Genomic DNA, 230,686 nt, shown 5'->3' on the forward strand with positions numbered 1-230,686 from the left:
ACCCGGCGGGGTCGCCGGCTCCGTCGCCGGCGACGGCGCCTCCCGGGCCGATACGCCGCTGGTCCAGCGCAACGAGGAGGTGGGGAGCCAAGCCGGGCGGTTCTCGTCAATCCTTGTGCTGCCCGATTCAGCTCTCCTTTCCGGAGCGGGGTCTGCGCTGATCGGCGCCGGCGGCGTTGCCGCGGCCGCTCTCGGTCCCATCGGCGTCGACGACAGCGGGATCAGCGGGAATGAAGCCCCGGCGGGCGCTGATCCTTTCGGGGCGGATCCGGTCGAGGACCAACCCGTACCGCCGCGACTCGGCGTGATCTACCTCGACTGCTCGCCACTCGGCGCCGACGACGTCCGGGACGCGAGCCGCACCCAGGCCGACGCCATCACCGCGTTGACCGAGGCCATCGGCACCGAGGGTGGTGTCGCCGTCAGGCTGACGGCAGAGGTGCTCGGTCAGCAGGCGCAATGGTCCACCGGACGGTTGCCCTTTCTCGATATCCGATGGACCGACCTGAAGTTCAAGATCAGGCAGGTGTGGCGGGACAAGATCGATGCACCGGGAATCTCGACCCAGCTCGTCAAGGACCAGTACGGCGTCATTCGCCGGATGGACATCGACGAGGTCGCGGACTCGCTGGGTCCCGGTGCGAGGATCGTGTATTTCCGGCCCGAAAACCCTGCCGACGATCACACCATCAGGGTCGACCGGGTGGAGTCCACCTTCCAGGCGCTTGCCGCCGACAAGGGACTCGACGTCCGGGTGGTGCCCATCCCCGACGGGCATCACGCCAGCGCGGAGAGCAACCCCGACACCTACCGCAGTGCGATCACCGCCGTGAACGGGGGCGGCACCTGACCGCACGCCGGCCCTCGGACACGATGATGCGAGGACGCGGACGGTCCGGTCAGCTGACGGTGGTCAGCGCCGGCTCCACGGCTTCAGGCTGCTCTCCCTCCCACCCGGCGCTGCCGTCCTCGTCGGCCGACTGCCAGTCCTCGGCGGCCCGCGGGGTGGTGTTCTCGCCGGACGGCCCCGAGTCCGGCGCGGCCGGCGCCGGTTCGGTCGTCGAATCGGCGAACGTCCTGGCGAACCGCGAGCCGATCCGCGCGACGTCCAGCCCGACGAAGTCGGCCTTGATGTCGGTGAAGTACTGCGTCACGCCGTTCTTCTCGAAGCTGCGATTGGTGATCTTGCCGATCACCACGACAGGGTCGCCCCGGCGAACGGTCGCCGCGACCGACGTGGCCAGGGCTCGCCAGCAGACCACGGTGAGCCAGCATTCGTCGCCGTCGACCCAGCTGTCGGACGCCTTGTCGAACCGGCGCTCGGTCGACACCACCCGGAAATTGACCCGGTCCCCCGTCGAGCCGAGCGAGATCTGCGGATTCGTCCCCGCTCTGCCCACGATCGTCACCGTCGCTGCGTTGATCATCTGGTTTCCCTTTCGCTGTCGCGCCGACCTTGTGGCAGGTCGCTGCGCCAGACGCTGTCAGGTTCCCCGGCCGACACCGCATGCAGCGGCCGGGATGTGTACGGACAAGGGGCATGGGCGCAAATAGCCGGGGTCAGTGAAAGCGCAGCGCGTGACCTCTTGCGCGGCCCGCACCATCGGACGAAGGTGACAGTCGGCGGGTAAACCACCGTCGGTGTGATGCCCGTCCGGCGGGACCGTCCGGTCGCCGCCGCCGCCTTCTCGAGGAGGTCGCGGACATGTTCATCCAGGTGATCCAGGGAAAGGTCGCAGACGCCGAGGGCCTGCGGACGGCGATGGACCGCTGGAAGCGGGATCTGCAGCCGGGAGCAACGGGATGGCTCGGCTCCACGGGTGGGATCACCGACGACGGCATGTTCGTGACGACCGTCAGGTTCGAGTCGGAGGAAGCGGCCAGGCGCAACAGCATGCGGCCGGAGCAGGGTGAGTGGTGGGCCGAGACCGAGAAGTGTTTCGACGGACCGGTCACCTTCTTCGACTGCCCGCAGGTGGACGTCTGGATGCAGGGCGGTTCGGACAGCGCAGGCTTCGTCCAGGTAATGGAGGGGCACACGTCCGACGCCGACCGGATGCGCCAGTTGATGCAGCGGTACACCGACGAGATGAAGCGGATGCGGCCGGAGATCATCGGCGCCACGATTGCCCTGCACGGCGACGGCGCCTTCGTCGAAACCGTGTATTTCACCTCCGAGGCGGAGGCGCGTGAGCACGAAACCATGCCCCCGCCCCCGGAAATGGCCGAGGCCATGCAGGCCGACCAGAACCTGATGGCCGACGTGATGTACATGGACCTGCACGAACCGTGGCTGGTCTCACCGGGTCGCTGATCGCCCGCGGGAACTGTAGAAACAGAACGTCTAGAGCCCTTCGAAGGGCGCCGCGTACCGGAACACACCGGTCGGCACCGACGACGCGTCCCGCAGCGGCAGCGCCTGAAAGTGCTCGGCCCACAAGGGATCCGGCGACACGATCCCGACCGTCGATGCAGCGACGAAGCCGAACCGGCCGTAGAACGCCGGCGAGCCGAGCAGCACCAGGACCGGTTCGCCGGCGTCGCGGGCCGCGTCGATCACCGCGCGCACCAGTGCGCTGCCCAGCCCACGGTGCTGGTGGTCCGGGTGCACCGACACCGGACCGAGCGCAACGATCGGCAGCGGCGGGGAGCTGTCCTCCTCGGATCGGATCGTTCCGTTGCTCGATGTCACCTGGGCGACCACGGTGGCGTCGAGTTCCGCGACCAGGCTCAGGTCGGGCCGGTAGGACGGATCCCGCCGCAGCTGGTCGTTCAGCTCGGCCTCGACCACCGGCAGTCCGTCCGCTTCTGCGGGGGCGAAGGCGGCGGTGATCACCTGCTGCACCGTCGAACGGTCAGCGGCTGTTTCGGGCCTGATCAGCGGAGGTCGAATCCGTCGTCACGGGTCGAGTGTGCGGTGGTGCCCGGTTGGGCGCCCGCGGGGCCTGAGACCGCGCGGTCCCGGACGGCCAGGCCGGCCAACATCCGGTTGTAGGCGTCGAGCTCCTCATCGGACTTGCGGTCGCCGGCCCGGTCGGATCGGCGGGCTTCCCGTTCGTCACTCCTGGCCCACTGCGAGAGCAGCGCGATCATCACGATGATCATCGGGATCTCGGTGGCGCCCCAGGCGATCGACCCGCCGAGCCTCTGGTCCGCCACCAGGTCGGCCACCCACGGCAGGCCCAGACCGTTGTAATAGTCGATGGCCATCGCCGTCCGCGAATTCATCAGGGCAAGTCCGAAGAACGCGTGGAACGGCAGCGCGCCGAGCAGCATCGCCAGCTTGATCATCGGCTGTACCTGGCGCGGCGAGGGGTCGACTCCGATGATCACCCAGTAGTAGAGGTAGCCGACCAGCAGGAAATGCAGGTTCATGACCAGGTGGCCGAGATGCGAGGCGATCATGATCTCGAACAGCGGGGTGAAATACAGCGCGTAGAAGGAGATCACGAAGAGCGGGAAGACGAACAGCGGGTGCGTGACGAATCGGGCGAACCTGCTGTGCAGCGCGCTGACGATGGCCTCCCGAAGGCCCGGCACGTCGCCCCGACCGGCGGACGGCAGCACCCGGAGTGCCAGCGTGACGGGGCCGCCCAGCACCAACAGGATCGGCGCGATCATGCCCAGCAGCATGTGCGCCATCATGTGGATCGAGAACTGCGCCTCCGCATACCGACCGAGGCCCGATGACGTGGCCAGCACGACCATCGAGCAGCCGAGCAACCAGGCGACGGTCCGGCCGGCGGGCCAGACGATGCTCCGCTTGGCGAGCCGGCGTACCCCGACCAGGTAGAGCACGGCCGCCGCGACGAAGGCGATGCCGAGCAGCCAGTCGACCCGCCAGTCCAGCAGAAGCCGGAGGAACGTGGGCTCGGCCGCGATGTCGTAGCCGAGCACCCGCTCGACGTCGGAGGGCGCCGCCCCGGACGGGGGCGGTGTAGCGCTTCGGGACAGGGCGGATGCCACGCCGATCGTGGCGGCCATGATCGCCACCTCGACCGCGGCGAGCCTGACCATCGGTCCGCGGCCGCGTCCAGTCGCGATCAACGGCAGGGTTCGCTTCCGATGCAGGTAGCCGAGCACGCCGAGGGTGATCAGCAGCGCTGCCTTGACCAGCACGAGACGGCCGTACTCCGTCCGCCACAGGTCAGGGAGATACGTGATCCGGACCCAGGCGTTACCGAACCCGGAAACCGCGACGGCGACGAACGCCCACAGCGCGATCGTCGAGTAGCGGTGCGCGATGACGTCCAGGTGCGCGACGTTCTGCCGGACCAGTCCCAGCAGGGCGACCAGGCCACCCACCCACAGGCTGATACCGACCAGATGGAAGACCATCGTGTCGACGGCGACGTCGTGATCGCCCGACTGCACCGAGTGCCCGGTGTTGGCCTGCGCGATCACCGCCACCAAGGCGAGGCCCAGCAGCACGGCGGCCCACCCGGGATGCAGCACGACGCGCGCGATCACCGCAATCAACGCAGCGGCGATCGCCGCGATGAGAGCAGCGCGCACGCTGTCCAACACGGTGATGCCACTGATCACCCAGTCCGCGGAGATCGACTCGTCGATCGGCCGGCCGAGGGTGTCCGACAAGGTCAGCGGAATCAGCGCGAGGCCCGACGCGCACCACACGGCGGCGGACAGCGAGGCGGCCTTGATCGCCCGGTAACCGCCGACGTCGAAGATCCCGGACCGCTGCGGCGGTGCGAGCCACGCCGCTGCGAGCAACCAGCCGACCGTCAGCGCCGCCGTCAGATCGAAGATCGCCTTGACGGCGGGCAGTGCGACTTCGGTGACCGAACCGGCCCTGGGCAGGATCGCGATCTCGGTCCGCGGCGGCACGATCGCCGCGAGTCCGGCGGCCAGACAACCCGCGATGACGGCGGCGGCAACGACGAAGACGGTCACGGTCCACGGGTCACGCCGGGTGGCACCGGCGGGCGGTGCGGACAACCCGGTGCCGGCGGCGCCGAGGGCGTCGCCGGCGTCGGTCGACGTCACATCAGGCACCGTTTCACGATACTGCGCGCCCACGAGCGGCCCACGTCACAAAGCTGCGACGCCGGGCACCGAAGTGGCCGCCGGACCCGCCCACTGAGGTCAGGCGCCGCGATCGAACCGCCGGTCATCCAGGGCGCCGGCGTAGAGCTGGAGCCGAATCTCACGTGCCTGCGTCATGTGCTCCGTGGCGATCTCGGCGGCATCATCGGCGCGGTGTTCGGTGATCGCCTGCAGGAGTTCGCCGTGCTCTTTCAGGATGCTGTCCCAGCGTCCTGGGAATTTCAGCGTGGTTTGCGGGTGCAGGTGCGCGATCAACCGGTCGATGACCTCGACAAGGGTGCCGTTGTGACTGGCCGCCCAGAGCGCCTCGTGGAACAGCCGGTTGAGGCGTACCCGTTCCTCCTCCTGATCAGGTCCGGACGCCATCATCTGCTCGTGGATCGCCCGTAGCCGGTTGATGTCCAGGCTGGTCGCCCGTTCCGCCGCGGTGCGAGCTGCCTGTGCTTCCAACAGGATTCGCAGTTCGTAGATCTCCAGGATCTGTTCGGGACTCCGCTCGACCACCCTGGTGCCCCTGCTGGTGCGTTCCACCAAGCCGTCCTGCTCGAGTCGCCGCAGAGCCTCGCGGATCGGGGTCCGGCTGACCCCGAGGCGAGCAGCAAGGCTGGTCTCGACCAGCATCGTGTCCGGGCCGAATTCGTCACCGAGGATCAGCGCACGGAGCTGGTCGTACACCGGAACGCTCATCGATAGTCCCTTCTCCCGGACGACGCCGTCGACAGCCGACGGGCACGTCCGCAGTCAGTATCCACCTGTCGGTTGTCGCATGCCGTGCAAGACATCAATGTTATCTGGGACACACCTGTTGACTCCTGAATCCCAGTGTATACAGTAGTACCCACACACATACCGATGGATGTAGCGAGGGCTGATGAGCGACATTGAAGTGGGTTCCGCGGAGTTGGCGGTGCCGGCGTCCTGGGTGCGGGGAGGGACCAGCAAGTGCTGGATCTTTCGGGCGTCCGACGTCGACGCACTCCCGGTAACCCGTGACGAGTTTCTTCTCCGCGCGTTCGGTAGCCCCGACCTGCGCCAGATCGACGGGATCGGCGGTGCGACGTCGACGACCAGCAAGGCGATCATCGTCGAGACCCGTGGTCCGGGTGATCCGCGCGACCTGGTCAGGTACTCGTTCGCACAGGTCAGCGTCGATCACCCGCGGGTGGAGTGGCTGAGCAACTGCGGCAACTGCGCGACAGCGCTGGCGCTCTACGTCGTCCAGCACGAACTCGTCGGGCTCGGCGACGACGTCACCGAGTTCTCCATGGTCAACACCACCACCGGACTCGTGCTGCGGGCCACCGTTCCCACGCCCGATGGGACCGCCCCGTCCCAGGGCGGGCAACTGGTTCGCGGCGTGCCCTTCCCGGGGGTGCCGGTCGACCTGGGCTTCACGGAGCAGACCTGGTCCACCCACGGAACCCTGCTGCCCACCGGCAACCCGGTCGATCGGCTGACCGTCGCCGGGGCGGACTACCCGGCCACCCTGATCGACGCCGGCGCACCCGTTGCGGTGATCCGCGCCGAGGCGATCGGCCTGACCGGCACCGACGACGCCGACGCTGTCGCCGAGAAGATGCCGTTCTTCGCCGAACTGCGGCGCAGCGCAGCCCGCGCCATGGGGCTCCCGGACAACGACCAGTCGGTACCCAAGGTCGGGATCGTGTCCGGTGGCCGGGACGACGAGGTCGAGCTGAATGCCCGGATGATCTCGATGAGCGCCCCGCACCCGGCGATCGGGCTCACCAGCGCGGTCGCGTTGGCCGCCGCCGCCACGATCTCCGGCAGCCTTGTCCACGACCTGGCCCCGGCCCGGCCGTCGTACCGGATCGGCACCCTCAGCGGACCGATCACGGTCGCGATCACCGACGACACCGCCGGCCGGTCCGCAGCGTTCCGCCGCAACTCCCGCCGCATCGTCGATGCCCTGGTCTACATCCCCGCCACCACGACCTCGACGGACATTGCCGACAGCAAGCCCACCGCCCGCCGCGCCGCGACCACCGTCGCCTGACCGTTCCGCCGCCGTACCGCCGTACCGCAGTACCCCTATCCCCGCACCAGCCGAGCCGTCACGATGGAGACGTCGTGTCGGAGAGGAAGACCAATGAAGATCACCCTCGAGAACCTGAGCCTGCAGTACAGCGGCAACACGGTCGTCAAAGAGCTGGACCTGGAGATCGCCGACGGCGAATCGCTGGTCCTGCTGGGCCAGTCAGGTTGTGGCAAGACCAGCACGATGCGGTGCATCGCCGGGCTCGAGCAGCCCAGCGGCGGCCGGATCACCATCGGCGACACCGTTGTGCACGACTCCGAGCGGCAGGTCAGCGTGGCCCCGTACAAGCGCAACGTCGGGATGGTCTTCCAGTCCTACGCCGTGTGGCCGCACCGGACCGTCGCCGAGAACGTCGGGTTCTCGCTCAAGATGAAGAAGGTTCCGAAGGACGAGGCCATCAAGCGGGTCCGCAAGGCCCTCGCCGTCGTGGGCCTGTCGGACTTCGAAAGCCGTGGTGCCAGCCAGCTTTCCGGTGGCCAGATGCAGCGGGTCGCGCTGGCCCGGAGCCTGGTCATGCAGCCCAGCGTGCTGCTGCTCGATGAGCCGCTGTCCAACCTCGACGCCCGGCTGCGGGAGCGGCTGCGGATCGAACTGCGTGAGATCCAGCTCGACCTGAACCTGACCACCGTGTACGTCACCCACGACCAGATCGAGGCCTTCGCCCTGGCCGACCGGATCGCCCTGATGCAGCACGGCCGGATCGTGCAGATCGGCACCCCCCAGGAGATCTACGCCGCGCCGTCGACCAAGTCGATCGCCGACTTCCTCGGGGTGGGCAACATCTTCGCCTGCACCGTCACCAAGGACGGTAACCAGCACATCGCCACCCTCGCCGACTACCCGGTCTCCTTGCCGGTCGCCGAGGTTCCCACCGGGACCGGTCCGACCAGCCTGTGCCTGCGGGCCGAGGACCTGCTGGTGTCCAAGGCGGGTGCCGGCGACCCGACGGGTCCCGGAATCTGGCGCGGTCACATCGACGTCGCCAGCTTCCAGGGCGCCACCGTGCGCTACCGGATCACCCTGGAGCAGGGACCGGTGGTGGAGGCCATCGCCATGCCGCAGGCCGGCGACTGGCTCAGCACCGGCGATACCGCGACCGTGCGGGTGTCGCCCAATGCCGCGCAGGTCCTCAAGGACGACACCGCGTCTCCTGTCCTGGCGTCCCCCTCGGCGGCAACGGCGGCGGCAACGGCGGTGGCAGCATGACCGCGACCATCACCCGACCGCCGTCCGCGCCGACGCCACCGGTCCAGCCGAAACACACCTCGGCCGCCGCCCGCACCGCCAAGAAAGTCCTCCCCTCCGGACTGCAGCTGATCATCCTGGCGGTGCTCGTCCTCTTCCCGGTCGGGTTCGTCCTGCTGGCCGCCTTCACCGACACCAGTCCCGGACCCGGCTCGCTCGGCGAGGCCGCCTTCACCGTCGCCAACTTCAAGGTCCTGTTCACCTCCAGCGCCCTGTCCGCAATGCTCAACTCCGCACTGGTCGGGCTCGGCTCCTCCATCGTGGCGCTCGTCATCGGCTCCGGGATGGCCTTCCTCGCCGCCCGCACCAATGTCCCCGGCCGCAAGCTGATCTACTTCTTCGGTATCGCCCCGCTGTTCCTGCCCGCCCTCGTCGGCGCACTGGCCTGGGCGCAGCTGGGTAGCCCGGCATCCGGCTTCATCAACGTCGTCGCCCGCGCCATCGGGGTACCCGACCTGATCAACATCTACAGCTTCGGTGGGCTGATCTTCGTCCTCGGCCTGTACTACGCCCCGTACACGTTCCTGATGGTCCACTCGGCGCTGTCCCTGATGAATCCCGACCTGGAGGACGCGGCCAGCCTGCACGGAGCCCCGTTGACGAAGATGCTGCGCACCATCACCTTTCCGTTGGTCATGCCGGCGATCGTCGGATCCGGGATCCTGGTCTTCGCACTGACCGTCGAGAACTTCCCGGTTGCCCAGGTGATCGGTGTGCCCGGTCAGATCGACACCCTGCCGACCCTGATCTACCGGCTGATGAACGCCTCCCCTTCCCGGCAGAACGCCGCTGCCGCCATTGCCGTCGTGCTCACCGCGTTGCTGATGGTGGTGGTGTTCGTGCAACAGCGCACGGTCGCGAAGAAGCAGTACACGACCGTCAGCGGCAAGGGTGTCCGCGCCCGCCGGGTCCCGCTGCGCAACTGGCGCTGGCCCGCCGCGATCGTCGCGTGGGTGTACTTCCTGCTCGCCGTGGTGCTGCCGATCGGGGCGCTGCTGATCTCCGCTCTGCAGACCAGTCCCTACCTGGGTCAGCTGTCCCAGCTGTTCGAACCCGGCGCTCTGTCGTTCTACTCGATGGGTCAGACCCTGCAGGACCCGGAGTTCTGGCACGTCCTGCAGAACAGCGTCATCGTCGGGCTCGGTACCGCATTCATCGGTACCGCACTGTGTTTCGCGTTGTCGTACACCAGGTATCGCACCAACGCCTGGGGCCGCAAGTGGCTGGAGTACATCGCGATGCTGCCGCTGGCCATCCCTGCCATCGTGCTCGGTCTCGGCCTGCTGTGGACCTGGCTGACGTTGCCGATCCCGGTGTACGGCACCTTGATCGTGCTGGTCATCGCCTGTATCGCGGTGTTCATTCCGCAGGGGTACCGCGGGGTGTCCTCGTCCATCGTGCAGCTGGACAAGGACCTCGAGGACAGCGCCATCATGCTCGGCGCCCGCCGCCCGAAGGCGATCTCGTTCGTCACCGTGCCGCTGCTCCGGGTCGGCCTGTCGTCCACCTTCCTGTTGCTGCTGATGCTCGGCATGCGGGAACTGACCGCCGTGCTGTTCCTGTTCACGTCCGATACCCGCCTGCTGTCCATCGCGATCTTCGACGCGTACGACAACGGGTCCTTCCAGCAGGCCGCCGAACTGAGCCTGCTCTACATCGTGGTCATCGGAATCCTCGCAGTTCTCGCCCGCCGCTTCGGCGCCAAGGATGTGGCCTGACATGACCAGCTCAACTCGAACCATCCGTAGGACCGGCGTTCTCGCGGTCGCCGCTGGACTGGTGGCGATGGCCACCGCGGCCTGCGCGCCGCCGCCGGCCCCCAAAGAGGTCGTCGAACCGGCCCGCTCCATCGAGACCAGCAATGGTCTTGTCGTCAACGGGGAGCAGATCGCCGACAAGAAACTGTGGGACGCCGCCGTCGCAGAGGGAAGCATCAACCTCTACACCGGGTACACCGAGAACACCGAGGCCGCGCTCCTCAAGCAGTTCAAGGCCGACACCGGGCTGGAGGTCAATGTTGTCCGGCTCACGCCGAACAGGCTGTTCGAGCGGATTTCCGCCGAGTACGGCGCCGGCAAGCTCAAGGCCGACGTCGTGCGCACCTCCGACTCCGGGTTCGCCAGTTCACTGAGCGAGAAGGGCGTCTTCCAGCCGTACACCCCGGACACCGCCGAAAACCTCCAGGACGACGTGGCTTTCGACGGCGACAAGTACTACCGCACCTTCGACCCGATCTACACCTTCGGATACAACACTGCGATCATCTCGGCGGAGGAAGCGCCGACCTCATGGTCTGTGATGACCAACCCGGCGATGAACGGCAAAATTGGCATCGCCCAGGTCGGTGCCGGCGGCAGCGCACTCGCCCTGACCCGATTCCAGAGGTCCGTCCTGGGTGACGATTTCCTCACGGCCTACGCCGAAAACCGGCCCCGGATCTTCGACTCGCTCGGAGCCGAACTGGACAGCCTGGCCCGCGGTGAGGTGCAGGTGGGGACCACGGTGGTCAGTGCGGTCAACCTGGCGCAGGCCCGCAACGCCCCCGTGCAGTTCGTCATTCCCGAAGAGGGCTTCGCGGTGTACGACTACTACACCGGGATCGCCTCCACTGCAACGCATGTCGACGCTGCCAAGGTCTTTCTGAACTGGAACCTGTCGCAGCGCGGTCAGAACGTGTTCCGCGAGCTGGGCGAGTACTCCGTGCGGACCGACGTCGATCCTCCGCTGATCCTGGGCGAGCAGTTCCCGCCTTTCGAGTCCGAGAAGGTTCACCGGATCCTCCCGCCGGACGCCAAGGGCTACGCCAAGGAGGATCAGGCGATGTGGAACTCGCTGTTCGGCTACAACGAATAACGCTCCCGCACAACAACTACCGCCCTACTTCAGATCTCGGTGGGGGACCGGTCACACCGGTCCCCCACCGGGCTTCGCCGCGCGCCCGCGGTCGGGGCCCACCCCGACACGCCACCCCACGACGCCGCCGCCCTGCAGTCATTACATCCGAGGAGAACGAGCCGATCATGCCGACCACCTCCGTAGCACCTGGTAGCCAGACCGGACAGGCACCGCCGACGCCTCCCGTCGGCGGCCCCTTGGCCGGCCTGCGGGTACTCGACCTCGGCACGGTCTATGCGGCGCCGATCACCGCGATGCTGCTCGGCGACTGGGGCGCCGACGTCATCAAGGTCGAACACCCCCGGGGTGACCCGGCCCGCTCGCACGGTCTCACCAAGGACGGCCACGGCCTGTGGTGGAAGGTCATCGCCCGCAACAAGCGAACGATCACCCTCAATTTCGGCACCCCGGAGGGCCAGGACATCCTGCGCCGACTGGTCGCCCAGGCCGACGTGGTGATCGAGAACTTCCGACCCGGGGTGCTGGAGAAATGGAACCTCGGACCGGCCGAGCTGCAGAAGATCAACCCGGCGCTGGTGGTCCTGCGGGTCACCGGCTTCGGCCAGACCGGGCCGTACGCCACCCGCCGGGCGTTCGGCACCCTGGCCGAGGCGATGAGCGGTCTGGCTCACCAAACCGGCGAGGAAACCGGGCCGCCGACCTGCCACCGTTCGGTCTCGCCGATGGAGTCGCCGGACTCACCGGCGCCTACGCCGTCATGCTCGCCCTCTACCACCGGGACGCCAACAACGGCACCGGGCAGATCATCGACCTGTCCCTGCTGGAACCTCTCGTCGGCATCCTCGGCCCCGGACCCAGCGTCTACGACCAACTCGGCATCATCTCCGGCCGGCACGGAAACCGCTCCACCAACAACGCGCCCCGGAATGCGTATCTCACGAGGGACGGCCGGTGGGTGGCGATCTCGGCCAGCGCCACCTCCATCGCGCAGCAGGTCATGCACCTGGTGGGCCGGCCGGACATCGCCGAGCAACCCTGGTTCCCGCAAGCCGGGGAACGGGTCACACACGCCGACATGATCGATGCCCCGGTCGCCGAGTGGATCGGAGCACGCGACTACGAAGAGGTCTCTGCCGCCTTCCAGGCAGCCGGCGCCGCGCTCGCCCCGGTGTACGACATCGAGCAGCTGATGACCGATCCCCATGTGCTGGAAAGGGAAGTCATCACCACCATCGACGACGAGGACCTCGGTCCTCTCAAGATGCAGAACCTGATCTTCCGGATGGGCGGCACCCCGGGTGCCATCCGGCATGGCGGCCGCCGGCTCGGCCAGGACACCGACAGCGTGTTGGATGACCTTCTCGGTATTTCCGGTGACAAACTCGACGAGCTCCGCAGCAGCGGTGTCGTCTGATGGACCGCAGCTATCTCTTCGCACCCGGGCACAACGCGAAACTGCTGGCCAAGGTGTTCGATGCCGGGGCCGACGCCGTGATGCTCGATCTGGAGGACGCGGTTCCGCCCGAGGCGAAAGCCACCGCCCGGGGAATGGTCGCCGAAGTGCTGACCGGCCACCCTGCCTGGGTGCGGGTCAACGCCGCACGAACGGCCTGGTGTCGGGCCGACCTGGACGCTGTTGCCGACCATTCCTTCGGCATCCGGATCCCCAAGGTCGAGTCCGCCGCCGACGTGCAATGGGTCACCGCACGCGCCCCCGGCAAACCCGTCATCTGCGCCATCGAAAGTGCCCGTGGGGTGCTGGCCGCGCAGGAGATCGCCGCCGTACCCGGGGTCCGGTACCTCGCAATGGGCGGGGTGGACCTCCAACGTGACCTGAACACCACCGGTGGGAACCTGCAAACCCTCTACGTGCGTTCGCATCTCGTGCTATCATCTCGCGCCGCCGGGATCGAACCGCCCATCGACAGCGTGTACCCGCACCTCGATGACCCGGACGGGCTGCGCGAGCAGGCCGAGTTCGCCCGGTCGCTGGGTTTCTTCGGCAAGTCAGCGATTCATCCCAGGCAACTCGACATCCTGAACGAGGTGTTCACCCCTACCGACAGCGAGATCGCCTGGGCCCATGAAGTGGTCGACGCCTTCGACGCCGCCGGAGGGGAAGCGTTCCAACTGCCGAGCGGCGAGTTCGTCGACCTGCCCGTCGCCGACCGGGCTCGCCGACTGTTACAGCTCGCCGGCATCGACCGCACGCCGGCGGATGCCCCGTCCTGAACGACACATCTCGCCTTTCTGTCGATCCCGGGCGTTGTCGCCCCCACAGATGAACCGATGGTGATAAATCCTTGGCTGGATTCATCAACGGATGTACTGTCGGGCCGATGGAGCTGCTGACTCACGTCTCGGTGCTTGCCCGGTTCGGCCATGCTTTGTCGGATCCCACCAGGGTGCGTGTGTTGTTGGCGTTGCGCGAAGCCCCTGCTTATCCAGCCGAACTCGCTGAGTCGCTGCAGGTTTCGCGACAGAGCCTGTCCAATCACCTCGGTTGCCTGCGGGGTTGTGGTGTGGTCGTCGCGGTGCCGGAAGGCCGTCGCACTCGTTACGAATTGGCCGACGCCCGCTTGGGCCACGCCCTGACCGATCTGCTCGGCGTGGTGCTGGCCGTCGATCCGGCTCATTGCGCCGCGGCTGAAGCCGACGGCTGCTGCTGATGGCCACCTCGTCGCCGTTGACCGTACTGACACCGGACGCGGCGCGGAGAGCTGTGCTGTCCAGACGGATCCGCCTGTTCGTCGCGGCGACGATCACGTACAACGTCATCGAGGCGGTTGTGGCGATCACTGCCGGCGCTGTGGCGTCGTCGACCGCATTGATCGGGTTCGGTTTGGACTCGATCATCGAAGTCTCGTCCGCGGCCGCGGTCGCCTGGCAGTTCTCCGCGAAGGACCCGGAGACACGTGAGCGGGTGGCGCTCCGGTTCATCGCTTGGTCGTTCTTCGCGCTCGCGGCATATGTGACTGTCGATGCGCTCACCTCGCTGATCGGCGGATCCGAAGCCCGGCACTCGACGGTGGGGTTGGTCCTGGCCGGGGTGAGTCTGCTGGTGATGCCGTGGTTGTCCTATGGGCAGCGGCGAGCCGGCAAGCAGTTGAATTCGCATTCGGCGGTCGCGGATTCCAAGCAGACGCTGCTGTGTACCTATCTGTCCGGGGTTTTGCTGATCGGACTCGCGCTGAACTCGCTGTTCGGATGGTCCTGGGCCGACCCGATCGCCGCGCTCTTCATCGCCGCTGTCGCGGTCAAAGAAGGGCGTGATGCCTGGCGCGGCGACGCGTGTTGCGCGCCGGCAACGGTTGCTGAGCAGGGCGATTCGGTACCGGATGGCTGTGGCGACGATTGCAGATGCTGCCGCTGATCTCTCGAATTGGTGCCTGTTGTCCAGCTTGACCGCGCCAGTCGCGACGGGCCGGCCGGCTCACCCTTCGGCCACCTCGGCAGCCCGCTGCCGCAGCCATTCGAGGTAGCGCTGCGCCACCACCAATGTGGTCGGACCGACCTGAACATCCTTGGACAGCCAGGTCAGTTCGGGATCTGCGATGGCCCGTTCGACATTCGGCCGGAGCTCGCCGGGCTGGTAGATCCACAGCGCACCGGGCATCCGTCGCTCGAGCTCGTCGACGTACCTCCCGGCCGGGACGAGCGGCCGGCGCCCGGCGGCGAGCCAGGAGTTGATCGAACCGGATGCGGAAATGTGGGTGTGCGGCGCCACCGGAACCGTCACTTCACGGAGCATGTCCTGCAGGTCGCTGTCCGGGACATAACCTGTACAGCGGAACAGGATTCCGCGACGTCCGGCGAAACAGGTCAGTTCGTCGAGGAGTTCGGCATGACGCGCCGCGGCCCTGCCCACTGCGACGACCACCGGCGCCGGATCGATCCCCATCACCTCCTCGACCACTTCCCGATGCCCCTTGCCGGGGTAGACGTAGCCGAAGATCCCGATGGTCGGCCCCGGGTCCCCAGGTTCCGGTCGCAGCGTCCCGTCGGACAGGTGGGTCGACGCGGTGCCGGTCGGGCGGAACGGTGCCAAGGGGTCGATCGGCAGCGGTATGACCGTCAGTGGTGTCCCGTGCGGCCGCGGCTCAGGTGTGGCAGCCGCAGCTGTATCGCCGAGCGCCTCCTGCAGCAGAAGACTTTCGTGCTCGCTGGAGACGACAACACCGACGGCGGACGCGATCAGGTGCCGATAGGTGCCGCAGCGGCGTTGGTACAGGGTTGGGCCGTCCGACGCCTGCGGGAGATCATGCACTGTCACCGCGAGCGCCACCCGCCGGCTCCGCAAGCGGTCTGCCAGCTGGTCGATGAAGGCATCGGCATCGAGCCCCGCGTCGGCGAAGAGCCAGTCATTCAGCTGCAGATGCAAAAGCCGGGTCTCCCCCGGCAGCCGATCGACCAGACCGATGAGTCGATGCGGTTGCGCTTCGTGCATCACCGCGCCTGCGAAGCCGAGACTGATTGCCGCCGAGGCGATCTGCCGGGCGAAGCGGGTGATGCCGTGTTGTTCGGGTCCACACCAGCCCATGACGATCGTCGCGTCGAGGCCGCTCGTCCCGCTCGGCGTGACACTCGCGGCCGTCATGCCAGGCCGAAGAGGTCCAGAGTTTCGCGATGCCGGGAGTAGCCCGCGTCAACCACCTGCGGGTTGTCCCGGTACCACTGCCACTGCGCGCGGTGCACCTCCTCCGATGAAACAGTGCGATCACCCAGCTGCCAGGTCGACGATCCGGACCCGGCCAGACCCAGCGCGGCCAGAGCCGCCCCGGGCATGGGAGCTCGAACATCGCCCAGCAGGTCGCGGCCGGGGTCGACACCGTCCGGCAGCCCGCCGAGGGCCAGCTGGATGCGGCGGGCCAGCTCCAGCAGCACCCTGTTCCCCGGGTGGTTGATGGTGAACATGTCGCCCCGTTCGGGATGTTCGAAAAGATCCGAGATCGAAATATCGCACTGCGAGACCTCCCGCCGGCGGAGTTCTGCCAGCGAGGCGTCGGCGACGGCCCGACAGGCGCTCACGGGAATATCCGCAGTCAGCAGGTCAATTCCGGTGCGGGCGGACGCCACCGTTCGCAGGTCGTGGTACGGCACGACCGGTGGCTCCCTCGATGCATCCGACGGGTCACGGATGATCACCTGGAGCGGGTGGTACGCCGCGCACCGCACGACCGGCCATCGGATCACCGTGCCCCCGGTCGGCAGCATTGCGGCCACCTGCGCCGTGCCCAAAGGCAGGCTGCGATAGTCGTCCTTGACCGGCTGGGCGATGAGAAAACTGGCCCGGGCAACGAGACGGCGCAGCGGATCTAAATCGGACTCGGCCAACTCGAAGACCGGTGGGATCCGCACCGCCCGTGCGTTGAGCGTCGGCGAACCGGACAGCAGAACCCGAATCGCCTCTGCCTGACAATTGCCCCACACCAACAACAACGGACGGTCGTCGGCGCCGTCGTCCGGGCCCGCGGTGTCGGCACGGTCAGCGGGGTCAAGGCCGTAGAAAGTTCCGTAGTGTCGCGTCCGACCATCGACAGGCCTGTTGGTGGGCATCCTGCGGACGGTACCGGCGCCTGACGCCGACGGTTCGCCTGAGGGGAAAGGACGACATGGCCGGCCCGAGCCAGATCAGGGTGGCGTCAATCCCGTCGCACCATGCCTACGTGCGCAATCTTGCTGCCGTCGACACTCCGGATGACGACACCCCGGCTGTTGGGACCCCGGGCCCGGGCACGTCGGCCCCGTCCGTCGATCCGGTGCTCCGGCTCCCCGACCCGCCACCGAACGTCCCTGACGCGCAACCGGGCCAGTGGTGGCCGCCTGTGATGCTCGAGGCCCGATGGGTGCACGACCACCATCAGGAGTTCGACGTTGCGCACCTGCATTTCGGCTTCGACGCCGCGGACCCCAACGACCTCCAAGGCTGGGTGGACGAACTCGGGCGGCACAACAGGCCTCTGGTGATGACCGTTCATGACCTGGTCAACCCGCACTTCGTCGAACAGGAAGACCACAGCGCGCACCTAGACGTGCTCATCCCGGCGGCGACGGAGATCATCACCCTGACGCACGGCGCCGCAGCCGCCATCCAGGCCCGGTGGGGCCGCCAGGCGGCCGTGATCCCGCATCCTCATGTCGTGCCCCTGGATCGCATTCCGGCCGCGCCGCAGGGTCCTGCCGACCGCCAGGAGTTCGTCATCGGACTCCATGCCAAGAACCTTCGGGCCAACATCGATCCGCTTCCGTTGCTGGTCGCGCTCGAAGCGGCCGTTCGTGATCTGCCTGATGTCCGCGTGCGGGTGGATCTGCACCCAGAAGTCACGTCCCGTGATGAGCGCAGAGCGCGTGCGCTTCGAGAGTGGTTGCGTCCCAAACACAATGATCGGCAGTGGCAGATCAGCGTGCACCCGATGTTCACCGACGAGGAACTCTGGGAGTATCTCGGCTCGCTCGATCTGTGCGTCCTGCCCTACCGGTTCGGGACCCACTCGGGGTGGCTCGAGGCCTGCGTCGATCTAGGAACCGCCGCACTGGTGCCTGCCACCGGCTATTACGCGGAGCAGCACGGGCACCCCTCCTACTCGCTGCGAACGGACGGCACCCTTGATCAGACGGCCTTTGTCGACACCATTCGCCGCCTGCGCCAGGACCTTTCACCGGCTCGCCCGCCGCGCCCGGACCGGCTCGGCCAGCGGCGGGACATCGCCGCCGCGCACGAGAAGCTCTACCGCCGTGCGCTCGGCGCGGACTCCCACCCGAGCCGACGGATGTGACGAATTCGTGCAGCCCGATTGAAACCCACCGTTCGCGGGTACCACGCCGGGGCGAGCGGAGTTGCTCGGTGAACGATCGGCCCGCACCGGGCCGACGGATCATGCGCGACACAGACCGTTCTGGACTCCACGGACCTCGTCGCAGTCAACGAGGAGGAGTTGCAGCAATGCGAGTGCCGGTGACCGACGGCAGGACCAGGACGCGCGTACTGCCGCCATCCAGCACGCAGGACAAGTACAAGATCCTGATCATCGCCTCCCTCCGTTATCCGATCGCCGAGCCGTTCGCCGGGGGTCTGGAAGCGCACACGTACGCGCTCGCCCACGGCCTGCGGAAGCGGGGGCATTCCGTGCTGGTCGCCGGCGCCGTCGGCAGTGACCCTGACATGGTCGGCTACGAGTTCGGCGGACTGCCGATCGGTGATCCTTCGGAACGGCAGGACGTGACGGAGCATCCGGTCGTCCGGGCGGCCGAGTTGCAGGCCTTCACCTCGCTGATGGGCCACCTGCACAACGGCATGCTCGGGGCATTCGACATCATCCACAACAACACGGTCCACCCCTTCCCTGTCGAACGCGCGGACACCCTGCCATGCCCGCTGATCACCACCCTGCACACACCGCGATTACCCTGGGCCACCAGTGTTCTCGGATCGGGCGCGCAATCGGCAGGTGGGTTCGTCGCGGTGAGCCGAGCGACAGCCGGCCAATGGCAGCCCCTGATCCGCCCGCGGGTCGTCCGCAACGGAGTGGACACCCGGGTCTGGCGACTCGGCCCGGGCGGCGACGACGCGGTCTGGACCGGACGGATCGTCCCGGAGAAGGCCCCGCACCTGGCGATCCAGATCGCTCTTGCCGCAGGACGCGACCTCAACATCGCCGGTCCCGTGATCGACGAGCAGTACTTCGCCGCGAAGGTCGTGCCGCACCTGAGCGATCGAATCCGGTACGTCGGCCACCTGAATCAACTGGAACTGGCCGATCTGGTCGGGCACAGCGGGGTCGCGCTGGTGACGCCGGTATGGAACGAACCGTTCGGCCTGGTTGCCGCCGAGGCGATGGCCTGTGGGACACCTGTCGTCGCGCTGGCCCGCGGCGCTTTACCGGAGATCGTCGACCTGCAGTCCGGACGACTCCTCCCTCCCGCCGACAGCAACGGCCTGTCAGTCGACCAGCTGGATGGTGCGGTCCGCGCAATGGCCCAAGCGATGAGTCTGGATCGCAGGGCGGTCCGGAGCCGAGCAATCGTCAAATGCGGGTCGAGCGCGATGATCCGAGGCTACGAGCGGGTGTACCGGGATGCGGTCCTGCGATGGGACTGGCGGTGATCGGGTACTACGTGCATCATCAGGGGCTCGGGCATCTGCAGCGATTGCGTTCCATCGCAGCGCATCTCGCCGAGCCACCGACAGTTCTCAGCTCGCTCCCGGCGGTGGACGGGGCTTGCCCCTGGGTGAGCCTGCCGCTGGACAACCTGGGCCGGCCGGTGGATCCCACCGCGCACGGCACATTGCACTGGGTTCCGCGGCATGACGCCGGGTTGCGCCGCCGGATGGCGCTGATCGCCGACTGGATCCAGGCCGCGGACCCGGACCTGATGGTGGTGGACGTGTCGGTAGAGGTCGCCACCCTGTGCCGGTTGCTGGGTGTGCCGACCGTCGTGGTCGCGATGCGGGGTGAACGCCTCGACCGCCCGCACCGCTCGGCCTACGACGCGGCGCACGCGCTGCTGGCCGCCTGGGCGCCGGAGTTCTCCGTCACCGAATGGCCGGAAGCGTGGCGGGCGAAAACCTTTCACGCCGGTGCGATCTCGCGGTATGCCGACCGTCCGGCGCCGGCCAAGGTCGAGCACGGCGGACGGGCCCGCGCTCTGGTTCTCTGGGGAACCGGCGGCCGGGGCAACCCCACTGCAGCGATCGCCGCCGCAGCGGCCGCAACGCCCGACTGGGAGTGGCGGACAGCAGGACTTCCGCCGCACGAGAACGACGCCGTCTGGAACCAGCTGGCCTGGGCCGATGTCGTCATCACCCACGGTGGGCAGGGCGCTGTCGCGGAGGTCGCCGCCTCCCGTCGACCTGCTGTGGTGATCGCCGAACAACGTCCGCATGACGAACAACTGGCCACCGCGCGCGTGTTGGGCGACGCCGGCTTGGCGGTCGCACTCGAACGCTGGCCGGCGCCTGCGCGCTGGCCGGAGCTGCTGCGATCCGCGCAAGCCCTCGATGGTGGGCGGTGGGCGCGCTGGGCGCCATCGGATTCGGCCCGCCGCGCAGCACACTTCCTGGACCGCACCGCACACGCGGTTCGCGCGGAAACCGGTGACATGGAGACCGCCGACGTCGCTGCCGGCCGCGCCTGGGCGGGCGGTGCCGGGTGACAACCGCGGTGATCACCATCGTGTCCGGTCGGCACGATCATCTGCGCAATCAGCAACGGGGCCTTCGGTCCGGAACAGTGCTTCCCGAGCACTACGTCGTCGTGGCGATGCACGATCCCAAGGCCTTGCAGCTGACCCTGCACGGACCGCTGGCCGGCTCCGGCTGCGCCATTCATCTGGTGGGGCTTCCGGTTGGCCAGGGCCTCCCGCTGGCGGCTGCCCGGAATGCCGGGGCCACCGCGGCACTGGCGGCGGGCGCGGACATCTTGATCTTCCTGGATGTCGACTGCGTGCCGTCGCCGTCCCTGGTTGAGAGCTATGCCGAGGCCGCCCGATCCGAGGCTGCGCCGGCACTGCACTGCGGAGTCGTTCGCTATCTCGGCCCCGAGATCGATGCTGGTGACGTCGATTCCGTGGCACTGGCCGGCCGGCCGCACCCTGCCCGACCGACCCTGAAAGCCGGGGAATCGATTGATTCCCTGGACTGGCCCTTGTTCTGGTCGCTGTCGTTCGCGGTCTCGAAGGTGACCTGGCGACGGCTGGGCGGCTTTCGTGAGGACTACCAGGGTTACGGCGCCGAGGACACGGATTTCGGCTACCACGCCTTCCTCGCCGGTGTGAACATCAGGTGGCTCGGTGGCGCCGACGCCTTCCATCAGTACCACGAAACGCAGGACCCGCCCGTCCAGCACCTTCGTGACATCGTCACGAACGCAACGATCTTCCACGCACGATGGGGCTTCTGGCCGATGGCGGGGTGGCTGAGCGCCTTCCGCGAACTCGGTCTGGTCGAGTATGACGACAACCGCGACCGGTGGATGATCACGCCGCCCGCCATGACCCCTGCGCGCCGATGAACAAGGGCCGCCCCGATGTGTCCGTGGTCATTCCCTATTTCGACGATCAGGCGCGGCTCACCCTGCTGTTGCGCAGTTTGCAGCAGCAGGAAGGCGATGTTCGATTCGACGTGGTCGTGGCCGACGACGGCTCGCCCGAGCCGCCGGTGATTCCCACCGACCTGGGTTACGACTGCACCGTCGTGACCCAGCCCGATGAAGGGTTCCGGGCCGCTGCGGCCCGAAACCTCGGAGCCGAAGCCGCGAGCGGCGAGTTCCTGGTCTTCCTCGATGGCGACACTTTCCCGACGAGCCGATACCTGTCCAGCATCACCGGACAGCTCCGGGAGAGCGATGAGGGGCACGGTGTCGTGGTGGTCGGCCGCCGCCGGCACGCCGATCTGCGGGCAGCCGATGAGGCAGTGGTGCTCGCCTTCCTGCGCGGCGACTGTGCGCCGGACTGCATCACGCTGCTGGAGGAACCGACGTGGTTGCTCGACGGTTACGCACGGACCGACGACCTGCGGTCAGCCGGCGATGAGGACTTCCGGTTGATCATTTCAGCAGTCCTGGCGGTGGATCGCCGGGTATGGACCGCAACAGGTGGATTTGATCCGGACTTCGTCGGATATGGCGGCGAGGACTGGGACTTCGGTTGGCGCGCATGGCTTTCCGGTGCGGAGTTTTCCTATCAGGCCGATGCGGTGGCGTGGCACGACGGCCCGGATGCGGGCGGTCGAGGTGCGGACCCCGTCACGAAGAACACCGAATCGCTGCGGCTTGCCCAGAAGATCGCCTTACCGTCGACGCGCGGCACCGGACTGATTCTCAGGCAGCCGGAAATCGTGATCCGGTACATCGGGGCCACCGTCGGAACCGCCGCAGATGCGGCGGTCGTGGCGTGTGTCGCCGGCCTGCTCGATGGCAGCGACGCGGCGGTGTGGTTCGAGGGTTGTTCGACAGACCCGACATCTCCTGCTCCTCTTCCACCGCTGCTGTGCGATGACCCGCGTGTCCACCAGGGGGACGTGCCCAGCCAGATTCTGGACCGAGCCCGTTTTCAGGTCTGGGTCGAGCGGCCGGTGCGACTGACGGCACCGCTGCACCGCTTCTGCGATCTGGGGGACTGGGCGATCCCCGGCAAGATCCGTGGCCGACGGACCAGGTCGATTCGCAGAAACGACCTCAAGCCACAGGGCTTTCCGGCCGGTCCGGTCGAGGAGTTCGTGGCTCACGCGATTTCGGACGACGTCTCCCTCGAGCGCTGGTGGGGAGACTGGTAGGACGGTCGCCGATCGGCCCCGTCAGGTCTGCATCTGTCAGGTCGGCATCTGTCAGGTCGGCATCTGTCAGGTCGGCATCTGTCAGGTCGGCATCTGTCAGGTCGGCAATCGAGCGGCGGCCAAGAGTCGGTACGCCTCTTCGGAGCTTTCCTCCAGCACCCCACGGCGGATCAGTTCCAGGACGCCGCGAAGAGCCAGCCCATAACTCTGGTAGACCACGTCGGCGATCAGAACCAGGCGAGCAACCTGACCGTGGTCCAACTCGGCGATCCGGACGGGGTCGCGAACGTAGAGGACATCGGATTCGACCAGTTGCCGGGCCGACAGTTGCAGCGGATCGGCCCACTGGACCGGTGCCATCGGCCAGGTCCGGGTGCTGACGAACTGATGAGGGACGAAGCCCTGATCGCGCAATTCGAGATCGACGTCAGCGAAGGTCGGTTGATCGTGGTACAGGCGGTGGAACCCGACCTCGGTGTGCACGGCGACCGCCGTGGCGAGCTTCTCCCGCCCGTTCCGCAGAACGGACAGCTCGCCGCCCTGGATATCGATCTTGAGCAGGTCAATGCGGTTGATCTCAGCGATATCGTCGAGCCGCTTTGTGTCGATCAACTCCCGCGCCGTGACTCTGGCCAATCGTGGGAAGTCGATCAACAGGTCCAGCTGTTGCTCGTCGGGTTCGAGCAGGCTCGCAAAGCCGGATGTTGCGCAATGGAACAACGTATGGGGAAAGCCATCACCGACCGCGTACGGCAAATATTGTTCATTGGGCCCGGCCAGTTTGTAGAGCGCTTCCAGTGCGTCCTGTTGTGGTTCGAACCCGGTGACGGTGCACAGTCCAGCGTCGAGCAGCAATCGGTAGGGCGGGTCGCCGTCGATGGGATTGGCGCCGATATCAACAACATTCACCGGGGGCATACCGGCCGACGAATGTGCGAGCGCAGGCGTCAGGATTTCCCGCACGCCCCGGGCAATCTCAGAGTGGCGATCGCCACCATTGGCTGCGTTCAGGGCACTCGCGAGTCGCGGGTCCGCCGGATTGACCATCAGCACAACCTACCCAACGGCGAGCGAGCCGGGCGCCGACTTGGGTCAGCGCATGGCTTGGCGGACGCGCTGCTCCGATTTGGCGAAAGGTATGACCACCATCAACGGTTGGCTCCTCACCGTCCAGATGACAAGCAGCTGCACCGTCACACCGCACCGCACCGCACCGCACCGTGGCAGTGAATGGGGGTCAGTTGAAATACACACCGCCGTTGGGCTGCAGGACCTGGCCGGTGATGGAGGCAGCGCCGGCGGTCAGGAGGAAGTTGACGGTGGCGTCGATCTCGTCGGGGTGGGAGAACCGGCCGATGAGGCTCGCTCCGGCCATCCTTGTCTTCTCATCTTGGCGAGTGCCGTCGTCATCGGTGTCTCTATGTCGGCGGGGGTGACCGCGTTGGCACGGACCCGCCAGCGCGCGCCTTCAGGTCTTCCCGCGACGTGCGAGCGATGGACGGCCGACCTCGTCTCATCGCGCAGGCGTCTTGACGACGACGTCCCGCACTGATTCAAGACGGGTCCAGGGCTCAGCCCGACCTGGCTGACATCGCGGCCCGATGGGTGGCGATTGTGCCGTTCGGATCGTGCCAGAACGCGGAAATCAGTTCCCCCGCAGCAGGTGTCCGGTGCAGCAGCGGCCCGACATGACCGGCACCGGGAAGAATCGTCATAGTGCCCTGAGGCAGATGGACGGCAGCGGCCCGAGCGGCCTGGACCGTCCACATCGGATCGTCCTGCCCGGTGGCCAGCACCGTTGGTACGTCCAGTCCCTCCAGGACCGAAGTGAGGTTCGGTCGAGTCAGGCTCAGCCAACGGATCGCGTCGTACATGCCGAGGCGACCCGGACGCTCGAAGGCGTTCGCGACAATGGCTGCGGCATCAGGATCCTCGACCCTGGCAGCAGCTCCCACCAACGCGTCCACCAAGGGGCGAAGCACCGGCCGAGGTCCGGCGACGAAGTAGAGAGCCGACAGCATCTGGACCCGCCGCCGCTCCTGGGCGGTGAGTGCGTGGACCGGAGCACCGATGGTCATCAACGTCCGACACCGGCTCGGGTTCGCAGCAGCAAACATGATGCCGACGTGACCACCCCAGGCGTTACCCAGCCAATCGACCGGGTCATCGATACCGAAATGACCGAGTACGTCCTCAGCGGCCCCGACACAATCAGCCAGTGAGAAGCGGATCTTCCGCCGTGGATTGGCACCATGGTTGGGCCCGTCGACGAGTACGAGCCGCCGATCGGTGGCCAACCGCGGCAGGAGCCTGTCCCAGGTGGTGGAGTCCACGAAAAGGCTGTGCCACAGCACGGCCGGCGGACCCGAGCCGATCGTCTGCACGTTCAGCGGTCCGACCCTGGTCGTGATCGACATCGATGGTGGCGGCGCGGGTTGCATCATCTCATCTCCCAGTATTGCTTCGGCGTCCGAAGCTTCGGTCTCCGAAGTATGCTGCCGAGTTGTGCCGACGTCAAGAGATCTGCCGCCCGATCGCCCCGCGATCGGCCAACTGCTGGGTCGATTACTCCGAGAGTTTCGCGCCGAACTGTTCTCAGCGGCCGGCGAGCGCGGATACGCCGACCTGCGCGAAGCGCATCTACACATTTTCGGCAACGTGGGTATCGACGGCATCCGGCTGACGGACCTGGCAACCCGAGCGCAATTGAGCCTGGCCACCACCTCGGAACTCGTCAGCGATCTGCAACGACTGGGCTACTTCGAGCGACGTCCCGACCCTGCCGATCGGCGCGCCAAGCTGATCTTCCCCACCACCCGCGGTCGGCAGGCACTCGACGACGCCGGCAACCGGGTGGCGGAGATCGAACAGCAATGGAGGGATGTCCTCACCGGACAACGCTTCGACGACATGTGCGCGACCATGCAGGAATTGCTGAATGCGCTGGAGCCTCGGTCCGACGAATCGAACACCTGACCGCATCCAGTCCTGCGGCCAAGAGGACTATTCAGCGTTTGCCGAGCACCTCGCCGCGACACCGGGCACGCCGACAATCCATATTCGAATGGCACGTCACCGCTATTCCGCTCGGGCCGACTAGGTTTGCTGCGATGACCACCGTTGGAACGGGTTCGGCGTGAAGGCGGTCGTGTACGACCGCTACGGGGACTGTGACGTGTTGCGAGTCGCCGACGTGCCGATCCCCCCGCCCGCGGCGGGACGGGTGCGGGTGAAGGTGGCCGCGACCTCGGTCAATCTCAGCGACTGGGAAGCGCTGCGTGGATCTCCGGCATACGCCAGGATCGGCGGCCTTCGTCGCCCGGCTCGTCGGACCCTCGGGTCGGACGTCGCCGGTGTCGTCGACGCCGTGGGGCCGGGGGTCGCCCGATTCCGCCCTGGAGACGAGGTGTACGGCGACAACCTCGCCTTGAAAGGAGGTTTCGCAGAATATGCGGTCGCGCCGGAATCAGCGCTCGCGACCAAACCGGCCGGACTCACGTTCGCCGAGGCCTCGACCATCCCGCAGGCGGGTGCGATCGCCCTGCAGGGGGTCCGCACAGCCGTGCCGGGCAGCAGGGTGCTGATCAACGGCGCAGGCGGCGGGTCGGGAACCTTTGCCATCCAGCTCTGTGCCCGCCTCGGCGCGCACGTCACAGGAGTCGACAACGCCGCCAAACAGGAGTTCATGCTGTCGGTAGGTGCCGACGACGTGATCGACTACGGCCGGCAGGACTTCACGCGTACCACCCCGCCGTACGACCTGATTCTCGACATGGTCGCCCACCGGTCGGTATTCGCCTACCGCAGGGTGCTGGCGCCCGGTGGCCGCTATCGGTGTGTGGGCGCGTCGGTGGGCACGCTCCTCCGGGTGGTCACCGTCGGTCCGGTGGTCGGGCGCCTCACCGGGCGATCGATCGGGGTGCTCGCCGTGAAACAGGGTCCGGCGCACTTCGAGTCGCTGGCCGAGATGTGCGTGACCGGGCAGCTGAAGATCCACATCGACCGCATCTTCACCCTCGACGAGGTGCCGGCCGCACTTGCTCGCGTCGGCGAGGGCCGTGCACTCGGAAAGGTCGTGGTCTGCCCGGTCAGCCCACACCACCCGGCGGCGACGTCAAGGCCGTCGAACCCGAATCCACTCTCGGGATGACTGTCAGCGCTTCGCCCCCCATTGCACGGGCATGGGATCGGACAGCGCCCCGCCGACCTCGTCGGGCACCAGCGAGATCCGGCTGCCGATGACCTTCGCCTCTGGCTCGCGCGAGTGACGATCGTTGAGATGGGGGTGGCACGGAGGAGGTCGGTGGATGCACCCGATCGAGCGGACGGCTGCGGGCGACCTGATGTTCCTGGCTGTCCAGGGGTCCGTCGTGCCCGAGCAGTTCGGCGCGGTCCTTGTCATGGAGCCCGGGCGCCCAAGACCCTTGGGAACAGGTTCCGGCAACGTCACCGTGACCTTCGCCGCGCTCTCCTACGCCGGCGCGCTCGCCGTGTCGGTCACCGCGGACCCCGACGTCATGACAGATCTCGACGAGACAACCGCGGCGCTGCAGACGCAGTTGGACGCACTGAGCGAACCGCTTCCCGCAAAGAGGTGAAACGGCACGCCGCAGACCACCCTCGAAGATCTCACAATGCGCTGCCATCGTGTTGCTGTTCGAGCAGATCGGCTGAGGTCCGTCCGCGAATCGATCACTCGGAGCCTGTTGCGTCCGCGGGTTTGGTGGCACCCGCCGATGCGTCGAACAATGCGGGTTCCTTGGCCAGCTCGAAATGCATGTAATCCTGGTTCGCTGTACCCAGCCATATCAGGCCGCCCGCGTCGGAGCCGGAAAGGGCCGCGACCAATGCCGGCGGCAGGCTGAGAAACCCGTGCGCGGCGACCGACCCGGCGCTGCCCTCAGTCTTCGCTGCGACCCGCGCCCCTTTCTTGCCGAATGACGTCCGGTACGCCGTGCCAACGGTTTCGATGGTGGCGATCGACTCCTGCAATTGCGCCGGGGCTGCGGCTTTCTTGACCTTCTTCGACTTGCCCTTCCCCGAGACCACCGGCGGCAGATCCTTTCCCTCCGGCCACACCGCGTTCTGCACTGCGGTCGCCCGATCCGCGGCTTTGGCGGTCTTGACCGCGGTCACAAGAGTTGCGCCGGCGCCGGATTCGAGAGCGGGAAGCTTTGCCGCCGTCCGACCTTCGTTCGCGAGCCGCAGCAGGACCGCAGCGACGGTGGTGTCGGTGGACATCGCTGTCACGTAATCCTTGCTGAGTTGGCGCAGTTCGGTGGCCGATGTCTGGACCTTGTCGGCGGACAGTCCGGCCGTCTTGGTTGCACGTGGGTTCTTGCCGGCGACGGCGGCCACCGCGGCCAGGCCCGCCCCCTTTCCGATGTTCGGGTTCTTCGCCGCGTCGATGTCGATGGCCCAACCGAAGCTGTGGTCCGACAGTTTGTGTCTGGCATTCTGATTGGGCCGGATCACCGTGCTCCACATCTTCTTGACGGCAGCGTCGATCCCATCGACCTCCTCTTTGGGAAGGCTGGCCAACTTCGGCTTGAGGTACGTTTCCGCCTTTGTCAGTGCCGCTTGCAGATGGGGATGAACCACGGTGAAACCGTTGTAGTTGAGGAACTTCGCCGGAACCAGGCTGCCGTAGTAAGTGTTCGCGCGCTCGATGGCCAACCGTGGCCCGTCGACGAGTCCGCCGAATTTCACGACGACGGCGATCCGCACATTCTCCCAGGATTTGTCCGTCGTGAGGTCGAGCAGGGTCTTCGAGACCAGCGATTTCTCGGTGGCCATCTCGGCCGCCTTGTCCAGCGGCTTGCCGGGCGCGGCCACCGCGGCCCCGGCTGCCGAACTGGGCAGCAGCCCCGACAGTAGGCCGGTCAGGATGGCACGGCGCCGATCCTCGGCCTTCTTCGGCTTTTTCTTGGCCGTCGTGTCCGCCGCCGGGTCATCGACCGTCCTCAGGTCGTCGATCACCTTCTGATCCCAGAGTGCGTCGTAGAGCGGACGCATTCTGTTGTCCGCTTTGAGTTTCTTCCGCGGATCCTTTGCTCCCGAGATAATCTGCATGGTCAGCATTCCCGGGATGTCCGCGGCGTCCGCGGTTCCGATGAACGGCGCCGCGGCGGCCAGGAGTGTCGTGTGGATGCGATTCGACGCGTCCGCGATCAACTCCTCCGGGGTCTTCTCCGGTTGTCCGTCAGCAGGCTTGGCATCCGCCGGGTTCGGCGCGGGTGCCCGCGACACGGTCACATCAAGCGCCGGGGCGTCCACGGCCATCCTTTGTGGCAGGAGATCCACGGCCTTCTTCAGGTGATCCCCGTACCGCAGGATTCGCATGTGGACGCCCTTGGCGCGGTCGGCCGAGCGGAAGATCTCGAAATTACCGCGCCAGGCGTCACGGAGAGGCGAATCCGCGCCCCCCACCACCCGCCCCACCCGCGGCTGGGCGAACCAGCCGTCGATGGCCTTCGCCAGTTGATCCGACTGCGGCTTGTAGGTGCTGCCGCCGTGAACGTTGAACAACCGAAAACCCTGTCGCAGCACGTAGTCAAGCATCGGTTCCAGCACGGCTGCCGACGACGCCGGGCGTGGCCCGTCCGAGGAGCCGGCGGCATCCGCGTCCTGTTCGGTGCTGCCCTCGCGAATGGCCTCGAGAGCGGCCAACTCGCCGTCCAGCCGTCCCTTGACGTAGACCCAGATCTTCTCGACGAATCCCGCGCCGGGGTACATCGTGTCGAACAGGAACAGCGCACCCAGGTTCTTCGGCCCGAGCGAGGACGAGAGCATCCGGCTCATCGGGTTGTCGGCGCCGCTGTGGCCGGACAGCACCACGGGGCCCGGAGTCGGGGCGTCCTTGGCGGTCCAGGCGCCGAGTGCGCCGAGCCGGCTGAACGTTGACCGGATGTAGCTGTCGGCATCGAACGCGCGGGCCTCACCTGCGCCGAAGTCAGATTTGCCCACGCCCTGCGGCAGGATGGCGACCATCGGCCGACCGGCTGCGGCCAACTGGGCACCGATGCGGTACTCGTCGATGTCGTCGGCCTCCGGGCTCGGCCGACTCTCCTTCTTGTCCCCGGGGTCGGTGACGTCCGTATCTTTCTTGCCCCCGAGGTAGCCACCGGGACCGCCCGCCGGGTGGCCGTGCAGGTGCAGCAGGACGTCGATCGCGCCGCCCCCGGCGGGCATGACGGCAGGGAGATACACGATTGCCCGATCGGTCGCCGCGCCCGCGATCCCGGTCACCGGAATCCGCCGCACCGAGTTGGCCGTGACCGGATCTGTGGTCGTCGACCCCCCCGCGTTGCCGGACCCGGGCAGCGCGTCGGAAAAGCCGCCGACCCGCATCAGAGTGGCCGTCGCCCGGTTACCGGCGCGCCGCTGCAGGGCCAGGATCGGGTGCTGGAAGGCCCCCGAATGCGGTCTTTCCTCGGCCGCCCGCTCCCGGCCGCGGGCGGCCGCACGGTGCAGGCCGGTCATCCGTTGACCGTAGCGCCGGGAGGTGCTGATACGCCTTCCCTTTGGGGCAGCCCGCAGGGCAGCCCGAGGTCTTCGTCCGGTCCCCGATCACCGCCTTCGCCGGCGACGCAGATGACCGTTCTCGAACACCGTTGGTCAGCGGCGAATCCGGAGGACGAGTCCGGTCGCGGACGACTCGGCCTCCATCGCGAAGTCGAAAGCGTCGACCCGAGTGGCCAGTTCGACGTCACGTGGGTCGGCATTCCCCACCCCGAGGGCATGCGTCACAGCGGCCTGGGCACTGCCGAGGACGGCTGTGACGGTCCGATCAGCGGCCAGCGGCTGCCCGCGTCGGGCCCTTTCGATCAGCCGTGCAGTCTGGACGTCGTCCACGCCGGGATGGTCGCTGTCGAACCACCCCGTGATCACATAACTGGGTTCGCCCAGGCGACTGGCATTCACCGCGGCGGCCGTGGCCGAGGCGCAGACCAGGCTCGCGCACCAGCGGCGGCTGGCCGCCGTTGCATTCACCACGCCACCGGTGCCGGCCGAGGTGCGCTGCACGATGTCGCAGCCGGCGAGGTCGGCGCCCTCGATTTCCACCGGCGAATTGGAGAAGTCGAAACCGGGCACCCGCCGGCCCCAGTCCGAACCCATCGCCAGCGTGCCGGGCCTTGCTGCCTTGACCGCCAGCGCCTCCTCCACCGAACTGACCAGCCAGATTCGCCGCGCGCCCGCGGCGAAGGCGTACGCCGCCGTCGTGAACGCGCGCAACACGTCCACCACGACGACAGCACCGGTCACCTGGCCGGCCAGCCATGCCGGCACCAGTCCGGGCCCGGCCCCGCCCCGAGGGGAGCCGGCCGCAGTTGGCCGATTTTTCACCTGGGGAGCTCACCTCCGAACGTCACGCCGGCGAAGCGACCGCTGCTTGTCTCGACGGCGGGGGCGAGTCTCCGTCGGATCCACCCACCTGGCCGGATTGTGACCGAGGTCCTGCCTGTCGGTCAGGGGCAAAGGTCCCACCTACGCGCTCGGTGTCGCGCGAGCGCGCAGTCGCCACACTGATCGATGCGATTGACTACCGGAGGCTGCAGGAACAGGTTTCCTCGGCAGAGGGGCCCAACGGTGCTCATCCAGTCGGTGACCTCGAGGAGGGCAGCGATCGAAAGACTCTCCGTGTCGTTCCAGCCCCATCATTGGCAACTTCTTCGGGTCGAGCGGCGGAGCTATCCAGGCCCGGCGAGTTGCTCGGAAGCTCAGTAGTCCCCACCGTCGAAGTCCCCGGGGGAGACGGTGTCGCCCGACGCGGCGTTGGCGTGGTCGGCGTCTTGGCGACCGTCATCACCATCGGCCGCCTGGAAGCCGGCCGCGTAGCCGGTGTCCCACCCGTACCCTGCCGTTCCGTAGAACAAGGTTGAGGCGATGAGATAGCTGCTGAGCGCCCAGGTGCCGGTGTCGATCGCGGACTGCCACCAAGGGTCGGAGTACCAGCCACGCTGGATCGGCCGACCGGCAATGGTGCCGCCCGGGTAGTAGTGCCGGGTGTGGTCACTGGGGGTGGGCGACACGCGGTACTCGTGGCTTTCGACGACGACCGACCGGTCTTCGGTGACTGCACCGGCCTGTTGTTGACCGGGCAGCGGGGGTAGCTCCGGGCCTGGGTCCAATCCGAGCGATACCCGGGCCGCCCGTATGTAGTACAGACCTTCGTGGGCGGTCAGCCCAGCGAGCCGGTATTGCTCCTGCGAGGTGCTCTGATCGATTTGAGCGCCGGCCGCGGTGAATCGTTCCGCAGCATCGGCCAGCGCCTGCCTGGCCGCCGCATTGTCCTTCGGTTCCAGGGTGTAGATCTGCCCGCCGAGGCGTTCGACCCAGCGCCGCGCCTGGGAACGGGAGTCCTCCAGAGCGCTCGCCCCCTTCGCCCGGCGACGTGCCCAGTACAGAACGATGACCGTGACGGCAACGACGGTGATCGCGATGATGATCAGGGTGTCCATGGCGTATTCCTCCTGTCGAAATGCTCGGCGGGGTCTCTGCGGCAGAACAGTTTTAGCCAAAGGTGAAGACATATGCGCGGACACCAGGATCAAGGAAGGTGATATCGAATATTCGTCGACGGGCCGGCGGCTGCATGCGAACCAGCTGGTACATCCGCGGTGTTGACACGGTTCCGAAGCCTGACGGGTTGACATCGAGCCCGTGGTCTTTGCCGGGAGGTTCACCGTCGAGGTGAACGACGAACCGCACAGATCCGCCCGGCACCGGCGGTGTGAGGACCATGTTGAGATCCCGGCCCTGAAAACAGTAGGCGATCGACCCGTCGACGCCGAGGACGACGGCCTCCTGCTGGATGGACCACTGACCACGGAGCGACCATTGGTTCAGCGCCAGCACCCGCGCGTCGGCGGCGACGCGTCGCTCGCCACGGGAGTTGCCCAGATAGGTCTCCTCGGAATGCAGCGATCGCCATTCGGCCGGTTCCGCCACGCCACCGGCGTTGACGAGGACCAGGCCCTCCTGCACACCGAGGAGCCGCTGGGTTGTCCGTTCGATCTCTCCGTACGCCTCCTCACCGAAGTGGTGGAAACGGACAACGCCAGTGCCGTCGAGAAGGTAGAGAGCCGGCCAGTAATGGTTCTCGAACGAGCGCCAGATGATGAAAGCGTTGTCGATGGCGACCGGGTAGGCGACATCGAAGTCTTTCACTGCGCGCCGGACATTGTGCAGGTCGTGCTCGAAGTCAAATTCCGGTGCATGCACGCCGATGACGATCAGGCCGCGCGGGGAATACCGCTCGTGCCATGCTCGGACGTAGGGCAGAGTGCGCAACCAGTTGACGCAGGAGTAGGTCCAGAAGTCGACGAGTACGACCCGCCCGCGGAGTTCCTTGTCGGTGAGCGGCTTCGAGTTGAGCCACACCGGCGCGCCGTCGAGGGCGGCGAGTGGGCTGCTGTCACCGCCGATCTTCGGCATGGTGAATCTCCTTCGGACGCGGCCGTGGACTGGAAGGGCTTCGTCGCGACTGTTGGTGCAGAAGGCGGAGGCTCCGCAAGCGCAGCGGAGTCTCCGCCGACGCCTCAGCTGGGACGGCGACCACCGTCGGGGCGGCGATCGCACCGTCGGGGGACTATGCGGCCAGGAAAGGGGTCAGTGCGGCAAGCATCTCGTCGGGCGCCTCCTCGGCCACCCAATGACCGGCGCCAGGGATGACCACGCCCTGCACGTCGTCCGCGACGAGTTTCATCGCTTCGGCCACATGATCGCCGTAGCTGGCCGCGCCACCGATCGCCAGGACGGGCATCGCGAGCCGGCGCTCCTTGCGCTTTCCGTTCTTGGCCACGGTCTCATCAAATGCCCGGTAAAAGCCGAGGCTGCCGGTCAGTGCGTCGGATTTGGACAGGCCCTGCACGTAGTAGTCGATGACATCTGCCGGCAGCGTCCCGCCCTGGATGGCGAACTCGTAGCCGAAGTAGACGTCCTCGCGACCCGCTATGAGTTTTTCGGGCAGAGCCTGGACCCGGTTGAAGGGGATGTGCCACAGCTTGTCGTTGACCTGCGATGGCACGAACAGCGGCGGGGACGGTCCAACCCCGGGAGGCCCGGGGATCTCGGCCAGGGCCACCCGGTCGACCCGCTCCGGGTGATCCGCGGCCAGGGCATAGCCGATGGCGAACCCCGTGTCGTGACCGACGACGGCGAACCGCCGGTGGCCGAGAATGTCCATCAGCGCGACCATGTCGTCGGCGAGAGTGCCGGTGTCGTATCCGGTCTCCGGCTTGTCGGAGAGCCCGATCCCTCGCTGGTCGACTGCAATCACCTGATGCTCCCGGGCCAGCGCAGGCATCACCAATCGCCACGCGTACCAGGTTTCCGGCCAGCCGTGCACCAGCAGCACCGGCGGGCCGTCTCCGCCGATCACCGCGTGCAGGCGCACCTCGCCGGTGTCGATGAACCGGCTGGTGAACGTCTCGGCGAAACCGGCCGGCAGGTTCGGCGCTCCGGCAACGGAACCGGGCCCCGCCGGACCGGATCCACCGGTGGACGAAGAACTCATGACGATCTCCTTTCAGGGCGCCGACGCGGTGCCGGCGACGGGACCAGACTCGTTCGTCGTGCCTGTCACTCGCACCGGTGCGCCACTGGCGCGCATACCGGTCGGCCGACCGGCGGGAGGCGAGGACGCAACGGGCAGGGTCCACAGAGCAGGACAAAACCCTTAACCGTGACCTATAGCCACCAGGGATAGTTGGTGTCAGGCTCGTTCCATGAACTTGGTGGCCATCGTCTTCATCGCGCACCACCGCCAGGGCCACAGACGCCGATGAAGCTGGTGGGACGCGCGGACGAGTGTGCGCTGCTGGACAAGCTGGTCGACGACCTGAGTCGGGGTGACAGTCGGTCGATGGTCCTGCGGGGTGTGGCAGGCGTCGGGAAAACCGCTCTGCTGCAGTACCTTGTCGAATCCGCCGCCGAACTGACCGTGGTGCGCGCGGTGGGCGTCGAGTCCGAAATGGAACTGCCGTTCGCGAGCCTGCATCAGCTCTGCGCACCGCTGCTCGATCGCCTCGAGCGATTGCCCGAGCCGCAACGCGATGCACTCCGGATCGTCTTCGGCCTGTCCGCGGGGCCCGCGCCGGACCGCTTCCTCGTCGGTCTTGCCGTGCTCAGCTTGGTGTCCGAAGTGGACGAGCAGCCGCTGCTCTGCATCGTGGACGACGCGCAGTGGTTGGACCAGGCGTCGGCCTTGACGCTCGCTTTCGTTGCCCGGCGGTTGTTGGCCGAGCCGGTGGGGTTTGTCTTCGCGGCCAGGGAACCCGGCGAGAACCTCCGACACTTCCCGGTCCTCGAGGTGCACGGACTGGCCGACGGCGATGCCCGGGCCATGCTGAACTCCACTCTGCGATTCGCCATGGACAAGTCGGTGTTCGATCGGATTGTTGCCGAGGCGCGGGGAAATCCACTGGCACTCAAGGAACTGCCACGAAATCTGACCCCGGCGCAACTGGCCGGCGGGTTCGCTGATCCGGACGTCAGCGACCTCTCGACCCGGATCGAACAGAGTTTCACCCGACGGCTTCGTGACCTTCCCGAGGCTGTACGTCGCCTGTTACTGGTCGCCGCGGCAGAGCCGGTCGGTGACCCCGTCCTCGTGCGGCGCGCCTGCGAGCGCCTCGGAATCGAATTCCCCGACGTTGACGTGGACGTGGACGCCGACGCCACGGACGGGTTGCTGTCCATCGACGAGCGGGTCAGGTTCGAGCACCCGTTGGTCCGCTCCGCCGTGTACCGGTCCGCCACCAGGACCGAGCGCCGGGCCACCCACCTGGCGTTGGCCGAGGCGACGAATCGCGACGTCGATCCGGACCGTCGGGCCTGGCACCTGGCGGCCGCGGCGACCAGCCCCGACGAGCAGATCGCCGTCGAGCTGGAAGTCTCCGCCCGCTGGGCGCTGGCCCGCGGAGGCCTGTCCGCTTCCGCCGCACTGCTGCAGCGAGCGGTAGCGATGACTGGAGATCCCGCCCGGCACGCCGCCAGGGCACTGACCGCCGCCGAGGCGAGCCTGGGGGCCGGGGCATTCGGGGTGGCCCGCGGGCTGCTGGCGGCCGCGGAGGTCGGACCGCTCGACGACCTCGGGCGTGCCCGCGTCGATCTGCTGCGGGCCGAAGTCGCCTTCGCGCAGAACCGTGGAGGGGACGCTCCCGCACTGTTGTTGAAGGCGGCGGGACAGCTGGAGTCCATCGACCCGGGTCTTGCTCGTGACACCTATCTCGAGGCTTGGGGCGCAGCGCTTTTCGCCGGTGATCTGGCCCGGAACGGCGGCCTGCGGGCCGTCTCCGGAGCTGCCTCTCACGCCCCGCGACGGCCGGGCCTGCCGGTTCCGCGGGATCTGCTGCTGGAAGGTTTGGCGTTGGTCTTCACCGCGGGACGGTCAGCCGCGGCACCCGCTCTCCGGCGTGGTGTCGCCGCCTTCGCCGGCACCGGGGTTTCTTCGACCGAGATGATGCGGTGGGGTTGGCTCGCGACCCGGGCGGCGAACTTTCTCTGGGACTACGACAGCGGTCTGGAGATCGGTGCGCGGGCCGTGCAGATGGCCCGCGACTCGGGGTTGCTCGAGGTGCTCGCGGTGGTGGACAACGCTTGTGGTCAAGCGGCGGCGTTCGGCGGAGATTTCGCCAGCGCCGGCGTATTGGTTGCGGAGGTTGACGCGGTCAAGGAGGCCACCGGGACGCGCATACCGCCGCACGCCGGCATCGCGCTTGCCGCCCTTCGCGGTCGAGAGGCGGACGCCGCCGAGTTGTTCGACGGCATCATCGTCGATGCCACGGCCAGCGGTCAGGGCGCGGCGATCCAGTACGCGCACTGGGCGAGATCGGTGCTGATGAACGGCCTTGGCCGCTACGAAGACGCGCTCGCGGCCGCTGTCGTCGCCGCCAGCAGCACACCGGAGCTGTATATCGCGTCGTGGGCGCTGAGCGAACAGGTTGAGGCCGCAACCAGGACGGAGAACGCCGATCTCGCCCTCGCCGCGTTGGTCGGGCTCGCTGAACATACCGAGACCTGCGGGGCCGACTGGGGGCTCGGCCTACTGGCCCGTTCCCGCGCCCTTGTCAGCGCATCTGACGCGGCCGAGCCGCTGTACCAGGAAGCGATCACCCGGCTGGCCCGCACGCGTCTCCGACCCGAACTGGCGCGAGCGCACCTGCTCTACGGGGAGTGGCTGCGCCGCGAGAACCGTCGCGTCGACGCACGTTCCGAACTGCGTGTCGCACACGAGCTGATGGTGAAGATCGGCATGACGGCGTTCGCCGAGCGCGCTCAGGGCGAACTACTCGCCACCGGTGAAAGAGTCCGCCAACGCACCGCCGAGTCCCAAGACGAGCTGACCCCGCAAGAACTGCAGATCGCGCGGCTCGCCCGCGGCGGGCTGTCCAACCCGGAGATCAGCGCACGGCTCTTCCTCAGTAAACGCACCGTCGAATGGCACCTACGTAAAGTGTTCGTCAAACTCCGCATCCGCTCCCGTCGAGAGCTTGTCCGCGCACTGCCCAGTGCCGAATCCGAGCTGGTGCCCGCCTGACGGGTATCTGCCCGCCACACATGCGGACGCCGGCCAGCCATGGGCTCAACGCTGCGGCCGGCAAGCCGACTGCCTGGCCGCGTCCCTGAACCGCACCCGGCGGCCAGGGAGCGCTGAACCGCCCCGGAGTGTGTCCGGAGACTTCGAACCTTGGGAAGGTTGGAGTCATGCCAGGGAACAGCACCAGGAGGTATCCGCCTGAGCTGAAAGAGCGGGCGGTTCGGATGGTCGCCGAGATCATGCCGGAACAGGAGTCGGAGTGGGCGGCGATGGGCCGGGTCGCTGAGCTCCTCGGGGTTGGAACGGCGGAGACGGTCCGCAAGTGGGTACGTCAGGCAGAAGTCGACGCGGGTGCCCGGCAGGGCATGTCGTCGGAGGAATCGGTGGAGGTCCGCCGGCTCAAGCGTGAGGTCGCCGAGCTGAAACGGGCCAACGCCATCCTCAAAGCCGCCTCGGTTTTCTTCGCGGCCGAACTCGACCGGCCACAGCGGTGATCGTCCGATTCATCAACGAGAACAAAGACTGTCGTGTCGGTGATGGTTTGCGGTGGGGTGTCGAGTCGATCTGCGCGGTGCTCACCGAGTACGGCGTGAAGGTCGCCCCATCGACCTATTACGAGACCGTGGTGCGCCGGCCCGGTCGTCGTGAGCTCCGCGACGAGGACCTGAAACCGCAGATCCGCCGGGTCCACGAGCAGAACTTCGCCGTGTATGGCGCGCGGAAGGTGTGGTTGCAGCTGAACCGCGAAGGGATCCCGGTGGCCCGCTGCACGGTGGAGCGGCTGATGGCCCGGATGGGTCTGGTCGGCGTTCGCCGCGGGGTGGTCAAACGCACCACGATCGCCGATCCCGCCGCGGAACGGGCCCGTGATCTGGTGTTGCGGAACTTCCAGCCGCTGGCCCCGGACCGGTTGTGGGTTGCCGACATCACGTAATGGGAGGGCCGGGTCCCCTGACCTGGTGCCCGTGGTGAACTGGCGGGGGCCCCTGAGATATCACCGGCCCAGGCCGGGGGGCATGGTGGTGGTGAGCCGCTGGAGGGTGTCCACTCCCTTGTCTGAACCGGCCGTCGAGGTCTGAACGTAGACGGTGGCCCCGCCAGTCGCCGGGTACGTGATCGGCTGGTGAGATGCCGCGCCGTCGAGCGCTTCCATTAGGTCGCCGCACGCACCCTCGGGCTCAACCGCGAAGGGATCGACGAGCGAACGGGAGAGCGAATTGGGAATCACCTGCGGGATCGATTGGGCGGAGAAGCACCACGACGTCGCTGTTGTCGACGAATCGGGCCGGGTAATCGGCAGACGAAGGATCACCACCGGCGTGGCCGGCTTCGGTGAGCTGATGACGTTGCTCGCCGAGCACACCGACAACCCGCCGGCCGTCCCGGTGGCCATCGAAACAGACAAGAACCTGATCGTTTCCGCGCTGCGGGCCGCCGGCTTCGTCGTCTATCCGATCAACCCGCGGGCGGTGGCGCGGTATCGGGAACGGTATGGACAGTCGGGGAAGAAGTCCGATCCGGGTGACGCGGCGATCCTGGCCGACGTCCTGCGCACCGATCGGCATCAGCATCGGCCGATGCCAGCGATCACCGACAACGCTCTGGCGGTGAAGGCGTTGGCCCGTCAGCACCAGGAGGGGATCTGGGCGCTGCATCAGACCATCAACCGCCTCCGATCGGTGCTGTTGGAGTTCTACCCTCAAGCGCTGCAGGTGTTTCCAAACCTGAAGCACCGCGCGGCGATGGCCGTTCTGACCGCTGCCCCCACTCCGGCCCAAGGACTGAAACTCACGCCCCGTCGGGTCGTTGTCCTGCTGCATCGCTGCGGGCGACGCAACGATCCCGCCCTGGTCGAGGCGATCATCTCCGGTCTGAAGACGCCGGCGTTACGGCAGCCCCCGCAGGTCGAGGCCGCGCTCGGCCGAACCGTCGCGTCGCTGATACGCATCATCACCGTGATGCTCGACGGCGTCGACGACCTGGAACAGGCGCTGTCGGCTGAGTTCGACAACCACCCGCTCGCCCCGGTGCTGAGGTCCGCTCCCGGTCTCGGGCCGCTCTTGGCCGCCCGGGTGCTGGCCGAGATCGGCGACGATCCAGCCCGATTCGCCACCGCGAACGGGCTGCGCGCCTTCGCCGGCACCGCACCGGTCACCCGCGCCTCCGGCCGCTCCCACTTCGTCAAAGCACGCAAGGTCCGCAACCGACGCCTCGGCGATGCCTGTCACTGGTGGGCGTTCGCGATGCTCACCAGGTCCGTCGGCGCCCGAGCGCACTACGACAAAAGAAGAGCCGCCGGCGACAGCCACAACGCCGCCCTGCGCAACCTGGCCAACAAGCTCCTCGGCCGACTCTGGTGGTGCCTTCAACACCAAGAGCCCTGGGACGACGCAGCCGCCTGGCCCAAGCCCAAAACCGAGGCCGCCCCGATCGCTGCTTGACACCTGACTCGCGTGGGATGTCTACGTCTCGACGTGGTCCGGATGGGTGTATGTGGCATTCGTGATCGACGCCTACGCCCGCCGCATCCTGGGCTGGCGGACCGGGTCGACGATGTCGACGCAGTTGGTGCTCGATGCTCTGGAGCAGGCGATCTGGACCCGGGGACGAGCCCGTGCGGATTTGACAAGCGTTGTGGCGCATAGCGATCGCGGGTCGCAGTACACAGCGATTCGGTACTCCGAGCGCCTAGAACAGGCCGGGATCGCCGGCTCCGTCGGCTCCGTCGGGGACTCGTTCGATAATGCGCTCGCCGAGACGATCAACGGGCTGTTCAAGACCGAAGTCATCAAACCCCGCGGGCCATGGCGGACCCTGGAACAGGTCGAGTACGCCACCGCCGAGTGGGTCGACTGGTTCAACCACAGCCGGCTCTACGAGTACTGCGGCGACATCCCACCGGCAGAGCTCGAGGAAGCCTTCTACGCTCACCACACAGCTCAGCCGCCGGCCGGGCTGACCGTTTGAGACAGCCTCCGGACACTCCGGGGCGGTTCACTTCGTGGAATGGTACGACTGGTACATCTACGGATTGCTGGCAGTGATCTTCGCGGGGCAGATCTTCCCCAGCACCTCACCGTTCGCCTCCCTCATTGCAGCGCTACTGACCTACGCCATCGGGTTCGTTGTCCGCCCCTTCAGCGGAATCATCGTGTCTCCCCTGGCCGACCGCTACGGTCGAAAGATCATCCTGACACTGTCCGTTTCCGGGATGGCCGTCGGATCGCTGATCATTGCCCTGACCCCCGGATTCGTCACGATCGGGTACCTGGCGCCGATCCTGTTCGTCATCGCCCGCATCCTGCAAGGCATCTCGGCCGGCAGCGAACAGCAGAGCGCCATCACATTCATGGTCGAACATGCCCCCCCGAACCGCAGAGGTCTGTTCGGTTCCTTCACCAACATGGCCAGCGGGCTGGCGACGCTGGCCGCGACCGGTTCCGCCGCGATCGTCACCACCGTGTTCGACAAGGAAGACCTGGCCAACTACGGCTGGCGCATCCCGTTCCTCATCGGCGGCATCCTGGGCCTGGTGGGTCTGTTCCTGCGGGCCAACGCCGATGAACCCCCCGAATTCGAGGCAGCCTCCATCGTGGACAAGAAGTCCGCGCCGGCACGGCTGATGGCGCTGCTCCGCGAACACCCCAAAGCCCTGCTGCAAACCGCGGCGCTGTCCGCCCCGGCCGTGGCTTACTACACCTGGGCCACCTTCCTGCCCACCTACGCCAGCCTCACCACCGGCCGGAACACCTCCTCCACCCTCACCGGCAGCGTCATCGGGCTCATCCTGCTCGTCATCATTGTGCCCACCTGCGGTGCCCTGTCCGACCGACTCGGCCGCCGCAAGATCTTCCCCATCGTCGGCGCCATCGGCATGGTGGTGCTGTTCTACCCGCTGCTGCTGCTGAACCAGGAAGGATTCTGGGTCTACGTCGCCGTCGCAGCATCCGGCTGGGTCGTCCTTGGAATCTGGCAGTCGGTGTACCCGACGATCCAGGCCGAGCTGTTCCCGGCCTCGGTTCGGGTGTCGGGCATCGGCTTCTCCCACCAACTCGTCATCGCGATCTTCGGCGGCACCGCCCCCCTGATTGCCGCCGCGTTCGTCGGCGCCGGCCACCCCACGTAAGTCGCCATCTACATGATCGTCATCGTCTTCCTCTGCCTGCTCGTGTACTTCACCCTCCCGGAGACCGGCAGCAAGAACCAGCGCATCACCGTCGGCCTGCATGATCGCGAGGTCATCGAGGGCGAACTGGAAGAGGTTGCCGCCACAGGCCACACCGAACGCCACCAGCCATAACCTCAGCAGACACCAGGAACTTCAACTCCACTGACCCATCGTGGAGGCCGGGTCGACCAGCGTCTGGTCGACCCGGCCAACGCACACTTGGAGTAGCGGCCGAGACACTTGTTCCTCCCGGAGATCTGGGCGACAGGCCCGGCGGGCCAACCGCCAAGTATGGTGACCCTCTACAGCACTCGGGGAAAGCGATACCCCCAAATGGAGAACGCTCATTACTGACGAAAATGCCGATTTCGGTCGTCGAACTGGTCGCCCGCCAAAACACCGTGAATACCGCATCGGTGAACACTATCGCCGCCGCCGTCGACCACGGCGTCATCACGGACAACACCCTCCACGGCAAAGCACGACTGATCCACCCGGCAAAACCCTAGCGCTCGGACAACAGCTGTTCGCGGGACGCCGGCACAGGCACCCCCTCGCTTTCCAAGTGCGACTTTCACGTTGAGAGAAAAGAAGTTGACTGTTGGCCGAGGTACTTGGGGACCAACATGTCCTACAGAGATGGCGGCTGTAAATCGAGAATTTGCAACGCCTTTCACGGAGACCTGGGAGGACTTAGCGCTCGAGCTCGAACTCGATGCGAGCATTGTGCAATCAATTGGTCTGCCCAACACCTGGAAAACCTGGTTCGTGGGGCAGTGGTGAAACCCCTCATTCTGGCCCGCGGGGTGATGAGGAAGATCGTCTCGACTACTGGACGCGCGCAAATGTGTGGCTGCGGCTACGACGTGAGCCAGCTGCCCGGATAGGCATTTGGCCCCTACCAGGGTCGCCTCCCCGGGGCGAACTGCCAACACCCTCGTAGGCGGCCGACCACCCAGCTGCTGCGCGGGCACCCGGTCGGCCTGGTCGATCGACGGTGCCGAACTACGACCCAGGTCCAGGTCCAGGCGCTGCAGGATCCAGTCCGAAGGCATACGGAAGATCGACCGGCGGCGCGGCTTGACGTTGCCTTGACTCGTCCGGAGGACTCCCCCACGGACGGCAGTAACGACCTCGTGATCACAGATTTTGTCTTGACATAGTCGGGCAAGACGCCCGAAAATTGTCAACAAATAGAACGTTCTAGGTGAGGATGGAATGGCAACGAAGCCGATGGTTGCGGTGTCGGTGTGGGGCGGAGCGCACGATGGCGACCGCATTCTTATTGACCGCAGCAGACTCGGACAGCCGCGTGAGCTGCGGTTCCTGGGCCACCTGTACACCCCGAGCTACGACGACCAGACAGGTTGGCGGGCCATTTTCACCGGCTACCGCGCCGACAACCGTTAGCCGGCAAGCACCCACTGCCGGCCCTGACTCCGACATTACGTGGCGAGCGCATTGTCGCCCACAATCGCCGGAGCACCGCATTGCTACCCCAGTCCAATCTTTACGACACAAGGATGAGTAACCATGCAGGTCGGGCTGATCACCGATTCGGTTGGACACCTGCCCTTCGAGGGCGCCTTGGACCTGGCTCAATCCCTGGGCCTGAGTTCGGTGGAGGTCGCCACCGGTAACTGGTCTGAATCACCGCATGCCGACCTACCGGAGCTGGTGTCCTCCGCAACCGCGCGTGACGAATTCGCCGGCAAGATCTCCTCGCGGGGCCTGAGACTGAGCGCGCTCAATGCGAACGGCAACAGTCTGCACCCAATTGAAGGCGCCCAACACGACGAGGTGGTACGGGACACCATCGAGTTGGCCAGTCAGCTGGGTGTTCCCACGGTCGTCATGATGTCCGGGCTGCCAGGCGCCCGCGGCGACTCCACCCCGAACTGGATCACCACATCCTGGCCACCAGAGACCCTGCGAGTGCTGGACTATCAGTGGACCGAAGTTGCCATCCCCTACTGGAAGCAACTCGCCGCGTTCGCCCGCGATAAGGGTGTGCGGTTGGCGATCGAGGCCTGCGGCGGGCAACTCGTCTACAACGTCACCACCATGCAACGGCTCATCGACGCGATCGGCGACGATGTCGTCGGCGCGAACCTCGACCCATCCCACCTGATGTGGATGGGCGCCGACATCCCCACCGTCATTCACACCCTCGGCTCGGCGATCTACCACGTCCACGCCAAGGACATCAGAATCCAACGACCGCAGGCGAACCGAGACGGCCTGCTCGACACCCTGCCCATCACTCAGGCCGACCAACGGGCCTGGAACTACGTCACCCTCGGCCTCGGACACCCCGCAGGCGCTACATTCTGGGCCGATTTCGTCTACGCCCTCAGGGGTGTCGGCTACGACGGCACCCTCAACATCGAACACGAGGACACCCTGGTCAACTCCGTCGAAGGCGTCCGTCGGGCGGCCACACTCCTCAAACAGGTTGTCCTGGTCGAACCAGCCGACTGGAAACCAGCAAACATCTAAACCCCCAACTCCACTGCGGGAACTAAACAACGCCGGCAGCGGCCAGCCCGAGCCCAAATATCAACATCACCGTCCAGAAGGACTCGATACCCAGCGGTATCGAAGCGGAGATCAGATTGATCAGAACCAAAATGCGATCACGGAGCCGAAACCGGAGGCGCTTGCCGCGGAGTCGGGTCTTCTCAACAATGATCATGCCCATCTGCGGCTCACCCGATGTCGCATGACCTATCCCGCGGCCGGTGACGGCTGAACGTCATCGCGAGCAGTCCCACTCAGCTGTCACGTGGCGGCGTGGTGTGCAGAGCGCCCTGTTCGGTGACCTCCTTTGCGGCGGGCCTGCGCCGGTAGAGATCGTGTCCCGAGTCGGGGCGGCTGCTCTGGCACACGGCAATGTGGATCGCGGCACTGATGTGACGGTTGCCCCGGCCACTGGTGTCCCTGCCGCTAGGTTTATCCGCAGACTCTGCTTGAAGAATTCACTGATGGTGCCGACACCCGTCTGAATCATCGAGTCGGCCTTAAGCCGATCAAAGGGGTCCTTCGGCACTGAAGAAGGTGTCCTCACGAAACTAGGCTGAGCGGGACGGACTTTGCCCGCCTGGGTTTTCTGTAGTCCGCGATGTGAGTGGGTGCTCCTCGTGAGCAAGCTGGTACAAGCTGCGCTGCTGCTGACGACGGTAGGTGGGTTCGCCGCCGTGATTCGGGCTCGATACCGGCGATGGGGTGCCACCGACGCAGATCTCGATCGGGTCCTGGCCGGGGATGCAGAGCTTGCCGAACCGACTTCCTCGGCAACCCGCGCGATCACCATCACCGCGCCCGCGGAACAGGTTTGGCCGTGGGTCGCGCAGCTCGGCCAGGGTCGCGGCGGCTTCTATTCTTACAATTGGCTGGAGAACCTGGTTCCCCGAACCGACATTCACAACGCCGATCGGGTCGTTCCGGAGTGGCAACACGTCGCCGTTGGTTCACAAGTCCGGCTCGCCCCCGACGTGCCCTTGCAGGTCGCCGCGGTGGACGCCGGTAGGTCACTGGTGCTGCGCGGTAGTGTCCCCATCGGAACGGTGCCAGCGCCTTACGAATTCACCTGGGCCTTCGTGCTGCTGCGGCAATTGGACGGGACGACGCGGCTCCTGGTTCGTGAACGATATGCGTACACCCGCCGGTGGGCGGGGTTGATCGTTCAACCCGCGCAGCTCGTCAGTTGTTTGATGACGCCGAAGATGTTGCGCGGCATCCGGGACAGGGCGCAGCGCCCGGTGCCGGCAGCGGAGGCCGATGCTCGAGAACGAGTGCCGCACGACACGGCGGCGCACCTAGGCGACGAGTTGGCGATCGCAGGGAACTTGCAAAGCCTTTCGGCGTAGGGCCGGGTCACGTCAACGGCCTGCACCGTGACCGAGAGGCGGCACGGGCTGCCGTTTCCAGTCAGCTGACGCCCGCCCCGCCCGGTACTGCCCAGTCGCGCTGACGATGCCCGCTAGTTTTCGCCGACGATCCCGGAACCGCCTTCGCTGTACGGCTTGCCGGGCGTCGCCTCACCGGTGGGTGCGACCAGCGCGAATCCACCCGCACGGAAGGCTTCCACGAACAGGCGGTGATCTTCCTGGGCGCGGCGGGCATACGCTTGCGCGAATTGCGCCAGGTCTGCCGCATATTCGTCCACCCGTCCGTCAACCGCCTGGGCGATGACCTGTTCCACAGAGAAGTCGACCAGGCCGTCCTCGGCTTCGTCGTCCGATACGCAATGAATCTTCGCGGTCGCCCGTCCCAGCTGCTCGACCAGGGGACCGATCTCGGCTGGTTCGGTGATGTCATCCCAAGCGAGATCTGCTTCATAGGGGGAGTACTCACTGACCACGAACCCGGTCGAATGCCCGTTCAGCGGCACATCGGCCCAGCCGAGGAATCTGTCTGCGTGTGCCTGCAATGCACGCTGGGACAGCGCCGTCCGGTGTCCGTGGTGTTCGAATCGACCGCGAATGTCTGCATCGTCGACGACCCGGCTGGGCGCTGCGATATTGCCCTGCTTGAGGGTCAGCACGACGTCGTTGTCCAGCGCCTGGCTGAACCCCTCGATCAACACGTTATAGGCCGGAAGCCCTGCACTCCCGATTCCGAATCCGGACTTGCCGACGACATCGAGGACGTCGAATGTCACGCCGTCACGGCGGCCACCGGGAATGGTCTCGAGGTAGCCGGCGAACGCTTCCAGGACGACATCGCGTTCGTCGTCGTCCAATCGACGGACTCCCGCGCGTTGGGCGAAGGTCCGTCGGTATCCATCGACGACCGTGACCGAATCAAGCAGGCCCACGCGAGTCTGCAGCTTGGCCGCCTGCAGGGCGCCGAGCACAGCACCCGTGGAGGTCTCCAAGGTGAGCGCCCAGCGGGTGTCGTCCGGCGTACCGACGAAGTGATTCACTTGGTCCAGATATGCGCGTGCGTATTGTTCGATGAGTCGAGCGATCACCTCGTCGGGCAGAGCTTTCCGCCAGCCGAGCAGTGCCAGGCTGGCCGCGAAACGCTGCGGGTCCCAGGTCCAATGACCCAGGTATGCCTCATCGAAATCGTTGACATCAAACACGAGGCGGCCGTCGCTGTCGAGATAGGTGCCAAAATTCTCGGCGTGCAGATCACCCTGGATCCAGGTCCGGGAGCCCCGTTCGTCGACCCAGTGGTCGTCCAGGCGTGCAACGTCTGCATAGAAGACGCAGGCGCTCCCCCGGAAGAAGGCGAACGGATCGGCGGCCATCTTCCGGAACTTCGCTCGGAATGCCGCTGCGTCGGCATGCATCAGCGGTTCGAACGCTTCGGTGAGGCTGTCGACGATCAGGCTCGATCGCTGCTCGTCGTCATCGGCGGACAGCGGCGCAAGAACGTCGGTCATCGAGCCACCTTATCGATCTCACCGTAGGTAGCGCTGACTTTTCGACCTCCCGGGAGCCGTCGCCACACCGGGCATTCTCGGACCGTCATGCAAGCGCGTTCAAAGACTGCCGGCGAACCGAGTACGCCGTTCGGCAGCAGCCCGGATCGACGCCGAACTGTTCCACCGAGGCCGTATCGACGGCGGGTAGTGCGTCGTAGATCCTGGCTGTGACCAGGTCGATCCCGTCGGTCGGGTCAGCCGGATGCGCCCCAGGCACCGCGGTCGGCGACGCGCGGCTCTCCAGTCATATGAAACGGGCCCTGCGTTCGGTCTGGCGGGATTCCGCAGGTCGGGTGCGGGCCTGATCAGCTCAGGGTCCAGCCGGGCGGGGTCATAGTTGCAGCGCACCGATGTCCACGAGATGATCATCATCGCAACGCATTCCCATGTGGACAGGGCGCCCGCAGTCGGCGTGGACCAGTTCGGTGGGCGGCCAGGCATGGGTTGATCGCCGAATTGCTGTGGATCTCGATGCTCGCCTACGCCGCGTACACCTACGCCTACTACGTCTTCGCGGCCGACTACAACGACCTGTTCCTGCTGCACATCGGTGTTTTCGCCGGCTCAGTCTTCGGCTTGGTGTGGGCACTGTCCACGCTGGACCCGGCCGGCACGCCGGGCCGGTTCAGTCCGCGCACCCCGGTCCGGTTCAGTCCGCGCATCCCGGTCCGGTTCAGTCCGCGCACCCCGGTCCGGTTCATCAGCGGCGTGCTCGCGGTGCTTGCCCTGGGATTGGGCGGGATGTGGGTGTACGCCGCGGCCCGGTTCGCCGTCACCGGGGACCTCCCCGCCGGGAGCGCCATGGTCGAGACCGACACCATCGTGCACCTGGGCATCGCACTGGACCTTGCCCTGCTGGTGCCGACCTACACCCTCGCGGCGGTGTGGTCGTGGCAGCGGGCGGGATGGGGCTACCTGCTGGCCGCAATGGCGTTGATCGCCGGAACACTGCACCAACTCACCTACATCGTCGCGTTGCCAATACAGGTCGCCGCCGACATCCCCGGCGCGGTCTCCATCGACCCAGCCGAACCGGTGATCGCCGCGATGTACCTCCTCGCGACCACCGTCTTGCTGCTCGGCGCCGCCCACCGACCGAACCGCCCACACACGATCACTTCCTGACCACACCCGGGCGGGCCGTGCGACCCGCGCCGAGGGTGACCACTGCGCCATCGAAGCCTGCATTTCTTTGAGGAAGCGGACGACTATCGATCGGTTTCCGCGGCCGGGCCCGAGGCCGGCGATGCTGTGGATGTAGCCCTCGCCAACAACTCGCGGAGTGGACGATGGCCGGCCCTGCCGTCGATCGCGAGCCCACGGTCGAGGTGTCCGCTCGCCATCGAGCCAGCGGCCGGCCGCAGTCTTGGTTGCGAGCGTCTGCGGCGCAGGGGAGAGTCGACGCGTCTCCGGTTTGAATCGCTGGGCTTGACAGCTCCCTGACCCAAGCCGGCGGACAGCTCGGCACCCGAACCATCCGGGCACGTAAGCTCTCCTGTGCGTGTCCGTTGCTGCACACCTGATTGGCCGTCGCGAATTGCACGACGCTCGAGCGACCAGCGCAGGATCGGAGTATTACTGCAGGTCACAAGCACTGGCGCTCGTAGCTCAGCTGGATAGAGCAGGGGACTTCTAATCCTGCGACGACGGTTTGATTTCACCAACCGACGTTGCCCACTAGTGCCAAATATTGGCTGTACCTGGGCAAACGTACAAACCAGTACATGACGAGCTACCCGCCGCTAACCAGGAGCCCCCGCAATTTGCGGCTCGTTATTGCACGATAGTTGCACGGAAGTTGATCATGACCATTGCGCTGAGACGAGCTCCGTGAGCCGCGAACCCCGGCTCCGTAGTCGGTGATTCGGTCCTAGGCGGCCACCGTGCCGACGTCATCGACCAATGCCACATCGTGATGTGCTCGGCCCAGTCGATGCCACACCACGCAACCATCGCAACCCCTTCCTCGCAGACCGGCGCCGACCGGGTGGCCGTGCGCCACCGGACCGTGGCGGCACAGCAGCGCCCTAATGACGAGGCCTCACAGGGCCAAGATCGCATCGGCCGTTCAAATCCAACCAACGACCGGCGCGGCGTCCTGCTCTGCGACAGGGCTTGCAGCCCCGATCATCGAAAGAGATCAAACCCGGCCGGCGGTTCGTCCCTCGCTGTGTCGCCCGCCCGGATCCGTCAAGCAGTAGGCGCGCCGAGGTCCCCACACCGGTCTGCAAACACTGCTCGACCTCCTCGAGCGCGAACTCGGCGCCCACCTCATCGACGCCTGACGCATAACCGGTCGCGGCCCCAACGGAGACCGCACCGCCCCGCTCCCAACGACACGACAACCGAGGGCCAACGGCACAGCCGTGAGCATGCACGGCATTGACGAACCGGATCACCGTGCAACTGGCGGGTCATCCCGCCGTCCTCGCCAGCAGTTTCGGCGGCTGACCCGACTACGAGTTCGCCGCGGCGTACTGCTCCAAGACGGTCGCCGGAATCCTGCCGCGTGATGACAGCGCAACACCATTCGCTGTAGCCCACTCCCGGATCTGTGCAGGAGTGGGCGCGACCGAACCGCCACGCGCCATGCTAATTCGCTCCGGGCTGCGGGGCGGCTTCACCTTGCGGGCGTGGCCGACGAACTTCGCGAGCACTTTCCGCAGCGCATTCGCATTCCGCTTGTTTAGATCAATGTCATACAGCACACCGTCGAGACCGAACCGCAGCGTTTCCGCCGCTTTCCCACCATCGAGGTCATCGACCAGCGTCACCGACTGCTGCTTAGCCATCTGAACTGCCTCCAGGCACGTCGTTCGCTGTTGTTAAGTATCCTACCCGGACCCACAGTCACCTTGAGGGATCCGTAACACTGGACCCATTGTCGATGCATAACTGCTGTTGCAGGGGATCCGCCTCCACCGTTGCAGCGCTAAGGGTAGGTCGCCGTGACGAAACGGCAACAGCAGGTATTTCGGTACGGGCAGCATCGGTTTTGCAGCCTTACGGAACGGTTGCACAACGGTTCGGCGAGACGACCCGCGCCGCTGGGAGTCTCCGTAAGGCCGGACCTCCGACGATGGGCAAACAGCGGACGGCCCACGACGTTGCGGGCAATTGCGCCACTTCAATGATCCCGGCGGTCCTCCATCCCCGTCAGCCAACAAAGGCGTGTCTTGCACGTGGCGGCAAGCACGTCGCTGATTGGTCAGGGTCCGGCTTCGATGCGTTCGCGCATCTGCCGGTCCGGCCACTGCGGTCCGGGTTGCCCCGACCACCCGTAACGCCAGGGATGCACCCCTTCGATCCACCACGTCGCACCCGCAGCTCCGTGCCGCTCGCGGAGTTCGTGTCTGGTGTCGTCGTCGGGCTCGGTGTCCCCCGGGACGGCAAGGTCGAACGGCGCATTCACCGGCACTGCCTGATCGCGCCGGGCGGTGGTGACGGCCGCTCGGACGGCGGTGGTGTCATCGACCTCCCACGGCCCATCCACTCGCATCGGGAACGCGCCGTCCCATCGGGCCGCGCGGCGGATCGGCCCACGGCCCGGCCAGGTGCCGCCCACCCACACCGGGATCCGCGGCTGCTGCTGCGGCGGCGGCCAGCACACCGCCGCGAAGTCCGGCCCGGCCAGCCGGTAATGCGCCCCGTTGTGAGTGACCGGTTCACCGCTCCACAGCCCTGCCAAGACCTCGAGGTGCTCGTCCAGCATCCCGGCTCGGACCTTCGGGTCAGGTTCCTCCCCGCAGTAGTCGTACTCGTACGGAAAGGCACCGCTGCCGACACCCAGAACCAACCGGCCCGCACTGAGCCGGTCCAACGTGACCGTCTGCCGCGCGAGCACCACCGGTCGCCGGCGGGGCAGCGGGGTCACCAGCGTGCCGAGTGTGATCGTCGAGGTCATGCAAGCCGCCGCCGCCAACGCCACCCACGGGTCGACGACATCGATCGGCCCCGGTCCGAACGCAAACACGTGATCCCACAGGAAGAACCCGTCCCAGCCGGCACGTTCCGCCGCCGCCGCCCACTCCGCGACCCGGCGAGCATCCAGACCATGTCCGAAATTCGGCATGCTCAGGCCCAACCGCATCCCCGAAACAGTAGACCGGTAGCCGGAGGTACCTGCCACAACGTCGTCAAAATCAGGACCGCGGCCGCGCGGCTCGTGATGATGAGTCCAGGTGACTTCGCAGCCGGTCCCGGGACGCCTCCTCGACCAGCATGGGCACCGAGTCGCGGGTGGGGTGTCCGGCATAGTGACGCTGGGTGTCCCGCACAATGCCGACGACGACACGCGGGTCAACGGTCGGGAACACGGCCGACAAGCGTTGCGTCACATGTCGTGTCATCGCGTCGTCGGGTGCCGGCTCCATCAGTAGAAGGTAACCAACGGGGAAGGTGCGGTGTCAATGACGCAATCGGGGCCGAACCGTGGTTCGTCACCTACACAGCGACCGCGTTAACCGCAGCGTCACGATGCACCCGTCTGGTCGCTGTAGTGACGGAGCGGCGATTCCGCAGCCCCGAACAGCTGTGCGCATCCCGATTGGGTGTGCACAGCGACTGCAAAGGCCGGTGAACAACCCCCGGCGAGCGCCGCACCCATGATTTGCGACCACCGAGCGCTGCCATTGGATCGGCACCCGGCTTTCACGGACGGCTCAGTGCCGACCCTCCACCGCGCCACCGGATGATCTCGATCAGCGCTGACCAGCGCTGATTCACGCGCCTGCGGGCTGACGCCGGGAACGCAACCAACCGTACGACCCGGCCGAGACCCACCGTCGTTTTCCGGTGCCGTAGAACCCGAGTCGCGTTGTGTGGCCCGCTCAGTCCATTTCCGCGCAACGGGACCTTGTGCCCTTCTGCATTGACCGCAGTCGGCTGATCGTGGATCGGACATCGTCCGTAGATGCACCCGCGGTTCCGCGCATTCGTCGCGTCTGTGAGGCACGCTAATGGTAGCCGTCACCCGCCAGGACCCGACCCCACACGATGATCGGTCAGCTGAACGTCGCAAACTCGAGCCATTGGGCTACCGCAGCTGCGTCGATCTGCTCACCGGCGCCGATCTCGGCCGGGTCATCTACACCAGCGGGGCGATGCCCGCGGCGCAACCGGTCAACTTCGGAATTGACCACGACGAGATCGTCTTCAGCACCGACCAGGGCAGCGCCCTGGACGGCGCCGTCACCGGTGCCGTCGTCGCGTTCGAGGTTGATGACATCAACTCCGACGCCGGGGACGGATGGAGCGTGCTGGCCATCGGCCAGGCCTACCCCATCACGGACATCGACCGCCTCGCCGACCTGGACCAACGGATCCCCCGTTCAGTCTGGACCGGACCGCGCACCACCACCATCGCCATCCCGATCACTCAGGTCACCGGCCGCCGACTCGGCAGGGCCGTAGCGGCTCACGCGGAGATATAGGCGATCACCAGCGGCTGACCGCTCGTGGAGGTTCAGGCTTCGGTCAGCTGGTATGTCCCACAACGACTTCACCTGTCTGACAACGACGGCCGCCTACAGCGGTAAGGATCAGCGACGCGTCCCCAGCATGGCGCGGCAACCCAGACATGGCAGATCACCCAACTCAGCAGCCACGGGGCGCTTTCCTCCATTCGCTCCCTGCCAAACGCAACTCGTCGGTGGTCCCGGGAGTCCTTACAGGCAGTTGTCACCACGACACTTTCCACGCCGTGGTGGCTTCCTTCCGCTCTGCCGCAGTGGGCTTATCCGCGCGTATCGGCGTTTTCAATGACGAAGGAGTCGAGTCATGGCAGCACACGGTCCAGCACGAACCAGACGAGTCATCGCGGGATTGACATTCCTGCTGACAGCGACAGTGGCAGTGACCGCCACACCTGCCTGGGCGGGCCCCGGTTCGAGCACGGACGACACCTCGGTGGTGGACCCCATACCGCCAGGAATTACCGACAAGCCAATCCCGGTGCCGGTGGACACCACAAAATTGCCGTCACCGACAACACTAATCATCCGATGCAAATTCAGTGACCACCTCGATGGCAGGCCCGGCGAGCCGGCAGAGCCCACGCCGCCCGGCGGATGGGGCCGGTTCTTCACCTCACAAGGCGTCGAACAACAGGCCGTGTACGACTACCTGAATCAACAAATGCAAGGCACCCAGCACTATGACGCCGACATCACCCCGTGGTACGAGATGAGCGCAACAGAAGCACAATTCGTTGCGATGCGTGCCGCCAATCCCGCCACCGGTCGCCGAGCCAACCTGCGGACCTGCGCGGCCATGGCCGATCCGGACTACTACTTCCCGCAATACCACAACGTCGTCGTGGTGCTCAACGCACCGTCCGCCGCGGACGGTTCACGAGGCGGTGACTTCACCGGCGGGTACCCGTTCCCGCTGACCTTCGACGGAGTTGCGAAGAACTACGGCGGAACCATCATCGGAAGCTCCGGGTTCGACATGAATGGTGTCCTGCAAGAGATGTTGCACGCCTATCCCGTCGGCGGTGCGTCGATGCGACACGGCTCGAACGCATACCGGCCCGGAGATCTCAACAGACCGGAGTACGGCGACCCTTGGGACGTCATGAGCGCATACGCCAACTTCGAGCAAGACGGTTTCTGGGGCCCTCAAGGCGCCCACCTGAGCGGGGCGCGCCGGGAACTTGCCGGGTTCATGCCCGAGCACCAGCGCCTGGACTACGGAGTCGACGAAACCTGTCTGTGCTACCGGCCGGTTGCAGTCACGCTCGAACCGCTGGCCGCGACCGGCACCGGACGCAAACTGTTGAAGATCCCGGTGGGTGATGACACCCGGCACTACTACACGGTCGAGTACCGCACCCGGACCGGATTTGACTGGGTACTTCCCGCCGACGGAGTTCTCATCTACGAAGTCCGCCCCGACAACACCGCCTACCTGATGACCCGCACTCCCATTCGGGGCGCAGAGAACGACGCTCAACACGCCGCCGGTGACCAATGGACCGCGCCGCTGCAGGCAGGACAGCAGATCACCGTTTCCGTGCAGTCCCTGACCCCTGAAGCGGCCACCGTGAACTGACCGCTGCGTACGCGCGGACGACATCAGCGAAAACAGGAACCGAAACCGCGGGGCCTACAGGGCCCGGGCCCGGGTCGGCGTGCCCGGTTTCCGGTCGAGGTTGCTCCCTACACAACATTTCGATGTCGTCCATCAGGATTTCGATCCGGGCGCGGAGCTGACCGATCCCTCGATGGGCTGGTAGGAGTCGGTCCGCAGCGTGTCGAGTTCGGCCGGCAAATTGGCCGGGCGCACCAGGTCAGAAGGTTGCGGTACCCGGCCGGGGTCGCCACCGGTCACGGATCTGCTCAGGTTTTGCCTAACCGGGCGCCCGGGAATGGTGGCCACGCGACGGGTGGCCACCATTCCTCTTCGGTCTGGGTCAGGCACTGCTCCCACTGCAGTGACCGCAGCATGGCTGCTAGTGGTAGTAGTTCAGGCCGAAGTTCAGCAATTCCCTGCTGTCGTTGAATCGTCGATTGGTATCTGAGTTGAGAACGACGGCGATGGTGTCGGTCGCGCCGGATCGGCGGGCGGCTGACACCAGTGCTTCCCCGGCCAGGAATGATGTACCGGTCTTGACGCCATAGGCACCGGGGAAGTTGCAGAGCAGCTGATTGGTGGACCCCTGATTGGCCACGTCCACCGCCCGCACTCCCGTGCCGTTCGCCCTGGGGCGCCGCCAGGTCGTCGTTGACCAGGTTTGAGTGCTGACGACCTGCGCGAAAAGGGGGTGGTCGAGGGCGATACGCGCCAAGGTGGCCAGATCGCGGGCGGTGGTGTGGTGGGCGCACCATGGGAGGTTGAAGTCAGTCTCGGTGTCCCGGCCGGGTGCTTCCTCGCAGGAGGTGATGATGTCCCCGGGATCGCGGCCGCTGATGACGACGTAGCTGGTGTTGCGCAGGCCGAGTTCGGCGGCGCGTTGATCCATGGCTCCGATGAAAGATGACCTGCTGCCGCCGATGTAGGTACCCAGGGCCGTCGCGGCATCGTTCTGCGATGCCACCAGGGATAGGTACAACAGGTCGCGGACCGAGATGGTGTCGCCCGGGACCAGGCCGATCGCGCCGCCGCCCTCGACGGCAACATCGGACTGTGTTGTCACCGTGGCGTTCTCGGGAAGCCAGCCCTCCTCGATTCCTTCCACGGCGAGCAAACCAACCATCATCTTCGTGGTACTAGCCGGTGCCATCAGCCGATCGGCGTTGACGCCGCCGAGGACGGCGCCGTTGTACCGGTTCACGACGATCGACGCCTCGGCGGTGATGTCCGGGTAGGTCGGAACGGACGGTCCCGGAAGCGGGTTTGAGTGACCGGGGTCGTCCGAGTCATGAGGTGGTTGCGCGATCGCGCCCGACGGGAAGGTCAGGACGGCACCAGCAGCGGCGGCGATCACGGCCGTCATCACGGTGAAGGTTGTTCGGGCACGGGTTGTGCGCATGGTTTCCGTCCGTTGGAGGTGACAGCAGATATCACCGGGTACAAACGCGATCGAATCGTTGAACTACCAGCTCCGCAAGATCATCAAGAACCGCGGGCATTTCCCCAACGACGACGCGGTGATCAAGCTCCTGTGGCTCGCGATCCGCGACATCGAAGACAAACGCGCCCGCCAACGAGCCGCCGAACGCGGCTTGCGGAAGGGCCGCAAAGCCGAGGGCCGGCTCGTCGCAGGCCAGGTCACCACCGGTTGGAACGCCGCCCTCGGCGGCCTCGCCATCGCCTTCCCCGACCGCATCAACAGCAAGATCAACTAAAAACCGACCGACTTACACAGAAAAATTGACAAGCTCCGTCCGGGTGCCGGCCAAAACCCGCCGCCACCTGCTCGCCGAGCGCGTCGACCTGCCGGGACAACTCGGTGATCACCGCGACCAATGCGGAGGTACTCGCTGCGTAGGCGGGCACGACCCCTGCTCGAGCGGTCAGCTGCTCGGTGTGCAGCGCAGCGATGATCTGTTCGGCCGCGGCCTGGTGGTTACGTTGCCGGCCCGCTTTCCGTAGCACAGAGATCACCCGCGCGGTGGTCAGCCGCCGGCCCTGCTCCGGGCTCGAAGCGGCCGCCAGTACCGCCAAAGCGTCCCGACCGGTCAGGTCATCACCGAAGGCCAGCAGCGCGGCCGGGTAGAACTCCCGCAGCATCGAGCGGAGCATGTTCGCCTGTCGCTGCCGGGACCAGATCATGCTCTGATGTGTACGGGCCAGCACCTTGACGTGTTCAGCGGTGTCGCTGTCCCCGGCGAAGGGTCGGTGATGCGCTCGGTCCAGCCGCACCAGCTCGGCCAGCACATGGGCATCCCCCGGGTCGCTCTTCGATCCCGACGTGCCGTGCCGCTCCCGGTACCTGGCCGCCTGGAACGGGTTCACCGCATACACCGTGTATCCGGCGGCGATCAACGCCTGCACCCACGGACCACGGTCGGTCTCGATCCCGATCACACATCGGCCGGGTCAGCATCCTCCGGCAAATGATCAGCGATCAACGAGTGCAACCCGGAAAGACCGGTCACACCTTCCGGGAACCGCTTCTTCCCCAACCGCCGACCATCGTCGCCGACAAGGTCGACATCGTGGTGGTCCTCGGCCCAGTCATCACCCATGAACAACACCTGGCGTCCTCCTCACGCCGCAGGAACCTTCGGCGAGCCTCGAGGAGACCGGGTGCCAACTAATGGATAAGTGCTCAACCGGCACGACATCCCACCAGCCCTACAGACTCCTCACCAACCGGCGAGGGACACGGTCTGAACCTAGGCCTCAAAGACCGGTGGATACCAGTGTTCACCTCGCCAGCGGCTCGGACAGCAGACTCGCACACGCCCGTCCGCTGCGCTCCCATTAGTGGTGACCGTGCCGAAGAACCGCCACGTGCTGTTCCGAAACCCGGTACGCGAGCCGAGCCGTGTGGAGATTGGCTCAGGACTGGACCGACGGTGTGGTGTTGTCCTGAAGCGCGGGCTGCCGGGGTGTTACCACTGTTGCGAGGAGCCGGCTGATGCGCTGGGTCGCGGTCTCGCCCGGTGTCAGCGGGTCGGACATGCCTTGGGTGAGGAGCCTGGCGACGTCGCGGAGTTTGATGTTGGCGTGCGAGGAGTGCCATCGCAGGACGGCAAACGCGTCGTCGGCCGACATCCCCTGAACGGCCATCAGCGCGCCCTTTGCTTGCTCGATGTCAGCGCGGCCTTCAGCGGACTTCTCCACCGCTTGGTGGATCTCGGCGTCGGTGGCCTGTCGGGCGGCGCCGGTGATGTCGACGAAGTAGCCGTGGACGCGGCGGACCACACCGTTGTCATCCAGGACACCGCGGCCGATGGTGACGACGGTGCGGACCTCGTTGCGGCTGGTGATGATTCGATGCCGGCAGCAGAACGGCTGCCCTGTTTCCAGGACCGCGGCCAACACCTCATCGGTGTGCTGCCGATCCTCGGGGTGCTTGTGCGCGACGAAGACCTGCGTGGTCGGAACGATTTCGCCGGGCTCGAAGCCGTGCATCCGGAACAGGCTCGCCGACCACGACCACACCCTGGAAACAACGTCGTAGTCGAACCAACCCAGCGGTTCGCCGGTGCCGCCGGCCATCGCCGCCAGCACCGGCTCGTAACGGTTTCCCATTTGCCCCCCGCACGCCTCGTCACGTCAAAGGTCCAACCCAGCATGTCCTCTCGCCGCGGCCCTGGTCAGGGACAGCGTGCGCCTTGTCGGTGCGAACGTCGCGACGAACGCACCGACCCGTCCACCCGCGACGACCCGGGCGGCGAGCCAGATCGGGTCGGGCGAACCGGTCGTCTGGGCCGCTGGTGGTGCGATGCGGCCGGCCGTCGGCACCGACCGGGGCTAAGGGTGTCACGCAAGTCCGGGAGCCGCGCACATTCCCCGGCTCGCGGTCGATGACAGCCACCGGAGTCGACCGGGCCAGCCCAGCCGGTTCCGGACGTGACCGGACTACGCCCCAACAACTCCGTGCAGATCCCGTCGGGAAACCAATGCGGGCTCACCTCCAAGTCCAAGTGCGGAACACCGCAGAACCGACATCACCGGCCGTCCCCTGCTGGACGGTTCGCGGTCGGACCCCCACAGCCCAGGAACGGTCTCGCTGACAATGCGCGAACCGCGGTACTCCTCATCGCGCGTATCGTCGGGGCCCCGGACAACGGCGCCCCGGCCGTGCCGGTTGGGTCCAGGAACCCGGCGTACCGGGCCCGGGGCGACCAACTATCACCGCGGCGGCCGCGGCGGACCACTCCGCGAACGCGGCCGCTGCACGCTCCTCGGCGGCCTGACACAACGCGTCACCCCCCGGCCGGACATTGTTGGGTCGGTTCGTTCCGCCGGGTCCAGCCGCGCCCGGTGCGCCGCCAGCAGCTCATGCGCGTGGACATACGCCTGAAGGGAACGGGCATGCCAGTCGACGGCAGACTCGCCGGATTCGCGGGACACCCGCCCAGTGTCACCCCGTCCCACCCGACCGTGACCAGCAGGTCCGGCCGATGGTTGCTGGCGGTTCCCCCCGAGCAGCCGGGCTCGCGAACAATGCCGAGCCCTCTGCACCCGAATCCCGGCTGCCGCCGCCGGCTGAAGGAACCCCACAGCCCGGCGGTCGCTGGCCGCTAGGACTCGCCACTGGGCTTGTCTGCCGCCCGCGCCTGCAGTTGCCGGGCGTGGAGTTGACCGAGGAGGGTGTTGATCCGGTCGCGGGCGAACCGGGGAAACCCGGTGCTGTCCCGTCGCCGCCACCCGAGGACGGCCTGCGCCAATGCGATCTCCGCGGCCCGTTCCGCGGCGACCGCGTCCACCAGGGCGGTGGGGTGTACCACGAAGATGCTGCGGGCCAACGGCAAGTAGAACCGGAACACCTCATCCTCCAGGTCCGCCACAGCGGCGGGCCCGGCCCGGTCGGTGCGGGCCCGGTGAAAGGCATCCCACAACTGCTGCGCCGCCCGGTCCGGGCGCCCGGCCTCGGCCGGGCCGGCGGCGTCTGCGTCCAAGCCCGGCGTCACCGGCACGCCCGAGCCATTAGTCGGTTCATTCCCACAACCCGCGAACTGCGCAGCAGCCCTCAACCATCCGCGCGCCGCCCATTACCTTTGTGACCTCACGGATCCGCCGCTCTTCTTGTCCCCAATCACCCTTTCACAGTGTTTTCGGAACAGTAGGTTTAGCGTTCATCGGTCGTTCCGCAGCCAATGGCCGCGGAGACCCCGCCGCGACCCATAGCGTTTCCGCCGGGCCGGTGGTTTCACGAGTCCGTGTACCCGGGTGATCGGTGGATCTTAATGCCGAGGCTGATCTCGATCTCGTCCATCAGGATCTCGATCCGACCGCGGTTTGGGTCGACCGCCTCGATCGACGATCAGGAGTCGGCCTGCAGGTCATGCAGCTCGCCCTGTAGATCATCCAACTCGACCAGGTCCCGCTGCTTTTCCCCGGCAATCCCGGACCGCCACTGCGCCCGGACCCGGTTCCGGTCGTTGGTGATCAGGGTGACGACATGCGACATTTTTGTGCAACATTCCTTCAGGTGGTGGGCTATCGGTGAGTTTCCGCGGCCAGGATGGCGGCGGTGCGTTGTTGCAGTTCCTTGGCGCGGGCGTCGACCCGGTTCAGGATGTTCTCCACGCTGGCGATGTCGGTCAGGTCGGCCTGGCGGCGGGCCCACGCCCGCTGCGCGTCGTCCGTTGTGTACACCGGCCGTGAGACCGCGGGTGTGACCGGCGCCGGTGGTTCCGGATCGTCTTCGGTGTCGACGGGTAGGTCGCGGTGCGCCCCGAGGTCCCCATTGAGGAGGTCCTGGGTGTGAAATGATCGAATTGTTTGGCGCACTCTGGTCGCGCTTAATGGCTCTCCTTTCGAACAGACGTGCGGGGCTAGACGAGAAGCCGTGGGCGTCACTGCAGGTCGCTCGGGGTGCCGAGAGAGATCGGCAGGCGACACAGCGCCAATAATTCGATCAAACCGGGCCATTTACGGCGACCAACGACACACTTACGGGCTCACGCCGGCGCCGCGTTCGACCTGCTGCGGTTCCACTCACAGAACCGGAACGTCCGGATCCGGGCCATCGCCGCCCAACTGACCAACCTGCTGTCCAGCAGCCGACCAGCACCAAGGGCATCACCCGGTTCGACCAGCTCCTGGACGAGGTCACCCGCAGCCTGCAAGCGGCCCCGCCCCGAACGGCCGCCAGCGGCGACGACGACCCGGTCCTTGCACGTGACCCTGCCGGGCCGGTGATCCCGCCCGCCCAGATGCCCCAGGTGGCCCCGTCACTCAGCCGGGCGCCGGCCCAAAGTGTCGGCGGGGCAAAGCTCTCACTGCGTCCGGTTCTCCTGACGCGTCTGCGCCTAGCGGGTGCGTCCCCCTGTCCCCGTTGGGCCCTAACTCCGTCGCGGGGAATCCCGCGGGGCGGCGGTGCCCCGATCGGGTTTGGGCCAGAGTATGCGACCGACCGCGAGTGCCCCTAGGAAGCAATACAGCAGGGGGTTCCGGGCTTGCAGCAGCACGATTCCGCCGTAACTGACGTTGACCTGGACGGCGCCTTGGATGTCGCTGTCGTGCGGCGTCCAGGGATCTTCGCTGGAATTGTTGTCGCCTTTGGTTGTCCAGCCGGCTGCGTTGGGGGCGCCGGACCCGCCTATCAGTCGGTGGACCACCTTGTAGCCAGCGCCGGGTTCACCGGCGGGGACGGTGTAGACCACGATTTGACCCACCTGGTACCGCTGCTGGGAACGGGTGATCAACAGATCCCCGCCGTGATAGGCCGGTTCCATCGACCGTCCGGAGACGATGGTGTACCCGGTCAAGCCGCCGAATAGCACCGGCCAGGCCAGTACCGCAACGGCGAGCATGACGGCCCAGAGTGCACCGAACAGCACCCGCCGTACCGTGACCGGCCACCCGGAGACCCTGCCGGCGGGCCATCTCCAGGCGGGCCGGACCGGTGCGGTGCTCATCGGGAATAGCTCTGCAAATTGTCGAACGTGCTTCTGGTATCGGACACCGATATCAGGCCAAGCTCGTTGTTGGCCTCCACAATGATTTTCTCCGCCGCAGTGACGGCGTATGTCAGCAGGACCACGTTGTTGATCGAGGCTTGGTAGGTCCCGTTGATGTAGCTGAACCGAAGGAATCGCGGCGTATTGCCGCCGCCGGTTCCGCTGATGGTCGCCCAGACGGTGACTGTGCCGTCGGCGGCGACCCGTTGGATCCTCAACGAACCGGCCGAGGCGTTGCTGTACACGGCGGCAGTCGACGCCCGGCCACCGGGCTGGGCGTTCAACACCAGACCAAAGGTGCTCGACCCGGAACTGTGGATATCGCCGCCGACCTCTTCGTTCGGGTTTGTTCCGCCGTTGCACAACGGGACCGAGGCGGTGACCAGACCGGTCGACGCCGACACAGCCGTGCCGCTGCCGATGGTGATGGTGCCGCCCAGTACGTGCCAGGCATTACCGCAGGTATCGCTCGTGGTAGCCAGATTGGTCCCGGACGGCTGGTCAAAGGTGGCCAGTACGGCCCCCACCATAAAGTTCTGCCCGAGCAGCGACGCCGTCCGCAATCCCCCCAGAGTGGACGCGAACACATTGTCATGGGGGATGGCCGCAAAACCGACGCACAACCCCAGCACGCACCACAAGATGCGTGGCCCTGGGGATGTCATCATAATGTCCGCGCCCGTCCCGATCAGCCAGTGATGACCAGGGCAGCCTTGGTGATCGATTTGGTGTCCACCGAGGCCGCCAGCGTGACGACCTGGCTCCCGGAGGTGAGGGTTACCACACCGCTGTTCTCCGCCAGTGACACGACGCCGTCGGACAAGGTGAGCTTAAATGCTTTCGTCGCGCAGGGTGTTGCAACACCGGACATGGTGACCGCAGTGGTCTTATACGCATTCGTCACCGGGTCGTAAGTATTGGTGTAGGCCAGCGCCACGCCGTCCGTATCGCAGGATGCCACGACGGTTTGGTCAGCACCAAGATTTGCCGACGTCAACCCGCCCAGCGACGCCGCTGAAGCAGTCATCACCCCGAAAACAGCAAATGCGCCTGCAACCGCCAAGACCTTCTTATTCATGAGTTTCCCCTCGGTCCTCAAGCTCGAGGAGTCATCAACCAATAAACAATTACAAGTGAAGCTATCAGGGAGGGGGGAGACAACCACCCCCGCGACTGCATCGTTTGTTGAGAAACCGCCCTACAAAGGTTCAGCGGAGCGTTTGAGCGCGACCGCTGTTAGCCGTTCGCAGCTGTCTGTCGATAGAAGCTGGCAAACAGACCCCGTTGGGGTTACCCCCGATTCACCCCGAACGGGTCGACAGTCACCACGGCGAATCGTGAAGCTGCACCGACCCGGCTGGTCACTTGGCGGATGACGGGCCGGAGAGTGGCGGCGCCTACCTGTTGACCACCAGCTTCCTGACCACCGTGCTGATCCCACCGCAGGCATTCGAACCCGGCGGTCCCGCGAACGGTCGGGCGTTGGCCTACCTGGCCCACGAACTGCTCGGCGAAGCGTTCGGCACCGCCTACGACATCAGCAGCATCGTCATCCTGTGGTTCGCCGGTGCCTCGGCGATGGCCGGGCTGGTCAACATCGTGCCCCGCTACCTGCCTGCCTACGGGTTGGCCCCGCACTGGGGCCGGGCGATCCGCCCTGTCGTGTTGGTCTACCGCGGTCAGCATCGGCCTCACCATCGCGTTCAAGGCGGACGTCGACGCCCAGGCCGGCGCCTACGCCACCGGCATCCTGGCCATGATGGTGGCCGGCGCCGCCGCGGTCACCATCTCCGCCACCCGCCGGCACCGCCGGGGCTCCGCCATCGGGTTCACCGTGCTGACCCTGGTGCTGCTGTACGCGCTGATCGCGAACATCATCGAAAAACCCGACGGCCTGACCATTTCACTACTGTTCATCGTCGCGATCATCGTCCTCTCCCTGATCTCCCGCGTGGCCCGGACCACCGAACTACGGGTCGATCGCATCGAGTTCGACCAGGCCGCCCGCCAGTTCGTTACCGACTCCCTCACCTTCGACGGCGCGTTGAACCTGATCGCGAACCGGCCCACTCCCGGTGACCACGGCGCTCAGTACGCCGCGAAAGAGGCCGAGCAACGAGAAATGAACCCCGTACCCGGGAGAGCCGACGTCATGTTCCTGGAAATCGACGTCATCGACCCGTCAGACTTCAGCGATGTCCTGCACGTCCGCGGCGTCCAGGTCGACGGGTACCGGGTCCTGCGCGCCGACAGCCCCGCCGCACCCAACGCGATCGCCGCCATCCTGCTCGCTTTACGCGATGCCACCGGGGTCCGCCCGCACGCCCAGTTCGAATGATCCGACGGAAACCCCATCGGGCACCTCCTGCGGTACATACTCCTCGGCCGCGGCGACACCCCACCCGTCGTCGGGGAATCATCCGCGCACACGAACCCAACCCAAGCCGCGGACGCGGCACCCACGTCGGCTAGGGGATCAGGTGATCCTTACCGTCCCACGAGGAACGGGGCGGTCAGGCGGTGAGCCGGCGGAGCACCCCTTGCAGGACACCGGTGGGTTGTTGCTGGGCGGCGAGTCGTTGCTGTTCGCCGGCGAACGCGGAAACCACAATGAGCGCGCCGGTCAGTGCTGGGACCGCCCATTGCAGACCCTGCAGTTGCTTCTGCGCGGCGGCGACACTGTCCGGGGTTGCGACGCTGGGGGTGGTGCCGTCCTCGACGGGGATGTCGGTCTGCCGGGACACCCGGGCGCCGAGTACCCGGGAGTACCCGGTGACCGCCAACGCGGCCACCGTCAACGACGTCTTGATCACCGACATCGACGCCACACCCGGCTGAGTGTCGATGCGGCGTTTGTTGCCCAGTAGTTGCCCGACACTGCCGATCAGGTGCGCCCCGATCGCCGCGGCGTTCACCGGTGTCCAGCGGTCCCACCCCGTGTTGGCGACCGCACCGGCGTCATCGGGGTTCCGGGCCTGCCCGGAGGCCGGGTTCAGCGCGACCGCGTTGGCCAGCGTTCCGCCGAACCAGGCACCCAAACCGAGATCGTGCAGCGAACGGGAAACCGTGTTCAACACCATGAGCACTCCCTAGATTGAGTCACCGTTGACTCGATGGCGGTACCCGGTGGGCGCCGTGCGCAATCACCGCAGCCGGGGCCGCTCGCGCGGCTTAGATGACGCCCCGGTCCTGGGCGGTTCTGGTTGATTGGTCCTCTATCCGTTGCCACGTGCCCGGGGAGTAATGCGATGCCCGCCCGTCGGCCCAATGGATGGTCAGGACACCGGTGACCGGGTTGATGGTGTAGCTGCTGTCGTCGTCGAATTCCTGACCTTGCAGATTCCCGGCCCACACCTGGAACGTCGTCACCACCCCATTGTCGACCACCGGCAGATCGACCGCGAAGGTGTGCGCGGTGAATCGACCGCTGTGACACGCCCCCACCCTTGCGGCGACGAACCGTTCGCTCACCGGAAACCGGAGCAGGGCGACGCAAGCCACTGGAACACCGCGCCCACCTGATGTTCAGGTCGCCGGTGCACCATGGCTGGTGATCAGCGGGGGCGGCGTCGTAACCGCACCGCGTGGGCCCCGCCGACCGCCGCTACGGTGCCGACTCCCGCGATGCAGAAAACGACGCCCACCAGCAGGGTCTGCTCCGTCAGCACCAGGCCGGTCACCAGGGACAGGACGCCGACCATCGCGCACAACAGGGCGACCAGCAAATGATCCTGCCGGGCGTCGCCGGGGGCAATGCTGGCCGCGTCACGAGGATCGTCCTGCAGCAAGGCCCGCTCGATCGCGTCAAGTGTGCGTTGCTCGCCTTCCGACAGCGCCATAACCTCCCCCAACCCAAGGGGTGTCACTGCATGACCGCTCAATGATGATCGGTCCGCTCGACAGATGCAAAAACCGGTCCTCCGCATCGAGAAGTCGCGGATCGGTGGTGGCGCCCGGGCCAGGCCCAAGGGGTACGCGCCGGGTCGGGGTGCGGCACCGGAGCCGGCGCCGCAGATTCGAAAAGCGATTAGCGCCCCCGCGTCCTCGAAGATGAGTGCGGCAGTCACCCACCGCGTCCCCGGCTGCCAAGAAGTACCTCTTCGTGCCGCCGCTGCGGATGCTGCGTGCGGTTCGCGGCGGGATGGCCGGAAGCCTTCGCTGGCGCCTTGGTTGCTTCCGCAGTGCGCGGTCCTGCGCAGTGTTGGGACAATGCGAAGCGTGCCGAAAATGCACCGTGAAGTTGAGAAGTAGTTGCGTCGATTCGTGGTGTCCGGCGTCGTCGCCTCGGCGGCGTGGGGTTCAGCGCGCCATCGCCCCGGGTTGGCGAACGAGCAGCACCGTCTTGCCGATAATGTCCCGCTGTTCGATCGCCGTGAACGCGGCTTGCGCGTCGGCGAGGTCGTGCTCGACGGTGGTGGGCGGGGGCATCCCGTCGGCCAGCAGAATTGCCAAATCGTCCCCGGTGGATCGGAAGAGCTCGGGGTACGTGGCTATCAGACCGCCCCAGTTGACTCCTCGGACATCGCAGTTACGCAGCAGCAACCGGTTCGCTGGGGCCGACGGGATGCGGCCGGAGACGTAGCCGAGGGTGAGTAGCCGGCCCTCCCGGGCAAGCGCCCGCAGTGACGCGTCGAACACATCTCCGCCGATCGGGTCGACGATGATGTCCGCGCCGCCGTCAGCCCGTATCTGGTCTAGCCATTCATCCGGCCCGTACACCTGGTGCGCGCCGGCCGCGGTCGCCGCCGCCCGACGCTGCGGCGTGCTGGCCACCGCGGTGACCCGGGCGCCGAGCGCGACGGCGATGCGTACCGCCGCCGAACCGAGACCGCCGGCCGCACCGTGCACCAGCACCGACTCGCCGGGTCGTACCCCGGCGCGGCGAACCAGGGCGACATGCGCGGTGTGATCGTTGACCACCAGCGCCGCACCCTGTGCGGCGCTCACTGAATCAGGTAGTGGAGCGACCAAGCGCTCCTGCGCCCAAACTATTTCGGCGCAACCGCCGTCCGGCACTGAGGCGTAGACCCGCTGCCCGACGGCGAACCCGGACCCCGGCGGTGCCGATTCCACGACCCCCGCTACCTCCATACCTGGGATGTACGGCGGCTCCTGCCGCACCTGGTACTTCCCACGGGCAACGAGGGTGTCGACGAATCCAATACCGGCGGCGTCCACGGCGATCCGCACCGCGGTCTGGTCGGGCCGCGGTGGGATTGGGGTCTGGTCGACCCACAATCCGGGTGGGCCCATCAGGTCGTGGACGCGGAGCGCGCGCATCGTCGCGGTCATGTCAGGCGAACGCGGCCAGGCCGGTGACGTCCCGGCCGACGATCAGGGATGGGTGCTGTCGGTGCCCTCGTAGGTGTGCACGATCTCCATGTCGGTCATGTGCCAGGCGACGTGGTATTCGAGCAGTAATCCGTTGCCGCTCAAAATGTCCCGTGCCTCCATGCAGATCGAGCGGGTCCGCTGAGCGGTGTACATCTTCGCCAGCGAGGCCATCAGACCGGTCAGCTTTCCCTGCTCCTGCAGTGGTGCCATCCGGATACACAGCATCTGAATGGTGGTCACCTCGGCGAGCATGTTGGCCAACTTGTTCTGCACCAACTGGCATCACCATCTGCACGGACCTGTCCGCCCACTCCAACCGCAAGGCCTTATCAGCTCATCCACGGTGCACCCCCAAAAGGGTTGTACCGTTCCGGCAGACTGATAGTAATGACCCGACCGGACAATCGATCTCGTACCGGATGTCCTCGAACGTCTGCGACATGCTCGCGTCTCCACTTCGTTGCGCCCGATCAACCTTAATTGTTAAATGATCCTTCGTTTCAGCCGCCGGAATACCGTTCGGGCGTTGTCGGTGTGGTGTCGGGTGGGTCGGGCGGGAGGTGGGTCGCCGATGATGGGGCGGGGTTTGGCTGCTGCCAGCTTGCGGATGGCGTCGGGGACCGCGGTGCCGTCCCGGTCGGCGCGTTCGATCCAGAGTCGGGCGGCGTTGACCTGCGCGGAGGTGACCTGGATGGTTTTTCCCACGACCCGGACCTCCTAGTCGGTGATGCCGTTGTTCAGCTCGAAATCATCGTCCGGGTGGTACCCGCTCAAAGCATTCTGGACCTCCGTGTCGACGACGTCATCCACCAGGGCTGCCACGAAAGCGGTCACCGTCGCGACGAACGTGGTGTCGGCGGGTTGCACCAAGCTGCCCTTCTGCAGCGCGTTGAGGGTGTTCTGGCCGATCGTGGCAGCTCTGGGGTTGGTGGAGGCGGCCTGTTCCAGACCCCAGCGGACCATCCGCATCGTTTCTTCCCGTTGCCGCCAGACCTGCAATTTCGCGTCCGCGGTCCTGGCCTCCCGCACGGCCGCGGCGGATGCCTCAGCGGCCTTGTCCGACGCCGCCGCGGACGCCAACGCCGCCTGGGCCGCCTTCCGCGCCTCCTCGACGGTTTCCCTGCCCGTGCGGCGCTGCAGCACCCCGCTGTAAACGACCCCGGTCAGGGCGATCACCGCAACGGCGACCGTAATGACCAGCCCCACACCACTACCGGCAGTCGACGGGTCCAGGGTCGGGACAACGGCCAGCGGCGTGGTCGCCGGACCGACCACCGCGGCGGCGCAGGCATGAGTTCCTATGCATGACTGATCCCACCAGGAGACGTTTCCGAATCCCACCGGGAACGACGAAACGACAAGACCACCGTGAATCGCGGTCATGACCAAGGGTAACCGTGTCAGCGCGGACTGTTCAGCCGCGACGCCAACGGCCATACAGGACCACCGAACATCGCGCCCAGGACCAGCCGTGATCCGGACCCGTTGATGTCGATGAGTGCTTTGCAAGCAGTCCCGCGGCCACGCCCGTAACGCGGCGTCGCGTTGCTTGGTCCGGTTCTGCCCGGTCACCCGGCACGCGAGCCGCTCACTCACGCCCGTGGCTTTCATGAGGTGGTTGACGGCTGCCCGGCGGCGTTCCGAGCTCAGAAGTTCCAGTGATGATTGTCCTGGTGCTGGTCGAGAGCGGGCGGGGGGCGCGGAGTTTGCCGGTTGCGGTGACGTCGGCGGCGATGTCACCCAGTTTGCGGTTCAGAGGTTGTTTGGCGGTGCGGAAGGCTTCAAATTACGAGGTGCGACCGGCCGGGGTCAGTTCGCCCTGCATGGAGCGTCAACAGCCAGTTAAGTACGTCTGACGTCAGCTCCTTTTCGAAGCGGCGGTCTCCGTGGCCCGCACCTGTCAGCAGGCGAAGGTCAACGTCGGCACCGTGCTCACGGAGCGCAGCGCCGAGAATCAAGGTTTGCTGGTAGGGAATAAGACGGTCGTTGGTTCCGGCGGCGAGGAAAAAAGGGGGCAGTTGTGGAGCTGATCGGATGTAGGTGATGGGGTTCGCTTGTTGGGCGAGTTCACGCATCTGCTGAATTGGGCCACCCAAGAACAGGGATTCCGGTGATTGCGGTTCGTCGTGGACCTGGACATCGGGTCCTTGGCCGTCAGGTGGGCCTTCAATGAACTGTGTATCCATGAGCAGGAAATCGGACGGGCCGTACCAGTCGATGACGGCCTGGACACCGGAGTCATCGGAGGGCTCGTCGAAGACGGTGACTTGGCCGGTGGTTACCCCGAGCATGGCGGAGAGGTAGCCGCCTGCGGATCGTCCCCAGGCCGCGAAGAACGCCGGGTCAAGGTTCCATTCCGCGCTGTGGGAACGGAGGTATCCGACTGCCTGCTTCACATCGCGCACGGCGGCCGGGAATTGGGCTTCGCCGGACAATCTGTACTCGACTGAGGCGACTGCCCACCCGCGGTCGAGTAGTTCGGTCAAGGCGTTGAGTTCCGACATGCGGTTGCCAAACGCGAACGCACCGCCATGAATAGCGACGACCACGGGGCGGGGTGCTTCAGCGCCAATAACCGGAATATAGAGGTCGAGTACTTGGTTGGCGGATTCGTCGGCGTAGGCGATGGTTGCATGTGGGGTTACACGCGTTTTGTTCCTCATTCGCTGGTATCGTTCCCTTCAACCTTTATGTGAGGCAAACGCACAGGCGATGCACTGCTTACCTCATGGCACTGGATGCTGTGTCAGTGCTTTGTGCGCTGTCTTGCTGACTGATCGAAGTCGAACCGAGCAGGCTTTCGACCAGTTGGTCCAGATGGTTGTCGATCTGGTGGGCCGGTGCGACGCTGGTGACCAATCCCCAACTGGCAGCTGTAGGGGCATCGAGGCACCGCAGCGTCCGCATGAGGTAGTTGGCCCGTGCCGGACCGATGATCTGGGTGAGACGTCGCGTGCCCGCCCAACCTGGGATAGCGCCCAACCCTACCTGCGACGGACCGATGCGGGCGCGGTCGGTCGCCACCCGGAAGTCACAGGACAATGCCAATTCCGCGCCGCCCCCGATTGATAGTCCATCGACAACCGCGATGGTGGGCTGGGTGAGCTGAGTGATTCGGTCAAAGACCCGGTGACCAACTGGGGTCCACGGCCGCCATGTCTCATCGAGCGGTGCCTGCCTTGACCGGGCGGGGAGTGTGCTGTTAGGAAGGCGCCCTACGCTCGCTGTTCGTAGAATGATCACCCGCACTCCGCTGCCCGCTACTTCGTCGAGCCGTACCTCCAATTCGGTGAGCAGTTCCGGCTGCAGGGAATGGTGCTTCACGCCGCGGTCAAGGATGATAGTGCCCACCCATCCGTGCGGGTCGACACTGACGCTGACACTGTCATCATTCTGTTGGCTCAAGAGGTGCTCCTTGATTGCGGTGTGTACTCGCCGGACCATTCCCCGTTGCTCGTGGAAGTTCCATCCATGCTGATTTTTCTTATTTCAGTTGGGTTGTGAACCGCGCGATTGTGGTGGCCCACACCGACCGGTTGTCCGCGCACTTGCTGCAACGCCGCCATCACCGCCGGGCCTTGGCGGCCGAGCGGTGGCGGCGGGTTGTTCAGCGGTCATTTGTTCCTCCCCCGGTTTTGCACGGGGGCTCACCTTGAGTGGTGGCACGCTGGTGGGCCGCGGGCTCGCCGCAGCTCGTCAGCGGATCAGGCGTAGGCCTTGAGTGCGGCTCGTCCGATCATGAGGTTGTGGATTTCGCTGGTGCCGTCGAAGATCTGGAAGGCTTTGCTGTCGCGGAACAGCCGTTGGACTCGGCTGTCGTGGTGGACGCCGAGGGCACCGAAGATTTGCACGGCTTCGACGCTGTGCCGCTGGGCGGCGTCGGTGCTGAATATCTTTGCCTTGGACAGCAGGATCGGGTCGCCTCCGTTGCCGAGGGCGAAGCTGTCACCCGCGGCGAGGGTGAGCAGTCGGGCCGCTTCGTAGTCGGTGGCCATGGTGCCGATCTTGTGTTGAATGATCTGGACGTTGCTCAGCGGTTGGCCGAACGCGGTTCGGGTGTTGGCTCGTACGCATGATTCCCGGATTGCTGCCTTGATGACGCCGCAGCCGTAGCTGGCGGCGTCGACCCGGGCCAGGTTGATGCCTTCCAACATGCCCTTGAAGCCGGCCACCTTCAGGGCTGACCCGGCAGGCACCTTGACATTATTGAAGGTCAGTTCACCCAGCGGCATACCCCGGATGCTCATGAGGTCGAGGGGGGCGCTGCGGGTGATCCCCTCGGATTCCAGATCAATGACGAGTGCGACGGTTTCGGCGTCGCGGCCATCATGGTCCAGTTTGGCGAGCACCACGTTGAAGGCGGCGTACGGGGCCATCCCGATCCACTTTTTGCCACCGTTGAGGATCCACCCGTCCCCGTCGCGGGTTGCCACGGTGGTGATGGCCCGGATATCGGTGCCGGCGTCGGGTTCGGTCACTCCGAAGGACCCGTAAAGGTCACCGCTGAGCAGTGGTTCCAGGTACCGGTCGGCGATCTCGCGTTCGGCGTACCTTTTGAGCAGGTACGCCTGCAATCGCAGCGCTCCCAACGCGACGACCGACGCCGGGAACGCGGCGGCGACGAGTTCGGTTGTCTCGTGGACCAAGCGCATTCGGTGGAGTTCCAGGTTGCGGTCCTCATCGAACATCAGCTCAAGCAGACCCAGGTCAGCGAACTGCTTGATCACTTCCGGGAAGAACTTGCCGTCATCACTCTGGTCGCCTCTGGCCAGAAGAATGGTATCGCAGTACTTTTCGACGTCCTTGAGATAGTTAGCTTCGTCGGTTTCAAAGTCACGGCGTGGCACGGGAACTCCGATCTAGATCATGAACGGTGGGCTGCGACAGGATTGGCCCGTCGGCTTATGCGTTGGTGACAGGTGGTTTGGATGTGAGGATTGCTGGCGCTTAGGCGACGCGCTCCCGGCCGCGGATGAGGTCGACGGCCTTTTCGGCGATCATCACCGTCGGGGCCTGGGTGTTCGAGCTGACGATGGACGGCATGATGGAGGCGTCAACGACGCGGAGGCCTTCCATGCCGTGCACCCGAAGGTCGGCGTCCACCACGGACTGGTCGGTGGTGCCCATCGCGCACGACCCAACAGGGTGGTACGAGGTGCGGCCGTAGGCCTTGACGAACTTGATGTAGTCGTCCTTGGTCCGCAGGTCGCTTTGACCGGCCAGGTGTTCGGCCTTGACGTGCTTGGTCATTGACTGCTGGGCCATGATCTCCCGGCACTGCTTGACCGCGATGGCGCTGATTTCCACGTCGTAGTCGTCGGCCAGGAAGTTGGGGTCGATGATGGGCTGCACCGTGGGATCGGTGGAAGCTGCCTTGACTGTGCCGCGGCTCAACGGGCGCACCATGTATGTGTTGAGGGTGGCGCCGTAACCGGGGCGGACGGCTTCGATCCCGGCCTCGACACCGGCGGCGGGCAGGAAGTGGAATTGCAGGTCCGGCTCCGCCACGTCCGAGGAGGAGCGGGTGAAGGCACCTGCCTCTACCACCGTGGACGTCAAAGGCCCGGACCGGAACGCCAGGTACTGCAGACCGGCCAGCGCGGTCGCCGGCCGCACCTTCTCCAACCGGTCCATGCTCTGGTACTTGTGCAGCTCGTACACGATGTCCAAATCGCAATGGTCGTGCAGGTTCTTGCCCACGCCGACCAGCGAGTGCTTGACGTCGATTCCCAGCGGTGTCAGGTCAGCGGGATCACCGATCCCGGACAGCTGAAGAACCTTGGGTGAGACGAAGGCACCGGCCGACAGAAGCACTTCCCGGTTTGCCCGGAATTGTTCTGTGGCACCGCGGTGCAGGGTCTCCACTCCTACCGCACGCTTGCCTTTGAGCAGGATCCGGCTGACCAGGTGACCGGTCAGCACCGTAAGGTTCGGCCGTTTGCGGGCGGGGTTGAGGTACCCGATCGCCGTGCTGCAGCGCCGGCCGTCCTTGGTGGTGGTCTGGTAATAGCCGGTGCCGTACTGGGTTTCGCCGTTGAAATCGCTGTTGTACGGGAGCCCCCACTCCTGGCCGGACCGGACGAAAGCCTCCGACAGCGGGTGCGGGTCGGCGATGTCGGAGATGCCCATCGGGCCGCCGACCCCGTGGTACGGCGCGGACAGCCGGGAGTTGTCCTCGGAGATCAGGTAGTACTTCTGAATGTCGGCGAACGACCAACCCTTCGCGCCGTAGGCCTGTTCCCAGTTGTCGTAGTCCGACGGTGTCCCGCGGGTGAAGACCTGCGCGTTGATGGAGCCGCCGCCGCCGATGACCTTCCCCTGGGGCAGCGGGATGACTCTGTTGCCGCAGGATCGTTGCGGGGCGCTGGTGAAGCCCCATTGGTAGGGCCCCGTCGTGAGCTTCGCGAAGCCGGCGGGCACGTGGATGAACGGGTGGAAGTCGCTGCGGCCGGCCTCGATCAGCAGGACACGGATTGTCGGGTCTTCGGTGAGACGGCCGGCCAGGACGCAGCCGGCGGTGCCGCCGCCGACGATGACGTAGTCGTACGAAGTGTTCTTGGACATGGGCTTTCCCCTTCTGGGGTGGAGGTGCGGACGGGGGTCGGGTTTCGGTCTGGGATCAACCGGGTGTTGGGGCATCCGGTTCGATCAGTCCGGCTGCCCGGCAGTCGCGCCAGAACTCGCCGGGGATGGGTGTTTCCAGCCAGGTGAGGTTTTGGGCCTGTTGGTCGGTGGTGCGCGCCCCGAGGATGACCTGTTTGATCACCGGGTGGGCGATCGTGAATTGAATCGCGGCGGCGGGTAGCGGCACTCCGTGCTGCCGGCAGATCGCGTCCAGCCGGCCGGTCCGCTCGAGGATTTCCGGGGGTGCTGGGGCGTAGTTGAACTTCGCGGACGGGGTGGGGCCGGTGGCCAAAATCCCGGAGTTGAACACTCCGCCCAGCAGCACCGAGACGTTGTTCTCGGCGCACAGCGGGAGCAGGTCGTTCACCGGATCTTGTTCGAGCAGGGTGTAGCGCCCGGCCAGCAACAAGACATCGACATCCACGCGTTTGACCACATCGACGCAGACGTCGGCCTCGTTCACACCGGCGCCGATGGCTCGGACCACACCTTCGTCGCGCAAGCGGATCAAGGCCGGGAAGGCGCCGGCTATGGCCTCCTCGAACCGCTGCGGTTGATTCTCGCCGTGGGTGTAGCGGTCGATGTCGTGGACGAACAGCATGTCGAACCGGTCCTGGCACATGCGTTGCAGGCTGTCTTCAACCTGCCGGAGCACCGCGTCGTAGGAATAGTCGAACTCCGCACGGAACGGTGGAACGTCAACCCAGACCCCGGAATCGAACGACCCCCGTGGGGCGGGCACCAGGGTGCGCCCCACCTTGGTGGACAGCACGTATTCGTTGCGGTCGTGTTCGAGCAGGGCGTGACCCAGTCGGTGCTCGGATAACCCGTGCCCGTACATCGGTGCGGTGTCAAAGGCACGGATCCCGGCGTCCCAGGCGGCGTCGATCTGTGCCTGGGCGTCGACCGCTGAGACCGCCCGGAAAATGTTGCCGATCGGTGCGCCGCCGTAGCCGACGACGGTGAGGTCGATATTGCCCCGGGGAATGGTGCGTATCTCCATGGGAACTCCATTGTTCGAGGTGCACGGATGGGTGTATCGAATCAGGTCCCTGGCTGCACCAGGATCTTGATGTGCTGTTCCTTGTTGTCGATGAGTTCGGCAAAACCCCGGTCGACGACGTCGGTCAGTTGAATCCGGGCGGTGATCATGGCGCTCGGGTCGATGCGGTTGTCCGCGAGCGCGGCGATCACCGCGGGGTAGTCGCCGCCGGCGTAACACAGCCCGGACCGCAGGTTCCGCTCCCCACCGAGCAGCAGGCTCATGTCGATCGGTGCACTGGTTTCCCAGATGGCCACGTTGTAGGCGGTCCCGGTGGGCCGAACAGCGGCCAGGGCGGTGTTGATCGTGGCCGCCAGCCCGGAGGCATCGAAGCTGACGTGCGGGCCGACACCGTTCACAGCGGCGCGGCTGAGCTGCACAACGTCATCGGTTCTCGGGTCGTACACGGCGTCCGCGCCGAACGCCTCGGCCATCGCCTTGCGGGCGGTTGACGGCTCGGACACCCCGATCCAGCTGGCTCCGGCGGCCTTCAGGCAGAGCAGCAAGGCCAGGCCGATAGGTCCCCCGCCGATCACCAACGCTGACTCACCGGGGCGGAACCCGGACTGCACCATCGCGTGCCAGGCCACGGCCAGTGGTTCGACCAGTGCCCCGACTTCGGTGGAAAGCCCCGGCGGCAACACATGCGCGTTGCGGCGGTCCACGGCGCAGTACTCGGCCAGGCCGCCACCCCAGCCGGCCAGCCCGTACACACCGCCGCGCTCACAGATGTTGTAGTTACCTGCCCGGCACTGAGCGCACGTATCGCAACGCAGCAGGGGCTCTACCGCCACCCGGTCGCCGACCGCGATATCCGTGACCTCGGAACCTATCTCGGCCACGGTGCCGGCGAACTCGTGCCCCATGACAACGGGGGGAACATCCCCGGTCAGGGGGTGCGGGCGGTCCGCGGACGGGATGAAGATCGGTCCGGCCTGGAACTCATGCAGATCGGTGCCGCAAATGCCACACCAGTCAACCTTGATCAACACCTGCCCAGCACCCGGCCGGGGTTGCGAGACTTCATCGACCCGAAGATCTTTCGGTCCATGGAAACGCAGTGCTTTCATCAGGTCTCCTTCTGCTGCAGGCTGCCGGAGTGGGCCACCTGGGGTTCGATTCGGTTGTCTGTGTCTGCTCGTTCGTCCTGGGCCAACAGGGTTCCGGTGCGGTACAGCAGCGGCGCCGCGCTCCGCATCGCCTCGGCCGGGTCGGGCTGCAGATCCAGCAGTTGGTAGTGGCGGTGGACACCGAGCTGCGCCAGTCGCGTTGCGGTGGCGGTCACCCGACCTGCGACGAGAACGACCGGTATTCCGGCGCGGGCGGAGCGGGAAATGACACCCATCGGTGCCTTACCGGCTTCGGATTGGTCGTCCCAGGATCCTTCCCCGGTAACGACAAGCCCCACTTCATTCAGCTTTTGGTCCAGTCCGATGGCGTCCATGACGAAGTCAGCGCCGCTGATCACGTCGGCACCCAGGGCGGTGACCAGGGCCGCCGCGGTGCCACCCGCAGCGCCGGCACCTGGAACGGACGTGGCATCGATACCGGTGACGTCATGCAGCAGGGCCGCCCAGGCGTGAAGGGCGCGGTCCAGAATGTCTACGTCTGCGGGCGTGAGGCCCTTCTGTGGTCCGAACAGGTGGGCCGCGCCGGTGGGCCCGGTCAGCGGGCTGGTGACATCGGTGGCGACGGAGAACCGCACCTGCCGTAGTCGTGGATCCAGCGTGGACAGGTCGAGCGTGTGCGCGGCGAGCAGGCCCCTGGCGTTCGGGGTGCAGGGGGCGCCGGAGATGTCGAGCACCCGTGCCCCGAGCCCGAGGAGCAGACCCACCCCGCCGTCGGTGGACGCGCTGCCGCCCAGGGCTATCACCACGTGCCGGGCCCCGGCCTCGACGGCGGCCAGCGCAACGGTGCCGACGCCCAGGGTGCCGCTGCCCCAGGGTTCCAGCCTGCCTCCCGGCAGTGCGGCCAGACCTGACACGGACGCGAGTTCCACCACGGCCACCTCGTCCCGGTGGACCAATGCGGCGGTGGTGGGATCACCGAGCGGGCCGTGCCCGGGAACCCGGACACGATCGAACCCGGCCGAGGCCAAGGCGTCGAGCGTGCCGTCGCCACCATCGGCGACCGGGCATGGGACGGCTTGTTGCCCGGCGGCGGTGATCCCGTCCGCGACGGCCCGGCAGGCGGCGGCCGCGTCGATGGAGCCCTTGAACTTGTCAAGGGCCACCAGTACCGCCGCCGGGCGGGTCATGCGACCACCGTGGTCCGTCGACGGTCCACGGTCGCCGCGATCGCGAAGATCACGATCAGGCCGTAGAGAATCGGTTGGATCGCCGAGTCGACCCCGGCGATGTCCAACCCGACCCGCAGCACGGAGATCACCAGGGCGCCGAGCAGGGTGCGTCCGACCCCGCCGACGCCGCCGGAGATCGCCGTACCACCAATGATGACCGCGGCAATGGCCGGCAGCAGCAGCGAAGTGGAAGTGGACGCACCGGCGGACTGCAGCTGAGCGATCTGGAAGACGGCGGCCAACGCGGCGAACAGGCCGCTACCGACGAACACCAGGATGACGATCAGCTGGGTCCGGATCCCGCTGTACGCGGCCGCTCGTTCGTTCAGTCCGACGGCCCTGATCTGCCGGCCCGCCGGCAACCCGCGCAACGCCAACATCAACACCACGGTGATCACCGCGACCACCACGAACGAGATGGGGATGCCGTACCGCCTGGTGAAGATCCATTCCACGGACTGGTACCCCTTGGTCACCAGCACGGTGTTGGCCTGCGCCATCAACAGGGAGACCCCGGACCACACACCGAGTGCACCCAAGGTGATGATGAACGAGGGCACCTGCGCCTTGACGTGGATCCATCCGACCAGGCCACCGGCGAGGGCACCGCCGATCAGGACCACTGGGACAGACGCCACACCCAGGGTGCCCAGGGTCTTGGCCATGAGCACCCCGCACAGACTGGCCAGGGCAGCGTTGGACAGGTCGATCCGCCCGGTCAACACGACCAGGCACTGACCGATCGCCAGCAGCGCCAGCGGAGTTGACTGCTCCAGCAACGAAGCGATGCTGCGGGGAGTGAAGAATCCGCGGTCGATGAACCCGATCACGGCCACCAGCACCACCAGCACCACCAGCGGTGCGAACCCGGCGTCCTGCAACTTGCGGAACAGACTGGATTCGGCCCTGTCGCCGGACTTCTTGTCGGGCGCGGCCGTTGCGGTCGCGGAACCCCGAGTTTCTGGACTTGACACCTCGATCACACCATCCTTGCCAGTACATCGGTTTTGTCCGGTCGATCGGTCGGCGTCGAGGCAAATTCACCCGTGATCCGGCCGTCTTTCATCGTGATGACCCGGTGACTCATCGAGATGCCCTCGTCGAGGGTGTCCGCGATCAGCAGCACCGACAGGCCCTTGGCCGCCAGCTCCCGGATCAGCTTGTACACGTCCGCCTTGGCGCCGATGTCCAGGCCACGGGTCGGGGTGTCCAGGATCAGCAACCGCAGATCGGGGTCCAGCAGCCACTTGGCGAGGACAATTTTCTGCTGATTGCCACCCGACAGGGTGCGCATCAACGTCCCCGACGATGGCGTCTTGACCCGCAGCCGGTCCAACCACTCGCGGACCGTTTTGCGTTCCTTGGCCGGGTCGATGAACGGCCCCCGGGACACCTGATCCGGGTGCGCAAGGGTCAGGTTGTCGTTCACGCTCATGCCCAGGACGGCGCCGTCGATCTTGCGTTCGGACGGGATGTAACCAATGCCGTCCCGCACCGCCTGGGTCGGGGTGCGAAAATTCAACGGCTCCCCGTCCAGGGTCACGGTGCCCGACCGAACCGGTACGGCACCGAACAGGGCGCGACCGATGTACTCGCGACCGCTTTCCTGCACCCCCATCAGGGCGACCACCTCACCGCGGGCAACGGTCAGCGACACCTCGTGAAAGTGATCCCCCGACAGATGCGAGATCTCCAGCCGGGGCGCGCTTTCGGCTTCGACCTGACCTTCCTCGTGATAGAAGCCTTCGTGCCGTTCCTCACCCACCATCAACTCGTACAGCTCGTGTTCGGCGACGGTCTTCGGGTCCCGGACGGCGACCACTTCACCGTCGCGCATGATGTAAACCCGGTCGCAGACGGCGAGCACCTCGTTCATCCGGTGCGAGACGAACACGATGCTGGCCCGTTCCCGCAGTTCCCGGACGATCTGGAACAGCTTCTCGATCTCGGCATGCTCGAGCACCGAGGTCGGTTCGTCGAGCAGGATGACAGGTTCGTGATGAGTCCGTTCGCCGGTGGCCAGGGCCTTGGCCACCTCGACCATCTGCCGCTGCGCGAAGGGCAACGACTCGGTGGTCACGGCAGCGTCCAGCCCGGTCCCGACCTGGTCCAGGTACCTCTGGGCCCGTTTGCGCAACTCCGACCACCGGTACACGCCGCCGCGGACGGTGGCGCCCTCATTGCCCAGCAGGACGTTCTCGCCGACGGTGACGTTGGGCAGCAGGGACTGCTCCTGGTACACCATCGCCACGCCCTCACGGACGGCGTCGCCGACACCACCGAAAGACACCGGTTGATCACGCAAAATCACACTGCCGGTGTCCGGGCGTTGCACGCCGGACAGGATTTTCAGCAGCGTCGATTTTCCGGCGCCGTTCTCCCCGATCAGACCCACCACCTCACGGGGATGAATTTCGATCGAGACATCCTTCAATGCCTTGACTCCGGGGAAACTCTTGCTGACGTTGCTGACCCCGTAGACGATATTGGGAGTACTCATTTCACCACCCGCAGACGTGCACGCAGCCGCCACATGGTGACGACGGCGGCGATGACAACAATGGCGCCGAGAACGGCCTGCTGAATGAACGAGCTGACCCCGGCCAGGACCATCCCGTTGGCCAGGGCGGCCATCACAATGACGCCGACGACCGAGTGCAGCACACCGCCCCGTCCGCCGGTGAGGACGGTGCCGCCGATGACGACACCCGCGATGGTGATGAACAGTTGACCGGTGCCGATTCCGACGTCACCGACGCCGGTGCGGGCGGTGGCCATGGCACCGGCCAGGCCGGCGCACAGTCCGGACAGGATGAACCCGTAGACCCGGATCCGGCGCACCGGGACGCCCGACAAGCGGGCGATGTCCTCACCGCCGCCGACCACCATCGCGTACCGGCCGAACCGGGAGTAACGCTGAAGCCACATCCCGATCAGCACAACGACAATCGCCGTCCACACCAGCACCGGCAGCCCGAGGAACCGGTCCACTGCGAAACTGAGGAAACCGGCGTCCTGGATGCGGGGAGGTTTCCCGGCAAACAAGAGCTGGGCGATGCCCAGCCCGATCTGCCAGGTGCCGATGGTCACGATGAACGAGGGCACGCGCAAGAACGCCACCGACAAGCCGGACAGCGTGCCAAGGGCGGCGCCCATCGCCATCGCCGCGACCACGGCCCACAGGCCCAGTTCACTGTCGGTGCGATCGTTGAGAATCAGCACCGCCGTGACCATGCCGGAGGCGCCCAGGACGCCCTCCAGGGACAGGTCGATGCCGCCCATCAGCACCACGAAGGTCAGACCGACGGCGAGCACGGCCGGCACCGCGCTTTGGATCGCCAGGGTCGAAAGGTTGCCGAGCGAGAGGAAACTGGGATTCACCGCCAGCATCACCAGTGCGATCAGCACCAGCACGGCCAGCGCGGGAACCGGGACCCGCTCCGAATGCAGAACCTCCCGCAGCCGGCCCGTTTTGGCCTGCTGCTGCGACGGTTTCGTCGCCGAAGCTGTCGGGCTCACAGCTGGATCTGCTCTCCGGCTGCGCCGAAGACGTCCTTGAAGTCCAGCTTCGAGGTGTCGGCGGGGTCCCCGGCCGAGGCCACTGTGTCGGCGGTGACGGCGGGAAGCGGCTTGAGGTAGAAGGCGCGGTGGTTCGCGGGCTCGGTCGCGGGGTCGATCTGGCCGGTGGCCGCGGCGAACCCGATGTTCAACCCGTACGCGCCCTGCTGGACCGCGGTGGACTGGGTGGTGGCCACATACCCGCTGTCCGGATCGGCGACCGCGTCCAGTGCCTCCTTGAGCCCGTCGATGCCGCTGACCTTGATCTTGCCGGTCTTGCCGGCTCCCTTGACCGCAGCCAGGGCGCCCAGCCCCATGGAGTCACTGGCCGCCCAGATCCCAGTGATCTGGTCGCCGTACTTGGTCAGCAGCGACTGGGTGACATCCTGGCCCTTGGTGCGGTCCCACCCGGCGGTCTGATCCTCCAGCAGCTTGATGTTCGGGTACTCCGCCAGTGCCTTCTGCAGGCCCTCGAACCGCTCCTGGGCCGGGGCGTTGTCCAGGATGCCCTGCAGTGCAACGATCGATCCGGTGCCGCCCATTGCCTCGAACAGCGCCTTGGCGGTGTCGTAGCCCTGTGGGACCCCGTCGACGGACATGTGGGCCACCCAGTGCGGGTCGTCCGCGGTGGGCATCAGTCCTTCCGGGGTGTTCCACTGGGTGACCAGCCAGGCCCCGGCGTTGTCGACCTCCTTGACGATCGAGGGCACGATGGATGCCTCGTTGGCGTCGACGTTGAGCACCACGCACTCGCCGCCGTTGGCCAGAATCGATTTGATCTGGCTCAGCTGCTTGCTCGAGTCGCCGTCACTGGCGATCCACTGGTACTTGTCGGTGAGCCCCTTCTCGGCGGCGAATGCCTTGGCGCCGGCGTCGACGCTGACGTAGTACTCGTTCTCCAATCCCCGGCCTGACTGCACCAGGGTGACGTCCTCGGGCTTGCAGGTGCCCTTCTCCTCAGAACCGCCACCGGACGACGAGGATCCACTGTCGGCGCACGCGGTCAGGGAGGCGAGGACGAGTGCGGTGGCGGCGATGCCGGTCACCATCTTGCGGCCGGAACCGAACCGCGGGGAGGCAGTGCACTTCATTGTGAGACCTTTCCTGTTGGGTGGTGACGACGGCCGGCGGCCCTCGTTCATGAAGTTGATGGGTGTTCTGTCGCGGCGAACGTCCGCGGATCCGGACCGCTGCGGGCCTGGATGTCCAGGTCGGTGATCTCCTGCAACTGACCCTCGGTCAGTGCGAAGGAGAACAGGTCGAGGTTTTCCCTCATCCGTTGCGGTGACGTTGTTTTGGGGACCACCGTGACGCCACGCTGCAGGTGCCACCGCAGAATCACCTGACCCGGTGTGCGGTCGTGTTCGGCCGCGATCCGGGTGATGACCGGGTCGGTGAGAACCGCGCCGCCCCTTGCCAGTGGGCTCCAGGCCTGGGTGATGATGCCGGCCGCGGTGTTGAACGGGACCAGGCCAGGCTGCGCCAAATGCGGGTGCAGCTCGATCTGGTTGACCGCCGGGGCGACTCCGGTGGCCTTCAGCAGTGTCTCGATGTGGTCGGCGTCGAAATTGGCCACCCCGACGGCCCCGACCGCCCCTTGTTGCTGCAACTCCAGCAGCGTCTCCCAGGTCGGCAGAAACAGGCCCAGATCCGCTGCGGGCCAATGGATCAGGTACAAATCCAGGTAGTCGGTGCCCAATCGGTCCAGGGTGAGTGACAGGGCTTGACGGGCGGCGGTCCGGCCCTGGTCGCTGTTCCACAGCTTGCTGGTCAGGAACAGATCGGACCGGGGCACACCGCAGGTCGCCACCGCCCGCCCGAGCGCCTCCTCGTTGGCGTACAGGGAGGCGGTGTCGAACAGCCGGTACCCGGACTCGACGGCGGCATGCACCACCGCGGGCATCTGCGGTGCGTCAATGAGGTACAGCCCCAACCCCACCGCCGGCATAACCGCACCACCTCTCAAGGTGACCGTCGGTGCCAGACCGGCGCCGGGCGGGCTCAGCTGTAGTCCGGTCATGCTGGCGCCCCTACGGTGGCCGGCTCGCCGATCGGCCGGAACACCTCGATGGGCATCGTCCGGACATTCCCAATCGTGGGCCGAAAGTCCATGTGCGCCAGAATGTCCCGTTCAATATCGATTCCTGGTGCTACCTCGATGAGAGTGATACCGCGATCGTCGAGCTCGAACACCGCTCGCTCGGTGATGTAGAGAGCGGGTTTGCCCGTCCGGCGGGCGTTGGCCGCGGCGAAGGTCACGTGACCCACCGCGTTGACGAACTTGTGCAAAGTGCCTTCCTGCACGATGCGTACGGTGCCCTCACCAACCTCCAGCTGCAGGCCCTTACCGGTGAAGGTGCCGCAGAACACGACTCGTTTCGCGCCGTTGACGATGTCGATGAACCCACCGGGGCCGACCGTCGTGCTGCCCAGCTTGCTGACGTTGACGTTGCCGTCGGCGTCCGCCTCACCCATGCCCAAGATCGCCACGTCGATCATTCCGGAGGCGAAAAACTCGAACTGCAGCGACGAAGAAAACAAGGCCTGCGGGTACCGGCTGAGGCCGAAGAGCGCACCGGTTTCCGGGAACCCCCCAACCGGGCCCTGCTCGATGCACAACGTGACGTCCTGCAGCCGACCCTGTTCGATCAGCACATCGACGGCGCCCGCACTCATCCCGTAACCGACGTTGAGCACCGTGCCAGCCGGCACCTCCATCGCCGCGCGGCGAGCGATGATCCCGCGTGCCCCTGTGATGGGATTGATCGCCGGGTGGAAACTGCTCTCGAAATGGCCGGGTGAGTAGAACGCCGGCTCGAACTCGGCTGCCCCGGACTGGCGTTGCCCGGCGTACGCGACAACCACATCGACCAGCGGTGACGGCACCAACATCATCCGCGGGTCCAACGACCCGTCCGCCACGACCTGCTTCACCTGGGCCAAGACAATGCCGCCCGATCCCCGGGTAGCGATCGCCACGGCCTGCGCGTCCAGGCTGGAGGCCTCCTGGTCGGCGCTGATGTTGCCGGTACGGTCGGCCGACCAGCCGCGGATGATGCCGACATCCACCGGGACCGGTCGGTAGTGCAGGTACTCCTGCCCGTCGATCTCGATGAGCGTCACCAGGTCCTTGGACGCCGCGGCGTTGATCTTCCCGCCGGACACCCTGGGGTCGACGAAGGTGTGCAACCCGACCTTGGTGATCAGCCCCGGACGACCTACGCCGCTTTCCCGCAGCAGGGCAGCGATGGCCCCGGCAGGGAAGGAATACGCCTCGATCAGGTTGGCCGATGCCAGCTTCTGCATGGGCTGTGACCAGCTCCAATGGCCGCCGATCACCCGTTTCACCATGCCCTCGTGCGCGAACCGGCTCAACCCGGTAGTTGGCCCGTCTCCGATGCCCAGGCCGTGAATGATGGTCAGGTCACGCGGATGTCCCTCGGCCAGGAACCGGCGTTCCACGGCCGCGAAGATGTGGTCCGCTTCCAGAATTCCGCCGCCCGACCCGGTCAGTGCGATCACCGCCCCGTCGCTGATGCTTCTGGCAGCCTCCTCCGCGTCGACGAACCGCGTCGCCCCGGATGCGCCGGTCACCAGACGCTCATTCCGCCGTCGACGGTCAGGACGGATCCGACGGCGAAGCTGGCCTCGTCGGAGGCGAGAAACTCGATTGCCGCGGCGATCTCATCCGCAGTCCCCATCCGGCCCAGGATCTGCCGGTCGTTCAAATACTTCAGGTACTCGGCCGGGTCCGCCACATCCGCGGCGATGGCCTGGAAGTAGGGCGAGTCAGTTGTCCCCGGTGCGACCGCGTTCACCCGGACACCGTCGCGGGAATGGTCGACCGCCATGGCCCTGGTCAGTCCAACGATGGCGGCCTTTGAGGCGCAGTACGCCGCGCGGCGGGCCATCCCGATCGCACCGGCCACCGAGGCGACATTGACGATCGCACCGGACTTGCAGGCGATCATCTGCGGCAGCACCGCCTGGCACCCGAGGAACACCCCGGTCACGTTGGTGCGAAACTGATCTTCCCAGTCTTGCTGGGTGAGATCCAGGACAGTGCCCTGCTTTCCGTAGCCGGCGTTGTTGACCAGCACGTCGATCGGCCCGTGATCGGCGGCGGTCACCAGGACCTGCTTCCACGCGCCGGCATCGGCGACATCACCGACGACTGTGGCGACGGTCCATCCTTGGTCGGACGCCTGCCGTTCCAGGTCGACAGATTGCTCGGCGTTGTTGGACAGCACGATGACCGTGGCCTTCTGTCGGGCGAAGCGGCTCACCGCCGCCAGCCCGATGCCGGAGGTCCCCCCGGTCACCACACACACTTTCTGCTCGAAAGTCATTTCTTTTTGCCCTTCAATAGGGTTGAGTCCGCACGCCCGCAAGCAACTGGGCTTCGGTCGTGGGCACACCGGTGGTGCACACGGAATTTCTGATTTCGGTGCCTTTAAGACCGGCACATCTGAAGTTCTTAATTCCGACTACGGGAATGCCACCGCGGTTAGTGCGGTTTTGGTGCCGATTCCAGGCGTCGGGCGTCGACGCCATCATGGTGCGAATCGGTTGCTGCCGTGTGCCGAGTGCTCGACCAAGCGCCGGGCGTCGGCGCCTTACCGGTCGAATCTCGGGCCACGAAGCTGGCCTCGATCATCAGTGGTTCGGTGGGGCGAATCCCGGAGGTTCCCACGAGTAGGTTCCAGGCATGTTCGCCCAGTTCGCTTTTCGGGCTGCGAACGGTGGTCAGTGCGGGCCGGATGTACCGGGACAGGTCCGTGTCGTCGAAGCCGGTGAGCGAGATGTCCTCGGGCACCGAAAGTTCCAGTTCCTGTAGCCGGGTCATGGCGCCGACTGCTGCGAGGTCGTTGAAGCAGATCAAGGCGGTCGCCCCAGTCGCCAGAGCTTCGTCGCAGGCGGCGTACCCGGCTTCGATGGTGGCGTCGGCCTGGACCGAGGTGGCCTGCAGGCCGATGACCGATGCCTGCTGGACCGCGCGCCACCGCTCGCGGTTCTGCCAGGTCAAGGGCGATCCGGCGAGATAGGCTGCGCGTCGGTGCCCCAGCGCCACCAGGTGGGCACACAGCTCCAGCATGGCCGGGAAATTGTCGGCCGCGACAACCGGGAGATCGACACCGAATTCGATGCGGTTCATCAGGACGATGGGGGTTTTGCGGTTCGCGAGTATTTTGAGATTCGCCGCACTCAGCCGAGAGGACAGCAGAATAATCCCATCAGTTTGTGCGGCCAGCGCATTCACAAGGTCCATCTCGGCGTCCGGATCACCTTGCGAATCGGCGACCACCAGCCGCTGACCGTCCCGGCCGGCCAGAACGTTGATCTCCTTGATGATTTCGTAGAAGTACTGGTTACCCAGATCCGGCACCAAAACGGCCATCGTCTGGTGCGAACCGGTCGCCAACCCGCGCGCCGCGGCATTCGGCCGATAGCCGAGCTCATCGGCCGCTTTACGGACGCGGGCCGCCATCTCCTGATTCACCGCGGCTGACCCGCTGAGGACCCGGGAAACCGTCGCTGTCGAGACCCCGGCCAGTTCGGCGACCTCGCTGATGGTGATGGCGCGATCATATCCCGAAACAGTGTTGTCTCCCACCCCCGAAAGGGTAATGGGGGACGAAACGCGCTGGCGTAACGGTGTCCCCGTTGCCCGCCCAGCGGGCTCGCCGCTCGCGGTCCCACTCTTGCTCAAATACATCTCTCGAACCTCTCGATCAGCGTAGCGACGGTCACATCCGGGTCCGCGGCCCACCACTGGTCGCTCAGGATTTCCACCTCGACCAGTCCGGAATAGCCGGCTGATTGGCAGTGGGTAACCATCGCGGTGAGGTCGATAACGCCGTCACCGATCATTCCCCTGCCGGACAGCAGGCCGCCGGTCAGCGGAGACACCCAGTCGGACACGTGAACTCCGGTGATCCGGCTCCCGGCGCGACGGATCGACTCCGACAAGGTGATGTCCCACCACACGTGATACGCGTCGACCACCACCCCGATACCCGGGCCGCCGGCATCGGCGAGATCAAGTGCCTCCGCGAGCCGGCACACCACGGATCGGTCGGCGGCCATCATCGGATGCAACGGTTCGATCGCTAGCTCGACACCAGCATCCACGGCGTCCCCAATCACCGCTGCGATGCCGTCGGCGACCATCCCCCACGATCCCTGAACGTCCTTGTCGACCACCGGTCCGCACACCAGCACCAGACACTCGGCGCCCAAAGTGGCAGCCTCGTTGATGGCACGGCGGTTGTCCTCGATCGCTTTGGCTCGCCCGGCCGCGTCCGGTGCGGTGAACATCCCGCCACGGCACAGCGACGACACCCGCAGGCCGGCGTCGCGGACCAGCTTGGCGACGCGCTCGGCGCCGCCGTCCTCGAGCTGGTGACGCCAGGGTGCCACCCCACCAAGGCCATGCTCCTGGGCCACGGTGATCACCCGGTCGATCGGCAGCGATCGCACCGTGATGGTGTTCAGGCTCAACTGTGAGCGGTCCATGACGATCAGGCCAGCCCGTACGCAGCAAGGTGAGTGGTCAACCGGTGCGCCGTGAGCGCCGGATCCCGGAACAGGCCGATGTCGTCGGCAGCCAGGAACAGGTCGAGCAGGTGCTGGATGCTGCGCCCGGAATCCAGGCCGCCGATCATCCGGAACGACTGCTGGTCCCCGTTCAGGTACGACAACCATGCAACACCGGTTTTGTAGTACTGGGTCGGAGCGGCGAACACCAAGCGAGACAGCGGAAGCGTCGGCTCAAGTATCCGGCGGTAACCATCCGGGTCATCGGCGTCCAACCGCGCCAGCGCAGCAGCCGCGATCGGGGTGATGGTGGCGAACGCACCCAGCAGGGCATGGCTGTGGCCAACTCCATCACCCGCGATCAGGTCCACGTAGTTGAAATCATCGCCGGTGAACAGCTTCACCCCGGCGGGCAGTTGCCGGCGCAGGTCCACCTCACGCGCGGCGTCAAGGAGGGAGATCTTGATGCCCCCGATCTTGGCCTGATCGGACTTGATGAGCTCAAGGACAGTCCGAGTGGCCTCGTCCAGGTCGGTGCTACCCCAATAGCCGGCCAAGCGCGCGTCGAAAGCAACCCCCAGCCAGTGCAGCAGCACCGGTCCCCGAGCGGCGGCCAACACCTCCCGATACACCCCCAGGTAGTCATCGGCAGTGCGGGCGGTGGCCGCCAGCCAGCGGCTGGCCATCAGCACCGCCGTGCCGCCACGCTGTTCGACGAACTCGACCTGCTCGATGTAGGCGTCCGCGATCTCCCCCAGCGACGCCGGCCGGTTATCAGGAAGTTGATCGGTGCTGACCCCAACCACCGAGGCCCCGTCACGCGAGCGGCCCGCGGTCAAGGTCAGGTCGATCAACTGCTGGGCATCGGTCCACGGCAAGCCCATTCCCCGCTGGGCGGTGTCCATCGCTTCCGCGACTCCCAGGCCGAGGTCCCAGATCCGCTCCCGGATCCGCAGGGTCGCGTCCCAGTCAATGGTGTCCGCGCCGGAATCGGCCATCGACGCGGTCAGCGGGTTCGCCACCACATGCGCCGCCGCGTACGCCTCACGTGAGGTCGACCGGGCTGAAGTAGTCGGGTAGCCGTGACCTTCGCGCAGAACGTGCAGCCGGCCCTGGGGACCCGGGATGGTGACCGAAACGGACACTGATTCAACAACCTCTCATCTGAGTAAGCGCTTACTGAACTGTGTGATCAATCTATCTTGCCTGTTCGAAAGACGCTGTTGTACCGTAGCGAAGGTCAATCCCGACGTCAAGCAAGCGCTTACTGGAGGTTTCAAGTGAAGGTTGACACCGCCGTCGACACAACAGCCACGGCCAGCGACATACGCAGCTATGGACTGTTCATCAACGGCTCGGAGCAGCCGACCGGAACGACAACTGTCGACCGCCGCTCCCCTGCCACCGGCAAGCTGGTCGCCCAATACACGGCGAGCACCGTGGAAGATGCCCGGGCGGCCGTGGACGCGGCTCGCACCGCATTCGACAGCGGCCAGTGGCCCCACCTGTCCGGGCAAGAACGCTCCCGGGTACTCAACCGACTCGCCGGGCTGATGCAGCGCGATGCCGAAAACCTTGCCCGGATCGAGGCCGAGGAAACCGGCAAACCACTGCGGCTGGCCCGGATCGACGTTCAGGGCAGCATCGGCCTGACCGAATACGCCGCAGCCCTGGCGCTTACCATGCACGGCGACGTCCACACCAACCTCGGCCCCGGATTCACCGGACTGGTGACCCGTGAACCGGCCGGCGTGGTCGGCATGATCACCCCCTGGAACTTCCCCCTCCTACTGCTCATGCAGAAGCTTCCGTTCGCCCTCGCCGCCGGGTGTACCGCGGTCGCAAAACCCGCTGAAGTGACCTCCGGAACCACCCTTGAGATCGCCCGTCTCGCCGCCGAAGCAGGCCTACCCGCCGGTGTCTTCAACGTCGTCACCGGCCGCGGATCCATCGTCGGCCAACACCTGGCCGAATCCAAGGACGTTGACGTGCTCTCCTTCACCGGTAGCACCTCCGTCGGCCAGCGCATCATCCAAGCCTCCGGGGTCAACACGAAACGCCTGTCCATGGAACTGGGCGGAAAGGCCGCCACCATCGTCTTCCCCGACGCCGACCTGGAAGCGGCCATCGACGGTGTCCTGTTCGGCGTGTTCTTCAACCAGGGCGAGTGCTGCGTATCCGGCGCCCGCCTGCTGATCCATCAGGACATCGCCGAGGACTTCCTAACGGCACTGGTCAACCGTGCCCGCGAGCTCTCCGTAGGAAACCCCCTGGACGAAGGATCCGACATCGGCGCCCTCATCCACGCCGAGCACCTGGAGACCGTCCTGAACTACATCAAGGTCGGCAAGGAAAACGGTGCCAAGGTCCTGGTCGGAGGAACGCGGTTGGACACCCCCGGTCTTCAGGACGGGTACTTCGTCGCCCCCACCATTCTCGACGACGTGACCCCCCAGAACCCGGCATTCCAAGAAGAGATCTTCGGGCCTGTCCTCACCGTCACCCGATTCAGCACGACGGACGACGCGATCCGCCTGGCGAACTCGGTGGAATTCGGCCTGGCCAACACGGTGTGGTCGAAGAACATCGACACCGCCCTCACCGTCGGCCGCGCCCTGCAAAGCGGCACCGTCTGGATCAACACCACCATCGACGGCGCCCCCCAGCTCCCCGGCGGCGGCGTCAAGAACAGCGGCTACGGACGCGAAATGGGACAGGTCGGGTTCGACGAATTCACCGAGGTGAAAACCATCCAGATCAGAACCGGCCAGCGCGAACCGTTCTTCCGGTAAGTAAGCCCCAGGGACACTCCGGCTGCCCCCGGTACACGCCGATGGCCCTCTGCCTGTTCGAGGGCACCCAAGACCCCGGGCCGGTGCGCGCGCAAACCGCCGCGCACCGGTCTGGGCACCAATTCAACATCCCGTGGCCCGAAGCACCCCAGTACGGCCCACGGGGCCCTGGCAACAACACAGTCAGGCGGCGCACATCGCACTAACAACGCTCCAGCCCCGCCAAGGAACCTCATGCGTACACCCATCGCGGGAACGGTCACCTCGAGAACTGACCCACAAAGACGAGTCGCCACCATCACGATCAACGGCGGCACCCAGCACCATGCTCTGACGTCAGGGCTGCACACCGACTCGAGCACGAATCGTTCAGGTCGCGAACAACCCCGAGCTGAGTACGTCAACTGCGGCACCACAGTAAAGCCAAGAGCCGAAAAGGAATCTTTCGTGGCCGAAACGCACCGCCTTCCGGAGCCCCTTGTCGTGCACTGGGAATGGCAAAACCAAGCAGCCTGCCGCGGCATGGACAGCTCAACTTTTTACCACCCCACCGGTGAGCCGATCGACGTCCGAGGCAATCGAATTGCCGCCGCCAAGATCATCTGCAATCAATGCCCGGTAATCACAGAGTGCCTCGACCACGCCCTACGGGTTCGAGAGCCGTACGGGATATGGGGCGGCCTCTCGGAGGCCGAACGCGCGGATCTGCTCGGGGTGCGAACCCTCAGATGGTAAACCCCCCAGTTACCCCGGGACATCATGACAAACAACGACACATGATGGCGGCACCTACACGACGCCCAACCGCCCAGATTCATTGGGGTACGGCCCGTATTTGGAGAGCCACATGAAAGCGCTGCGATCGGCAGGTCTACCCACGATCAGCCTCGGATTTCTGGCACTGGTATTCGCCAGGTCCTGGGTCGGTCCCCTTCTCGTTCTTCTTTTTGTTTGCGCGGCATACTGGTGGTCACTCCACGGTGCAGATCCAACTGGCGATCAGGCTGTCATCCATGACACCGAGCCCTTACCCGCACCGCCAATCGCGACAACCTCGATCGCCTGGAAGGCGGCCCCGCTTCACTGCAGCGACAACCCCTCGACGGCAGGTAAATTCTGATGCGATTGCTCACTGCACAGAAACCGCGACCCTACCGTTGGCGCAGGCCAAGATGCCACGACTGCCAAACCCCGACGGATCCGACGAGCGAACCTGCCGCGGTATACGTCACCGGTGTCGGATGGTTAGCCGTGCCGCTATGTCAGGGATGCGCCAAGCAAAGAGAATTCGACTAGCGACCGCACCACCAAGATCTCATCGACCGCCTCTTCAGACGCTGGACAACAGCCAGTGCCCGATCCGAAGTGACCTCCTGCCGTAAAGGTAGGTACGACGAGAGCTCGACCTGCAACTCAGTTGGTCGCCGAGCAGGGCCGTTCCCACGCGTCGATGCACCCGAGAAGTCACCCAAGTCTCGACCACCGGTGATGGCTAATTTCATCGGATATGCAGCATGATTCAGGATGGAGCAGTGAAGCTGTGACAGGATCCCGGTGCGTACGGGGACGTGTCGGAGGGTCGCCGGTCTCGCCCGTTACGCAACGAATTCGCGGTAACTGGTTGGCCCATCAGTGATGGTCACGGTGCATCGACTGTGCGACCGTTAGTCGACACTGTTGGCGCTTCTCAGTGGCGCTCTCACTGCGCCCGCTGCACAACTCCTAGAACACCGGCTTGCTGACACATTGGGATCGGAGGCCGACCCAGTTCGAGTAATACTCGACTTGAACGGCGCCACGGCGATCGACCGGACAGGCTTGGACGTTATTCTCGATATACAAAGTCGCATCATCAAGGCGGGCGGAGAATTCGAACTACTGGATCCGTCCCCTAGGGTCATCACCATGCTTCACGAGGCCGCCGAGGCTCTCTGACACTGACGCCAGTTGACTAGGTCACTCCGACCACTTCTGCGTTCAGGCTGTCAATTGCCCATCATGACGCCACGATTATCGGCGCGACCCGCCCACCTTAGACGGCAAACCGTCGTCGGTGAAGTGATATGAGGTCCTTGCATTGCAGGTGACCGATCGAGCGCGTTGCCCTCCAGCCCGGCGACCGCAGGCAGCAGGCAGCAGGAAACCGAGGTGTTCGCGCACAGCAACGCGCAGTATGATGTCCATTGACGTGATGTCCGCGTCCTTGCCCAACAGCATCGCGTAGAAAGCTGAGACTGCAATCCTCACGAACTGCCTATCTCCACCGACGAGGCGTCGTTTGACGGGACTGACCCGCCTCGTCGCCGTCGACCGTTGAAAGCGGGGGTGCTGTCAGCGTTGCCGGGCCGGAACGACCGACGGTAGGCCGTCGTTCAGGAAAACCAGGTGTCCCATCACGCCGACGGGATGTCCGCGTCGATGGGTGGCGGCCGGCTGCATCGTGCTGCCCACCCGGTCCAGCCAGGCGCCCAGCCGGTTTGTTCTCGAAAAGCGCTGTCCCACATCGGGTCCTTCCACTCACGTAGACCGATCGAGCCACGTTGCCTTCGGTTGTCGTCGAGCCGCAAACGCGGCACACCTATGTCGACGCTGTGTACCGTCAAGCCGTTCCCCGCAGGAGCGAGTCGTCGGTCACCCTCGGCCCGGACCTACGGTCCCGCCCGATGATCCCCGAGTTGCTCTGTGCCGGAGCGGAATCCCTTGTGGGCCGCCCGGATCACGTTGCGGGGATCGGCTCTGGACAGCTTCGGGGCGCGACCACGGCGACCTGCTTGATCTGCGATGTCCAGTTCGGCGAGGATCCGGTCCACTGCCTGCAGCAGCGCTTCGTTCAGCTCCCAGGTGACCAGGTCTTCCGGGTGGTCGGCCAAGCGGAGTTCGATCACCCGGACTCGGGCCTCCCGCAGGACGTCGATGGCGGCGCCGGCGGCCGCCTCCGCCTCTTCGGGCTTGTCGGCCACTTCCGCCCGGACAAGTTCGCCGTAGGCAGTCACCGCGTCCGACAGCTCGCTCAGCAGCCCCGCGAAGGCCTGCCGGACGGCTTCGGCGCTGTGGTTGTCGTTGTCGGCGGGGCTGTGGTCGCGGACCCCGTCAGCAATTGACCGGAACATGCTGCGTACCGCGACCGAGCAATGTTCCAGGGCCTCCAACCCACCGCGGAGGACTCGCGTCGTGTCCCGGACGGCGAGTGCTCGTGGGTTCAGCCGCCGCCCCTGCTCGGCCTGTTCCAATGCCCGGTCCATCCTGGGCACATGCCGGCTCAACCGTCGCGCGTCCTCCAACCATCGCGCTGCCTCGACAACCGTGACTCCACCGAGCATCTCATCTGCGGCAGCTTTCAAGAGCGAGGCGATCTCACTGCCGAACTTGGCGACGGCCTCAGCGGCGGTATCGGCCCGTATGCGGGGCGGGAAGGCGATGTTCACCACAATTCCCACGGCCGCGCCGATGAGGGTTTCGATGATCCGGTCGCTCGCGACGGTCTCCTCGCCGCCCACCGCGAGCACCAGCATCGCGCTGATCGGCACCTCCACCAGGTGCGGCCCGAGGCGCAGTAACTGGCCGGCCACGATGGAGATCGCGACGAGCAATCCGAGGCTCCACCAACTGATCCCCACCAGAGCGGAGAACCCGACCGCGAGCAACACCCCGACGACCACGCTGACCACCCGCTGGACGCCGCTGGTGACGATGTCGAACAGCGTCACCTCGACGACCAGCAGGGCGGTCAGGGCGGCGATCACCGGAACGGTGTCCTGCAGGAGCAGACCTGCGACGACGTAAGCGGCCACCGCTGCACCGGTGAGCCGCAAGGCCCGCAATACCGCGGTGGACCCGCGTTCCCGTACCCGCGCGAGGATTCGCCCGAAAAGCCGCGCCATCTGTTGAATCTCGTTCCTCGGGAGGACCGCGGCGTGACCGCTGAGTTGTCAGCGGGTCACGGTGACGGTGAAGGAGTACATGCTGGGCCGGTAGACATGTCGGCCCCATTCGACCGGCCGGCCGGTGTCGTCCAGCGTCAGCCGGTCGGCGGTCAACAGTGCGGCGTCCGGGGGCTCCTCCAGCAGCCGACATTCGTCGGCCGTGCCCGCGCGGGCGGCAATGCGTTGTTTGGCGACCGCGATGCGGATTCCTGCGTCGCGCATGGTCTGGTACAGACCGTGCGCACTCAAGTCGGTGTCACCGATTCCTGCCAGGTCTCCGGGAAGATAGTTCTCCAGGATCGCGAGCGGCTCGCCCTTGGCCAACCGCAGGCGGCGCAGGTGGAGAACCGGTTCCCCGACAGGGACGCTCAATGTGCCGGCGATGTCGTGCCGGGCGAGCACCCATTCATTGGACAGAACGGTCGTCCGGGGGCACTCGCCTCGTTTCTCGAGATCGTCGTACAGGCTGGTCAGCTGGATGGGGCGGTGGATGGGTCCGTGCACCACCTGGGTGCCGACGCCACGCTTGCGGACGAGCAGTCCGTTGTCCACGAGGGTTTGGATCGCGTGCCGCATGGTCGGCCTGGAGACCCCGAACCGCTGCGCGAGGAGGATCTCGTTACCCAGGCTGCTTCCCGGTGGGAGTTCTCCGGTTTCGATCGCACCCTGGATGCGACGGGCCAACTGGTGGTAGAGCGGGAGATCGGTGCTGCGGTCGAGTTTCACGCGGTCACGTCCCGAGGCCCTGTTTGACCCGGTCGAGCATGCGGCGGTGGATGTCGTCCGCGTTCTCTTCCCAGCCGAACACGCACACCGTTGCGATGCCGTCGAACCGGACGTCGCGGAGCGTGCCGAAGAATTCATCCCAGTTGACGTCGCCGTTGCCGATTTCGTTGTGCTGGTGAATTCGTGCGTCGACACCCGGTGGGTTGATGATGTACCGGTTGCCGACATTTGCCCGGTGGTTGTAGCAGTCGGCGATGTGCAGGTGAGCAAGCTTCGGCCCTGCGTAGCGGATCATCCGATCGAGGTCGCCGGCGCCGTCGGACAGGTGGAACGCATGCGGCGCGCAGAAGACGTAGTTCACCCAGGTCTTGTTCAGACCCCGAATGATCTGAATTGCGTCGTCGTTCGTTTCCGAAAAGTCGTACGGGTGGGCCTCCAGGTTGAGCCCGATACCGTATCTCTCGAAGTCCGGTGTCAGTTCTTCCATGGACCGGTAGAAGGCATGCTCGGACCGCAGCGGATCGTTGGGATCACCGGACAGCTCCGAGTTGACCACCGGGCATTCCAGCTCCGCGGCGATCTGCAGCAGCCGACGCCAGTTTCGGACCTGCGCCTGCCGCTCCTGTTCGTCGGGTGAGGACCAGTTGAACACCGGGACGAGGCTGAGCAGGGTGACACCTGTTTCCTGGCAGGCCTTCCGCACCTCGGCGATGGCCGCGTCATCGGCCTTCGGGTAGCGGTGCCAGAAGAAGAAGTCCGGGCGGGGCGACAGCTCCAGGTACTCGTACCCGAGGTCGGCGGCTTTCCGGACCTCGTCCGCCACCGAGAGGTCGGCGTGGTACATGGCCGGGTCGAGTGCGATCTTCACCATTGATACTCCTGGTCGGACTTTTCGATGTCGGTGAGGCAGTGGTCAGTGGGGCCAGTGTTCGGTGGGGCCGGTGGTCAGTGGGGCCAGCGGCGGACCGGGCCCAGTCCGCACGCGGTCAGGTAGCCCGCGGCGCGGGCCTGGATGGCCAGCGGGATGTGCGGAGCCACCGGGTAAAGGTCCTGTTCCAGGATGGTGAAGACCTCCCTGTCGAGCCGGGCCAGCGCATCGAGCAGGGACGGCACGTCGGGCTCGCCGTAGGGCGGCTCGACCATCACCCCGAGCGGGACGGCCTCGGCCAGCGACAGGTTCTCGGCCCGGACCCGCTCACGGACCTTGGGGTCGACGAACTTCAAGTGCACGTAGGTGATCCGCTCCGGTGCCTGCTCGATGATCTTCAGGTTGTCCCCGTCGCAGTATGCGATGTGGCCGGTGTCCAGGCACAGGTTGACGTGCCGGGGTTCGGTCTCGTCGAGGAACCGCAGGATCCGGTCCTGGGTGTCGACGTGGGTATCGGCGTGCGGGTGGAAGACCAGTTCGACACCGAACTCCTCGTAGATGATCTTGCCGAGTTCGTTGGTGCCGCTGATCAGGTTCGACCACCCGACAGGGTCGAGGTCGCCGGACTGGGTGGCCTCGCCGGTGTGCATGTCGGTGTACTGCTCGGGCAGATGAACCAGGTACTTGGCGCCGACCTCCCGGAGCAGTCTGGCCTCCCGGCTGAAGTCGGTGATCGCCTTGTCCAGGCCTTCCTTGCCCTTGTGCAGCCCGGCGAAAACCGTTCCGCCACAGACCTTCAGACCTCGTGAGTCCAACTCGTCGCGCAGCTGAGCGGGGTCCTGCGGGAGGAACCCCTGCGGGCCCAGCTCGGTCCACACGTACCCCGCGGTGGCGACCTCATCCAGGTAGGTCTTCCAGTCGACCTGCTGCGGGTCCTCCGGGAACCAGACTCCCCAGGAGTCCGGCGCGGTGCCGAGCAGGAGCTTGGAGACGTCTTCGGAGGGGACTGCGGCGTTCACGTGGTGCTCTCTTTCGCCGGCGTTGACTTTGAGGGGTTGGAATGGGAGGGGGTGAGGTAGGGACGCTGCGTGGCCTTGTGCTGCTCGTAGACCTTGTAGGCCTGCTGGGTGCTGTCGAGCTGGGAGACGTCCGCTACCGGTACGTCCCACCAGCTCTCGGAGGACGGGACCGGGGCGAGCGGGTCGGTCTCGATGTGCACGACGGTGGTGCGGGTCGCCGCGCGAGCCTGATCGAGAGCCTTCCTGAATTCCCCCATGGTGTTCACCCGGAGAACATCCGCGCCGAGCGACTCGGCGTTGGTGGCCAGATCCATGGGCAACTTCTCGCCGTCGAGCAGGCCGGTGTCGTCATTGCGATACCGGTAGTAGGTGCCGAACCGTTGCGAGCCGAGGGATTCCGACAGCGACCCGATGGAGGCGAAGCCGTGGTTCTGCACGATCACCACGATGAGCTTGATCTTCTCCGACACCGCGGTGGCGATCTCCTGCGCCATCATCAGATAGGAGCCGTCGCCGACCAGGGAGTAGACCTCGCGTTCGGGTGCGGCCATCTTGATGCCGAGTGCGCCGGCGATCTCGTATCCCATGCAGGAGAATGCGTACTCGACGTGGTACTGCTTGGGATCCTCGACTCGCCAGAGCATCTGCAGGTCACCCGGCATGGAGCCGGCGGCCTGGACGACGGTGCCGGACGGGCCGATGGATTCGTTGAGCGCCCCCAGCACCTCGGTCTGGGCGGGTAGCGGACCGTGGTCGAGGTGGTAGGCGTTGTCGATCACCGCGTTCCACCGGTTCTGGTGCTCGGTGTGCTCGGCTGTGTAGGCCTCCGGGACGTGGTAGTCCGACAGCTCCGCCGTCAGCGCCTCGAGCCCGTTGCGCGCATCGGCCACCAGCATCACGCCGGCGTTCTTCGCCGCATCCAGCGCGGTGACGTTCAGGTTGACGAACGAGACGTCCGGGTTCTGGAACGCCGTCTTGGAGGCGGTGGTGAAGTCGCTGTAGCGGGTACCGACACCGATGACGACGTCCGCATCGCGGGCCAGCGCATTCGCGACTGGCGACCCGGTCGATCCCACTCCGCCGACAGCCTGCGGGTGATCCCACCGGATCCCACCCTTGCCGGCCTGGGTGTCGGCGACCGGGATCCCGGTTGCCGCCGCGAACCTGGCCAGCTCCCCGGTCGCCTCGCTGTAGATCACTCCGCCGCCGGAAATGAGCAGCGGGCGCTTCGCCGATCGGATCGCAGCGACGGCCCGGGCCAGTGCAGTGGGCTCCGGCACCGGCCGTGGGACGTACCAGACGCGCTTGGCGAACAGTTCCTCCGGCCAGTCGTGCCCCTCGGCCTGGACGTCCTGCGGCAGGGCAAGGGTCACCGCACCGGTTTCGGCCGGGTCGGTCAGCACCCGCATCGCGCCGAGCATCGCCTGCGGCAACTGCTCCGGCCGCCACACCCGGTCGAAGAACCGGGACAGCGGCCGGAACGCGTCGTTCACCGAGATGTCATACCCACTCGGCAGTTCGAGTTCCTGCAGGACCGGGCTACCCACCCGGGTGGCGAAAATGTCACTGGCCAGCAGCAGGACCGGAATCCTGTTGGTGGTTGCCAGCGCCGCACCGGTCAGCATGTTCGCCGACCCCGGCCCGATCGAGGCTGTGCAGGCCAACGCCTGGAGCCGGTTGCGGGTCTTGGCGTAGCCGGCGGCGGCGTGCACCATGCCCTGCTCGTTCCGAGCCAGGTAGTACGGCAGATCAGCGGAGCCGGTCGTGGCCGCCTCCAGCAGAGCCTGCCCGACACCAGCAACATTTCCGTGCCCGAAGATGCCGAAGCAACCAGGAATCAGGCGCTGTTCCACGCCGTCCCGCTCGCTGTATTGATTTGCCAGGAATCGAACCAGCGCCTGCGCAACGGTCAGTCGAACGGTACCCACGTCGACGGCTCCTTCTTCTGTGATCGGGCGGGTCTCAGCGGTACAGGTCGGGTTTGTCGATCAGCTTGATCACGACGCGGGAATCGTCGTGCAGTGCCTCGACGGCCGCGTCGGACACCGCTGCAGCGGCGTACCCGTCCCATGAGCTGGGGCCGAATTGACCGCTGCCGGCGATACCGTCGATCCATTCCTGGAATTCGATGTCATAGGCGCGGATGAAGCGCTCGCGCCAGTCCTCGGGCACCCGACCACTGAACGATCCCGCCTTGCGGACGACGGTCGGTGTCGATTCGGCCAGGGTCACCGTGCCCTGCTCGCCGACGATCTCGCCGCGGATGTCGTAGCCGTACCGGATGTTGACGTTGGTCTCGACGTCGACCAGTGTGCCGGACTCCGTCTCGAACAGCATGAGCAACGGATCCTCGAGCTCGCCGCCCAGGCTGTTCTTCCGTGGCTTCAATACTCGTACAGCCACGATCTCCTCACCCAGCAGCCATCGGGTCACGTCGATGTCGTGCACCGCTGTGTCGGTGATGGCCATCTCCCGCGTGTAGTGGCCGGGGACGCTGGGGTTGCGGTGCGCCGCGTGCATCATCAACGGCGCCCCGATTTCGCCGCCGTCGAGAACCGCCTTCATCGCGCGGTAGGCCGGATCGTAGCGGCGCATGTAGCCGACCTGTACCACCCGGCGTCCGAGCGCCGTCTCGGCCTCGATGATCCGCAGGCAGGCCTCTTGCGTTGTCGCCAGCGGCTTCTCGCAGAAGACGGGTTTATCGGCGGCGATCGCCGCAAGGACGTACTCCTCGTGGGTGGGACCCCAGGAACACACGATCACGGCGTCAACCGCCGGATCGGCGATCAGTTCCTGCCCGGTTGCGAACACCGTCGCCCCGACCGGCTCCGCCACATGGTTTGCCTGGTCGGCGTTGACGTCGGTGACGGCGACAACCCTGGCCCCGGACAGGACCGTTGTCAGTCGACGGATGTGGTCCCGGCCGATCATTCCGACCCCGATGACTCCGACGTTGACAGTCACGTGATGCTCCTTCGCAATTGGTCATATTTCCGATGCGACGACCCGGGCGGATCGTGCCGGAAGTGAAGTGGGTGAGGCTGACGCGCCGAGGCGCTGTCGAGACGTGCGGTGTGTTGTCCGGGAAGTGGCGTTGGACAATGAGTGCTGACCGCCCGAACTACTCGTTCTGTGGGAATCCGAGGTTCAGACCCCCGTGGCTCGGATCGAGCCACCTTGTGGTGACGACCTTGCCGCGCGTGTAGAAGTGGAATCCTTCGGTGCCGTGGGCATGGGTATCACCGAACAGCGAGGCCTTCCAACCGCCGAACGAGTAGTAGCCGACCGGGACCGGGACCGGGACGTTGATGCCGATCATCCCGACCTGCACCTCGTTCTGGAATCTGCGGGCCGCTCCGCCGTCGTTGGTGAAGATCGCGGTGCCGTTGCCGTACGGATTGCCGTTGATCAGTTCCATGCCCTCGTCGTAGCCGTCGACCCGAACGACCGACAGCACCGGCCCGAAGATCTCGTCGGTGTAGATGCTCATGTCCGTGGTGACCTTGTCGAACAGCGTCGGGCCGAGCCAAAACCCTCCCGGCTCACCGTCGAAATGCTGCTCGCGGCCGTCGACCACGAGTTCCGCGCCGGCGTCGACGCCCGCCTGCACGTACGACGCGACCTTGTCCCGGTGCACCCCGGTGACCAGCGGACCCATGTCGCACCCGCGCCGGCCGTCACCGGTGCGCAGTGTCGCCATCCGCTCGGTGATCTTGCCGATCAGTTCATCGGCGACGTTGTCCACCGCCAGCAGTGCGGAGATGGCCATGCACCGCTCACCGGCCGATCCGAAACCGGCGTTGACCGCTGCATCGGCGGCGAGATCCAGGTCCGCGTCCGGCAGGACCAGCATGTGGTTCTTCGCGCCGCCCAGGGCCTGCACGCGCTTGCCGTGCGCGGTACCGGTCTGATACACGTACTGCGCGATCGGCGTCGATCCGACGAACGAGATCGCCTTGACCCGTTGGTCTTCCAGGAGCGCATCGACAGCGACCTTGTCGCCCTGCAGCACGTTGAACACCCCGTCCGGCAGACCTGCCTCCTGCCACAACTTGGCCAGCCAGATCGCGGTGGACGGGTCCTTCTCGCTGGGCTTGAGCACGACGCAGTTGCCCGCCGCGATGGCGATCGGGAAGAACCACATCGGCACCATCGCCGGGAAGTTGAACGGCGAGATGATGCCCACGACGCCCAGCGGCTGCCGCAGCGAGGACACGTCGACCCGGGTGGACGCGTTCTCCGTCATCGAGCCCTTCAGCAGATGCGCCAGGCCGCAGGCGAACTCCACCACCTCCTGACCACGGGTGACCTCACCCAACGCATCGGACAGCACCTTCCCGTGCTCGCTGGTGATGATTTCCGCAGCCTCGTGCTTGCGCTCGTTCAACAGCTCCCGGAAACGGAACAGGACCTGGGTGCGACGCGCCAGTGATATGTCCCGCCACCGCGGGAAGGCGGCTTCGGCAGCGGCGATCACTGCCTCCGCGTCCTGCCTCGATGCCAGCGCAACCCGCTTCGTGACCCGGCCGGTGGCCGGGTCGAACACCTCGGCGGAACGGTCGGACGCGCCGGCGAAAAGGGCTCCGCCCGACCAGTGCGGCAGCAGTCCCCCGTCGTTCTCCCAGGGACGTCCGTCGAGATCGGCGTTGGGCATCGCGTCGGGTTCGGTGATGGTGCTCATCGTTGAGTAACTCCTTGGCTGTCGAGAAATGACGTCGAGAAATGACGTCGAGAAATGACGTGAGATCGGCGGCGGTTGAATCGGTGTCGCCGTCAGCGGACCATGGCCGCGGCGGTGTCCACAGCGGCGGCGACGTCGTCGTCGTCCGGATACAGCAGCGTGCGACCGACGACCAGACCGCGCACCGCCGGAAGCTGCAGGGCGCCGCGCCAACTGGCGTAGGTCTCCTCCGGGCTGGTGTCCGGATCGCCACCCAGCAGCAGGGTCGGGAAAATAGTGGAATCCATGACCCGTTCCATGTCCGGGACGACGGGCAGCTTCATCCACGTGTAGGCGGAGGTCCTACCCAGCCCACTGCAAACACCCACCGACTTGATCACCGCGTCGGCCGACAGGTCGTTGCGGACCTTACCGTCGACCCGTGACGACCAGAACGGCTCGACCATCGCCACCAACCCGAGCGCGGCGAGTTCATTGATGGCCGTTGCGGTTCCGGTGAGGGTGTTCAACGTGCCGGGGTCATCCAGCGCGACCCGGGTAAGGGTCTTTCCGCCGTTGAATCCCATGTCGTGGATGGTGCGGGCGTCGTAGCCGGTGAACTGGTCGTCGAGCTCGAAGGACGCGCCCTGTAGCCCGCCCCGGTTCATTGACCCGAAGACCACCTTGCCCTCGAGTGCACCGAGCAGCAGCAGGTCCTCGATGATGTCGGGACTGCCGAGCAGCCCATCCACGCCCGGCCTGGCCAACGCGGTCTGCAGCCGCTCGAGCAGATCGATCCGATTGCCCATGGCCAGCGGGCGACCGCCCACACCGTTGGCCCCGCGGGCCGGATGATCGCAGGCGATGATCATCAACTTGCCGTCGGCAGGCACCAGTGATGACTTCGTCCTGGCATCCGCGGCGCGCTTGATGGCTCCGGGGTCGTTGACGCGGATGTCGGTGATGGCCCCGTACTTGTCGCGCAGTGTTGACCCGACCGTCCCGTTCCTGGTCGCGGTCGCTGCGCTGGTGGCGCCGTTGGAGTCAGACATGCTGGACCTCTTTCAGCAGCATCTGCACCTCATCGGTGCTGGGCATGGCCGTGGAGCACTCACGGCGGGTGGCGACGATCGCGCCGGCCGCGTTGGCGAATCGGAGAATGGTCTCCAGGTCCCACCCCTCGAGCAGTCCGTGGCAGAAGGCGCCACCGAAGCTGTCACCCGCTCCCAGCCCGTTGATCGGCACCACCGGGGTGGGCGGCACCTCGACGACGGTGTCGCGGGTCATTCCCAAGACACCTTTTGGTCCTTGTTTCACGATGGCTATCTCGACGCCGGCGTCGAGCAGGGCATTCGCCGCTCGGCGCGGATCGGTCTCGCCGACCGCCACCTCGCACTCCTCCTTGTTGCCGATCGCGATGGTGACGTGCGGCAGGGCCGCCCGGACCTGTTCGCTCGCCTGGGCCTTGTCGTTCCAGAACACCGGTCGGTAGTCGAGGTCCAGGATGGTGTGCGGCTTGCGGTTGCGCGCCTCCCACGCGGCGTGATGCGCGGATCGGCTCGGCTCGGCGGACAAACCCGTCACCGTCGACCAGTAGATGCCGGCATCGGCGATCGCGGTCAGGTCGAGCTCGTCCGGCCTGATGACCAGATCAGGCGCCGTCGGCAGGCGGTAGAACTGCAACGGGAAATGGTCGGGTGGGTAGTTCTCGCAGAACGCCAACGGCGTCAACAAATCGGGAACGTCCGAAATGAACACATCCGAGACACCCATCCGGCCCAGCTCCTGATGCACGAAGCGGCCGAACGCGTCGGGTCCCGTCCGGGTGATGACCGCGGTGCGGCGGCCGTGCTTGGCTGCCGCGATCGCGACGTTGGTGGCGCTGCCGCCGATCGACTTGGAGAAGGTCTCCACGTCTTCCAGTCCGACGTTGTCCTGGAGCGGGTAGAGATCGATACCCACCCGACCGATCGTCAGGACATCGAAATGCTGGTCCACGATGATCCTTTCAGCTGTAGTGAGGTGGCGGTCGTTGAGCCCGCAAGGGGTCAGGAACCGTGCACGTTGGCCGGAGCGGTCTTCGGCAGATGGGCAGCGTCGTGGGTGCGGAATTCGTCCTCGAGTTCCTCCAGGGTGCGACCCCTGGTCTCCGGCACGAACTTCGCGACGAAGACGATCGACACGAGATTGATCAGCACGAACAACCCGAACGTCACCGTCGCGCCGGCCGCCTCGACCAGGATCGGGAAGACGAAGGAAATCAGCGCGTTCACGCACCACAGGACGAACACCGCAATACCCATCGCGAATCCGCGGATCGCCATCGGGAAGATCTCCGACAGCAGCAACCACACCAGGGTTCCGATGAAGCCTTGGACGAATGCGACAAACAACAGCATTGCGCCGAGGATCAAATAGCTGCGGAACGTCGACTCGGGCAGCAGGAATGACAGGGCGAGTACGAGTTGTGAGCAGGCGACTCCGCAGAACCCGATCAGCAGCAACGGCCGGCGGTTGAAGTACCCCAACAGGACGATTCCGATGATCGTCATGATGACCGACGTCACCCCGACCGCGATGGTCGCTGTCAGAGCCGCGCTGGTGCCCAGGCCGGTGGATTCCAGAATGGTCGGCGCGTAGTAGTTGACGGTGTTGATGCCAGTCGCCTGTTGAACGGTGGCCAGGCCGCAGCCGATCCACAAGGTTCGGCGCATCCACGGGAATGCCCGCAGGTCACGTAGGGCGGCGCCCTTGTCCTCACCCATGTCCCGCTTGGCGTGCTCGGCGATGACGTTGAACTCTTCGGCCGCTTCCGCTTCGCCGCGGCTCAGCGCCAGGACGCGCCTGGTGTCGTCGAAGCGGCCCTTGACCGCGTACCAGCGCGGTGAATCCGGCAGGAAGAACATGCCGACGAACAACGCGACCGCCGGGATGGCGGCGATGCCGAGCATCCATCGCCACACGTGCGGGTCCTTGATCAGCGCGTCGAGCAGTGCGTTCATGATGAACGCGAGCATCTGGCCGGTGACGATCATCAATTCGTTGATGGTGACCATCCGGCCGCGCCGGTCGGCGGGCGCCATCTCGGCCAGGAACAGCGGGCACGTCGCCGCCGCCGCACCGACGCCGAGGCCGAGAAGGATCCGGGCAGCCAGCATGACAGTGAAGTTCGGTGCGACGGCGCACCCCAATGCGCCGAACAGGAACAACCCGGCACAGACCAGGAGGCTTCCCTTGCGGCCCAACGCGTCCGCCAACCTGCCGCCCAGCAGGGCACCAAGGGCGGCGCCCGGGAACAGCAGGCCGCTGACGACAATTGCTTCCTGCGTTGTGCTGAGACCGAGGTCGTCCTTCATGTAGAGCAAGGCCCCGGAGATCACACCGGTGTCGTAACCGAACAGGAGCCCACCCAAGGTGGAAATCACCGTCAGCTTGACCAGGAAACGATTGTGCTTACCGGTTCGAGCTGCGCTCGAACCTGATCCACCTGAACCCACCATTGGGCTCCTCCTTCATCGAGGCGACTCTGCCGTTTGACAGCCCCGGCTCACCCTTGACAGAGCGGCCGGTCCTGCGATGTTTCCGTGCTCCGAACACAGTTCGGCCCTACGAAGGCGGATCACTTTCCGACCGCCGATACTTCCAGTGCGAAAGAGGACTCTGTTGAATAGAGCGTCACAGTTCCGTATGTCGGATCCTGTTTGTTGGAACCGGGTCGCCGGTCATGGCGACACTTTGTTTTCTTCGTCGACAGCATCAGGACGGGACTCCGGTAGCCCGTCCACGAAAGCCTCGATGTCCTTGACCCTGAACCGGGCAAGTCGCTCGAGGTGCACCTGCGGCAAGCGGCCGGTGGCGACCAGGCGCTCGACGGTTCGCACCGAGACGCCCAGCCGCTCCGCCGCTTCGTCCTTGCTGATCAGTAAGGGATCAGGCATGCGGGAATAATGGCCGTGACCGCGAGCGCTCGCAGGAAATGGCGGGTCGTGGCGAGTCCTGGCGACCCGACGCAGGAAGACCGCCAGTTCCTCCACCTCGGGTGGTACCGGCAGGCCGAGCACGGTCAGCCGCCGCACATGTCCGGAAAGTGCAGATGTCAGGTGCTGCACCAACTCTGGAACCCACGGGGACTCGGCCAATCCGCCGGGTCCCGGGCCCAACAACCGGCTGTCAGGCTGCGATCCGGCGGCTGTCACAGGCAGCCACCGTCGATGGACACGAAGACCTGAACGACGAACCGCGGGAGCGGAAGTGCCATGTGGCTCATTAATTCGGGCATTTGTCGCTTCCTTCGCTATCGGTCGGACAGGATCCAGCTCGGCTGCAATCTCTCTGGTCTGCGCCGCCGCTCCCCGCGTCTTCAAGCGCTTTAAGTACGAGTAGTGTGGAGGAAGTCCCAGGCCTTTGTCAAGACAAAGTAGGTGCCCGTTTTGAACGCTAAGGAACCGGTACGGCGGCCGCGACTGGACGACGTGGCAGCCGAGGTCGATGTGTCGACGGCGACGGTGTCGCTGGTGTTGCGGGGCATCGCCGGACCGAGCGCTGCCACCCGCGAACGTGTGTTCGAGGCGGCCGACCGCCTCGGCTACCGGCCGGATCGCGCGGCCAGTGCTCTGGCGAGTCGACGTAGTCGGCTGATCGGCGTCGTGGTGGACGTCAGCAACCCGTTCCACACGCAATTGATCGAAGACGTCCACACGGCCGCCCAGCAGCATGCCTACAACCTCGTCCTGGCCGCGGTGACACGCAGTCAAAACGAAACCCGTGCCATCGAGACACTGCTGGACTCGCGCTGTGAGGGCTTGGTCCTGTTCGGGTCGACTTTGCCGGTTGCGCGGCTGACCCGCCTGAGTCGGCAGTTGCCTCTCGTGGTCGTCGGCCGTCCGGTGTCGTCGGCCGGCGTTGATGTCGTCAGGACTGCCGATGACGACGGACTGGCCCAGGCCGTCAGGTATCTCGCCAGCCTGGGGCATCGGTACATCAGCTACCTGGACGGCGGTAGGAGTGACGTTGCCGCACTCCGACGGCGGGCCTACCAGCGCGCCATGTGTCGACAAGGACTGACCGACACGGTCCGCTTTCTCACGGGTGGCGACACGGAACGCGCCGGTGCCGACGCCGCTGACGAGGTGTCAGGGCTGCGGCCGAGGGCGACTGCTGTGGTGACCTTCAATGACCGATCTGCCGTTGGCCTCATCGGCGCCCTGGTTCGCGCCGGTGTCGACGTCCCGGGCACGCTGTCGGTGATCGGATACGACGACAGTCCGGTGGCCCGGCTTCCGCACGTTGACCTCACGACGGTGAGCCAGAACACCCACCAGATCACCGATAACGCCATTGCCGCGCTCATCGAGCGACTCGACGGCGCGCGCACCGACAAGTGCGAGGTAGTGGTCCCTCCGCATCTGGTCGTGCGAGGCACAACAGGTCCACCCGTGGCATGAAAAAGGGGTGGCGGCATTGTCACAGGGAACTGTGCCGGTGAGTTGGTCGCCCGAGCAGCAGATGTTCGCGGGTGACTTCGGTCAAACCGGTGAGGAGCCGTCGTGCCATTGGTGAGAATCGACCTTCAAGCGGGACGGTCACCCGAAGAGGTGCGGGGTATCGCCGACGCGGTGCAGGAGGTCATGCTCAGTCACTTCGTCGCTCCGCCCCGCGACCGCTACCAGATCATCACCGAGCACCCCGTCGGGCACATCATCGCCGAGGACACCGGTTTGGGGATCGAGCGCTCCGACGGTGTCGTCGTCATCCAGATCTTCCAACAGGGTCGAAGCCAGCAGCAGAAGGTTCGCACCTACGCGGCGCTCGCGGAGCGGCTGGCCCAATGCGGGGTGACGCCCACCGATCTCATCGTGTCGGTCGTCGGGAACAAGCCCGAGGACTGGTCATTCGGCCACGGCCGCGCGCAATTCCTCACCGGCGAACTGTAGCTTCACGTCCAGTTAGGGCTGCTCTGAGTCGTTGACCACCAAGTCCTCAACATGAGGGTATGAACCCGGTAACGGCCACTGGCGTGTTCACAAACCGGCAGCGCTTGTCGAGGGCTCTTGGCGATCCATCGGTGTTCGCTGCGCATGATCATGGCCCGCTGGTACGGAGGGCGGCTGGTTGATCAGCAGATGAGTCGAGTTCTTGGTGCGGGCGTCGTCGTCGTCCGCCGCGTTGTGCGGCGGTGCCTGCAATGACAACGAGGACGACGCCGGTGATCTGCACGGCCGTAGGTGTTTGGTGCAGGACCATTATTCCGAGCAGGACGCCGATGGCGGGTTCGAGAGCCATCAGGGTTCCGAATGCGGTGGGCGTCATGTGGCGAAGGGCGAGCAGTTCGAACGCGAACGGCAGGACAGGGTGCAGGACGGCCACCGCGGCAGCGACGGCGACGATGCCGAGCGTGAGATCGCCGGCGGATTGAGGGATTCCGGCGATGGCGGCGGTGAGCGCGGCGATAGGGACGGTGATGGTGAGTCCGCCGAGGCCGGCGAACCGGTCGCCGACCCGTTGGGTGAGCAGGATGTAGGTGGCCCAGCCGATGGCAGCAAGGGCTGCGAATCCGATTCCGGCGGCGTTGATGTCGCCTTGCCAGGGTTCGGTGAGCAGGACGACTCCGAGCAGGGCCAGTGCCGGCCAGGCGAGCGCTCGCTTGTTGTGGCTGCGGACGGCGGCAACGGTCAATGGTCCGAGGAATTCGATGGCGACGGCGGTGCCCAGTGGGATCCTTTCGATCGCTGCCAGGAACGCGATCGTCACCAGACCGGTTGTGACTCCCAGTCCGAGCAGCGCCGGGATATCGCGTCGGCGGATCGCACGCAGCGGGGGGCGGGCCAGCACCAGGAACATCAGTGCTCCCAGGCTGAGCCGGAGCCAGGCGGTGCCTGCCGGTCCAACTGCCGAGATGAGGTTCACCGACAGAGCCGAGGCTAGTTGAACCGACAGCATGGCCACTACTGCCAGGGCCCACGGCGGTACCCGTTGGTCGGCGGGGACGTCCCTCATGACGGCGTCCGGTTCCGCCAGTCACCGATCTCATCCAGTCGCCGGCGCTGCTGTGCGGCAGCTCCGGCGTCAAGTCCAGTGCCGCGTTCGTGGAGGTTGTTGATGACGCGTTCGCGGTGTTCCACGGGATTGTGGTCGTCGTACTTGAATTTGGCGTCCACCCGCAGCACCTGGAGCCGTATCCCGCGGATACCGGACAGCATCCGCCCGTAGGGCGCGTCGGCGACGGCCACCGTTGCGTGCCGCCCTTCGGGTTGGATGTCGGCGAACTGGGCGGTGAGAATGTCTACCTTGCCCTGGGGGTCGTCGACAACCGTTGGCCGGCAGACGAATTGCACGGATGTGTAGTAGCTGGTCGGCACGCCGTCCTCATCCGGTCCGCCGGCCTTGGCCCGCCAATACGAGGGGATGTAGGCGTAGTCGCCCACCATGGTCAGTCGGACCTGCGCGGCCGCTTCCAGGTGCGGCCAGACCGGGTTCGGCCGGGCCAGATGGAGCAGCAGGTCGCCCCCGGCGACGGTGAAGTGGGCGGGCATCACCAGCGGTGCCTCGGCGGGATCGAGGTTGTTGACCACCAGCGTGCCGAATCGGTCGGTCCCGGCGAGCCAGGTCTGCCACTCGGTCGGGTCCTGCGCGGCGTCCCAAGGATGGATGAGCATTGTTCTCCCTCAGTTCGTTTCCTCAGTGTGTTTTCCCTCGGGGGTGTCGGCGGTGATCAGCCGGTGGGCCGTCCGCACGTCTGGGCCGAAGCCCGTGAGGTGGGTGCGGAGGTCGTCGGCGGCCGCGTGCAGCGCGTCATCGGTCGTCGGAGTCAGGGCGTCGAGGATGAACAGTGCACTCGTGGTGTCCTCGCGGAGCTGGGTGCGGCGTGCTTGCCGCCAGTTCCAGCGGCGGCAGGTCACCCCGCAGTCGTCGCACCACACCACCTCGCCGGTGTCGGGGTGGTCGATGACCGCTGCGCCGCCGGCCACGGTGTCAAATGGTTCCTCACCGGTGGCGCGCACCAGGCGGGGTGCACCGTTGTATCGGGTGAGATCTTCTCCGCCGAGCGGGATCTGGTGCGTCACCGAGACGGCGTTGTAGGTATCGGTGAGCCGGTTCACCCGGGGCAGCCCATCCGCTGCCCGACGCAGCAGCGCCTCGAGACTGTTGCGGGTACGTTGCGGTTTCGCGCCGAACGCCCGGTACGCCTCCCGCCAGGCGGCCACTGCCGGCAGCTGCTCGACCTGCCGATCATGAAGTGCGTGCCGGGCGCTGGCCTCCGCCGCCAGCAACAGTGATTCGCTGGTCGGATCGCTCGGGCCCGGGGCGAGCCCGTCGACGGCCACCAGCAGAGCGCGGTAGTCCGGTCGCAGCTGGAACACCGCGGCATCGACCCGGGCGCCGCCCAGGAAGTTCTGCAGCGGTGGGTGATCAGGCATGGGTGACCTCCGTGCGTCCGGAACCGACACCAGGCTCGAACACGGCCAGGGTGAACCGAGCCGATGCGGTGTGCGGGTTGCCGTACGAGTGCGCGACGTCGCCGGGGAACGTCACCGCGTCACCGACCCCGAGAGTGACCTGCTGGTCGCCGATGTCGATTGTGATCATGCCCTGTTGGACCTGCACCAGCTCGCGGGTGCCCGGCGCATGCGCCTCACTGAGGTGCCGATCCGCCGGGCCCAGGGACCAGTCCCACAGCTCGACCACATTCGGTGGTTCGGACCCGGCCACCAGGACCCCGCGCCCACCGCCCTCACCGGTCCACAGCACCGCGCCGTCACCGTGCCGGGTGACGGCGACCGGCTTGGACCGGGGTTGCTCCACCAACGCCGGCAACCCGATACCCAGCGCGTCACTGATCCGGAGCAGCGTTCCAACGCTGGGGTTCGCGGCACCTTGTTCGACGTTGACCACCATCCGGCGGCTGACGCCGGCCGCTTCCGCCAGCCGGTCAAGAGTCCACTGCCGTGACAACCGCTCCTGCCGGACTCTGGCGCCGATCGCCGAGGACAGGTCGGCGGTAATCTGATCCATAAGTGCAGCATACTGCATTAGTCGTGCACCCATAGCGGAGGGATGAGGGTTGATGCTGTATCCCAGCTTGCCCTCCGCCTCTCCTCCCGACCGGAGCGGGCCGATCTGGGGTGGCTTCACCCAACAACCCCGATCCGTCGGAGTTATTACCTGTAATACGGTTTGCTTCGTTACCCTGTACGCCTGGCACCAGGGGCCCGCTGGCAGGTGCTGCCGGTTGCCATCGCACGAGATGACCGGTCGTGCATGTCTGCAACAGGTGGGGCCTAACCGTAGGGTGCGTCACCAACGGTCGAATCCACCTCACGGCGCGTGACCTACCGCTGCATTTCTAGGTCGTATCAACCCTACACAGTAGGCGTGTATCAATTTGAGCACATGTCCGTCACGGACAGTCGCTTGATTCCGGATCCTCTTCTACCAATTTTAGAAAATTGCGAAACGTCACAGACGGTATCGTTGTTGTGCGCAACCTCCGGAGTGGGGCAACCTTAAGACTTCCGCGGAGATGATCGCGAAGTATCAAGAGCAGATTGCCACCGCGCCGCCGCTTTTATGGTCGGGACAATCTTGAACGCGGGCCTTCGAAGGCGCTGCGTTCCAAGTAACAATCTGCACCATGCGTGGCCCGTCATCCCCCACGTCTAAGTCACAACCGACTGTCTCGCCGGGCGACACTAGCGCAAACTGAACAAACCAGGGCGGGCTCCGACGCACCGTCCGAACTTGAGGTTCATCAAGGGCAACCTGTCGCTGGTGACCTAATGGAGGTCGCCCAGCGACGGAGCTGCCGCGGAGGGATCAGCCGGCGGTGGCGGCCAAGTACTGCTCCTTGACCGATGATGCGATCCTGCCGCGGGCGGCGACTTGGATGCCGTTCTCATGTGCCCACGCGCGGATGGCGGCCAAATCCGAGCCATCCGACGAGGTCACAGTCTTGGTGTTTGAACGGGCTGCTGTGTTGGCTTTCACCTTGCGGCCGGCTTCGACGTACACGGCGACCGCTTTGCGCAGGTTCTTGGCGTTCTTAGCTCCGAGATCGATCTCGTAATGCTTGCCGTCGAGACCGAACGATACTGTTTCGACGGCCTTCCCGCCGTCGATGTCGTCGGTCAGGATGACGGTCGTTTGCTGTGCCATTCGGCAGTGTTCCTTCGCATTCGTAGGTATGACAGATTTCAAGAGTACCCGCCTCGAAAAGCCGTCAAACCACATGACTCGCGCAACCGGTGTCCGGAGGTTCCTCCCCGGATGGTGCGCCAAGCCTGGTTCCGAGCGCCCAGATGTCCTGAGCGATTCGCCCGTCACGTCTTCATCTTGAGTCAATGGCTGTCCAATAGCGGTGGAGTTGGTTGTCGTAGTCGGTTCTGGTCAGCGGGACCACATGGATCGGTGTGCCGACCCAGGAGGCTTCCAAGATGTACCGCTGCCCGTCGATGGTGCCCAGGTAGATCGCGACGTGGCCGGGGAAGCCGACGATGTCACCTGGTTGCCCCTGCTCCCAGGGGATGGGGACACCGCCGGCGCGTTGGGTACCGGAGTTGTCGGGGGCCTGGTAGCCGGCTTGAGCCAGGACGTACGCGGTGAGACCGGAGCAGTCGAAGCCGATCTCCGTTCCGCAGGAGTTGTAGTCGCCGCCGCCGCGGCCGCAGCCGTTGTTCGGGCCGGCGCCGTTGCCGCCCCCTCCCCAGACATACGGGAGGCCGAGGACGGCAAACCCGGCGGCGAGACCCCTGGCGACGGCCGGGGTGGGGGCTTTGATGGTTTTCCCGGCCAGCGCTGGGGTGACGTAGGCGTTGTTGGGGATGGTGACGTCCGGGCCGTTCGCGGATACGGAGACCTTCGTGGGTTTGCCGCCGCCAGTTGGCCCGAAGTAGGACTGGAACAGGCGGAAGAAGTTGCGGTTCCCGTAGGAGCTGCACTTGTCGCCTTCGCCGGGGTAGGCGGCCAGGCTGGCGGCGTTGGGCTGATACGGGGTGTAGGTGTACAGGGTGGCGGTGGCGCGGTTTTTGATGGTGACTGGTGCGCTGCCGCAGCCGGTTTCGGCCACGTTCCAGAGGATGTTGCTGGTCTTCCCTTCTGGGTAGTTCACCTTGGAAGGGTCGACATGGAGGCGGGCCAATGCCTGGTACATGCCGAAGGTTTGCGCCCATACGCCGGCCTTGTTGGCGTCGCAGTTCGCTGATCCCCCTGGGCCGGTGTCCGGGCAGCCGAACCCGGTGAGCGCTGCCGGTGGGTTGGGGCGGGTGAAGCCTTGGCTTTCCTTCTGCACGATCACGATCGCGACCTGCGGGTTGATGCCGCAGGACTTTCCGAGGTGGAACAGGATGCTCGCGTAGGACTGCGGGCCCACTGGGCCGGCCCAGTCCTTGCACCACGCCAGCTGGTACGCCCCGGGTGTGTACGTGCCTCGGCGCAGGCAGGACTGCGCGCTGCAGGTGGCGCCGATTCTGTCCAAGGCGACCTGGACGGCGGGGACGTCGGGGAATGCTGAGTCGTTATAGAAGATCGCGTCGCTGATGATGTTGCCGGCGTCGAATTCGGTGCTCGCACCGGTGGTAACGGTGCTGCAGGTGGTGTTGACCTGTGGTGGCGGGGTGCCGGAGTAGAGGACCGCGGCGAGTGCCCTGCCCATGTCCTGCCACTTCGCGACGTTCTGTCCAACGTGGGATTCCTGGACGACTTCGCCGAGCTCGTAATTCTGCCGGGGATCGGTGTCGTATCCGGGTACTCGGCGCACCAGCTGCTCCAGGAACATCTTGGTGGCACCGGCCGGGTGGGTTCGGTCGTACTGGCTGTAGAGGCCACTGGAGGGGTCGGGTGCTTGTTGGAACAGGCCAACCCAGGGCCCGTTCACCGCCTGGGGGTTCAGGGTGGACTCCTGCATGGCGACGGCGAGGGCGATCTCGCGGCGCGGCGGGTCAGGCGCATCTGCTTGGTGACAGCGGTGATGGTGCCGGCCACCTTCATTTGCTGGTCGTTCAGGGTGATGCCGGCGTAGTTCCCGGCGGGCGCCGCTGCCGAGGTGACTGCCGTGCCGGAACTGGCCCGTGCTGGTGGTGGTGCTGCAGGGTTGATGGTGCAGCTGTAGCTGCTGGCGGCCGGCGCCGGCGGGGCCAACGCGGCCGGACCTCCGGCGCTGGACAGAATGATGATGACCAGCATGAGCAGGACCAGGCCCAGGAGCACCGGCCAGGAGACCAGCATTCCGGCGGCGGCGCCGATCGCCCACCGCAGCACGATTTTGGTTGCCTTGCGTTTGATGCTCAATTCGCTGTGACCGGTCGTCCGATCCGCCAGTGTCCGGCGGGATCTCGTTGCACGATGCGGGTGAGGTCGATAGGGACGGATTGGTAGGCGGTGCCTGCGGCGGACAGCACTTGAGTGGCAGTCAAGGTGACTGTTGCCTCGCCCCGGCCGTTGCGAGAAGCCATGTCCACGGTGGCGGTGATGTTGGTGCAGGCCGAACTCGTTCGGGTTCCAGTGATGTGGGCCCATGCCGGTTCGTCGAGCGTCCACGGGTCCTGGCCCCGCGGCATTGTGGTGTCCCCGTAGGTGGCGGCGCGGCGGGTGTTGTCGTCTCGGTCAGTGCGGTAGTCGTACCAGCACAACGCGGCCAGCCACGACGCCGCGAGCGCGGCGGGATCGCGGAACACCTGCGGGTTCGCTTTGTCCGGCGGTGCTGTCAGGGCAACAGTCACCGATGCGGTCGACGCGGGCCGCGCGGTTCTGGGGGTTCGGTCCAGGCGCGGGTTAACCGGAGCCCCACTGGACAAGACCAGCGTCGCCGACGCCTGCGCCGGCGGCTGCTGGGGTGGTGGGGTGCCCAGCGGGCGGGCCGCGGGCAACGAATCAGCGGTTGATGATGAGTTGAGGCTCGTCACCGCGACGGCGGGCGCCGGCACCGGAGCTTTTGAAGCAGCACTTGTCGTTGTTTCAGCGGGGGTGAGTGCGGGTTCGGATGCGGTGACGCGGACGATGATCAATGACACCAGCACCGCCGCGGCCAGGCCTGCCGCGGTCGTGACATCTCTGGTCAGCGTTGTCATCGGAGTTGCCTCATCGCCCAGCGGCGCACGCGGCACCCGGCGGCCCGTAGCGGGATCAACGCGACCCGCCCGACTGCGAGCAGGACCAGCAAGCCGAAGACCACCAGGGTGGCTGCACTCCCCCACCCGGCCACCGCATCTTGTCCCTGCTCCAGGCTCATCGAGGAAGCCAGGATCAGCCAAACAACGACCCCGACAACCACCCAGCGACCTCGAACCCTCTGCGACTTAGGAAGTGTCATCAACAGACCATCTGCAGATGAAGAAACGCTTGACCCGTCCCTCCCCCCTCGGGATTCGGGTCTCAAACGTCGGGAGCTCGGCTCTGGACGTCCTGGTCGGTAGTGCTGCGACCTAGGCACAGCAGGTTGGGCTCGAACGGTCACAGGTCACCTCACAGCTGGGGCGTTCATCAACGATGCCCAAAGCCTCACCTGCCACACAGGACACCGTTACACCGGTAATACGGAATGTTGTCTGCGAATGGACAGGTCCTCAGGTCACCGCGGGCGACTGTGGCCCGCGGTGGCCGTGACATCCCGGGCCAGCGTTCTCATTGGAGAAGCCTGACCGCCCGGCGACGCACACGGCGCCCAGCGGCCGGTGCAGGTATTAGCTCGACCCTCCCCACGACGAGCAGGACCAGCAGGCCGATGACCGCCGGGGTGGCTGCACTCCCCCACTCAGCCACCGCATCTTGCACCTGTTCGAGGCTGATCGAAGAGCCAGGACAGCCAAACAACGACTCCGAGAAGGACCCAGCGGCGGCGGACTCTTTGTGCGTAGAAGAAGTCATCACCGGACCAACTGCAGGACGAGGACCACCACCACCACCAGGGATGGATGCGATGGCCGCGCCGAGAATTCCGGTGCTGCGTGGGGATCGATCTTCAGGTGGCGAATCCCCCATAGGGTCGATAGTAACGACGCCGGTGCCGGCAGTACTGGGCTGCTGGCACCGGCTTCGTGATCGAGCGGGAGAGGAATTACTCGCTGTCTGCGCTGACGGCCGGAACGATTTGAGTCTCGCCGTTCTGCCTGGTTGGCGAGTTTGCACGGTTTGATCGAAGGCCGCTGCGTCTGGGGGCGATGTCGGTCAGGTCTGGGTCACGGTCAGCCTCCGACTCCCTTGAGGTGGTGCGGCTTTGACGACTGGTTTGTCGTTGTCCCAGCTGATGGGCATGGGGTCGGTGAGTGCACCGACAAAGTGTCCTTCGCTGCCGCGGTTTTCGAAGGCAAGCATGATCCAGTTTCCTGCTGGGTCCTGGATCAGTTTCCCGACGTAGTAGTGATCGTCGGTGAGTGGGACGGCGTCAGCGACGTGGTACGGACCGAGTGGGCTGTCCGCCGGCGCCGCCCAGATGGAACCCTGATCCCCTGCTGTTCGCCGGGATCCGGAGTATTCCGAAGGCAGGCAATTGAAGATCAGCAGGTGTTGGCCGTCGATGGTGACCAGTTGGGGGACCTCGAGGTGCCCGAATCCGGCCCCCGGTTGGGTGAGGGGGGGGTGGACGTCCCAGTGCAGTAGGTCCTTGGAGGTGGCGTGGGCGATGACCCCTCTGTCGTCATCGGGTCCGTGGTTGGCCCGTGCGGTGATCAGCAGGTGCCAGCCGTCGCCGGCCGGGTCTTCCAGTACCCACGGGTCGCGCCAGTGGTGGTCGTGCCATGGTTGGCTGCCGCCCTTTTCGTACCAGCGCGGGTCCGCGGTCACGATGGGGTTGTCCGGGTGTTTGGTCCAGTGGTGCAGGTCGGGTGATGTGGCGACACCGACCTGTTGGATCAGCCGGCCGTCGGGCTCGCGGGTCGTGCCGGTGTAGAACATGAACCAGGTCCCGTCTGGCCCTTTGATCACCGACCCGGTCCAGGTGGCGGTCTGGTCGAAATCTGGTGCGTCACCGTGCACCAAGGCGTCCTGTACCTGTTCCCAGTGGCGCAGGTCGGTGGAGACCGCGTGCCCGACCGCCGCGCGGAGGTGGCGGCGATCGGGGTCGTGCAGTGCCCGTGAGGCGTGCAGGAAGAACAGGTGGTATTCGCCGTTGTCCTGGGCGAGCCAGAAGTCCCACAGCCAGGCGTCGGGGAGCCGGAACATGGTCAGCCTTTCACGCCGCTGGAGGCGATGCTGTTGATGAACGAACGTTGGAAGGCCACGAACAGCGCCAGGACGGGGATGGTGATCAGCGAGGCGTAGGCCATGATCTGACCCCAGGATGTGTTGAGTTGCTTGAAGTAGTCGATGCCCACCATCACCGGCCTGAGTTCCTCAGTCTGCACCACCATCAAAGGCCACAGGTAGGAATTCCACGCGGGTAGGAAGGTAAGGATGGCGACGGTGGCGATGGCCGGCCCGGACAGCGGCATGACGATCTTGCGGTAGATGGTGAACCAGCCGGCGCCGTCGACGATCGCGGCCTCGTCCAGTTCCTTCGGGATGGAATCGAAGTATTGATAGAAGAGGTAGATCGAGAAGGCGTTGGCGATGAACGGGATGATCTGCACCTCGTAGGTGTCCAGCCAGCCGATGCTCCCGTCGTAATAGGGAAGCTTGTTGACCCACCACAGCAGCGGCAGTGCCAGTGTCTCGAACGGCACGATCAGGGTGGCGATGATGACGCCGAGCATGATCGCCCGGCCGCGGAACTTCAGTCGTGCCAACGCGAACGCGCACATGCTGTTCACGATCAAACCGAGCACGACGGTGAGCACGGAAATGAGGATGGAGTTCATCAGGAACTGCCAGAACGGGACCCGGTTGAAAACGGCGGTGTAGTTGTCCAGTGAGATGTCGCCGACCGGGACGAAGGCCTTCAGTGATGTGAGGTCACCGAAGATCTGCACGTCCGGTTTCAGCGAGGACACCAGCATGAACAGCAGTGGCAGCCCGAAGACCAGGCAGAGCAGGATGCGGACGATGAACCCGCCGATCCGGCGGCCGGGCCCGGGCGGTGCGGTCCCGGTGACCGCGGGTGGGGTGGTGACGCTAGTGCTGGTGGTGGTCATTTGGCGTCCTTGTCACGGGTCAGGTACCGCTGGACGAGGGAAACGGCGAGGACGAGGACGAAGAAGACCAGCGAGATCGCCGACGCGTAGCCGGTCTGTTGCTGGGCGAACCCGGCCCGGACCGCCTGGAAGACAACGGTGCTGGTGGCGTCGAGAGGTCCGCCCTGGGTCATCACCTGGATCTGGGCGAACAGGCTGAACGCCGAGATGGTGATGGTGACCAGGATGAACGTCCGGGTCTGCCGCAATCCTGGCCAGGTGACGTAACGGAAGTTCTGCCAGGTACTGGCCCCGTCCAGCGCGGATGCCTCGTAGAGGTCGCCGGGGATGGTCTGCAGTCCGGAGAGCCAGATGACCATGTGGAAGCCGACGGCTTGCCAGATCGACATCAGCATGATTGCGCCGAGTGCTGTATTCGGGTTGCCCAGCCAGTCGGTGCCCTGAATGGCGCCGCCGGAGATGGTGCGCAGGAAGGAGTTGATCAGCCCGTCCGGCTGGTACATGAACTGCCACAGCAGCGAGATGACGACGATCGAAGTGACCACCGGCAGGAAGTACACCGTGCGGAAGAAGTTCACGCCGCGGACCTTCGCGTTGATCAGCAATGCCAGGACGAGTCCGAAGCCGGCCTGCACGGGGACCACGACGATCGCGAACAGGATCGTGTTCCGCAGCTATTTCCAGAACACGGGGTCCTGGAAGAGACGGGTGAAGTTGTCCGCCCCGACGAACCTGGCGGGTTCCGGGGAGATGAGCTTTGCGTTGGTGAACGCGAGCCCGAAGGTCAACGCGATAGGTATGAGGATGAACAGGACGATCAGGACGGCAGCCGGTGCGACCAGCCAGGCCGCCGCACGACCGTGGCTGCGGCCCGGCCGTCGCTGCTTGGTGCGAACAGCGCTTTCCGGTACCCGGGGTTCGATGGTTGCGGTTTGTGTCATGGGGGTCTCCTAGTAGAGCCCTTGGACCGTGCGGGGCACAGCGCCCCGCGCCCCGCACGGTCGACCAAAAAGGGGGGACTACTGCTGCTGGAAGAAGTTGTTCGACTGCTGATTGGCGTCGATATCGGAGACCGCCTGATCCAGCGCCGCCTGCGGGTCCCCGCCGTTGACGATGTCCTGGGCGGCCTTGGTGAACGTGGTGGCGATGAACGGGTAGCCGGGGGTCTGCGGGCGGACCTCGGAGAACTTCTTCGAGAACTGCCGGAAGACATCGTTCACCCCACCCGGCTCGTAGCCCTTGACCAGGGCGGCCGCGGCGTCGGTGGCCGGGATGGTGCCGGTGGCCTCGGAGACCGCCGCGACGTACTTGTCCTGCAGCGAGAACTTGAGGTAGTCAAGCGCCCCGTCCTTGTTCTCGCAGGTGGCGCTGACGCCCCACTGCCAGGACCCGCCGCCGATCTTCGGGCCGTTGCCGAAGTCCGGCGGCGGCATGAATGCGACGTCGTCGCCGAGCTTCTCGCGGGCCGCCTCGGCGCCCCACGAGCCGTTCCAGACGATGGCGCTCTTTCCGTTGAGGAAGTCCGCGCCGGCGTCCTTGCCGGACTTGGCTGCCATGTACCCATCGGTGACCAGGCTCTGGAACCACTTCGCCCAGGCCAGCGCCTCGGGGCCGTTGAGCACCCCGTCGGCGCTCTGGTAATCGGTGCGGTTGATCAGGTCTCCGCCGAAGCTCTGCAGGAACGGGGAGTACGCGTACGGCCACCATTCACCGGTATTGGCAGTCGCCATGTCCAGCGGGTTCGTCCACTCACCGGTCGCCTTGAGCGTGGCCAGCGCGGCGTTGAACTCCTCAGCGGTCCACGGTTTGTCGATCGTCGGGACCCGGATGTTGTTCTTCTCCAGGACCGATTTCCGCGCGTACATGGCCAGTGCCACGTCGTAGTACCCAGCGGAGTAATTTTTGCCGTTCCAGGTGCCGACGGTGCTCGGCAGGAACTTGGACAGTTGCTCCTCCAGCCCGTCCAGCGGTGCCAGGTACCCGCCCCACGCCCAGTTGGGGACGTTGGGCCCGTCGGTGTCCAGGATGCACGGCAGCGTCTTGGACGCGGCGGCGGCGGTCACCGACTGGTTGTAGGAATCCTGCGGGAACGCCTGCACCTCGACCTTGTACTTCGTTTGGCTGCCGTTGTAGTCACCGACGATCTGGTTGATCGCCGCGAGTTCCGTCTCGTTCCCGGCGTTGTGGGTCCACAGCTTGAGTGTGGCGGTGCCATTGGCGTCCGTCCCACTGTCGCTGCTGCTGGAGCTTCCTTTGCCGCACGCGGCAAGGGAGAGTGCCAGCGCTGCGGCTAAACTGGCCGCTGCGAGGCGCTTCAGGGTGTGCGATACCACGGAGTCCTCCAACTCATTGCAGTCCGGTGAATCCGGACAACGGACCGCCCGTTGCAGCGGGCGGGATGGGAATGGGGCGGTACCCGCCGCCCGACCAACCTCAGTGGCCGGGCGGCGGGCCCACCGATGCTCGCTGCACCAGTGGGCAATCCAGGACGACTTGCTCGATAGGCGAATGGTTCTCGGAGTTGATCAACTTCATCAACGTGTGCACCGCCCACTTCCCCATCTCCAGATGAGGCAGCGCGACGGTGGTGAGGCCCGGTCGCAGGCCCGCGGAAATGATCTGCTGATCATCGAAACCGACGATGGAAACATCACCGGGAATGGCCAACCCCAGCGCGGCCGCGGCCTGGTAGGCGCCCATCGCCATCCGGTCGTTGAAACAGAACAGCCCCGTCGGCCGGTCCGGGCGATCCAGCAGGATCATCGCGCCGCGATAACCTCCGGCCGACTCCGACAAATCGGTCACCGCCAGGCTAGGGTCAGGATCGATCCCGCAGTCGGTCAGCGCGCGGCGGTAACCGGCCAGACGGCCCACGGACGCTGGGATGTCGTCGACGTTACCGAGATACCCGATCCGGCGGTGCCCAGCCATCAGCAAGGCGCCGACGGCGGTCACCGCACCGCCGAACTCGTCGGGCACCGCGCACGCCCACTCCCCTTCGTTGGCGCGCGCATCGAGAAGGACCGTGCTCTTCGGCTCGAGCAACGCAGGCGGCGTCAGCACCCGGTGATACTCCGCGGCGTAGATGATGCCGTCGACCTGCCGGTCCAGCAGCGCGATGATCTCCCGCTCCTCCAGCTCAGGGTCCGTGCCGGAGTTCATCAACAGCAGCAGCGATCCGTACTCGGCCGCCGCCTGCTGGGCACCGACGATCGTCAGGCCGGCATGCGGTGAGGTGGCAATGTGGTCGCTGACAAACCCGATGGTCTCCGACCGCTGCTTCCGTAAGTTCTGCGCAAGCCGGTTCGGCCGATACGACAACTCCCGCGCCGCCTGCCGCACCCGCTCCCGGGTCTGCGGGTTGACCCGCTTGCCGGGAACGTCGTTGAGCACATGGGACACCGTGGTCACCGAGACACCCGACCGCTTGGCCACATCCCGAATCGTCGCTGACTGACTCACGCGTTGCCCAATCGGTTTGGCTTCGTTGACAGATTTATATTCGACCACAATTCGGACCGTGTCAACCATCACTTCCAGTACCACCCGATCGGCGCAACCGTTTTGGCCCTTACCTGAGCCGGACCGCTCGATCGACCCCGGACACGGCTACCCGCTGGCCCTCAGCAGCTGATATGACCTGGATTGGTTCTTCACAAGGATGCTTCCCGGGGTGGATGAAGGACCCGTCAGGTTCTGCATCGCTAGGGGTCCTCTTAGGAAGTGTCATCAGCGGACCAGTTGCAGGATGAAGGCCAGGACCACCAGGGATGCGATGGCGCCGCCGAGAATGACGGTGCTGCGCGGGGATCGGTCTTTCAGGTGGCGGATCCCCATGGGGTCGAAGAAACGCTTGATCCGTCCCTCCGCGGGATCTGCGTCGCTGCCGTCAGCGGCTGTGCTCTGGTCCGGGTCGGTGGGGCCGTGACCGGTGATTCCCAAGGTCTGCTGCTGTGCGAGCAGCACCTCCTCGAGTTGTTCGGTGAGGTCGTTGATCGTGGTGGGAGTGAGCCGCATCCACACGGCGACTTCCATGCCCTGCGGGTCGGTGCCGGACAGAACAAGGGTGGCGTCGAAGGGGTCCGTGCCGGCCCGGCTGATGCCGATCTCGGCGGATGCCGCTTGGCAGAGCACGCCGACCGCGGCCGGCATGTCCTGGCTCGGATCCCCTGCCTGTGGAATCTCCGGGCCGTCGGCGGATGCCTTCGCGGCCGAGATGTGTTCGTGGGTCGTCATTTCGCTGCGGCCTGCAGGGTGGGGACTGGTAGCAGGGCCGCGGTCAGCACAGCGCAGCGGTGGCTGCGGTAACGAGAGGGGGCCAGCCGGGTCACGTCCTCGAGGTGGTGCCGGCCGGTCACGATGACCGAGGCCGCCACGGTTCCGTCGTTGACCAGATGCCTTTCCAACCCTGCGGTTTCCCGGTCGGTCACAACCACGACGGGTTGGACCCGGGCAGCTGGCAGGCCGATCGCGGCCGCGGCAGCGGCGGCGGTTCTCGCGGCGGCAAGAGCACCCTGTTCTGGGGGTGCTGATGACGTCGGGTTGAAGCAGGCGATTGCGTGACCGTGCCCGACGAGAAGCCGATCAACCCGGGAGCCGTCGGGCAGTACCAGGGGCCCCAGATCTGTCCAACCGTTCACCGCCGGTAGTGCCGCGAGTAGGGCTCCGGCTGCTCGCCGGTGGCGGTGCCAGATGAGCCCTACCGCGCTGGTCAGGGCAACGATCAACACCACCGCACTTTCGCCATGGTCACCGAGAACGACGCACGGGACCGCTGCCAGCAGCAGCACCGTGGAGCCCAGCAGGGCGTTCAGCCCGGCGTTGATCAACGCGGGGCGTAGCGCGCAGGCAACGAGGGCTGGCACCGGTGCGGCAAGCACGTACCCGGTGAGCACGGCACCTACGTCGCCGGCGCCGATGACCTGCTGGCCGATCAGGATCACGCACACCACGGCGGGAACGGCGGCGGTGACAAGGGTGATCAGAGCGCAGACAGCGACCTGCGGGTGCGCCCGGGTCACCCACACCGCGGTCAGGGCCGCGGCGACCCCGGCCAGCAGCCAGGGCAGATTCGCACCCACCGCCACGTACAACCACCACAGCAACACCACAGCAGCGGTTAGCACGGTGGGTCGGCGGCGGCGGCGCCGACCGGCGGTACCTGCCGGGGAGAACGTTTGGTGGAGGAACTGTTTCACCGTGAGTCCTTTCATTCCGGACCGGCTGAGGCGGGTTCCAACGGTCGGCGGTCAGGTGCGTCGTCGTCGTTTCGATCGGCACCCGGTGGCGGTGTGGAGGGTCGAGCGGCGGTGGATGGGTCCGGCGGGGCGGGTCGAGGTATCCGCTGGGTCGGGGCGGGACGTGGGATCTGATCTGTCTGCGGCGGTGGGCCCGGACGCGGGATAGCGACCGTCTCAGGGGGTCCGGGGGGCCGCGGGATCCGGTCTGTCTGCGGCGGCGGGCCCGGACGCGGGATAGCGACCGTCTCAGGGGACCCGTTGGGGGGCGGTTGCTTTGGCTGCCCGGTGGGCATCGACGGCCCGGTTGCCCGGGCGGGGTTTGGCGGCGGGTGCCGCCGCAGGACAGGACCGACAGTCGCTGTGTCCCGGGCGGTGCCGTTCTTGCTGACCTTCGGATTCGGGGTTCCGGCGATGCGGGCAACCCTGGCGGCAGCGGTGGCCGTCGATTCGGTGTCCGCTTTGCCGGTGGTCTTCTTCTTCCCGCTGCCGCCGGTGTTGGCGGTGTTCGCGGCCTTGACCGCGGTGAGCTGGGCCCGACCCAGGTTTTTGTAGGACCGGCGGCGTGCGTCCTGGGGTCCGAGGACGGCGCCGCGGACGCCTCCGGTGAGCAGCGACACCGGTGCGAGCAGGGTTCCGGCCGTGCGATGCAGCGGCCCGCGGGTGGGATCGGCGGCCATCATCCGGCGGTGCTGACCCGCGACGAGGACACCCGCCCCAGCACCGACCGTCGTGCGGACAGCGGTGCGGGTAAGAGTTCTCGCGCCGCCGGCGGTGCGGCGTTGAACGTCTCCGGCCAGGTTGGGTGCGATCGACGCGGCGCCAGGGCGGATCAGTTCCTGCACCTTCTGCACGAGTTTCCAGAAGAAGAAAAGGATGACTCCCAACCAGACCAAGCGGAGCCCGAACGACAAGGTGGAGGCGAGCATCCAGGCGATGATCAGGATGGTCAGGGACAGCAGGATTCCGTAGGCCAGTCGGGATGCCCAGGCGTGCACCAGGTCTCCGGCCCATTCCTTCGCCATCTTCGCTTTGCCGGTGTAGGTCGCGAAGGCCAGCTTGAACGGGCCGGTGATGTAAAGGGCGAAGGTCAACGCGATCCACGCCATGGTGATGATCCCGGTGATCAGCACCGGCACGGCAGCGACAGCCGTACCGATCAGCGAAGAGAACGCCTGGTTGACCCGGGCTATCCCGACATCCCCGGCGTACGCCTGGGCGGTGGTGACGTTCGATTCGCTCAACGCCCGGAACACCCGGTACATCGGCGAGCACGCCGACGACACCGCCAGAACCAAGGGGGCGGTGGATTCACCGCTCTCCCCGGCAGCGCTCTTGACCAACATCCACGCCGGGGAGTCGGCGAACGCCGCCGTCGCACCGGCCGCGCACTTGAGGTACCCGTTCTGTCCAGACAGGGTGCTACCGATCTGTACTCCGCCGTGCTGGGCGATGAGGTAGGTCCGCAGATCCTGGCAGTCCCCCACGGCTGCCACGTAGCAGGGCAGCGCCTTCTCCGCCCGCAGCGCCTCAACCGAAATGGCGCCGTCTCCGCCCGGGGTGACAACTGTCCAATCCGCGGGCAACGGGACGGGCCCAACGCCGGCGCCGCCGAACTGGCCGATCGCCCATGGCCGGTACGCCAGGGCATCGGCCAGCACGCAGGAGGTGAGCCTTTGCCCGCGGATCCCGTCGGCCGGGCCGTCGGGCAGGATGCAGGCCCCACTGCCGGTGGCCAGCTCATCGAACAGGGCATTGGTCGCGACGGCGTTGACCTGAGAGATCGCGGTGTCGACCGTTCCCGCGATGCTGCGGAACCCGTTGACCCCACCGGTGGTCGCCGTGTAGAGGAAACCGGTCAGCGAGATGATGCCCGCGGCGACCGCGGCCGCGCCGACGGCCGCTCGGATACCTTTGCGGCGCAATGCATTGATGCCCGCCCAGATACCGGCGAGGATGAACATCAAGGTGGCGACCGGGACGAAGAAGACCGCGAAGACAGTAGCCACCGCGCCGCCGGATTCGTCGTACAAAAATTTCAGCGGGTCGTCGGCTGCGGCGGCCTCTTTGATCGCGATGGTGATCTGCAGGGCGGTCTTGCTGACGGTGAAGATCATGTTCCCGACCTGGGACCACACGTAGTTCCACAGGTTGCAGTTCCGGCTGCCGTCGACGTTCAATGGGATCGTCCACCAGGACAAGCCACGCAACCCCGAGATCTCATACAGCGTGTAGTCACCCGGTGGGAGCGCCGGCAGTTTGTCCATGGTGTCGGGGATGACGACGGTGGCCGGTGCGACCGGGCTGAAGGCCCGCCCGGCGGCGTCGACCTGGATGGCCGGGATCTGCCTGGCGCCGGCGAGATTGCGGTTGCTCATCCAGCTCTCGGGGCCGTCGCCGACCCCTTCCCACGGCTCGGTCGGGTTGACGATGCCGCAGATCCAATCCTGGACGGAATCCGAGATCCCCAGCACGTCCGCGCTGGCGGAACTGGTGGACGCCATCACTGTTCCCGCCGCACCCAGCAGAACCGTCACGGTGACGACCAGCATCGAGGCGGCGGTCCGAAGACATCTCACCGCAGTGGAAACCGGGGTGGGCGCGGTCGCAACGCCCCATACCTGCGGCGCCGGGATCACCGAGACCCCATGTCGGCCGGTACTTCTGTCCAATCCCGGTCGGCGCCGTCGGTGGCGGGTTCGGCCTCGAGGTGCTCATCGACGGGCAGCACCTCGACGTCGTCATCGTCCTGGTACCCCGTGACGGCTTCATCGGGTTCGGCGCCGGTGTCGGTGTGCGCAGCGACAGCTGCGATGTTGGTCCGCACCCGCAGCAGCGCTTCGGGGTTGATGTCCCAGTCCCAGGGGTCGGCGGGCACGGGTTTCGCCCAGTCGACCGCTTTGAGTTTCGGGTTGGTCTGGGCCGCCTGCTGCAGCACATGGAACATCTGGTCGATGGTGACGGCGGCGACCCGGGAGTCGGGATCGCGCAGTCCGCAGTCCCCGATGCGGAGCAGACCGCCGACCTCTTCGGCTTGCAGTTTTCGGGCCAGGGCGTCGACCTCGGCGCTGGACACGTTGTCATCGCTGCTGCGCAACGCGGCCAACGCCGCCCGGGCCTCCCCTTTTGATCGTTGCTTGAAAGCGAGCACCGTTGCGAACTGGTTGACCTCGGCGGACTCCGCGCTGGCCTGCCTTTCGATTGCCTGCATGCCGCGGGCCTGCTGGTCGATGAAGAACACGGCCGAGTTCAGCGACCGGCCCTGCCGCAAGTTGACAGTCAGGTATCCGCGTCCGGCCGGATCGGCGGTCACCATGTTGCCCTCGTCGACAAACGATGCGCTGGGCGGAATCCCGGGTTCGCCGGTCATCGGGTTGGTACTCATCCGGCCGCTCAGGTTGTCCCGCCGCATCCGGGACAACACCGACAGCATCGCCGCGGAGGCGTTGCGGTCCTTGTCGGTCCACAGCTCGGGGTTCTCCGGATGGTCGGGGGAGGTGAACCCGGCCATCGTGTAGATCACTCGGCGTTTGTGCTCCCGGCGATCCATCGGTTGCGGGTCGGCGCCCTTACCCAGCAGCAGCCGCAGGAACGGCACCCGCTCCCCGTTCTCCAGGCGGGTGATGACCTCATCGAACTCGTCACGGGCGTTCCGCAGGGTGCTGGTGTCCCCCGACTTGCGGGCGCTCTGGTAGTCCGCCTCGAGTTCCTGCCGTTCGGATCGGATGTAGGACAGTGCATCTCCGTACCCACAGGTGAAGCTGCGGCCGGCGGCGGTGGCCTCCTTGTGGGCCGCGGACATTGACCGGAGTGCCTTACGGACGATGCTGCGATGTGCCTGGTCGGTGAACAACACGTCGGTGAGATCAAGCGCCAAGCTGTAGCCGTCGTCGAAGGTGTCGTTGATCCGCCAGGGGTCCTGGCTGCCCCGGGCACCGCGGGCGAGGTCGACGATCTCGGTGTCGTCCCAGAATTCGCGGTTGACGGGTTGGAACCGGCTGGCCGGGGTGCCGAGGATGCCGGCGTCCGCGTCGGACATGAACGCCGGGTCCAAAACCTGCGGGCCGAAGGCGATATAGTAGGCGAAGCCGGCGAAGTCGATCTTCGGATCCAGCACTGAGCAACGGACACCGGACTCGCTGAGCCAGAAGAACATCAGGATCACGAAGCTGGACTTCCCACCGCCGGATTGCCCGAGCACCGCGATACCGGCGCCGTGGCCGCGGCCGATCTGGGCGTGCGGGTCGAAATGCACGACGGTGCCGTTGCTTTTCACGTAGCCGATGGGGATGCCGATCCAGCCCAGTGCGCGGCCCCTCTCGACCTGGATGCGGTCGCCGACCTGGTTGTGGGATCCGAGCATGCCCAGGGCTGGTTGGTACAGATCCGAGTACCGCGACCACAGGCCAAGACCACCGGCCGGGCCGGCGGACAAGGACCCGAGATCGGTGCCGACGGTCTCGCCGGGGAACTGCTCGAGCAGCAAAGGTAGTGCCGCGTGCGCGGGCACTCCATTGACACGTCGCCCATCGCGGCCTTGACGTCCTTGACGGCGCGGGCCAACGCGGCCGGGGTCGGTGCGGAGACGGTCAGCCGCAACCGGCCGACCATGCCAGGTTGCAGGTCGTCGTCGGCGTTGTCGGCCTTGATCTGCGCGGCTTGGTCACGGCGGGCCTCGAAGCTGTCGTCCGGTTCGGCGCCGGCCTTCGCCCGGTCCTTGCTCTCGTCCTCGACGTTCACCACGGCCCTGTCCGCCAGTCGCTTCCACTGTTTCGGTGGGATCAAGCTGTAACGCCAGGAGATCTCGGCGGGAACGGCGAGCCTGGCCAGTTTTTTGGACCAGGCCCGGCGGGCGTTGAACACCTGCCGGGGAGGTTCGTCGGCGACAACCAGTGTCGCGGTGTAGCTGGTCTGATCCTGGCCGGTGTGCGGGTTCCGCTGCAGCAGCTCGATGAAGCCACCCCCGCCGTTGTGGCCGCGGATGCTGGCGGCCAGCTCGAAGAACCCGCCGCGCCACGGTCGGCGGCGGGTGACTGGTTCGTCCGGGACCGGCAGGTGCCCGTGCCCGGGTTTGCGGATCAACCAGAGCAGGTCACGGCGGGTCAACGGTTCCGCGCCGTGCGGGGCGAGCACGTCGTGCAGGTTCTCGGCGAACGCCCTCCAATAGGTCAGATCGGTTTCGGTCAGCTTGTCCTCGGCGACGCCCAGTACGGCGGCGCTGACCTCGGCGTACGGATCGATGCCGGTCGGGGGTGGGCAGTCGCCGAGGCGGATGATCAACGCCCACATGCGTTGCGGTGTCGAGTGCAGGATGTGATCGGCGACCTTCCCGGCCAAGATCGTGTACATACGGGTGGGATGCCAGGCGTTGGACAGTAACTGGTCCAGCCACCCGTCGGTGGTGATCGGCCGGTACCGCACGAGCTCGTGGCAGCGAACCTCTTCCCCGTCGAACAAACCCAACAGAGCCTGATAGATCCCGACGGGAAGCATTGCGGTGTCACCGGTCTCACCCGCAGTGGCGAACTCATCGGTGCTGGTATCAATCACCACACCGGTGAACACCCCGGTGCCGTGCACAAAAACGGTGTCGTCGGCGTACCGGTACCCCAAGCGGCGCAGCTCCCACCGTCGCTGACGTGGCCGGGTGACCGCCGAGCCGACGCCTCCGCCGTGATCGGGCGCGCCTTTGTTCTGCCGCTTTTTCATTTCCCGGGCCCGCTGAATACGGTAGCTGGCGAACAGGATGCCCGGCACGACGAGGACGACCACGATCAGGACCGTCACCGTGGTGCTCCGCCCGCCGGCCGCCCGGGTGGCTGCCAGAAGATGACATCCCAGGCGAAATCGGTGGGCTCGGTGTTCTCCACCAGCCCCAGCACATCTCGAGGTTGGGAGTACCGGAAGTTCCAGGCCAACCGGATCTTTTCTGATTCGGTCAAACCCTCAGCGCGGTCCTTCGCCATCCGTAGGTAGACAACCAACAGTGGCGCCGGCAGCAGCAGCACCGACCACCACGGCGAGATCCCCGCCATCCACAAACCAAGCGCGGTGACAACGCCGACTGCTACCGCTGTCGCCGCGGCTGGTAGCGCCGCGTTCCACTGCACCCCGTTGATCGCCTTCAACGAGAGGTCACCGGCGGTGAACTGCCGCGACTGGTAGGTGAACAGCCTGGTGTAGTCGTCTGAGTAGATGACCTGGTCGTCGTTGGTCGTCAACGCTTCCCCCTATCGCACTGTGGGTTGCAGGTAACTGGGCCGGTCCTCAGGGTTGTGTCATCCACCGGTTGCGGCCGCGGGCGCCGGCGCGGGGGTGGTTCCGCTGTTCGTTCCGACCCCGATGAACAGCGGGACGATGATCAACGCCGCACCGATCAGGACACCGGCGATCAACAGGCCGAAGATCGCCCCGACCGCCTCCCGATGCCCAGTGCTGGCACCGTTGCCGGCGACCGATTTCGCGCCCAGCTTGATGCCGACCAGCACCATGCAAATCGCGAGGATCGTGCCGCCGAGGATCTGCAGCGAGGTGCCCCACTGCGCAACCCAGGTGTTGACCTGGTCCAGTGGGCCAGCCAGGTATGTCGTGCTCGCTGATGCTCGACCGGTCAGCGCAGCGGACTCAATGCTGATGATGCCCATGACGAGGTGGTCCTTTCTTTTGACTGTTTCTAGCTATCCCGCGGCGGGTGACGCTGTCGCAGTAGTTGCGAAGGTTGTTGCCGGTGCCGCTCCCCCAGCGGGGTCCGGTGCCGCACCGGTGATGTCGGTGACCTGCCACCGGCCGGCGGTCATCCGCAAGGAGATCGAATAGCCGGCGCGCTGAACCCCGTCAAGGCGGGTAGTCCAGTCCACCGCGACCCCTGCGGTGATCAGATCTCCGTCCCGGTAACCGGTCGGATCGCCCCGGGCCACCACGACCTGCGTCCGGGTCAGGGACGGCGCGGTGACCTGCCCGTGCATCCCCGACCGGGCGGCGGCGGATGCATCCCCAGCGAGAACGAGATTCAGCTGCACCGGGTCTGACACCGCCCATGCCCTCAGGAACGGCACCAGCACATCACGGGTCAACGTCTCGGCAATCAGCGGATCTGTCACCGCCGGTGCGGCCGGCGTGGGGGCGGGCGCAGCAGGCGCAACCGGCACCACCGCGACGTCGCCGACCACCCGCACACCAGCCGCCATTGACCGGGTCGACGACACCCAGATCGGCAGCGCAGCACCCACGGTGCGACCGTCCGCCATCGTCACCAAGAACCCGAGATGCGCCGCCGCACCGTCCACATAGGTCGCCCCCGCAACCGGCTTGACGGTGCCATCCCACGTCACCGCGAGCGGCGCTGTCGACGGGGTGTTCCCGGTCCAACCACATCCCGGGGTGACCCCATCGGAGGTCATCCGGGCCAACGCCGCCAACCGGTCCGCGGTCGCCACGGTGTCCTTCGCATCAGGGTGCGTCCAGCACAACGATAGGTAGGACACACCAAATGCAGCCGCACGATCCACCGGAAAGTTGCTGAGGTGGAACGCACTGGCATCATCCGCGCTGATCGCCGACGACTGGACCACCCGAGTCGACCCGGTGGAGACACCGCACGAGTACGCCACTCCCCCGACCAACACCAGCGGTGCCCCGATCAACACCAGCCGGGTGACCCAAGACCTGGTCTTGCCCACCACGCGCGACGGTTGTCCCGGCAACGGCACGTCGAACTCGTCGTCTACGGCGTGGTCCGCCGCTAGTCCCGCAGACGCCCTCCCACGTGAAGGACGAACCCACGCCAACACCCCCCGACGTCGTCGTCTGTGACGGGCGAACGCCGCAGTAATCGGAGCGGCGGTGCTGTTATCGGCTGCGCCTACCGGTTCGGTTGTCGGCTCCGACGCGGCGGTGGTACCCGCATGCTGCGATTGCAGCGCATCCCGCCAAAGCTCGTCCCGCCCCCAAAACCGGTCGGCGGCGGCAATCGCATTCAGGAACTGGGGATCAGCTGAGGGAGTGGCCGCTGATAGCAGCTCCTGGCGGCGCCGCCCCTCGGCAAGACGATGCATCCGACGATCACGGAACGGCTCGGCAGCGACCCCGACCACGGTTTCCGCAGAGGAGGCCATCACCTGTGTCTTCGTGGGCACAACGGGGTCGGCCCGAGCGGTCACAGTTCACCTCGCAGCTGGGCATTTTCGACGACAACAGCAGCATCACCTCCCACACAGCACACTGTTAAACCGGTAATACGGAATTCGCCGCCTGGATCGGCGAAAGGACCTGCCGTTGCGGCCGGACCTTTTGGGCCGAGTCGCAATTCGACTACCGAACCATGAACTTCGCGTGGCTCAAGCGTGCCCAGTGGCCCCGGGACGTCTAGCGCCGGTGGCATGACCCCAGCTGGTCGATCCAGGTCGAGTGAGAGTCTGATGCCCATGCAGATGGGCGGGAGGACTTGATCATGACGACGAGGAAGCGACCAGCTGGGGGTCATGCCAGCCGTTCACCGGGATGGGTGATCACTCTCGGAAATGATTTCACCGATTCGACCGGCAGGACGGCGATCTTGCGTCAGTCGCCGCGCAGGATGTTGTAGGCGCTTTGTCGGTCCTTGACTCTGAGTTTTCGCAGCACTGATGAGACGTGGACGCGCACCGTTGTGGGACTGACGAACAGTCGGCGTGCTGCTTCTTCGGTGGTGTGGCCCTGGCCCAGCAGATCCATCACCTCCCACTCCCGTGAGGTCAGCAAGGCGGTAGCTGATTGTGGCTTTCCCCGGAGGGGCTTTCGGATTGCCGGGGCACGGAATTCGTTGAGGATCTTTGCTACCAGCGCGCGGGATATCGCGGCTTCACCGTTGAGGACACCGCGCAGCGCATGCGGGAGCCGGTCGGTGTCCATGCCCTTTTGCAAGTAACCGGACGCGCCGGCGCGGAGTGCATCGAAGAGGTCCGCGTCGTCGATGGAGGCGGTGAGCATAACGACCGCGGTGTCGGGCAGCGCCGTGCTGATGGCCCGTGCCGCGCGGATGCCGTTGCCCGGCATGTTGATGTCCAGGATCGCGACATCGGGGTGGTGATGCATTGCAATCTGCACTGCCCGGTCGGCGTTGGCGGCCTCGTCGAGGACTTGGAAACCGCCGTTTTCCAGGGACTCCCTGATGCGTTGTCGGGTCGGTGCGTGGTCGTCGGCGAGAACCACCCCAGTGACGTGATCGGTCACCATTGCACGGTGACCGTGGTGCCTGTGGGACCGCTGTCCAGGTGGAAACTGCCGGGTAGGTTCTCAGCGCGCTCCCGCATGCTAATCAGTCCGTATCCGTTTCGGACCTGATGTGCCTTTTCCACGTCGAAGCCTGTTCCGTTGTCCGTGATGACGATTCGCCGTCCATCGGGGAGATCCTGGGCCAGCCGAACCCGGATTTTCTTGGCGCCGCCGTGGCGTGCTGCGTTGGATACCGCTTCCCGCACAATTCGCAGCAGCGAGTGACGCTGATCCTGGGTGGCAGTGATGGTGTCGTCAAGGTCCATCTCGACCGCGACGTCGTATCGTTCGGCCACCTGCCTGACGGCTCGATGAACGGTGAAACCTAGCGGCTCCGCAGAAGAGGTCCCCATCGCTTCGATCGCTTGCCGGGCTTCATCGAGGGCTCGATCGCAGGCTCCAAGAATCCGGGTGCTGCGGGGACCGTCCAATCTGCCGAAGGGCCGCATCTCGGATTTGATGTAACTGACCTCTTGGACGACCCCGTCATGCAATTCACGGGCGAGCCGGCGACGATCGTCCATCACCGCTAGTTCTGCCTGGGATGCCCAGTAATGACTGATCTCCCTGACCGCCCCCAGGAGTAACAGCAGGTAGAACGCGGTGCGGAGAAAATCTCCGGTGTACAGCCATTCCGAGTGGATCGAAGGGAACAGCAGGTAATTCAGACACGCCAGCGCAGACACGGCACACGCCGGCCCGAGCCAGAACAGGAGTTCCTCTTGACGTCGGCCGCCCTGACGGCTGAAAGCTATAGCGGCGGTCGAGAAGCACAGGGTGAGATATCCCTGTGCCACGATGAGCACCGGGTGCCCGGTCAGCAATTGATCGGCGGCGCTTCCCGGCGACATCTCCGGGTCCAGACCCACTGGAAGCTCGGCCGCGAATGAGCCAAGAACCAGCACCAGAAGAACGGAAATCGCCACGGGCGGGACCAGACTCCATCGGCGCCATCTTTCAGGCACGCGCCGGGATTCCACGACCAGAGCCCCAGCCGCGAGAAAGGATGCACCCGTGACCCGCAGGCCCAGCGGCAACCAGACGTACAGCTTTCCGGTCGACGCCGATTCCGGGGATAACAGCAACCAGGTGGTAGTCAGGGCGGCCGCGGCCAACAGCACCAGGCCCTGTGACGTCAACAGGTCCTGTACGTCGTGCCGACGCCGAAATCGACCGTAGAAAAGTAAGGCAACAAGCAGTGCAATGCCGCCGATCATCGTCTCCAGGGCGAGGTGGGCAGCGGTATTGCGGTACTCGAACCGGACCCAGCCGGCGAGGACCAGCGCGGTGAACACCGCCCCGATCCCCGCCGCCAAAGCCGTGAGCGCGGTAACCGGTACACCGGTGCCACCGCCCATCACGACGCGTTGCAGTCCAGTAGGACGAGACACCGGCGTGACCCCCTGAAACGAAAACTTGCGGTGCAGTTCCGCGCGGCTGTGCTCTGGACACAGCATTCCCCCGGTCCAGAACGGTCGACCCGCGCGACGCCGGGCCACCGTACTGGGATGTCCGGACCATACCGGCAGAACTTGCTTCTTGTGCGTGCTGTCACGCGAATGCGGAGACCCGCTCAGGTGGGGCAGCGGATCTGCACCTAGGACAACTCTCAGGTCCCGAAGCGTCCCAGCTGATCGATCGTGGACAAATCCCGTTCCGATGTCCCGCTGACTCCTACGTCGCCGATCAGATCCGTTACGCATCGACCAAGAAATTGTTGACAAGTGTGGCCGAGTCAGTCAGCTCGGCCGCGCATGTTGGTGGCACCGACCTCAAGAGCGGTGTCGGCGAGTGCGAGAAGCGTGTTTCCGATACTGCGGGTGCAATCCAGGGACAGTTCGAGCGAGTCTACGATGACGTACGGGCCGTCCGTTTCCCCTGACTCGGGGTCGATGGTTGCGCACAGGCGGGCCGTCATGGAGTCCGTCAGGGGTACGTCGGCCCCAATGTGAAGGTGGTCTTCCTCCCCGAGCAGAACCCCATGTTCGGCGGTGCACCAGGGTGGGCATCCGCGGCGCTCGGCACGAACCGATGTGGTCATCTCATTCTCCATCGGGTAAGCGCGGGGCCCCGCACACCGGTAGGTGAGCGGGGCCCAACGCTGCTATGTGGAATGTGGCGGTGGTTATTTCAGGGTGATGTTGACGGTGCGCGGCACGCCATCGCCCAAGTCGATCCTCAACTGGTAAGTCCCCGCGGTCAGCGTTTTCGTACCGAGATTGAAGATGTACTGACCGCTGTCATAGCGGAACAAGTTGCCGGAGGTGGCGTTCGAGGTTGAGACGGCCTCGAGCACGGTTCCCGTCGCGCCTGCCCCAATCCGCTGGAGGTAGAGCCGAGCGGACAAATTCGTGATTCCGGCGCTTGCCCCGGTGAGCTGGAACTTCACCGGCACGGTGCTGCCCAGTTTGAAGATTGAACTGCCGTCGCTATTGACCGGCTGCAGCACATTCGACCAAGCGGCTGTGACCGTCACTGTGAATGACTCGCGACCGGTGTTGCCGGCCTTATCGGTTGCGGTGCAGGTCACCGTGGTGGTGCCCAGCGCGAACACACTGCCCGACGCCTTGTCACAGCTCGCGGCGACGCCGCCGTCGACGATGTCGGTTGCCGTCGGGGCGGTGTAGGTGACGGCCGCTCCACCGGCTGAGGTGGCGGTGGCGGTCCTGCCGGCCGAGACCGTCACGTTCGGGGCGGTGGTGTCCCGCACGGTGACAGTGAAGGTGTTGTCACCCTTGTTGCCGGCCTGGTCGGTTGCCACGCAGGTGACCGTGGTGGTGCCGATCGCGAACACCGACCCGGATGCCTTACTGCAGGTGGGGGTCAACGCCCCGTCGACGTCATCGCTTGCCGTAACACCGATGAAGCTGACGGTCGCCCCGCTGGGCCCGGTCGCCTCGGAGGTGATGTCGGCCGGCACAGTGACAGTCGGTTTGGTCTGGTCCTGCACCTCGATGGTGAAGGTCGCCGAACCCTTGTTGCCGGCGGCGTCCGTCGCCGTGCAGGTCACCGTGTTCACCCCGAGCGGGAAGGTGCTCCCCGATGCCGGTGTGCAGGTCACCGCAAGATTCCCACTGACCAGGTCGGTGGCGCTGGCGCCGGTGTAAACCACATTGCTGGCACCGGTCGAGGACGTGTTGCCGACGACCAGGTTGGCCGGCGCGTGAACCTCCGGTGCGGTGGTGTCGACAACCTTGACGGTGAAGGATTTACTGCCCTTGTTGCCCGCTGCGTCAATCGCCGTGCAGGTCACCGTGGTGGTGCCCAGCGCGAAAACCGTGTCCGAAGCCTGCGAGCAGTCGGGGTTCATCGGGCCGTCGACGATGTCGGCTGCGCTGACGTCCCCGTACGGGACCTTTGCGCCGTTGGGGCCGGTGGCCTCGGCGACCTCGTCAGCGGGGACCGTCACCGCGGGGGCGGTGGTGTCCTGCACCGTCACGGTAAAGCCGTCGGTGCCGGTGTTGCCGGCCTTATCCGTCGCGCTGCAGATCACCGTTGTGGTCCCAAGCGGGAACGTTGAACCCGGGGCTGGGTCACACGTCGCCGCGACTGCGCCGTCCACCGTGTCGCTGGCGGACGCGCTGAACGTCGCGGTGGCGCCGGCGGCGGAGGTTGCTTCCTTGGTGATATTGGCGGGCACGCTCACCGTGGGGGCGGTCGTGTCCAGCACGGTAACGGTGAAGAAGCTGTCGCCGATGTTGCGGGCGTTGTCGGTCGCCGAGCAGGTCACCTTCGTCGTGCCCAGCGCAAACACCGACCCGGAGGTCTTGCTGCAGGTGACTGTCACCGGCCCGTCGACGTCGTCGGTCGCGGTGACCGCCGAGTACGTGACCGTCGCGCCATCCGCACCGGTGGCCTCAACGACCTGGTCGACGGGCACGGTGACGATCGGCTTGATGACGTCCTGCACCTCGACGCTGAACGTGTTGGTTCCCTTGTTGCCGGCCTTGTCGGTGGCCGCGCAGGTCACCGTCGTGGTGCCCACCGCAAACGTGGCCCCGGAAGCTGGTGTGCAACTGGCGGTCACGGCACCATCGACAAGGTCGGTGGCGGTCGCGTTGGCGTAGGACACGGCCGCCGCATTGTTACCCACCACGATGTTCGCCGGGGTGGTGATGACAGGGGCGGTGGTGTCGGTGACAACCACGTTGAAGGGGTCGCTGGTGCCGGTGTTGCCGGCTTTATCGGTGGCCGAGCAAGTTAGCGTGGTCGTCCCGACCGGGAAGGAACCGCCGGAGGCATAGGCGGTTCCGCCGGCGGTCTTGCAGGTGACCGGCCGATTGCCGTCGACCGCGTCATAGGCGCTGGCAGCGAAGGTCACCGGTGTCAACGCCCCTGTGGCCTCGATCGAAGCAGGCGCGTCAACCGTGACCAGCGGCTTACTGGTGTCAACGATGCTGTAAGTGGCCGACGCCTTGGCGTTCAGGCCCCCGGCGTCGTCGTAGTTGCAGCTCGCTGTCTGGCCTCCCAGACCCTCAGCGGCGCGGGCGCCGGTGATGGCACTGAGGCTCGCGTCGAAGCTGCTGTTGCCGTCCTCCTTGTCCGTGACGTTGCAGCGGGCCACTGGCACGTTGCCGAACTCATACGAGGCGCCGCTGGTGACATTGCTGATCGTCACCGACGGAGCCGTGTTCGTCACCAGCGGCTTCGTGACCGTCAGGGTGAACGTTGCCCCGCTTGTGGTGTACAGACCGACGGTGTTCGAATCGGCAACCGACACCGTGATCGAGTAGGACCCAGGGGTGGTCGACGAAAAATCGAAGAATTGATCGGTCTTGCACGTGGTGTAGACCCGGGACTTCGGGGTCACCGTGACCGCGGCGGGTGCGTTCACCGTTAACGTGGCCGCGGACCCGTCGGCGGCGTTGCAGCCTGCTTCCGGGTCATTAGCGTTGGCGGCATTCGGGGCCTGGATGCTGTAGCCGATCGACGTCGTATCCCCAGCAGTAACGGTGGGGCTGCCGCCAGCAACCACTGTGTTCTGAATCGTGTCGGCGTGCGCCGCCGTCGGAATGGCAAGCAGAACCAACGTGGCCGCGGCGGTCAGGGTCAGGGCACGCCGAACCGGGTGCCGCATCGGCGCGGTCACGCCAGCCTGACTGGCCCTACACCGGTCCGTCCACCTGTCAACTCGAATCATGTCCACCCCTTGGATACATTGAGTACTCGAAAGGGCGAGCACGGTGACCGCCCGTACCGACGGTAAAGCCCGGGGGGTCAGCCAGGTACCCCTTCGAGCGTTCAACTTCCTAAACGCCTACACAAGGCAATGACACCCACAGGGCGCGATAGCGACAGGCACAAGGCAATTCACGTCAGTCAGCTCACTGCGATCCAGCCCGGGCCGATTACCGAGTTTGAGCACGCGCCCACCCGGTGGCAGGGAGCCTGGCAGATCAAAGCTGCGCCACCGAGTCCAACGAACGAGCAGGGCGACACCCAGCGGTCGGCCTGGCCAGCGCTGGGGTGATGGTCTGGGCTGACCTATATACCCGCCTATGGGGGTTGCCACCAATCCTGTGGTGCAAGTCGGTGACACATCACCACCAAGGTGGCACCATCTGTCCGCCATCCTCTGGGATGGTGCTAGGATGGTGTCTGCCGGTGAAAGGGAGGGGCCTCGGATGGCCGAGATCGAGAAGACGGAGAAGATCACCGTCAACCTCGGATTGATCGACCTAGGCGAGATCGACCTGCTGGTCGGTGAGGGGTTTTATGCCAACCGCACCGATTTCATTCGGTCGGCGATCCGTCGGCAACTGGAAACCCGGTCCACCGCGGTGCAGGACACCGTCGCCCGGCGGACCCTGGAGCTGGGTTCGGTGCAATACACCCGCGCCCAACTCGAACAACTCCGGGCGGCCGGAAAGACCGTGCACCTGCGGGTGCTGGGACTGGGCAGCATCGCCAACGATGTCTCCCCGGAACTGGCGCTCGCCACCATCGAGTCCGTCGAGGTACTCGGCGCGTTCCGCGCCTCGCGAGAGGTGAAGGCCGCGTTGGCGGCCCGCACCAGCTAACAGCAATACGCCGAGACCTTTGGCTGTGCACTATGTCCGGCGACCACTCAGGTCGCCGAGAAAACCACCAACCACACAAGGGGAATACCGCCATGCCCAAAAACATGTCCGCCACACTGGACCGCGCGATGCGGCTGATCCGCGACAACGCCGCATCCATCACCCAGCAACAGGATTCGTCCACCGGCGGCGGGCAGAGCCTGCCCGACCCGACCGGCATCCTGGCCAAGATGGGCATCACCGCCCCCACCGGGTCGCCGGCACCCGGCACCGGGACATCCCCGACCGGGCCACCACTGGACCTGGGCCAACTGCTGAAGAACCTGCCGGCCGGGTTGAACCTCAACCTGCCCGGAAACCTCATTACCGGCCTCCCGCAGGGGCTGACCCTGCCGGGCGCGGGCGGCAACGCCGCCCACGAGGCCGCCGCGGCCGCCGCCGGCGGTGAAATCCGGCACCTGAGCTATACCTGCGCTGCCGGGACCCGGAACTACGACCTGTACATCCCGACCGGATACACCGGTGAGCCGGTCCCGCTGGTGGTGATGCTGCACGGCGGCACGCAGAACGCCGCCGACTTCGCCGCCGGCACCGGAATGAACGCCATCGCCGAACAACACACCTTCCTGGTCGCCTACCCCGAACAATCCCGGGCCGCGAACCACAGTGGCTACTGGAACTGGTTCCGACCCGAGGATCAGCACACCGGCGCCGGTGAACCGGCCATCATCGCCGGCATCACCAGCCAGGTCATCACCGACCACCAGGTGGACCGGGGCCGGGTCTACGTCGCCGGGCTGTCCGCCGGCGGCGCCATGGCCGCCGTGATGGCAGCCACCTACCCCACCCTGTACGCCGCCGCCGGGGTGCACTCCGGCCTGGGCTACCAGGCCGCCACCGACATCCCCGGCGCGTTCGGGGCCATGCAATCCGGTGGCACCCCAACCAACACCGGCCAGGTGCCTATCATCGTCTTCCACGGCGCCCAGGACAGCACCGTGGCACCCATCAACGCCGACAAGATCATCACCGCCGGACTCGCCGGCACCGGGACAGGCCCAGTCAGCTCCTCGGTCACCCGAGGCGGCAACAACGACGGCCGGCCCTACACCCGGACCGTGCACACTGACCCCGCCGGCACCGTCATCGCCGAATCCTGGATCGTCGACGGCGCCGGCCACGCCTGGTTCGGCGGCAACCCCATCGGCAGCTACACCGACCCCCACGGCCCCGACGCATCCGCCGAAATGACCAGGTTCTTCCTGGACCACACCGCAGCAGCGACCACCATCTGACCCCGATGCCGTCGCCTCACGATAAGTGGCACGGTTTCTGACGGCGGTTTCTAGCTGTCGTCGCAACACGGTCGGTTATGTAGCTAATTCAAGCAGCTTGTTGAGGCGCTCTGCCGGGGTGTCCCAGTCGAGGGTTTTCCGCGGCCTGCTGTTGAGCTGGGCGGCTGCCGCGACCAGGTCCGCCGGGCTGTAAATGTTGAGGTCGGTGCTCTTCGGGAAGTACTGGCGTAGCAAGCCATTCGTGTTTTCGTTGGACCCCCGCTGCCATGGGCTATGGGTGTGAATGATCGAATTATTTGGCGCACTCTGGTCGCGCTAAATGGCTCCCTTTCTCGAACGTACGTATGAGGGCGGGGCGAGCAGCCGTGGATCACTGCAGGTCGTTGGAGGTGCCGAGCCGGATCGGCGCGTGAGACAGCGCCAAATAGTTCGATCAAAGTGGGCCATTTACCGCGACCAACGACACCGCTGGTCGGTGCCGCGTAGCGTGGGAGACGACACCGCTGAGCAGCTGATCATTTCCAGCGAACGGCTCCGGGAGTTGCCGGGGCCGAACGTGATCATCGGGTCGGTGCCGGTGGGAGTGGATTGATCAGGTCGGCGTCGGAGGCCAGTGAATCGTCCGGACCGACCGGCCATGCCTCTAGCGTTGGTGTCTGCAGGATCGCATCGACGAGTTCGGTCGAGCCTGCGATCAACGTCGAGTCGAAGTCGATCTCGGTGGCTACGAACCAGGCATGGTCCGCAGGCCACCAGAGGTTCGGCGAGTGCGGGTCGAAGTCGAAGCCGTCGTCTTCACCACTTCGATCGCCTATCTGCCGCGCTGCCTGTAGAGGCCCTGCCAAGGGCAGGTAATTCCGTCCTGGAAGCTGGATTCGGGGCGACCTGAGTTCGTCCGGTGACAGCGCGCCGTGGAGCCACCCGTACCCTTCCCAGACGCCGAAGAAGCATTGTTCGGGGCTGGTGGTGTGCTCGGCCAGCACCTCGGATAGGGCGTCGAGCGCGGGCGGCGGCAGATTGCCGATATCTGGATTATCCTGCCCGGGCCAGACGGGGCTCGAGGCCGCCGCGTCGTACAGATCGGACGACCCGACCAAGGCGTGCCACTGCATCAGCGGGTGGGGTTGCCGCCCGGTCGTCTTGGCCACCTGCGTCCAGCTGATCCACCCGCCGTCGAAATCCTCGATTGGATGGCAGACGCGAGCGTAAGCCGGATACCCGCCGGGCACAGTCAGGGTGACGGCGCCGAACGCCCCGGATAACCGCGGAGCGATCCACGCTGCATGCGACACATCGTCAAGAAGCCGTAACTGTTTCATCCGCATTCCAATGGTCACGGGGCGCATCGATTCCACCCGGGGGTCTGCCCCCCTCCCGTGGATCAGTATGGTTCACCTACCTCTTCCGGCTTGGAACTGGCGTTGCTTGAAGAGGCGTAACGACACCAGTTCCTTGCGTATACCCTCTCGTCTCGCTCACCGGGCCCGGCCCATCCGGCAGTACCGGACCGTCCCGCGAGGCTGCTCCCACCTCTCCGGCGATCCCCGGGAACGGCTGCCTCTTGACGTCCTGCACAACGCGGGATGTCAGTTCCGACAGCACCGAGAGCCAGAACTTCGCCGACTCCCCGGTGGACGGCCCGATCCACAACCCCAGCACGTGCTTGTCACCGTCGCAGTCGATGCCGACCGCGAGGTACACCGGCCGGTTGGCGACCACCCCGTCCCGGATCTTCACCGTCAGGGCGTCGATGAACACCACGGGATATACCGCGTCGAGTGGTCGGGCCTGCCATTGCTGCAGCTCCTCCAGCACGCCGTCGGTGACCCGGCTGATCAGGTCCGGTGAGACGTCGACGTCATACATTTCCCGCAGGTGCGCCTGGATGTCGCGGGTCGTCAACCCTCGCGCACAACGCAATGATCCGGTCGTTGAACCCATCCAGGCGGGTCTGCCCCTTCCGCACGATCTTCGGGTCGAAGCTGCCAGCCCGGTCCCGCGGCACATTCAGATCCACCGCCCCAACGTCGGTGAGCAGCGTTTTCGGGGTAGAGCCGTTACGGCTGTTCCCCGAGCCACGGCCCGCCGGGTCGTGCTTCTCATACCTCAGGTGCGCGGTCAGCTCCTCACCAAGGGCGCGTTCCAGCACGGCCTTGGTGACCTGGCTGAGCAACCCGTCCGGGCCGAGCAGCTCCACCCCTCGGGGCGTCGGCCTTGGCCAGCAACTCGTCGGCCAGGACAGGATCCACCAGCGGTCGCCGACCACCGTCAGCCCAGGGCATCCAGGCACGACTTCAGTGTCTGACATTCCGTGTCCCTCCCGAACCGTTCCTGCGGTTCAGAATCGGGCCACGGCCACATACACAGATGGAATGACATACCCCTCAGAGTCATCGCTAAATGGCGAGGTACGCCGCGCTCATGAGGCCCGCAAAGATCAGGGCGGCCATTGGAAGCACGTATTTCACTGCGATCAGTGTCACCTGGTAGGGCCATGTCTCATGCTTGTGCAGCCATGGTTGGGCGTAGTGGCCGGCGATGCAGATTGAGATCAGCACAAGTCCGAGCACGAGGTAGCAGAGCTCGTCGCTCATGGCGTTCCTCTCATGATGGATGCGTCAGTTCGGTTGACTGCCGGTGAATCGGCAGGTCACCGTGCTGCCTACTTCGACGTCGGTATCGGGGTCGGGGGTTTGACTGGCGGCCCACGTTCCCGAACCCGTGAATTGGGGTTTCAACAGTGCGCTGCGGACCGCTGCTCTTGCCTCGGCTCGCGACATTCCGTGGACATCGGGGACCTGGGTGCGTTCGGCGGGCAGTGTTTGCCCCGGTGGTGGTTCGAGTCCGTGATTCCTGCTGAAGGGATTGCTGAAGGTCGTCGACGTACCCTCCATTGCCGCCAAGGCTTGGGACCAGGTTCGATGACGGTCACCGAACATCGTGGTGACCTCGGCCGCGGTCAGGTCGTTCCGGAGCCCCCAGTGGACAAGGCCGCCGTGGTTGCGGGCGACATCGTGGAGGGCGGCCAGTGCCCACGTGTTCGCGGCGATTCCGCGCAGCATTGACACCTCAATGGCGCACGTCACTGGCTCGAAGGCCGCGGTCGCGAGCGTCGCTTGGCTGGGGGTCATGAAGCGCAGGCTGATCCAGGCGGCCAGCGGTGTCCCGCGGGAACGCAGGGTGTCGAACACTTCGAATACGAGCCGGGCTTTGTCCGCGAGGCGGTCGTCGACCGGGAAGAACAGTTCGACCGCATCTCCGCGGTAGCAGTCGTTGTTGTAGTCGTAGTTGTCGGACACCTCCCACCGCCGGCCGTGCACCAGCCTGGGTCGCTGGTTGACGTCGAAGACGCCGCTGATGATTTGGTCCACGATCTGCGGTGGTCCCACGCTCAGGGCGTCGGCGACGACGTCACCCAGCTTGTGTGCGCCGCTGATGCGACCGAGCGAGTCCGCAGCGGCGCGGAACATGTTGCTTCCCGGTACCGGCGCCATGCCAACGATGCTCAGCGTGTGTCGCAGCTCGTTGAGTTCGGAAGTCATTGTCGGAGAACACAACCCGCTGCCCGTCGGGGCCGGCCCGAGACCGGCTCCGAAGTGGCGGCCGAGATGAGCAACGGTGTCGGCTACGGCGCGCCATTCCGACGGGATCGGTATCGAAGGTTCTGGCAGTCGCTGGTGTTCGGCCAGGCTCATGCTGGCTTGTGGCGGCTGGATCCCGGCGAGCAAGGTCAGGTCGGCGTGACCGAAAACCCCACCCCCCGGATCGGTCGAGGCGATCTCATGCAACCGGCCGTCGGTGCCCCGGTACACCACCCGCATACACAACCCCTGACCGGGGAACTCGGTGGTGAACGCCACCGGATCACCCGCCGCCAACGGCGCCCCGGCGAGCAAGGTCAGGTCGGCGTGACCGAAAACCCCACCCCCCGGATCGGTCGAGGCGATCTCATGCAACCGGCCGTCGGTGCCCCGGTACACCACCCGCATACACAACCCCTGACCGGGGAACTCGGTGGTGAACGCCACCGGATCACCCGCCGCCAACGGCGCCCCGGCGAGCAAGGTCAGGTCGGCGTGACCGAAAACCCCACCCCCCGGATCGGTCGAGGCGATCTCATGCAACCGGCCGTCGGTGCCCCGGTACACCACCCGCATACACAACCCCTGACCGGGGAACTCGGTGGTGAACGCCACCGGATCACCCGCCGCCAACGGCGCCCCGGCGAGCAAGGTCAGGTCGGCGTGACCGAAAACCCCACCCCCCGGATCGGTCGAGGCGATCTCATGCAACCGGCCGTCGGTGCCCCGGTACACCACCCGCATACACAACCCCTGACCGGGGAACTCGGTGGTGAACGCCACCGGATCACCCGCCGCCAACGGCGCCCCGGCGAGCAAGGTCAGGTCGGCGTGACCGAAAACCCCACCCCCCGGATCGGTCGAGGCGATCTCATGCAACCGGCCGTCGGTGCCCCGGTACACCACCCGCATACACAACCCCTGACCGGGGAACTCGGTGGTGAACGCCACCGGATCACCCGCCGCCAACGGCGCCCCGGCGAGCAAGGTCAGGTCGGCGTGACCGAAAACCCCACCCCCCGGATCGGTCGAGGCGATCTCATGCAACCGGCCGTCGGTGCCCCGGTACACCACCCGCATACACAACCCCTGACCGGGGAACTCGGTGGTGAACGCCACCGGATCACCCGCCGCCAACGGCGCCCCGGCGAGCAAGGTCAGGTCGGCGTGACCGAAAACCCCACCCCCCGGATCGGTCGAGGCGATCTCATGCAACCGGCCGTCGGTGCCCCGGTACACCACCCGCATACACAACCCCTGACCGGGGAACTCGGTGGTGAACGCCACCGGATCACCCGCCGGGTTGTCGGTGAGGGTGTTCGACTCGAACTCGGCCCCGGCGGTCGCCGCCCGGGACCGCGGCAGCTGGGCTTGACGTGTGATGTAGCAGCGCCGGTTTCCATCCGGTGGTCGCACGGGGTTGACGACAATCTGCAGGAACTGGTCCGCCAGTCGCGCTCGCTCGACAACTGCGACCAGGTTTGCTTTCACGTCATTCCACGTCGACCAGGAGCGGTGCTGGTAGGTGAATTGGTCGGAGGCGTCGTGGACCTCCAGCACGCAGGCGTACACGACCCCGAATCGGCCCATCGCCAGCAGGGCGGCGTTGAATGTCTCGGTCCCGGTGGCGTCCTCGATCGCTGCCCCGGGCAGGGTGGCGGCGAGTTCGGCCTTGAGCCGGGCGAAATCGACGACTGGCGGCGAACCGTCACGCTGCAGGAGTCGCACGACACCGCCCGAACCCACGACAACCATTGCCCGGATGTAGTCGCCGATCGGCGGCCGGGCAACGTCGGAGCCGTGCGTGCCGGTGCTCGTGGCACCGCACAGGCTTTGCGCACCAACCCCTCCCATGGTCATCATCTCGAGGTCCCGGCCCCGGCTGAGGGTGGAACGCAGGGCCAAGGGGGCGGTGTCGATGGCCGGCGGGACGGGTTCTTCGAAGACCAGGGGCAGGTCGCTCCCCTTGAAGCCGTTCGCGCTGACCCGGCCCGTCGGCTGTTCGTCTTCCCATTGCCTGGTTTCCGGATCGAAGTTGCGCTGCATCCGGAACGTCACGTTGAATGTCGCGACCCCGCTGACATCGGTTTGTTGGACAAGCTTTTCGTTCGGATAGTTGGTGATCTGCACAGTCGCGCCGGACAGCGGTTGACCCACGTCGTCCCGCACCGTGACCACGAGCGCGGTCGGCGCGCCGAGCTGCTGGGTGGCCGGGCTGAGAACTGCGTCGATCACCGGCTTCCACGGGGAGTCGGCGCTCAACGCCAGATAGAGATCGCGGATCCTGATGCCGGCTTCCACGGCGACAAGCACTGTCCCGGCGCTGGGTTCAGGATCGACGATGGCGTTCTGCAGGGTGGTCGGAAAGCCTCGGAGCAGGTCGGTACGGATGACGGTGTCCGGGCTGTAGGCAGGTGCGCTCATCGCCCAGCCCGTGCCCATGGCATGACCCGCTCGCCCGCCGGCGGACACGCTCTGAACCGCCGCACACAGCTCATTGAGGTTCCGCGGCCGTACGTAGCGGTCGACGGGTAGGTTCTGGCGGCCGGAGAAGTCGGAAAACGTCGAGCTCATGATTGACCTCTCAGGCAGCGGAGGTCGACGACCCGCGTCGAGGGGTGGCTGCCCGGCGGTGGCACGTCGTCGAGTTCAGCGGCCTTGCCGGCTTTCCCGGACCCGAGCTTCGCGAGCTGGTCGACGGGCATGGGTGGGGGGTCTGACGGTGACATGGTGGTTCTCCTTCACGTAGTGCTGATGGAACTCGAGCCGCTGCGGGATTGAGAGCGGTCGAATGGATCGCCGCCGGCGGCGGCCTTGGCCGGTGTCTGCGGCTGTCTTCCGGGGTGTGTTCGCTCGGTGCCCTCGGGGCGTGGTCAGAGGAAGTAGTTGGCTCTGGCTACCGAAAGGTCTTGCGGTGGAGTGGTGCCGATGGCGCATGTCGACGGGGTCAGGGCGTGTCAGGGCGTGTGCGGTTCCGGTGGTCCCGCACGAGGACGATGTGGCCCCGCCGGGGACACAGATCCGCGCCTGTCTGCCCCGATGACAAGCCGGCCGGGGTCGGTCCGTCCGCCGGGTCGGCGGACGGCGAGTAGAGCCGTCGCAAGGTAGATGACACTTTCCCCGATAGCGGGATGCGCGAAGGCCAAGTCGGTGGCGGCGCCGACTGCTGCGGTGACCAGGATGGTCGGTACCGCGGACAGGAGTAGCACTCCGGCTCCCCGGTGGACGCCGTGGTGCAGAAGCGTGGCGCCGAGAGGAACAGCGGACAGGAACATGACGACAAACGCGGCGCCCCCTATGATCTGGTAGCCCCGACCAATGCCACCGTCGGACAGTCCGGTAAGCGCGTTGAGTGCATACACCCCGGCCAAGGTGAGGTAACTACCAGTCAGGATGCGACCGGCGGCCCGACCGACCCGGCCGATCGGCAAGGTCGGCATCGCGGCATGAAGGGACACCGCGAGCGTGACCAGAGCGAGCGCACCGAAGATGACGAAGGCTCGCCAGATGAGTCCCTGCGGCCCGTCCGGATCACCCCAGGGGGGTGCCTGACCGGCAAGTCGGAGGGCCTGATCGAGCAGGCTCCACCCGCTGATCCCCACGGCCAGCACCACGGTGACCCACGTCAAGAGGCGTGTGGTGCCAGCCGGGGTCCGGGGGTGGTGCTCGCGGAGCCTGTGGGGCTGACGGGCACTATGGGTCTCGGCCATCACCGCCGGGCCCGTCGTCGCCTCGACGCGTTGAGCGGGTTGGGTTGCCGGTTCTTGTGCCGATGGGCGCTGTCTGGAAGCGTCAAGATGGCCGGCAGGGCGGGCGGGGAGAGCGGGTTTCGATCGAGACGTCGTCATCGGTGTTTCCTCACGATTTTGCGGTGCTGGATGGCGCTTGGGATCACCATCCGGCCCAGCGGTGTCACGGATGTGTCATGCCGGTCGCATCCGGGACGTCTGTTAATCGGTGCGGTCGGGTCAGCGCGCTGCTGCAGCGGCCAGTGGACCAGCGTGGTTGTGGGAAGGGTCCGGTGTGGGTGGGGTCGGAGGTAGCGCGGTCCCGTTCGGTCTTCGGGTGGCGGTCCTGGGTCCGTTGCAGGTCGAGGTCGATGGTCGTGAGGTCGACGTGCCGGGTCTTCGGCGGCGTGCCGTGCTGGCGATGCTGGCGATGTCGGGTGGACGGGTGATCGGTGTCGATGCCTTGTTGGACGTGCTCTGGCCTGACCACCCGCCGGAAACGGGCCGGCGGGCGGTGCACAGCCTTGTCTCGCGGCTGCGTGGCAACCTGGGACCGGCGTCGGGGGGGCTGCGGCTGGTGGGCCATGGGTATGCCCTGGACGTGGACCCGGACGGATTGGACGCATCGGTGGCCCGGCGCCTGGCTCGGGAGGTGAACGCATGTCTTGCGACGGACCCGGGGCATGCCGTCGACCTGGTCCGCCAGGCCCTTGCTCTCTGGCGCGGGCCGGCCTTGGCGGAGTTTCGCGACGTGGCGCCACTGGCCGCGGCCGCCGTGGGGCTGACCGAGCTGCACCACAGGTTGAGAGATGATGCGGTGCAGGCCGCGCTGGCGACCGGGCAACAATCGGTGACCTCTCTCGCCGCGGAGGTTGCGGCGTCAACCCGTCCGCCGCGGGAGCGCAGCGTGCTGCTCTTGATGCAGGCGCTCGCCGCCGAAGGGCGCGCAGCCGACGCAATGGCGACCGCGGCGGTGTACCGCCGGCAGCTCGCCGACGACACCGGGTTGGACCCGGGCCCGGCGTTCGCCGCGTTCGAACAGCGGATCGCGGCGGGTGAGCCACGGAATGAGCTGACCGCGGGGTCCGCAGCGAACCCTACGGCGCCCGCAGTGAATGACCGGGCCACCGGCCCGGGGTCTGCGCCGATCCGGGCAACCGGCCCGATGACGGGCCGCGACCAGGACAGAACGGACCTGCTTCGGCTGTTGGATTCCTATCCGGTGGTGACCGTGACGGGACCCGGTGGCGTCGGTAAGACACGGTTGACGATGGACGTCGCCGCCGAAGTCGCCGACCGGCGTCAGAGCCGGGTGGCAGTTGTTGCGCTCGCCGCCGTGATGGACTCGAACAGGGTGCCGCATGCGGTGGTGTCCAGCCTGGGTTTGCGGGTCACCGGGGACATCGGGGTGTGGAGCGTCGCCGACGCGCTGGCCGACCAGTCGATACTGCTGGTGCTGGACAACTGCGAGCATGTGGTGGCTGCCTGTCGTGAGCTGGTCACCGCACTGCAAAGCCGGGGCGTAAGAGTCCTGGCCACGTCCCGGGTGCGCCTGCACGTCCCGGGCGAATACGTGCTCAGGCTTCAACCGTTGCCGCTGCCCGACGACGCCACCGACCTTCCGGGTCTGCTCGGAACGCCCAGCGTTCAGGCCCTGGTTCAACACGCTCGCCGCATGCGCCCCGACTTCGAGCTGACCACGGCCGATACCGGTCCGGTGACCGAGATCGTTCGACGACTCGACGGCCTGCCCTTGGCCATCGAACTGGCCGCGGCCCAGCTCGCGGCCGTATCCGTGCGAGCCGTACGAGATCGACTGGGACGTGCACTGGATGCACTGACGACCGAACGGCCCGCTGCCGATGCTCGGCATCGCACGCTGCGCGCGACCATCGACTGGTCCTACCGGTTGCTGGCACCGCCAGATCGGCACCTACTCAGCGCGGTCGCCGCCTTCCCCGGCGGCGTCGACCTGACCACCATGGAGCAACTCGGGAACGAGTTGCTACCGGGCATCGATCCGCTCACCGCGATTACCCGGCTGGTGGATGCGTCCCTGCTGGTCGTCGACCAACCGACCATGACCCGCTACACCCTGCTGCACACCGTGCGGCAGTTCCTGTTCAACGAACTCGACACCGACCAGCAGGACACCGCCATCCGGCGATTCCTCGCCTCCGAACGGCGGACGGCACTGGAGATCGGAACCGCCCTACACAGCGCGCAGGAGCCCGACGCCGACCAGCGGCTGCGGGCAGAACTGGCCAACCTGCGCGCCGCGCGTGACCTCGCCACCACCCGCGGCGATGTCGAACTGTTGATCGACCTGACCCTTGCCCTCGACGAGGCCTCCATCTGGCGTGGGATGCCCGAGGTGTGGGCCTGGTCCCTGGAACTTGCCGACGACCCGGCACTACCCGGACATCCCCGCGAGACCGAGGTGCTCGGCAGCGCGGCGATAGCCGCCTGGCTGCTCGGTGACCTGGACCGGGCGGTTGCCCTGGCCAGCCGCGGGCTCGCCCTCAACGCCGCTGCCGGGATCACCCGAAACAGCCCAAACCTTGCCAGCGAAGACCCCGAACGGCGTTGCTGGCGAGCGCTCGGCGCGATCTCCCTGTTCCGTTCCGACTTCCCCGCCGCCCGCGAACAACTACTGCGTGCCGCCGCCGGCCCGCACCCGGAACAACCCGCAACCATCGCCGCAGCAGCGCTGGCCGCGCTCTACGCCGGCGACCGAGCCGGCGCCAACCACCTACTCGGCCAAGTCAGCGACCTGTTGCGCCACCACTCCTGGCCCTCTGTCACCGCGTTCGTCAGCTACATCCAGGGCGAGGTCCTGGCCACCAACGACCCCGACGCCGCGATCGCCGCCTACACCGAAGCAGGACAGACCGCCCGACGCTGCGGCGCAGGCTTCATCGAAGGAGCCGCGATGGTCGGGCGGGCGACACTCTCGACCGCCAGCGGCGACACCACAACGGCGGCGAACAGCTACCGCTGCCTCCTCGATTACTGGCAGAGCACCGGCAACCGCACCATGCTATGGACAACGGCCCGTAACACCGCTCAACTCCTGCTCGATCAGGACCGAAACCACACCGCCGCCATCGTCCTCGCTGCCGCGGACGCGGCACACTCAGCGAACACCCCTGACACCCCGATCGCTGAAGGACTCCAACGACTGACAACGATCCTGACCCAACGCCTGGGCGCCACAAGTCTTGAAACCCTCCGGCAGGAGGCTCAGTCACTGGGTGAAGAGGAAGTACTTGACCTCATGCGAAACGATCTCGACAAGCTCAAAGACACATTGTTGCCAGCCCAGAACACTCCGACATTTCCTTTGCTGCCTCAAGGATGACAGTCAGATCGGGTCCGGCCGAATGGATTGCGGACAAGACCGTCAACCGGGACTGTCCGGAGAACGGTGTTTCTGGCCTGACACGCTGAGCGATGCTCGGCGGGGAAGGTGCCGTGATGACCGCGACACTGAACGGTGTGACCAGGAAGAAGCCGGTCGAGGATTCGGCCGAACAGCGGGCAGCGGTGGAGCTGGTCCGGCTGGCCAAGGAACAGGGCTTGTCGCTGACCGGCCCGGACGGGCTGCTCAAGCAGCTGACGAAAACGGTCCTGGAGACCGCGCTGAACGAGGAGATGACCGAGCACCTCGGGTACGAATAGCACGACCCGGCCGGCGTCGGATCGGGCAACATCCGCAACGGAACCCGGGCGAAAACAGTACTCACCGAGGCCACCGGCAACGTCGAGATCGACGTGCCGCGGGACCGGGCCGGGACGTTCGAGCCGCAGATCGTGCGGAAGCGGCAGCGCCGGTTGACCGGTGTTGATGAGGTGGTGTTGTCGTTGTACGCCAGGGGATTGACCACCGGGGAGATCAGCGCGCACTTCGCCGAGATCTACGGGGCGTCGGTGTCCAAGGAGACCGTCAGCCGGATCACCGACAAGGTCCTGGAGGAGATGAACGAATGGTCGGTGCGGCCGCTGGACGAGAGGCAGATTCCAGTCATCGACGCGATCGTGGTCAAGGTCAGGGACGGGCAGGTCGGTAACCGCCCGTTCTACGCCGCGATCGGAGTCAGCCTCGACGGCGAGCGGGACATCCTGGGGTTGTGGGCCGGAACCGGCGGTGAGGGCGCCAAGTTCTGGATGAGCGTGCTGACCGACCTGCGGAACCGAGGGGTGAGGGACACCTTTTTCGTGGTCTGCGACGGGCTGAAAGGACTGCCCGATGTGGTGTCCAACGTGTGGCCGCAGGCGATCGTTCAGACGTCATCGGTTCACACTGACCTACGGCGGGATGGTCCCGTCGGTCACCGCGCCACTAGGAGAGGACCTATGCAGACGCGCGCCTTCGAGGCCCTCGTGCAGACCTGTCCCTCCTGGTGGAGGCGGGCCGCGTAGCGGCCAGCGGGAGTAGCGCTCCGAGCGCCATGATGAGGTACCAGCAGGCGGCCGGCCTCACGATGCAGCGGCGATCAGTCCTTGAAAGGGACGGTGCCGAACATGTCCGGACCCCCACCATTCGTTGCGTCCGCGGCGCAGGGAGTGTTCATCGGGTTGGATTGGGGTGGTTCATTCCACCAGATGTGTGTCATGGATTCCCTGGGACAGGTGATCTCCCAGAGCCGATTCGCCCATGACGTTAATGAACCGCCCCGGGGTGTCCGGAGACTTCGAATCTTGGGAAGGTTGGAGTCATGTCAGGGAACAGCACCAGGAGGTATCCGCCTAAGCTGAAGGAGCGGGCGGTTCGGATGGTCGCTGAGATCATGCCGGAGCAGGAGTCGGGGTGGGCGGCGATGGGCCGGGTTGCGGAGTTGCTCGGGGTTGGAACGGCGGAGACGGTCCGCAAGTGGGTACGTCAGGCCGAGGTCGACGCGGGTGCCAGGCAGGGGATGTCGTCGGAGGAATCGGTGGAGGTCCGGCGGCTCAAGCGTGAGGTCGCCGAGCTGAAACGGGCCAACGCGATCCTCAAAGCCGCCTCGGTTTATGTGGGTGATCGGTGTCAAGTACCGGTGTCATCGAGTCGTTCGAGGAGTCCGTCGTAGACCTTCTGGCGGCCGGTTTGGCCTTTGTTGGCGGCGTCGTCTCGTTGGGCCTTGAGGGTGGGTCTGAACTCGATGGTGGTGACGAAGAAGGTGCAGGATTCGCAGATCGTTTCGTAGTGGCAGTCGAGTTCGGCGGGTCGGGCGCAATAGCCGTTGCCGAGCATCCTGCGCTGGTGTTCGGCGCGGAGTTTCCGCATCGGTGCCGGTTCGTCTGTGGCCGGCAGGACGGCGGGTTTCTGCTGCTGGTAGAGGGCTTGGACCTTCTCGGTGACGGAGAAGTACTGGTCGGCGACGGTTTTGTCGGCGATCCGGGCGTAGACCAGGGTCATGGTCTTGTGCCCGAGCAACGCGGAGATCGCCTCGAGGGACATGCCGCGGTTGATGGCCTGGGTCGCCAGTGTGCCGGAGTTGGTGGGCGTGGACGTGCCCGATCCCAGCCGCTGTTGCGGCGGTGTGGATGGCGTGGTCAACCCGGGTGCCGGGGATCGGTCGGCCGCGGTCGGTGAACAGCAGCCGGCTGTTCTGCCAGTCCGGTCTGGTCGAGAGCCATTGATCGATCATGGTTTTCAGTTGTGGGTGCAGCGGAACGTAGCGGTCGTTGTGGAGTTTGCCGATGGGGATCCGGAGCCAGTAGGCCGAGCCGATCTGGACGACGGCGTCGGTGGTGAGGCCGAGGAGTTCCCCTTTGCGTATCCCGGTCCGGGCGAGCATCTCGATCGCGAGGCGGCCGAACTGATCGGTGAGTTGCCTGGCGGCGGCCATGAACTTGGCGCTGGCGGCGTCGTCGAGGAACCTGGGCAGTGGTTTGTCCTTGATGGGCACGTCGGAGGCGTAGACCGGTGGCCGGGCGGGCGTGTCGGGGTAGTCCCACTCGATGATCCTGCGGAAGAACGCGCCGAGGTGTCCCATCCTCATCCCGATCGTGGTCTTTGAGATCTGGGTGTAATTCCGGTAGCCGCCGCGGCCGGTCAACCAGGTCTTGTAGGCCTCGACGTGCGTTCTGTCGATGCCGGCGACGGTGACCGCCTGGCTGGTCGTGATCAGGTGCCCGGCGAACTGCCGCAGGGTGGTCTCGATGCAGGTGACGGACGATGCCCGCAGGCTGACCGCGAGTTGGTCGAGGTAGCGACGCATGGTGGCTGCTATCACCGGGGCGGCGGCGGTGATGCGGTCCCAACCGATCTCCGGCACCGATCGCACCGCCCACGGTTTGCGTGCTGATGGTCGCGGTGCCTGCCCGCGGTGGAACATCACCGCATCGAGCCCGAACAACGGGGTGCACAGGGACTTCGGCGCCCGGCCGTGGGTGGCGGTGACCACGGCCCAGAACTGCTCCCGAGCGCAGAGGTATTCGTCGGCGGTGAGCGTTTCCGGTGTCCTGCCGGTAATCACACAGATCTGCGCGAGTTTCGACCACATCTTGTCGACCTCGAGCCGCTCGAATCCCAGACTGGCCGCCTGCAACCGGAACCGGGCGGCCTGCGCCGGGTCGCGATCACCGACGTGCCGTCCCCATTTGGACGCCGCGGCCACGACATAGTCCGCTTCCACGCTCACCGCCGCGTGCACCACGGCGAAGTTCGCGAACGCCCGGGCCCGCTCTGTCGCCGCCAACCGGTCGGCCACCGAGGCAGCACGCCACCGCTGGAGATCACCTAACTCAGCGGTGAACTGCCGCGCGGCCCGTCGCCGGTCGTCGCTCCCTCGAGGCGGCACCTTGGCACTCTGGTACGCGCTGGCGCGACCCGGTCGCGTCCGCCGGTTGGCCCTGCTGGGGGCCACACCGCTTCTCCCGGGCACCACGGCGCCGCCGCCCATGCGCGTAATGACGACCCCCGTGCTGGGTGACATTCTCTCCCGGCTTATCCCTCCGAGCCGAGCTGGCGTCGTCCGCTTCATGCGGATTGTCGGCGAGGGCGACACCATCGTCCGGCACCCGGACCTGCTCGACAGCCTGGTGGCTGCGCAAAGGGACCCTGCGCTCGCGAGGGCCACGCGGGCGGAGTTCCGGGTGTTCCTCACTCCGTTCGCCCGCGGCGGGATGAGACCCTCGATGCGGTTACGTCCCGACGAGTTGCATCACCTCCGGGTGCCGACTCTGCTGGTCTGGGGCGCCCGCGACCCCTTGGGCGGCGAGACCGTTGCCCGATCAGTCGCAGCAATGATCCCCAACGCCCGGATCGAGGTACTCGACACAGGCCACGTGCCCTGGCTCGGCCGCACCGCGGAAGTGTCGCGACTGCTGTCGGCCTTCGCCCATGAAGATGCGCCGTCCTCCGAGCTGTCGTCCTCGTAGCCGCCAAGATCCCATGCACAAGCATTCCCATTCTGGGTTGCTCATCGCGCGGCCCGTCCTCCCAGCGGTCTACTGTTCCGCGTTTCCGCTCTTGCTGTCTCCGTTGACCGACGCGCCAACGTGGTGGGCGTCTCGGAGTCGCAATTCGTAGTCACCGACAGAGGCCGTGGTCAGGTAGCTGGCCCGCGGATTCGGGCGCAAAGGCAGGTCGAGCGACCAGTGACTGTCATTGGGGTTATCGATGCTCAGTCGCGAGCGTCCCAAGCTCGCGGAGCCCGACCGTCGACGGCCCCCGTAGGTTCCGCCGAGCGGCCGACACTAACCGGTACCAGGACACCCAGTTCGTAGCGCGTCTCGCAAGCGGATCCTCCCCCGGAACTAACATGACCAGGCACTGGCAGCCCCGAAATGGGAGGTCATCGCTCTTTCCTCAAGCGGTGTCCGCCGGCGGCACGCTTTTATCTCAGGGTTGCCCCACCATGGATCGAGAGCCATGCTGGACGTTGGTCTTTATCGCCCCAGAGGAGCATCCACGACTCGGGTCAGAGCCCGATACGCCTCAACCTCCAAGGAAGGTCACCGTGACCAAATACCTTGTTGTCGCCCACGAGACTGTGACGAACCCAGTGCTCGCTGACCAGCTCCGCGAGATCCAGCAGAAGGACCCAAATGCCGAATTCACCCTACTGGTTCCCGCGACCCCGGTCCGGCACCTGCTGTTCCTACGCGGCAACGAACGAGACGCTACGGCCGTCGCCAAGAAGCTAGCGACAAAAGCGCAAGAAATGCTGACGCAAGATCACATCAACCTGGTCGAAGCACATACCGGTTCCGAATCCCCCATCGACGCAATCGACCACGAAATCATCGCGAACCCCGGTTACGCCGGATTCGTAATCTCGACCCTCCCGCAGGAAACATCCCGATGGCTGCGGATGGACCTGCCAACCGTGGTCGGTAAGAAGTACGGACTGCCTGTGCACCATGTCCAGGCCGCACCGGACTGGACCGCCAACTACATCCCCTGAATCAACAGTCCCGATGCCTCGGGCCGCCGCAATTGAGCGTTCCCAATCAAACACAAGTCAATACTACTCGCGCGCAGCAATGCCGAAGCGAGACCATGGGTGGGATCGACGCCCATTCTTGATTGCGCGTTGAGGGGTTGTTTATCCGGTACATGTGGAGAAGGAACTGGTTCGGGCACGGTCCTCCTGCCCAAGAAACTGCGTGTTCAACGGGCACCGAGCGCGTTGGGCGCTTGCGCGAACATCGACACATGCTTCATCCGATCAGCGGTCCGGGTGCGATCAGCGGCAGGGCGACCAGTCCAAGCCCAAGGACCAGCGCCGCGGCGAACACAACCAGCAATGGACCCCCCAAGAAATCGCTCGATGCTCCGGACGAACCGCCGGTGCTTTCCCCGCAGGGCTTTTATCCCGCTGGTGCGGGGCCGGCGCCGAGCGACGCCAGGACGTCGGCCAGGATCTGCTCGAACCCGTCGGTTCCACCGCAGAGGCCGGCGGTGAGGGCGCCGTCGTCAAGGACACCGACACCAGATACGGGTGGTTCACCGCGAACGGGATGCCGCAGGATGCGCTGTCCAGGGCTGACAACTGGCCGGGCCGCCGAGTGGAAGCCCCGAGGGCCCAATGGTGACGACGCCGGTGGCGGGTTGACGGTGACAATGACGAGCGTGCGATATCAAGTTCTCGGGGCGGCGGTGATGGCAGTTGCCTACGCAGCGTTCGCTTCGCGATTCACCCCGTTGACCTGGCCAGCGATGCTGGCCACCGTGCCCCCAGCGGCGGGAGTGTTCTGGATCGGCGTGCGCACCGGGACAGTTCGGGACGCTCCGGCGGTTGTTTTCGATTGGTCTCGACTCGTGCCATGGGTGGTGGTGGCAGCGCTGGGGATCGCCTTGGAAATCGTGGCGCTGGTGCAATCGCCGCGTGAGGACTTCCCGACGCTCAGTTCCCTGATCAGCCCATTTGCCGGTGACAGCACCGGGTGGTACCGGTTCGGTGGGTACCTGGCCTGGTTCGCCCTGGGAACCTGGTTGGCGCGGCGATGAGCACCCGAACGGTCATCGTCATCGGATACGCCCTGATCGCGGTCGCGCTGCTCACCTGCCAACTGGCCGCACGTCGTCCGGCGGCCCGGGTGGCCAGGATCGGCGACGTCGTGGGCGCCGTCAAGCGGCGCCGGGCGGGGTGGTTCGTGTTGCTGCTCGCGTGGTGGTGGCTGGGATTTCACGTGCTCGCTCGCTCGTCCTCGCTCGGACCCTAACCGGCCATCGGTCGTGCCGTCTCGATGACGCTGGGCACGCATCCAGGTGGCGGGAGTGCCCTGTTTCACCGCGAGTCCGTGCTGCATCACCAATGTGGAGCACCACAAGGTGAGGGCCTGCTGCCCGCCGACCTGGTCGCGGACATGACCACGCCGATCGTCGCAGGTTAGGGCCTGGGTACCGAATGCTCACAAACAATCGCGGCGAGACTGCTCGACGCCTGGTGGGCCACAGCGGGTCTACCCGGGCTATTCCAGCCAGTTGGGTGTCGACCCGGAACGGCACATCAGCGTCGCCGTCCTTTCTGCCGGTTGCGCTGAGCGAGGGGCGGACGAAGTGTTCACCGACTTGCTCGCCGTGCTTTAGAAGTAGCCTCGACGCGAACAGCTCCGTTGATCTCATTCCTCGGACCAGTACGCGTCAGCAACTCGCCGCGCGGGGTTCGAAATTCCTGCGGCAGTTTGTGTTCGGGCCACGATGACGCCGGCTCAGCCGCCTCCCGCAAGGACCACGTCCAGCGGCACCTGCCGCCCCGCGACCGGTGCTGCGTGCGGGGGCATTGGTGGGGTGGACCGCGAGCCCCGTCGGCCGCCGTACACCCGTGGAGTGCTGCCCAGGAATGGCTCTCCGGTGACCAGCACGGTGGTGTGCGTGGCGGCGGCGTCCCGGAGCATCGCGAACGACCGGACGGCGCCCTTCTGTTCGGAAAACCACCCGGTGAGATCGTCACCGGTCATGCTCAGCCCGGTGAGGGTGGCGTAGGCCAGGTCGGCTGTGTGGTCGTCGTCCGGCATCACCACCACCTTGCCCTTCTTGATCCGCATGGGCAGGGACAGCACCGCGTCCACCCCGTCCGGCGCGGCGGCGGTTGGTTGCGCACGGACCACGGAGCCGTCCCGCAGGTGCCGGTGCCGCAGCAGCGGATCGGTGCGCGTCGCGGCATCCCAGGCTTCGCCGATCTTCTCGGCCGCCTTCCAGGCGGTGGCCGCGCTGGAGGTGTAGCTGTGCCGCAGCGCCTGCACGGCGGTTTCCTCGGCGAGCAGCATGGCCCGGAACGGGTCCCTGGCCTGGTTGGAGTACCCGCGCCCGGTTTCATCCCGGTACGTCGGGGCGAGCATCTCCGCCCGCCCGCGAGGTCGAACTTGCGGGCCAGGGCGGCGGTGAGCACGACGACCCGGGAGGACGTCGCCGCGGCGCCGGCGTACTGGACGATCCGGCCGGCGTGCCGGACCCGTTCCGCCGTCTCGGATCGCGGCGGTTGCGCCGCGCCGCAGGATGTCCTCCATGGCGCGGAGGGCTGCCGGGTTCACCGCGACCGCGACCGTGCCGGGGGACGTCACGGCATCCGCGATACTCGGCGACGTCGCCGCTTCCGCGGGCCGGTTCGTTCCGGCCTGGAGGAGGGTGCGCTGCTGCACCCTGAAGAAGACGGCGTCGACCCGTCCGGCGCCACGGAATCGCGGCGCGACGCCGTCGGAACGGCGCACCGCGGCACCGGATGTCCCGACACCCGGGCCGCCTCGATGCGGGCCGAGTCGAACGCCGCGACTGCTTGGCAGGAGGTGATCTGCGGTGTGCTCACATCCGGGATGTGTGCGGTTCACGGTGCGGCGATCAGACGAAATCGCCAGGGGTGGTGCGGGTCTTCGTTGGTCGGTGGCCAGAGGACTCTGAGGCGCTCCCGGCCGTAGGCGGGTCGTCGATGTCTCGGCGGCCAACCGCGGCGCGACGCGCGAGCGGCAGGCCCACAGGCGTGTGGCGCCCCCCGATCACCGGTGATGGTCACGGGCAGGCAATCCGCAATTCTCCTTTCACGGGTTTTTGGGACACAGTCGCTGCGGGACAGGATGCCCGACGGCTGCGGTTGTTCGCTGACAGCAGGCGGTGACCGTGCTGCACGAACGGGTGGAGTCCGCTGAATTCGGGTGACGGCATCGCGTCCCGGGGTATTGCTCTGAGCCGCCTGATGTTGACTCGCCTGATGGATGCCGTCACATCACCGACCGTTATCACCGATTTTGATGAGGCCACCCGGGACAGCATCGCTGCCGCGCTGTGGCAGCGATCCTTCGACGCCGACAGCGTGCCGCCCGAGGTGGCGGTAATCCTCAACGGTCCTAAAAACACACCGCAGGCGCACGGCACAAGGATGCGGCGTTACCTCACCTATCTGTTGGACCATCCGCTGTCCCACACACCGGAAATGTCGGCGACGTACGAGCGGCTGCAAAGAGAATGCGATTCGCTGTCCCCTCAACAGGCCTACATCTGGCAGACCTCGCTGCTCGGGGGACCGTCCACCGTCGGGTACGACCAGGTGCCCGCTCCGGCGGATCTACAGTTCCCTCGCGACCACCTCCCAAAGGTGCGCAGCCAGGTCGGATGGCACTTCTTCGTCGGCAGCTGCTGGGATACCGACGGACGCGAGTACGGCGCAGAGTTGATGTTCTTCCAGACAGCGCTTTTTCCTCCCGACTTCGCCGCGGGGCTCGGCTTGACCGACGAGGAGAACCAGATCGTCGAACTGCAACTCGCCATCAGCGAGCGAGGTGGCCGGCACTACCAGGCCGAGCCTGTGGTCCTCGCCGGAACCAGCGGCCTGGTGCAGGTCGAGCAGGACCCGTTCGTCTACCACCTGGGCCGAAACATCATCCAGTGTCACAATTCTGACGGCCTGTTCCCGGTGACGATCAAGGGCTGGGGCATCGACCGAGGCAGCGACCCGGGTGTGGAACTGGCGCTGGACCTAACCTTCAGCTCGGGCAAGGAGACACTGCTGCAGGGCGAGGGCGGCTGCATGCCCTCGATCGACGGCATCGGATCCCTGTATTACTCGATCCCCAACCTCGTGCTCGACCCCACCTGCAGCACCCTCACGCTCGACGGCAGGACGGTCACACTGGAGCGGGGCACCTTCTGGTTCGACCACCAATGGGGTTACCTGTCGGGAGCCCCGCGCAGCAAGGTCATGCGCGCGGCGACGTACTCGAAGGACCCCGAGCCGGCCGGGTGGGATTGGTTCATGGCACAGCTCACCGACGACCGGCAGCTCACCGTGTTCTGCCCCCACCGCAACACCATGAGCGCCTTCTATCAGCAGACAGGGCCGACGCCGCCGGCAACCATGACCGTCGGCGTCAAGGGAACGTACATGGCGGCCGACCGGAGCACCACGATCGTCGAGGGCAAGCTGGAGATCGCCGACTGGATCAAGGCCGACCACTCGCCCAATCCCGGTCGCTACTTCGTCACCAACACCTGGTACCCGAACTCCTGGCGGTTCTCGCTCGACGAGAAAGTCCCCAGCGACATCCGCTCATTCCTTATGACACCCATCGTCGATGCCGCCCAATCGGGCTTCTTCGCCAACGGCGCCCAGTACGCCGAAGGTGCGGTCGTCATCACCGCACCCGACGGCTCCGACATCGGCCATGGGTTCTCCGAGTCCGTGTCCTACGCCGACACTCGCCACACCACGTTCACACTCGGCGGCCTATCTACCGCCGACGAACACAACGAATCGTTGGCCAGGCACACGACGCCGAAGGCCCTCGCCCTGCTCAACATGGCCTACGTGCTGACCCATCAAAAACAGCTGCAGCAGATCGGCGCCGAGTCGGCCGGCATGCAATTCTTCGCGGCGGACCCACCCACGCCTGCTGGTTGAGCAATCGGCCGTCTCGGTCCGCTCGCGGGTCCGTGCCTGTGATCGCGAACTCCGACCTGCCGCACACATTCGACGTATGTTGGGACAGAGCGAGCCGTGAGCCCCAACGTGTTCACCGGTGGAAACTGCGCCGGGCTTGCCCCTCACCGTCGGCGGAACGGATCAGATCACCGGCATCCCGTTCCTCGGCGATGCCGAGCATTCTCTGAGGATCTTGTCTGGGATGATTGGTGAACGAGTGGTTCTCGGGGCAGCATGATTTGCCCGACTTTTCCTTCATGATGGGCCTGATGGACAGTAAAGGCACCGACGCCCATGAGGCCCGCGAGATCGACGAGGTGATCGAGCGGTTGCCGAACCGCTTCCCCGATATGCCCCTACAGCGGATCCTGCAGGTGATCGATGCCGGCGGCGGTGTCGTCGCCGATCGGGACCACTACAAGCTGGGGAACGGCGGGCTCTGGCCACCCGGTGATCCTCACCCTCGCCTTGAGCTTCAAATCGGCGGCAGGCGCGACTGTCAGCGCAGTGCACGGTTGAACAGTGCCAGGATGCGTTCCCGCGCATCCGTCGTTGCTTCGGGGTCGTAGCGGGTGCCGGACACCTTCGCCAGCAGGGTCAGCATCAGGGTTTGGTCCTGCGGGTCATGGTCGTTCATGAAGCCGTGCCCCACCCCCGGGTAGGTCTTGATGTCATGCTCCACACCCAGCGTCGTGAGGATCGTCTCCAGTCGCTGCGCGGCGCTGGCTCCCATCGGGCTGCGGTCGTTCCCGCCATAGCTACCGACGATCGGGCACGCCGTTTCCAGCCATGTGTCGGCGTCCTTCGGGCAGCCACCGTAATTGGTGCTGACCGCCGAAAACCCCCACCCGGGGGCCAGCGCGAGCGCGTAACCACCGCCCATGCAGAAACCGATCACCCCGGTTTTACCGGTGCAGTCGCTGCACGCGGCAAGCCAACCGCGGACCGCGTCGATGTCCTGAAAGCTGCGCCCCTTGAGCTCCCCGAGGTCCCGCATCACGGTGCGCAGGCATTTCAGCCGACCGCCCCAGTGGAACAAGTCCGGGGCCGCCGCGAGAAACCCGGCACCCGCCAACCAGTCCGCCTGGTGCCGCAAATCCTGGCTCATCCCGGTGAAGTCATGCACCACCACCACACCCGGCCACGGACCGCCGGTCGGCGGCACAGCGACGTACGTCGGCACCGGCCCGCGCGGCGCAGGAATCAGAACATCGCTCACCCCGAGACCCCCGTCGCTCATTGTGAAGGGCAGGAAGGCAGCGGCGCCCAACGGCACCGGGGGCACGCAGCCCGACCTGGTCCTGCAAATCCTAGAGCCGTCACCGTCATTCACGCTCGGGCCGTGCGCAGCGGAGCCGCGACCGCCGACGTCGTCATCGCCCGAAGGTGATGAACCGCCAAATTAGGTGGCGCCTTATCACCATGCTAAATGGCATCGACTTCGAACACCGATGCGCCGATCCGTAGCCGGCCATGCGCATCGGCGCGGGGTGAGCGGCTGACCAGCAGGGCGGAGAATGCGATTACCGGGAAGAAAGGTGCCAGCTACATTGGCCGACGACTCGCTACCGGGCTGATGACCAAGACGCACCGCTGTTCACCCGCACCGGACCGAACCGGTTGCGCGTCCTGGTAGCGGCCCTGAACGGCACCATTCGTCCACGCGCGAAGGGGCGGTTGGAAGTCGCCGTGCTTTGTATCTGGGTTGACGAGTGACGGGAACCCGGTCCGTAACGGGACGGCCAGCAGTCCTGTCAACCTGCGCTCACGGCGGCATAGAACTGGTCCGTGGTTGCTGGTCCGTTACTTGCCTACCGAGTCCGACGGGCAGGATCGGCGCCACCACCGGGGCCACGTGTACCCGAGCGGGTTCATCCGGGAACCGGGATGCGCGACCACATCGTTCGCCAGGCGGGATAGCGCGGTTCGTCGCAGTATGGGTTGATTGTGCACGGGGGAACGCGCGCGCTCACCTGGATCGGGCGCCTCCGGCGCGGCACCGTGCACTGTGACCAGGGGGTAGCTCGTGAGGCGTTCAACATCGGTCACCGTATCCGTGGCAAGTGTTGTGCTGCTGTTGGCAGCCGGTTGTTCATCCTCGGATAGCTCGGCGATTTCATCCAGCACAGCGCCGGCCTCAACACCGGAATCCGCGTCCGTGACTTCGTCTGCGGGATCGGGATCCTCGGCTTCGGTCTCGTCCGCGTCCCCGCCTGGGTCGGGCGGTTCGACCGGCGCCGGTTCGGAGCCGGCATACGTTCCGGTGGTGACCTCGGCGATCGAGACAACGATGAAGGACAACGTCATCCCTGGGGCAGCCGTCCTGGTCGCCTCCCCGGATAAGGGGGACTGGACCGGCACCTTCGGGACCGGCACCCTCGGTACGGATGACCCGATCACCGTCGGGGACCACTTCCGGATCGGCAGCAACACCAAGACGATGACCTCAACGGTCATCCTGCAGCTCGTGCAGGACGAGAAACTGTCCCTCGATGACCCGATCGGAACGTACATCAAGGGTGTGCCCAACGGGGATAAGATCACCATCGCGCAGTTGTCGGAGATGCGCAGCGGCCTTTACAGCTACTCCTTCGACCCGAAGTTCAACCAGACGTTGGACGAGGATCCGCAGAAGGCATGGACCCCGCAGGAATTGTTGGACATTGCCTTCGCGCATCCGGTGAACTTCGCCCCAGGTGCCGGGTACGACTACAGCAACACCAACATCATCCTGCTCGGCTTGGTGATCGAACAGCTGACCGGCACATCGGCGTCACAGGCTTTCCAAGACAGGATCTTCACCCCGCTGGGCCTGAAGAACACACTGCTCCCGGCGGCGGACGACGCGTCCATCCCGGAACCGCATCCGCAGGGTTATTCCTTCGGCACCAACACATCAACGATCGACACCTACGCCCTGCCCGCAGCAGACGTGCCCAAAGCGCTCGCCGGCACGCTGCTGCCGAACAACGAGACCGACGCGAACCCGTCCTGGACGTGGACGGCGGGCGGAGCCATCTCCACCATCGACGACATGAAAACCTACGTCGAGGCACTCGTCGACGGCGGACTGCTGAACGCCGAAACCCAGAAGATCCGCCTGGACAGCCTGCAATCCACCAATCCGACGAACCCATCCGCGGCGCTGTACGGCCTTGGCATCGCCCAGATCGGTGCGCTGATCGGTCATGACGGGCAGATCCCGGGGTACATGACATTCATGGGCCACGACCCGAAAAGCGGCCTGACCATCGTGATCTGCACCAACCTGGCCACCGTGCCCAGCGGTGAAGGGTCCGCCCTGACCATCCTCAAAGCGCTGCTGCCCATCTTCTATCCCGGAATGGCCGTACCGGGCGGTGACCCAGCAGCAGCCCCAAGCGGCTCCTCGGCAGCGGCGACAACCACCGGCGGCTGACCGCGAAACAACCCCCTTCGAGCCAGCGCCGCCAGACTCTGGCGGACCCGCCATAGGACGAACAGCATTCAGCCGGCGGGGTTGGCCCTCGAGTGATCTGCGGGTTCGGTCCTCGTCGGTGAACGTGCCGACGGCGCGAATGTTGTCGACGCCGTCGAAGCGATTGAATCCCGCGGTCCAGATAATGGATCTGGTCTTGCCCACTGCCGACGGTGCGGCGGCGACCCTGCAACTGACAGCGGCCTACCCCTATGTTGCAGTCGTGATCCCGTGCAGGGGGAAGCTCCCGCTGCCGCTCGAGGGAAGCGATCGCCGCCGCCGACGCCTACCTGTTCGAGGACGCTTCTACAGGCTCGTTGCTGGTCGCCGCGTGTCATGCCGGGCAGCGCCCGGGTGGTGGTGAGGTGGTCGGCGACGGCGGCCAATTTGAGGCTGCTGGGAGTAGCGGCGGAGCACCGCGAAGGCCTCGGCCGCGGTGATCCCCTAGGTCTGCATGAGGATGCCCTGCGGCTGCCCGATCACATTCCGGGTGTCGATCGCCTGCCACAGGTTCTGCTCGGTGCGCGAGTATGCCAAAACCACCGATGTGTGAATTGCCGAATTGGATGGCATCGTTTGACCACGCTAAGTGGCACTAATCTCGAACGTCTGTTCGGCCCGCAGTCTGCGTCATCGTATCTCCGTGCTGGTCGACACACTTGTGCTACTGGCGCAGGATGCGATTTAGCGCGATCAGAAGGTGCCACTTACCGTGGCACACGACACCGGCACTGACGCGCTGGCCGTCTGGCACGACCGGTTCCTCTGACCGTGCCTGGAGCGCCTCAAGGCGCGCGGCCAGAAGTACCAGACCACGATGTGCACACAAGAACACGAGCCTCATAGCGCATCCACACGATTCGGGCTCTGAACGGGTGACCTACTCACCAACGAGTAGAAAACCGGGGTAATCTTCCGGTACGCGAAGTCACGTCCGCTGACTTTGTCCCCCCGAAGCAGCGGCCTTCTGCCCCCGAAGCGGATGACAACGCCCCGAAGAGCCCCGGTTTCACGAGATGAAACCGGGGCTCTTTCGGTCATCATGGATCTTGCCCACCAAGCCCGGTGACTCTGGACGATCCTTGCTTGCTTCCCGTGTTAACCAAAGAGGAGTGGCGCGTTGGCCGACTTCAGGGTGTTCGATCAGGTTGATCAGGGTTTAGGGAAGATCGCGATCAATCTTGACCATGTGATTAGAATCGAACGCCATGAAGAGAAGGGGATGAAGCGCGAGGGCGTCACCCTCGACCTATCTGCATTTGTCGTCTTGACTCCCGGCAACTTTAAGGTCCAGGTGCCGATCATTTCCGTGTACGAAAATGAAGCGCAAGGCGACGAGCTGGACACAGCGTTCGAGGAGTTCATTGAGAAGCTAACGCCGAGATCGCCTGCACGTCGTTCTTGACGCTGACCACAGATCGACACGTTCCCGTCGCGCCGTCACGACGGCGGACGGCTCAGAGCCCGAAGCTTGTGAATTGCCAAACTGGATGGCATCTTTTGACCACGCTAAATGGCACCAATCTCGAACGTGTGTTCGGCCCGCAGTCTGCGTCATCGTATTCCGTGCTGGTCGGCACACTTGTGCTACTGGCGCAGGATGCCATTTAGCGTGGGGCGGTTTCTAGCTGTCGTCGCAACACGGTCGGTTATGTAGCTAATTCAAGCAGCTTGTTGAGGCGCTCTGCCGGGGTGTCCCAGTCGAGGGTTTTCCGCGGCCTGCTGTTGAGCTGGGCGGCTGCCGCGACCAGGTCCGCCGGGCTGTAAATGTTGAGGTCGGTGCTCTTCGGGAAGTACTGGCGTAGCAAGCCATTCGTGTTTTCGTTGGACCCCCGCTGCCATGGGCTATGGGGGTCGCAGAAGAAGACCTGGACATTGGTGGCGAGGGTGAACTGGCGGTGCTGAGACATTTCCTTGCCTTGATCCCAGGTCAGCGATCGACGAAGGTGCGCTGGCAGCGTGAGGACAGTTCTCGTCAGTGCTTCACGGACTGCTTCGGCGGTGTGATCGACGGGCAGGTGCAGCAGCATGACGTACCTGGTCGACCGCTCGACCAGGGTGCCGATCGCGGATCGGTTGCCCTCGCCGGTAATGAGGTCGCCCTCCTTACGTTCGTGGAGGGGTGGATCAGGCCCGGTCGTAAGGTCTTGGTCGCTCTCCTTGGGACAGGTGGGTATGGCTTCAGGTCTCCCTGCCGGGCTGATCGTTGGTCGGTGACGGCTCACTGGGAATGGCCGCCCGCCTGTCCTGTTGGTAGCTCGACCGCTCATTGAGACTCGCGCGACGATCGTTGGGTAAGGACGTGCCGGCGTGGCTGCCACTCGAGGAGAACCCCCTTTGGTGACGGCGACGTGAGGATGGCTGATGACGGCGGTCTGGGTAGGAATGGATTCGGGGAAGTGGGCGCACCACTGCGTGGTCATCGACGCCGGCGGCCGGGTGCTGCTGTCCCGGCGGGTGGCCAACGATGAGGCCGCGCTGACCGGCCTGATCAGTGCCGTGCTGTCTTTGGCCGACGGTGATGAGGCTGTGTGGGCCACCGATCTCAACGCCGGTGGTGCAGCGCTGCTTCTGGCGTTGTTGGCCGACCGGTCGCAGCGGGTGCTCTACCTACCCGGTCGGATCGTTCACCACGCCGCGGCGACCTACCGCGGTGACGGCAAGACTGACGCCAAAGATGCGCGGATCATCGCCGATCAGGCGCGGATGCGGAGCGATCTGCAACCGGTCCGGGCCGCCGGCCAGGTCAGCGTTGATCTGCGGCTGTTGACCTCGCGTCGGACCGACATGATCTTCGACCGGGTCCGTCATATCAACCGGCTGCGGGCCACGATGTTGGAGTACTTCCCCGCTCTAGAAGCAGCTTTCGACTTCTCGAAGAAGGCACCGCTGATCCTGGTCGCCGGTTATCAGACACCGGACGGGATCCGCCGCATGGGCGTTGCCCGGCTCGCCGCCTGGCTCAGGAGCCGCGGCGCCCGCGGCGCCGACACCGTCGCCGCCAAGGCTGTTGAGGCCGCCGCCGGTCAACGCACGGTGTTGGCCAGCCAGGCGGTGGCCGCGCAGATCGTCACCCAGCTGGCCGGGCAGATCATGGCGTTGGACAGCGACATCGCCGCCCTCGACGAGCAGATCGCAGAGACGCTCGACCGGCACCGTGACGCGAAGATCCTGCTCAGCATGCCCGGCTTCGGGGTCGTCCTGGCCGCGACGTTCCTGGCCAACACCGCCGGCAACGTGACCACCTTCGACACCGTCGACCGACTGGCCAGCGTCGCCGGCCTGGCCCCGTCGCCGCGAGATTCCGGCCGGATCAGCGGCAATCATCACCGACCGCACCGATTCAACCGACGACTACTGCGAACCTGCTACCTGGCCGCGTTATCCAGCCTGAAGGCCAGCCCCGCCTCGAAGGCCTACTACGACCGCAAACGCGCCGAGGGCAAGTCCCACAAGCAGGCGATCATCGCGCTCGCCCGACGCCGGCTCAACACGATCTGGGCCATGATCCGTGACCGCACCGCCTACCAAGAGCCAGTCCCTGCACTACCCGCAGCGGCTTGACAAACAGCATTGAGATTCCCAGTGGCCCGGTACTGCGCGATCTTCGACCTCCGCCGGGCGTTCGCTGATCATCACCGTGGGATCAACGATGCAGCCCTGCCGACGGGCATCGGATCGTTTGTGGGGTTTGCGTCGGGCGCGACCGGTCCGCAGGGCCCTGACCAGCTCGCGGCGCAGTTCACCGCGTCCCTGCACGTAGAGGGCCTGGTAGATGGTTTCGTGCACCAGGTGCCTTTCCCGTTGGCCGGGGAACTCGCTCCGCAACGCGTGACAGATCTGCTGGGGGCTCCACTTGTCCTCGAGCTTGGACTGCACGAAGTCACGCAGCTGCTGGTCCTGGGCCAGCTTGCCCGACCGTGGCCGGCCCCGCCTGGCAAGGGCAGTCCGGTGCGCGGTGAAGGGTCGGTAGTTGCCCGACTCGGTGGTGTTGCGGCGGATCTCCCGGCTGACGGTGGACGGGCTCCGTCCCAGCGATGCGGCGATTGCGCGGATCGTCTGGCCAGCCCGCAATAAATCGCCGATCTGAAGTCGTTCATCCTCGGACAGGAACCGCGCCGAAATGACCACCGGCTCGGCGGCGATCGGTGCGTAATAGCGGGCCCGGCCGCCGCTGTCGATCATCGTCCGACCGTCCCGCCAACGGGTGCCGGTGATCCGGTGCACCCCGACTTCCCGGCATGCGTCCACGTTGCTCATCCCTTGCGCCACCAGGCGAAGGTAACGCTCCCGCTCCGATGTCAACGGGGCGCCGGGCCCAGGCTGCGGGCGGTCTTTCGGTACAGGCATTGCAGCTCCCGAACGGGATCAGGTGTTGCAACGACCGCTGGAACCCAAGTGGTCAGAAGGTGCCACTTACCGTGGCACACGACACCGAACGGTGGCCCCATGGAAGCGGGCACGGCAACGATACGAACTGCCCTCCACGTTTGCTCGAATCGACTCATCCGGGTCAGTCCGGTTCCGGGACTGCGCACCCACGGCCGGTAGGTTGACACAACGCCCGGCCGGCCGACCGCCGCCCTGAAATGACCGGCTTGATCAGTTCGGCGATCGTCGGCACGGGCTGGTGCTGCTATCGCCGCGCCCATGATTGAGTCCCCGTAACTGCGTCAGAATGGCGGCTCAGTCAGCCTGCACGTCCCGCTCAGTCAACCCCGACATCGTGACGGTGGCTCCCGGAACGCCTCGGGGACTGAACTCCACGCTGTACGTCGTGCTGAACCAATTCGGCCAGGAGCTGACAACCCTGCCCCGCCAGCCGGTTCTGACGACGTTGACGCCTTGATGGATGTCATGCATGGGATGAACCGGTGCCAGCGTCTCGACGGTGGCTGCCATGTCCACCACCGTGGGCTACTGATTCCAGTCGGCGTCACAACCGGTGATTGGCTGTGTCGGCGAATTGCCGGTAGCACGGCTCGGCCGCCGGTCGCCAGGTAGCCCACCAAGGCGTCGAGCCACACGGCGCTGAACAGGTGCCAAAGGTGACGGCGTGTCGAGGCCGCATCATCATGCTGACACCCGCGGGTTTACCGGCGCTGAGCCCGGACCCGTTCTCGCCCGGCGCGAACACGCGAGCCACGACGGGTTAGGCGCAGTCGATGCAGATCAGGTCTGCTCCTGATGCTGTGGCGATCCGGTTGCGGTGTTGCACCAGGAAGCACGACATGCAGGTGAACTCGTCGGTCCGCTTCGGAATAACCGGCATGGTGAGTTCATCGCTGATCAGTTCAGCGCCGGGCAGGTCGACAGCGTCATCGCTGTCACCTTCGTCGACATCGGCCAGGGGTGACTGTTTTTCGGCGCGGGTCGCGTGAAGGGCGTCCAGGGATTCGAGATCGTTGTCAGTGTCTTCGGCGATGCCGCGGCGTGGTGCGTCGTAATCGGTCGTAGCCATCATGATCCCCCGGGGAAATCTCTGTACTCGCCAGCGATTCGCGGTTGCTGGCGGTCAAGATACAACACCCTGGGGATCGGGAGAGTCGTCGCGGGAACATCCTCCGCCGCAATTGAACGCCGTTCCGTCCCGCGATCCACACGGCTCAGCGTCGATCCAGTGTGCGCCGGCACGCAGGAACAACAGCCTGGGCATGTCAGCCCAGCCAACGCGGGCATCACGGAATGGTGTGCCAGAAACCCCTTACCGCGATCAACGACAAGTTGATCCCAGGCGGTGAGAACCATCGAAGCCGAGCCGGAATAGGCAGGCTGACCCGCCGCCACCGGCTGGTCATCAACTGGTGTCACCTCCTCCACGTTTGTGGCGGCGGATCAGATCAAGGGTGGGGCGCGCGGCACGGCGGGTGTGAACGCGCCTGCAACCCAGGCGGGGGTCTCAGGGGCGGTCGATGTGGGTTGGTCCCGGGATGCCGAGGAGGTGGGCGCACCGTTCCCGGCCGAGGGCGTCGTCGGTGGGTTGAGTGCTGCGGGTGGCGTCGTAGAGCACCCGCGGTGTCAGGGGCAGGTTCGCACCGCGGATGCTGGCCCGTCGGACTCTACTGCGGATGGTGGCGGTGGTGGTCGCGTAGTGATCGGCGAGGTCGCCGATCGGACCCGCCGGCTGATCCTGCAGCCCGGCCCAGTCCAGGATTGACCGGGCCCGGTTCGCGGAGTGCCCGAAGGTCCGCCAGATCAGCGCCGTGACGACCGTCGGGACGGTGAACCCGGGTAGCGCGGTACCGGTCCGCGACCCGCTGTGGCCCCGCGGTTCAGTGGCGAGTCGATTCATCGTTCGTCGCACCGAAGGTGTTGGACGGCGGGTGCCACCTGGGACGGAGGCCCCGATGTCCTGCAGGCTCTCCGCAGTGTTTTCGTGCAGCGGGGATCTGTTCAGGTGGAAAGGGACCGCAGACGAGAGATGCCCCTGTTGTGCGCAGTCACCTGGGATTGGCTCCATAGGGCCGAACACCCCCGTCGGGTCACGCCCGTATCAGCATTACCGATCTACCTGTGACTGACAGTAGCGCAATGTCTCAACGGTGCAACACTGGAGGGGGAGTTTCACCTGTCAGGGCTCTGACACATGTGACTCACGTCGTTCTACGCTTATCAGGCAATCAAGAATAGTTCCCTTTGAATTGGTTTCCGGGCGTGATATTGCCGTAGATTCTTTACGGGAAGGTCGGCAACGGCCTTCAAGTATTCTTTGTATCGGTGACCGCCTGACTGCGGTTCGGGTTAAAAGCAACCCGTCGAGCCGGTGGTGATTGCACGTCGGCACATTTTTGTTGTGCATCGAGAAATTGGGTCACTATGACCGACGTCATGATCGGGCGCGCTTCCGCGCCGGCGAGGACAGTTCTGCTGTGTGATCAGCATCCGGTCACCCGGCGGGTGCTGACCGAGCAGCTCGCGGCCAGTGGCTCGCACCTGCAGGTGGTGTCAGCGGTCCGCGACGCAGCCGCGGTGGTCGACGCGTTCACCGCACACCCCACCGACGTGGTGCTCATCGGGATCCGCGGCGGCGCCCCCAGCGGCCCACGAGCGGTCGACGCGCTGCTGACCGAGCACCCGACCGCACCGGTCATCGTCTACGGCACGGCCGCCGACAGCCGCCTGCTCGCGGAGTCGATCCACCGCGGCGCGCAGGGCCTGATGTTGTGGGACATCACCCCACCGTCATCTGGTCGAGCCATTCGCACGGAATCACCCCGAACGGCCGCGCACCGATCCGCGCCGCCGACCAGGCCGCTGACAGCGTTGGAACACCGCGTGCTGCGCGGAATGAGCCTGGGGCACAGCAACTACGAAATAGGCCGCAGACTTTCGCTTCCCGAGCAAAGAGTCAAAACCAGGTGCCACATCATTCTCGGTAAGCTCGGTGCCCGCGACCGGGCACACGCCGTCGCCCTCGGACTCCGCGATGGCCTGCTCAACTGAACCGGCAACCGGTCGGGCATACCGACCAACCACCGACCGACCAACCCACACCCGGTGCCCCCGGAGTCATCTCATTTCATCCGGACGCGCCGACGGCCCCGACGACGAGAACTGCACCACCCGGTGATCGTCCACATCGACTCCGGGCCACCGCAACCCCCGCCGCCAGTGAGGTCGACGCACCGCAACCCTTTTGCGCCGACGCTCCCTCAGCGACCGACAAGCCCAATCCAGGCGCATCGCTCTCGCAGGTCCTCGTCACTTCCCTTGCAGACACGCGCCCACCCCCAAGGGAGTGCCAAGTGAGTGCCCGACATCATAAGGAGCCCACCATGCACCACTCCGCAAGGCTGATCGACGACCTCACCACCCTCAGTGATGCTCTTGATGATCCGGGCAGCGACCTGCCTGCGGTATGCGGCGTTGTCGCCGAGGACCTCGCCGCGGCGATACCGGCCTTCCTCGGCCTGACCGTCATGGTCCACATCGGCGACAACCCGCTGCTCATCAACAGCATCAGCCCACGCGACCGCGCCCGGGTCCGCACATCGCTGCAGCTGTCCTTGCTGCCACTGGGCGCCGCCACCACGACCGGCACCGTCGCGTTCTACGGCGGCACCCCCGGGGTCTTCCTCGCCCTCGCCGACGACGTCCGGTGGATCTTCAACCTCGACGGACGCCCCATCCTCGACGGACGTCCTTTCCTTGACGGGCACCGGTCAATCAGCGGTGGCGGAGCCCAATGGGCGGGATGACCTCGCCGACCGGCCCGGATCGTGACCCGCCCGGGTCCGCGTTGAACGTCGGGTCCGGCACGAACTCACCACTACCCTTGCCGGTGTCGCACGCCGCCTGTGTCGCACCCGAGGCAACTGCCATGGACGAAACCACCGGCGCCACCCGGACGACCGGCACCGGAAGGGCGACCACCAGCAGCACCCGCCGAAAACTCAAGCGTCGCCACACCGACCACGGACGGAGTCCCGCCTGCGTCATCGGTTGTTCGGAGTCGTCGGTCCGTTGCGGGCCGCCGTTTTGGGGGTACCGGGTGCGCATAGGCGACTAAGGCAGCACCCGGTGAACAGCGAGGTCGCAGGTGAGCATCCTCGAACGGTTCAAGGACGCGGTGGCCGCCACCGCGGTGCACGAGGACACCAGCCCGGCGCAGTTGCCGATCCGGCTCAGCAAGGCGTGCACGCGGGTCCTCCCGGTGGCCGGGGCCGGGCTGAGCCTGTTCAGCGACCCGACGATGCCGATCCCCATTGGCGCCAGTGATGACACCGCTCTGATCGCCGAACAATTGCAGTTCACCACCGCGGAGGGACCGTGCTTCACCGCGCACCGCACCGGGCAGTCGGTGATCGCGGCCGACCTGGTGATCGCCCAGCGGTGGCCGATTTTCCACGATGGACTGATCACCCGGACCCCGATCCGGGGCATCGTGTCCATCCCACTACCCGACGCTCTGACCGGGTTCGGGGTGCTCGACCTGTACGTGCACCACCCTGACGACCTCGCCCGGATCAACCTGGACCACCTGCAACCGATCACCGGGTACATCGCCGCGGCCCTGTCCGCCGGGCCGTTGTTCCCCCAGTTCCGCGACGGCCCGCCCTGGGGAGGGCCCCTGTGGTCGCAGGTCCCCGCGGCCGGTGCCCGCGGGAACGTGATGATCGCGATGGGCATGCTCAGCGTCACCCTGGGCCTCGGGTTGGCCGACGCCCTGGCCGCGTTACGGGCGCACGCATTCACCGCCGGCCGCACCGTCGACGCCACCGCCTTCGACATCATCGACCGCACCCTGCCCACCACCGCGCTGGCCATCGACGCCAACACCTGACCTCCACCCACGGCGTCGCATCGGCGTTCCCGACCACACGAACGCGACTGGATTCTCCGTTGCACTCCATGCGGATGGCGGTCGTGACGACGGACGCGGCGGGATCAATGAATGTGGGGCCGAGTAGTGCTCACCAACGGTCTTGCCGGTCGGGGATCAGTGGACCTGCGCCGGTTGGTTCCTCGGCACTCAGAAGTCAGGTTGTTGGGCGATTCGCTCTGCTTCCCGGGCCCGCCCGGTCTCATCCCCAACAGGATCGCCGTGATCCTGCAAGGCTTGAGCCTCCAGGTCCTCGGCAGCTTCCGACCGATACGACACCGTCGGTGTTCCCGCCCGGTCCGCGGCACCCACACCGGAACCATCAGGTCCTGGATCGCCCACGTCCGTTTCCCTTCGTCACCGGTCGAGACCGTTCCCGTGCCGGTGATCATCCTCGCCAGCGGGTGATCCTGCTGCTCAGACACCCCCGCGCTCGCCCACCGCGCTCAGGTCCCCACCGGTCCGGTTCCGCCGAGATGACCCGGCCCGGCCACCGGTCACCACACCATTGCCCGCGTGCGAAGCGCTCACCGCCACCAGACTGGTCGGGCAAGACCGCCGGCCGGTCCTGCGGACCCGGTCGGGGAACCAGCAGCTCAACGCCCTCCCTGCACCGGATGCCAACGCCATCGCCCTTGCGCTAATCCACCAGGACGGCAGCCCGGGCAGGGCCTCCTCGAAGAAGATCAGACGGCCTCAATCACCCACTTGGGCGGCCAATAGAGCAGGCCAGCAGCACAGTGATGTCGACGGAGTACTCGTTGCGGTGCAGGTGGGGATGGATCGTGGCTGTTGCATCAGGTCGCTCACTGCGGGTTGCGATCAACCGGGGCCTTCGGTGGAGGATGGCCCGTATGACCTTCCCGAGCGCGCCGGACGCGGGCGGACCCAGTCGCGCTGACTTGCTCGCCGAGCTGGTGATGTTGCGGGGCAAACTGGCTTCGCTGCCCGCGATCGAGCAGGCCAAGGGCGCGTTGATGGTCACCTACGGGCTCACGGCCGACGCCGCGTTCGATCTGCTGCGGTTCCATTCACAGAACCGGAACGTCCGGATCCGGGCCATCGCCGCCCAGCTGACCAACCTGTTATCCGGCGGCCCGACCAGCACCAAGGGCATCACCCGGTTCGACCAGCTCCTGGATGAGGTCACCCGCAGCCTGCAAGCGGCCCCGCCCCGAACAGCCGCCGGCGACGACGACCCGGTCGTTGCCCGTGACCCCGCCGGCCCGGTGATCCCGCCCGCCGAGATGCCGCAGGTGACCCTGCGCGCGGTGGCCACCGCCCCACCAGGGATCACCATCGCCGCCAACGTCCCGCATTTGCCGCTGGTGTACGCGAACAACGCGTTCACCGAACTCACCGGATACCCCAGCGGTGACGTCCTGGGCCGGAACTGCCGGTTCCTGCAGGGCGCGGCCACCGACCTGCGGGACACCGCCACCCTGCGCCGCGCCCTGCGCGCCGGGCGGGACGTCAGTGTGGTGCTGGCCAATTACCGCAGCGACGGGTCCCCGTTCTGGAACGAGGTGTCCATCTCACCGATCCGCGACCGGACCAACCAGATCACCCACTTCGTCGGCACCCAAACCGACGTCACCGCACAAAGAGAACACGCCCCCACCATGTGAGCTACGTCGGTCGCCGTTCGGCGCCGGTATCCACTCGCTACCAGAACCGGTCGACGTTTCGAACCACACGCAACGCCGCCCATGCAGGGGGGCGGCCCCACCGGCTGTCATCTCAACCGGTCGGACCTAAGCGCTCGGCCCATCCCCGGGGCCGCGAACCGAACACCTACCCCAGCCAGTACCCGCCCACGGAGGGTGTGTCATTCCATCTGTGTAAGTGGCCGTGGCCCGATTCTGAACCGCAGGAACGGTTCGGGAGGGACACGGAATGTCAGACACTGAAGTCATGCCTGGACGCCCTGGGCCCGACGGCGGTCGGCGACCGCTGGTGGATCCCGCGCTGGCCGACGAGTTGCTGGCCAAGGCCGACGCCCAAGGGGTGGAGCTGCTCGGCCCGGACGGGTTGCTCAACCAGGTCACCAAGGCCGTGCTGGAACGCGCCCTTGGTGAGGAACTGACCGCGCACTTGGGGTACGAGAAGCACGACCCGGCGGGCCGTGGCTCGGGGAACAGCCGCAACGGCTCGACCCCGAAAACGCTGCTCACCGACGTCGGGGCGGTGGATCTGGACGTGCCGCGGGACCGGGCCGGCAGCTTCGACCCGAAGATCGTCCGGAAGGGGCAGACCCGCCTCGACGGGTTCAACGACCGGATCATCGCGTTGTATGCCCGGGGCTTGACCACCCGCGACATCCAGGCGCACCTGCGAGAAATGTATGACGTCGACGTCTCACCGGACCTGATCAGCCGGGTCACCGACGGCGTGCTCGAGGAGCTGCAGCAATGGCAGGCCCGCCCGCTCGACGCGGGCCGGTGTATCCGGTGGTGTTCATCGACGCGCTGATGGTGAAGATCCGGGACGGGTGGTCGCGAACCGACCGGTGTACCTAGCCGTCGGCATCGACTGCGACGGGGACAAGCACGTGCTGGGCCTGTGGATCGGCCCGTCCACCGGTGAGTCGGCGAAGTTCTGGCTTTCGGTGCTGTCGGAACTGAAATCCCGCGGTGTGCAGGACGTCTGCATCGTGTGCTGTGACGGGCTGACCGGGTTACCCGACGCGATCGGGGTGATCTGGCCCAAGGCCACCATGCAACTGTGCGTTGTTCATTTAATCCGGGCGTCGCTGCGGTACGCGTCGAAGAAGGACTGGACCCCGCTAACCCAGTCACTGCGACCGATCTACACCGCCGTCGACCAAGCCGCCGCCGAGGCCGAACTGGAGGTGTTCGCCGACAGGTGGAACACCCGGTACCCGGCGATCGTGCGGCTCTGGCGGACCCACTGGGCCGAGTTCGTGCCCTTCCTGTCGTTCCCCGCCGAGGTCCGAAGGGTCATCTATACAACAAATCTCATCGAGTCGATGAACGCCCGGCTGCGGAAGGTGACCCGCAACAGGGGCCAGTTCCCCACCGAACAGTCCGTGCTGAAAGTGCTGTACCTGGCGGTCCGGAACCTCGAGGACTACCGTCGCCCCGCCGTCGGAATCAGAAGCTCCGGGTGGAAACAAGCGCTCCAAGCCTTCACCATCTACTTCGAAGGCCGGCTACCGGCATAAATGATCAACGCCACGGGCGCTTACACAAAGGCCCTGACACTCCCTTTCACGGTCCCGCGCCGACCGGTGGCTGGTCGAGCAGCTGCTGCAGGACGGCTGGGTCCTGCAGTTCCATCCAGGCGATGACGTCGGAGTAGGTCGCGCAGTAGGTGTCTGGTTTACCGCAGTATTCGGTCATGAACCGCATTGCGGGTTCGTTGAAGGAGTTGCCGTTCCAGTTGTTGAAGTGGTTCGCGATGAGCAGCGGTGCCCGGTTCCCGTTGTAGGTCTGCTCGTACAGGTGGGTGTAGGTGTCGTAGACGATGCGCCGTAGTTCCGGTGCCGTCTCGGGTTGCTCCTTGCCCTGGTTGAATTTGAACCACATGTTGTAGTCCATCAGCAGCACCGATCCGTCGAACGCCGGTGAGTATACGAAAGGCATGTAGAACTCCCAGATGTCGTCGACCCTCTGCGGCCAGAAGATGCCTTTCGAGGGGGCGTTGATCGACGAGTCGTAGGTCAACTCGTGCTGCTTCCAGGCCGGGACCAGTTCCTCCCACACCCCTTCCAGGCACTGGGTGCGGCCACCCTTGACGCTGTCCGCGGGCACGGTCAGTTCGGGCAGGTCGGCGCCGGGGTTGTTGGCGCGGTAGTCGGTGAAGAACCCGAAGAACTGGTCCAGCTCGTTGGACCAGTCGGCCGAGGACCAGGAGTTGCCGGAGGGTTCGGCGCCGGAGCAGAAGTGCCCGTTGTAGTGGGTGCCGATCTCGTGGCCGGCGGCGTAGGCCTGGTTCAGGTCGCCGATCAGGGTCGCCACCTCGTCGGTGGTGCCGCCGAAGCCGACCGAGGACTTGCCCGGGGCATGACCAGGCCCGGTGTACCGGGTTTTGTTCTCATCGGCCAGCAGGTACAGCCCGGTGAGGAACCCGTTGAACCGTGAATCGGTGGGTGCCGCGGCGTCCAGGAACTCCTGCCATTTGGTGTGCGAACCGGCGCCGTCGAAGGAAAAGATAATGAACTGCGGCGCGGTGTCACCGGGTTGAAGTTTCGTCATCGGCACCTTCGACGCCGGCCGCTTCCCCGCAGGCCCGGCGGTGCTGGTGACCGTGGCTGGGGCGGAACCGCCCAGGCTGGCCCCGGCGGACGGCGACGTCTCCGGTGCCGGCGCCGCGGTGCTGGAGCCGCCCGTGCCGCCGGCGGGCGTCAAGGTCTGCGGGTCCGCCGCGGCGGTGGTGGTTTGGGTGATCGTGACCGGTGACTGGCTGGCGGTGCCGCCCGGCCGGGCGCCCCGGTAGATCAACACCCCGGTCACCACCACCAACACCACGACCACACCGATGAGCAGGTATCTCGCGCGCATGCGCTCCTCTTCCGTTGGAACCTCATGTGGGTGAGCTGTGTCGGCAATACCCCCTGGTGGAGGCGAACACCATGACCTGTGGTCGTGGCATTTGCGGCGGGTACTGCGGTGCGGTTATCCGGCCGGAACCGGGGCGGCGGGAAACGGGTAGGGGTTGGCCCGGCAGACATTCCCGTTGGCGGGGATGAGGTCCGGGTTCAGCAGGTCAATGTTCGTGATACCCCAGGACTGTTGCATCATCACCGGCGCGGGTCACCGGTCCGCGGGCAGGGTTTCTGACCGTGGCCCAGCGCGTGCCCGACCTCGTGGTTGATCGCGTACACCCAATAGGTCTCCCAGGTCGCCGGCGTACGCGGTGACGCCGCGGATCCTCACCGGGCATCGTTGATCATGACCCGTTGATCGGCCCACCGGTTGTAGCACGACGCCGCTGCGGGCGGTCGATCACTCTGGTGGTGATCAGGGATTTGTTGTTGTCGAGTCGTTCCCGCGGCTGTTCCTGAGTTGCCGGCCTTGGTCGATGTCCTGGGCGTCTTTGGCGGCGTTTTTGTCGATGACCCGGGTGTCGCGGGGTGGTAGTTGCAGTTCGTCTTCGGCGGGGATACCGGCCTGCAGTTGCCGGCCGCGTTCGGTTTCTGCGTTCAGTTCTGCGCCGAACAGCAACGCCAGGTTGGTGATCCACAGCCAGAGCAGGAAGATGATGACCCCGGCGAGGGACCCGTAGGTTTTGTTGTAGTTGGAGAATTGGGACACGTAGAGGCCGAACAGGGCGGACGCGAGGACCCAGGTGATGATCGCGACGACCGCGCCGAGGCTGATCCATTTAAATTTGGGTTGTTGCACGTTCGGGGTGGCGTAGTACAGGATCGCGATCGCGACGGCAGCCAGCCCGAGCAGCACCGGCCATTTGACGATTCCCCAGATGGTGACGGCGGTGTCGCCCAGACCGATGGCGTCGCCGATGGCGCGGGCGACGGGCCCGGACACCACGAGCCCGATCGCGACGAGGCCGGCGAGGATGACGGCGGCCAGGGTGATGACGATCATCAGGGGGCGGAGTTTCCAGAACGGGCGGCCCTCCTCGATTTCGTAGATCCGGTTCATCGCCCGACCGAAGGCGCCGACGTACCCGGACGCGGACCACAGGGCGCCGACGATGCCGATGACCAGCGCGATCCCGGCGGAGGAGGTCGCGGTGAGTTGTTCCAGGGGTCCTTTGATGGTGTCGGCGACGGACCCGGCGCCCATGTCGGACAGCACGGCGATCAGTTCACCGGTTTTCCCGGCCTGCCCGAACAGTCCGAGCAGGGACACCATCGCCAGCAGCGCCGGGAACAACGCCAACACCGCGTAGTAGGTCAGGGCGGCGGCCAGGTCGGTGCACTGGTCGTCGTTGAATTCCCGGAAAGTCTTGCGGGCGATGAACTTCCACGAGGGATTGGTCAGTTTGGTCGGGGACTCCGGCTTCCCGGGCGTGTCAGGCGCGGGGTCCCGATTCTTTGCATCGCTGCCCGGTGGCCGGCCGTTGTGGGTGGGTGGATGTGACATGGGTGTTCCCTCCTGTGGGCTGGCGGCGGTGGGGGAAAGGCATTTGACCGATCGGGCACTTGATCGGAGAGTTGCGTGGTTGCCTGGGGTTCAAGCCCCGGGTGGGCCCCGGCCGGTGGTCCGGTCGGGGCCCGGTGGGTCAGCGGTCCCGGCGGGTGCTGGTGGGGTCGTCGAACTCGATCTGCTCTTTACGGATCTCGCCGGTCACGGTTTCCTGCTCGGTGACGGTCTGGGTGCCGAGCCGGACCCGTTCCACCGGGACGGCCTCGGTCGCCACGACCGGGCGCTCGGCATGCAGGACGACCTCGTGTTCTTCCTCGGTGATGTCGGCGCCGGACAGGGCGTCGCCGCGGTTGGTGTCGGTGATCGGTTCGCGCTCTACCCGGATTTCTTCGCGGGACACCGGGACCTGCACGGTTTGCTGTTCGGTGACAATGTATTTCCGTAGCCGGGCCCGGCCGGTCTGGACTTGTTCGGTGCCCACCCGCAGCTGCTCCTCGGATCGGGTCATCGCGTCGTCGGTGTTAGGGCCGGAGGTGTCGTACCCTTCTCCGCGCTGGTACCCGGTATCACCGGTGGTGGTGGTCCGGTCGTAGCTGCCTGCTGCGCCGCTGCCGGTGCCGAGGTACTGCTGGTAGTGCGCGTACAGGGACTGCTGCTCGTCGGCGTCGAGGTGGCTGGCATCGGCCACGTCGGGGGAGTTCTTGACGACGTCCTTGTCGAACGGCAGGACCAGGTCCTCACCGTTGAAGCTGGACCCGGCCAAGGGCGCGAAGTTTTCCTTCATCCCGAACAGGCCGGTGTTCACGGTGATCCAGTCCGGTTCCCCGGTCTCGTCGTTGAGGTACACCTGCCCCACCGAGCCGATCTTGTTGCCCTGCGGGTCGACCGCGTTCCGGCCGATGTACCGGTCAGGGTTCACTGCGTTGGTCATTGCTGCTCCTTCATTGTGGTGTCTGCCCGCCCCGGAATGGGACAAACAGCTGTGGGTGGTTACTGGGCGGCTTGCTGGACGGTGTCCGTGGAGTCCTGCGCCGTGGTCTTGACGTCGTCGGCCGCGGTGCTGGCCTCGTCGGTGACGGTCGCGGCCGCATCGGTCGCGGTGGACTTCACCTCTTCCACCGCTTGCTGGGCCGGTTCCTTCAGGTTCCCGGCGATGCCCTTGGCGGTGTCGGTGAGGTCGTCGACCACGGGTTGTGCGGTGTCTCTCGCCTTTTCCGCGGCCTGCTGCTCGACCCGGCTCGCTGGGAACAGGGAGGACACCAGCAGGCCGGCGCCGAACGCGATCAACCGGCCGCGATCGGTGAGCCCTGCGCTTTGAGGGCCACCGCGCCCGGTGCGTCGGTGATGGCGTCACCGACGGTGTCGGCGGCGGAAACGGCACTGTCTGAGACATCGTCGGCGGTGCCAGGACGGCGTCCTTCACCGAGGTCGCGGCCCCCCGGACGCGGCTGACCTGCCGTTTGGCCATGCTGCCCGGGTTGACCTTGTCACCGAGCGCGTTGACGTTGCCGCTCAACTCGCCGCGGGTGCGTGCGATTTCCCGGCGGATCTGCTCTGGATCATTGCTCATCAGTCATCCTTCGTTCTCGGCAGAAAGCGGAGTCGTTACGCGCGACGCCATTTGCAAGGCGGGCTATTCGTTGCCTGTGAGGGCGTCCGGGATCTTCTTCACCGTGTCCGCGGTGGCGGGGATGCCGCGCACGGATTTGAGGGAGTTCCGGCCGGTGATGGCCAGGACGGCGGCGATGACGCCCCACAGGACCGCGACGATCACGGCGGACCAGCCGCGTCCGGTGGCGGCACCGATGGCCCACCACAGGGCGATCGAGAGGAACAGCAGCACGAAGTACCCGGCGATCGCGGCGCCGCCGAGCATCCCGGCGCCCTTCCCGAGACGGGAGGCCGATTGCTGCGCTTCGGCCTTCGCCAGTGCCAGCTCCTGGCGCATCAGGGTGGACAGGTCACCGGTGACTTGGGAGATCAGCTCGCCCAGGGACCGGTCACCGGCCACCTGCTCGGCCGGGGGCCCAGTCCCCGCCGGGGTGCTCACGACGCCGTCCGCGGATCGGCCAGGGTACTGTCAAATTGCGCCGGCAGTGCCTTGGGCGTGCTGGGGGAACGGGGGCTGGGCGGGCCGGCGGGGGTGCCGGCGGGGGCGGTCAGGCCGCGGGTCAACCGGCCGGCAAGGACACCCGCGCCGAGCGCGAGCGCGAGGTAGGTGCCGGGTTTGCGCCGGGCAAAGGACCGCACCTCGTCCAGCATGCTGCCCGGGTCCCGGTCGGCCAGCCACCCGGCCGCGGTGCGGACCCGCTCAGCGGCCTGCCGGGCCAGGTCGGTCGCGACCCCGCCCTGTTCGGAGTTCTCGGCCATGCCGGTGAGTTCGTCGGCGAGGGCGTGTAGGCCTTGCAGGACCCGCTGCTGGGTGTTCGCGGCCTGCCCGGACAGTTCCGACTGTGCTTGGGACAGCAACTGTTGGGCCTGGTGCTTGACCTCTTCGGTGACGTGACCCGCCTGTTCCTTCACGGTGTCGGCGACCTGCGCACCGGCCTGTTTCGCGGTGGCGGCGACCGCGGCGGTCTGCTGCTGCGCGACCTCGGTGGTAGTGGTGGTGGGACTGTCAGCGTGCTTCGCTGCCGGCGACGGGGTGATCGGCGCGGGTGGTGGGGCGATGTCCGCACCCATGATCCGCTGCACGGTCTCGGTGACTTCCTGCCGGTACCGGGACGTGTCCGGGTTCCCGGACGGTGGTGGGGGTGATCGGAATCCGTCGGTCATGTCGTGCCTTTCTTAGGGGAGGTCGGGCGGGTACCACGGTTGGCAGGGGTCGCGCCGCCACGGGCGGTCCTTGTTGGTGCGGCGGTCCTTGGTGGCGGGGTGGTTCCGCGTTGGTTGTTGCGCCGGCGGGTGGGGTGGTGCTCGAGCAGATCGATCCGGTCGAGCAGGGTCTCCAGCGCTTCCTCGAACTCGTCGGCCGAGTGGTCTTGGGACAGTTCGCCTTGCAGGCTCTGCAGCCGCGGGTAGAGCGACAGATCGGTGGCGGGTTTGTCGCCCGGGTCGGCCTGTTCGATCGGCCCGATATCGGCTCCTTGACCGGACACCTCCAGCAGCAGGTGGCCGAGCAGGAAGCTGGAGAACGCCCGGTAGGCCCCGACGCAGCCCGAGTCGGAGAACCCGCAATCGCGCAGGGTGCCCAGGAACGATTCCATACACCGCAGGCTCCGCAGCGGCGGCCGAACCCAGGGAGCCGCCGGGGGCCGGGTCGCGACCAGCGGGAACACCTGCGGATGGGCCAAGGCGATGCGCCGCACACCGTGCGCCAATCGTTGCAGGTAGTCCTGCCACACATCGGCCGACAGGTGCACGTCCGGGTCACCGTAAAGGTCGTCGATGACCAGTTCGACGATCCCGTCGAGCAGATCCTCCCGGCCGTGGATGTAGTGATACAGCGACATGGCTTCCACCCCGAGTCGAGCGCCGAGGGTACGCATCGTCAGATGCCGCAGATCGTGCTCGTCGATCAGGGTGATAGCGGCCAACAAGATGGTGCGCCGGTCCAGCGGTCCCCGGATGTAACCAGGTCCCACCGCCGGTACGGCCGCCGACGCGGCCACCCCGAGACCTTCCGGGCTGTCCGGGTCGGGAGGTTGTCCGGCCATCGCGCACATTGACTGACCGCCCGCTACAGCAGTTTTCCCAGTGCACCGCCGAGGCCGCCCACGCCGCCGCCGCCGGTGAATGTCGCGATCAAATCGGCCCGGTTGATTCCGAATTTGTCGAGCAACCCGGCGTGCTGATCGGTATCCACCTGATCGGGTAACTCCGGCCGGGCCCGGTCCGCGTCGGCATCCCGGCCGTTGCTGCGCAACATGTTCACGATGGTGTCCTTAACGATGTTCATCCCTGCTCCCATCGAGGAAGCTTCTCGTGCATCGCGGAATGGCTCGTTCCGTCAGGTGGTCCGGTCGTCCAGTGGCTCGAGCCCGCCTTGTCGACCGTGCGGTGGAACCGCATCCCGGCCAACCCGCCCAACACGGCACCGATCAGGGCGGCGAGGATCGCGGCGCCGATCGCGATCGCGCCGACCACCGTCACCTGGCCCTCGTTGATCGGCAGCCGGGGCAGACTCAGCTGCGCGAACACGTCGTACTGGGTCCCAGCAAGCGCGGCGATCCCGGCGATGATCAGGGCCATCACCACCCCCCACAACCAGACCGCGAGTCCCTGCTTGACGCCGTTGAACCGGGCCATCCGCCCGGCGACGTAACCACCGCAGTAGTACGCGAGCAGCAGCACGACCAGCAGGGTGATCGCACCGACAAGCCCGACGGTTTGCGCTGTGCCGGTATTGCTCTGCGATTCCTGAGTGGCTTGGTCGATGGTGGTGTCCGTGGCCACCCCGAACGCGACCCCGGCAGCGGCCAGCAACGCGATCAGCAGGACCGCCATCCCGGTCGCGGTCAGCCAGCCGAAGAACGCCGACCCGACCTTGACCCCACCAAACCGTTCCCTCTGCCGGGCAACAATTGTCGCCCCATCCGCAACAGCCGGTGTTGAGTGCTGCTCGGTCACCTCCGGACTATGCGGCGGGTTGTCATCACTGGCGATGTGATTCCCGCTGCTGCGAGCGGGTTCGGGGTGTCCGACCGGCAACGGGCTGCCGTTGCGATTGGTGTCGCGGCCCGGCAACGGGCTGCTGTCGACATCGGTTCTTTGGGAGCGGTCGTCGTTGGTCGGCTCGATGGGTGTGCTCATCTCCGAAGTCCCTTGCTGCTCATCCGAACTCTAGGTGTCGGTGTACGTGTCAGGGGTCTGGTGCGGAAGGGTTGCCGGTGCGCTGGCCGAGCCGGATCTCTGGACCCGGGACCGGTTGTCGCCATCGTCTCGGTGCACGTCACTGGTCGCGGCCCGGTCGTCACGGCCGGTGGGCGTTCCTGTGTCGTCGCTTTCGGAGTTTTCCTGATCGCTGCTTGTCGTGACGCGTGTGCGACGTCTGACCCCGTCGCCGATCGTCAAGGACTGTGCGCTGTCAGCGGCAGTTGTTCGACGGTTGCGCGCGAGCAAGCGTCGTCGAGCTCGACCTGTTCCTTCCCGACGGCTCGGCTCCGCGTCTGGGTGTTGATGTAATCCTCTCCGGCCCTGCCGATTTCCCCGGCACCAGCGTCGACGACAACGCTGTCGTCCAGTGCTCGGAGGGACGGTGCCGACGGTGGTGTGCCGCTCATCCGCCTCACTCACGGACCGGGGGCTAAACATCACGCGCGAATCCATCCAGTGATTGACCCGCCACCGCATACGCCCCTAGCACCGTAGTGTTCTTACCTTGTAAGGGAAGCATGTTCATATCGCGTTTACAAGGTAAGTCGGGAAAAAACCTGGTTCGCAAGGCGGCTGGTGAGCGTCAGCTGCAAGCCTGAATTCGCCTGCGGCACAACAAATCCCAGTGTCGGTGGTAGTGACTTGCCGACAACCCGGGGCGAACTGCGTGCCGGTAGGTCTGGTACCCAGGGGTCTGAGTGATGAAACACAGTCATCAACGCTTATCGCCGCCAGGTTGGGCAGGCCAAGGGCGCGTCGATGGTCACCGCCGGACTCACCGCTCGCGCCGCATTCGATCTGCGGCGGTTGCGCTCATGAACCGGAGCGTGATGATCCGGGCAATTACCGCAGGCTGACCAACCCGTTGTTCAGAAGCCGGATCAGCACGGTCGGCATGGCCGGTTCGACCAGCCCCGGACGAGATGGCTCCGCTGCCTGCAACCAGCCCGGCGCCGAACGGCCCCAACGACGCACAGCGGGGATCGCCATCGTCCGGCCGACGACCCGGATCAGCCCGGCTTGCGGTGGGCCAGGCGCTCAGCGCCGGGCCGCTGACCGTCCGGGGTTCTTGGAACCTCATGTCTGCAGGACTGCAGCCACCGGACGAACGCGCGCGGCAACACGTTCGGTGCTTCATTGCCAACCCGCGTTCACGGAGCCCTGGGCTCCTAGAGCCGCGACCCTACGCGGATCGAGCAGGCTTCGAGGTGTCCTCTGAGTCGGTCCCGCGAGGTTTCCTCGACCAGGACAGGCACAGAATTCGGATTGGGATGATCCACATACAGCCGGTAACTATCCAGCACCACCCTGTTCACGACCACAGGATCAACCGACGGGAACAGCGGCGATAACCGTTGCACGACATGATGTGTCGCCGCGTTGCCGGTTCCTGGGTCCATCAGATGAGGGTATCGGGCCGAGCTCCTGCACTGTCAATGACGCGAACGGGTCCGAACTACGCCGTACCCACGGACGCAGCGACAGCACCAACAACCATCACCGGTATCGCGTGCCAGCAGCAGCGAGCCACGGGTGGACGCACCGTCATCGCCGCGGCGCCGGCCAGCCCGGGGCAACCCGAATGGTTGTGCACAATAGGTGGACAACCGGTGGACAGATTCACCGCAAGCTTGCGAATCGGAGGGTCCCGGACAAGGACGGCAGCCGATCGGGCAACGCCGGCTCCCCCCAATGGCTTATGCCTGCTTCTTCTGCGATGAGCGCTCCTCGACGCAGAGCCATCCCGCGACAATGCGCGCCCAGTCCCTTTATGACCTCATCCCGGACACCGGCGCCCGCACGGTGTTCCTTCGCATGAGCGGCTCATTGATGGGTCTGCAGTGAGGACGGGCGTGGCAGGTCGCCGCGACTCACGGCATCAAGCAGGACGACGTGGGCATCCACGCGCGGCAAATCGGGGCTTGTCGATCTCCGCGATCGACCGGCACGTCGCTAGGAACCGACGAACGGTCCGGCTCTACCTCGAAGCCGACCGTCAGCGGGGAGCTCGACCTGCCTAGCGATCAGGGCCGCCCTTGACGGGCGGATACTGGGGTCCGTGGCCAGAGCAGAGGTCGATCGGGAAGGTGGACGTCAACGGGCGGCATACCGGCAGTCACAGGCGAAAGGTGAGCCGCTGCACGGTCGGATGCTCGGTTACGGGCCAGGCGGCGCGATCATCGAGGATGAGGCGGAGTTGGTGCGAAACCTGTTCGCCCAGTTCGTCGCCGGGCGCGGCGTCAACGGCCTCGTTAACGAACTCAACGCCGCAGCCGTCCCGACCAGCGGGGGCACAAAATGGAGCAGGGACGGCTTGACCTGGCTGTTGCGAGATCCGCGTTACGTCGGGCAGCGGGCGCGGTTGGTGGGCCCGAGCAAGGGCTCGCGGACAGAGTTGGAAGTGATCACCGAAGGCAGGTGGACCGCGATCATTGATCCGGAAACCTTCGCCGCCGCTCAGGCCCGGTTCACCAAAAGCCTGTCCTCATCGAAACGTCTTGGCTCGCACAAGGTGCACCTGGGATCCGGCCTCTTGCTGTGCGGGGTCTGCGGGGGTCGGGTGGTTTCCTACTACAAGCACTACACAAAAGTGGATGGGACCCGGGTCACCACGCGGCGGTACAAGTGCGCCGCCTCTGGGCATCTTGTCCGGCAGGCCGAGCCGATCGACCAACTGATCATCGGCGAGGTTGTCGCCTACCTGAGAAGCAACGATCTCGCCGCGATGATCGCCGACGACCGGGATGCCGCCGAGTCGCGCCGCCTGCATGACAAGCTGGCCGGCGATCCCGAGCGGGAAATCGAGGCTGAAATGGCGGAGATCCTTGTCAGGAGGACCGAGGCCGGGCAACGGTCGGCACTGGCGTTGGTGGCCGCCGCGGCAGACCCCGGCCTGGCGTGGCTGACGTTGCGCGACACCGATCTCACCGCCGCCCAGGCCGTTGTCGCCACCATCGCGACCATCACAATGTTGCCCGGAAAGCGGGGCCGCGCAGGGTTCGACCCGGCTACGGTGCAGATCGAATGGGTGAAGCACGAACGCTGACCGCCTGTCGTCCTTCACACACGGACGGCCTGACGTACGAGTTCTTTTCCGGTCGTATCTCCCGTTGGTAGGACTGTGTACAGCTGTGACGTACGGGAATTGCGACTGTTGGTCACTGCGACCGACTACGACGAGGCACTGGCATTCTTCCGGGACGCCCTGGGCTGCCCACCCAGGGCACCTACGAGGCCAACGGCGGACGGGTCACGATTGTGGAGGTCGGGCGAGCGACCCTGGAGATCAACGATCCTGCCTACGCCGCGTACATCGACGAGGTGGAGGTCGGGCACCGCGTCGCCGGCCCCATCAGGATCGCCTTCCAGGTGTCCGACGCAACGGCAGCCACCAGCGAATTGCAGCATGCAGGAGCAACTGTCATCGCCTCACCCACACGCACTCCGTGGGATTCATTGAACTCCCGGCTCAGCGGACCGGCCGGATTACAGCTCACGCTGTTCGAAGAACTGGGCTGATGGTCCCGGAGGCGAATCAGGAAGCGGCACGTCGGTCCCGCCGTTCCGGGATCGTTGCGAAGCGGCCCTGATGAAAGACCAACGGCTCACCGCTGCCGCTGAGGTCGAGATCCAGTACCCTGCCGTAGATCACGGCATGGTCCCCCACCACCACGCGTTCCTCGACGGCACATTCGAGCCACCCGAGCGCACCGTCGAGCAGCGGCGTACCGGTTCTCCGGCCGGGCGACCAGGCGACGGCGTCGAGTTGCCGGCGGCCGGCGGGCCGGGCGGGATTGGCGAACCATGCGGCGACCGCCTCCTGTTCCGCCGACAGGATGCTGACTGCGAAGGACGGTGCAGTACTGATCAAGTCGTCGGTGGCGCAGCCCAGCCGCAGGCAGACCAGCACCAGCAGCGGGTCCAGTGACACCGCGGTGAAGGCGTTGGCCGTCATTCCCCTGATCTGTCCGTCGCTCGCAACGGTCACGACCGTCACTCCCGTCGCGAACTGGCCGACCACGTCGCGGAACCGTCGAGCCGTCGGCACGCCGTGCCCGGGCCCGGGTTGGGCCTGATGGATCCTCTGACTGTTCATCGCAACTCCTTCGGACCGTCCAACGGGGTCGATCAACCGCTCTGTGCGGGCAACGCGGAGCCGATCCGGGACGACGGCTCCAGGGCGTGCTGCCGGCGGACATGCGGCGCAGGAGACCCATCGCCCGCTTCCAGGTGGGGCAGTCGGCGGTCAAGCCAGGCCGGCAGCCACCAGTTCAGGTCGCCCAGTAATCGCATCGCGGCCGGTACCGCCACCACCCGGACCACGGTCGCATCGATCAGGACCGCCGCGGCCAGGCCGAATCCCATGGCCTTGAAGGCCAGTAGTCGGCTGGCGGTGAAGGCGGCGAACACCACCACCATGATCAGCGCCGCCGATGTCACGGTGGGGCCAGTCCGCTCCAGCCCGCGGGCGACCGCCAACTCGTTGGATCCGGTCCGATCCCACCCTTCCCGCATGCGGGTCATCAGGAAGACCTCATAGTCCATCGAGAGGCCGAACAGCACGGAGAACAGGAACAGCGGCACGAAGGCCTGGATGAACCCCTCGGATTCGAACCGGAGAACATCCTCACCCCACCCCCACTGGAACAGGGCTACCACCACCCCGTAGGCGGCGGCGACCGACAGCAGGTTCATCACAATGGCTTTCAGCGGCAGGATGATCGACCGCAGCGCGACGACCAGCAGCAGGAACGACAGCAAGAGCACCCCGCCGATCACCCAGGGCAGACGCTCGGAGATCTTGTCGGTGAGGTCTAGGTCGCTGCCCCCCTGGCCGCCGACCACCGCATCGATGCCGGTGGCCGGAATGATGTCCTCGCGAATGCGGATGACCATCGCCTGCCCAGCAGTCGACTGCGGAGTGTCCCTGCCCACGACCACGATCCGGACGAGTGATCCGTCCCGGCTGACCAGCCCGGAGGCCGGCAGGCCACCGGCGAATGATGCGCCGGTGACGCCCGCGACACCGGGGTCGGCCGCAAGCGCGCGCTCCAGGTCCTGCAGGCGGGCGATGTTCACGGGATCCCCGGCACCACCCGGCGTTCGCACCACGACCTCCACCGGTCCGACCACACCCGGGCCGAAGGCGGCAGTGAGTCGCTCCAGGGCGACCCGCGGCGCCGCGCCCTCGGGCAGCGTGGATGCGCTCGGCTGGCCGAGTGAGATCCCGGCCAACGGAGCACCGAGTAGGACCAGGATCGCCAGCGCCGAGAACAGGAAGCGGACCGGGCGGCGCATCACCCGCATCGCCCACAGGTGCCAGCCGCTCACCCGGTGCCGGGCCGGCCGCCGTCGGCGCAGGGCGAAGCTCTCGATCCGGGGGCCGAGCATGCCGAGGACGGCCGGCAGCAGGGTCAGGCTGGCCGCGACCGCCAGAGCGACAACCGTCATCGATCCGACGGCCATCGAACGGAAGCCTTGGATGTCGACGAGGAACATCCCGGCCAGCGCCACGATCACCGTCAGACCGGAGACCGCGACGCTTCGGCCGGACGTCGACACCGCGGTGATCACCGCATCCCTGCGTCCGACGCCCGCGGTCAGTTCCTCTCGATACCGGGTGACGATGAACAGTGCGTAGTCGATGCCGACACCGATCCCGATGATCGACGCGGTGCTGGTGACGTAGATGGACAACGTGGTGACCATCGTCAGCAGGTAGAGCAGTCCGAGCGTGATCACCAGACTGACGACCCCGAGCAGGACGGGTAGGCCGGCCGCGACAGCGCTGCCGAAGACCAGCAGCAGCACGATCATGGTGATCGGCAGGCTGATCAGTTCCGCCGTCCCGAGATCGGCCCGCGAGATCTCGTTCACCTTCGAGTACAGGGCCGCCTTGCCGCCGGTGGAGATCTCGAAGCCGGGCGGCGCGCCGCTCAGGGAGGCGGCCTCCACGTCGGCGGCCGTCCGCACCTGTTCGTTCTGGTCACCGGTCAGGGAGACCGCCAGATAGGTCGTCCTGCCGTCAGGTGACAGCATCCCCGCGCCACCCTCGTCGAGGTAGGAGCGCACGCCGGCCACTCCGTCGACGGCCGCCACCCGATCCCGCACGCCGGTCACCGCCGCCACCAGATCTGCGCTGTCGGCGGCCGTGTCGGCGTGCAGGACCACCACGGTCGGGTCCGCGGAAACACCAGGGAACTGGGTTTCCAGCAGTTGCTGGACCTGCAGAGAATCCGATCCCGGCACATCAAACCCCCCCGTGCCGAGCCTGTCGGGGAGCCCGAGACCGAGAATGCCCAGACCGACCAGCAACACGCCCCAGACCGCGACGATCATCCGGGGATGATCGACGGCACCCCGGCCCAATCGGCCAAAGAGGTCGGTGCGCTCGGCCATCTCGGGCTCGCGAGCCGGCGGTGGGGCCGGACGGGCCGCATGCCGGGTCGGGATGGGCGCCGCGTGTTTCACGACGCCGCGTCGGCGGACCATGCCCGCGGCTTGCCGAGGGCCGCGGTCGGATAGCGTTCGGCCCAGTACCGGATCGCGGTGTGCAATGCGGGCGTGATGTCCCGGACCGGAGTGGTGACCACGAAGGGCTGCTCGATGCTCGTGTACGGCTCGAATTCGCTGAGCAACCTGACGGTGCGCAGCTGCCTGGGGGTCAGGTGTTCGCGGGCAAACGGCAGGTAGAACCGCGTCCAGCGCTTCGGCTCGATCAACGGCGGCCGCGGGATCGGCGCCAGTCCGTGCGCCGCCCGGATCTCGTTCAGGGCACCCTGGGTGACGTCGAGGGTTTCGCCCACCGTCAGTGCCCGGTGACCCCGACCGATCACGTCGACAACGGTGCGCTGCGGGCGTCTGCCGGCCACCAGTGTCACGGCATGGCTCGCCACGTCGTCGACCGGAACGATCTCCAGTCGGCCACGGGGCGCCGCCACCAGAGCCGGCGCCAGTCCGGTGCTCGCGGCGCGCAGGAATGTGTAGATGCCGGTGAATCTGGACGCGTGACCGTCCCGCCGGCGGCCGATGATCAGCGGCGGTCGGTAGATGGTCGACAAGGGAAAGTGCTGACGCACCAGGCGTTCGCACGCCGCCTTTGACCACTCGTAGGCATTGCGATAGTCGGCCGGGTCATCGGAATCGACCGATCCGGTGCGGCCGCCCGCATAGGCGGTCGAGACGTGGATCAGGTGGGTGTCACCGTCGACGACGTCGCCGAGTGCGAGAGCCGGCGCGATGTTCGCCTCGATCGCCTCTTGCGGCGTCATGCTCCACCGCGTGGACGCCGCGCAGTGCACAACGACATCCCAGTGGCCGGAAAGGTTTTCCGGACGGGGATCGGTGCCCATCCGCCACGCCGCGACGCCGAGGTCCGGCCGCCCTCGCGAGGTGACGCCGACGACGTCGAGTCCGTCGACCTGCTGCAGCTGGCTGAACAGTTCGGATCCGAGCACTCCCCCGGCGCCGGTGACCAGCACCCTGGTGTTCATGCCGCCACCTTCGCTTCGATCTGCCGCAGCATTGCCTCGGAATTCTCCGTGAGGGCCTTCGCCGCCACCGGGTTGAGCATGTCCGACAGCAGCGGGATCCCGATGTCGAAGTCGCATTCCAACCGGACAGTCACCCCGCCGTCGGCATTCTCGGTCACCGTCCAGGCACCTTCGAATTGCTCGAGGTCACCGTCCAGCTGGGCGAAATCGAGCCGGCGCCTGGCGTGGTCGGGGATGTCACGCTCGGTCCATTCCAGCCTGGATCCCTTGAGGGACACCGACCAGGAAGTGACCGTGCTGCCGTCCGCGAGCTCTTCGAGAAGGGTTACCTCGTGGACGTTCTGCATGAATTGCGGATAGGAGAGCACATCGGCCACGGCGCTCCAGACCTCATGGGCCGGGGCGTTCATGACGACACTGACGTCGACGCGGGGCATGTCGGTTTCCTCTCGCTGGTTCAGGATGTGAGAGCGGCTACGGGGTGGGTGATACGCCCGGCGGTACGGACCGCGTCGGCCAGCAGGGTCGTTGCGGTGTCGAGCTGGGCGTCGGTGACGACCATCGGCGGCAGCAGTCGAAGGACCTCCGGCCGCCCGAGGCAGGGTGAGACCAGCAGCCCGCCATCGGACAGTTCGGTCAGCACGGTCCCCGATGCGGCGCTGCTGGACAGCTCGAGCCCCCACATCAGCCCTCGGCCGCGCACCCCTACAACGACATCGGGGAACTCGCCGGCCAGGCAGTGCAACCGGTGCCCGAGCCGCCGCCCGATCTGCTCGGCACGGCTCACGAGCCGTTCCATGGCCGCGAGCCCGGCGAGCCCCGCGGCGCAGGACAACGGGTGCCCGGAGAACGTCGCGGTGTGGATGAACGGGTCGGCCCGCATCGGGGCGAACAGCGCTTCGCTGCAGACCGCTGCCGACAACGGTAGAACACCGCCACCCAGGGGCTTCCCGAGCAGCACGGCGTCCGGATCGAGGTCGTACTCGGCGCTCAGTGCCAGGCTCGCGGCGCCGGCGCGCCAGAGCCCGCACTGCACCTCGTCGACGATGACGAACGTCCCGGCCGCGCGGGCTGCTGTTGCCCACTCCCGCAGCACCTCGGGATCGAGCGGGACGATCCCGCTCTCGCCCTGGATGGGCTCGAGGATGATGGCGGCGACGTCGCCGGCGGCAGTTTCCCGGGTGACCGCCGAGTGATCGTCCCGCCGAAGGTGCGTCACGGGTGCGAGGACCGACTCCAGCCCCCGCCGGTACCGCGGGCTCCAGCTCGCGGCCAGCGATCCCAGACTCTTGCCGTGATAGCCGCCTTCGACCGCCAGGATGCGGGACCGGCCGGTGGCCAACCGGGCCAGCTTCAGCGACACCTCGACGGCATCTGTGCCGTTCTGGCCGAACCAGACCCGCCGCAGCCGGGACGGCCTCATCAGGCTGATCAGTCGTGCAGCCAGCTCGGTGGTCACCGGGTTGGCCAGTGACCTGGTCGATGTGCACATCAGCGACAGCTGCCCGCTCAGCGCGGCGATGACGTCGGGATGCTGATGACCGAGCAGCGCCACGGCGTAGGAACCGAAATCGAGAACCTCGCGGCCGTCGGAGAGCTGCACAACCGTTCCCTGGGCGGCAATCTCGACCGCGCCGCGGCCGGTGATCTTCTGGCCGAGGGCCAAGCCGGGAGCCAGGTGGCTGCGCGCCTGACCGAGGCAGCGCGCGGCCAGCGCAGGATCACGGTTCATGTCGCCCGCTCCGCCAGGTCGAAGCTCACCGGCTGCCCCAGCACGGCACTGCCGACACCGTCGTCGCAGACGAGCAGGGCCGGCGGGTGGTGGTGCACCGCCAGCGAGTCCAGGTTGAGCGCGCTGACCAGCTGACCGGATGTGTACAGCCGCGACCCGATGACCGGTGTGAGGGCGCTGACCACGCGGTCCCGGGTCGCGCTGGTCTGGGCGCGCAGGGCCATCGCGGCGGCGAGCGCCGATTCCTGGTCGATCCCGTTCTGCGTCCACACCCGGCCCAACCATTGGGCGTTCCCACCGAGCGCGAGGAGTTCCCGGGTCGCCTGACCGAGGAGCCCGCTGCGCGGGTCATCCCCGCGCGCACCGGCCGCGGTGGCGCCGGTGGCTGCGATCTCGATCATCCGGGTGAGTGCACCGTGGTAGGTCGCCGCCATCAGGACGGCGAACCACACGAATCCCATGACCACGATGGGATCGGTGCTGCCCGACGACGCACGGTGATAGATCAGCCGGTCATCGAGGTGGACATCCCTCAGGACGACCTTGCCGGTGTCCGACGAGCGCATTCCGATTGCGGGCCAAGCATTTCCATCCGTCGTCAACCCTTCGGCACCGGCCGGGCACAGGGCGACGATGGTCTCCCCGTCCTCGGTTGCGGCGTTGAGGCAGAACAGCTCTGCGGTGGTCGACAGCGAACACGGGAATTTCACGCCGTTGAGCAGATAGCCCTTTCCCGATCGGCGTGCGGTCGTTCTGGCCCGCATCAGGTTGGCGCTGCCACCGGGCTCGGCGAAGGCGGATCCCACCAGCGAATGCCGCATCGCGATCGCCTCCAACAGCATCCACGAGGTGTCCGACAGCCGCCGATGGTGCTCTACAACAAGACCGACCGAATGCGCGTGCATGCACAACCCGATGGCCATTCCCGGGTCGATCACGGCAAGTTGGCGTTGCGCCGCAGCGACATCCAACATGTCGCCGCCCTGGCCACCGAGGTCGTCGGGAATCCCGACCAGGGGAAAGTTCGTGGCCGCGACCCGTTTGATGCGGTCGCAGTGATCCGCGGTCGCCATCAGGTCGTCCGGCAGGTCGAGAGGCTGGCCCCAGCCGGCGTCGAGCAGCCGCCTGGCGGCCGACAGGGTCACCGGAATTGCATCGGTCAACAGAGCTGCAGGCATTGAGACTCCCTGTGGTAGTGCCACTCCGGGCACTGATCGGGTTCTGCGCGGTGTACGAAAACCGCGCCTTCGGACCTCACCTGTGGTGACCCGGCCCCCCGCGTCCCCTCGGCAACAGAGAGCGCCGTGGCGGCGGTTTCGTACATCCCCGCCAATTCCTTCCCACAGATTTCTGAACAGGAGCGTCATGAACTCGACCGCACCACCAACCACTGCGCCCGGTGAACGCACACTCGAACCGCCCACTCCGAAAGGGCCACGCCGATCGGTCCGCTCGGCACTCCTACGCGCAATTGCCGGCGACCTGCCCGAATTCGCCCGGGACCGTCTGACGTTCCTGCCCGCAGTTGCCCTGGAAAGGGGCCCGCTGGCACTCATGCGGTTCGGCGTGCTGCGGGTGGCCCTGCTCAGCGACCCCCAGTTGATCGACGAGGTCCTCGTGCGGCGCAACAAGGAATTCGGGAAGCACTACCTGCCTAGTGTCGGCGGTGCGCTGCTCGGCAACGGCCTGTTCACCAGTTCCGGTGACTTCTGGAAACGGGAGCGGCGCCTGGCACAGCCCGCCTTCCACAAGAGCCGACTGGCCACCTACGGCGATGTGATGGTCCGATATGCCGCACAGGAGGCGGCCGGCTGGCGGGACGGCGAGACGCGCGATCTGGGCGAGGACATGATGCGGCTGACGTTGCGAATCGTCGGCAGGACCCTGTTCGGCGCCGACGTGACCGGTGATGCCGCCGCCCTCGGCCGCGACATGGAGGTGGTCCGGCTGTGCTTCGTTGCCAAGCTCAATGCCATCCAGCCAATGCCGGAGTGGTTGCCGACCCCCACCAACCGCCGGCTCAGGCGCGCCGTTCGGAACATGGACAGGATGGTCCTCCGGGTGGCCGGTGAGCGACGGGCCAGCGGCGAGGACGCCGGGGACCTGCTGTCAATGTTGCTGGCGGCGCAGGACGATTCGGGCGCCGGGATGACCGATCGGCAACTGCGCGACGAGCTGATGACCCTGTTCGTCGGGGGGCACGAGACCACGGCCATCGCGCTCAGCTGGACCTGGCATCTCCTCGGGAACCACCCGGAGGTACTCGCCGAGGTGAACGCAGAGCTGGCCAACGTCCTCGACGGCCGGCTGCCTAGCGCCGCCGACGTTCCGCGATTGGTGGTGCTGGAGCGGGTGCTGCGCGAATCGATGCGGCTCTACCCGCCGGTGTACGCATTCGACCGGAAGGCGCTGGCAGACCTCGAACTCGGCGGCCGGCAGCTGCGCAAGGGCACCGTCATCCTGATCAGTCCCTGGGTCCTGCATCGCCGGCCCGAACTGTTCGAGGACCCGGAACGATTCCGTCCCGACCGCTGGCTGGATCCGGTGCTTCGCCGGGACAAGGCTTACCTGCCGTTCGGTGGCGGCCCCCGGGTCTGCATCGGCAACGGGTTCGCGTGGATGGAGATGACCCTGGTGATGGCGGCCATGCTGCAGCAGGTGTCCTGTGAGCCGGTGAGCATGGCCGATGTCGCCGCCGATCCCTCCATCACGCTGCGACCCAGGGGCGGGCTTCCGATGATCGTCCGGCGCCGGACCGGCTGATCCGCGTATGCCGGGCCCGCCGCACCCGCCAGGATTGGGTACAGAGGACAGCAGTTCGGTGTCACCCCACGGCGAAGGAGACCACCCATCCCTGTAGATGATCGGCGGTTTCTAGCTGTCGTCGCAACACGGTCGGTTATGTAGCTAATTCAAGCAGCTTGTTGAGGCGCTCTGCCGGGGTGTCCCAGTCGAGGGTTTTCCGCGGCCTGCTGTTGAGCTGGGCGGCTGCCGCGACCAGGTCCGCCGGGCTGTAAATGTTGAGGTCGGTGCTCTTCGGGAAGTACTGGCGTAGCAAGCCATTCGTGTTTTCGTTGGACCCCCGCTGCCATGGGCTATGGGGGTCGCAGAAGAAGACCTGGACATTGGTGGCGAGGGTGAACTGGCGGTGCTGAGACATTTCCTTGCCTTGATCCCAGGTCAGCGATCGACGAAGGTGCGCTGGCAGCGTGAGGACAGTTCTCGTCAGTGCTTCACGGACTGCTTCGGCGGTGTGATCGACGGGCAGGTGCAGCAGCATGACGTACCTGGTCGACCGCTCGACCAGGGTGCCGATCGCGGATCGGTTGCCCTCGCCGGTAATGAGGTCGCCCTCCTTACGTTCGTGGAGGGGTGGATCAGGCCCGGTCGTAAGGTCTTGGTCGCTCTCCTTGGGACAGGTGGGTATGGCTTCAGGTCTCCCTGCCGGGCTGATCGTTGGTCGGTGACGGCTCACTGGGAATGGCCGCCCGCCTGTCCTGTTGGTAGCTCGACCGCTCATTGAGACTCGCGCGACGATCGTTGGGTAAGGACGTGCCGGCGTGGCTGCCACTCGAGGAGAACCCCCTTTGGTGACGGCGACGTGAGGATGGCTGATGACGGCGGTCTGGGTAGGAATGGATTCGGGGAAGTGGGCGCACCACTGCGTGGTCATCGACGCCGGCGGCCGGGTGCTGCTGTCCCGGCGGGTGGCCAACGATGAGGCCGCGCTGACCGGCCTGATCAGTGCCGTGCTGTCTTTGGCCGACGGTGATGAGGCTGTGTGGGCCACCGATCTCAACGCCGGTGGTGCAGCGCTGCTTCTGGCGTTGTTGGCCGACCGGTCGCAGCGGGTGCTCTACCTACCCGGTCGGATCGTTCACCACGCCGCGGCGACCTACCGCGGTGACGGCAAGACTGACGCCAAAGATGCGCGGATCATCGCCGATCAGGCGCGGATGCGGAGCGATCTGCAACCGGTCCGGGCCGCCGGCCAGGTCAGCGTTGATCTGCGGCTGTTGACCTCGCGTCGGACCGACATGATCTTCGACCGGGTCCGTCATATCAACCGGCTGCGGGCCACGATGTTGGAGTACTTCCCCGCTCTAGAAGCAGCTTTCGACTTCTCGAAGAAGGCACCGCTGATCCTGGTCGCCGGTTATCAGACACCGGACGGGATCCGCCGCATGGGCGTTGCCCGGCTCGCCGCCTGGCTCAGGAGCCGCGGCGCCCGCGGCGCCGACACCGTCGCCGCCAAGGCTGTTGAGGCCGCCGCCGGTCAACGCACGGTGTTGGCCAGCCAGGCGGTGGCCGCGCAGATCGTCACCCAGCTGGCCGGGCAGATCATGGCGTTGGACAGCGACATCGCCGCCCTCGACGAGCAGATCGCAGAGACGCTCGACCGGCACCGTGACGCGAAGATCCTGCTCAGCATGCCCGGCTTCGGGGTCGTCCTGGCCGCGACGTTCCTGGCCAACACCGCCGGCAACGTGACCACCTTCGACACCGTCGACCGACTGGCCAGCGTCGCCGGCCTGGCCCCGTCGCCGCGAGATTCCGGCCGGATCAGCGGCAATCATCACCGACCGCACCGATTCAACCGACGACTACTGCGAACCTGCTACCTGGCCGCGTTATCCAGCCTGAAGGCCAGCCCCGCCTCGAAGGCCTACTACGACCGCAAACGCGCCGAGGGCAAGTCCCACAAGCAGGCGATCATCGCGCTCGCCCGACGCCGGCTCAACACGATCTGGGCCATGATCCGTGACCGCACCGCCTACCAAGAGCCAGTCCCTGCACTACCCGCAGCGGCTTGACAAACAGCATTGAGATTCCCAGTGGCCCGGTACTGCGCGATCTTCGACCTCCGCCGGGCGTTCGCTGATCATCACCGTGGGATCAACGATGCAGCCCTGCCGACGGGCATCGGATCGTTTGTGGGGTTTGCGTCGGGCGCGACCGGTCCGCAGGGCCCTGACCAGCTCGCGGCGCAGTTCACCGCGTCCCTGCACGTAGAGGGCCTGGTAGATGGTTTCGTGCACCAGGTGCCTTTCCCGTTGGCCGGGGAACTCGCTCCGCAACGCGTGACAGATCTGCTGGGGGCTCCACTTGTCCTCGAGCTTGGACTGCACGAAGTCACGCAGCTGCTGGTCCTGGGCCAGCTTGCCCGACCGTGGCCGGCCCCGCCTGGCAAGGGCAGTCCGGTGCGCGGTGAAGGGTCGGTAGTTGCCCGACTCGGTGGTGTTGCGGCGGATCTCCCGGCTGACGGTGGACGGGCTCCGTCCCAGCGATGCGGCGATTGCGCGGATCGTCTGGCCAGCCCGCAATAAATCGCCGATCTGAAGTCGTTCATCCTCGGACAGGAACCGCGCCGAAATGACCACCGGCTCGGCGGCGATCGGTGCGTAATAGCGGGCCCGGCCGCCGCTGTCGATCATCGTCCGACCGTCCCGCCAACGGGTGCCGGTGATCCGGTGCACCCCGACTTCCCGGCATGCGTCCACGTTGCTCATCCCTTGCGCCACCAGGCGAAGGTAACGCTCCCGCTCCGATGTCAACGGGGCGCCGGGCCCAGGCTGCGGGCGGTCTTTCGGTACAGGCATTGCAGCTCCCGAACGGGATCAGGTGTTGCAACGACCGCTGGAACCCAAGATCTATTATTTGGCGCACTCTGGTCGCGATAAATGGCGCTCTTTTCGAACACGCGTGCGGGGGACGGCGAACAGCCGTGGGCATCACTGCAGGTCACTGACAGTGTCGAGGCGGATCTGAAGGCGACAGAGCGCCAAATAATTCGATCAAAGCGGGCCATTTACCGCGACCAACGACACACCAGGTCCAGCTTTCGTTCCGCGGCGGTCCCGGATCGCCACCGTTCCCGGATCCGCTCCAGGTCGTCACGAATCTCGGCGAGGGTCATCGGCAGCTCAGAACCCGCATGCCGGGTCATCGGATCCTGGTTCTGAGCCGGGCGGTTTCCTGTACGTGTCGGGCGGCGACGCGCTCACCGGCGTGCTGCCGGGCACGGGACTGGGCGTCGGGGAGGATCCATGGGGAGCGCCAGGCGCAGCGGCAGTGCGCGCGGACCCGGTTCCGGTCGTCGGTGACCAGGGTGACTACATGCGCCATCGTGAACCGCATTCCTTTGAGGTAGTGGACGACTATCGGTCGGTTTCCGCGGCCAGGATCGCCGCGGTCCGTTGCTGCAGTTCCTTCGCGCGAGCATCTATCTGGTTGAGGATGTCATCGACATCGGCGATGTCGGCCAGGTCGGCGCGGCGGCGGGTCCACGCCCGCTGCGCGTCGTCCCTTGTGTACACGGGCCCTGTTACCGGCGGTGGAACGTGCACCGGTGTTTCCGGATCTTCCTCGGTGTCGACGGGCAGGTCCCGGTGCGCACCCAGGTCCCCGGCCAGGAGATCCCGGACCCGGCGGGACAGCGACTGCGGGGTGAGGCGTTGGACGGGGAACGGGATGTACCCCCATTGATCGATCGGCGACAGCAACGGCACCGCCAATGTCGCTTGGTCGAGGTGGCGGGTGGATTGGCACAGGTGCGCCGAGCCGCCGGTCACCGCCTTCGCCTTCTTCAGGGCTCGGCCGAGATCCAGTTTGCTGGGCCGGGTGATCACCAGGTCCAGGACGCGGAGCCACCGCACCACCGCGCACGACGCGCACATCACTGGGTCCTCGTGTGGCGCGACCATCCATGCGCCGGCGGCGTTCTCGACCCGCGCTGTGCCATCAAGCATCGTGACGTCCGCGGCGGTGAGGGTGGCCAGGTGTTTGTACGGCACCCCGGCTAGTTCGGAGAGGAAGAGCAGGCACCTGTCGCGGCGGCCGAACATCCCCCGGGTCCACCCATGAGAGGGCAGTCCGCGTAGCGCGGCCGCGACCTCCTCCGACATCCCTGGCGCGGCAGTCTGATTCGGGACCGGGCGGCCGACCGCTGCCCGGACCGCCGGGGACTCTCCCGGCCGCGGGTAGCCGCTAGTGGTGTGGTGGTGGTCGATGGCGGCGACCCGCCGGCGGTGGGTGGCGGGGGCGGCGGGGCAGTCGGTGAGGAAGAACAGCACGGTGTCCGGGTCCGCGGGGAGTTCCCACTCCCCCACCGTGTGGCACCAGTCGGTGAACAGGTCCCAGTCCCCCGCATACGCCCGCACCGTCCGCGGCGACAACGCCTGCGGCGGGCAATCCTTGGCAGTGGACACCTCTACAGACCCAGGCGGGTGACGGCGTTGCCCATCAGTGGTGCGTGTTCGCGGGCGTAGACCTCGAGCATCGCCGGGCTTTTGTGCCCGGTTTGCCGCATGATGGCGTGGGCGTCCGCGCCGGCCCGGAACGCTTCGGTGACAAACCCGGCACGCAGCGAGTGCCCGCCAAGGCGCTGCGTTTGGGCGGGACCGAAGCCAGCCAGGTCGGCGCGGCGCCGAATCATCTCGTTCACCGCATGCCCGGTCATTGCCCGGGTGCCGATCGCCCCGGTTTTGTGCACCGCCGGGAACAACACCCGCCCCGGGTCCGGGGCTTCGGGGAGCCGGGTCCGGCACACATGCAGCACCGCCCCCTCCCCCTGATCCGCGTCGTCTGCACCGTTGCGGGTGGTGAGGGCGGCCTGCCGGCGCAGCACCCCCATCACCGCGCGCCGACTGCCGCCGTCGGGGGCGGTGTCCCAGGCGTGCAGGACCTGCCGCCACCGCACATAGGCGCAGGGCGGGCACGTCACCGGGTCCCGGCCGAACGGCAACGCCTTCACCGAACCCTGGCCCTCCTGGTCGGTCTTCGAGGACCGGAGCCTGACGTGCAGGCCGTCTGTCTTGTGCAGGGTCACGTCGGCCATGGTCAGCGCGACGAGCTCACTGCGCCGACTGGCGCCCGCGAACCCCATCAACAACACCGCGATGTCCCGCCGCGCCGCCACCCCCGCCGGCCACGTCGCCGCCGTCTCCTCGATACGGGTCAACAAGGTGCGGATGTCCCCCAACAACAACGGTGCCCGTCGGATCGGTGGGGTGGCCCGGATGCGGCGGATCCCGGACAACGCCCGGCGCACCACCTCCGACCGGCCCGGGGCGTCAAGCCCCGCGGCGGTGTGGAACTGGTTGATGCTCGACACCCACCGGGTCAACGACGCGGGGGCGTACCGCCACCGCCCGACCCCGGTCATCTCCGCCGCGGCCTGCGTCACATACGACGCCACCACCAACGGATCCGCCGGCAACACCGCGAACCCCCGCTCCCCCGCCCAGGCGGTGAACCTCGCCCAGTCCGACCGGTACGCCGCCTTCGTGTTCACCGCCGTCGACGCATCCACCACGAACAACACATCAACGAGTGCCTGCTCCGACAGCCCCTGCGGCCCGGGCACCTGCGGTGCGGCGACTCCCCCGTTGCGGGTGGCCTTTTCGAGCTCGGCGGCGGTCGCCTCCGCCAACCCCGCCAACCGCACACTCCGCAGCACCTGCGATGCGGGCACCTGCGGTGCGGCAACTGAACCGTGCGCTGAGATTTCATCGACCGGATCCCTATCAGCGTCGGTCGGCGATCGAGTGGCAGCCGAACGCCCTTCTGCAGTTTCAACGTCGGTGTCCCTGAGCGGCGGCATGACCGCGCCGGATGCCGCGGGTGTTGCCCGGTCCGGGTCGGTGGTCACGTCGGGTCCGGGTCCAGCACCATGTGCACGGCGCTGCCGTGCCGGCCGAGGACCCGGAACCCGGCCCGCTCGCACAGGTCCCGGGCCGGTGGGTCGGCCAGCAGGGTGACATACGGGTCCGCCGGCGCCCGGGCATCGATCTGGGTCAGCAACCACCCCAGGACCCGGCTGCCCAGGCCCCGGCCCTGGTAAGCCGGGGAGGTGGCCAGGTCGGCGATCGTGAAGTACCAGCCGCCGTCACCGATCACCCGGCCCATCGCCACCGCGCCGCCACCGGGCGCCCGGATGTGACAGATCGCCCAGCTGCCGCGCAGCGCCCCGACCGCCTGACCATGGGACTTGCCGGGTAGCCCTGCGTGAGCGCGCAGCCGCTGGTACTCGACCAGCCGCGGCGCACCCGGCAGCAGCACAAACCTGTCCTCGACGAACTCCACCAACCACCCCTCGAGGGCTCGTTCCCGCCGGTCAGCAGGCCCGCAGTCCACGGTAGGGCCCCGGTAAAAAATCTTGGGGAGGATCGCCGGACCAGCAGCGGGTCACTTACATGTGCCGTTATCTGACCGCCGATAATTGAACATTATGCTCGGTGACGCGCGATGACATCCAATTCATCACGGATCGACTATGCATCATGCGGCCAATTCGCTCCGCTTGAGGGTGTCATTATTAGGCAGTGCCAACATTTTCGAAACGAGCGTCGCCTGCGACAATGTGGTCCAGTTATGCGGCACATCGCACCAATTTAATTGGGGCGACAGCTCCGTCCTTATCGGTGTTCTCGATAAGGCAGCCAGCAGCCCTATGACCAACTGCTTCGTCCCGGCAGACGGAGGTCGGGATGGGCGAGCGCATGACGGTCAGACCTGCAACATCCACGGCGACTGACAATTTCGTCTTCCGGGCGAGGGAACGCCGTCCTGCAGGCGCAGCCTTGGGTTTTGATGAGAACTGTATCGGCCGGCTCACGCCGTTAGCGTTCCCTCAGCTGACCAGCCGACCTACGTTGCACCGATCGCGGCCTTGCGTCGATCGATGACAATCATCGGGTTCCGCACGAAGTGACCAGCCGGTGTCCACGTTGCCGTTCAACGATGCGCTTGATGGGGGTGAATCCTTCGACCCTGGGGAGCATCTGTCGTGCGGTACAGCCCACCTGTTACAGCGAGATCGCACCGCTTCACCGCGGATCAGGTTGCGGACCTGCTGTCTGTGGTCCTGTGGGCGGACGTCCTGGTGATCGATGAGGCCGAGACCATCGACTCGCCCGCGCGACTCGGATTGCTGTTGGCCCGTTTGGAATCGTTGTTGGTCTCGCTCCGGCCTGTGGCGTCTGCTCGAGCCGAGCTCGCTAGGTTGGACGGTGCGTTGCTGTTGGACGGCTTCGAGGTTTGGGCGGCCCGGCAGCGTGCGGTGATGCGCCGAATGGCGGCTTCCTCACCGGAATCACCATGAAGGCGGCGGTTAGGACAGACCAGCCGGAGGGGCCGGTCGATGCCGTAGTCGGGGGCATCGACCCGGCGCCCGGTCGGTTGATCTCGATCGGGCAGCTGCAGTCGGCGCTGCGCGCAGTTCACGGCCAAGGCTCAGAACCTCTCGAACTCGAATCGAAAGCGCTCACGGCGACACAGCCTGGCGACCGGGGAGACGCACCACACGGGCTCGGGGACGAGGCCCGACCGACGGCGACTCGGCCGTCACGGCTAGGTGCAGTTATCGCGAGAGCGTCGGGATTGCAGCACCTTCGACGGCTGCTGTCCGCACGGCGTGAGGCGCGCATCAGAGGCGGACCCGACGAACTCCTGACAGCCAACGGCCCGTGGGATATCCCTGGCCAACGCTGGGCCGGCTCGTTCTGCGACCAGGTGCGCCGGTGGCTGATGCTTGCCGCGGCTGTGATGTTGCTGCTCGCGGGGGCGGTTACGGTGGCGGGCCGGGTGGTGGCGATGGTCGATCCAGCCCCGGTGACACCGGCCGCAGTGCAGCGGGTGTTGGATTTGCAATTCTCCGGTGCCGCCCAGGCCGCGGTGTTGGACTACATGTCGTGGGATGCGGCGGCCACACGTAGCGCCCGGTCCGCCGCGTTGGTCCAGTGGGGTTTCACCGGTGCGGTGACCGATGGCTGGGACGGATCCGGTCGACTGAGAATCGAGAACGCCATCGCCATCGCTGTTTTGCGCCTTCCCGAGGACCGTGCGGTAGTCACTGTCCAGGCTCGGACGGCACCACCGCAACCTGACCAGGCCACCACGCCGGCAACGACGAGTTCGAAGTCGTCGGTGCTCGCAGGTTCGTCGTCATGGTTGACGGTGGCGGTTCCGGTCGCATTGAGGGGCTCCCGCGTCGTGATCACCGCGCCGCCGGCGCTGGTCGGATCGCCACCCAGCCAAGCGCTCCGGCCGGCCGTGATCGCTGCCGCAGACGAGGACACCGACACGGGCCGGACCACCGCAGGCACTGTGCAGAAGCTCATCACCGCCTTTGGCTCGGGTGATCTGGAGTTCATGCGGGGCCCGGGCAGCGACTTCACCGGTCTCGCAGGGATGGTCACCGCCGGGCAAGTCGAGTCGTGGCGGATGGGCAAAGTGTCTGCAGGTGTTGACCCGGCGGTGCGGGCGGGTGATGTGACGGTGCTGTGGACACTGGCTGACGACGCCGGTCAGCTGCGGTGCGACTACCGCGTCGAGTTGGTTCAGCGGGAGAACCGTTGGCTGCTGCAGGAAATCACGCCCTCCTTGGAGGCATCATGATGATCGCATTGGTGACGTCGGTATCGACGGTGCTGCCCGGTGCGGCATCCAGCGGTGAAGAGCCGGTCCGGTATTTGGCCGACCTGACGACGCAGACCGGGGTCAGCCTGCAGGGCGTGATCCTTGCGATCTGCGGGACCATCCTGGGCGCTCTGATCGGGATCCGGGCGTTGGCGGCGTGGGCGGAGGACAAGCACGGGAAGATGGCGACGCTGATCCTTGCCGGTGCGGTGGTTGCCGGGTTCTGCTATTTCCCGGCGGAATCGATGGAAATGCTGAAATCCTTGTACACGTCAGCGACGTCGGGCACCACCCCCGCACCAGCCCCGCAACCCCCTGCTGGCGGCTGACCGATGGGCCTTCAGCTTCCGACGGACACCGCGAGCCTGCGGTTGGAGACGAAACAGTACGAGCTGTTCAACAAACGCCTCGGCAACGGCATCCAGCGCCGAGTGCTCACGATCGGCGCCGCTGTGACCGTGCCCTGGATCAGCATGTTGTTCCTGTTTGGGGTGCCGCTGTTCTCCCGATTCGGGCCGCAGGCCTACATCGTGCCGCCGTTCATCCTGGTGTACCGGGCGATCCGCCGTGACGAGTCCGGGCGGATGGCCGTCATGGGTTGGTACGACAAGGCCCTGGCGTACAAGCGGTCCCGCCGCCGGCCACTGCGCAATCCGTTGCTGCCCGGTGGTGCCACCGCGGTGCGCGGCCCGCAGCGGCTGGCCGTGACCGCGCTGCTGCAGCCCGGCGAAGGGGCGTGACGGCGATGGTTGCCAGGAACACCCGGGAACAGGTCCGCCGCGTCGACGCTCCGGCGGCGGCGCCGCTGCTGATCACCGACGGCGCCCTTGTTACAGCCGGCTCGGTGTGGGCGTGGGTGCAGATCCCGATCGCCAGCACGTTCCTTGCCGAGGAGGATGACCTGGACCAGGCCACCCTCGCCACCGCCCGCTCGCTGGCCGCGGTCCTTCCGCCCGCGGTCGACTATCACCTGAAGGTGATCCCGGCGCCGCACAGCGGGGACGCCTACCGGAGGTCCTGGGCAGGGTTCGACAGTGTCCGCTCCCCCAACGCTGAGCAGTACATCGACCTCGGCGCTCACCGCATCGACCTCAACGCGGCCACCGGCACTTACCGGCGCAAGGTTGTGCTCCTCGGGATCCGCTGCCTCGAAAACGATCCCAACATTTCCCGGACGACCGCGACCGGATTTCTCAACCGGTTGGCCGGCCCCGCCACGCCGAGCAAGCAGCGGCGTGACGCCGTGGAACGGTTGGCCGCAGCACAACCCGGCATCGAAAAATGGCACGCCGCGGTCGCCCGGTACACCCTGCATGGGACGCCTGCGGCGGCCGGGATGATCGCCTGGGCCTATGCCCGGGAGGTCCGCCGGACCGCGCTACCGGTCCCGGAAGCCACGGTGGTCCCCGGGCCGATGCTGGCCGGGTTGTGCCACGGCGACATTGATCCCACCTTGGACCCGCGGTTTGTCCGGGTCACCGACCTGACGACCGGGTCCGCGCAGTACGTGTCGATCCTGACCGCGGCCGCCGGGAACGGTTTCCCCGCGCAGGATCTGGAGTTGCCGGGTGGGGAATGGCTCGAGATCCTCACCGACATCCACGGTGTGGAAGCCAACGTCCGCGGCGTCAACCACGGGCAGGTCGGGTCCCGGGCGCTGCTGGACCGGGGGTTGAAGACAGCCCGCTCGCAGGTCACCGAGGCGGAGGAGGCGGGCGCCCCCGTCCCCGGCGACGCCGTCGAGGCCGTGGACACCCTCACCGACCGGCGGGCGGAGGTGCAGCACCGGCACGACGTGGAGGGCACCCAGCACCCCCGGTGGGTCGTCACCGCCGACACGCCCATGGTGCTGGCGGAGCGGGTTGCCGCGCTGCAGCAACGCTACGACGGGATCGTCCAGCTCCAGCAAGTGCCGCATATTCAGGACCTGCTGTGGAAGGAACTCCTGCCCGGCGACCAGGTGCGGGTGCCGGAGTTCGGGCACGACCAACCGCTGCGCACCCTGGCGGGATCCTGGTTCCACGGCGGCAGCCCCTTCGGCGACCCCGCCGGCCCGTACATGGGCGCGAACCTGGGGTCCTCTGCCGACCCCGTGCAGCTGCACATCGCCTCCCGCACCGACACCGACCGGACCATGCCCACCACCCTGGTGTTCACCGGCCGCTCAGGCGGCGGAAAGTCCACCGCCGCCTGCCTCACCCTGCTCGGACTGCTCGCCGAGGGGGCGTGGGCGTTGCTGGTGGACAACAAGGGTGACCTTGCCGGGATCGTCGATGCCGCCCGCCGCGTATTGGGTGTCACCGTGCAGGAGGTCGACGTCCTGCACCCTTCGTGCGCCGGCACGATGGACCCGATGCGGTTCGCCCCGACCGCGGACGAGGCCCGCACCCTCACGCTCGACGTGCTCCTGGGCGCGTTGTCGGCCGACGACCGGCGCCGCGGCGAAACCGTCCTCGAGGCCGCCATCGACCACGTTCTCGCCGGGCCACGGGAAACGTGGTCCAGCCCCTCAGTCATCGCCGCCCTGCAAGACGGGTCCGCGGCAGACCCGAACGCAGGCGTGGCGCAGGCGATATCCGGGACGCTGCGGGTGCGGGCGAAAACCCCGCAACTCCGCGCCGTGCTGGGCGACCTGCACCCGAAAGCCACGCCGTTGATGACCGGCCGCGGGCTGATCTACCTCCGGCTCGACGGGTTGGACCTGCCCCGGCACACCCCGGACCCGGCGCAGTGGTCGGTGGCGCAGCGCTGCTCCATGGCGACCATGCGGATCGCGTTCTCCTACGCCCTGCTGCAATCCCGGCGGGCCAGGACGATGGTGAAAGTGGTTGCCCTCACTGAGCTGCACCTGCTCACCGCCTACCCCGAGGGACGGGCGTTCGTGGACTGGCTGGCTCGGGTCGGGCGCGCCCTGAAGACCTATCTGCTGCTGGACTCGCAGTCGGCTCGTGACCTTGCCGACATGATCGCCCTGCTGGAACAGATCCTGATGGCCTTCTGCTTTCAGGCCACCGGCACCACCGAACAGGACGCCCAAGCGGTCCTGCTCGGCCGCCCGGATCCCGGACCCCGGTTGCGGGCGGCGATGGCCGACCTGCACGTGGGGCAATGCGTCGCCCGGGACCGGCACCGCCGCCTCACGGTCATGGAGTTCGACCGGCTCACCCAATGGATCGCCGACACCCTGTCCACCGACGCCGACGACGACACCCCCAACACCACCCCACCAGACCCGCACACCGACCCCAACCCGGATGGCAGCACCGACACCACAACGGGCACAGCGGATACCGACGAATTCGCGCTCTTCGGCGCCGACCAATGACCATGGTGACTGGGCTGCCCAATGCGGCGGCCATGGGGATCGCCGGTGTCGCAAGCCGGTGCCTCCGGACCGCGCTCGGCGCTCTGCGACGGCTGGCCGGGTGGATGCTGGTCAGCCTGCGCCGCCCGGGGCGGCTCCTCGCCCTGGCGTGGTTACTGGGCCTTTTCACCATGGGCGCCGCGGGGTTAGCACACGCCGACGGGTTGTTCTCCCACCCCACCTACGCCGACGGCCAGCAGACGCTGTTCGAGGCGCACGGCCCGTTCGCGTACTCGCTGACGATCCAACCCGACGATGACGCACAGTCCGGGTTCGGGCTAACGGCGGCGCTATACCAGATCGTCGGCGTCATCTGCAATCTGCTGCTGTGGATTGCGCTGCTCCCCCTGTACGGGGCGTTCCTGCTCCTCGAGTGGTTCCTGAATTTGACGTTCTACCGGGACTCGGCCGCGCAGATCGATTCCGCGGTCAGGACTCTCGCGGATCAGGTGTTCTGGCCGTTGATCTCCGCGACCGTCGCCGTCGGCGCCGTCGTCACGTACTCCCGGTGGCGCGGCGAGGGCCGCGGTTGGGTCTCCGACATCGCCTGGGTGATCGCCGCCGCGACCTTGGCGATCGGGTTCGTGACTCAACCGTCGCAGATCATGCTGCAGGTCGACGGCCTGCGTGAGCAACTGGCCGCGAAGGTCATCACCGGCACCACCACATCGCTGACCCCACAGGCGGTGTCGGTCACCGGGTACCGGAACCCCGCCCTGACCGGTCCGGCGCAGGAGGTCGCCGGGCGGAGCCTGGTCGCCGGGTTATGGGATTCCTTCGGGTCCACCCCGTGGTGCCTTGCGCAGTTCCACGAACTGGATATCTGCCGGGTCGCCGGGTTCCACAAACTCGCCGGCGACGACACCTGGACCGGGTGGGAGCAGGCCATGGCCGATAACGGGCAGGTCACCGAGTTCGGCACCTGGCAGAACTGGGTGCGGGGCATGGACCTCGGCCGCCTCGGCTACGTCATGGTCATGGTGATGATGGCGCTGCCGATGGCCATCCTCACCCTGATCCTCGTGATCGCCGGGTTCACCGCGGTGATCGGGTTCGCCGCCATGTTCCTGCTCGGTGTGCTGGCGTTGGTGGGGTGGCCCATTCCCGGCTGGTTCCGCCGGTTCGGCACCAAATGGTGGGAATACACCCTCGGCCTGCAACTGCAGGCCCTGTTCGTCACCGTCATCCTTGCCGCGGTCATGATGGTCTCCCAGTTCATCGGCAGCCACGTCGACAAATACGGGTTCTTCATCGTCGGGTTGCTGAACATCGTGCTGATGTTCTGGGCGGTGAAGGTCAGGGCGTTCATCGAATCGCTCACCATGATGGGCGGCGGGGGCAGCGCCGGGATGCTCGGCATGATGGCCGCCTGGACCGGTATGCGCGCCGGTGGGTGGGCACTGGGCAAGGTCAGACACTTCGGCCGGCAAGTCATGCGCTCCCCGTACAACGCGGGCCGCTACATCCGGGACCGCGCCAAGGGCGTCGATTGGACCGGCCGCCATGGCCCACGGAACAACGGCATCCCCAACGTCAAACGGGTCGACGCCTACCGGGTCCCGGACCTGGACAACGGTCCCCGGCAACTGCTCCCGACCCCGCCACCAGGCATCCAGGGCGGCCCCCGAGCCATCGGCCGCTCCAGCCCAAGCAGCGGGGGTGGTGGTCCGCTGGTGCCGCGGCCACCAGGGGGCGGACCGCCCGCCGCCCGCCCGGGCGGGCCACGCCGCCCACCCACCCCGTCCGGTGAGGACTGCCCGCACCAGTCCCCTATCCGACGCGGCGCCCGCCGCCCGGCGGGTGCATTGCCGAAGGGACCGACCGCGCCCGGCCAGGACGGTCGCCGGCAACTCGACCCGGGCCGCAGCACCCACTCGACCGGCGCCGAACCGGCCGGGCGACAGGTGCGGAATACCAGCAACGGTCGATGGGTGTCCGTCCCCGACGGATCCGTCGTCGAACCCGCCGCACCTTCCGCCGCTCCCTCACGTCGGTCATCGGGCGTCGGGCGACCCGCCACACCGGCCGCCGCGCCGGCGGCGGATTCGGATCCCCCGGCGGCAACCCGCAGGCGCAGGGTCACGCCCAGGCTTCGCCCCCGCCGCCGGATCACACCCCTGGATGACGGACCCACGGCGGCCCAGCCATGACCGGCCACGCCGTGCCGCCTGGAACGGAGCCTGACCGGACTGAACCATCCAGGAGGGAGAACGTCCTGCGTGTCTCCGCTGCGCCAGACGACTCCGATGCCGAGATGCCGTGTCTCGAGACTGATCCCGACGGTGCCGGTGAGCCGCCGCGGGTGCTGGACGCCGAGATCACCGCCGCCGCGAAAAGCCTGTTCTTCGCCCGGGATCTGGTCCGACCGGGCCCCGGTCTGCTTCCCTTCGGGGCCAAGGCACGGGCCCGGCAGGAGCGGCGCCGCGAGGTCGACTCGATCGCCGCCACCCGCCGAGCCGAACTCGCCGAGCTGCTCAGTGCCCGACGGAACACCCGCAGCGAGCCCGATCAAAGCGCCGGGCACCGGGGACGTCCGCGGGTGGTGGCCGCACTACTGACCACCGTCGTGATCGCGGTCGCGGCGGCCGGCTGGTGGATCTCACAGACGTCGACAGCCCCGAGCCCACCGCAGACTGTGGCCGAAACTGGTTCGGAATTAACGGATCTGCGCAGGTTCGATCCCGACCTGACGACGTCCGTGATCACCCGTCCAGGCGCGCAAGGATCAGAGAAGCCCGCTGTGGACCTGACCTCGCCGGAAACCGCGGCGGCCCGCTGGTTGGCCGCGTGGTGCCCGATCTACCACCGCAGTCCCATTGAGGTGGCTGCACGTGTCCGGTCGGTGATGACGGACGCCGGGTGGGCGCAGTTCACAGCCACCCCCGGCCAGACCGCCCCAAGCCATGAACCCGGCGCGGCCGCGTCGTGCGACACCCCGCGGGCGCGGATCGTCTCCCGCCCACCGGGCAGCACAAATACGGTGTTGGTACTGGTGTCCGCGACCCGCACCGTCACCGATACTACGAAACACACTGCGATACGGCGTTTCCGGATCGAGCGGCGGCAGTACGTCCTGCTGGGCGTGGACGGCTCGTGGCGAGTCGACGTGGCGGCGGTCGGCGGCTGATGGTCATCTCCTCCGCCGGCAGTGGCGTCGTCGCCCGCGCCGCCGGCATGAAGGTGGTGCTGCTGGTTGGCGGCGGCGGCACCGGTGTTCTGGTGGCCGGGATCGTGCTCATCCTGGTGCTCGCCGTGGGTCTGGGCGACGGCGCCCAGATCGCCACGACCACAGATACTGCGGGTTGCCCGGTCGGCGCCGCCACCTGCATCGGGCAGGCGTTCGACCCCGGAAACATCATCTCCGACACAGAGTTCTACAACACCACGGCGATGAGCGAACCGCAGATCCGCGACTTCATCGCCGAACAGGGCGCTGCCTGCACCGGCAACGATTGCCTCCGCACCGTCCGGTTCACCATGGCCGATCAACCGGCGGACCGGTATTGCGCCGCGGTGACCGGCGGCACCGGCCTGGACGCGGCGGCGGTGATCGCCCGGGTGTCCGTTGCATGTCGGGTGAACCCGCGGGTGATGCTGGTGACCCTGCAGAAGGAATCCCGGCTGCTGAATCGCACCGACCCCACACCCGCCTCGTATGCGGCAGCGTGGGGGTGGCACTGCCCGGACACCGGACCAGGCGGCACCGCGAACTGCGACCCCGCCCACGCAGGCTTGGTCAACCAGGCCCACGGCATGGCCAAACAATGGTCCCGATACCGAACCGACCCCGGAAAGTACACCTACCGTGCCGGGCAAACAGTCAACATTCTGTTCAACGTCGCCGAAAGTGGTTGCGGCTCGGCACCCGTCACCATCAGCAACACGGCCACCGCGTCCCTGTACAACTACACCCCGTACCAGCCGAACCCGGCGTCCCTCGCCGCCTACCCCGGCACCGGTGACCGGTGCTCCAGCTACGGGAACCGCAACTTCTTCTACCTCTACCAGGACTACTTCGGGTCCACCGGCGGCGGCAAACCCACCACCCCCGGCGGAACCCCGGTCGGCGGCACCGGCACCCGAATCGAACTCCCCGCCGCGTCAAGGATCACCGGCACCGTCACCGCACCGACCACGCGGGCCGCGACCGCGATCCGGGCCGCACTGTCCTGGCTCGGCACCCCGTATGCGTGGGGCGGCGGCAACGCCCAGGGACCCACCTTGGGCACCAGGGACGGCTGCACCGGGCTGTGCCAGGTCCACCACGACTGGACCATCACCGGATTTGACTGCTCCGGACTAACTCTCTACGCCTGGGCGCAAGCCGGGGTCGCGCTGTCCCACGGCTCCTACGACCAAGTCAACAAAGGGCACCAACTCCCCTACACCCAGGCCTTGCCGGGTGACCTGCTGTTCTGGGGTGGCACCGAGATCCACCACGTCGCCCTATACCTCGGCCCCATCAACGGGCAGCACTACATGGTCGAAGCACCCCAGAGCGGCGATCACGTGAAGGTCTCCGTCGTGCGGAACGGCGGCGACTTCAACAACATCGCCGTCCGACTCTGAGCCCCCGGCTTGCAACGGTTCCTGGAGGTATCGGTATGACCCACATCGCCGAGGCCGGCCGGACCCGCCTCTACACCAGGCGGCAACGCCGCCGCATCCGATTCGCCGTGCTCCTCGCCCTGGTCGGCGGCATCGGCGCCGTCACCATCGGCACCGGCATCGCATCCTGGCTCAGAAATGAGTGGCAGTGGCCCACCCTGGAGACCCGCTCGATCCGCGAAGACGGCTCCGGGCTCCTCGGGCTCGGCGCCAACACGGGGGAACCCCCTGGGGCCTTGCGGTTCCCGGTCGCCATCGCCTGGCCCGAGATGAACACGCGAACCGCCGCGCTCATCGCGATCGTGTTGTGGCTCGGATGGCTGGTGCTCTTGGTGCGTCCGGTCGGCCGGGGTCTGTCCCGACAGACCCGACACCGCGGCCTCGCCCGCAAACGCCGAATCCGGGCCGCGCTCGGCACCCGCGCCGCCCGCCGGGCCGGACGGTTCACCCGCCCCGGCCTCACCCGAGCGCAGCGGTTCCTGCTGCCCACCAGCGCGTTCGGGTACCGGCTCCTCAGACCGACGACCCCGAAGAGCCGGCGGGTCGTGTGGGCGGACTGGGAACAACGGATCCGGATCATCGCCCGCACCGGATGGGGCAAGGGCGCCCGCCTGCTCATCCCGATCATCCGGACACTGCCAGGGCCGGCACTGGTCGCGTCGACCGAACCCAGCATCTTCACGCAGACCGTGCTGGCCCGCACCCACCGCCGCGACCCGCACCGCTTCCCCTGGCTGCGCTTCATCAACCGCGAGGTGGGTCGGGTGCGGCGATACCCGGTTGCGGTCGTCGACTTCTCCGACCCGGCCAACCGATGGGCCGCCGGCTACCCCAATGTGCGGTGGAACCCGATCCCGGCCTGCGTCGACCACACCATCGCGCACCGCCGCGCCGGCGCGCTCGTCGCGGGCGTCGACAACACCAACGAGCGCGGATCCGACTCGGATCGGTTCTTCCGCAGCTCCGCCACCGAGGTCCTCGCCGCTTGGCTGCATGCCGCCGCCCTCGGCCATCGGGGCATCGACGATCTCCTGGACTGGATGCGGCACCCCGACGACCCCACCCCCACCCGGATCCTGGAAGACCACCCCCACCACACCGACCCCTCCGCCGTTCTGAACCTGGCCACCCACCTCGATACCCGCGCGTCCAGGACCACCAGCGGTGTGCTGCGGTACCTCGCGTTAGCGCTGAACTCCGTCGCCACCACGGACGGACGCGCCCTCTGCACCCCCACTCCCGACGACCCCGACGGGTTCGACATGACCGACATCATCAGAGGCGGCGGCACCGTGTACCTGCTGGCCGACCCCAACCGCATCGACCGCGCCCGGCCCCTGCTCAGCCTGTTCGCGGCCGAGATGTTCATGGCCGCCGAAACCGTCGCCCTCCACCAACCAGGCGGCCGGCTGCGGGTTCCGTTCATCGCGGTCCTGGACGAACTCCGGTACGGCGTCACAGTCCCGAACCTGCCGTACGTCGCCAGCTCGCAACGCAAGTACGGCATCGGGTTCGTCTACTCCGTGCAATCCTCCAGCCAGGAAGAAGCCGTCTACGGCAAGGACGCCGCCGCCCTCCGCGACGCCGCCGGCGTCACCATCGTCGGCGGCATCGACATCAACCTCGCCAAGGAACTGTCCGACCGCGCCGGCACCACCACCGTCGTCACCGCCGCCCGCGGCACCGCCAGCCGCTCCGAACACACCGAACGCCAGGAAAGCCTCACCGTCGCTGACCAACAGAACCTCGCCGACGGACACGCCGTCGTCCTCGCCCGCGGACTCCCACCCTTCATCGGGCACGCGTCATCGGTGTACGACAAGCGCCGGCTGTACCGACGAATTCACCGTGAAGAAGCCCGGGTCAGCACCCGTATCGCCGCTGCCAACGCGGCGAATTACTGCCTCGACGACGTCAGAGAAGGCGCCCGGACCGTTGGCTTCCACATGCCGCTTGGAAACGAGATTCCGTGACCTCGCCGCTGTTCACCGATCCCGACCAGCAACTTCTCCAGGACTACTGGCCCGATCAACCCAAAAGCACTAAACGACGGCCGCCGTGGACCTGGTCCACGCTAACCGCACCGGAACGCCTCGCCCTCGGCGCGAGAATCGAGGACTGGGTCGACTCCTACAACAAGTGCTACGCCGTCGCCGAGGACCAGCTCATCCCGCCTTGCTGGCCAAAACACCCTTGGCTCGCCCACGAACTCGCTGTCATCGCCTGGCTCTGGTACTCCGCCCATCGCGACCCCACTGCCACCGCCGAACGCGCCGGCGAGTTCTACCTCCGCTACCTACCTGGCTTTCGCGGCCGGTTATCACAAACCCTTGGGCGCTCACCCGTCGAATGCAGGAAAGGCCACCACCCGGCCACTTGGCGACGCGACGGCGACCAGCCAATGTCCCAGTGGCCATCCGACCCCGACGGCGCCGACCATTTCATGGCTGACATCGACCATCTCGGCATGCTGGCCTTCGGCTGATCACCATCGAGACGATAAAGGCAGTTGGGATGCCCATCGGGCCCCGGGCGCTGCGCGCGTGTCAGGGCCTGGCGGCTTCCTAGAAAAACGCAGCAGCCACGGTCACCTCGACGAGACACCGTGAGCATTGCACTGCTTGCCCAAAGCCGCCTCAGGCCTCGATTGCCAGCCCCACGGTCATCGGTCCCCCGCGGCGCACTTGACCCCCAGGTGATGGGCAGATGCAGATCCACTGTGCTGCAACCTATTTGACAAATGCCAGGAGTGTCGCACGTGCGTCATGCGAATCAGGAGGATCGGGTTTGGTCACTGCCGTGGTCACTGGATGGAGGACCGCCTCTCGATGGCCCCGGCCATCAGGTAAGAAGTCGCCTTGCGGGATCGAGCGGTAGTGCCGCCTGTAGAGGTTGGTGCACCTGACCTCTGCCGAGATGCGTGATGATCACGATCATGACAGTCACCAGTCGCTCAACATGCCTTACTTGAGGCGTCTAACACGCCGGTCAAACCTGGACACTTCGCGCGGTCCGTTCTGAGGCGCGGACGTGGATGGCACGGGTCTGCAGCTCGGTCGTTCCCTCCTCACCCGTGGGGATCCCGGGGCGCCGCAGGGCGCGTCGCGCGGGCGTGATCCTCCCGCGACACAGGAGGTCCGTTGGACAACGATGTCGTAGTCTGAATCATAAGACCCCGTGTGTCGCCGTCACACGGGTCCGGCGGATGCGCTCTACGCCTGCTCAATGCGGCGTGCCTTCCAGATCGTGAAGTCGCACCGCAACTTCTCAATGAGTTCTGGTGGGATTGGCCGTGTCTTCCGATGCAGGTCGGCCGTGTCCATCACCTCGTCCGGGCGGTCTTGTTCTATGGCGGAGATGTCTTGATCTCCGCCGATGCCGGCTCCGATCAGCGCTTCCTGTTCTCGGTCCCGCCTGAGAAGGGTCGCGAAGATCCTCTCGTCGTACGAACCGGCGAGGAGCGGTACGCCGACGATCAGGTCCGTTCGTTCTTTTCGGGATCTGCTTCCGATACGGTCGCAACGACCTGTGCGTTGCTCGAGTTTGCTGGGATTGAAGGAAAGGTCGTAATGGATGACCACTCGGCAGTACTGGTGAAGATCGATTCCTTCCCCTCCGATCTGAGTGCAAACGAGAACGTCCGGGAAAAGCGGACTATTAAAACGGGCAAAAAGCCGTCTCCGTTCGTCGTGTCCAGTCGCGCCATTGATTTCGTCAACCGGTGGGCGTTCCTGGGAGACTCGGAGTTCATTCAGTCTATCGTCAAGGTTGGTGAGGCTCTCGATCGCAGTCAACTCGTTGACCAGTTCGGCGAGCCGATCGAGCATGCTCCTGGCATGGCCACCCGCGCCCATCGGTTTGCTGATTGCCGTCGATAGCGCCTGCGCGTCTGGGTGGTGATCCGGGTTTATCCCTGGTAGACGCGAGAGTGTGCGAGTGGACTGCGTTGCTGAGGCGAGAGCTGCAACGAGCATGGCCCGACGTTTGAGGGCGTCCCCCGGGGTGGTGATGAATCGTTGGGTGTAGGTATCGAGATTGTGAGCAAGACTGCCAGTTGCCTTCCGGTCGCCCTGATTCTTGATTGGTCCGGTGAATAGTGCTGGGTTCTCCAGAAGTGATTGGAGTACAGGTTCGGGCGACGGGGCGGTCACCTTGAAGGAGCCCGGTTTGCGGTGTGTTTCGACGCGGATGAGTTCGCGCAGGAGTGCCGTCGCGGATTCATCCGCTGCCTTTACCCTGATAACCTCTGCCGCCAAGATTGCCTGATGTTGCGAGTGCAGGCGGCGTAGGTCATTTGGACTGATTCTGCGAGATTGGTCCACAACGAGCCTGTTGATTGTTTCTTCGCGGGTTCTGGTCACGAGTTGCTGGTACGGAATGGTGATTCGTCCCGCGAGGCACAGGGAGTGAATGATCCGATCCTGGGTAGCCGCCAGAAGAGGCGATGTGGAAAGGCGACTTTGCAGACCGACCCACCTGCTGTCGGAAATCTGTGTACGGAGTTGCTGCCGTATCGCCGCCGCAACGACCTTTGCGGTATTTACTCGCCAGCAGAAGATGAGGACCTTTTCGCCGCGCTGCCAGAGGTCATCCACGACCCGAAGGGTCGTGCGCACTTTGGGGTGGAGATTGGCAAGTTTGACCGGTTTTCCGGCCAGGAGTTTTTTCTCGACGTCGACGTGAGGCTTGATGAGATTCAGGTACGGGGCTGCCTCCGATGTTGCTGTCCGGAGCTGTGCTGCCTCTTTGGATACGGTGATGGTCGAGTAGCACCCGGTCATGGAGGCGGCGAGCGTCGTGCGCCCGGTGCGGCCTTCCGCGGTGAGGACGATACTAACCAAGCGCATGAGTGCTAGCTGCGCGAGTTCGGCGTGGTCGTCTTCCAGTCCAGCGGCTTCGTGGAGCGCCGTTCGATCCAATATAGCTTGTGGATTTTCGCCGACATTCTGGACGGTGAATTCGTCGCCGATGAGTATGCGGCGGTGCGCTCGGCTATGCCTGTGCCGGATCAACCAGGGGCGCAAAACGCGTTCGAGCTGGCGGTTCGCCCGGTCGAGCTCCTCGATCGCTTTCTGGGTTGGCGTGTCATCGGCGAAGACATCCGCGCCTGCCGACTCGGCACTCGCATCCGCCGGCAATGCGTGCCATACGGCTCGGAATCGGGTTGCGGCAAGGGATGCATTCACCAGTTGTTCCGAAACCTGGGGTAGTTTGTCGGCCAGCTCACCAGGTGGCTTCGTCCGAAGGGCGCTACCTAGATCGGTGAACTGTCCCAGCAAGGCGGGGAGGTCGCCAGCTTCCAGCTGGAGAGGTGTCGCGGTGAGGAGAAGTGCATGGCGAGCCTGGTGCAGGTAGGCGAGCCTGGCGGGGTCGGCACCGTTGGCCCGGTTCACCCAGTTGTGCGCCTCGTCGACGATTACCAAGTCAAACGCGTTGATCTGGGAGAGGAGCGCGCCGCGGGCCAGTCTGCGCAGCGCGTCTGCCGTCCGTGGATCCCTAGCACCGTGCTGCGAGACCGCTTCAATTGCGGCCAACCAAAGTTCACTCCCGGTGACGCCTTCGATCTGCGTTGGTGCCCAACCATTTTTTCCACCGGGCCGCGGCCGTGGAATGAGTGGTCGGTTCGCTTTCTGCAGGGCGGTGATGGCGGTGATGAGCTGACTGGCACCGGGCCTGCCCTCCGGGGTGTAGGCGTGGCGCAGGTCCTGTTTATGGGTACTCACCCGCCGATGGAGACTCAGCGCCCATGCCGCGGCCGCTAGCCGTTCGCCACTGTTGGGGAGCTGCTTGGACGCGAGGCCGTGAGCACCGTAGCGGACGACGGCCAGTTGACGTCGCGGTGCCTGGTCCGCTAGTTGTTCGAGATCGCTGACCTGGTAACTACCGCCCGGCTTGACGGGTCTAAGGGTGAGGCCAGGTTGGGTGACGCAGGTGGCGTTAAACTCATGAACTTCCTCCGTCCACTTGTCCGCGAGTTCCTGGGTGGGGACGAGGACAGCGACCTTGCAGCTCCGTGCGGGTGGGCGCAGGGCTGATGCTACCGCGAGTGCGACATAGGTCTTGCCCATGCCGACCTCGTCCGCGAGGAGCTGAACTGCTCGACCCGGGAGGCGGTCCAGAATTCCGCGGGCCGTCGCATGTTGACGATCCACTTCCTCCGCTGCAATAAGATGTGCTTGGCCGTGAGACCGACGCGGTCCGCTCAGGTCGATTCCAGGGAGTGGTGTCATCGCGTGGCTCTGAGGCCGCGGAGGGGGCGCGACAACGCGTGCTCGAGATTCTTGAGCAAGCCGTCCAGGTAGTCGTTGATTTCGATGGTCAGCTTCTTTAGCACCAACGCAGTATCAGGATCTTGGGTGGGTAACCGGTCAAAAAGCAACGCTATTTCGTTGACCACAAAGGCGGCAGCGACCGACGTGAGACCTGCCGGCGAGCCACTGGTGACCGCAGCCCGTCGAGCGAGATCGACGATGCTGCCGGAGCCACCGAGCCTGAGCTCGAGGAGACGCTCGGAGGGATTGCTGGCGATGAAGTCATTGATGGATTTCTCTGCAGAGGCAATCACCTCGATGGCTTCCCGCGCGCGGTGCACGGGTTTGCGAGGTGAACTCAGCGCACTGTGCTTTGTCACGTCAGGATTGCCGTCATCCGGATCGCTGGCCTCATCGTCAGAGGGCCGGCGAACCGGATCGCCGGAGAGTCGAGCGAGTAACTCGTCGAGCTCCAAGTCGGCGGGACCACCGACCCGCATTTTGTATGACTCATCGAGCACAATGGGGACGGCCAATCGCATTGCGTCGGAGGTGACAACGGTGATTTCAGCTCGACGCACCAGGGCGTCGATTTCGTGGTCCTGTAGCCGCACCTGTTGATCAGTCTCGCGCGTCAGGTCGTGGTTGACGCCGCCGGTGGGAACTTCCACGTGCGCCTGCCCCGGTGCTGGTTCGATGTGAACGCGCAACTCACCGGATGCGTCAAGGAAGGCTCGAGCGTAGATGCCGAGTAGGTCGTCAGGGTCGGCTAGTAACGCGGCGGGGTCGTCGAGGTCCAGGCTGAGTGCGGGAGGCTGCGAACCTGACGCGTTCATTCGGGTGAGCAGCGGAGCGGCCTCGACAACGACCCCGAGTTCTATATTCGCGCGACCGGCCAATCCATACCCTTGTGCAGTGGCGTTGGCCGATCCGACGTAGGAGCGCCAGCGGCCGCCGGACCTGACAGCGACCTGCTTGGCGTGCAGCCTCCGGTTCATCTGATCAGAATCAGTGTCGTCGACTGTGGACTTCGGCCGCCCGACGGCGAGCGTCGCTCCGGCGGCGTTCGCTGCGGACTCCAGTGCCGCGGGCAGTTCAATAAGTGTCGACCCCGAGAGGCTGCGGCCGACCAACTGCATCCTCGGCCCGAGCCGCCCCAAGGCTTTCAGCAGCGCGTCAGCGGACTGTTCGTCGGCTGCCCAGAACGGTGAGACCGCAACGACCTCATCGCCTGGATCAAGACGGTCAAGTGGATGCCCAACGAATGGGCCGCCGGACCATCCGATGGCGGGATTCGCCGGTTCGGAGTCGCGGAGGTCGGATGCGATCGCGCGCGCTTCATTTCGTGTCTTTGTTGCATCCACCAGCGTCGCGAGCCGCTCGATCCCATCCGCTACCTCGGCGACCGCGGCGGCTCGCCCACGCTCCGCGATGGTCTTCTTCGCTGCCAGTGGTGCCGACCAACTGGCTGCCACCTCAAGGTTGCTGCACCAGGACATTTCGGTCAGATTGGCCGAGGTGACTACCACGTGTGCCCTCGACTTTCCCAAGGCTAAAAGGCATTTGGCGTGCAGCACACCGAGGCGCCGGGTCGGCCAAAGGAACCGATCGATCCATCCCGGGGTTGCGCCAGACGGCGAGGGACAGCCCTGCAGCACGGCCACGAACGGGTTCCCTAACAGATCCCGCACAGTTTCCGCCGCGAACCGCTGGCGCTTGTCAGTTGTCCCACGGTTGGAGTTGAGTCCACCGGCCAGCGCCGGCAGCACCCCTGTCGACACGAAGAAAACCGGGTCGAACGTGAACGTCGTGGCCAGGATCGTCGTGAACGGGCCGTCATCCGACATGTTAGTCAAGACGTCGAGAAGCCTCACGGAGTCGTTCACTTCAGCTTTGCCCCCGCCTTATCGATCTCGATCGCCATGCTGCGGAGATTGAGTAGACGGAGGTCGTGACCGTGGGGTGAATGGGCGGGATCAAATGGGTTGTAGTCCGTCAGCGGAGAGGCCGCGCCCCGGACAAGGTGCCCGCTCCGCCAGTGAAGCCAAGGCTGGCGGCCCTTCGCTTCCTGAACCTGGTGATGACGTCCGATCAACATCTCGAGGGCGTTCCATGGGTCCCTCGAGGCGGCCACCTCAAGACCTAAGGTCACCACGCCGGGATCAACAACGTCACACCGCGCCAACGCCTCACACCGGTCTATGGCGGCGCCTTTCCAATTGTTCAAGGTGCCGACGAGGACGCTATTCCCTCTGAATTCTCTTTGGTCCACGGCGGAAGCTTGCTGGGCCAGAGTGACCGCCGCGTCGAGCAGCCGGGTCAACGCTGCGAACATCTCCTCGAGTGACTGCGCCGCACGGGCCGCAACAGCAAATTTCGCGTTCTTCGCTAGTCTAGCGAGAAGGGCTTCCTGATTCTTCAGGCCTGTGCGGAGCGCCTTCGCTGCTTCCCGCCGGTTGGGATCGGCCCGAAGCGCCTCCCACGCCGCGTCCGCCGTCTCCCTGTCGATCGGGGTGAACAGGCCCGCCGACCGGCCAAAACTTGCTAGTGATTGTCTTGTCGCGGTTTTGAGCGTGCCGAGTGCTGCGCGGCGCAGGTGACCGCGGTCCATTGCGCTTTCCATCGGACCGGCAATCCTCGACCCCAGGGCCGTCGGCACCTGCCCATCGACGAAAAGCAGTTGCTCAGCGGATCGGCGGTATAAACCCCAGACACCCTGGCGAGCCTGCCCGTCCCCCTGGAACATGCGGTACGACACCGTCAGCTTGGCACTCCGCCCGCTGGCCGCACCTCGCACACGACTGATACCCGCGAGGCCAGAACCAGGCAGCTCCCCATTCCCCGGGTTCGAAAGGTACGAAGCCAGCGCCCATATCCTTTCCAACCGCATCACCGTATTCCGCGGGTCGCCACCGCCGGCGTCCGCAGCAACACCCGCGGCCAGTAGTTGGTAGTAACGCACTGACCGCGTGCTGACCGTAAGGCCCGGCGCGAAAACGTCGGCAAGACCCTCAGAAGTCGTGCGGAAGCCGAGCGGGTCCTGGGTGACCGGCTCGCGAGCGACATCGTCCCGAGTCCCGAATACCAGCAGCCGATCGGACATCGACGTAAGCATCGCGTGCTTCATTATCGCGCCCCCCATCCGCCCGGTCGCGCGTCTCGCCAGCAGTAAATGCGGTCACACAACCGCCGATGGGACGATATCGGCCATCAAGTATGGCTGGGACGCAGCCTACGCTACTCAGAGTCCTGAGTCGATGACTCTGGGTAGTACAACCCCGTGCGGCGATGTGTTGCGTAATCGACTGCCCGTGTGGGTCGTCAACTCATCCGGGAACCTCAGATGCTCGGAGCGGACCGGACGGTGTGTCGTTTGGTTACGCCCAATGGTTCTCCTCCGGAGCGCTGGAGCCAACGCGTACAAACCCGGCCGACGGTGTCACTGCCCTCAATCCATGGTTGCGATAGAACAGGCGTGGATCACACCCGGGAACGAGCCCGAGACACGACAGAGCCGTCAATGTGCACGAGCCGATCGGCTGTGGCCAGCGCGTCGATTTGTCCACCCGCGCCGCAAGCCAAACCTCAATCGGAACACCGGCGATTGGATCCCCTCGTCTCCGCGTTCGTGATCGTTGACGTTCCGCCGCGGATCGTCGCGCGGGAAGCCGTCGAACCCGGGATCGACACCGAAACCGCCACTCACCCCACGGAGAATGACAGAGCGGACCTACGCCGGTTGGTTACCTGATTGAAGCGATCGAACTTCGACACCGAAGAGGTCAATGCGCACGAGATGGGCGCTCAATGCGCGGATTGCCGAGATCGACGTAGTCAATTGCGTAAAACGTGTGTACGGAGTGTCCACGGCGGTGTCGGATGTGATGAGGAGCGGATGCCCGTAACGGGGGTGGGTGGCGACTTGGGTCAGCGTGATCGCCGAGACCTTCCACGAACATCGTTGTGCGACCAACGAGCAGTGCGGTGCATCACGGGTCAAGCCAGGTAACTATGTCGTCGAGCCGAGCCCGAAGACAGTCCCACGGTTGATTGAGGTCGAGTGTTCGCGCGCCGATCCGGTTCCCCTGGATCACAACGTCGAGGTCGGGATGTGTAGGCCCTTCGGTGCGTGCGTAGAGCAACAAACCGCTGACGGATCCGTCGCGCCGGACGTCGGCGTTCTTGGCATAGGTCAGCACCTGGTAAAGATTGGCCGAGTGGACGGTCGCCTTGTTCCACATGCCGAGCTGCATCGACTGCCCGTAGTACTTTGCGTCGATGATGAGTGCGCGCTGCCCACGCTTTAGCATGACGTCGGTGCGCATTGCCGGGAGTTGGTCGGCGCCCACAGCGCTTGTGACGTCGTAATCCCAGGCGACTGTCGACGCGCCGGGCAAGAGGTCAGGGTGGTGAACGCTGTAGTACCCGCGCAGGAATCGCTCGTAAAGGCTGCTCATGGCGTCGTCAGAAACCCAGGAGGTGAGCTTTGCGGTTCCAGCATCCTGAGTTGGCAGGAGCCCGCGGACGATCAGCTCGCAGACGCCGAGCAGTAAGCGGTAGGTGGCGTTAGCGCGGTGAAAGGTAAGTGTGTTCCAGCGAATCGAAGTCGGCGCGACCAACGTCACGGCATCCAGGTACGGAAGGAGGCGGCGCAGGGCGTCCTTGCGTGGCTTGGTGACATCGCTCCGGCGGACGAGAAGGACGATGACTGACTTCAGCGCCCGGTTGTGACGCGTATCAAGCTCGTACTCGTCGAACTCGCACACCAGTCGCGACCGGTTGGTCGAGCGGGTGGCGATGGTGCGACTGATGTCGATGCGTCCCCGCACCGTCGCGAGTTCGTCGGCACGCTGAAGGTAGTCGCGGTGGAGGCCACGTTTCACCTGAGAGCCGACGCCACGCACTAGGATCTCCGCAAGCAGATCGTGGAGATGGTCGAACCGTTCGGCCGCGATGCGTTCACTGCCTTCGCTGTGCATGGCCCGGAAGGCATAGGCCAGCATCACGTACACGTTGCGGATGGCTATTGACCGGTCGGTCATGCGACGGCAGCCCGGAGCTTGCCCGCCCATTCCTCGGCCCGGCCGGGCTCATCGAACCAGTACTCGTCGAGCAGCGGAATGAGCTCGTCCTCGACAACGGAGTAGAGCCATAGATCGTCGAGGGCGCCACCTATGGGGCGGGACAGGAAGCTGTGTCCGATGGCGAACCCCTGGCCGAGCGCCGGGTCGTCCGCAATTGCCGCATTGAGTTCAGTGACGACAACGACGAGGCGGTCGAGTGTCGGGCTGTCTGCCTCCTGCTGCCAGCGGGTAAACCCAGTGGAGCCGAAGCCGGGGCCCAGCTCGAAGAAGCCGAAGCGGCGACGCAGCGCGTAGTCGAGGACAGCAAGACTACGGTCCGCGGTGTTCATCATGCCAATAATGTGCAAGTTCGCCGGGACAGAGAAGGTCTCGTTCTTGTAGAGGAGACGCAGTTCCTGCCCCCGCTTGTCGGCTTCGATGAGCATGAGCAGCTCGCCGAAGATCTTGGAAATGTTGCCGCGGTTGATCTCGTCCACGATGAAGAAGTACGGCCGGTCATCGTCGTCGGCGCGGGCTGCGTCGCAGAAGCGATAAAACGGTCCCTCGGTGAGTGTGAACCCGCCGGCTTCGGTGGGCCGGTATCCCATCATGAAATCTTCGTATGAGTAGCTTTGATGGAACTGGACCATCTGAACCCTGCTCGGGTCTTTCGCGCCGATGATCGAATACGCCAGGCGCTTGGCAGCGAACGTCTTCCCAACCCCGGGCGGTCCGGCGAGAATGACGTTTTTCTTGCGCAGGACCAGCGCGCGAAGGCGTTCGTAGCGCTGTTCGGACAGATACACCTCACTGAGAAACGCCGCGCTGTCGTAGGCCGGGAGCGGCGTTGGTGGGATAGGTGGCTCCGGCTCGACATCCCCGCTGAACAGCGCCGCAAGCTTTTCGACGTAGTCGTGGTACGTCGTGATGTCGGTGAGCGTCTTCGTTGCGGCGTCGCCGGGGTGTTCCCAAGACCCTACGTCGGTCCACGTCACCGAGCGGACATGTCGGAAAGAGGTGCGGGCCGGCTCGAATCGAGCGTCGGAGGTGATCTCGCCGCGTCCTACGATCTCCCGCCTTCCGCGCTTGGCGTAGACAATGTCACCCACGGCGATCTCATTCTGAAACTGCCACAACGCGAGAACGGCGTTCCGCATCGAACCACCCGTCCCCTCAGTGTCAAGAGCCTGCCGGATCGCCTCTCGGCTCGGATACGTCGCGAGGTCGTCGAGCTCGCTCCAATCGATCGCCATGATGCCTTTTGCTGAGAATTCCTCCCACTCCGACGCCTGAGCCCCAGGGGAGTACAGCCAGTAGTGGCGAGGGCGAGGCTCGTTGAGCTCGCCAGCCTCAGTCGTGGTGGAGGCAGCCCCCTTCGGAGATGAATCCCAGAGCTCCGCCACGCCAGGTGTCCAAAAGTGGAAAGGCCCCTCGACCTCACTAGACAGGGCGGCGCGGATCGCCAGCAGGTCGCGGTCGATCGCTTGGGGGGTGTCACCGGTAGACCCGCCGATCCGGTCCGCGAGTCCATCGCGGATCCGTGTCTTCATCCCTGCTGACGAGATCGGCTCAAACTCGTCCGGTCGAGCGAGGAACTGCAACGCGTTACGAATGTCGGAGCGGTCGTCACCCGAAGCGAGCATGACCCGCTGCAACTCCCACGGATCGGTCCTCGCAGCTTCACGCTCGGGCTCGGGCAGGCCATTCCAGTGGCGCACAAAGGTCGAAGCCCAAATCACGTGTCGCCACAGCGCGCCGTTGTACCAGGACCCCGGCTCAAACCCAGCGGTCCCCGCAGGACGGGCGAGCCAAGTCGACATCGGCTCTGGAATAGTCAGTGGAACATCGAGATGGGATAACACCCGCTCAACGTGTGCGCGGCGCGTCTCAGGGAGAGCCGACCGAAGAGGATGGTCGCGCAAGAAGACTAGTTCGGCGGCAAGGACCACAACCTCCCTCGGAGCGCCCCGGAGCTGCAGGTCGAGCTTGTCCCATTGCCCTTGGCCCGTCCCGACGAGCGGATTGTCCCCGATCCTGGCGCGAAGCTCTTCAGCCGCCCCAGCCGTCCATATACTCGTTGGCGGGTCGATCATTGATCTCCCGTCTCCGAGCATGTGAGTGATCACCTCACGTGCCTCGCGTGCAACCAGCAAGTCCGGGGTTGGCCGCGACGCCAACGCGGCGGCGCGTACGTCGATGTTGAGCTGATCGTTGGTCATGCCTGCATTCTCCTGGCTCGTTGGACTTGCTGACCGGCTAGCACGAGCCCGACGAGAACCGCGGGCGCAAAACGGAGTCGTTTCAGGTGGCGGACAAGATGTGGGTTCACTGCCGCGATCGGCAACCGAATGTAGCCCGGTGCAGCATCGGTCAAACCATGACTTTTGCTCAACCGAGCGCCCGGCACGTAGAGCATTTTGCAACGACGGGCAGCCGCCTGACTGTGTCAGATCGCACCGTTTGTCTACGTTCGCAACTTCTAGAGATCTCCTCCGTCCGCTGGTTCGAATGAACCCAATCTGGTTTCGTATACGCATCGAATGCTGAGGCCGCTCAGCAGTTGGAGCAGGTCATCACTGGGACGCACTGGTACGAGCACCGCTATTGATGGGTTGGTTGGAATGTGTCGGCGGTAGTCGAGCAGTTGTCCGATGGCGAGGCGTATTGCCTCTCGGGTGGCCACCCCTTTGGCTTCATATAGTACGTTTTGCGTGCTGTCGAAGACATCCGTGTATAGGCTACGGAGCTCGTGGGGTGGCTGGATCCGGTAGCGCGAGCAGGTTCGACCCAGGTCCGCAAGCTGTTGCACGAACCTTTCTACCAGGAGGGACTCAGTCTTCGTTGCGGTCGTGCCTACTGACCCTGCAACTGTGTATGCGCTCACGTCGAATCGTTCTATGGGTACTGGTTCTGCGCTGCCGGCGGCATACCGGGCGGCGTCGACGGGGACTTGGTTCGAGTTTGGAGTGGCGCTGATCGATGGTGCCGTGCTTCGGTCGATGGTGCGACGGAATGTCGGGCCGGTGGGTATTAACCGGAACACGAGAACGCTTCGCAGCGTTTTGTCCGCACCTAAGGAATCGGTGCGTACCAATGGCAATGCTGAGTCGACGGCAAACTGTCCGACGTAGCGTTGGATCTTTGTCGAGGAACCAGGCTCGGTGCCGTCAGCGACGAAGAGGCGCAATGTTCGGCCATCCATAGAGTGGTTGAGCATAGCCGCATTGCCATCGGTCAACCTTTGATCACCCGTTGCCCCTTCACCTGTGTAGAGAAACACAGAGTCGTCCTCTGCCCAGCCGTCGAAGAAGTAACCGTGTGCTCGTCCTTCAGCAGGGTCGCTGTAAACGAAAACATTGGGTGTCCGGGCGGATTGTTCGATTCCGCCGTACATCCCCCCGCCGAAGCGCTGCACGCGTTCGGCTCTGCCGAGTGTTTGGCCCGGTTCGATGTCCCACGCACCTGCCGTCGTGCTCAACTGGGACAGATGGTCTGCCCACAACCGCTCGAGCTGGTCGTCGTTTGGGGGGTGGACGATTTGACCCGAGCTTCTTATGCCCCGCCATTGGTGGCCCGGGACTTCCTCCATGAGCGTCTCGAGCGGCAGCCGATCGTGCACATTGAGAATCCGATCCCAATCGATGTCGACGTACAAGGCCTGGTCCTGCACGTCCGGCCGCCAGTGAGCTTCTCGCCGGACCACTCCGTCGACGAGGCGTCCCGCACCGACGATCCCTCGCTGGTTGTGCTGCCTAAGAAGGAAGACCCGATCTCCGGGGGCCATCCCATGCCGGCGCCGACCGATGCTCCATCTTCCTCGCGCGGGACTTCCAGCTGAGGTCGTTGCGACATCTCGCTCAAAAGCGGCGGGGTCGTAGCCTTCCGGCGTGCCGTCCCAAAGGCACAGGATGGTCTGCATCGGCTGATCCTGGCATGTCAGACCGACTGGACGCCCCTAAAACTGAGACCCATCAGCGACTTTTCCTGGGCAATTGTCACCATCGCTACGGTCACTCTCGGGTAAACATGCCTAACATGCGTCTGGCCCAGCGCAGGTCCTCTGGCAAGCGAGCCGAGGCGTGACCTGCGCAAACACATGACTTGGCTCACGGATCACGACTTGTTGATCTTGTAGGTTTGTGACCTGCGGAGACAGCGCCGGTGCGGGCTGAAAGTGTGCACTCGCCCGGATCATCGAGCCGACCAGCAAGATCGACTCGCTGCGCGTGCTAGAAGAGGCCGGCATGTCCGCGCCCGTGTCGAGTCACATCGAGGGCTACGCCAGCATCAGTGGTCCGAACTCGTGCGACGTGGTTATGTTTTGGAAGCGGTCGTAGGACCGTCATCTCCGCCTTCCTCTTGCTGTTTGCGGTACTCCTCTTCGCGCCGCAACCGGAGTTGCTTCTGGGCTGTAAGTCTGGGCGGCCGCGCAGGCGGGGCAGCAGGACATGAACGCGCGCCGTAGTATCGGCTTTCCTGTTGTCGGACCCTCTTCCGTGGCCCGTCGAAATCTGAACCCCAGAAGCGGACAGCCAAAGGCCGGTCTTTGGCTTCACTCCAGAGCCTCGATGGAGCCCAACCGGGTGAACACTTATGCTGTACCGTCGATGAGCACCGATCTAGTTCATAAGGAGCGTCATCGTTGCCGATTTGCTCTCGATAAACCCAACGTCGATCATTCTCCCTCAACCGCGAGACGAAATATTCCCATAATTTGATTCCACTTTTACCTACAATATATACAACGACCATGAGGACAATTGGGGCAGCTAACAACCAGAAGGCGGGACTGGTTAACACATCGGCTCTGTCCTCGGGTAGATCATTATTCGCCCGCCAAAAAACCGAGGCGGCACATCCTGTCAGTACTGGCAGTCTCCAATAAAGCCATGCTTCCCGGCGACTCATATCAGGAAAGTATGGAGCGATCGCCATCACAAACAGGAAGACAGTAAAGAAAGTAAGAATCGTTGATGGCAGCTGCAGCCAGTCCAGAATCCCCGACCAAGATATGGGGCCATCCCACGGCTGGTGCGTCGGCAGGTAATCCTGAATAGATTCTGGGATAAGCCACAGGCCCAGCAAACTACCAACAATGGCCGAAAGAACGAACCGCATCGCACGCATGGGTCACCCTATCAGGTGAACTCTACGGGCAGTCCAGGCGCCAGCTGAACAGATGGATTGGGGTAGCCAGAGTTGCTGCGGGGGATTAGAATTGGCGCAGACGCCCTCAAAGCCGGAGCTGACGCAACGGAAATTGGTGACGATGGCGTCGTCGCGGTTTCTACTCGCACAAAAGTCATCGGTGGAAAGGCTACCGTTCGCACTTGGGCATATTGGCAACTTTCTTGGGTTGCCGACAGGGGTGGTGCTGGCCGGTAGAAAGATGTGGGAGGCCCCAGTGAGCGTTGAGACTACGAGCGTCGGTCTGGATGTGCACGCCCGATCGGTGGTCGGGTGTGGGCTTGGACGGGCGGTCCGGGGAACTGTTCGAGCGCCGGCTGACGCCGAAGTACGAGGATATGAGGTTGTTTCAGACATTCTTCACAGATGGCCATCCGTAAGTCAGCGGGGTGTTTGCGAACCAATACGCGCTAATAGCCCCGCCCTCGAGACCACGTCAAACGCGGAAGTACTCAGTAACCTTGGGTGACGATTATGCTCGATACGGTGACCAGTTGGTCACCGTGCCTTTTACGAGCCTTCGGGTGACGACTGCGGCCCGTAATGGTTCGTCCCAGGGTCCCAGGCGTCCCCTGTCGCCGCCGCGCCGGTCGTCTCATCTGCCAACGGAACCGAAGGCTGACCGACCAGTTAGCGGCACTGAATTTTGACCACCTTCCGGCTCCTGTCGTCGTTGGTTGAGGTCGTGATGCGACCGAGGTCCCCGTAGAGCGTGATGACGTCGGCGTGGTGGACGAGCTGAGGTGTTTCTGAGTTAGCGATACAAGATCGCGTTGCATTAGACAACATCGCGGGGTCCTTCTGGGTGTCGCTGTTGATCATGCTGCCGGTTCGCCCGGTGGTGGGCAAGCCGGGTCCGTCGGGCTCGTTCCAATCCCGCCTCGCGGTCTTTGCGGATCTGCTCACCACGGCCCGTGTGCTCGTCGTCCGGGGTCACGTATCCCACGCCGGCGTGCAGCCTGACGGTGTTCCAATGGACCTGTAACTGATCAAGTTCGGCGTGCAGCACGGCGGGTTGGGTGATCTTGAGCAGGTGCGGGAACTCGGCCTTGAGGTGTCCGAAGAATGTTTCGATCCATGCCTGGTCGGTCGGTGTGCCTGGTCGCCCGAAATGTACGGCGATCGCGTGCAGCGCCATGAATTCGCGGGTTGACCCGGACGTCATCTGCGGGCCGTTGTCCGACACTGCGAGCAGGATCGGGCGGTGTTCGTCGTCAACGGTCGGGTCGGCGACGGTCCGCCCGTCGGGGCGGTCGATCCGTGCCAGCACGTCGTCCATCAGACCCTCGAGCTCGAGCGCATCGGTGAATACCAACTGCACCTGGGTGGAGGTCTCCTCACCCGAGACGATGTGCGCCAGCCACTTGCGGGAAACCAGGTCCTCCACGATGGTGGCGGCCACTCCGGGGGCGGTGAAGTGTGTCGTGTCGTAGATCCAGATGGAGTTCGGTCGGTACTCCGCCCACTCCGGGAACGGCCGGCGATGCGACCGTCCCGGCCGTGGCAGTGGCCGGAAGTGCCTGTCGTGCAACGACAGAACCCGACGCACGGTAGATGGGGAGGCCCAGAACCTGTGCAGGTAGGAGCCGCGGTGCGCGAGCTTGCGGTGCGAACGGTCGATCTCGGCCCACTGCTCGAAGACTGCAAGGATCTCGGCCTCTTCGGCCGGTAACAACCCGTGCACCGGGGATCCGCCGGGTCGGCGGTCGACGAGCTCGCCGAGCCCCGCCCGGAGCATCCACCGGTGTGCCCGGACCCGGCCAAGGTCCAAGACGACCGCTGCCGCCGATACCGACCAGCCCTGCTCGACCGCCCGGTTGAGCAACTCGAGCAGGGCAGACTTGGTGGCCGCATCGACCCGGCGGGGAATGCGGCCACCTATTCCCAACCGCCTTTTCCCTCGACCAGCATCAGCTTCACGGCCATTTCTTTGACCGTTTCCGACAACCGCGCGATCTCCGCTTTCGCCGCGTCCAGTTCGACATCCCGGGTCCCGGGCTTGATACCCGGTCGGGACTCCGCCAGCGCTGGCAGAGCGCCATCCTTGGCGACCTGCCGGATCCGCACCACCGTCGACCGATCCACCTGCGCGGCGGCCGCGGCCTCCGCCATCGTGACCTCGCCGCGAATCACCTGCAGATAAATCTCGTACTTCTGCATCGGCGTCAGGAACCGCTTCGGCCGTCGCCCAGCCCGGTCCCTCGATCGACCTTCCTCGTCCATGGCCAGATCCTCCTCGCTCGGTCAACGACCCCACGAGATGCTGTCTGATACCAAGATCAATCTGTATCGCTAACTCAGGCGCAAACCAGAGCCGGTCGATCAGCACGGCGACGGCGACGTCGTCGCCCGCCGCCGAAGACCCTCGCCCCGGCGACCGAACGGTTTGTTGCTGGTGACGATCAGCGACGCCCTTCGTATCGGCGCGGAGACGATTTGCAAGAGCAGGTCGCCGTCTCGGATTCGAACGGGATGTACGCGACCTCATTGATCACGATCAGCGGGGTAGCAGACCAGGCGGACAAGTTCTTGTGGAAGTCGGCCCTTGGTGTGCGTATCAGCCAGAGTGTTGAACTAGTTGCTGTATCCCGGGAGGTTGCTGACGCACCCTGTAGCGGGGTTGGCCGGGTACGGGAAGGATCTCTCGGTGAGGCGTGAGGCAACCAAACACCACACGGCCCGGTCCCACCCTGCGCGGGTCAGATATGGCTGTCCGAGAGTGAAGACGTAGACAATTCTGCCGAGCAGTGTGCCAAGCACGGACTCCTTCATCGCATGTTTGTGCGGCCGAAAACCTAGCTGGGCCCTGGCTGTCTCGTGTGAGGGTGAGGTCGGCTGCAAAGCCAGCACGATCAGGCCGCCGACCACTGGGGTTAGCGGTTCGATGTGTTCGCTTTCCGGGCCGATGGGCAGAGCGAAAGCCCGGTTGACACATTTTTCAACAGGCTTGTGAAGTCTTGGCTTCCAGAGGGCCCAGTTGTAATAAACCAAAGGCCCGCGCGGTTACGGCAGAGGCAGCGCCGCCTTAGATTTACTTCGGTATGACGACCAAATCCGCTCTAATCAAACTTGACGCATTCATCTTCTTAACGTGACAGGCCCGCCTAAAACCCGCAAGACCTTCCGGATCCGCCGCTCGTGAATGCCCCACATCGAGCCGCCGTCCAGCAACCACAACAGGATCTCGCGGGAACCACGAGGTGCTGATCGCGCGAACTCGCAGGCGGCCGATCCCAAGATCCAACATTCTAAAGGGCCAGCACCCGCTGCGGCGCTTTTCACGATAACTTCAGCCTCGCCCGTATTCAGAGACTCTACCTCACGCGCTGCCCGTTCCAGGTCTCT

197 protein-coding genes and 20 pseudogenes (2 of these 217 only partly in view) are annotated in these 230,686 nt (G+C 66.0%); 70 read left to right on the top strand and 147 right to left on the bottom strand.

Annotated elements, in window-relative coordinates; genetic code table 11:
* Positions 1-850, top strand: partial view of a hypothetical protein gene (locus tag ACVBEQ_RS04460; protein WP_447152231.1) — the 3' portion only. 647 nt of this gene lie to the left of the window's left edge; the window shows 850 of its 1,497 coding nt (coding positions 648-1,497); its start codon lies off the left edge, out of view; its stop codon occupies positions 848-850.
* Between the two features lie 49 nt (positions 851-899).
* On the opposite strand, the gene ACVBEQ_RS04465 is transcribed toward ACVBEQ_RS04460, so the two are convergent.
* Positions 900-1,427: a single-stranded DNA-binding protein gene (locus tag ACVBEQ_RS04465; protein WP_447152232.1), complete on the bottom strand. Its 528-nt coding sequence runs from the start codon at positions 1,425-1,427 to the stop codon at positions 900-902.
* A 278-nt stretch (positions 1,428-1,705) separates the two neighbouring features.
* Here ACVBEQ_RS04465 and ACVBEQ_RS04470 point away from each other — a divergent pair, with 278 nt between their 5' ends.
* On the top strand, positions 1,706-2,314 hold the full coding sequence (locus ACVBEQ_RS04470) for a hypothetical protein (protein WP_447152233.1): 609 nt from the start codon (positions 1,706-1,708) through the stop codon (positions 2,312-2,314).
* A gap of 30 nt (positions 2,315-2,344) precedes the next feature.
* Here the strand turns inward: ACVBEQ_RS04470 and ACVBEQ_RS04475 are convergent, their stop codons facing one another.
* From ACVBEQ_RS04475 to ACVBEQ_RS04485, 3 genes are all read right to left on the bottom strand, one after another.
* Positions 2,345-2,893 carry a GNAT family N-acetyltransferase gene (locus ACVBEQ_RS04475; RefSeq protein ID WP_447152486.1) on the bottom strand — a complete coding sequence of 183 codons (549 nt, stop codon included), beginning with the start codon at positions 2,891-2,893 and terminating at the stop codon, positions 2,345-2,347.
* Positions 2,878-5,013, bottom strand: coding sequence for a bifunctional copper resistance protein CopD/cytochrome c oxidase assembly protein (locus ACVBEQ_RS04480; RefSeq protein ID WP_447152234.1), 2,136 nt, complete (start codon positions 5,011-5,013; stop codon positions 2,878-2,880). The genes ACVBEQ_RS04475 and ACVBEQ_RS04480 overlap by 16 nt, the downstream gene beginning before the upstream one ends.
* Positions 5,014-5,103: 90 nt before the next feature.
* Positions 5,104-5,751 carry a GntR family transcriptional regulator gene (locus ACVBEQ_RS04485; protein ID WP_447152235.1) on the bottom strand — a complete coding sequence of 216 codons (648 nt, stop codon included), beginning with the start codon at positions 5,749-5,751 and terminating at the stop codon, positions 5,104-5,106.
* A 184-nt stretch (positions 5,752-5,935) separates the two neighbouring features.
* On the opposite strand from ACVBEQ_RS04485, the gene ACVBEQ_RS04490 reads away from it, so the two are divergent.
* The 8 genes and pseudogenes from ACVBEQ_RS04490 to ACVBEQ_RS04525 all read left to right on the top strand — a co-directional run bounded on the left by ACVBEQ_RS04490 (position 5,936) and on the right by ACVBEQ_RS04525 (position 14,594).
* Positions 5,936-7,078, top strand: coding sequence for a PrpF domain-containing protein (locus ACVBEQ_RS04490; RefSeq protein WP_447152236.1), 1,143 nt, complete (start codon positions 5,936-5,938; stop codon positions 7,076-7,078).
* 93 nt (positions 7,079-7,171) lie between these two features.
* The gene (locus ACVBEQ_RS04495) at positions 7,172-8,326 is read left to right on the top strand and encodes an ABC transporter ATP-binding protein (RefSeq protein WP_447152237.1); all 1,155 of its coding nucleotides are present in this window, start codon (positions 7,172-7,174) and stop codon (positions 8,324-8,326) included.
* Positions 8,323-10,083: an ABC transporter permease gene (locus tag ACVBEQ_RS04500; RefSeq protein WP_447152238.1), complete on the top strand. Its 1,761-nt coding sequence runs from the start codon at positions 8,323-8,325 to the stop codon at positions 10,081-10,083. The genes ACVBEQ_RS04495 and ACVBEQ_RS04500 overlap by 4 nt, the downstream gene beginning before the upstream one ends.
* A 1-nt stretch (position 10,084) precedes the next feature.
* A complete protein-coding gene (locus tag ACVBEQ_RS04505) occupies positions 10,085-11,218 on the top strand; it encodes an ABC transporter substrate-binding protein (RefSeq protein WP_447152239.1) in 1,134 nt (377 codons plus the stop codon).
* Between the two features lie 167 nt (positions 11,219-11,385).
* Positions 11,386-12,635 (top strand): annotated as a pseudogene (locus ACVBEQ_RS04510) (CaiB/BaiF CoA transferase family protein).
* Positions 12,635-13,453, top strand: a complete 819-nt coding sequence (locus ACVBEQ_RS04515; protein ID WP_447152240.1) for an HpcH/HpaI aldolase/citrate lyase family protein — start codon at positions 12,635-12,637, stop codon at positions 13,451-13,453. The pseudogene ACVBEQ_RS04510 and the gene ACVBEQ_RS04515 overlap by 1 nt, the downstream one beginning before the upstream one ends.
* Positions 13,454-13,560: 107 nt before the next feature.
* Positions 13,561-13,890: an ArsR/SmtB family transcription factor gene (locus ACVBEQ_RS04520; protein WP_447152487.1), complete on the top strand. Its 330-nt coding sequence runs from the start codon at positions 13,561-13,563 to the stop codon at positions 13,888-13,890.
* The gene (locus ACVBEQ_RS04525; RefSeq protein WP_447152241.1) at positions 13,890-14,594 is read left to right on the top strand and encodes a cation diffusion facilitator family transporter; all 705 of its coding nucleotides are present in this window, start codon (positions 13,890-13,892) and stop codon (positions 14,592-14,594) included. Before ACVBEQ_RS04520 ends, ACVBEQ_RS04525 begins: the two co-directional genes overlap by 1 nt.
* Before the next feature lie 60 nt (positions 14,595-14,654).
* On the opposite strand, the gene ACVBEQ_RS04530 is transcribed toward ACVBEQ_RS04525, so the two are convergent.
* Together ACVBEQ_RS04530 and ACVBEQ_RS04535 are read right to left on the bottom strand one after the other, a co-directional pair.
* Positions 14,655-15,818, bottom strand: a complete 1,164-nt coding sequence (locus ACVBEQ_RS04530; RefSeq protein WP_447152242.1) for a glycosyltransferase family protein — start codon at positions 15,816-15,818, stop codon at positions 14,655-14,657.
* On the bottom strand, positions 15,815-16,777 hold the full coding sequence (locus tag ACVBEQ_RS04535; RefSeq protein WP_447152243.1) for a WcbI family polysaccharide biosynthesis putative acetyltransferase: 963 nt from the start codon (positions 16,775-16,777) through the stop codon (positions 15,815-15,817). Before ACVBEQ_RS04535 ends, ACVBEQ_RS04530 begins: the two co-directional genes overlap by 4 nt.
* 56 nt (positions 16,778-16,833) lie before the next feature.
* Here ACVBEQ_RS04535 and ACVBEQ_RS04540 point away from each other — a divergent pair, with 56 nt between their 5' ends.
* The 5 genes from ACVBEQ_RS04540 (at position 16,834) to ACVBEQ_RS04560 (ending at position 22,493) form a co-directional block, all read left to right on the top strand.
* A complete protein-coding gene (locus ACVBEQ_RS04540; RefSeq protein WP_447152244.1) occupies positions 16,834-17,997 on the top strand; it encodes a glycosyltransferase family protein in 1,164 nt (387 codons plus the stop codon).
* Positions 17,998-18,164: 167 nt separating this feature from the next.
* The gene (locus tag ACVBEQ_RS04545) at positions 18,165-19,325 is read left to right on the top strand and encodes a glycosyltransferase (RefSeq protein WP_447152245.1); all 1,161 of its coding nucleotides are present in this window, start codon (positions 18,165-18,167) and stop codon (positions 19,323-19,325) included.
* Positions 19,310-20,374: a glycosyltransferase gene (locus tag ACVBEQ_RS04550; protein WP_447152246.1), complete on the top strand. Its 1,065-nt coding sequence runs from the start codon at positions 19,310-19,312 to the stop codon at positions 20,372-20,374. The genes ACVBEQ_RS04545 and ACVBEQ_RS04550 overlap by 16 nt, the downstream gene beginning before the upstream one ends.
* Complete coding sequence (locus ACVBEQ_RS04555) at positions 20,371-21,231, top strand: glycosyltransferase family 2 protein (protein ID WP_447152247.1); 861 nt, start codon at positions 20,371-20,373, stop codon at positions 21,229-21,231. The genes ACVBEQ_RS04550 and ACVBEQ_RS04555 overlap by 4 nt, the downstream gene beginning before the upstream one ends.
* Positions 21,189-22,493, top strand: a complete 1,305-nt coding sequence (locus tag ACVBEQ_RS04560; protein ID WP_447152248.1) for a glycosyltransferase family 2 protein — start codon at positions 21,189-21,191, stop codon at positions 22,491-22,493. Before ACVBEQ_RS04555 ends, ACVBEQ_RS04560 begins: the two co-directional genes overlap by 43 nt.
* Here ACVBEQ_RS04560 and ACVBEQ_RS04565 read toward each other — a convergent pair.
* From ACVBEQ_RS04565 to ACVBEQ_RS04580, 4 genes are all read right to left on the bottom strand, one after another.
* Complete coding sequence (locus ACVBEQ_RS04565; protein ID WP_447152488.1) at positions 22,396-22,602, bottom strand: pentapeptide repeat-containing protein; 207 nt, start codon at positions 22,600-22,602, stop codon at positions 22,396-22,398. The genes ACVBEQ_RS04560 and ACVBEQ_RS04565 overlap by 98 nt on opposite strands.
* The gene (locus ACVBEQ_RS04570; protein ID WP_447152249.1) at positions 22,590-23,540 is read right to left on the bottom strand and encodes an FkbM family methyltransferase; all 951 of its coding nucleotides are present in this window, start codon (positions 23,538-23,540) and stop codon (positions 22,590-22,592) included. The genes ACVBEQ_RS04565 and ACVBEQ_RS04570 overlap by 13 nt, the downstream gene beginning before the upstream one ends.
* 190 nt (positions 23,541-23,730) lie before the next feature.
* The gene (locus ACVBEQ_RS04575) at positions 23,731-23,868 is read right to left on the bottom strand and encodes a hypothetical protein (RefSeq protein WP_447152250.1); all 138 of its coding nucleotides are present in this window, start codon (positions 23,866-23,868) and stop codon (positions 23,731-23,733) included.
* Positions 23,869-24,064: 196 nt separating this feature from the next.
* The gene (locus ACVBEQ_RS04580; RefSeq protein WP_447152251.1) at positions 24,065-24,937 is read right to left on the bottom strand and encodes an alpha/beta fold hydrolase; all 873 of its coding nucleotides are present in this window, start codon (positions 24,935-24,937) and stop codon (positions 24,065-24,067) included.
* 61 nt (positions 24,938-24,998) lie between these two features.
* On the opposite strand from ACVBEQ_RS04580, the gene ACVBEQ_RS04585 reads away from it, so the two are divergent.
* The 3 genes from ACVBEQ_RS04585 (at position 24,999) to ACVBEQ_RS04595 (ending at position 27,091) form a co-directional block, all read left to right on the top strand.
* Positions 24,999-25,469, top strand: a complete 471-nt coding sequence (locus tag ACVBEQ_RS04585; protein ID WP_447152252.1) for a MarR family winged helix-turn-helix transcriptional regulator — start codon at positions 24,999-25,001, stop codon at positions 25,467-25,469.
* A 160-nt stretch (positions 25,470-25,629) separates the two neighbouring features.
* Entirely contained in the window at positions 25,630-26,643 is a 1,014-nt protein-coding gene (locus ACVBEQ_RS04590) for an NAD(P)-dependent alcohol dehydrogenase (RefSeq protein WP_447152253.1), read from the top strand.
* 157 nt (positions 26,644-26,800) lie between these two features.
* Positions 26,801-27,091 (top strand): WS/DGAT domain-containing protein, encoded by a 291-nt coding sequence (locus ACVBEQ_RS04595; RefSeq protein WP_447152254.1) that lies wholly within the window; start codon positions 26,801-26,803, stop codon positions 27,089-27,091.
* Positions 27,092-27,185: 94 nt separating this feature from the next.
* Here ACVBEQ_RS04595 and ACVBEQ_RS04600 read toward each other — a convergent pair whose 3' ends face one another.
* The 5 genes from ACVBEQ_RS04600 to ACVBEQ_RS04620 form a co-directional block, all read right to left on the bottom strand.
* A complete protein-coding gene (locus tag ACVBEQ_RS04600) occupies positions 27,186-29,975 on the bottom strand; it encodes a hypothetical protein (protein ID WP_447152255.1) in 2,790 nt (929 codons plus the stop codon).
* Between the two features lie 135 nt (positions 29,976-30,110).
* Complete coding sequence (locus tag ACVBEQ_RS04605) at positions 30,111-30,839, bottom strand: 2-phosphosulfolactate phosphatase (RefSeq protein WP_447152256.1); 729 nt, start codon at positions 30,837-30,839, stop codon at positions 30,111-30,113.
* Between the two features lie 374 nt (positions 30,840-31,213).
* The gene (locus ACVBEQ_RS04610; protein WP_447152257.1) at positions 31,214-31,954 is read right to left on the bottom strand and encodes a hypothetical protein; all 741 of its coding nucleotides are present in this window, start codon (positions 31,952-31,954) and stop codon (positions 31,214-31,216) included.
* Between the two features lie 52 nt (positions 31,955-32,006).
* Positions 32,007-32,930 (bottom strand): thioredoxin family protein, encoded by a 924-nt coding sequence (locus ACVBEQ_RS04615; RefSeq protein WP_447152258.1) that lies wholly within the window; start codon positions 32,928-32,930, stop codon positions 32,007-32,009.
* Between the two features lie 154 nt (positions 32,931-33,084).
* Complete coding sequence (locus tag ACVBEQ_RS04620) at positions 33,085-34,011, bottom strand: alpha/beta fold hydrolase (RefSeq protein WP_447152259.1); 927 nt, start codon at positions 34,009-34,011, stop codon at positions 33,085-33,087.
* A gap of 267 nt (positions 34,012-34,278) precedes the next feature.
* Here ACVBEQ_RS04620 and ACVBEQ_RS04625 point away from each other — a divergent pair, with 267 nt between their 5' ends.
* Positions 34,279-37,035, top strand: a complete 2,757-nt coding sequence (locus ACVBEQ_RS04625) for an ATP-binding protein (RefSeq protein WP_447152260.1) — start codon at positions 34,279-34,281, stop codon at positions 37,033-37,035.
* A gap of 167 nt (positions 37,036-37,202) precedes the next feature.
* Positions 37,203-37,966 (top strand): annotated as a pseudogene (locus ACVBEQ_RS04630) (IS3 family transposase); the annotation flags it as partial.
* A 63-nt stretch (positions 37,967-38,029) separates the two neighbouring features.
* Here the strand turns inward: ACVBEQ_RS04630 and ACVBEQ_RS04635 are convergent.
* Positions 38,030-38,263: a hypothetical protein gene (locus ACVBEQ_RS04635; RefSeq protein WP_447152261.1), complete on the bottom strand. Its 234-nt coding sequence runs from the start codon at positions 38,261-38,263 to the stop codon at positions 38,030-38,032.
* Between ACVBEQ_RS04635 and ACVBEQ_RS04640 the strand changes: the two genes are divergently transcribed.
* The 7 genes and pseudogenes from ACVBEQ_RS04640 to ACVBEQ_RS04670 all read left to right on the top strand — a co-directional run bounded on the left by ACVBEQ_RS04640 (position 38,253) and on the right by ACVBEQ_RS04670 (position 43,702).
* Positions 38,253-39,476 (top strand): IS110 family RNA-guided transposase, encoded by a 1,224-nt coding sequence (locus tag ACVBEQ_RS04640; protein ID WP_447152262.1) that lies wholly within the window; start codon positions 38,253-38,255, stop codon positions 39,474-39,476. The two genes, ACVBEQ_RS04635 and ACVBEQ_RS04640, sit on opposite strands and share 11 nt — an antisense overlap.
* A 22-nt stretch (positions 39,477-39,498) precedes the next feature.
* A pseudogene (locus ACVBEQ_RS04645) lies at positions 39,499-40,002 on the top strand (IS3 family transposase); the annotation flags it as partial.
* A 34-nt stretch (positions 40,003-40,036) separates the two neighbouring features.
* Positions 40,037-41,161, top strand: a complete 1,125-nt coding sequence (locus tag ACVBEQ_RS04650) for an MFS transporter (protein ID WP_447152263.1) — start codon at positions 40,037-40,039, stop codon at positions 41,159-41,161.
* Between the two features lie 12 nt (positions 41,162-41,173).
* Positions 41,174-41,335 carry a hypothetical protein gene (locus ACVBEQ_RS04655; RefSeq protein WP_447152264.1) on the top strand — a complete coding sequence of 54 codons (162 nt, stop codon included), beginning with the start codon at positions 41,174-41,176 and terminating at the stop codon, positions 41,333-41,335.
* Between the two features lie 227 nt (positions 41,336-41,562).
* A complete protein-coding gene (locus ACVBEQ_RS04660; protein WP_447152265.1) occupies positions 41,563-41,712 on the top strand; it encodes a hypothetical protein in 150 nt (49 codons plus the stop codon).
* A gap of 709 nt (positions 41,713-42,421) precedes the next feature.
* Positions 42,422-42,613 (top strand): hypothetical protein, encoded by a 192-nt coding sequence (locus tag ACVBEQ_RS04665; protein WP_447152266.1) that lies wholly within the window; start codon positions 42,422-42,424, stop codon positions 42,611-42,613.
* A gap of 123 nt (positions 42,614-42,736) precedes the next feature.
* A complete protein-coding gene (locus ACVBEQ_RS04670; RefSeq protein WP_447152267.1) occupies positions 42,737-43,702 on the top strand; it encodes a sugar phosphate isomerase/epimerase family protein in 966 nt (321 codons plus the stop codon).
* Positions 43,703-43,724: 22 nt separating this feature from the next.
* Here ACVBEQ_RS04670 and ACVBEQ_RS04675 read toward each other — a convergent pair whose 3' ends face one another.
* Positions 43,725-43,904, bottom strand: a complete 180-nt coding sequence (locus ACVBEQ_RS04675) for a hypothetical protein (protein WP_447152268.1) — start codon at positions 43,902-43,904, stop codon at positions 43,725-43,727.
* A 430-nt stretch (positions 43,905-44,334) separates the two neighbouring features.
* On the opposite strand from ACVBEQ_RS04675, the gene ACVBEQ_RS04680 reads away from it, so the two are divergent.
* Positions 44,335-45,072: an SRPBCC family protein gene (locus ACVBEQ_RS04680; protein WP_473163159.1), complete on the top strand. Its 738-nt coding sequence runs from the start codon at positions 44,335-44,337 to the stop codon at positions 45,070-45,072.
* A gap of 113 nt (positions 45,073-45,185) precedes the next feature.
* Here ACVBEQ_RS04680 and ACVBEQ_RS04685 read toward each other — a convergent pair whose 3' ends face one another.
* On the bottom strand, positions 45,186-46,595 hold the full coding sequence (locus ACVBEQ_RS04685) for a DUF2252 domain-containing protein (protein WP_447152270.1): 1,410 nt from the start codon (positions 46,593-46,595) through the stop codon (positions 45,186-45,188).
* A 486-nt stretch (positions 46,596-47,081) separates the two neighbouring features.
* On the opposite strand from ACVBEQ_RS04685, the gene ACVBEQ_RS04690 reads away from it, so the two are divergent.
* On the top strand, positions 47,082-47,762 hold the full coding sequence (locus tag ACVBEQ_RS04690) for a hypothetical protein (RefSeq protein ID WP_447152271.1): 681 nt from the start codon (positions 47,082-47,084) through the stop codon (positions 47,760-47,762).
* Positions 47,763-49,093: 1,331 nt separating this feature from the next.
* On the opposite strand, the gene ACVBEQ_RS04695 is transcribed toward ACVBEQ_RS04690, so the two are convergent.
* The 3 genes from ACVBEQ_RS04695 to ACVBEQ_RS04705 form a co-directional block, all read right to left on the bottom strand.
* A complete protein-coding gene (locus tag ACVBEQ_RS04695; protein ID WP_447152272.1) occupies positions 49,094-49,429 on the bottom strand; it encodes a histone-like nucleoid-structuring protein Lsr2 in 336 nt (111 codons plus the stop codon).
* Positions 49,430-49,845: 416 nt separating this feature from the next.
* Positions 49,846-50,727 (bottom strand): LLM class flavin-dependent oxidoreductase, encoded by an 882-nt coding sequence (locus ACVBEQ_RS04700; protein WP_447152273.1) that lies wholly within the window; start codon positions 50,725-50,727, stop codon positions 49,846-49,848.
* 52 nt (positions 50,728-50,779) lie between these two features.
* Positions 50,780-51,010: a three-helix bundle dimerization domain-containing protein gene (locus ACVBEQ_RS04705; protein WP_447152274.1), complete on the bottom strand. Its 231-nt coding sequence runs from the start codon at positions 51,008-51,010 to the stop codon at positions 50,780-50,782.
* Positions 51,011-51,667: 657 nt separating this feature from the next.
* Here ACVBEQ_RS04705 and ACVBEQ_RS04710 point away from each other — a divergent pair.
* Positions 51,668-52,069: a pyridoxamine 5'-phosphate oxidase family protein gene (locus tag ACVBEQ_RS04710; protein ID WP_447152275.1), complete on the top strand. Its 402-nt coding sequence runs from the start codon at positions 51,668-51,670 to the stop codon at positions 52,067-52,069.
* Between the two features lie 346 nt (positions 52,070-52,415).
* A complete protein-coding gene (locus ACVBEQ_RS04715; RefSeq protein ID WP_447152276.1) occupies positions 52,416-53,690 on the top strand; it encodes a hypothetical protein in 1,275 nt (424 codons plus the stop codon).
* Between the two features lie 132 nt (positions 53,691-53,822).
* Here the strand turns inward: ACVBEQ_RS04715 and ACVBEQ_RS04720 are convergent, their stop codons facing one another.
* Both ACVBEQ_RS04720 and ACVBEQ_RS04725 read right to left on the bottom strand, forming a co-directional pair.
* Positions 53,823-53,969: a hypothetical protein gene (locus ACVBEQ_RS04720; protein ID WP_447152277.1), complete on the bottom strand. Its 147-nt coding sequence runs from the start codon at positions 53,967-53,969 to the stop codon at positions 53,823-53,825.
* A gap of 121 nt (positions 53,970-54,090) precedes the next feature.
* Positions 54,091-55,110: a D-alanyl-D-alanine carboxypeptidase family protein gene (locus tag ACVBEQ_RS04725; RefSeq protein ID WP_447152278.1), complete on the bottom strand. Its 1,020-nt coding sequence runs from the start codon at positions 55,108-55,110 to the stop codon at positions 54,091-54,093.
* A 40-nt stretch (positions 55,111-55,150) separates the two neighbouring features.
* Between ACVBEQ_RS04725 and ACVBEQ_RS04730 the strand changes: the two are divergent.
* Positions 55,151-55,426, top strand: a pseudogene (locus ACVBEQ_RS04730) (transposase); the annotation flags it as partial.
* Here ACVBEQ_RS04730 and ACVBEQ_RS04735 read toward each other — a convergent pair.
* The 11 genes from ACVBEQ_RS04735 to ACVBEQ_RS04785 all read right to left on the bottom strand — a co-directional run bounded on the left by ACVBEQ_RS04735 (position 55,419) and on the right by ACVBEQ_RS04785 (position 61,739).
* Positions 55,419-56,108, bottom strand: coding sequence for an IS110 family transposase (locus ACVBEQ_RS04735; protein ID WP_447152279.1), 690 nt, complete (start codon positions 56,106-56,108; stop codon positions 55,419-55,421). The pseudogene ACVBEQ_RS04730 and the gene ACVBEQ_RS04735 sit on opposite strands and share 8 nt — an antisense overlap.
* Positions 56,105-56,269: a hypothetical protein gene (locus tag ACVBEQ_RS04740; protein WP_447152280.1), complete on the bottom strand. Its 165-nt coding sequence runs from the start codon at positions 56,267-56,269 to the stop codon at positions 56,105-56,107. Before ACVBEQ_RS04740 ends, ACVBEQ_RS04735 begins: the two co-directional genes overlap by 4 nt.
* A gap of 316 nt (positions 56,270-56,585) precedes the next feature.
* On the bottom strand, positions 56,586-57,281 hold the full coding sequence (locus ACVBEQ_RS04745; protein ID WP_447152281.1) for a PAS and ANTAR domain-containing protein: 696 nt from the start codon (positions 57,279-57,281) through the stop codon (positions 56,586-56,588).
* A gap of 24 nt (positions 57,282-57,305) precedes the next feature.
* Positions 57,306-57,494 carry a hypothetical protein gene (locus ACVBEQ_RS04750; RefSeq protein WP_447152282.1) on the bottom strand — a complete coding sequence of 63 codons (189 nt, stop codon included), beginning with the start codon at positions 57,492-57,494 and terminating at the stop codon, positions 57,306-57,308.
* A gap of 782 nt (positions 57,495-58,276) precedes the next feature.
* Positions 58,277-58,666 (bottom strand): hypothetical protein, encoded by a 390-nt coding sequence (locus ACVBEQ_RS04755; RefSeq protein ID WP_447152283.1) that lies wholly within the window; start codon positions 58,664-58,666, stop codon positions 58,277-58,279.
* A 353-nt stretch (positions 58,667-59,019) separates the two neighbouring features.
* Complete coding sequence (locus ACVBEQ_RS04760; RefSeq protein ID WP_447152284.1) at positions 59,020-59,166, bottom strand: hypothetical protein; 147 nt, start codon at positions 59,164-59,166, stop codon at positions 59,020-59,022.
* Positions 59,167-59,195: 29 nt separating this feature from the next.
* The gene (locus ACVBEQ_RS04765; protein ID WP_447152285.1) at positions 59,196-59,354 is read right to left on the bottom strand and encodes a hypothetical protein; all 159 of its coding nucleotides are present in this window, start codon (positions 59,352-59,354) and stop codon (positions 59,196-59,198) included.
* 305 nt (positions 59,355-59,659) lie between these two features.
* Positions 59,660-59,827: a hypothetical protein gene (locus ACVBEQ_RS04770; protein WP_473163160.1), complete on the bottom strand. Its 168-nt coding sequence runs from the start codon at positions 59,825-59,827 to the stop codon at positions 59,660-59,662.
* Between the two features lie 216 nt (positions 59,828-60,043).
* A complete protein-coding gene (locus ACVBEQ_RS04775; RefSeq protein WP_447152286.1) occupies positions 60,044-60,619 on the bottom strand; it encodes a signal peptidase I in 576 nt (191 codons plus the stop codon).
* A complete protein-coding gene (locus ACVBEQ_RS04780; RefSeq protein WP_447152287.1) occupies positions 60,616-61,293 on the bottom strand; it encodes a hypothetical protein in 678 nt (225 codons plus the stop codon). The genes ACVBEQ_RS04775 and ACVBEQ_RS04780 overlap by 4 nt, the downstream gene beginning before the upstream one ends.
* A gap of 56 nt (positions 61,294-61,349) precedes the next feature.
* On the bottom strand, positions 61,350-61,739 hold the full coding sequence (locus tag ACVBEQ_RS04785) for a hypothetical protein (protein ID WP_447152288.1): 390 nt from the start codon (positions 61,737-61,739) through the stop codon (positions 61,350-61,352).
* A gap of 320 nt (positions 61,740-62,059) precedes the next feature.
* On the opposite strand from ACVBEQ_RS04785, the pseudogene ACVBEQ_RS04790 reads away from it, so the two are divergent.
* A pseudogene (locus ACVBEQ_RS04790) lies at positions 62,060-63,133 on the top strand (amino acid transporter); the annotation flags it as partial.
* A 41-nt stretch (positions 63,134-63,174) separates the two neighbouring features.
* Here the strand turns inward: ACVBEQ_RS04790 and ACVBEQ_RS04795 are convergent.
* The 25 genes and pseudogenes from ACVBEQ_RS04795 to ACVBEQ_RS04915 all read right to left on the bottom strand — a co-directional run bounded on the left by ACVBEQ_RS04795 (position 63,175) and on the right by ACVBEQ_RS04915 (position 87,200).
* Positions 63,175-63,741 (bottom strand): hypothetical protein, encoded by a 567-nt coding sequence (locus ACVBEQ_RS04795; RefSeq protein WP_447152289.1) that lies wholly within the window; start codon positions 63,739-63,741, stop codon positions 63,175-63,177.
* A 91-nt stretch (positions 63,742-63,832) separates the two neighbouring features.
* Positions 63,833-64,132 carry a hypothetical protein gene (locus tag ACVBEQ_RS04800; protein WP_447152290.1) on the bottom strand — a complete coding sequence of 100 codons (300 nt, stop codon included), beginning with the start codon at positions 64,130-64,132 and terminating at the stop codon, positions 63,833-63,835.
* An 83-nt stretch (positions 64,133-64,215) separates the two neighbouring features.
* On the bottom strand, positions 64,216-64,500 hold the full coding sequence (locus ACVBEQ_RS04805; protein WP_447152291.1) for a DUF3040 domain-containing protein: 285 nt from the start codon (positions 64,498-64,500) through the stop codon (positions 64,216-64,218).
* 460 nt (positions 64,501-64,960) lie between these two features.
* Positions 64,961-65,941, bottom strand: coding sequence for an NADPH:quinone oxidoreductase family protein (locus ACVBEQ_RS04810; RefSeq protein WP_447152292.1), 981 nt, complete (start codon positions 65,939-65,941; stop codon positions 64,961-64,963).
* A 54-nt stretch (positions 65,942-65,995) separates the two neighbouring features.
* Positions 65,996-66,268: an acyl-CoA dehydrogenase family protein gene (locus tag ACVBEQ_RS04815; RefSeq protein WP_447152489.1), complete on the bottom strand. Its 273-nt coding sequence runs from the start codon at positions 66,266-66,268 to the stop codon at positions 65,996-65,998.
* 210 nt (positions 66,269-66,478) lie between these two features.
* Positions 66,479-66,700 (bottom strand): hypothetical protein, encoded by a 222-nt coding sequence (locus ACVBEQ_RS04820; protein ID WP_447152293.1) that lies wholly within the window; start codon positions 66,698-66,700, stop codon positions 66,479-66,481.
* A gap of 12 nt (positions 66,701-66,712) precedes the next feature.
* On the bottom strand, positions 66,713-67,378 hold the full coding sequence (locus ACVBEQ_RS04825; protein WP_447152501.1) for a hypothetical protein: 666 nt from the start codon (positions 67,376-67,378) through the stop codon (positions 66,713-66,715).
* Positions 67,379-67,507: 129 nt separating this feature from the next.
* Positions 67,508-67,651, bottom strand: a pseudogene (locus ACVBEQ_RS04830) (IS3 family transposase); the annotation flags it as partial.
* Between the two features lie 125 nt (positions 67,652-67,776).
* Positions 67,777-68,658: an alpha/beta hydrolase fold domain-containing protein gene (locus tag ACVBEQ_RS04835; protein WP_447152294.1), complete on the bottom strand. Its 882-nt coding sequence runs from the start codon at positions 68,656-68,658 to the stop codon at positions 67,777-67,779.
* A gap of 58 nt (positions 68,659-68,716) precedes the next feature.
* Positions 68,717-69,400, bottom strand: a complete 684-nt coding sequence (locus ACVBEQ_RS04840; protein ID WP_447152295.1) for an enoyl-CoA hydratase/isomerase family protein — start codon at positions 69,398-69,400, stop codon at positions 68,717-68,719.
* A gap of 299 nt (positions 69,401-69,699) precedes the next feature.
* A complete protein-coding gene (locus tag ACVBEQ_RS04845) occupies positions 69,700-70,842 on the bottom strand; it encodes an acyl-CoA dehydrogenase family protein (RefSeq protein WP_447152296.1) in 1,143 nt (380 codons plus the stop codon).
* Between the two features lie 100 nt (positions 70,843-70,942).
* Positions 70,943-72,559 carry a GMC family oxidoreductase gene (locus tag ACVBEQ_RS04850; RefSeq protein ID WP_447152297.1) on the bottom strand — a complete coding sequence of 539 codons (1,617 nt, stop codon included), beginning with the start codon at positions 72,557-72,559 and terminating at the stop codon, positions 70,943-70,945.
* 55 nt (positions 72,560-72,614) lie between these two features.
* On the bottom strand, positions 72,615-73,622 hold the full coding sequence (locus ACVBEQ_RS04855; protein ID WP_447152298.1) for an aldo/keto reductase: 1,008 nt from the start codon (positions 73,620-73,622) through the stop codon (positions 72,615-72,617).
* A gap of 41 nt (positions 73,623-73,663) precedes the next feature.
* Positions 73,664-74,731 (bottom strand): 2,3-butanediol dehydrogenase, encoded by a 1,068-nt coding sequence (locus ACVBEQ_RS04860; protein ID WP_447152299.1) that lies wholly within the window; start codon positions 74,729-74,731, stop codon positions 73,664-73,666.
* A complete protein-coding gene (locus ACVBEQ_RS04865) occupies positions 74,731-75,918 on the bottom strand; it encodes a glycerate kinase (protein ID WP_447152300.1) in 1,188 nt (395 codons plus the stop codon). Before ACVBEQ_RS04865 ends, ACVBEQ_RS04860 begins: the two co-directional genes overlap by 1 nt.
* Entirely contained in the window at positions 75,915-76,934 is a 1,020-nt protein-coding gene (locus ACVBEQ_RS04870) for an ABC transporter permease (RefSeq protein WP_447152301.1), read from the bottom strand. The genes ACVBEQ_RS04865 and ACVBEQ_RS04870 overlap by 4 nt, the downstream gene beginning before the upstream one ends.
* 5 nt (positions 76,935-76,939) lie before the next feature.
* Entirely contained in the window at positions 76,940-78,460 is a 1,521-nt protein-coding gene (locus ACVBEQ_RS04875) for a sugar ABC transporter ATP-binding protein (RefSeq protein WP_447152302.1), read from the bottom strand.
* Positions 78,457-79,479 carry an ABC transporter permease gene (locus tag ACVBEQ_RS04880; RefSeq protein WP_447152303.1) on the bottom strand — a complete coding sequence of 341 codons (1,023 nt, stop codon included), beginning with the start codon at positions 79,477-79,479 and terminating at the stop codon, positions 78,457-78,459. The genes ACVBEQ_RS04875 and ACVBEQ_RS04880 overlap by 4 nt, the downstream gene beginning before the upstream one ends.
* The gene (locus tag ACVBEQ_RS04885) at positions 79,476-80,609 is read right to left on the bottom strand and encodes a sugar ABC transporter substrate-binding protein (RefSeq protein ID WP_447152304.1); all 1,134 of its coding nucleotides are present in this window, start codon (positions 80,607-80,609) and stop codon (positions 79,476-79,478) included. The genes ACVBEQ_RS04880 and ACVBEQ_RS04885 overlap by 4 nt, the downstream gene beginning before the upstream one ends.
* A 47-nt stretch (positions 80,610-80,656) precedes the next feature.
* Positions 80,657-81,538, bottom strand: a complete 882-nt coding sequence (locus ACVBEQ_RS04890; protein WP_447152305.1) for an aldo/keto reductase — start codon at positions 81,536-81,538, stop codon at positions 80,657-80,659.
* A complete protein-coding gene (locus ACVBEQ_RS04895) occupies positions 81,535-83,112 on the bottom strand; it encodes an acyl CoA:acetate/3-ketoacid CoA transferase (RefSeq protein WP_447152306.1) in 1,578 nt (525 codons plus the stop codon). The genes ACVBEQ_RS04890 and ACVBEQ_RS04895 overlap by 4 nt, the downstream gene beginning before the upstream one ends.
* Positions 83,109-83,840 (bottom strand): SDR family NAD(P)-dependent oxidoreductase, encoded by a 732-nt coding sequence (locus tag ACVBEQ_RS04900; protein ID WP_447152307.1) that lies wholly within the window; start codon positions 83,838-83,840, stop codon positions 83,109-83,111. The genes ACVBEQ_RS04895 and ACVBEQ_RS04900 overlap by 4 nt, the downstream gene beginning before the upstream one ends.
* A 185-nt stretch (positions 83,841-84,025) precedes the next feature.
* Positions 84,026-85,234 carry a LacI family DNA-binding transcriptional regulator gene (locus ACVBEQ_RS04905; protein WP_447152308.1) on the bottom strand — a complete coding sequence of 403 codons (1,209 nt, stop codon included), beginning with the start codon at positions 85,232-85,234 and terminating at the stop codon, positions 84,026-84,028.
* Positions 85,225-86,034 carry a sugar phosphate isomerase/epimerase family protein gene (locus tag ACVBEQ_RS04910; protein ID WP_447152309.1) on the bottom strand — a complete coding sequence of 270 codons (810 nt, stop codon included), beginning with the start codon at positions 86,032-86,034 and terminating at the stop codon, positions 85,225-85,227. Before ACVBEQ_RS04910 ends, ACVBEQ_RS04905 begins: the two co-directional genes overlap by 10 nt.
* Before the next feature lie 5 nt (positions 86,035-86,039).
* Positions 86,040-87,200, bottom strand: coding sequence for a DUF993 family protein (locus ACVBEQ_RS04915; RefSeq protein WP_447152310.1), 1,161 nt, complete (start codon positions 87,198-87,200; stop codon positions 86,040-86,042).
* 135 nt (positions 87,201-87,335) lie between these two features.
* On the opposite strand from ACVBEQ_RS04915, the gene ACVBEQ_RS04920 reads away from it, so the two are divergent.
* The 3 genes from ACVBEQ_RS04920 (at position 87,336) to ACVBEQ_RS04930 (ending at position 90,782) form a co-directional block, all read left to right on the top strand.
* Positions 87,336-88,847, top strand: coding sequence for an aldehyde dehydrogenase family protein (locus ACVBEQ_RS04920; RefSeq protein WP_447152311.1), 1,512 nt, complete (start codon positions 87,336-87,338; stop codon positions 88,845-88,847).
* Positions 88,848-89,081: 234 nt separating this feature from the next.
* Entirely contained in the window at positions 89,082-89,582 is a 501-nt protein-coding gene (locus ACVBEQ_RS04925; RefSeq protein ID WP_447152312.1) for a WhiB family transcriptional regulator, read from the top strand.
* A 942-nt stretch (positions 89,583-90,524) separates the two neighbouring features.
* A complete protein-coding gene (locus tag ACVBEQ_RS04930; protein WP_447152313.1) occupies positions 90,525-90,782 on the top strand; it encodes an STAS domain-containing protein in 258 nt (85 codons plus the stop codon).
* 713 nt (positions 90,783-91,495) lie between these two features.
* Here ACVBEQ_RS04930 and ACVBEQ_RS04935 read toward each other — a convergent pair.
* From ACVBEQ_RS04935 to ACVBEQ_RS04985, 11 genes are all read right to left on the bottom strand, one after another.
* Positions 91,496-92,728 (bottom strand): FUSC family protein, encoded by a 1,233-nt coding sequence (locus ACVBEQ_RS04935; RefSeq protein WP_447152314.1) that lies wholly within the window; start codon positions 92,726-92,728, stop codon positions 91,496-91,498.
* Positions 92,729-92,776: 48 nt separating this feature from the next.
* Positions 92,777-93,496, bottom strand: coding sequence for a GntR family transcriptional regulator (locus tag ACVBEQ_RS04940; protein WP_447152315.1), 720 nt, complete (start codon positions 93,494-93,496; stop codon positions 92,777-92,779).
* 4 nt (positions 93,497-93,500) lie between these two features.
* On the bottom strand, positions 93,501-94,367 hold the full coding sequence (locus ACVBEQ_RS04945) for a sugar phosphate isomerase/epimerase family protein (RefSeq protein ID WP_447152316.1): 867 nt from the start codon (positions 94,365-94,367) through the stop codon (positions 93,501-93,503).
* A gap of 74 nt (positions 94,368-94,441) precedes the next feature.
* Positions 94,442-95,383 (bottom strand): TIM barrel protein, encoded by a 942-nt coding sequence (locus ACVBEQ_RS04950; protein ID WP_447152317.1) that lies wholly within the window; start codon positions 95,381-95,383, stop codon positions 94,442-94,444.
* Entirely contained in the window at positions 95,380-97,311 is a 1,932-nt protein-coding gene (gene iolD, locus ACVBEQ_RS04955) for a 3D-(3,5/4)-trihydroxycyclohexane-1,2-dione acylhydrolase (decyclizing) (RefSeq protein ID WP_447152318.1), read from the bottom strand. The genes ACVBEQ_RS04950 and iolD overlap by 4 nt, the downstream gene beginning before the upstream one ends.
* A gap of 34 nt (positions 97,312-97,345) precedes the next feature.
* Entirely contained in the window at positions 97,346-98,347 is a 1,002-nt protein-coding gene (locus tag ACVBEQ_RS04960) for a Gfo/Idh/MocA family protein (protein ID WP_447152319.1), read from the bottom strand.
* Between the two features lie 157 nt (positions 98,348-98,504).
* Positions 98,505-100,037, bottom strand: coding sequence for a CoA-acylating methylmalonate-semialdehyde dehydrogenase (locus ACVBEQ_RS04965; RefSeq protein WP_447152490.1), 1,533 nt, complete (start codon positions 100,035-100,037; stop codon positions 98,505-98,507).
* 119 nt (positions 100,038-100,156) lie between these two features.
* Positions 100,157-101,095, bottom strand: coding sequence for a Cgl0159 family (beta/alpha)8-fold protein (locus tag ACVBEQ_RS04970; RefSeq protein WP_447152320.1), 939 nt, complete (start codon positions 101,093-101,095; stop codon positions 100,157-100,159).
* Positions 101,088-102,041 (bottom strand): 5-dehydro-2-deoxygluconokinase, encoded by a 954-nt coding sequence (iolC, locus tag ACVBEQ_RS04975; RefSeq protein WP_447152321.1) that lies wholly within the window; start codon positions 102,039-102,041, stop codon positions 101,088-101,090. The genes ACVBEQ_RS04970 and iolC overlap by 8 nt, the downstream gene beginning before the upstream one ends.
* A 50-nt stretch (positions 102,042-102,091) precedes the next feature.
* Positions 102,092-103,543 carry a sugar porter family MFS transporter gene (locus ACVBEQ_RS04980; RefSeq protein ID WP_447152322.1) on the bottom strand — a complete coding sequence of 484 codons (1,452 nt, stop codon included), beginning with the start codon at positions 103,541-103,543 and terminating at the stop codon, positions 102,092-102,094.
* Positions 103,544-103,765: 222 nt separating this feature from the next.
* The gene (locus ACVBEQ_RS04985) at positions 103,766-104,152 is read right to left on the bottom strand and encodes a helix-turn-helix transcriptional regulator (protein WP_447152491.1); all 387 of its coding nucleotides are present in this window, start codon (positions 104,150-104,152) and stop codon (positions 103,766-103,768) included.
* Between the two features lie 321 nt (positions 104,153-104,473).
* Here ACVBEQ_RS04985 and ACVBEQ_RS04990 point away from each other — a divergent pair, with 321 nt between their 5' ends.
* Together ACVBEQ_RS04990 and ACVBEQ_RS04995 are read left to right on the top strand one after the other, a co-directional pair.
* Positions 104,474-105,487: a LacI family DNA-binding transcriptional regulator gene (locus tag ACVBEQ_RS04990; RefSeq protein WP_447152323.1), complete on the top strand. Its 1,014-nt coding sequence runs from the start codon at positions 104,474-104,476 to the stop codon at positions 105,485-105,487.
* 102 nt (positions 105,488-105,589) lie between these two features.
* On the top strand, positions 105,590-105,976 hold the full coding sequence (locus tag ACVBEQ_RS04995) for a tautomerase family protein (protein ID WP_447152324.1): 387 nt from the start codon (positions 105,590-105,592) through the stop codon (positions 105,974-105,976).
* A gap of 148 nt (positions 105,977-106,124) precedes the next feature.
* On the opposite strand, the gene ACVBEQ_RS05000 is transcribed toward ACVBEQ_RS04995, so the two are convergent.
* The 26 genes and pseudogenes from ACVBEQ_RS05000 to ACVBEQ_RS05125 form a co-directional block, all read right to left on the bottom strand.
* Positions 106,125-107,039 (bottom strand): EamA family transporter, encoded by a 915-nt coding sequence (locus ACVBEQ_RS05000; RefSeq protein ID WP_447152325.1) that lies wholly within the window; start codon positions 107,037-107,039, stop codon positions 106,125-106,127.
* Positions 107,036-107,698, bottom strand: a complete 663-nt coding sequence (locus tag ACVBEQ_RS05005) for an FMN-binding negative transcriptional regulator (protein ID WP_447152326.1) — start codon at positions 107,696-107,698, stop codon at positions 107,036-107,038. The genes ACVBEQ_RS05000 and ACVBEQ_RS05005 overlap by 4 nt, the downstream gene beginning before the upstream one ends.
* Positions 107,699-107,707: 9 nt before the next feature.
* On the bottom strand, positions 107,708-108,460 hold the full coding sequence (locus ACVBEQ_RS05010; RefSeq protein ID WP_447152327.1) for a B3/B4 domain-containing protein: 753 nt from the start codon (positions 108,458-108,460) through the stop codon (positions 107,708-107,710).
* Positions 108,453-109,055, bottom strand: a complete 603-nt coding sequence (locus ACVBEQ_RS05015; protein ID WP_447152328.1) for a helix-turn-helix domain-containing protein — start codon at positions 109,053-109,055, stop codon at positions 108,453-108,455. Before ACVBEQ_RS05015 ends, ACVBEQ_RS05010 begins: the two co-directional genes overlap by 8 nt.
* A gap of 801 nt (positions 109,056-109,856) precedes the next feature.
* Positions 109,857-110,195 (bottom strand): histone-like nucleoid-structuring protein Lsr2, encoded by a 339-nt coding sequence (locus ACVBEQ_RS05020; protein ID WP_447152329.1) that lies wholly within the window; start codon positions 110,193-110,195, stop codon positions 109,857-109,859.
* 172 nt (positions 110,196-110,367) lie between these two features.
* Positions 110,368-111,942 (bottom strand): C40 family peptidase, encoded by a 1,575-nt coding sequence (locus ACVBEQ_RS05025; protein ID WP_447152330.1) that lies wholly within the window; start codon positions 111,940-111,942, stop codon positions 110,368-110,370.
* On the bottom strand, positions 111,924-112,325 hold the full coding sequence (locus ACVBEQ_RS05030) for a hypothetical protein (RefSeq protein WP_447152331.1): 402 nt from the start codon (positions 112,323-112,325) through the stop codon (positions 111,924-111,926). The genes ACVBEQ_RS05025 and ACVBEQ_RS05030 overlap by 19 nt, the downstream gene beginning before the upstream one ends.
* Entirely contained in the window at positions 112,322-113,104 is a 783-nt protein-coding gene (locus ACVBEQ_RS05035) for a hypothetical protein (RefSeq protein ID WP_447152332.1), read from the bottom strand. Before ACVBEQ_RS05035 ends, ACVBEQ_RS05030 begins: the two co-directional genes overlap by 4 nt.
* Positions 113,101-113,346, bottom strand: a complete 246-nt coding sequence (locus tag ACVBEQ_RS05040) for a hypothetical protein (protein ID WP_447152333.1) — start codon at positions 113,344-113,346, stop codon at positions 113,101-113,103. Before ACVBEQ_RS05040 ends, ACVBEQ_RS05035 begins: the two co-directional genes overlap by 4 nt.
* Positions 113,347-114,200: 854 nt before the next feature.
* A complete protein-coding gene (locus tag ACVBEQ_RS05045) occupies positions 114,201-115,193 on the bottom strand; it encodes a family 43 glycosylhydrolase (protein WP_447152334.1) in 993 nt (330 codons plus the stop codon).
* A 2-nt stretch (positions 115,194-115,195) separates the two neighbouring features.
* Entirely contained in the window at positions 115,196-116,101 is a 906-nt protein-coding gene (locus ACVBEQ_RS05050; RefSeq protein WP_447152335.1) for a carbohydrate ABC transporter permease, read from the bottom strand.
* Positions 116,098-117,042, bottom strand: a pseudogene (locus tag ACVBEQ_RS05055) (carbohydrate ABC transporter permease). Before ACVBEQ_RS05055 ends, ACVBEQ_RS05050 begins: the two are co-directional and overlap by 4 nt.
* 78 nt (positions 117,043-117,120) lie before the next feature.
* Complete coding sequence (locus ACVBEQ_RS05060; protein WP_447152336.1) at positions 117,121-118,434, bottom strand: ABC transporter substrate-binding protein; 1,314 nt, start codon at positions 118,432-118,434, stop codon at positions 117,121-117,123.
* Between the two features lie 100 nt (positions 118,435-118,534).
* Entirely contained in the window at positions 118,535-119,536 is a 1,002-nt protein-coding gene (locus ACVBEQ_RS05065; protein ID WP_447152337.1) for a LacI family DNA-binding transcriptional regulator, read from the bottom strand.
* A 294-nt stretch (positions 119,537-119,830) separates the two neighbouring features.
* Entirely contained in the window at positions 119,831-120,337 is a 507-nt protein-coding gene (locus tag ACVBEQ_RS05070) for a hypothetical protein (protein ID WP_447152338.1), read from the bottom strand.
* The gene (locus tag ACVBEQ_RS05075) at positions 120,334-121,299 is read right to left on the bottom strand and encodes a hypothetical protein (protein ID WP_447152339.1); all 966 of its coding nucleotides are present in this window, start codon (positions 121,297-121,299) and stop codon (positions 120,334-120,336) included. The genes ACVBEQ_RS05070 and ACVBEQ_RS05075 overlap by 4 nt, the downstream gene beginning before the upstream one ends.
* Before the next feature lie 11 nt (positions 121,300-121,310).
* Entirely contained in the window at positions 121,311-123,890 is a 2,580-nt protein-coding gene (locus tag ACVBEQ_RS05080; protein ID WP_447152340.1) for a hypothetical protein, read from the bottom strand.
* A gap of 83 nt (positions 123,891-123,973) precedes the next feature.
* Entirely contained in the window at positions 123,974-125,701 is a 1,728-nt protein-coding gene (locus ACVBEQ_RS05085; protein ID WP_447152341.1) for an ATP-binding protein, read from the bottom strand.
* A complete protein-coding gene (locus ACVBEQ_RS05090) occupies positions 125,611-127,125 on the bottom strand; it encodes a hypothetical protein (protein WP_447152342.1) in 1,515 nt (504 codons plus the stop codon). Before ACVBEQ_RS05090 ends, ACVBEQ_RS05085 begins: the two co-directional genes overlap by 91 nt.
* Positions 127,122-127,559: a hypothetical protein gene (locus ACVBEQ_RS05095; protein ID WP_447152343.1), complete on the bottom strand. Its 438-nt coding sequence runs from the start codon at positions 127,557-127,559 to the stop codon at positions 127,122-127,124. Before ACVBEQ_RS05095 ends, ACVBEQ_RS05090 begins: the two co-directional genes overlap by 4 nt.
* Before the next feature lie 57 nt (positions 127,560-127,616).
* On the bottom strand, positions 127,617-127,982 hold the full coding sequence (locus ACVBEQ_RS05100; RefSeq protein ID WP_447152344.1) for a hypothetical protein: 366 nt from the start codon (positions 127,980-127,982) through the stop codon (positions 127,617-127,619).
* 33 nt (positions 127,983-128,015) lie between these two features.
* Entirely contained in the window at positions 128,016-129,017 is a 1,002-nt protein-coding gene (locus ACVBEQ_RS05105) for a hypothetical protein (protein ID WP_447152345.1), read from the bottom strand.
* An 880-nt stretch (positions 129,018-129,897) separates the two neighbouring features.
* Complete coding sequence (locus ACVBEQ_RS05110; RefSeq protein WP_447152346.1) at positions 129,898-130,551, bottom strand: response regulator; 654 nt, start codon at positions 130,549-130,551, stop codon at positions 129,898-129,900.
* Positions 130,545-131,981: a sensor histidine kinase gene (locus ACVBEQ_RS05115; protein WP_447152347.1), complete on the bottom strand. Its 1,437-nt coding sequence runs from the start codon at positions 131,979-131,981 to the stop codon at positions 130,545-130,547. Before ACVBEQ_RS05115 ends, ACVBEQ_RS05110 begins: the two co-directional genes overlap by 7 nt.
* Before the next feature lie 344 nt (positions 131,982-132,325).
* Positions 132,326-132,631, bottom strand: coding sequence for a hypothetical protein (locus ACVBEQ_RS05120; protein ID WP_447152348.1), 306 nt, complete (start codon positions 132,629-132,631; stop codon positions 132,326-132,328).
* 84 nt (positions 132,632-132,715) lie between these two features.
* Positions 132,716-135,679 carry an HYR domain-containing protein gene (locus ACVBEQ_RS05125; protein WP_447152349.1) on the bottom strand — a complete coding sequence of 988 codons (2,964 nt, stop codon included), beginning with the start codon at positions 135,677-135,679 and terminating at the stop codon, positions 132,716-132,718.
* A gap of 535 nt (positions 135,680-136,214) precedes the next feature.
* On the opposite strand from ACVBEQ_RS05125, the gene ACVBEQ_RS05130 reads away from it, so the two are divergent.
* Together ACVBEQ_RS05130 and ACVBEQ_RS05135 are read left to right on the top strand one after the other, a co-directional pair.
* A complete protein-coding gene (locus ACVBEQ_RS05130; RefSeq protein WP_447152350.1) occupies positions 136,215-136,610 on the top strand; it encodes a CopG family transcriptional regulator in 396 nt (131 codons plus the stop codon).
* Between the two features lie 104 nt (positions 136,611-136,714).
* Positions 136,715-137,905, top strand: coding sequence for an extracellular catalytic domain type 1 short-chain-length polyhydroxyalkanoate depolymerase (locus ACVBEQ_RS05135; protein WP_447152351.1), 1,191 nt, complete (start codon positions 136,715-136,717; stop codon positions 137,903-137,905).
* Positions 137,906-137,980: 75 nt separating this feature from the next.
* Here the strand turns inward: ACVBEQ_RS05135 and ACVBEQ_RS05140 are convergent.
* The 7 genes and pseudogenes from ACVBEQ_RS05140 to ACVBEQ_RS05170 all read right to left on the bottom strand — a co-directional run.
* A pseudogene (locus ACVBEQ_RS05140) lies at positions 137,981-138,178 on the bottom strand (transposase); the annotation flags it as partial.
* Between the two features lie 287 nt (positions 138,179-138,465).
* Complete coding sequence (locus tag ACVBEQ_RS05145; protein WP_447152352.1) at positions 138,466-139,251, bottom strand: hypothetical protein; 786 nt, start codon at positions 139,249-139,251, stop codon at positions 138,466-138,468.
* A gap of 217 nt (positions 139,252-139,468) precedes the next feature.
* Positions 139,469-140,187 (bottom strand): annotated as a pseudogene (locus ACVBEQ_RS05150) (IS256 family transposase); the annotation flags it as partial.
* A gap of 114 nt (positions 140,188-140,301) precedes the next feature.
* Entirely contained in the window at positions 140,302-140,499 is a 198-nt protein-coding gene (locus ACVBEQ_RS05155) for a hypothetical protein (protein WP_447152353.1), read from the bottom strand.
* A 24-nt stretch (positions 140,500-140,523) separates the two neighbouring features.
* Positions 140,524-144,060, bottom strand: coding sequence for a PASTA domain-containing protein (locus ACVBEQ_RS05160; protein WP_447152354.1), 3,537 nt, complete (start codon positions 144,058-144,060; stop codon positions 140,524-140,526).
* A complete protein-coding gene (locus tag ACVBEQ_RS05165) occupies positions 144,057-144,215 on the bottom strand; it encodes a hypothetical protein (RefSeq protein WP_447152355.1) in 159 nt (52 codons plus the stop codon). The genes ACVBEQ_RS05160 and ACVBEQ_RS05165 overlap by 4 nt, the downstream gene beginning before the upstream one ends.
* Positions 144,216-144,443: 228 nt before the next feature.
* Positions 144,444-145,115 (bottom strand): hypothetical protein, encoded by a 672-nt coding sequence (locus ACVBEQ_RS05170; RefSeq protein WP_447152356.1) that lies wholly within the window; start codon positions 145,113-145,115, stop codon positions 144,444-144,446.
* 436 nt (positions 145,116-145,551) lie between these two features.
* Between ACVBEQ_RS05170 and ACVBEQ_RS05175 the strand changes: the two genes are divergently transcribed.
* The 3 genes and pseudogenes from ACVBEQ_RS05175 to ACVBEQ_RS05185 all read left to right on the top strand — a co-directional run.
* A complete protein-coding gene (locus ACVBEQ_RS05175) occupies positions 145,552-148,575 on the top strand; it encodes an AfsR/SARP family transcriptional regulator (protein ID WP_447152357.1) in 3,024 nt (1,007 codons plus the stop codon).
* Positions 148,576-148,691: 116 nt separating this feature from the next.
* A pseudogene (locus ACVBEQ_RS05180) lies at positions 148,692-149,516 on the top strand (IS256 family transposase); the annotation flags it as partial.
* A 416-nt stretch (positions 149,517-149,932) separates the two neighbouring features.
* Positions 149,933-150,244 (top strand): annotated as a pseudogene (locus tag ACVBEQ_RS05185) (transposase); the annotation flags it as partial.
* 9 nt (positions 150,245-150,253) lie between these two features.
* On the opposite strand, the gene ACVBEQ_RS05190 reads toward ACVBEQ_RS05185, so the two are convergent.
* A complete protein-coding gene (locus tag ACVBEQ_RS05190; RefSeq protein WP_447152358.1) occupies positions 150,254-152,209 on the bottom strand; it encodes a tyrosine-type recombinase/integrase in 1,956 nt (651 codons plus the stop codon).
* On the opposite strand from ACVBEQ_RS05190, the gene ACVBEQ_RS05195 reads away from it, so the two are divergent.
* From ACVBEQ_RS05195 to ACVBEQ_RS05210, 4 genes are all read left to right on the top strand, one after another.
* Complete coding sequence (locus ACVBEQ_RS05195) at positions 152,109-152,579, top strand: alpha/beta fold hydrolase (RefSeq protein WP_447152502.1); 471 nt, start codon at positions 152,109-152,111, stop codon at positions 152,577-152,579. The genes ACVBEQ_RS05190 and ACVBEQ_RS05195 overlap by 101 nt on opposite strands.
* A 581-nt stretch (positions 152,580-153,160) precedes the next feature.
* Positions 153,161-153,607, top strand: a complete 447-nt coding sequence (locus ACVBEQ_RS05200; RefSeq protein ID WP_447152359.1) for a hypothetical protein — start codon at positions 153,161-153,163, stop codon at positions 153,605-153,607.
* A 668-nt stretch (positions 153,608-154,275) separates the two neighbouring features.
* Positions 154,276-154,653: a hypothetical protein gene (locus tag ACVBEQ_RS05205; protein WP_447152360.1), complete on the top strand. Its 378-nt coding sequence runs from the start codon at positions 154,276-154,278 to the stop codon at positions 154,651-154,653.
* Positions 154,650-154,868: a DUF6186 family protein gene (locus ACVBEQ_RS05210; protein WP_447152361.1), complete on the top strand. Its 219-nt coding sequence runs from the start codon at positions 154,650-154,652 to the stop codon at positions 154,866-154,868. Before ACVBEQ_RS05205 ends, ACVBEQ_RS05210 begins: the two co-directional genes overlap by 4 nt.
* Before the next feature lie 489 nt (positions 154,869-155,357).
* Here the strand turns inward: ACVBEQ_RS05210 and ACVBEQ_RS05215 are convergent, their stop codons facing one another.
* A complete protein-coding gene (locus tag ACVBEQ_RS05215; protein ID WP_447152362.1) occupies positions 155,358-156,356 on the bottom strand; it encodes a hypothetical protein in 999 nt (332 codons plus the stop codon).
* 494 nt (positions 156,357-156,850) lie between these two features.
* On the opposite strand from ACVBEQ_RS05215, the gene ACVBEQ_RS05220 reads away from it, so the two are divergent.
* The gene (locus tag ACVBEQ_RS05220; protein WP_447152363.1) at positions 156,851-158,536 is read left to right on the top strand and encodes a lipocalin-like domain-containing protein; all 1,686 of its coding nucleotides are present in this window, start codon (positions 156,851-156,853) and stop codon (positions 158,534-158,536) included.
* Between the two features lie 230 nt (positions 158,537-158,766).
* Entirely contained in the window at positions 158,767-159,126 is a 360-nt protein-coding gene (locus tag ACVBEQ_RS05225) for a hypothetical protein (RefSeq protein ID WP_447152364.1), read from the top strand.
* Here the strand turns inward: ACVBEQ_RS05225 and ACVBEQ_RS05230 are convergent.
* Positions 159,057-159,776, bottom strand: a complete 720-nt coding sequence (locus ACVBEQ_RS05230; RefSeq protein WP_447152365.1) for a dienelactone hydrolase family protein — start codon at positions 159,774-159,776, stop codon at positions 159,057-159,059. The genes ACVBEQ_RS05225 and ACVBEQ_RS05230 overlap by 70 nt on opposite strands.
* A 1,047-nt stretch (positions 159,777-160,823) precedes the next feature.
* Here ACVBEQ_RS05230 and ACVBEQ_RS05235 point away from each other — a divergent pair.
* On the top strand, positions 160,824-161,975 hold the full coding sequence (locus tag ACVBEQ_RS05235; RefSeq protein WP_447152366.1) for a serine hydrolase domain-containing protein: 1,152 nt from the start codon (positions 160,824-160,826) through the stop codon (positions 161,973-161,975).
* Positions 161,976-162,458: 483 nt separating this feature from the next.
* Here the strand turns inward: ACVBEQ_RS05235 and ACVBEQ_RS05240 are convergent, their stop codons facing one another.
* Positions 162,459-162,587, bottom strand: a complete 129-nt coding sequence (locus ACVBEQ_RS05240) for a hypothetical protein (protein ID WP_473163161.1) — start codon at positions 162,585-162,587, stop codon at positions 162,459-162,461.
* 547 nt (positions 162,588-163,134) lie between these two features.
* On the opposite strand from ACVBEQ_RS05240, the gene ACVBEQ_RS05245 reads away from it, so the two are divergent.
* A complete protein-coding gene (locus ACVBEQ_RS05245; RefSeq protein WP_447152367.1) occupies positions 163,135-163,419 on the top strand; it encodes a hypothetical protein in 285 nt (94 codons plus the stop codon).
* Between the two features lie 244 nt (positions 163,420-163,663).
* Here ACVBEQ_RS05245 and ACVBEQ_RS05250 read toward each other — a convergent pair.
* Positions 163,664-164,119 (bottom strand): annotated as a pseudogene (locus tag ACVBEQ_RS05250) (IS30 family transposase); the annotation flags it as partial.
* 259 nt (positions 164,120-164,378) lie between these two features.
* Between ACVBEQ_RS05250 and ACVBEQ_RS05255 the strand changes: the two are divergent.
* On the top strand, positions 164,379-165,578 hold the full coding sequence (locus tag ACVBEQ_RS05255; RefSeq protein WP_447152368.1) for an IS110 family RNA-guided transposase: 1,200 nt from the start codon (positions 164,379-164,381) through the stop codon (positions 165,576-165,578).
* A gap of 15 nt (positions 165,579-165,593) precedes the next feature.
* Here ACVBEQ_RS05255 and ACVBEQ_RS05260 read toward each other — a convergent pair.
* The 4 genes and pseudogenes from ACVBEQ_RS05260 to ACVBEQ_RS05275 all read right to left on the bottom strand — a co-directional run.
* Positions 165,594-166,364 (bottom strand): annotated as a pseudogene (locus tag ACVBEQ_RS05260) (IS30 family transposase); the annotation flags it as partial.
* Between the two features lie 336 nt (positions 166,365-166,700).
* Positions 166,701-166,916, bottom strand: coding sequence for a hypothetical protein (locus ACVBEQ_RS05265; RefSeq protein ID WP_447152369.1), 216 nt, complete (start codon positions 166,914-166,916; stop codon positions 166,701-166,703).
* A 250-nt stretch (positions 166,917-167,166) separates the two neighbouring features.
* Positions 167,167-167,475, bottom strand: coding sequence for a DUF4193 domain-containing protein (locus tag ACVBEQ_RS05270; RefSeq protein ID WP_447152370.1), 309 nt, complete (start codon positions 167,473-167,475; stop codon positions 167,167-167,169).
* A gap of 438 nt (positions 167,476-167,913) precedes the next feature.
* Positions 167,914-168,306 carry a hypothetical protein gene (locus ACVBEQ_RS05275; RefSeq protein WP_447152371.1) on the bottom strand — a complete coding sequence of 131 codons (393 nt, stop codon included), beginning with the start codon at positions 168,304-168,306 and terminating at the stop codon, positions 167,914-167,916.
* Between the two features lie 536 nt (positions 168,307-168,842).
* Here ACVBEQ_RS05275 and ACVBEQ_RS05280 point away from each other — a divergent pair.
* The 5 genes and pseudogenes from ACVBEQ_RS05280 to ACVBEQ_RS05300 all read left to right on the top strand — a co-directional run bounded on the left by ACVBEQ_RS05280 (position 168,843) and on the right by ACVBEQ_RS05300 (position 174,520).
* Positions 168,843-169,457: a response regulator transcription factor gene (locus ACVBEQ_RS05280; RefSeq protein ID WP_447152372.1), complete on the top strand. Its 615-nt coding sequence runs from the start codon at positions 168,843-168,845 to the stop codon at positions 169,455-169,457.
* Positions 169,458-169,789: 332 nt separating this feature from the next.
* Positions 169,790-170,212: a hypothetical protein gene (locus ACVBEQ_RS05285; RefSeq protein WP_447152373.1), complete on the top strand. Its 423-nt coding sequence runs from the start codon at positions 169,790-169,792 to the stop codon at positions 170,210-170,212.
* A 341-nt stretch (positions 170,213-170,553) separates the two neighbouring features.
* Entirely contained in the window at positions 170,554-171,297 is a 744-nt protein-coding gene (locus ACVBEQ_RS05290; RefSeq protein ID WP_447152374.1) for a GAF domain-containing protein, read from the top strand.
* Between the two features lie 893 nt (positions 171,298-172,190).
* Positions 172,191-172,964 carry an ANTAR domain-containing protein gene (locus ACVBEQ_RS05295; protein WP_447152375.1) on the top strand — a complete coding sequence of 258 codons (774 nt, stop codon included), beginning with the start codon at positions 172,191-172,193 and terminating at the stop codon, positions 172,962-172,964.
* Positions 172,965-173,250: 286 nt separating this feature from the next.
* Positions 173,251-174,520: pseudogene (locus ACVBEQ_RS05300) on the top strand (IS256 family transposase).
* A 46-nt stretch (positions 174,521-174,566) separates the two neighbouring features.
* On the opposite strand, the gene ACVBEQ_RS05305 reads toward ACVBEQ_RS05300, so the two are convergent.
* The 14 genes and pseudogenes from ACVBEQ_RS05305 to ACVBEQ_RS05370 form a co-directional block, all read right to left on the bottom strand.
* Positions 174,567-175,859 (bottom strand): polysaccharide deacetylase family protein, encoded by a 1,293-nt coding sequence (locus ACVBEQ_RS05305; protein WP_447152376.1) that lies wholly within the window; start codon positions 175,857-175,859, stop codon positions 174,567-174,569.
* Between the two features lie 114 nt (positions 175,860-175,973).
* Positions 175,974-176,099, bottom strand: a complete 126-nt coding sequence (locus tag ACVBEQ_RS05310; RefSeq protein ID WP_447152492.1) for a hypothetical protein — start codon at positions 176,097-176,099, stop codon at positions 175,974-175,976.
* Positions 176,085-176,194, bottom strand: a pseudogene (locus ACVBEQ_RS05315) (DUF3152 domain-containing protein); the annotation flags it as partial. The gene ACVBEQ_RS05310 and the pseudogene ACVBEQ_RS05315, both read right to left, overlap by 15 nt.
* A gap of 124 nt (positions 176,195-176,318) precedes the next feature.
* Positions 176,319-177,407: a YihY/virulence factor BrkB family protein gene (locus ACVBEQ_RS05320; protein WP_447152377.1), complete on the bottom strand. Its 1,089-nt coding sequence runs from the start codon at positions 177,405-177,407 to the stop codon at positions 176,319-176,321.
* Positions 177,408-177,546: 139 nt separating this feature from the next.
* Positions 177,547-178,341 (bottom strand): DUF2382 domain-containing protein, encoded by a 795-nt coding sequence (locus ACVBEQ_RS05325; protein ID WP_447152493.1) that lies wholly within the window; start codon positions 178,339-178,341, stop codon positions 177,547-177,549.
* 59 nt (positions 178,342-178,400) lie between these two features.
* The gene (locus ACVBEQ_RS05330) at positions 178,401-178,697 is read right to left on the bottom strand and encodes a hypothetical protein (RefSeq protein ID WP_447152503.1); all 297 of its coding nucleotides are present in this window, start codon (positions 178,695-178,697) and stop codon (positions 178,401-178,403) included.
* 202 nt (positions 178,698-178,899) lie between these two features.
* Positions 178,900-178,980, bottom strand: a pseudogene (locus ACVBEQ_RS05335) (DUF3618 domain-containing protein); the annotation flags it as partial.
* Between the two features lie 63 nt (positions 178,981-179,043).
* Positions 179,044-179,460 (bottom strand): phage holin family protein, encoded by a 417-nt coding sequence (locus tag ACVBEQ_RS05340; protein ID WP_447152378.1) that lies wholly within the window; start codon positions 179,458-179,460, stop codon positions 179,044-179,046.
* Positions 179,457-180,185, bottom strand: a complete 729-nt coding sequence (locus ACVBEQ_RS05345) for a hypothetical protein (RefSeq protein WP_447152379.1) — start codon at positions 180,183-180,185, stop codon at positions 179,457-179,459. The genes ACVBEQ_RS05340 and ACVBEQ_RS05345 overlap by 4 nt, the downstream gene beginning before the upstream one ends.
* Positions 180,182-181,066, bottom strand: coding sequence for a TetR/AcrR family transcriptional regulator (locus tag ACVBEQ_RS05350; protein ID WP_447152380.1), 885 nt, complete (start codon positions 181,064-181,066; stop codon positions 180,182-180,184). The genes ACVBEQ_RS05345 and ACVBEQ_RS05350 overlap by 4 nt, the downstream gene beginning before the upstream one ends.
* Before the next feature lie 23 nt (positions 181,067-181,089).
* Positions 181,090-181,308 (bottom strand): hypothetical protein, encoded by a 219-nt coding sequence (locus ACVBEQ_RS05355; protein ID WP_447152381.1) that lies wholly within the window; start codon positions 181,306-181,308, stop codon positions 181,090-181,092.
* Positions 181,305-182,162: a hypothetical protein gene (locus tag ACVBEQ_RS05360; RefSeq protein ID WP_447152382.1), complete on the bottom strand. Its 858-nt coding sequence runs from the start codon at positions 182,160-182,162 to the stop codon at positions 181,305-181,307. The genes ACVBEQ_RS05355 and ACVBEQ_RS05360 overlap by 4 nt, the downstream gene beginning before the upstream one ends.
* A 257-nt stretch (positions 182,163-182,419) precedes the next feature.
* Complete coding sequence (locus ACVBEQ_RS05365) at positions 182,420-182,632, bottom strand: hypothetical protein (RefSeq protein WP_447152383.1); 213 nt, start codon at positions 182,630-182,632, stop codon at positions 182,420-182,422.
* A gap of 762 nt (positions 182,633-183,394) precedes the next feature.
* Positions 183,395-183,625: a three-helix bundle dimerization domain-containing protein gene (locus tag ACVBEQ_RS05370; RefSeq protein WP_447152384.1), complete on the bottom strand. Its 231-nt coding sequence runs from the start codon at positions 183,623-183,625 to the stop codon at positions 183,395-183,397.
* 659 nt (positions 183,626-184,284) lie between these two features.
* On the opposite strand from ACVBEQ_RS05370, the gene ACVBEQ_RS05375 reads away from it, so the two are divergent.
* Both ACVBEQ_RS05375 and ACVBEQ_RS05380 read left to right on the top strand, forming a co-directional pair.
* Positions 184,285-185,271, top strand: a complete 987-nt coding sequence (locus ACVBEQ_RS05375) for a recombinase family protein (RefSeq protein WP_447152385.1) — start codon at positions 184,285-184,287, stop codon at positions 185,269-185,271.
* A 75-nt stretch (positions 185,272-185,346) separates the two neighbouring features.
* A pseudogene (locus ACVBEQ_RS05380) lies at positions 185,347-185,744 on the top strand (VOC family protein).
* 16 nt (positions 185,745-185,760) lie between these two features.
* Here the strand turns inward: ACVBEQ_RS05380 and ACVBEQ_RS05385 are convergent.
* The 6 genes from ACVBEQ_RS05385 to ACVBEQ_RS05410 all read right to left on the bottom strand — a co-directional run bounded on the left by ACVBEQ_RS05385 (position 185,761) and on the right by ACVBEQ_RS05410 (position 192,628).
* Positions 185,761-186,321, bottom strand: a complete 561-nt coding sequence (locus tag ACVBEQ_RS05385) for a flavin reductase family protein (RefSeq protein ID WP_447152386.1) — start codon at positions 186,319-186,321, stop codon at positions 185,761-185,763.
* Positions 186,322-186,353: 32 nt separating this feature from the next.
* Entirely contained in the window at positions 186,354-188,564 is a 2,211-nt protein-coding gene (locus ACVBEQ_RS05390; protein ID WP_447152387.1) for an MMPL family transporter, read from the bottom strand.
* Between the two features lie 128 nt (positions 188,565-188,692).
* Complete coding sequence (locus ACVBEQ_RS05395) at positions 188,693-189,718, bottom strand: SDR family oxidoreductase (protein WP_447152388.1); 1,026 nt, start codon at positions 189,716-189,718, stop codon at positions 188,693-188,695.
* Complete coding sequence (locus tag ACVBEQ_RS05400) at positions 189,715-190,155, bottom strand: type II toxin-antitoxin system RatA family toxin (protein WP_447152389.1); 441 nt, start codon at positions 190,153-190,155, stop codon at positions 189,715-189,717. The genes ACVBEQ_RS05395 and ACVBEQ_RS05400 overlap by 4 nt, the downstream gene beginning before the upstream one ends.
* A gap of 20 nt (positions 190,156-190,175) precedes the next feature.
* A complete protein-coding gene (locus tag ACVBEQ_RS05405) occupies positions 190,176-191,450 on the bottom strand; it encodes an aspartate aminotransferase family protein (RefSeq protein WP_447152390.1) in 1,275 nt (424 codons plus the stop codon).
* Positions 191,447-192,628, bottom strand: coding sequence for an acyl-CoA dehydrogenase family protein (locus ACVBEQ_RS05410; protein ID WP_447152391.1), 1,182 nt, complete (start codon positions 192,626-192,628; stop codon positions 191,447-191,449). Before ACVBEQ_RS05410 ends, ACVBEQ_RS05405 begins: the two co-directional genes overlap by 4 nt.
* A 187-nt stretch (positions 192,629-192,815) precedes the next feature.
* Between ACVBEQ_RS05410 and ACVBEQ_RS05415 the strand changes: the two genes are divergently transcribed.
* Positions 192,816-194,213 (top strand): cytochrome P450, encoded by a 1,398-nt coding sequence (locus tag ACVBEQ_RS05415; protein WP_447152392.1) that lies wholly within the window; start codon positions 192,816-192,818, stop codon positions 194,211-194,213.
* 136 nt (positions 194,214-194,349) lie between these two features.
* Here the strand turns inward: ACVBEQ_RS05415 and ACVBEQ_RS05420 are convergent.
* A pseudogene (locus ACVBEQ_RS05420) lies at positions 194,350-194,805 on the bottom strand (IS30 family transposase); the annotation flags it as partial.
* A 259-nt stretch (positions 194,806-195,064) separates the two neighbouring features.
* Here ACVBEQ_RS05420 and ACVBEQ_RS05425 point away from each other — a divergent pair.
* Entirely contained in the window at positions 195,065-196,264 is a 1,200-nt protein-coding gene (locus tag ACVBEQ_RS05425; RefSeq protein ID WP_447152368.1) for an IS110 family RNA-guided transposase, read from the top strand.
* A gap of 15 nt (positions 196,265-196,279) precedes the next feature.
* Here ACVBEQ_RS05425 and ACVBEQ_RS05430 read toward each other — a convergent pair.
* The 4 genes and pseudogenes from ACVBEQ_RS05430 to ACVBEQ_RS05445 all read right to left on the bottom strand — a co-directional run.
* Positions 196,280-197,050 (bottom strand): annotated as a pseudogene (locus ACVBEQ_RS05430) (IS30 family transposase); the annotation flags it as partial.
* 558 nt (positions 197,051-197,608) lie between these two features.
* Positions 197,609-198,658, bottom strand: a complete 1,050-nt coding sequence (locus ACVBEQ_RS05435; protein ID WP_447152393.1) for a hypothetical protein — start codon at positions 198,656-198,658, stop codon at positions 197,609-197,611.
* A gap of 2 nt (positions 198,659-198,660) precedes the next feature.
* Entirely contained in the window at positions 198,661-199,923 is a 1,263-nt protein-coding gene (locus tag ACVBEQ_RS05440) for a tyrosine-type recombinase/integrase (RefSeq protein WP_447152394.1), read from the bottom strand.
* Positions 199,924-200,096: 173 nt separating this feature from the next.
* Positions 200,097-200,534, bottom strand: coding sequence for a GNAT family N-acetyltransferase (locus ACVBEQ_RS05445; RefSeq protein WP_447152395.1), 438 nt, complete (start codon positions 200,532-200,534; stop codon positions 200,097-200,099).
* A 1,296-nt stretch (positions 200,535-201,830) separates the two neighbouring features.
* Here ACVBEQ_RS05445 and ACVBEQ_RS05450 point away from each other — a divergent pair.
* From ACVBEQ_RS05450 to ACVBEQ_RS05490, 9 genes are all read left to right on the top strand, one after another.
* A complete protein-coding gene (locus ACVBEQ_RS05450) occupies positions 201,831-202,847 on the top strand; it encodes a hypothetical protein (protein ID WP_447152396.1) in 1,017 nt (338 codons plus the stop codon).
* The gene (locus tag ACVBEQ_RS05455) at positions 202,844-203,197 is read left to right on the top strand and encodes a TcpD family membrane protein (protein ID WP_447152397.1); all 354 of its coding nucleotides are present in this window, start codon (positions 202,844-202,846) and stop codon (positions 203,195-203,197) included. The genes ACVBEQ_RS05450 and ACVBEQ_RS05455 overlap by 4 nt, the downstream gene beginning before the upstream one ends.
* Before the next feature lie 3 nt (positions 203,198-203,200).
* Complete coding sequence (locus ACVBEQ_RS05460) at positions 203,201-203,608, top strand: hypothetical protein (protein ID WP_447152398.1); 408 nt, start codon at positions 203,201-203,203, stop codon at positions 203,606-203,608.
* A gap of 5 nt (positions 203,609-203,613) precedes the next feature.
* On the top strand, positions 203,614-206,193 hold the full coding sequence (locus ACVBEQ_RS05465) for an ATP-binding protein (RefSeq protein WP_447152494.1): 2,580 nt from the start codon (positions 203,614-203,616) through the stop codon (positions 206,191-206,193).
* A complete protein-coding gene (locus tag ACVBEQ_RS05470) occupies positions 206,190-208,382 on the top strand; it encodes a TrbL/VirB6 family protein (protein WP_447152399.1) in 2,193 nt (730 codons plus the stop codon). The genes ACVBEQ_RS05465 and ACVBEQ_RS05470 overlap by 4 nt, the downstream gene beginning before the upstream one ends.
* 104 nt (positions 208,383-208,486) lie before the next feature.
* Positions 208,487-209,359, top strand: a complete 873-nt coding sequence (locus ACVBEQ_RS05475; RefSeq protein ID WP_447152400.1) for a hypothetical protein — start codon at positions 208,487-208,489, stop codon at positions 209,357-209,359.
* Positions 209,326-210,801 (top strand): C40 family peptidase, encoded by a 1,476-nt coding sequence (locus ACVBEQ_RS05480; protein ID WP_447152401.1) that lies wholly within the window; start codon positions 209,326-209,328, stop codon positions 210,799-210,801. The genes ACVBEQ_RS05475 and ACVBEQ_RS05480 overlap by 34 nt, the downstream gene beginning before the upstream one ends.
* 35 nt (positions 210,802-210,836) lie before the next feature.
* The gene (locus ACVBEQ_RS05485; RefSeq protein WP_447152402.1) at positions 210,837-212,813 is read left to right on the top strand and encodes a type IV secretory system conjugative DNA transfer family protein; all 1,977 of its coding nucleotides are present in this window, start codon (positions 210,837-210,839) and stop codon (positions 212,811-212,813) included.
* Positions 212,810-213,325, top strand: a complete 516-nt coding sequence (locus tag ACVBEQ_RS05490; RefSeq protein ID WP_447152403.1) for a hypothetical protein — start codon at positions 212,810-212,812, stop codon at positions 213,323-213,325. The genes ACVBEQ_RS05485 and ACVBEQ_RS05490 overlap by 4 nt, the downstream gene beginning before the upstream one ends.
* A 727-nt stretch (positions 213,326-214,052) precedes the next feature.
* Here ACVBEQ_RS05490 and ACVBEQ_RS05495 read toward each other — a convergent pair.
* From ACVBEQ_RS05495 to ACVBEQ_RS05540, 10 genes and pseudogenes are all read right to left on the bottom strand, one after another.
* The gene (locus ACVBEQ_RS05495; RefSeq protein WP_447152404.1) at positions 214,053-217,070 is read right to left on the bottom strand and encodes a DEAD/DEAH box helicase family protein; all 3,018 of its coding nucleotides are present in this window, start codon (positions 217,068-217,070) and stop codon (positions 214,053-214,055) included.
* Entirely contained in the window at positions 217,067-218,965 is a 1,899-nt protein-coding gene (locus ACVBEQ_RS05500; protein ID WP_447152405.1) for a phospholipase D-like domain-containing protein, read from the bottom strand. The genes ACVBEQ_RS05495 and ACVBEQ_RS05500 overlap by 4 nt, the downstream gene beginning before the upstream one ends.
* An 8-nt stretch (positions 218,966-218,973) precedes the next feature.
* Positions 218,974-220,194, bottom strand: a complete 1,221-nt coding sequence (locus ACVBEQ_RS05505; RefSeq protein ID WP_447152406.1) for a hypothetical protein — start codon at positions 220,192-220,194, stop codon at positions 218,974-218,976.
* An 886-nt stretch (positions 220,195-221,080) separates the two neighbouring features.
* Positions 221,081-222,133 carry a 5-methylcytosine-specific restriction endonuclease system specificity protein McrC gene (gene mcrC, locus ACVBEQ_RS05510; protein WP_447152407.1) on the bottom strand — a complete coding sequence of 351 codons (1,053 nt, stop codon included), beginning with the start codon at positions 222,131-222,133 and terminating at the stop codon, positions 221,081-221,083.
* Entirely contained in the window at positions 222,130-224,373 is a 2,244-nt protein-coding gene (locus tag ACVBEQ_RS05515) for an AAA family ATPase (protein WP_447152408.1), read from the bottom strand. The genes mcrC and ACVBEQ_RS05515 overlap by 4 nt, the downstream gene beginning before the upstream one ends.
* A 260-nt stretch (positions 224,374-224,633) precedes the next feature.
* Positions 224,634-226,073 (bottom strand): SRA domain-containing endonuclease, encoded by a 1,440-nt coding sequence (locus tag ACVBEQ_RS05520; protein WP_447152409.1) that lies wholly within the window; start codon positions 226,071-226,073, stop codon positions 224,634-224,636.
* A 2,046-nt stretch (positions 226,074-228,119) separates the two neighbouring features.
* Positions 228,120-229,229, bottom strand: a complete 1,110-nt coding sequence (locus tag ACVBEQ_RS05525) for a transposase (protein WP_447152410.1) — start codon at positions 229,227-229,229, stop codon at positions 228,120-228,122.
* Positions 229,220-229,564 (bottom strand): hypothetical protein, encoded by a 345-nt coding sequence (locus tag ACVBEQ_RS05530; protein WP_447152411.1) that lies wholly within the window; start codon positions 229,562-229,564, stop codon positions 229,220-229,222. Before ACVBEQ_RS05530 ends, ACVBEQ_RS05525 begins: the two co-directional genes overlap by 10 nt.
* 88 nt (positions 229,565-229,652) lie before the next feature.
* Positions 229,653-229,906: pseudogene (locus ACVBEQ_RS05535) on the bottom strand (ATP-binding protein); the annotation flags it as partial.
* 513 nt (positions 229,907-230,419) lie between these two features.
* Positions 230,420-230,686: the end of an NACHT domain-containing protein gene (locus ACVBEQ_RS05540; RefSeq protein ID WP_447152412.1), read on the bottom strand. The gene runs 2,871 nt beyond the window's last position; the window shows 267 of its 3,138 coding nt (coding positions 2,872-3,138); its start codon lies beyond the right edge, outside the window; the stop codon is at positions 230,420-230,422.

This window comes from Nakamurella sp. GG22 (assembly GCF_052976845.2).

Coding starts and splice junctions, on each gene's coding strand:
- ACVBEQ_RS04465 (WP_447152232.1), bottom strand. CDS start 1,427: ATGATCAACGCAGCGACGGTGACGATCGTGGGCAGAGCGGGGACGAAT.
- ACVBEQ_RS04470 (WP_447152233.1), top strand. CDS start 1,706: ATGTTCATCCAGGTGATCCAGGGAAAGGTCGCAGACGCCGAGGGCCTG.
- ACVBEQ_RS04485 (WP_447152235.1), bottom strand. CDS start 5,751: ATGAGCGTTCCGGTGTACGACCAGCTCCGTGCGCTGATCCTCGGTGAC.
- ACVBEQ_RS04490 (WP_447152236.1), top strand. CDS start 5,936: ATGAGCGACATTGAAGTGGGTTCCGCGGAGTTGGCGGTGCCGGCGTCC.
- ACVBEQ_RS04495 (WP_447152237.1), top strand. CDS start 7,172: ATGAAGATCACCCTCGAGAACCTGAGCCTGCAGTACAGCGGCAACACG.
- ACVBEQ_RS04500 (WP_447152238.1), top strand. CDS start 8,323: ATGACCGCGACCATCACCCGACCGCCGTCCGCGCCGACGCCACCGGTC.
- ACVBEQ_RS04505 (WP_447152239.1), top strand. CDS start 10,085: ATGACCAGCTCAACTCGAACCATCCGTAGGACCGGCGTTCTCGCGGTC.
- ACVBEQ_RS04515 (WP_447152240.1), top strand. CDS start 12,635: ATGGACCGCAGCTATCTCTTCGCACCCGGGCACAACGCGAAACTGCTG.
- ACVBEQ_RS04520 (WP_447152487.1), top strand. CDS start 13,561: ATGGAGCTGCTGACTCACGTCTCGGTGCTTGCCCGGTTCGGCCATGCT.
- ACVBEQ_RS04525 (WP_447152241.1), top strand. CDS start 13,890: ATGGCCACCTCGTCGCCGTTGACCGTACTGACACCGGACGCGGCGCGG.
- ACVBEQ_RS04530 (WP_447152242.1), bottom strand. CDS start 15,818: ATGACGGCCGCGAGTGTCACGCCGAGCGGGACGAGCGGCCTCGACGCG.
- ACVBEQ_RS04535 (WP_447152243.1), bottom strand. CDS start 16,777: ATGCCCACCAACAGGCCTGTCGATGGTCGGACGCGACACTACGGAACT.
- ACVBEQ_RS04540 (WP_447152244.1), top strand. CDS start 16,834: ATGGCCGGCCCGAGCCAGATCAGGGTGGCGTCAATCCCGTCGCACCAT.
- ACVBEQ_RS04545 (WP_447152245.1), top strand. CDS start 18,165: ATGCGAGTGCCGGTGACCGACGGCAGGACCAGGACGCGCGTACTGCCG.
- ACVBEQ_RS04550 (WP_447152246.1), top strand. CDS start 19,310: ATGGGACTGGCGGTGATCGGGTACTACGTGCATCATCAGGGGCTCGGG.
- ACVBEQ_RS04570 (WP_447152249.1), bottom strand. CDS start 23,540: ATGGTCAATCCGGCGGACCCGCGACTCGCGAGTGCCCTGAACGCAGCC.
- ACVBEQ_RS04575 (WP_447152250.1), bottom strand. CDS start 23,868: ATGGCCGGAGCGAGCCTCATCGGCCGGTTCTCCCACCCCGACGAGATC.
- ACVBEQ_RS04580 (WP_447152251.1), bottom strand. CDS start 24,937: ATGATGCAACCCGCGCCGCCACCATCGATGTCGATCACGACCAGGGTC.
- ACVBEQ_RS04595 (WP_447152254.1), top strand. CDS start 26,801: ATGCACCCGATCGAGCGGACGGCTGCGGGCGACCTGATGTTCCTGGCT.
- ACVBEQ_RS04600 (WP_447152255.1), bottom strand. CDS start 29,975: ATGACCGGCCTGCACCGTGCGGCCGCCCGCGGCCGGGAGCGGGCGGCC.
- ACVBEQ_RS04610 (WP_447152257.1), bottom strand. CDS start 31,954: ATGGACACCCTGATCATCATCGCGATCACCGTCGTTGCCGTCACGGTC.
- ACVBEQ_RS04615 (WP_447152258.1), bottom strand. CDS start 32,930: ATGCCGAAGATCGGCGGTGACAGCAGCCCACTCGCCGCCCTCGACGGC.
- ACVBEQ_RS04620 (WP_447152259.1), bottom strand. CDS start 34,011: ATGAGTTCTTCGTCCACCGGTGGATCCGGTCCGGCGGGGCCCGGTTCC.
- ACVBEQ_RS04625 (WP_447152260.1), top strand. CDS start 34,279: ATGAAGCTGGTGGGACGCGCGGACGAGTGTGCGCTGCTGGACAAGCTG.
- ACVBEQ_RS04655 (WP_447152264.1), top strand. CDS start 41,174: ATGATCGTCATCGTCTTCCTCTGCCTGCTCGTGTACTTCACCCTCCCG.
- ACVBEQ_RS04660 (WP_447152265.1), top strand. CDS start 41,563: ATGCCGATTTCGGTCGTCGAACTGGTCGCCCGCCAAAACACCGTGAAT.
- ACVBEQ_RS04665 (WP_447152266.1), top strand. CDS start 42,422: ATGGCAACGAAGCCGATGGTTGCGGTGTCGGTGTGGGGCGGAGCGCAC.
- ACVBEQ_RS04670 (WP_447152267.1), top strand. CDS start 42,737: ATGCAGGTCGGGCTGATCACCGATTCGGTTGGACACCTGCCCTTCGAG.
- ACVBEQ_RS04675 (WP_447152268.1), bottom strand. CDS start 43,904: ATGGGCATGATCATTGTTGAGAAGACCCGACTCCGCGGCAAGCGCCTC.
- ACVBEQ_RS04685 (WP_447152270.1), bottom strand. CDS start 46,595: ATGACCGACGTTCTTGCGCCGCTGTCCGCCGATGACGACGAGCAGCGA.
- ACVBEQ_RS04695 (WP_447152272.1), bottom strand. CDS start 49,429: ATGGCTAAGCAGCAGTCGGTGACGCTGGTCGATGACCTCGATGGTGGG.
- ACVBEQ_RS04700 (WP_447152273.1), bottom strand. CDS start 50,727: ATGCGGTTGGGCCTGAGCATGCCGAATTTCGGACATGGTCTGGATGCT.
- ACVBEQ_RS04705 (WP_447152274.1), bottom strand. CDS start 51,010: ATGGAGCCGGCACCCGACGACGCGATGACACGACATGTGACGCAACGC.
- ACVBEQ_RS04715 (WP_447152276.1), top strand. CDS start 52,416: ATGGCAGCACACGGTCCAGCACGAACCAGACGAGTCATCGCGGGATTG.
- ACVBEQ_RS04725 (WP_447152278.1), bottom strand. CDS start 55,110: ATGCGCACAACCCGTGCCCGAACAACCTTCACCGTGATGACGGCCGTG.
- ACVBEQ_RS04740 (WP_447152280.1), bottom strand. CDS start 56,269: ATGGGTGATGACTGGGCCGAGGACCACCACGATGTCGACCTTGTCGGC.
- ACVBEQ_RS04745 (WP_447152281.1), bottom strand. CDS start 57,281: ATGGGAAACCGTTACGAGCCGGTGCTGGCGGCGATGGCCGGCGGCACC.
- ACVBEQ_RS04760 (WP_447152284.1), bottom strand. CDS start 59,166: ATGTCGCATGTCGTCACCCTGATCACCAACGACCGGAACCGGGTCCGG.
- ACVBEQ_RS04775 (WP_447152286.1), bottom strand. CDS start 60,619: ATGAGCACCGCACCGGTCCGGCCCGCCTGGAGATGGCCCGCCGGCAGG.
- ACVBEQ_RS04785 (WP_447152288.1), bottom strand. CDS start 61,739: ATGAATAAGAAGGTCTTGGCGGTTGCAGGCGCATTTGCTGTTTTCGGG.
- ACVBEQ_RS04795 (WP_447152289.1), bottom strand. CDS start 63,741: ATGGTGTTGAACACGGTTTCCCGTTCGCTGCACGATCTCGGTTTGGGT.
- ACVBEQ_RS04805 (WP_447152291.1), bottom strand. CDS start 64,500: ATGGCGCTGTCGGAAGGCGAGCAACGCACACTTGACGCGATCGAGCGG.
- ACVBEQ_RS04810 (WP_447152292.1), bottom strand. CDS start 65,941: ATGCGCGCGCTCCGCGTCCACGACCTGATGGGCCCACCCGGATTGTGG.
- ACVBEQ_RS04825 (WP_447152501.1), bottom strand. CDS start 67,378: ATGACCGCGATTCACGGTGGTCTTGTCGTTTCGTCGTTCCCGGTGGGA.
- ACVBEQ_RS04835 (WP_447152294.1), bottom strand. CDS start 68,658: ATGAGGAACAAAACGCGTGTAACCCCACATGCAACCATCGCCTACGCC.
- ACVBEQ_RS04850 (WP_447152297.1), bottom strand. CDS start 72,559: ATGTCCAAGAACACTTCGTACGACTACGTCATCGTCGGCGGCGGCACC.
- ACVBEQ_RS04855 (WP_447152298.1), bottom strand. CDS start 73,622: ATGGAGATACGCACCATTCCCCGGGGCAATATCGACCTCACCGTCGTC.
- ACVBEQ_RS04860 (WP_447152299.1), bottom strand. CDS start 74,731: ATGAAAGCACTGCGTTTCCATGGACCGAAAGATCTTCGGGTCGATGAA.
- ACVBEQ_RS04865 (WP_447152300.1), bottom strand. CDS start 75,918: ATGACCCGCCCGGCGGCGGTACTGGTGGCCCTTGACAAGTTCAAGGGC.
- ACVBEQ_RS04875 (WP_447152302.1), bottom strand. CDS start 78,460: ATGAGTACTCCCAATATCGTCTACGGGGTCAGCAACGTCAGCAAGAGT.
- ACVBEQ_RS04885 (WP_447152304.1), bottom strand. CDS start 80,609: ATGAAGTGCACTGCCTCCCCGCGGTTCGGTTCCGGCCGCAAGATGGTG.
- ACVBEQ_RS04890 (WP_447152305.1), bottom strand. CDS start 81,538: ATGACCGGACTACAGCTGAGCCCGCCCGGCGCCGGTCTGGCACCGACG.
- ACVBEQ_RS04905 (WP_447152308.1), bottom strand. CDS start 85,234: ATGTATTTGAGCAAGAGTGGGACCGCGAGCGGCGAGCCCGCTGGGCGG.
- ACVBEQ_RS04910 (WP_447152309.1), bottom strand. CDS start 86,034: ATGGACCGCTCACAGTTGAGCCTGAACACCATCACGGTGCGATCGCTG.
- ACVBEQ_RS04925 (WP_447152312.1), top strand. CDS start 89,082: ATGCGTACACCCATCGCGGGAACGGTCACCTCGAGAACTGACCCACAA.
- ACVBEQ_RS04935 (WP_447152314.1), bottom strand. CDS start 92,728: ATGGCGCGGCTTTTCGGGCGAATCCTCGCGCGGGTACGGGAACGCGGG.
- ACVBEQ_RS04945 (WP_447152316.1), bottom strand. CDS start 94,367: ATGGTGAAGATCGCACTCGACCCGGCCATGTACCACGCCGACCTCTCG.
- ACVBEQ_RS04965 (WP_447152490.1), bottom strand. CDS start 100,037: ATGCCCAACGCCGATCTCGACGGACGTCCCTGGGAGAACGACGGGGGA.
- ACVBEQ_RS04970 (WP_447152320.1), bottom strand. CDS start 101,095: ATGTCTGACTCCAACGGCGCCACCAGCGCAGCGACCGCGACCAGGAAC.
- ACVBEQ_RS04980 (WP_447152322.1), bottom strand. CDS start 103,543: ATGGTGGGTTCAGGTGGATCAGGTTCGAGCGCAGCTCGAACCGGTAAG.
- ACVBEQ_RS05000 (WP_447152325.1), bottom strand. CDS start 107,039: ATGAGGGACGTCCCCGCCGACCAACGGGTACCGCCGTGGGCCCTGGCA.
- ACVBEQ_RS05005 (WP_447152326.1), bottom strand. CDS start 107,698: ATGCTCATCCATCCTTGGGACGCCGCGCAGGACCCGACCGAGTGGCAG.
- ACVBEQ_RS05010 (WP_447152327.1), bottom strand. CDS start 108,460: ATGCCTGATCACCCACCGCTGCAGAACTTCCTGGGCGGCGCCCGGGTC.
- ACVBEQ_RS05015 (WP_447152328.1), bottom strand. CDS start 109,055: ATGGATCAGATTACCGCCGACCTGTCCTCGGCGATCGGCGCCAGAGTC.
- ACVBEQ_RS05020 (WP_447152329.1), bottom strand. CDS start 110,195: ATGGCACAGCAAACGACCGTCATCCTGACCGACGACATCGACGGCGGG.
- ACVBEQ_RS05025 (WP_447152330.1), bottom strand. CDS start 111,942: ATGCAGGAGTCCACCCTGAACCCCCAGGCGGTGAACGGGCCCTGGGTT.
- ACVBEQ_RS05035 (WP_447152332.1), bottom strand. CDS start 113,104: ATGACAACGCTGACCAGAGATGTCACGACCGCGGCAGGCCTGGCCGCG.
- ACVBEQ_RS05040 (WP_447152333.1), bottom strand. CDS start 113,346: ATGACACTTCCTAAGTCGCAGAGGGTTCGAGGTCGCTGGGTGGTTGTC.
- ACVBEQ_RS05045 (WP_447152334.1), bottom strand. CDS start 115,193: ATGTTCCGGCTCCCCGACGCCTGGCTGTGGGACTTCTGGCTCGCCCAG.
- ACVBEQ_RS05050 (WP_447152335.1), bottom strand. CDS start 116,101: ATGACCACCACCAGCACTAGCGTCACCACCCCACCCGCGGTCACCGGG.
- ACVBEQ_RS05070 (WP_447152338.1), bottom strand. CDS start 120,337: ATGACGACCCACGAACACATCTCGGCCGCGAAGGCATCCGCCGACGGC.
- ACVBEQ_RS05080 (WP_447152340.1), bottom strand. CDS start 123,890: ATGCTGGTCGTCACCGTGACGGTTCTGCTGGGTGCGGCGGGAACAGTG.
- ACVBEQ_RS05085 (WP_447152341.1), bottom strand. CDS start 125,701: ATGCTCGGATCCCACAACCAGGTCGGCGACCGCATCCAGGTCGAGAGG.
- ACVBEQ_RS05100 (WP_447152344.1), bottom strand. CDS start 127,982: ATGGGCATCATCAGCATTGAGTCCGCTGCGCTGACCGGTCGAGCATCA.
- ACVBEQ_RS05110 (WP_447152346.1), bottom strand. CDS start 130,551: ATGGTGACCGATCACGTCACTGGGGTGGTTCTCGCCGACGACCACGCA.
- ACVBEQ_RS05120 (WP_447152348.1), bottom strand. CDS start 132,631: ATGACCACATCGGTTCGTGCCGAGCGCCGCGGATGCCCACCCTGGTGC.
- ACVBEQ_RS05130 (WP_447152350.1), top strand. CDS start 136,215: ATGGCCGAGATCGAGAAGACGGAGAAGATCACCGTCAACCTCGGATTG.
- ACVBEQ_RS05135 (WP_447152351.1), top strand. CDS start 136,715: ATGTCCGCCACACTGGACCGCGCGATGCGGCTGATCCGCGACAACGCC.
- ACVBEQ_RS05145 (WP_447152352.1), bottom strand. CDS start 139,251: ATGCGCCCCGTGACCATTGGAATGCGGATGAAACAGTTACGGCTTCTT.
- ACVBEQ_RS05155 (WP_447152353.1), bottom strand. CDS start 140,499: ATGAGCGACGAGCTCTGCTACCTCGTGCTCGGACTTGTGCTGATCTCA.
- ACVBEQ_RS05160 (WP_447152354.1), bottom strand. CDS start 144,060: ATGAGCTCGACGTTTTCCGACTTCTCCGGCCGCCAGAACCTACCCGTC.
- ACVBEQ_RS05165 (WP_447152355.1), bottom strand. CDS start 144,215: ATGTCACCGTCAGACCCCCCACCCATGCCCGTCGACCAGCTCGCGAAG.
- ACVBEQ_RS05195 (WP_447152502.1), top strand. CDS start 152,109: ATGACGACCCCCGTGCTGGGTGACATTCTCTCCCGGCTTATCCCTCCG.
- ACVBEQ_RS05190 (WP_447152358.1), bottom strand. CDS start 152,209: ATGGTGTCGCCCTCGCCGACAATCCGCATGAAGCGGACGACGCCAGCT.
- ACVBEQ_RS05210 (WP_447152361.1), top strand. CDS start 154,650: ATGAGCACCCGAACGGTCATCGTCATCGGATACGCCCTGATCGCGGTC.
- ACVBEQ_RS05220 (WP_447152363.1), top strand. CDS start 156,851: ATGGATGCCGTCACATCACCGACCGTTATCACCGATTTTGATGAGGCC.
- ACVBEQ_RS05240 (WP_473163161.1), bottom strand. CDS start 162,587: ATGCCATCCAATTCGGCAATTCACACATCGGTGGTTTTGGCATACTCG.
- ACVBEQ_RS05255 (WP_447152368.1), top strand. CDS start 164,379: ATGACGGCGGTCTGGGTAGGAATGGATTCGGGGAAGTGGGCGCACCAC.
- ACVBEQ_RS05265 (WP_447152369.1), bottom strand. CDS start 166,916: ATGGCAGCCACCGTCGAGACGCTGGCACCGGTTCATCCCATGCATGAC.
- ACVBEQ_RS05270 (WP_447152370.1), bottom strand. CDS start 167,475: ATGGCTACGACCGATTACGACGCACCACGCCGCGGCATCGCCGAAGAC.
- ACVBEQ_RS05275 (WP_447152371.1), bottom strand. CDS start 168,306: ATGAATCGACTCGCCACTGAACCGCGGGGCCACAGCGGGTCGCGGACC.
- ACVBEQ_RS05280 (WP_447152372.1), top strand. CDS start 168,843: ATGATCGGGCGCGCTTCCGCGCCGGCGAGGACAGTTCTGCTGTGTGAT.
- ACVBEQ_RS05285 (WP_447152373.1), top strand. CDS start 169,790: ATGCACCACTCCGCAAGGCTGATCGACGACCTCACCACCCTCAGTGAT.
- ACVBEQ_RS05295 (WP_447152375.1), top strand. CDS start 172,191: ATGACCTTCCCGAGCGCGCCGGACGCGGGCGGACCCAGTCGCGCTGAC.
- ACVBEQ_RS05305 (WP_447152376.1), bottom strand. CDS start 175,859: ATGCGCGCGAGATACCTGCTCATCGGTGTGGTCGTGGTGTTGGTGGTG.
- ACVBEQ_RS05310 (WP_447152492.1), bottom strand. CDS start 176,099: ATGATGCAACAGTCCTGGGGTATCACGAACATTGACCTGCTGAACCCG.
- ACVBEQ_RS05320 (WP_447152377.1), bottom strand. CDS start 177,407: ATGTCACATCCACCCACCCACAACGGCCGGCCACCGGGCAGCGATGCA.
- ACVBEQ_RS05325 (WP_447152493.1), bottom strand. CDS start 178,341: ATGACCAACGCAGTGAACCCTGACCGGTACATCGGCCGGAACGCGGTC.
- ACVBEQ_RS05345 (WP_447152379.1), bottom strand. CDS start 180,185: ATGACCGACGGATTCCGATCACCCCCACCACCGTCCGGGAACCCGGAC.
- ACVBEQ_RS05350 (WP_447152380.1), bottom strand. CDS start 181,066: ATGGCCGGACAACCTCCCGACCCGGACAGCCCGGAAGGTCTCGGGGTG.
- ACVBEQ_RS05355 (WP_447152381.1), bottom strand. CDS start 181,308: ATGAACATCGTTAAGGACACCATCGTGAACATGTTGCGCAGCAACGGC.
- ACVBEQ_RS05360 (WP_447152382.1), bottom strand. CDS start 182,162: ATGAGCACACCCATCGAGCCGACCAACGACGACCGCTCCCAAAGAACC.
- ACVBEQ_RS05365 (WP_447152383.1), bottom strand. CDS start 182,632: ATGAGCGGCACACCACCGTCGGCACCGTCCCTCCGAGCACTGGACGAC.
- ACVBEQ_RS05370 (WP_447152384.1), bottom strand. CDS start 183,625: ATGGACCCAGGAACCGGCAACGCGGCGACACATCATGTCGTGCAACGG.
- ACVBEQ_RS05385 (WP_447152386.1), bottom strand. CDS start 186,321: ATGAACAGTCAGAGGATCCATCAGGCCCAACCCGGGCCCGGGCACGGC.
- ACVBEQ_RS05390 (WP_447152387.1), bottom strand. CDS start 188,564: ATGATCGTCGCGGTCTGGGGCGTGTTGCTGGTCGGTCTGGGCATTCTC.
- ACVBEQ_RS05395 (WP_447152388.1), bottom strand. CDS start 189,718: ATGAACACCAGGGTGCTGGTCACCGGCGCCGGGGGAGTGCTCGGATCC.
- ACVBEQ_RS05400 (WP_447152389.1), bottom strand. CDS start 190,155: ATGCCCCGCGTCGACGTCAGTGTCGTCATGAACGCCCCGGCCCATGAG.
- ACVBEQ_RS05405 (WP_447152390.1), bottom strand. CDS start 191,450: ATGAACCGTGATCCTGCGCTGGCCGCGCGCTGCCTCGGTCAGGCGCGC.
- ACVBEQ_RS05410 (WP_447152391.1), bottom strand. CDS start 192,628: ATGCCTGCAGCTCTGTTGACCGATGCAATTCCGGTGACCCTGTCGGCC.
- ACVBEQ_RS05415 (WP_447152392.1), top strand. CDS start 192,816: ATGAACTCGACCGCACCACCAACCACTGCGCCCGGTGAACGCACACTC.
- ACVBEQ_RS05425 (WP_447152368.1), top strand. CDS start 195,065: ATGACGGCGGTCTGGGTAGGAATGGATTCGGGGAAGTGGGCGCACCAC.
- ACVBEQ_RS05455 (WP_447152397.1), top strand. CDS start 202,844: ATGATGATCGCATTGGTGACGTCGGTATCGACGGTGCTGCCCGGTGCG.
- ACVBEQ_RS05460 (WP_447152398.1), top strand. CDS start 203,201: ATGGGCCTTCAGCTTCCGACGGACACCGCGAGCCTGCGGTTGGAGACG.
- ACVBEQ_RS05465 (WP_447152494.1), top strand. CDS start 203,614: ATGGTTGCCAGGAACACCCGGGAACAGGTCCGCCGCGTCGACGCTCCG.
- ACVBEQ_RS05470 (WP_447152399.1), top strand. CDS start 206,190: ATGACCATGGTGACTGGGCTGCCCAATGCGGCGGCCATGGGGATCGCC.
- ACVBEQ_RS05475 (WP_447152400.1), top strand. CDS start 208,487: ATGCCGTGTCTCGAGACTGATCCCGACGGTGCCGGTGAGCCGCCGCGG.
- ACVBEQ_RS05485 (WP_447152402.1), top strand. CDS start 210,837: ATGACCCACATCGCCGAGGCCGGCCGGACCCGCCTCTACACCAGGCGG.
- ACVBEQ_RS05495 (WP_447152404.1), bottom strand. CDS start 217,070: ATGACACCACTCCCTGGAATCGACCTGAGCGGACCGCGTCGGTCTCAC.
- ACVBEQ_RS05505 (WP_447152406.1), bottom strand. CDS start 220,194: ATGTCCGATCGGCTGCTGGTATTCGGGACTCGGGACGATGTCGCTCGC.
- mcrC (WP_447152407.1), bottom strand. CDS start 222,133: ATGACCGACCGGTCAATAGCCATCCGCAACGTGTACGTGATGCTGGCC.
- ACVBEQ_RS05515 (WP_447152408.1), bottom strand. CDS start 224,373: ATGACCAACGATCAGCTCAACATCGACGTACGCGCCGCCGCGTTGGCG.
- ACVBEQ_RS05520 (WP_447152409.1), bottom strand. CDS start 226,073: ATGCAGACCATCCTGTGCCTTTGGGACGGCACGCCGGAAGGCTACGAC.
- ACVBEQ_RS05530 (WP_447152411.1), bottom strand. CDS start 229,564: ATGGACGAGGAAGGTCGATCGAGGGACCGGGCTGGGCGACGGCCGAAG.